Below are 227347 nucleotides of genomic sequence, written 5' to 3' on the forward strand. Positions count from 1 at the left end.
GGCAGAAGCCTGGCGCCACTATGCCCCCTGGCGAACCGGCGAGCCCGGTGAAATGCAGGGCAAAAAGAACTGGCAATTGCCGTTCTGGGCCGTGCTGTTTCCCTACAACCTCTCCGTCGCCATTTGCTGGTACGGCATCTGCCGCCTGTTCAACGTCCGAGCAGCGCCACCGCCACCCGAAGCATTTGAGGAAGCCCCCATTCAACCCGGCAAAAGGAAGCGCAAATGAAACCCATCGTACTGGTAGGCCATCGTCATAGCTGCCCGCTACATGGCGAAGGCACTGTGGAAACCGGCGCAAGTGCAACATTCGTGGATGGCAAGGCCGTCGCTCGTATGGGCGATCGCATCAGTTGTGGCGCCGTTATCGAAACCGGCGCTGCCTGCACGATCATCGAGGGCCACCCCGCAGCAAGGGAGGGTGACACTACCAGTCATGGAGGGACCTTGATCGAGGGGGACCAGGGTTGGCTCATTGATTGAAAGCCACTATCGGTCACTGAGCCGGATACTGAAGCCTGTCAGTCACCCGGTTGGGATCGTCCAGCGGCTGCTTCGCGGGTGCCCCGTTCTCACACGCATGGCGCCATGCCCGCAAACTGCGCCATGTCTGCGTCAATCCAGCACTGGCCGAAGCAACGCCTGTGCCTCATACAGGGTCGGTAAATACCGCAACCGTATCTCATCAATACTCAACCGCGAAGCATGAGTCGTGATGGTCAGCGTCGCTTTCAACTGACCGGCCCGTCCCAGCAATGGCACCCCCAGCACCCGCATACCGATTTCATATTCCTGATCAACGATACAGAACCCCTGCCCCTTCACGCGCAACAGCTCAGCGTCCAGCTGCGCCCGGTCTGTCAGTGTGTAAGGCGTCAACGCCCGCAGCGGCTGACGGGCAAAGTATTCGTCCCGTTCCCCCTCATCCAGCCAGGCCAGCCAGACACGCCCGCCGGCCGTGCAATACATGGGTACCCGCGAGCCCGGCCTGATCGACAAAGACGCCACATGGCTATACCGGCTACGCACCAGATGAATGATCTCATCGCCATCGCGGGTACCCACCGATACGTGCTCCTGGGTCTGCCGCGCCACCTGTTCAACAATCGGCCGCAGCATGCGCGGCAGTTGCGCCGAGTCCACATAGGCCTGGCCGATGCGCAAGGCCTTGGGGGTCAGCCAGTACTCCCGGCTGTCAGTTTCGGCAAAGCCCTCGTGCACCAAGGTCAGCAGAAACCGCCGCACCGCACTGGGCGTAAGGCCAGATAACCTGGCCGCCTGCGGCACACTCAGGCGCGGCTGCTCGGCGCTGAACAGTTGCATCAGCGCCAGGCCTTTCTGCAAGCCCGCGATCAAGTCACGGGGATGGATGGCGGGTGTGTTCATGCATTCGACTCGCTACCAGAGGAACAAAAACAGCCGATTACTGCGATAACCGGATCATGACTGCGATTATCGCATTAAGTGGCCGCTTGACGCATTGTTGCACGCGTCCCTCTGCCTCACCCTTGCCTCCATAACAACGCCAATAAGGAGGTCAGCATGATTCGAGGTTCCACTGAACTGGTCGCCATCGTCGGTTCGCCCATCGCCCAGGTGAAGTCTCCGGAAAACTTCAACACCTGGTTCAACCACAACAACTGCAACCTCGCCATGCTGCCCTTCGACCTGCACGAGGCGGCGCTGGACAGCTTTGCGGATACCCTGCGTGGCTGGCAGAACCTGCGCGGTTGCGTGGTCACCGTGCCTTACAAGCAGGCGCTGGCAAACCGCGTGGACGGCCTGAGCGAGCGCGCAGCTGCCCTGGGTTCGGTCAATGTGATACGTCGCGAGCGCGACGGACGCCTGCTGGGCGACAACGTGGACGGCGTCGGCTTCCTCGGCGCTGCGCACAAGCATGGCTTCGAGCCGGCGGGCAAACGGGCACTGGTGATCGGTTGCGGCGGTGTTGGCAGTGCCATTGCCTATGCACTGGCTGAGGCAGGGATCGCCAGCATTACCCTCAGCGACCCCAGCACAGCACGCATGGATGCTGTATGCGAACTGCTCGGCAACGGCTTCCCCGGGCTCACGGTCAGCACACAGTTCAATGGGCTGGAAGACTTCGACCTGGTGGCCAACGCGTCCCCAGTCGGCATGGGCACCCGCGCAGAGCTGCCGCTGTCCGCCGCCCTGCTGGCTACCCTGCTGCCAGACACCCTGGTCGCCGACGTGGTCACCTCACCCGAGATAACCCCGCTGCTGAACCGCGCGCGGCAAGTAGGTTGCAGGATCCAGACTGGCCCGGAAATGGCCTTCGCCCAACTGGGCCACCTTGGCGCCTTCATGGGCGTCACACCGTTGGAGATCTGAAGCCATGACGACTCTGGAGCACACACACAACAGCTTCGACCTGGTTGTGCTGGGCAGCGGTGCCGGTGGTTTTGCCGCTGCCGCCACCGCGGCCCGCCGCGGGCTGAAGGTGCTGGTGGTGGAAAAGGCCGAACGCTTTGGCGGCACCTCGGCGATTTCTGGCGGCGCGGTGTGGCTGTACGGCACCGACCAAGCCCGTGACGCGGGCGCCAAGGACTCCCCCGAGGCAATGCGCACCTACCTCAAGCAGGTCATCGGCGACGGCTACGATCCCGCCTTGGGCGATGCCTTCATCGAGCATGGCCACCAAGCGCTGCGCTGGCTGGAGCAGAACACCGAACTGCGTTATGCCCTGCGCCCACTCTCGCCCGACTATTACCCGGATGCACCCGGCGCCACTCAGTTCGGCCGGGCGCTGGAAATGGTCGAATACGACGGCAAGCACCTGGGCACACGCTTCAAGGACCTGCAGATGCCACCGCCCGGCATGCTGCTGTTCGGCGGCATGATGGTCAACCGGGTGGATATCCAGCATTTCCTCAGCATTCGCCGCTCACCCAGGTCGCTGTGGCATTGCCTGAAGCTGATGGCGCGTTACGCGCGCGACCGCCTGCAGCACCCACGCGGCACCCGGCTTACCACCGGCAACGCATTGATCGCCCGCCTGGCCACCAGCGCCTTCGCCCACGGCACGCAGTTGTGGTTGCGCAGCGAAGCCGTGGAGCTGATCGCCGAGCACGGCGTGATCACGGGCGTGGTCGTACAGCGCGAGGGCCGCCGTGAGCGGGTAATGGCCCGTGGTGGCGTAGTGTGCGCCATGGGCGGATTCGCAGCAGGCGCAATGGCCGCCGGCTACCGCCCTGCTCAAAAGGCGCCGCACCTGACCATGTCACCACCGGCCAACGACGGAGCCGCCCTGCGCCTTGCCCAGGCCGTGGCAGCAGCCGAGGGCGAGAGCCTGGCGGCCAACTTTTTCTGGGCACCGGTTTCCGAACTACGTCATGCCGATGGTGAACGTGAGCGCTTCCCGCACCTGGTCACCGACCGCGCCAAGCCGGGCGTGATTGCGGTAGACCAAGCCGGGCGGCGCTTCGTCAATGAGTCCGACTCCTACCACCACTTCGTGCACACCATGTTCGCCAACGGCATTGCCAGCTGCTGGCTGGTCTGCGATGCCGAGGCAATGAACCGGTACGGGCTTGGCCTGGCGCGGCCCAAGCCCGTCAACAACCAGGCGTTGATCGACGCAGGCTACCTGTATCGGGCCACCACATCGCAGGCACTGGCCCTGGCCATCGGCGTCGATCCACAGGTGTTTGCGCAAACACTTGCACAGTTCAACAGCGATGCCAGCAATGGCATCGACCGCGCATTTGGCAAAGGCGGCAACAGTTACAACCGCTACATGGGCGACCCGCAACATACGCCCAACCCATGCTTGGCCCCCCTGACCAAGGGGCCGTTCTATGCCATCCGCATTCACACCGGCGACCTCGGTTCAGCCCGTGGCCTGGTGACCAACGCCGATGCCAACGTGCTGAACCGCAGCGGTTTGCCCATTCCCGGGCTCTATGCGGTCGGCAACGACATGAACTCACTGATGAAGGGCACCTACCCCGGCCCCGGCATCACCCTGGGCCCTGCCCTCACCTTCGGCTGGCTTGCTGCCAACCACATCACCGCGCGCCTGCAGGCGCCGGCTACCCCTACGGAGAAACCGGCATGTACTACGAACTGAGAACCTACACCCTCGACCCATTGAAAATGGCCGACTGGCTGGCCCTGTACCAAAGCCACGCACTCGAGGTGCAGAGCGAACACCTGGGCAACCTGGTGGGCTTTTTCACCAGCGAGTTCGGCGACGTCAACCAAGTGGTGCACATCTGGGGCTATGCCAGCCTCGACGACCGCATGGCGCGCCGCGCAGCCATGGCGGCAGACTCGCGCTGGGCGGAATTCTCGCGACGCAACCGAGAGCTGGGCGCGGTACTGCGCCTGCAATCGCGGCTGCTGCGCCCGACCGGTTTCTCACCACTGCAGTAAGCCACACACCACCTCTTCCAACAGCCGAGCGGACCCCTTCCATGCCCCCCCTTGAATGTGACGTACTCGTCATCGGCTCCGGCGCCTCTGGCCTGGCTGCCGCCGTAACCGCCGCGCATCATGGCCTGACAGTGGTCGTCGCGGAAAAAGCCAGCCAGCTGGGCGGCACCAGTGCCTGGTCGGGGGGCTGGTTGTGGATACCGCGCAACCCTCTGGCCATCGCCGAAGGCATCGTCGAAGCCGACGATGCCCCGGAGCGCTATTTGTGTGCGCAAACCCACACCCGCGAGCTGGACCCGCGTCAACGCGCCTTCCTGCGCCATGGTCCGGAAATGGTGGCGTTCTTCCAGCAACACACTGCCGTGCAGTTCCAGTGCGGCAGCCGTATGCCCGACATGCGTGAAGGCGATGGCAGTGCACGCGGTGGTCGCTCGCTGTGTGCATTACCTTACGACGGGCGACGGCTAGGGCCTTGGCTGCACACGTTACGCCCACCGCTGGACATCGTCAGCCTGGCCGGCATGGGCATTGCCGGAGGTGCCGACATGGCTGCCTTCTTCAACGCCACACGCTCGCCGAAGGCAGCGCTGCATGTTGGCAAGCGCCTGTTGCGCCATGGCCGCGACCTGCTGCTGCACCGTCGCGGCCTGCATCTGGTCAATGGCAACGCGCTGGTGGCGCGCCTGCTGCGCAGCGCCCTTGATCGTGGCGTGACATTGCTGACCGAGAAAGCGGCCAGCCGTCTGTTGTTGTGCGAAGAACGGGTCAACGGCGCGCTGTTTGCCGATGGCCAAACGATCTACGCACGGCGTGGTGTGGTGCTGGCCTGCGGTGGCTTCCCACATGATCGCCAGCGTATCTCGCAGCTGATGCCGCACGCGCCGGACGGTGACCAGCATTACTCCGCTGCGCCCAGGGAGAATAGCGGTGATGGTTTGCGCCTGGGCGAACAGGCGGGTGGGCGGGTGTCTGCGGCAGGCGCCCACGGGGGCGCCTGGGCGCCGGTCTCGCAGGTACCGCGCCGCAATGGCCATTTCGGCCATTTCCCACACCTGATCGACCGTGCCAAGCCCGGTTTCATCGCCGTGCGCCGCGATGGTCGGCGCTTCGTCAACGAAGCCGATTGCTACCACGACTTCATGAACGCGCTGTTCGCCGCCACGCCGCAGGCTGAGCAGCCGGAGGCCTGGCTGATCTGCGACCATGCTGCGCAACGGCGCTATGGCATCGGTTGGGCCAAGCCCTTTCCCTTCCCTACCCGCTTCTATCAGCGCCGTGGCTATTTGCACAGCGGCGCTACCCTGGCGCAACTGGCGCAGCGCTGCGGGATCGACGCCGAGCAGTTGCAGCGCACGGTGGAGGGCTTCAACCATCATGCGGCACAAGGTGAAGACCCTACCTTTCTACGTGGCGCGTCGGCCTACAACCGGGCCCAAGGCGACCCGCAGCAGGCACCTAACCCGTCGCTTCGGCCGTTGCTGAAGGGGCCGTTCCATGCGGTGAAACTGCTGCCAGGCAGCCTTGGCACCTTCGCCGGCCTGGACACAGACGCCTCAGCCCGCGTACTGGACCACGCAGGGCAGCCGATACCCGGGTTGTTTGCAGTGGGTAACGACATGCACAGCGTGATGGGTGGGTACTACCCGAGCGGCGGCATTACCCTTGGCCCTGGGATGACCTTCGGGTATCTGGCCGGTAGAGCGTTGAGCGGGAGCTGTGCACATCATTGATGTCGGTGTTGCGCGCATCAGGCAACCAGGGCCAAAGCCTTCTACCCTTCAGTGAGGTGAATACCTGCCGCGCCCGCAGGCCAACGCAACCGTTCGATAACCGAACAGTAGCCCGTCTCTTGAATTGACGCTGCCGTCTTCACTGCTCACCATGCACCGGCCTTGCGTGCCCCCCCTGCCTGGGAAACGGTCACGTACCCGTAGCACCGCAGCTGAATACAATTTCAAGAAACGAGCAGTCTATGAACCACTCCAAGATCCCCCCCGCCGCGCCCCGGATGTCCCAGGGCTCGATCGGCGACAAGCTCCGCGGCGCCTTCGGCGTCGGCAAGACCCGTTGGGGCATGCTGGCCCTGGTGTTCTTCGCCACCACCCTGAACTACATCGACCGCGCCGCCCTCGGCATCATGCAGCCCGTGCTGGCCAAGGAAATGAGCTGGACGGCGATGGACTACGCCAACATCAATTTCTGGTTCCAGGTCGGCTATGCCATCGGCTTTCTGCTGCAAGGCCGGCTGATCGACAAGGTCGGGGTCAAACGGGCCTTCTTCTTCGCTGTACTGCTGTGGAGCCTGGCCACGGGTGCCCACGGCCTGGCCACCTCGGCGGCAGGTTTCATGGTCTGCCGCTTCATCCTCGGCCTGACCGAGGCCGCCAACTACCCGGCCTGCGTCAAGACCGTGCGCCTGTGGTTCCCGGCGGGTGAGCGGGCGATTGCAACGGGGCTGTTCAACGCCGGTACCAACGTTGGTGCCATGGTCACCCCCGCGCTGTTGCCGCTGATCCTGGCTGTGTGGGGCTGGCAGGCTGCGTTCATCGCAATGGGCAGCCTGGGCCTGGTGTGGGTCGTGTTTTGGGTGCTGAAGTACTACAACCCTGAAGACCACCCCCGCGTGCGTCAGAGCGAGGTGCAGTACATCCAGCAGGATGACGAGCCCGAGCCGACCCGCGTGCCGTTCAGCCGTATCCTGCGCCTGCGTGGCACCTGGGCTTTTGCAGTGGCCTATGCGATTACCGCGCCGGTGTTCTGGTTCTACCTGTACTGGCTGCCGCCGTTCCTGAACCAGCAATACAGCCTGGGCATCAACGTGACCCAGATGGGCATCCCGTTGATCATCATCTGGCTGACGGCAGACTTCGGCAGCATCGGGGGTGGCATTCTGTCGTCGTGGCTGATCGGCCGTGGCGTGCGTGCCACGACAGCGCGCTTGGTGTCCATGCTGATCTTTGCCTGCACCATGCTCAGCGTCATCTTTGCCGCCAACGCCAGTGGACTGTGGGTCGCGGTGGCGGCCATCTCGATCGCGGTAGGTGCGCATCAGGCATGGACGGCGAATATCTGGAGCCTGGTGATGGACTACACACCCAAGCATCTGGTGAGCACCGTATTCGGCTTCGGCAGCATGTGTGCGGCAATTGGCGGGATGTTCATGACGCAGATTGTCGGCAGCGTGCTGACCGCTACCAACAACAACTATGCCGTGCTGTTTACCATGATCCCCGCCATGTACTTCCTGGCGTTGGTGTGGATGTATTTCATGGCACCGCGCAAGGTCGAGAGCGCCTGAGAGCGCTAGCTACTTACCTCTACGGGGCCCTTGCGGGCCCTTTTTTTTGGCTTGGTATTTCTTGAGAAACAACAACGACAAGGCAATGTTCGGTGTGGGAGCGGGTTCACTCACGAACGTGACGCAGCCGGCGCCATGCGCCACGTTCGCTCGATCAGACGGTGGCCAACACCGCCTTGGCTTTCTCCAGCGCCATGCGCGCGCGCTGTTCGCCGCTGATGCCCTGCTCCAGCAATTGCCGCGTGGGGATTTCCAGGCTCAGCGGCACGCTCGGCGGCAAGGCGCGCAACAGGCCAATCAGGTCGGCGTCGCCATCACCCGGGAAGCGTCGCTCGTTACGCGCCTGGCGCAGGATCTCGTCCATGTCAGCCGGTACCGGGCCAGCAACGTCACACAGTTGGGCATAGCGCATGCGCTGCGGCGCCAGCTGCGCCAGGTCGTCCAGCGAAGAGCCGGAGCGGTTGAAGTGAAAGGCATCCACCAGTACGCAGCCATTGCCGCGGTCGGCGTTGGCCACCACCCGCATGGCCTGGCGCAGGTCACGTACGTCGGTCCAGGGCATGAACTCCAGGTGAGGGTGAATGCCGTATTGCGCCGCCAGCTCGCACAATGCGGCAAAGCGTTCGGTCAGGCGCGCTTCGTCGGGGTCGTTGCCCGCTACCAGCAATTCAGTGCCACCCAACCCGGCGCCCACCGCCAGGATCGCTTCGAAATCGGCCACACAGGTGGCCGGTTCAAGACGCAGGATCTCCAGGTCGAGCACCTTGATACCCGTGTCGCGCAAGCGCGCCTGGGTTTGCCGGCGCAGTTCGGCATCGGCGACCAACGGGAAATGGCGCTCCTGTTCGGTGGCTGGCACCAGCCGTAGGCCGACATGGCTGTAACCCGCCCGGGCGGCGGCCTCGACCATGTCCGGAGGAGACAGCTCGAGCACCGTCAGGGCCGCGAGGGAAAAAATTCGATCAGTCATTTATCATCACCCGCAATAGTAAGGTTGTATCAGCCAATGTGCTCGGGCGCGCAAGCCCGACCGCTTTGGGCTGCCTGCCTTATCGCTTCGATCAGCGCCAGTGTGCGCCCCCCGTCGGCAGCGTCGATCAGCGGCGCCTGTTCACCCCGGGCAACCCGCACAAAATGTTGCAATTGCAGGGTCAATGCCTCGCCGGCGGGGATGCTTTCCGAGCTTTGCAACAGGGGCGTATGCCAGCCCGAGCCTGCCTCGGCGTAATGCCAGCGCTTGAGCTGGGGAATGCTCAGTGCTCCTTGGGTACCGGCCAGCAGATAGCACGGCTGGCCATCCTGGCGCGGGTACACAGGGCTTTCGCCAGCGTCCAGCTCCCAGCTCCACGGTGCAGCCACCGCGTCGGACCCGGTCAGGCTGCCCAGGGCACCGTTGGCAAACTGCAGCAGCACCGCGGCGCTGTCTTCGTTGGCAAAACCGCGGACATCGTTGCGGGTGAAGGCCTGCACCTGCACCACCTCGCCGCACAGGTAACGCAACAGGTCAAGGTCGTGGATCAGGTTGGTCAGCAAGAAACCGGCCCCTGGCTCGCGGCGCCAGGGCGTTTCGAAATAGCTGTCGGGCTTTTGCAGCTGCCACAGCGCGGTGACGTTGATCAAACGGCCCAGCTTGCCTTCGTTGATCACCTGGTGCGCCTTGGCGATCAGCGGATTGTGTCGGCGATGGTGCCCTACAAGCACCGGCACACCTCGGCGGCGTGAGGCTTCCACCAGAGCACGCACTTCATCCAGGTTCACGCCCACCGGTTTTTCCACCAGCACCGGCACCCCGGCCTCGACACAATCCAGGGCGGTGGCGACATGCAGGTTGTTGGGGTTGGCGACGATCACTGCCTCGGGGCGCACATGCGCCAACATTTGCCGGTGGTCGGCAAAGCAGGGCACACCGCACTCGGCAGCGAAGGCCTCGGCCTGCGGGCCGGGGTCGGCTACCGCACACAGTTGGGCTTGCGGCACATTGCGCAAGTGCTGGTAATGCTGCCGGCCCATGATGCCGGCGCCAATCAAGGCAATACGAAGGGGTGCGTTCAACAGCCTGTCCTCTTGTCATTGTTGTTATGAAATTCTGAAACCGAGTTCCAAAATTCATACTCGACAATCTAGAACCAAGTTCAGCTTTTCAGAAGAACGGGCGCAACAGACTGTGCGGTAATCGACCGGAATATCCTCTCAGGCAAACAGCTCGCTGGCGGGACTGGCCGCCGACAGCTCTTCTGCCGCCGACAGCAATAGCGGTGCCAGCGCTGTAAGGCGGCTCTGTGCCAGCCGCGCGCTGGGCCCGGCGATGCTCAGCACGCCGATTACCTCGTCGCTTTGCGGCCGGCGCACCACTGCGGCCAGGGCTGAGGTGCCGATGGCGGAGGTTTCCTCGACCCAGGCATAACCACGCTCGCGGGCGCGGTGCAGGTAGGCGAGCAGCTCGTCGGTGGAGCGTGGCGCATTCGGGCCGAACTGTTCGGGGTCGGCAATACCTTGGCGCAACACCATCTGCAGCGCCTGCTCATCGTCCAGGCTGGCCAGCCAGGCATGCCCGGAGGCGGTATAGAACAGCGGCGCGTCGCGCCCCATATCCGGGTCGTAGCGCAGCCCGGAGCGGGCCCCCTGAGACTTGGCGATCCAGGTTTGCCGGGCACCGTCGATCACCCCAAGGCGCACCAGCTCACCGCTGTCCTGGGCCAGGCGGTCAAGAATCGGCTGGATGATGTCGGCACCGTTGCTGGCGAGGTAACGAAAGCCCAGCGCTACCAGCTTGGCCGACAGCTGATAGCGGCTGTTTTCCCGGTTCTGGCGCACGTAGCCCAGCCGCACCAGCTCAGTGAGCATGCGGTGGGCAGCGCTTTTGGGAATGTCCAGGCGCTCGGCCAGGGTTTGTAACGGCAGCCCTTGGGGTTCACCGGTAAGGCTTTCTACAAGACTGAAGGCGCGTTCGATCTGACTACCAGCCATGTCACAGGTCCCTGATTTTTTGCGGATTCTAGAAGATGATTCCACATCGTCGCTAGCCAGCGCAGCTCGGGCCACCTCGAATGTCCGATGATCGCCCAGTTCTTGCCTGACATGACCAACCTGACCTTGCAGGACCACCCGCTGCCGATAAGAATGTGGAACATTGTTCTAATAAAAGCACACAGGAAACCCGCAATGCCTTCCGCTCCTCTCGAAACCGAATGCGATGTACTGGTCATAGGTTCTGGCGCCGCCGGGCTGGCGGCGGCCGTCACGGCTGCCTGGCATGGGCAGAAGGTGATCGTGGCGGAGAAAGAACCGGTGTTTGGCGGTGCCACCGCCTGGTCCGGCGGCTGGGCCTGGGTGCCACGCAACCCGCTGGCGCGCAGGGCCGGCATCGAGGAAGACATCGAGCAGCCGCGGACTTATCTGCGCCATGAGCTGGGGGCAAACTACAGTGCCGAGCGCGTCGATGCCTTCCTTGAGGCGTGCCCGCACATGGTGGCGTTTTTCGAGAAGTACACGGCGTTGCAGTTTGCCGACGGCAACGGCATCCCGGACATGCATGGCGATACGCCGGGGGCAGCCCTTGGCGGCCACCAGGTGATCGCCGCGCCCTACGATGCCCGCGAGGTTGGCGCCCTGCTGCCACGCTTGCGCAAGACCATGCGCGAAACTTCGTTCATGGGCATGCCGATCATGGCCGGAGCCGACCTTGCCGCCTTCCTCAACATGACCCGCTCACCCAAAGCCCTGCTGCACGTGTGCAAGCGCTTTGGCCGACACCTGTACCACCTGGCCCGCCATGGTCGGGCCATGCACCTGGTCAACGGTGTGGCACTGGTGGCGCGCCTGGCTAAATCGGCACAGGACCTGGGTGTGCACCTGCAAGCGTCGGCGCCGGCCAAACGCCTGCTGATCGAGGGTGGCCAGGTACGCGGGGCGTGGGTCGCGACGCCACAGGGTGAGCAACTGATCCGCGCCAAGGCCGTGGTGCTGGCGGCAGGTGGTTTCCCCAATGACAACGCCCGGCGCCAGCAACTGTTCCCGCGCGATGCCAGCGGCCACGACAACCTGGCGCTGCCGCCCAAGGGGTGTTCTGGCGATGGCCTGCGCCTGGGCGAATCCGCCGGCGGTGTGGTTGCCACCGACCTGAAGTCGCCGGTGGCCTGGGCACCGGTTTCACAGGTGCCGTATCGCGACGGCAGCGTCGGCCACTTCCCGCACATTATCGAGCGCGGCAAACCGGGCGTTATCGGCGTGCTGGCCAACGGCAAGCGTTTCGTCAACGAAGCGCATGGCTATTACGACTATGTGTCGGCCATGGTCGCTGCAGTGCCGGAGGGCCAGGAGGTGTGCTCGTGGCTGGTTTGCGATCATCGCTTCTTGCGCCGCTATGGCTTGGGGCATGCTCGCCCGGCACCGCTGCCGGTAGGGCCGCATGTGCGCAACGGCTACCTGAAACGCGGCGCCACGCTCGAGCAGCTCGCCCAGGCCTGCGGCATTGACCCGTCCGGGCTGCGCGCCACGGTCACTGACTTCAATAACCATGCCCGTAACGGCCAGGACCCGGCGTTTGGCCGTGGTTCCACGCCGTTCAACCGCAAGCAGGGTGACCCACAGCACAAGGGCCCTAACCCTTGCGTGGCGCCCATCGAGCACGGGCCGTTCTATGCGGTGAAAGTAAAGCCCGGCTGTTTTGGCACCTTCGCCGGGTTGCGCACCGACGGCAATGCCCGTGTACTGGATGAGGCCGGGCAACCGATTGCAGGCCTGTACGCAGCAGGTACCGACATGGCCAGCGTGTTTGGTGGCTGGTACCCGTCGGGTGGCATCAACCTGGGGCCGGCGCTGACCTTTGGCTATGTCGCCGGGCGGCACATTGCCGGGGTGCAGGGGTATGAGTGAGCTGACCCACAATACCCGGGTGGTCGGCGCTCTGCAGGAGGACGCAGGGAAAGGCCGTGGCGCTTGAATCGAGCGCCACGCGGTCTGATTTTTCAGCGCTGTCGCCCCTCAGCGCACAGGCCTCGCGGCGCTGCGCTCCTGAAGTTGCGCCAGCCAGTAGGCCACATCCACCTCGTCGATCTGCTCGGTGCGCAGGAAGCGCTCGGCATATTGGCGGTATACCCCGCTGCTGAGGAACAGTTGTAGCAGTTGCCCGTCGACGTGCCCCTCGCGGGCCATGGCCACCAGGATATTCACCGATTCGGACAGCGTCTTCGGGGGTTTGTATGGCCGGTCTGCAGCCGTCAGTGCTTCGAAGATGTCGGCAATCGCCATCACCCGCTCGGCGATGCCCAGATCCTGCCCGCCCAGGCGGCGCGGATAGCCGCTGCCGTTCATCTTTTCGTGGTGGTTGCCGGCGATGTCGGGTACCCGCTTGAGCTGGCGCGGGAGCGGCAGCGCACTGAGCATGATGATGGTCTGCACGATGTGTTCGTTGATCTTGAAGCGTTCTTCGTCAGTCAGCGTGCCACGGCGGATCGACAGGTTGTACAACTCGCCGTGGTTGCTGGCGTGGCCTGGCAGGTGCATGTCGAACCCCCAGATATTACGCGGGTCATCCTTGACCACCGGCGGCGTGCGGGTGCCCCAGGGCACGCAGTGCTCGGGGCGATCAGCCAGCAATGGCTCCTCTGTCGGCAGTGCAGGCTGCGGCACGCCGACAAGGCGTTCCGCCTCGTCACGGGAGATGCCCAGGCGGTTATCGAAATGGCGCAGCCAGCGGCGCTTGCCGATCACCTGCAAACGCTGGATATCGGTGTCCTGCATGAACTCGCCGCCGATGTTGGCCTGGGCGACGAAAGCGAAGTCGTCCTGCAGCTCGGCCTGGCTTCGCTGCAGTGCGGCTTTCAGCACCTGCTGGTCGGCGCCACTGGCCAGGCCTTGCCAGTAGGCCAGCTCCGCATCGCGCCACAGCACTTCGAAACGCATGCGGACTTCGTGGATGCGGTTGTACAGGGTCTCCAGCTTGGTCGCCTTGTCCACCACGTACTCGGGGCTGGTAACCTTGCCACAATCGTGCAGCCACGCTGCCACACGGAACTCGTACCGTTCTGCCTCGGTCATGCTGAAGCTGGCGAACGGGCCGCTGTCGGCTGCCACTGCCTGATCCAGCAGCATCTGCGCCAGCTGAGGCACCCGCTCGCAGTGGCCACCGGTATAGGGGCTCTTGGCATCGATGGCGTCTGCCAGCAGCTTGATCATGGCGTCCAGCAGGCGTTGCTGGGCTTCGACCAACTGGCGGGTTTCTATAGCCACCGCAGCCACTCCGGACAATTCCTCGACAAAGCGCCGGAATGGCTCGCCCACCCGCTCCTGCGCCTGCTCTTCGTCCATTTGCAGGACCAGGATGCCCAACAGTCCCTGGCTACGGTCATTCAGCACCACGGCCAGACTGCGCTCATGCAGGCCGAGGGCCTGGGTCATTGTTACAGCCAAGTGCTGCCGGGCGCCCTCATCCACTGCCAGCTCGCTTGGGTAGTGTTCACCGCGGCACGAGGCGGCCAGGCGCAGCAAAGCCTGTTCAGCGTCGTACAGGTAAACCCCGCCGGCGTTGCCCCCGGCAGCTTCTACCAGATGGTTCAGCACGCCGTCGAGCATGCGCTCCAGGTTTCGCTCACGGCTGAGCGTAAGGGTAATCGCCTGAAAGTGGCGAATGGTACCGGACATGCGGCTCAGCACGCGGCTCAACTCGCGCACCTCGGAAACCCGCGAGTGCACGCCCACCTCACGGCTGAAATCAAAGCAGGCCAAGCCTTGAACCTGCTCGCGCAACAGCCGCAGCGGGCGGCCAATGCGCCGGCCAAGCACACCGCCGAGCACCAGCAGTACGGCCATCAGCGCCACGGTCCAGAGCAACTGCTCGTACAAGACTTTGCGCGCCCCCACCAGCAACTCGTGGCCGGGTACGGCAATCAGCACGTACAAGTCGTGCCCGGCCAGGGTGGTCAGATGCACACGAATGCCATACCAGGTCTGGCCATCCACCTGATAAGGCTGAGGCTGGTTGCCCGTGGGCAGGTCAGCGTATAGCCGCGCCAGGCTGGGAGCGCCCAGCTCGGCGACACGCGACAGGCGCACGCCTTGCCCTTCGTGCACGATTGCCCGCTGCGGGTCCGGGTAGGCCACAACGTTGCCCTGGTCATCGACCACCACGATCTCGGTACCCGGGGTCATGCGCAGGTCCTGAGTCTCGCTGGCCAAGTCGTTGACCGAGACATCCAGGCCGATCACGGCGCCACCGTCGACGCTACGTTGGGCCATGGTCAAGCCGACCTCGCGGGTGGTGAAGAACACATAAGGGCGAGTCAGCACCGTAGAGGGTTGTACCGTGGCTTCAGCGAACCAGGGGCGCAGGCGTGGATCGTAGCGATAGTCAGGTTTGGCCTGGGCCTGCAACAGGTTCAGCGCCCGATCATAAAAACGCCACTCGCCCTGCACCTTGGCGCCCTCGCCATGGTTGACGCTCTGCACCAGAAATGCCGTGCCCGGTGGAGCGGCGAAACGCTGCATCAGCTGCGGGTCATGCAGGCGACGCACCAGCAGGAACTCGCCGCTGGGGTAACCCAGATAGGCGGCGCTGAGCATGCGGTTGGCGTCCAGCATTTCCACCAGCTGTGGCAGCCGATCCAGGCGCTGTGCCTGGGTGTGCACAGTCGGGTTGTGGGCAAGCAGGCGAATGCTGCTTTGCGCCGGCTCGATCAGGCGCCTGGCGCGCTCGTCGATCGTCTTGGCAACCTGTTGGGCGGCATCGCCAGCAGCAGCCACAAGGGTTTGGCGAATACCGCGGTACCCCTGCCAGGCCAGGGCAGCGCCGAGCAGCAGCATGCCCAGCACGATGGCCAGCGCCACCAGCCACTGCAGTGAAATACCACGTCCTCTATTGCCAACGACACGCCCCGTCGACACGCAGCCCATCCCAGGTACTCCATGTGCGGCACATTGCCTTGGCTGATGTCTGCAGCAGTGTAGAGTGCATGTGAGCGTTCTGCCGGGCCGGCAACACGTTTACAGACGATCGTGCAAGGCTTTGTACCGCGACGCAGGCGACGTGGGCCATGATCAGGACATCAGCCGCGCAACTGGTACCAGGTGGTCTTGAGCTGCGAATACTTGTCGAACGAATGCAGTGACAGATCGCGGCCAAACCCCGACTGCTTGCCCCCACCGAACGGCACCGTCACATCCAGCGCATCGACCGTGTTCACCGATACGGTACCGGCTTTCAACGCACGCGCTACCCGGTGCACCTGGTTGAAGTCGTCGCTCCACACCGAGGCTGCCAGGCCATAGATGCTGTCGTTGGCCAGGCGCACCGCTTCTTCTTCGGTGTCGAAGGCGCTGACCGCCAGCACCGGGCCGAACACCTCCTCCCGCGCCAGGCTCATACGGCCCTCGACACCGGCAAAAATGGTCGGCTCGATGTAGTTGTCCGAACCTTCGACGGTCAGGCGTCGGCCGCCACACACCAATCGCGCGCCCTCTTGCCCGGCACGCACGATGGCGGCCTCGATGCGGCCGGTCTGCTCGGCATCGACAATGGCCCCGGCGCGGCTCGCCGGATCCAGCGGGTTACCGGGCAGCCACTGGCGAGCCTTGGCCTGCAGGCGCTCGATGAACTCATCGTGGATGGCACGCTGCACGTACAGCCGCGAGTTGGCCGAACACACCTCGCCCTGGTTGAAGAAAATGCCGAAGGCGGCCTTTTCCGCAGCCAGGTCCAGGTCCTGGCAGTTGTCGAACACCAGGTTCGGGCTCTTGCCGCCGCACTCCAGCCACACCTGCTTGAGGTTGGACTGCGCCGAGTACTGCATGAAGTACTTGCCCACCTGGGTGGAGCCGGTGAAGACCAGGCAGTCCACATCCGGGTGCAGGCCCAGCGCCTGCCCGGCCTGCTCGCCCAGGCCCGGCACCACGTTCAGTACGCCTTCCGGCAACCCTGCTTCCAGCGCCAGTTGGGCCAGGCGCAGTGCCGAAAACGGTGATTGCTCGGCGGGTTTGAGTACCACGCTGTTACCGGCAGCCAGCGCCGGGGCCAGCTTCCAGGCGGCCATGTCGAGGGGGAAATTCCACGGCACCACAGCCGCGACCACGCCGAGGGCTTCGCGGGTGATGGTGGCCAGCGCATTGGCAGCAGTGGGCGCCACCTGGTCATACAGCTTGTCCAGCGCTTCGCCGTACCAGCCGAACACATGTGCCGAGCCCGGCACGTCAATGTTGTAGGCGTCCATCACCGGCTTGCCCATGTTCAGCGAGTCCAGCAGGGCCAGCTCCTCGCGATGGGCCATGATCAGCTCGGCCAGGCGCAACAGCACCTTCTTGCGCTCGCCCGGCGCCATGCGCGGCCAGGGGCCGTGCTCGAAGGCTCGACGGGCGCTGGCGACGGCCAGGTCGACCTCGGCCTGGCCGCAGGCGGTAACCTGTGCCATTACGTTGTGGGTGGCGGGGTTGATGGCTGCGAAGGTGGCGCCATCCTGTGCGTTGACGGGTTTGCCGCTGATAAGCGCCTGGGATGGCAGGTACAGATCCGAAGCGCGTTGTTGCCAGAATTCGAGGGTATACATGTGTACTCCTGGTAAGCATGGGAGCAATCTTTTGGATGGGGGCGTCGTCCCACGGATGGATCGCCGGGGCTGCTTTGCAGCCCAATCGCGACACAAGGCCGCTCCCACAAGAACAGCGTTGCCCCTGCAAGCGACGCGATTGCTGTGGGAGCGGCCTTGCGTCGCGATCGGGGCGCGAAGCGCCCCCAGAAGGCTTAGAGCTTGCCGACCAGCCGCGCCGTGCGGTCTACGGCTATCCGGGTCTTCTCCACCAGCTCATCCAGCTCGCTGTGGTTGGCGATCAAGGCCGGGGCCATGATCATCCGGCCCAGGGTCGAGCGAATGATCACCCCTTCCTCGAAACCAAAGGTGCGGCACTGCCAGGCCAGGTCGTTCTCGTTGGCAAAGCGCTTGCGCGTCGGCTTGTGCTCGGCGAACTGCAGCGCCGCCACCAGCCCGGCCCCTTGCACCTGGCCGATCAATGGGTGATCGGCAAACACTTCGCGCAGAATGCGCTGCAGGTACGGCCCCGTGTCGTCCTTCACCTGGCGCACGATGCCTTCGTCACGCAGCGCCTTCAGGTTGGCGATGGCCACTGCCGCCGCCACCGGGTGGCCGGAATAGGTCAGGCCGTGGGCAAATACCCCGCCGCGTTCCACCAACGCCTCGGCAATGCGCTTGCTCAGCACCAGGCCACCCATGGGCACATAGCCGCTGGTCAGGCCCTTGGCAATCGACAGGGTGTCGGGCTCGAAGCCGAAGTATTCATGGGCGAACCATTCGCCGGTGCGGCCAAAGCCACCGATCACCTCATCGGCGCACAGCAGCACGTCGTACTGGCGGCAGATACGCTGGATTTCCGGCCAGTAGCTTTCCGGCGGGAAGATCATGCCGCCGGCCCCCTGGAAGGGTTCGGCAATGAAGCCGGCAACGTTCTCGGCACCCAGTTCGAGGATCTTTTCCTCCAGCTGCAGGGCGCAGCGGCGGCCGAACTCGGCCGGGGTCAGTTCACCGCCCTCGGCGTACCAGTAAGGTTCGTCGATGTGTGCCACATCCGGAATCAGCCCGCCCATGTCGTGCATGAACTTCATCCCGCCCAACGCCGTGGCCGCCAGGGTCGAGCCGTGGTAGCCGTTCCAGCGGCCGATCATGACCTTCTTGCCTGGCTGGCCAACCACCTGCCAGTAGCGGCGCACGGTGCGGATCAGTACCTCGTTGGCCTCGGAGCCGGAGTTGGTGTAGATCGCGTGGCTGTAGTGCCCCGGCAGCAGGCTGAACAGCAACTCGGACAGTTCGATCACCGCCGGGTGGGTGGTGTGGAAGAACATGTTGTAGTAGGCCAGCTGATCCATCTGCGTGGCCGCGGCGGCCGTCAGGTCACGACGGCCATAACCGAGCTGGGTGCACCACAGGCCAGACATGCCATCCAGGTAACGCTTGCCCTCGCTGTCCCACAGGTGCAGGCGTTCGCCCCCGACGATCACCCGCGGCCCTTCGGCGTTCAGCGCCTTCTGGTCGAGGAAGGCATGAATGTGGTGGGCGGCATCGGCTGCCTGGTAGTCACGGGTCTGGCGTTGCGGGGCGAAAGGCGCGTTCATTGTTGGTTTTCCTTTGCGGTGGGGTTGCAGGGTAGCTGGCGCTCAGCGCAGCTTGCCCATGTAGCTTTCCAGCGGGTCCTTGCCCAGCACGCCCTGGGCATTGGCCAGTGCGTCGATGAACAGGGAGAACAGTTCGGACTGAGTGCCGATGTCGAGCTTGACGTAGACGTTCTTGCGGTGCGACTTGATGGTGTCTTCCGACACCCCCAGCCGCTCGGCCAGCGACCTGGTCGAGTGACCACGCAGGATCAACTGGGCGATACGGCATTCACGCTCGGTCAGCAGCGAGCTGCCGAAGTTGTTCAGCGCGGCATGGATACGTTGCTCGAGGATGTTCTCGAAGCGGCCTGCGCGGCTGTCCAGCCCGGCAAAATGCTTGCCGAGTACCGCCAGCACCCAAGGCGTGATGAGCCCGAACCGCGTGCGGCTTTGCTCATCCAGCTTGTCGGTGAAGGCCAGCGACACCGCCAGGCTTTGCCCGGGCGCCACCTGCAGGATGTAGTTGAGCTCATCCTCCAGGTGCGAGTGGCGGTAGAACGATTGGTAGTATTCGCTGACCTCGAAGTGATCGGGCGCCACTTCGAACAGGCCGTAGCAGCCGGATTCGACCTGTTCCACACAAGCACCGTAGAACGGGTCAAGCAGGTAGAAACCCGACAGGTAGCGGCTGACATTGCCTTCGGGCTGCCAAGGTGCCTTGTCATCCTGCTCGAACAGCGCACAGGGCATGCCGTCGTGCGGGTACAGGTACACCGTGGTCGCCTGGATCGGCCGTATCACACCCAGTGCAGCAAACAGGCTGGCGGCAAAGCCCGGTCGGCCAATCGCCTCGGTGACCTTGGCCTGGTGCTCGAACCATTGTGCTGAAAGCAATTGATTAGTCACTGTAAGCCTGCCGTTTCTTCTCAGTGGCACCGCCGCCAGTGCGGTGCGTCGTTGAGCAGATACTCCCACGGGCCTGCAGGCACCGGAATCACCCTTTGGGGTGAGCCGGGCAAGGGCAGTGGCCGCTCACCCCAAAGGGTGATTCCGGGTACCTGCAGGGTGTGGGAGCATCAACCCGCCCCAGCGCTGCGAGCTTTCCGCTCGACCTCCTTGCACAGCACCTAACGGTCGCGAGCCTGCTCGCCTGCCGCGGTGTCCTGCATCCCTTTTCAGGAGTTAGCAATGCATACAACAACAAGTACAGCCCATAGCCCCGCCCCGCATGCACCCTCGCAACCCGGCACCAGCACCGGCCGCTTCCGCAAGTCCATGAGCATGACCGCCCTGGTGCTGTTTGGCCTGGCCTACATGGTGCCCCTGGCCGTATTCACCACCTACGGGCTGGTCACCCAGATGACCAAAGGGCACCTGCCCACCGCCTACCTGCTCACGCTCGCCGCCATGCTGCTGACCGCCTACAGTTACGGCCGCATGGTCCAGGCCCACCCCTACTCCGGCTCGGTCTACACCTACACGCGCAAGGCCTTCGGCAGCCATATCGGCTTCATCACCGGTTGGACACTGCTGCTCGACTACATCTTTCTGCCGCTGCTCAGCTACCTGCTGATCGGCATCTACATGTCGGAATACTTCCCGACCATCCATGCCTGGGTGTGGGTGGCGGGCTCCATTGCCCTGGTCACCTTCCTCAACCTGATCGGCATCGAGTCGATCACCCGGGTCAACTGGATCCTGGTGGTGGTGCAATTGGTGTTCATCATCGTCTTCGTCGCCCTGTCCATTCTCAAGCTCAGCGGACAGGCGGAGCCGGTGTCGCTGCTGGCCCCCTTGCACCACGAAGGCTTCAGCGTGCCGTTGATCATGACCGGCGCCGCCGTGCTGTGCCTGTCGTTCCTCGGCTTCGATGCGGTGTCGACCATGGCTGAGGAAACCAGTAACCCGACCTACCGCATTCCCGTGGCGATTCTGGCGGTGTCGTTGATCGGCGGCCTGCTGTTTCTGGTGGTGTCTTATTGCGCACAGATGGTGTTCCCCGATTGGGGCAGCTTCGCCGATCCGGATTCGGCGTCGGTCGACGTGATGCGCCGGGTGGGCGGCGAGCTGCTGGTAACCGCCTTCACCGCGACCTACGTGGCCGGCTGCTTCGCTTCGGCCATGGTGTCCCAAGCCAGCGTGTCGCGCGTACTGTTCGCCATGGGCCGTGACGGCGCATTGCCGCGGGCATTCGGCCAGCTGGTGACGAAAAAGCGCGTGCCGGCCACTGCCATCCTGGTGGTCAGCCTGCTGTCGCTGATCGCCCTGGTGATCACCCTGGATACCGTGGCGAACATGATCAGCTTTGGCGCACTGTTCGCCTTTTCGGCGGTGAACCTGGCGGTGGTCAAGCACTACCTGGTGGACCAGAAACTGCGCGGTTGCCGCAACTGCCTGCTGTACGGCGCCATTCCCGGCCTGGGCTTTCTCAGCACGCTGTGGCTATGGAGCAGCCTGACCAGCCTGTCGTTCACCATCGGCCTGTGCTGGATGGGCCTGGGCCTGTTGGTGCTACTGGGGCTGACCCGGGCGTTGCGCGTGAAGCTGCCAGAGTTGCAGATGGCCGAGTGAGCCCTGACGCCTTGCGTGACCGCTCCTGCCGGGCATCGCGAGAACCCGGGTGATAACTGTTCGTTATCACCCGATCCGGATTAATCATTATTCAGCCCCCCGTTCGCCCCCCTACAGTCCTGACCAACGATTGTCATTGCCAACGGGAAACGAAATGTCCATCGAACACCGCCTGAACCACATCGCCGGCCAGCTCAGTGGCCACGGTGACGTGCTGCTGCACAGCCTCGACGCCCACACCGGTGAAGCACTGCCCTACGCCTTCTACCAGGCGACCGGCAACGAAGTCGAGGCCGCCGCCCAGGCCGCCGAGGCGGCCTACCCGAGCTACCGCAGCACCCGCCCGGACCAGCGCGCTGCTTTTCTCGACGCGATCGCCAGCGAACTGGACGCGTTAGGTGATGACTTCATCCAGGACGTGATGCGCGAAACCGCACTGCCTGAAGCACGCATCCGCGGCGAACGCAGCCGCACCAGCAACCAGCTGCGCCTGTTTGCCGAGGTGGTACGGCGTGGCGACTTTTACGCTGCACGCATCGACCGCGCCCTGCCCCAGCGCACCCCACTGCCGCGCCCGGACCTGCGCCAGTACCGCATCGGCGTGGGCCCGGTGGCCGTGTTCGGCGCCAGCAACTTCCCTCTGGCCTTCTCCACCGCTGGCGGTGACACCGCTTCGGCGCTGGCCGCCGGCTGCCCGGTGGTGTTCAAGGCACACAGCGGGCACATGCTCACTGCGGCCCATGTGGCCGCGGCCATCGACCGTGCAGTGACCGGCAGCGGCATGCCGGCAGGCGTTTTCAACATGATCTACGGTGCCGGTGTGGGCGAAGCGCTGGTCAAGCACCCAGCCATCCAGGCGGTCGGCTTTACCGGCTCGCTGCGCGGTGGCCGCGCCCTGTGCGACATGGCCGCAGCGCGCCCGCAGCCGATCCCTGTATTCGCCGAAATGAGCAGTATCAACCCGGTGATCGTGCTGCCGCAGGCTCTGCAGGCTCGCGGTGAGCAGGTGGCGACCGAGCTGGCCGCCTCGGTGGTGCTGGGCTGTGGGCAGTTCTGCACCAACCCGGGCCTGGTGGTGGGTATCCGGTCGCCACACTTCGAGCATTTCCTGCAAACGCTGGTGGCACGCATGGCCGACCAGAGCCCGCAGACCATGCTCAACGCGGGCACCCTGCGCAGCTACCAGAACGCTGTGCAGCACTTGCTGGCGCACCCGGGTATCCAGCATCTGGCCGGTCAACCGCAAACGGGTAACCAGGCTCAGCCGCAGTTGTTCAAAGCCGACGTGAGCCTGCTGCTCAATGGCGACCCGCTGTTGCAGGAAGAAGTGTTCGGCCCTTGCACCGTGGTGGTTGAAGTGGCCGATGCCCAGCAACTGGCCGAAGCATTGCGTCACCTGCAAGGTCAGCTGACCGCCACCCTGATTGCCGAACCTGACGACCTGCACGCCTTTGCCTCACTGGTGCCGCTGCTGGAACGCAAGGCCGGGCGCTTGCTGCTCAATGGCTACCCGACCGGCGTGGAGGTTTCCGATGCCATGGTGCATGGCGGCCCCTACCCGGCCACCTCCGACGCCCGCGGCACTTCGGTCGGCACCTTGGCCATCGACCGCTTCCTGCGCCCGGTGTGCTTCCAGAACTACCCGGACGCACTGCTGCCGGATGCGTTGAAAAACGCTAACCCGCTGGGGATTGCCCGGTTGCTGGAGGGTGTGAGCAGCCGCGAGGCGGTGTGATCTTTCATGGCTGCAACCCGTGCCGGCCTCTTCGCGGCTCAAGCCGCCAAGAGGCCGGCACGGGTACTTCGAGCTGTATACAATCAGTAAAAAGCTTGCTTACAATACCGAGCGCCTATGACATCGGTAATCGCCGATGCGTATTGCGCAGGCTTGCACCATGTCATCTACAAACCCTGCAAAAACGCTCCTCGTCAAAAACGCCGCACTGCTGGTCACCATGGACGGCGAACGCCGCGAAATCAAGAACGGCGGCCTGTTCATCGAAGACAACCTGATCAAGCAAGTCGGCCCCAGCGAAACCCTCCCGCAGCACGCCGACGTGGTTCTGGACATGGCCGGCAAGGTGGTCATCCCAGGCCTGGTCAACACCCACCACCACATGTACCAGAGCCTCACCCGCGTGGTACCGGCAGCTCAGGACGGCGAGCTGTTCAACTGGTTGACCAACCTGTACCCGATCTGGGCGCGCCTGACCCCCGAGATGATCGCGGTGTCGACCCAGACCGCCATGGCCGAGCTGATCCTGTCCGGCTGCACCACCTCCAGCGACCACCTGTATATCTACCCCAACGGCTGCAAGCTCGACGACAGCATCCACGCGGCGGCCGAGATCGGCATGCGCTTCCATGCCGCGCGCGGCAGCATGAGCGTGGGCCAGAGCCAAGGCGGCCTGCCACCTGACGCGGTGGTGGAAAAGGAAGCCGACATCCTCAAGGAATCGCAACGCCTGATCGAGGACTACCACGATGCCAGCCACGGCTCGATGCGCCGCATCGTGGTCGCGCCATGCTCGCCGTTCTCGGTCAGCCGCGACCTGATGCGCGAAGCTGCCGTGCTGGCGCGCCAGTATGGGGTGTCGCTGCACACCCACCTGGCCGAGAACGTCAACGACATCGCCTACAGCCGCGAGAAGTTCGGCATGACCCCTGCCGAGTACGCCGAAGACCTTGGCTGGGTCGGCCATGATGTATGGCATGCACACTGCGTGCAGCTCGACCAGCACGGCATTGAGCTGTTCGCCCGCACCGGCACCGGCGTCGCCCACTGCCCATGCTCGAACATGCGGCTGGCCTCGGGCATCGCCCCGGTACGCAAGATGCGCGACCACGGCGTACCGGTGGGCCTGGGGGTCGATGGCTCTGCCTCCAACGACGGCGCCAGCATGATCGGTGAAGTGCGCCAGGCCCTGCTGCTGCAACGGGTGGGCTTCGGCCCTGACGCGATGACCGCACGCGAAGCACTGGAGATTGCCACCCTGGGTGGCGCGAAAGTGCTCAACCGCAATGATATCGGCGCCCTGGCCCCGGGCATGGTCGCCGATTTCGTCGCCTTCGACCTGGGCCATGTGGCGTATGCCGGCGGCCACCATGACCCATTGGCGGCACTGGTGTTCTGCACCCCGACCCAGGTGCATACCAGCGTGATCAACGGCCGCGTCGTGGTGAAAGACGGCCAGCTGGCCACCGTCGACCTGCCGCGCGTACTGGAACGCCACAACCAGCTGGCCCATCAGCTGGTCAGTGGCACTTGAGGCCAGGCATCAGTTCGGCATCGCCGGGTTGAATGAAGGTCATGCGCAGCCCTTTGGGCTGCGCTGTCACATAGAGAACAAAGGCAGCAAGCCACCAACGTCAATCAAAGCGTTACCTGTTTTCCCATGAGGAAAGCCGGGTGCGTGGCTAGAAGCTGCGGGTAGCGCACACTACGATTTCACGTTCACTCAAAGGCCCATGACCATCTCATGCCAGGCCATGCCGCCGTGGTCCGACGGCGACGGTTTCACGTATCGGTAGCCCAGCTTCTGGTACAGGGCCACATGCTGCTCCTTGCACATCAGGTGAATGGTCTGCTTGCCCGCCGCATGCATGCGCCCGATGAATTCGTTCATCAACAGTTTGGCGTAGCCTTTGCCCTGGTGGGCCGGGTCTACAACCACCGACATGATCACCACGTTCGCTGCCGCCGGGTCATGGCCGACCAGCTCTTTGAAGGCCTCGTCGGACATCACGACCTCGTGGGCGCAGCCACTGTTGATGAAACCCACGATCTCGCCGTCACTTTCCAGCACCAGGAAGCCTTGTGGGTACTGCGTGATACGCGTGCGGATTTTCTCCAGCGTGGCCGCCTCATCCCCTTCATAGGCGCCAATTTCGATGGCGTAGCAACGCTCGGCATCGGCGGGAACGGGGGTGCGGAACTGAAGGGCGCTCATGGCAAGTATCCTTGGCAATGGTAAAGGCAGCCGCCATGATAAATGAGCCTCGACCTTGCGCTCCATCATTGCGAACTCGGTCAGGTCGGGCGTGTGACGCTTGATGCTTGCCAAGGATGGCAAGCATCATGGGGACCTTGCTCTATTGCCACGGATACGCCGATGACCGCTGTAACTTCCCCCTTCACCGAACCAAGCCGCTGCAAACGCCTGAAAGCGGCCAGCAGCAGGGATCATGACAGCGTCGATCAACTGGTAATGGCAGCGCGGCCCTTCGAGAACCGCGAGCGTTATGGTCGTTTCCTGCAGGTGCAGCACCGCTTTCATGGCAGCCTGCTGGCGTTGTATCAGGATGAACAGCTCAACCAGCAACTGCCGGGGCTGGCGGCGCTGTCACGTTTTGCGGCAGTCGAGGCCGACCTGCGCGACCTGGGCCTGTCGCTGCCAACGTCCACCCAACCGGTCTGTGTCAGCTCGGCCCAGGCCTTGGGATGGCTGTATTGCAGTGAAGGCTCGAACCTGGGGGCGGCGTTTCTCTACAAGCACACGCAACGTCTTGGGCTGGAGGGTGACAAGGGCGCCCGCCACCTGGCCCCCCACCCGGATGGCCGAGCGCTGCATTGGCGCGCATTTGTTGCCAGGCTGGACAGCCTGGTGCTGGGGGAGCAGGAAGAAGCAGAGGTGGTGAAAGGGGCGATTGCTGCGTTCGACAGTTACCGGCGGCATTTGCGTGAGGTGTTTGCAGGCCTATGACTGTCCAGTGGGGCACTCACGGCGGCTACTGCACAGCGCCAACCACCCCGGCAAAGTTCTTCAAGTTGTTGCTGTAGCGAACTTTTTCTTGATTCCCTGTCTATGTGTGAGGCACAGAAAGGTAGCGGAACGCGAGACAAGGTTCGCCCCACACCTGCTGGCCAGATGGCTCATTCGTTATCAGAGGTTGGCTACGCTCATGAAAATACATGTCGCAAGGTTGGTGCTGCTCGGCCTGTTCTCGCTCGCGGCGGTGGGCACGGCATCGGCAACGCAAATGAAAGCCGCCGAACCGGTTTCACCGGCTGTCCAGTCACCGTTAAAGCCAGCCGGCAACCCTTGGTCGAGCGTGGCCAGCGTGGCCGTTGAACAGCCAGCCACCCTCCTGGCGCATGATGACGATCGCTGGCACGACCACCGAAGCGACTGGCGCCGCGAACAGTGGCGGCGTGAACAAGCCCGCCGGGACTGGGAGCGGCGGCGCGACTGGGAACGGCGCCGTGATTGGGAGCGCCGCCATGAGCGCGCCATGCGCCAGCGTCATCATGACGCGCATCATTACTACCGCCGTTGAAGCCCAAGCGATCGGTTTTAGGGGCAGTGTCAGTCGGCCAGCTGCGGAGCCTCCCCCGCCGCCTCTGCCTCCATCTTCAAGCGGTCCGCCTTGCAGATGTACTTGGGCTTGCGTGGCGCCAGTTTGGCACTGGCCTTTTTGGCATGCGCCTGCAATAGCTGCTTGATCTTCTTACGACGGTTCATACTCTACGGGGCCTTTCAGGACGTTTCGCTGCCGCCATCATACCCCGGCAGCCTGGGAAAGCGCAGTGAACAGCCCAGCTTATGCCTGCTACGGCCACGCAGGTCACAGGATTCAACGCGTTGACGTATTTTTCACAGTCCGCAGATTAGCGTCACGCCCTTTCCGGTCACGCGCACAACCGCTGGCCGCCAAGGTACGACGAGGCATACGTGTCAAACACTACATCCCCCGCCGCGCACAAGCGCGTGGACTGGGCCGGGCTCGGCTGGCTCTTGCTGTTCTTCTGGTATTTCTCCGGTGTAACCCAGGCGCTGCTGCTGTTCAGCGGGACGACCGGCTTCGCCGGTTTTCGCGATGCGTTATTCCTCAGCAGCCTATGGCTGGCGCCCGTCCTGTTGCTGCCGCGCTTCACCCGCGCCACCGCGGCAATCATTGGTCTGGTGCTGTGGGCTGCATCGCTGGTGGGCCTGAGCTACTTCGGCATCTATCGCCAGGAATTTTCACAAAGCGTCATCTTTGTGATGTTCGAGTCCAACACCGCCGAGGCTGGTGAGTACTTCAGCCAATACTTCAGCGTGGGGCTGGGCCTGGCACTGGTGCTGTACACGCTGGTCGCGGTAATGCTGTGGCGACGCGTGCGCCCGGTCAGCCTGCCGCTGCGCAGCCGACTGCCGGTGGTCGTGCTATTGCTGGTGGCCAATCTGGTCATGCCGTTCTACAAGCAGATGGTCACCCAGGAGCGCAACTTCGCCGATGCGCTCGAAAAAGTGCAGCAGCGAATGGAGCCGGCCGTCCCTTGGCAGTTGCTGGTCGGCTACCGACAGTACCGCCAGCAACTGGACAACATGCAGAAACTGCTGGCCCAGAATGCCGCACTGCCACCGCTGCAAAACCTGCGAGACAGCAGTGGTACAGCGCCACGCACCCTGGTATTGGTGCTCGGCGAGTCGACCACCCGCGAGCACATGCACCTGTATGGCTATAACCGCGATACCACGCCCAACCTCGACGCGCTGGCCGCCAGCGACAAGGGCCTGACCGTGTTCCGCGACGTGGTATCGCCGCGCCCGTACACCATCGAAGTGATGCAGCAGATTCTCACGTTCGGCGACGAGCAGAACCCGGACCGCTTCCTCAGCGACCCGTCGCTGATCAACCTGCTGAAACAGGCAGGCTACAAGACCTTCTGGATCACCAACCAGCAGACCTTGACCAAGCGCAACACCATGCTCACCACCTTCTCGCAGCAAACAGACGCGCCGGTGTACCTGAACAACCAGCGCAACCAGAATGCCAGCCAGTACGATGACGTGGTGCTGGCACCGTTCGAGAAAGCCCTGCAAGACCCTGCGCCCAACAAGTTCATCATCGTGCACCTGCTGGGCACGCACATGGACTACCGCTACCGCTACCCGGACGACTATGCGCACTTCAACGACAAGCAAGGTGTGCCAGCCAAGCTGACGGCGGACCAGGTAGAAACCTACAACTTCTATGACAACGCGGTGCGCTACAACGACTATGTGGTGTCGACCCTGATCAAGCGTTATGCGGCAGGCAACCCCAACGGGTTCCTGATGTACCTGTCCGATCATGGTGAAGACGTGTACAGCTCCGGTGACCACGACCGCCTGGGGCGCAATGAAGGCGCACCGACCCGGCCGATGTACACCATCCCGTTCCTGCTGTGGACCTCGCCTAGCTGGCAGGCCGAACACCCGCGTGACTTGCAGGCAATGGCCAACCGCCCCTACAGCAGTTCGCATCTGATCCATACCCTGTCAGACCTGGCCGGATTGAGCTACGACCGCTATGAACCGGCCAAGAGCCTGGTGAGCCCACAGTTCGTGGTAGCACCACGCTGGATCGGCGACCCGTACCGCAAGGATGGCTTGCGCGAGTTCGATCAGCTGCCGCAGGACAAGGCCGACGGGGCACAGGAAACAGCCAGCACCCGGCAGTAATAAGGCCGGTTCATGCCCGGCAGCTACCCTGCAGGGCACTCCCCCGCACCGCCTCGGCCAACTTGCGCAGGTTGGCCTGGTGTGCATTCACCAGGCTGGTGATGCTGTTGTCCGCGGCAGTCTGCACAGACGTACGGCAGGTCAGCTCGGCCTGCCCTTGCTGCTTCAGGCGCCACACCGCCTCCAGCGAGGCATAGCGCCCTGGTACCGTGTCGAAGCGCTGCACATCCACCCGCAGCGACGCCTTGCCACCGCCTGCCGGGCCGCCCAACAGGTCCTGCAGGGCGCTGCGGAATTCATCCACCAGGTTGGCGCCCCACCACTCCGTCTCCAGGATGGCCAGGCCGCTCTGCCCTTGCCGCACCACCAACTGTGGGCGGTCGACCTGGGGCGGCACAGCCACCCTGACCACCTGGATGCGCTGGCCGCTGTCACGTACCGGTTCGCTCGGTACCAACGTGTGGTAGTTGTTCGGCGTACTGCTGCAGCCCCCGAGCCACACCAGCAGGCTGGCCACACATACATTGCGCAGTCGTTGCATCGGCTGTCTCCTCAGGGTTCAAGGTCTGCGGGGCCGGCCGCTTTCGGCCGGCCACGAATGAGCGACTCGGGGTGGCGGCCCAGGTAGTCGGCAAGGTCACGTAGCGACCGCGACATGCGCTCCAGCTCGTCCAGTGTTTCGCCCATTCGCTCGCGCTGCGGCGAATCTTCGGAAATGGCCGAGTTGGCCGTGCGCAGGGTCTTGTGCACCTCGTCCAGCGCCACCTTCACCTCCGGCAGCGTCTGGCCATTGAACTGCCTGAGGCTGGCGCGCAGCTCACGCAAGCTACCGTCCAGGTTACCGGCGATGCTTTCCAGCGGCAGCTTGGCAATGCGCTCCATCACCCGCTGCAGCTGTTCCTGCAACTGCTCAAGGCTGCCGGGCAGCGTCGGGATCATGATGGGGTTGGCAGCCATGTCGAAGGTCACCTTGGGGGCATCCGGGTAGAAGTCCAGCGAAATGAACATCTGCCCGGTGATCAGGTTGCCGCTACGCGCCTGGGCCCGCAGCCCATGTTCGACAAACGTGCCAATCAGTTTCCGCGCCCCTTCCATATCACCCTCGGTGTGCTTGAACACCGCCAGCATCTTGCGGTGCACCGGCCCTAGCCGCTGCGGGTAAATCACCGCATCGACCACTACCGGGAAGCTCTGCCGCGTAGCATCGTAATCGAGCTGGATCGAGGTGACCCGGCCAAACTCCACCCCCTTGAATTCCACTGGCGCGCCCACCGACAGGCCACGCATGGCCTGGTCGAAGCGCAACTGCAGGTACTGCGCCTGGCCATGCGGAGGCGACAGCGCCATGTCGCGGTCCGCGAATAGCTGGAAGCGGGCCTGGTCGGCAGCAGGCTCGGCTTGCGCGGCGAAATCGGGCGAGCCGAAGGCCAACCCGCCCACCAGAATCGACGACAGCGATTCGGTATCGACCTTCAGGCCATTGGCACCGATCTGCATGTCGATGCCACTGGCATTCCAGAAGCGCGTGTCAGCAGTGACGAAGGTGTCGTAGGGCGCCTGCACGAACACGCCAATCTCTACCCCCTTGCCATCGCCCTGGAGGGCAAAGGACACCACTTCGCCCACCGGGATCTTGCGGTAGTAGATCGAAGAGCCGATATCCAGTGAGCCCAGGTCGCTGGCGACAAGAACGAAACGCTTGCCCTTTTCGTCATAGGTGATCGGCGGTGGCAGTTCCAGACCGACAAAGGACTTTTCCGGCACCTTCGACTCGCCTGAATCGGCCCCGATGAAACTGCCCGAAAGCAGCGTGTCCACCCCGGAAACCCCGCCCACGCCGATGCGCGGTCGCACCACCCAGAAGCGCGCCCCCTGGGTAGCAAACGAACGGGCATCGTTGGAGAGCTGAACCTTGGCCACCACGCTCCTCTTGTCGTCGGCCAAGTCCACCGTGGTCACTTCGCCAATCACCACGCTGCGGTATTTTACCTGGGTCTTGTGCGCCACCAATCCCTCGCCACTGTGGAAAGAAATGGTAATCACCGGCCCTTGCTGCATCCAGTTGCGCACCACCAGCGAAGCGCCGATCAGGATCGCCAGGATCGGCACGATCCATACCAGCGACACACTCCAACGTCGGGTGCGCACTTCAACCTGCTCAGGGCCCTCGCGCTTGTCAGTCTGTTGCCCCATCAATGCGGCCTCCCCTCGTTGGCATGGCTATCCCAGATCAAGCGTGGATCAAAGCTCATCGCAGAGAACATGGTGAGCACTACCACCATGCCAAAAAACAGAATGCCCACACGCGGCTCGATGGTGCCCAGCCCGCGCAGTTGCACCAGCGCAGCCACCAACGCCACTACCATCACATCGAGCATGGACCAATAGCCGATCAGCTCGACGAAGCGGTACAGCTGCGAACGCTGCCGGCAGGCCCAGGAAGAACCACGCTGGGCAGTGAACAGCAGCAGGCCAAGGGAAAAGAACTTGATGGCGGGCACACCCACGCTGGCAATGAAAATGATCAGCGCGATGTCCCAGGCCCCGGCTTCCCAGAACTCCAGCACGCCACCGCCAATGGTGCTTTCTGTACCACTGCCGAGCATTTCGGTGTGCATCACCGGCAGCAGGTTGGCGGGAATGTAGAAAATCAGTGCGGCCAGCAGAAACGCCCAGCCACGGCTGATGGCATTGGCCTTGCGCCGGTGAATGACGGCGCCGCAACGGTTGCAGGTGTGCGCGCCACTGCGCGTGTCGCATGCCTGGCCACAGCCATGGCACAGACACAAGCCAAGGTCGTGCGCCATGGCTGGGACAGTCATACCTGTTCCCACAAATCGCGGATGTCCTTGCCGGCAATGTGGATGATCAACATGCTCAGTGCGGCCAGGGCCAGCAGGCCGATACCGGGGATCACATCGAGCAGCCCCGCCAGCTTGATCACCGCCACCATCGCCCCCAGCAGACACACCTCCAGCATGCTCCAGGGCCGCAGGCTTTCCAGGCCACGCATGCACAGGGCAAAGCCGGGGGCACGCTGACCGGCAAGGGCAAAACTCAACACCCAGCACAACAGGGCAATTTGCAGCAGCGGCGCAAAAATGATCGACAGCGCCATGACCAGGGCGATGAAGGTGATACTGCCGTGACTGAGGATCTGCACGGCGTCCCACAATGTGGCCGAGTGGGTCAGCCCCTGCATGCCGATGGTCATCACCGGGTAATAGTTGGCGAACACCAGCAGGACACCGCCAGTCACACTCAATGCCAGCCGCTGCTCGATGGTCAGTGACCTGTGCCGGTACAGCACGCCGCCACAGCGCTGGCAAAGGGCACGTTGATGTTTGAGCAGCGGTGCACGGTGGTACACCGTGTCGCAATACTCGCAGATGATCAGATCTTGCGTCTGGCTCATGGTTTGCCCGCAGGTAGCCTTGGATCAGGCCAAGAGGCTAATCGGAACGGCGTCTGATATCCGGTGTAGACCATCTGGGCAAAACTTCCATCACGACCTCAAAGGCGAACTATCCTGTGAGGCGGGCTTTCCGCCCGGTGGAGGTGTGCCATGCGTACGTTCACGTGGAGTTACCTGTTGATGCTGCTGTGCGCAGCATCGGCCGCCCAGGCGCAGTCGGTGGTGCCGCTCAAGGGCCAGAGCAGCCAGCAGATGCAACTGGATATCAACGATTGCAATACCGTCGCCACCAATGCCGCAAACGGCACGGCGACGTCCAGCGACCCCCATGTCGGTGGCCGGGTTCGCGGTGCAGCTGCGGGTGCCGCCGCCGGTGCTGTAGGCGCGCAGGTGCGCGGCAACCAGCATGACGCGTTGTATGACCGGGTGGGTGACGATGCCAAACAGCAATACCGGCAGAACCGTGCTGGCGAAGTGGCCGCCGCCGGAGCCGCGGTCGGTGGCATGCGCCAGCGTCAGGACCGGCGCCAGGACCGGCGCGGCCAGGACGAAGCCAAAACCCAGGCCCATGCCAGTGCCTACAGCGGTTGCCTGCAGGGGCGCGGCTATCAGGTCAGCCCCTGAGCAATGCCACGCCATGCGCCTCCTGCCGGGGTAGCATGGCGTGCTCAGTTCAGAACTTCGCCAGCTCTTCCCGGCAAAACTCCACGAACAACTGCGCCGGCTTGGTCAGCTGGACTCGCTTCAACCACGCCGCAGCCAGCCCCGACAGCGCCACCGGCTCGGCAATGTCGAGCATTGCCAGGCGCTGGCCGTCATAGGTGTATTCCGAGTGCGGACGGGTTACCAGCAACGAAAAACCGAAACCCTGACCGACCATGCCGCGCACCATCTCGATCGACGGCGAACTGAAGACAATGTTCGGTGCCAGGCCCATCTCGTTGAACAAGCTGACGAAGTAGGTGCGGCTAGGGGCCACGTCCAGCAGGATCATCGGCTCCGGGCACAGGTCGCGCAGCGAGACCTGGGCCTGGCCGGCAAAGCGGTGGTTCTCGGGTAGCAGCACATAGGGCTTCTGCGGCGGCATCAGTGGCTCGGCCTCGATGGTGCCATCCAGGTCGTGGTCATAGAGAAATGCCAGGTCGAATGTTCCGGCGGTCAGGCCCTGGATCAGGTCCTGCTGTTCACCGTCGCGCAGGCGAATGTCCACACCCGGGTAGCGCTGACGAAAACCGGCGATCAGGCGCGGCAGGTAGAGTGGCGCCACGGTTTCGAAACAGCCAATGTCGATTTGCCCGGCGACGGTATCGTTGTCGGCCAGGGCGTTCTGTTCGAACTCATGGGCCATCTGCAGCAGCGACTTGGTCTTGGCATAGAAGCGTTTGCCACTGGGCGTCAATGACACGCCCTGGGCGTGGTGGCGAATGAACAGCTGCACACCGAAACTTTCCTCCAGGCTCTTGATGGCCGTGGAGATGGACGGCTGGGCGATGTACAGCTGGCGTGACGCTTCGGCCACACTGCCCGCTTCCACGGTGGTGACGAAGTACTTCAGTTGTCGCAAGGTATAGGCAGCCACAGGGTACCTCTCTGACGCGGGTCTGGGCAGGCTGGGATCATGCCTCACACTTTACCCTTGGCTGCCGCTCTGCGGGGGCTGAGCGCTGAAGGATTTACCTATGCCTTGAACAGGTTTTTTGTAGGGTCTGCCAGTACCTCGTCTCACAGGCCTGCGTAAACCGGCGCCGCACCACGCTTGCACCTGTAACGGGCCCCCGTGGCACTGCAACCACTGGTCAAAAACGCCCGAACGTCTTTACTGATAGTCATCGGCCCCAGGTAAACGGTGTGTGCTTATGAAGATCGTGGTCACCAGCATCCTCGTCGACGACCAGGCCAAGGCCCTGGCTTTCTACCACTACGTACTCGGTTTCGAGCCCAGGCACGACATCCCCATGGGCCGGCACCGCTGGTTGACCCTGACTTCGCCCAACGACCCCAATGGCGTCGAACTGCTGCTGGAACCCGACGCGCACCCGGCGGCCAAGGTGTACAAGGCCGCGCTCAAGCAGGATGGCATCCCCGCCACCTCGTTCGGCGTGCGCGATATCCAGGCCGAATACACCCGGCTATGTGCAGCCGGTGTGCAGTTCATCCGGCCACCCACCCCAATGGGGCCGGTTACCGTGGCGGTGTTCGATGACACGTGCGGCAACTTGATCCAGATTGCCCAGAAGCACTAGCCGGTTGCCCTTACCCCAATGCGCACCCACAAGGAAAAAAGATGCGCCACGAATTCAGCGAAGTGCTCAACGACCTGGTCGACTACTTTCTGCTCGGCGATATCCAGTTGCTCGAGCGCTTCAAGCAAGACCATCAACTGCCCGACGACCTGGCCGGTGCGTTCACCCACGGTGACAGGGGCGACCAGGCGGTGCGCGAAGGCATCGTGCTGCCGCTGGCCGGTGTCGACAACCTGCCCTACCGCATCCTGTTCACCCTCGATAACCACACACCGGCCCTGCGCGAGGCCGGCAGCCGCCTGAAGCACCGGCGCAATGGCTATGTACTGCGGATCGAGCACGGTGCGCTGATGCTGTACACCTGGCGCATCCTGCAGCACTTCACGCCCAAGACCCTGGGTGACCTGATGGCGCGTTACCAGGTGCCAGGGCGGCCGATCATCGAACTGGACAATGGCTGGTACGACGTGGAGGTGCTGGCGGGGGCACTGGTGCGCGACGGGTTGTACGAGCCGGCATTCGAGTTCGTGCTGAAGAAGCGCTGGAGCCGGGGTGAGGCGACAGCTGTGGATACCGGGTATGCATTCGGGCTTCGTGGCTACTTCGACTGATTGATCGCCTGTGCCGGCCTCTTCGCGGGCAAGCCCGCTCCTACACACCATTCGAGGCCTGTGCCGGCCTCTTCGCGGGTGAACCCGCTCCTACACTGCATTCGAGGCCTGTGCTGATCCTTTCGCGGGTGAACCCGCTCCTACAGCGAAGGGGCCAGCACAGGCAAACTCGACCTTCAGGTGTGAGTGATATCCCGATCCTTGGTCTCCGGCAGGAAGAAGATCCCCAACACCGCCGTCATCACGGCAATCACGATCGGGTACCACAAGCCGTAATAGATATCCCCGGTCGCTGCCACCATGGCAAACGCCACGGTCGGCAGGAAGCCGCCGAACCAGCCATTCCCGATGTGGTAAGGCAGCGACATCGAGGTGTAGCGGATGCGCGCCGGGAACAGCTCCACCAGCCAGGCGGCAATCGGCCCGTAGACCATGGTTACGTAGATCACCAGAATGGTCAGCAGCAACAGCACCATCGGGTAGTGGATCTTCGCCGGATCGGCCTTTTCCGGGTAGCCCGCCTCTTTCAAAGCACCACTCAGGGTTGCGGTAAACGCTTCGCTTTGCACCTTGAAGTCCGCCGCCGCCAGGCTGCTGCCATCAAAGCTCGGCAATACCCGTTCGCCAATGCGGATCTGTGCCACGCTGCCGGGCTCCGCCGCTTCATTGGTATACGGGATGGCGCGCTTGGCCAGCAGGCTCTTGGCAATGTCGCAAGAGCTGGTGAATTTGGCCTTGCCCACCGGGTCGAACTGGAATGCACATTGGCCCGGGTCGGCCACCACCACCACCGGGTTCTGCTCCTGGGCAACGAATACATCCGGGTTGCCGTACTCGGTCAGCGCCTTGAAGATCGGGAAGTAGGTCAGTGCAGCGATGATGCAGCCGGCCATGATGATCTTCTTGCGGCCAATTCGGTCGGACAGGCTGCCAAAGAAAATGAAGAATGGTGTGCCGATCAACAGTGAACCGGCAATCAGCAGGTTGGCGGTCTGCGGCTCGATCTTGAGCGTCTGCAACAGGAAGAACAACGCGTAGAACTGCCCGGTGTACCACACCACGGCCTGGCCGGCGGTGCCGCCGAGCAGCGACATGATCACCACCTTGAGGTTGTCCCAGCGGGCGAACGATTCGGTCAGGGGCGCCTTGGATGCCTTGCCCTCGGCCTTCATCTTCATGAATACCGGCGACTCGTTCAACTGCAGACGGATGTACACCGAAATCGCCAGCAGCAGAATCGACAGCAGGAACGGTATCCGCCAGCCCCAGGCCTCGAACGCTTCCGTCCCCATGGCCGTGCGACAGGCCATGATCACCAGCAGCGACAGGAACAGCCCCAGGGTGGCAGTCGTCTGGATCCAGGCGGTGAAAAAGCCGCGTCGGCCCTTGGGCGCATGCTCGGCCACGTAGGTGGCCGCGCCGCCGTACTCACCGCCCAGCGCCAGCCCCTGCAGCAAGCGCAGGGTGATCAGGATGATCGGCGCGGCCACGCCAATCGTGGCGTAGCCCGGTAGCAGCCCCACCACTGCGGTGGACAAGCCCATGATGACAATGGTGATGAGAAAGGTGTACTTGCGCCCGATCATGTCGCCCAGGCGACCGAACACGATGGCGCCGAACGGTCGGACGGCAAAGCCGGCGGCAAAGGCCAGCAAGGCAAAGATGAACGAGGTGGTTTCATTGACGCCAGCGAAGAAGTGCCTGGCGATAATCGCGGCGAGTGAGCCGTACAGGTAGAAGTCGTACCATTCGAACACCGTGCCCAGGGATGAGGCGAAGATGACCTTGCGCTCCTCCTTGGTGATGCCGCGTTGGGGCGCGCTGCTGCCCGTGGATGCGCTGTCGAGAACCGCCATGGGTTGCCTCCGTCATGTTGTCATGCAGGCCGGAGCACCTCACAACCACTTCACCGTCGCACCCAGGCCCTTGAGCTTGCTTTGTTTGCGCGAAGCACGACGAGGCGGCCCGCCTCGGATCGCAGCAAGGTAAATGAAGCATAATCGGGATTGCCTGGATATCCACCCGCCAGGCCCTGCACAAGAAGACGGCCTGGACTACACGGCAGCACCGGGTGCTGGGCGATATCGGGTTGGCTGACGATTTTGGCGGGGGCGGTTTCAACCGCCAGGCATTACCGGCCCCTTCAACTCGACCTGATTACCGTCCGGGTCGTAGCAGTAAAGCGAAAGCCCCTCGCCTTCGGCACCATAACGCTTCTCGGCAGGCTCCACCTTTACCCCGGCGGCTTCCAGATAGGCCGTCAACGCGGCCTCGTCAAACGGCTCGATGCGCAAGCAGAAATGGTGCAGGTTGCGCCCTTCCACGCCCGGTGCAGCTCCGCCTGGCTGCCCCAGCGGGCCATCCAGGGTTACCAGGTCGATCATCGCCGTGCCCGTGGCCAGGTGCACCATGCCCAAGTCTTCGCGCACGCGGCTGACGGTGCAGCCGAGCAGCTCAGTGTAAAAGGCAACACTGCGCGGCAGGTCGCTGACCCGCAACACAAGGTGGTCGATGTGCTTGATGGTGAAAGGCCGCATGCCGGGCTCCCTGTGGCGTGTTTGCGAATACGTTCGCCACCATAGCCCAGGTTCACGCGGCGTGACCAGAATCAGCTACTCGTTCACCAAGCGTTGCAGAACGCCCCCTTCATGGCGCGTCAGGATACGCAGCAACTGGTCGACCAGCGCCCGGTCCGGCGCATCCAGGTGGAAGTGGTGCCCGCCTGGGTGCCAGGAGACTTTCGCCTGGCTGGGCAAGGCGGCCTGACGCCGGGTAAAGGCCTCGCCGGTGAAGGCCCCCTGGCGGCCGAACAGCAGGTACAACGGGCAGCGGATCTGACTGAGCAGGTCGCAGGCTTCGCGCTCGGTCAGGGGCATGGGTTCGGGCAATACCAGCCGCGGGTCGTGGCGCCAGCAATAGCCATCGTCCAGCTGCAGCAGGTCGCGCAGCGCCAGCAGCCGAGCGGCACCTTCCGACAGTTCGGTGTCCAGCCGCTCGCGGCGTTGTGCCAGGGCGGTGTCCAGGTCGTCGAAGCGACCAACATCCGGCTCGGCAAAACCCGGCAACTGGCTACGCTGTACCATGCGCTTGAGCCGGTAAGCCCGCGCCAGGTGCTGCACGCGGTCATCCTCGGCCACCGTGAACGGTGCCCCCATGCCGTCGAGGAAGGTCATGCTGGCAATGCCACTGGTCATGGCCGCCAGCAGCGACGCTATACCGGTGCCCATCCCATGGGCCAGCACATGAAATTGCGCCAGGCCCAGGCTGTCGGTCACCGCCAACATGTCTTCGGCATGCTCCCACAGGTAATAGCCGCTGTCGTGGCGACGATGCCCAGAACGGCCATGGCCGATCAGGTCGGGGGCCACCACGAAGCAGCCGTCCAGCATCGGTGCCAGGCGCTCGAACGAGGCAGCGTTATCCAGCCAGCCATGCAAGGCCAATATGGGAATACCGTCTTCTGCCCCCCAGGTTCGAACCGCAATTTCAACGCCATCGAGGTCTAGCAGGTGGTCTTTCGGACTGCACAGCGAACGCATTGCAATTCTCCTTGGCTGAAGCCTGCACCATGGCCTGCCTCACCCTCTCGCAGATGCTCCCTCGCTGCCAGCCCCCCACCGACCCGCGCATACGCAGGACCGACTGCTGCCAACAACTATCTACCGCACCCCGGCGCCTTGATCAGCGTGGACTGTCTCCCCCCACAAAAGAGATGGTGACCATGACAACCCCGACACCGTTACATCAAAGCCAGATAACCCGATCGTTACCGAAATGGAGCAAGGCGCTCCAACCCACGCATACGCGCAAAGTGGTGCAGAGCCTGTACAAGGAGTACCTCGATGAAGATGGCACCCCTTACTCGTGGTATGCCACTGCCGATGGGCCAATGCGTGAGCAGTTGCACAACGCGTTGCAAACCCGTAACAAACGGCTGGCGCAGGTCAAGCAGGCGCTAGGCGAGTTCAAGGACATCATCGCGTTCTGCGGCCCTCTGTTGACTGAGCGGTTGAAGCTGAATGTACCCGTAGACAGGGCGCAGTATGTGTTCCAGCCCTTTGAGTCAGAGGCCAACATCTGGGTTGGCGTTCCCGATGTGGAAACGCCTTTGGTCCCGGACGTGGAAGCGGACGTGCTGGCCACCCGCCCCGTCGGCCAGCCGCAAACACGCAGTTTGCTGGAGGCTGCCCTGCACAACTTCGAGGGGCTGGACGAAGTCGGTCCTTACAGCAGGCTCACCAACGCCGCTGGCAGCGACACGCCCCTGGCAGGCCTGACGATGGCGGACTTCGTCAGACATTGTCGGGCACTGGACCTTGGCAAACGCTATCAAGACCATTTGCTTGCAACCCATGAAGGCGCCAATCGCGCTGAAATCCAGCGCCTGTCAATTGCAGCGAACCGTGAGGCCTTGAGGGTCCAGGCATTGATCGCCAAGCTCAAAGGCCTGCTGAGCGAGGCCGGGCTCGATGCGCTTGGGCAACTGTGCGACGGCAAGCCTCACCCCACCTATGAAAACGAGGCGTTGCATTGCTGGCACTTCAACCTGTTCGATACCCCCGTCCACGAAATACTGTTCATCGGGCCAGACAACCCTTACCGCAAGAACCCCTGCATTGTGTATATCCCTGGCGACAGCGAGCACCCGGTAAGAGAGTTCGCTTCTCGTCAGGAAGCGGGCAAGCACCTGCGCAGCCGGCTATTGCAAAGCGAGTTTCGCCGCGCTTTGGTGCATTTCGCCTACAAGGACAGGCAAAAAGAACTCGCCCTAAAGCTGGAAATCGCGCTGTTCGAAGAGGATGAAGCGGGCATACGCAAACCCCGCATCATGCCAGTGATCCCTTTTACGCTCTCGCCCATCAGGACCGACCCTTGGACGTCCTTGTACAACGCACACCTTGCGCGCATGAAGGCCGACGCAAAAACCATTGCTGTGCCTACCGCCGAAGTCGACGCCAACGCCCGCAATGAGCGTCTGAAGTACTGGTTCGACCTGGGGATGAACGTGCTGAATGTCGCCGCGTTCTTCGTGCCGGGTTTGAACACGGTCATGCTAGGCGTTTTTGCTTACGACCTGATGAGCTCTGTTTTCACCGGGTTCGAGGCCTGGGAAGAAGGTGATACCCGGCAGGCACTGGCGCAGTTGGAATCGCTGGCCATCAACGCGGGCGTGATTGCCGGCTTTGCAGTGGGCACCAGGATCGTCCAGGCGTCTGGCTTTGTCGATGCACTGAAAAGTGTATGGCATGAAGACAAGGAGGTGCTCTGGCACCCCGACATGAAACCCTATGCGAGCACGGCGGCTATTCCTGAGGGGGCTCAACCCGATCTGCTCGGCCATGTACACGTCGATGGGAAGACCTACCTGAAGCTGGATGGGACCCTGTACGAGGTGTTTCAGGGCACTGATCAGCAATGGCGCGTGCGCCACCCCGATGACGCGCAGGCCTATGCCCCACGCTTGCTGCATCAGGGTAACGCCCGCTGGCAACTGGCCCATGAACAGCCTCTGGAATGGGACCGCGAACAGCTCGCGCGCCGCCTCGGCAGCCATAGTGCAGGCCTGGACGACAGCGAACTGGACCATGCCATGCGCAGTACCGGTACCGATCCAGACGTGCTGCGCCGCACCCAGGCAACGGGCCTGCGTCCACCCGCTTTGTTGATCGACACGCTGCAGCGGTTGCAACTGGACAATCAGACACAACAAATCATCAACTGCGTACGCCATGGGTTGCCGCTGGCTGCGTACAAGAACTTTGCCTTGCCTGAGTTGCTGCGCCTGCCGGGGTGGCCCGAGGGGAACGTGCTCAAGGTTTACCAAGGGCCAGAACCCTGGGGCGAATCTGTGCACTACGGCCCCCCTCACACGCTGGGCCAGACAGAAATCGAAATTACCCGTACCGACCTGGACAATGGCCAATTGAGCCAGACCGTGCTGGATCAGATGGATGAACAAGCCATCAGGCATTTGCTCGGTGACACACCAACCGAGCACCGATCGTCCGCACTGAACAACAAGCTTGCGCAACACCTGGAACAGCACCGCGAAGCGCTGTTTGAGAGCCTGCAACAAAGGCACCGTCCCACACGCCCAGCAACCGCACAAACCCTCGCCCGGCAGTTTCCTGGGCTGCCGGACAGCGCGCTTGAAGCATTGCTTGGCAACATCAGCAACGCCGAACGGGAACGCCTGACCAACGGCCGGGTGCCGCTTCGCATTGCCGAGGAAGCGCGCCTTCTGCAAGCTCGAGCGCGGCTTGACCGCGCCCTCCTCGGCCTGTTCAGGCCTAGCCTGGCCAACGACGACAGTCTACGCATCAAACAGGCGCTGCAAGCCGCGCACCCGCAGGCTGACCCGGCCCGGTTGCTGCAACTTGCCCTTGACGATCGCCAGCACTGCGCCTCACTGATCGGCCAGCAACCCATCAACCCCAGGTTCCGCTCCCCTTTGCGGTTGGCCAACGGCCAGCTGGGCTATCCTCTGAGCGGCCGTGGCCTGCAAGGACGAGCCTTGCCGGCTGCACGTCGACTCCGGGCGCTCTACCCCGAACTCAACAGCGAGCAAATCAGTGGGCTACAAGCCGAACTGGCTCGAGGAGGTGACCTGGGTAGCGCCATCAACCGGCTGGAGGTCGAGCAGCGTACCCTCAACCGGGATCTCAACCGCTGGGTAAGCACCGCCCGCACCCTTGAAGAGCGCTTTGATCGCCAGCAATGCACCGAGCGATTGATGAGTGCTTCCCGCCGTGAAGGCGGCGCGCACGCCAAAACACTGGTACTGGACCGTATGCAGCTCGAAGCGCTACCCGCTTTCACTGCACGCATGCCGCATATCCGCAATCTCAGGCTCGAGGGGTTACAGATGCGGCGCCTGGAGGGCAGCTTCCTGGCAAACTTCCCTAACCTGGAAACCCTGGAAATCATCGGTAACCCGGACATCGATGCCGAAACATTGTTCGAGGCGCTCAGGTCGGCACCACGGCTACGCGAGCTGGGCCTGACAGACAATGGCTTGACCACCCTTTCACCCACCGCCCAACAGGCCATCGGGGCTATGCCCGGCCTACGGCTACTCTGGCTCAGCCGCAACCGGCTGCAACTTGACACCAACAGTTTAGGCTTCCTGACGCGCTTGCCCCTGGATGCCCTCGGCCTGGGCCACAATCAAATCACACTTGACGAAAGCCTTGCCGCCCAGTTCCAGGACATGATCCACCCCACTGTACTGCACCTTTCAGGCAACCCACTGCAACTGGCGCCCGACCTGCGCTTCATGGCCCGTCTTGTCCACCTGGAGCTTGAGCGTTGCGAACTGCAGCAGTGGCCCGACAGCCTGACCGTCCTGATGAGCCAGCCCCAGTACCAACTGCGCTACCTGAACCTGTCGTCCAACCGCATTCGTACCCTGCCAGACCTGCCTGGTGTGCTGCGTACCCCGTTTGCCCGCGATGTCGCCGCGCACTTGCCGGAGCGCCGCTGGCTGTTCAACTACAACACCCTGGAAGCCCAGACACGTGCACGCCTGGGCAGCAGCGGCGTGAACGTATTCGAGCACGCAGAAGACGTGCCACTGTGGCAGGGCATTTTCCGTGGCGAGGCGAGCAGTGCCGAAGAGCAACTGTGGAGCGACCTGTTCGACCAAGGTGAAAACGCAGCGCTGCTGGGCGTACTCGAACGTCTTGCCCAATCGGCAGAAGCGCAGCGTGATGGCGAGGCCCTGAGGGCACGCGTCTGGAAGCTGTTGGATGACGCGGCCCGCGACACCGCGCTGCGTGAACGCCTCGCCACCGTGGCCGGCGACTTCCCGCCAACCTGTGGCGACGCAGGTGCCGACGCATTCAGTGCCTTGGAGATAGAAGTGCTGGCCCACGAAGCGGCAGCCGTCGCCGGTAGTCGACCCGCTGATCTACTGAGCCTGTATGGCAAGTTGTATCGACGCAGTCAGGTCAATCAACTGGCCGATCGCATCAGCTGGAGAAGGTCCTTGCGCAAACAGGCGCTGCTCGACGGGGCCTTCGATGAAAACCTCCCCCCCTACGATGAGCTGGACGACCCCTCAGCCTTTCCAGACAGCGAACTTCAAACGGGGCTGGTGGACGATGTCGAGGTACGTTTGGCCTTGCGCCAGTCGTTGGCCAGCGCGCTGGACTACCCTGAGCCGAGCCGAGGCATGCTGTACCGCAATACGGCCAGAATCAACGACACAATCATCGAAATGGTGAAAGCTGCGGTCCGTTCCCTGGACAAGGATGCCATCGCTCGAGAGCAATGGTTGACCCAGCAGCCTGGCTGGGTCGAGTACTTGAAACGAGAGCATGCGGCACAGTTCAGCCTGATCACCGACTTCTGGCGGCCAGGCCTTGACTACCTCTATTACTGCCTGGATGAAACCGCCGACCCAGTGACATCACTGGACAGCTCTGTGCGACGAGCCTTGGCCAGGGTCATGCCCGAAAGCCCGGTGGATGCTGAGGGCAGGCTGCGGCGCGTCGTGCTCAACGAGCAGCAGTATCGCCAGGGCGTGGACGCGCTGACTGCCGAGCAGCAGCAGGTTGAAACCGGTCTGCTGATCAGCCTCACCCGCCAGACGCAAACAATCGGCCGCTGAACCCCACTCACTGCCCGCGCAGGTCTTCGAAGAAGGCCTGCTTGCCGTCCACCTGGCTGGACGCCCGTGGGGCCGCTGCGGCGTCACCGCTGGCGGTCTCCACGTGCCAATAACAGTGCTGCACTGCGCGGGTCACCGCCACGTAGGCCAAGCGCTGCACTTCTTCCTTCTGTGCCGAGTCGAACGGTTGGGCATCACCTGCCTTGCCCAACCCGGCCTGACGGTATACCTGGTTCTTGTAGGGTGAGCTGGTCAGGTACTGGCAGTCACCCAGCATGAACACCGCATCGGCCTGCAAACCCTTGGCACTGTGGTAGGTCAGCTGGCGCAGCCGGCGCTGCTCGGCCGGAAGCGCCGCGTCGGCGTGCAACACGCTTTGCAGGTGCTCGTTCATCAAGGCCCGGTCACTGCCCTTGCGGTACAGCATCATGACCGTCTCACCCCGCTGATAGTGCTCGACAAGCGTTTCGCCCAGTGCAGCCTCGTCACGGTCGAACACCTTGACCGGCGAGCCGGGCAACTCAGCCGCCGGGCCACTGGCGCGGGCTTTCTTGCCGGCAATCGCCGGGGTGCCCTTGACCAGGTGCTCGGCCGCATCGATCACCTGTTGCTGGCATCGGTAGTTGTCGATCAGCATCACCCGCGTGTTGGCCGGCGACGGGAACGCCTTGGTGAACTCCATGAAATACTTGGGCGAGCTGCCACGCCAGCCGTAGATCGATTGCCAGTCGTCCCCCACGCACAGCAACGACGAATGCTGGGCATGGCGCCCGGTGTGCATGGCCGGGCCGCGGCGCCGTATTTCGGCGAGGCTGGCACGCAACCAACTGACGATCTGTGGCGACACGTCCTGGAACTCGTCGATCATCAGGTGCGCCAGCGGCCGCAGCAATGGATCGGGCAGCAAGTGCAGGTTTTCTGGGTTGTTCTCGCCAAACAGGGCGAACATGCGGTTGTAGCTCATCACCGGCGGCGACTGGTCCAGCAGGTGCGCTTCCAGGGCTTTCCAGTACAGCGCCAAGGCCTCGAAGAACAGTGCATCGCTGTCGCCGGACGGAAAGCTCATCGCCGCCACCGCTTTGTTCACCTCCAACCCAAGGTTCTCGATGAAATTGGCCGCACTGACGAACGCATCCAGCAGCGGCGCCGGGGCCAGTTCGCCCTTGACCTTGTACTCGAAGCCAGGGCCGGCCACGGCATCGCCCGCCAACGATGCCGCCAGGCGCCTGGCCATGGCGTAGTTGTCGAGCCAGATCAGCGGCCTGTCGCAGAACGCCTGCAACAGTGTGCGCTTGACCGCCCACTCGGCACGCACGGTCAGCTTGGCGCCGGGGCGCTGGTACTGCGCGCTTTGTGCGGGGTCGAAGCCCAGCACCACCAAAGGCCCCTGGCCTTCCAGGCGGCCATGCACATGGAAGCGGCTGCCACGGATGTCGACCGTTTCGCGGCAGGGCTCGATGCCCTTGATCGGCCAGACGCCAGCGGCGAACCACAGGTCCTCGATCACGTCGCACAGTTCTTCGTCGCGCTGGGCGGCCAATTGGGTCACCTGTGCGCGCTTCTGCACATCGGGGTTGTTCGGGTCCAGCGGCTTCAGTTGCAAGGCTTCGCTGCGCAACTGGCCGACCAGCTCGGCAAAACGCGGGCTCTCGCCCAGCAAGCTGCTGTAGCACTGGTTCAACTGCTGGCGCTGGGCATCGTTCAGGCGCAGGTCGAACGGGTTGCTGTCGGCCTCGGCCTCACGCCCGGCAGGCATCTCGTGGCCCAGTGTTTCAAATGCACGCACCTGGCCGAAGCCTGGCAGGCTGCGCACCAGCGGCAGAATGCGCGAATGGAACGTGCGCACCAGCTCGCGGGCCTGCGCAGGCTGCAGGTTGATCTGCCACAGGGCGAACACCTGCAGCAGGCGCTTGATGAAGTCCTTGCGCGACTCGCGGGTGAAGGTGACCACGGTCATCGCATCCAGCTCGTAACCCAGGTAATGACGCAGCAGCAGGATACGCAGCACCAGCGACGTGGACTTGCCTGCCCCGGCGCCTGCCACCACGCAGGTAGACGGGGTGTCACTGAAGATCAGCTTCCATTGCGCGGCGCTGGGCTGGGCTTCGGCGGGCAGGCGCTGGGCGACATCGGCCTTGAAGCGCTTTTTCAACTCGGCCGTCAACGGCAGGCGCCAGTCGTCGAACAAGTTGTCATCCTGGCCTGGCACGGCGGCGCTGTCGGGGCGCGTATCGCGGATCACCAGCACCTGGCGCCCCGCTTCATAGCCCTCCACGCGACCACGCTCGAACCCCTCACGCACACCATCGGCATGGCCAGTGCGCTGGCCTGTGGCGTGGCCGAGGAACCACGAGTCGCGGTGCTGGGCTTGCAGGCGGGTCAGGCCACGCCCCAGCAAGCGGGCGGCCAGGCGGCGAAACCAGGGCAACTGGGCAGGAGGGGTAAGGTCGGCGGGGGCCAAGGGTTGCTCGTGGGCCACGGTCACTCCGTTGAAAATCAAAACAGCAGGCATGTTCGCCGCATCGACGAAAAATCGCCAGCGAATGCTTGCAGATCAGTGGATTAGGCGATGAAGCGAATAAAACGCCACATAAAAAGCATCTATAAAACAGATTGTTTTAAGCCGATATTTACGCTTATTTTCGATGTTTCTTTAGCGCATCATGGCGTCATTCCACTGATTCAAGGAGCACGACCATGCTGCAACTGCGACCCTTCGAAAGCCTCGGCCACGCCAACCATGGCTGGCTCGATGCCCACCACCATTTCTCGTTTGCCGAGTACTACGACCCGGCACGCATGCACTGGGGTAACCTGCGGGTTTGGAACGACGACCTGATCGCGGCCGGCAGCGGCTTCCCACCGCACCCGCACCGCGACATGGAAATCATCACGTATGTGCGTGAAGGCGCGATCAGCCACCAGGACAGCCTGGGCAACAAGGGCCGTACCGAAGCCGGTGATGTTCAGGTCATGAGCGCCGGTACCGGCATTGTGCACAGCGAGTACAACCTGGAAGACATCGATACACGAATTTTCCAGATCTGGATCGTGCCGGAGCGCACCGGTGAAGCACCGCAGTGGGGTAGCCGGCCGTTCCCCAAAGGCGAGCGCGGTGAAGGCTTCGTGACCTTGGCCAGCGGCCGCGCGGGTGACGAGGACAGCCTGCAGATCCGTACCGATGCCCGTCTGGTGGCTGCCACCCTGCGGGCGGGTGAAACCGCCGAGTACCGCTTCGATGCCGCACGCCGGGGTTACCTGGTGCCGGCCAAGGGGCTGGTGGAAATCAACGGGTTGCGGGCCAAGGCGCGCGATGGCGTGGCGATCGAGCAGGAAGCGGTGCTGCGGGTGACCGCCATTGAGGACAGCGAGATCGTGCTTGTGGATGTGGCCTGAAAACCAGGCCTGTGACAATCCATGTCGCAGCGCAAGGCGGCTCCCATGGAACAACCGCTAACCCGTATGGTTAGCAGGGTTTTATGGGGGCACGCTTGCGGTCCTGGACCTGCCCGGCTATCGCAAGGCAGCCTTCAAATGTTGGCGCCATCAGCCAGCCTGCACTAGCGTTGTGCTACCAGCCAGCCCAACGTTCCTGCGGAGCACTCGATCATCATGCCGGACCTGCGCCCGAACCCGACGCTGTGCCTGGAGTACCGTGCCGAACAGCCCATTCACCACGCATTCATCCAGCAGGCCAGCCGCTACCCGGCGGCCATTGCCATCATTGGCCAGCACGCAACCTGCAGCTACTCCCAACTGGAGCAGATCAGCGCGGGCATTGCCGCGTTTCTGGTTAAAAACGCCGCCAGCGGCACCGATCGTGTGGTCATCGTCAGCCGCCGCAGCGCCGCCCTGGTATACGCCATGCTCGGCTGCCTGCGTGCCGGCCTGGCCTTCACCGTGGCTGACGCCGCTTACCCAGCCGCGCGTATCGAGCAAATCGTCAACACCTTGAAGCCTGCGGTGATACTGCGCTGTGCCGAGGCAAGCGTCGACGTCGGCCAGCCCATGGTCGTCACGGTGCCTGAAGCCCCCGCTGAAGCGCTGCAGGCCTTCCCTCGCCAACCTGTCGCGCTGCCCGCTGTCAGCCCTGAGCAGCCGGCCTACATCACCTTCACCTCGGGCAGCACCGGTGAACCCAAGGGCATCGTTACCCACCACGCACCGCTGGTGCACTTCATCGACTGGCATGTGCGCCAGCACGGTTTCACTCAGGCCGACACCTTCTCGCTGCTTTCTGGCCTGGGCCACGACCCGGTATACCGCGACGTGTTCACGCCACTGTCGCTTGGCGCGACCATTGCCTGCCCGGCGCAGTCGACCCTGACCGACCCCTCACGGCTGGCCAGCTGGCTTCACCAGTACGGTGTGAGCGTGATCCACCTTACCCCGCCGTTGGGCAAGCTGATCGAAACTGGCGCACACCTGAACGGCCAGGTTCTCGACCACCTGCGCTACCTGTTCTGGGGGGGCGATGCACTCAGCCCGACGCAGTATCAGCAGGTCCGCGCCATCGCACCGAATGCCGTCAATGTGAACTTCTACGGCACCACCGAAACCCCACAGGCCATGGCTTTCCATACCCTCGACCCGGAAATGGACACTGCCCGGGTGCCCTTGGGCAAAGGCATTGCCGATGCACAATTGCTGGTGATAAACCCGGCCAACCAGCTGGTCAGCGAGGGCGAGACAGGCGAAATCCTGATCCGCAGCCCCTACCTGTCGCGGGGATACTGGGGCGACGCGGGGCTGACCGAAGCCAAATTCATCGCCAACCCGTTCACCGCTGACGCGGCCGACCGCTGTTACCGCACGGGTGACCTGGGCACCTACCTGGCCGATGGCAGCGCCAGTTTTCTGGGGCGTGCTGACAGCCAGGTGAAAATCCGGGGGCATCGCATCGAGCTGGCAGAAATCGAGAACGCCATCTGCCGTCACCCGCACATAGGGCAATGCGTGGTCCTGGCCAACCACGAGGGTGCATCGACCCGGCTGGTGGCCTATTGCGTCGCGCAGCAAGCCATCCGTGTTGACGAACTGCGCCAGGCCCTCAGCGGCCAGCTGCCTGACTATATGGTTCCGGCGCTGTTCGTGTTCCTTGATGCCCTGCCGCTCACCCCCAACGGCAAAGTCGACAAACGCGCGCTGCCTGCTGCATTTGACGACAGTATCAGCCCACCGTTGTCACCCTTGGCCGAAAAGCTGAGTACAGCCTGGGCACGCATCCTCCAGGTACCGCGCCTGGACGCCAGGTTGAGCTTTGTCGAGCTGGGCGGCGACTCGCTGTCGTTCGTGCAGGCTTCGCGCGTGCTCGAAGCACTCATCGGCCACCTGCCTGAACGTTGGGAAACCCTGCCGGTGTGCCAGCTGGCCGAGCTGAGTACGCCGCCCAAAGGCGTATGGCGGGTAATGGAAATGCCGGTGTTCATCCGCATGCTCGCCATCATCCTGATTGTGGTCGGCCACCTGGGTGATTTCGACCACTGGCCGATACTCGGCGAAACCTCGGTGCTGTTCCTGGTCTCCGGCATCGCCCTGGCGCGCTTTCAGCTCAAGGCCATCGAAGCGCGTGGCGATGCACGCACGCTGCTAAGGTCACTGGCAGCCATCGTGGTGCCAACACTGTTGTACACCGCATTGATCCAGCTGGTATTCGACCGGCTGCATTGGCAATCGCTGCTGCTGGTTTCCAACTGGTTCCCCGCCAGCGAGGTCAGCCTGTTCAACTATTGGTACATCGAAGTGTTGGTGCAGATGATCGTGATCATTGGCCTGGTGCTGTCGATCAAGCGCGTGCGCCAGGTGCTGGTTGCCGACCCGTTTCGCTGGCTGATCATCGCTGCCTGTGCACTGGTAGCGCTGGATGTGCTCCTCAACCAGTTCGTGTTCGACGCCAGTGCCCTGCTCAACCGGGTACCCCAGCACTTCCTGGCGGTGATGGTGCTGGGCATGGCCGTGCACCATGCCGACACGCCCTCACGCAAATGGGTGGCCAGTGCGGTGGCCGTGCTGGTGGTTGGCGAGCTGGACCTGATGGCGGTTGCCGGTGTTGGCTGGCAAGCGCTCACACACTATGTCGACATCGCCCTGCCAGCGATACTGGCGCTTGTCTGGTTCCGCTCGGTGCCAGTACCCGCCCTGGTTGCACGGGCAGGTGCGGTGATCGCTTCGTCAACCTTGTATATCTACCTGACGCATTTCCAGTTCGAGTCGGTGGCGGAGCATGTTTTCAGGCACCCGCTGTTCGAGGTGGCCCTGGCACTCGCTGGAGGGGTACTGGTGAGCTATTGCTGGAACACCCTGTTGCGCCTGCTGTTTACCCGCAGGCGCAAACAGCACCAGGCGCGTGGAGCCGATCCAGCTGAACGCGTCACCTCTGCCTGAACGAAGATGACCCCGCCGGCGCATGCACTACGCGCGTCCGGCCAGTTCAGCCAGCACCTCGGCCGAGGTAGTGACCTGGCGGAAGTGGTGCTTCCACAGGTCGGTACCCAGCTTGCCCGAACGGTCCAGCGACGACCCTATTGTCATGTCTGTCACCAGCGTGGGCATCAGCCCTGCATCGAACAGGGCAAAGCCGGCGGCCAGCACGCAGGTTTCGGTCTGCAACCCACACACCAGCACCCGCTCTACACCCAATTGCCGGATGTAGTCGATAGCTTCGGCACTTTGCCCATAGCCATGCTTGACGAACACCTGGTCGGCCTCGACCAGGCTTTCGTCCTCGGCCGCCGGGTGCCAACCGAGCTGGCGCTCGAACGGCGTGACCTGTTCATCGTGCAACTCGACCGAGGCTATGGTGGGAATGTTCGCTGACAACCGCCGCAAACCATCGACCAGCCACTCGGGTGGGCTGAAGGTGGACTGAACATCGACGATGAGCAAAACCTGGCGCATGGGCGGATTCCGGCACGGGCAAAAGGCGCGAAGTATAACGCGAAGCAACTGCCGTGGTCGCTGGACAGGCCCGGGGAACCATTCGGCGACTCTTTGCGCGGAAAAAGGGGCTGCTGCGCAGCCCCCTGTTGTACCCGTAACAGCTAACCCCAGCGCCCCTCAACCGACCAGGATGAAGTCTGCGGCGGTCACCGTGGTTGCATCTGCCACCCCCACCAAACGTATGGCGTCGGCAGCACCGATACTTACCAAGGTGTCCGCACCAACATCTGCGATGGTCACACTGGCGCCAAAGGTGGCTGCGGTAATGTTGAGGGCGGTGATATCCAGCCGGTCCTGGCCACCCGCCGCAATGGCATCAAAATTGATGATCAAGTCGTTGCCAAAGCCTGCAGCGAACTGGAACACATCGTTGCCATCGGTGGCTATCAGGGTGTCGTTACCGGCCCCACCCACCACCGTATCGTTACCTGCCGCACCGTTGAGGAAGTCGTTGCCGGCCCCCCCGATCAGGGTGTCGGTACCCACGTCGCCGAACAATGTGTCGTTACCATCGCCGCCCTGCAGGGTGTCATTGCCGTTGCCGCCATCCAGGCTGTCATCGCCAGCGCCCCCGTTCAGGTTGTCGTTACCGGCCTCCCCCAGCAACGTGTCGTTGCCGCCACCGGCATCGAGGCTGTCGTCCCCCCCTCCACCGCGCAGTTGGTCGTCACCCAGGCCGCCGAACAGCTGGTCGTTCCCGGCGTCGCCGTTGAGGGTGTCGTTGCCGGCATTGCCGCTGAGCACATCGTTACCGCCGTCGCCGCTGAGCGTGTCATTACCTGCCCCACCGTCGATGATGTTGGCCAGCCCGTTACCCGTGCCGGTGAAGTTGCCCACCCCGGTATAGGCCAGGTTCTCGACGTTGGCCGCCATGGTGTGGCTGGCCAGCGTGGTACGCACAAGGTCCGTACCGGCCCCCGTCGCCTCGACCACTACATCCCCGGCGTCATCCACCACATAGGTGTCGTTGCCCACGCCACCCACCAAGCGGTCGGCACCCGCACCGCCGTTGAGCAGGTCGTTGCCGGCCCCCCCCGTGAGGGTGTTGGCCAGCGCGTTACCGGTACCGGTAAAGGCGCTGCTGCCGGTATAGGTCAGGTTCTCGACGTTGGCACCAAGGGTGTAGCTGGCCAGGCTGGTCTGCACCTGGTCCGTGCCACCATTGAGTGCCTCGGTGACCGTATCCCCGGCGTTGTCGACCAGGAAGGTATCGTTGCCGGCACCGCCGTTCATGGCATCTGCGCCAAGCCCGCCGTTGAGGGTATCGTTGCCATCCTCGCCATTGAGGAAGTCAGGGTCGTCACCGCCATTGAGGATGTCGTTGCCAATGCCACCGAACAGCTGGTCGCTGCCGCCCAGGCCGTTGAGCGTGTCGTTGCCGCCCAAGCCCGAGATCACGTCATTGCCTGCGCCACCGGTCAGGGTGTTGGCTCCATTGGTACCGACCAGTACAACACCCGGTGGCACGGTGACTGCAGCGGTCGCCGCCGAGGTCAGCGACTCCAGGGTGCCGAAGCCGTCGGTGTAGCGCACGATCACCCGTAGCTGCTGGTTACCCTGGGCGAAGCCGGGGGTGAAGGTGGCCGCCGTGGCCCCGGCAATATCGGTGAAGGTGCCGCCGGTGCCTTGCTGCCACTGGAAGCTGAAGGCCCCCAGGCCGTCGATGTCGGCAATTGCGCCGGTGAGCGCGGTCAGCGTCTGGCCTTGGTCGGGCGTGGTGTCGCTGATCAGCAACGCACCGGTCGGCGCATCGTTGACGTTGGCCACCGGGTCGAGAATGTCGGAGGCGACGCTTTCCTGCACGCCAAAGTCATCCACGTAGCTGACCACCACCCGCATGTTCTGCCCCACTTGCGCCTGCGTCAGGACGAACGTGCTGCTGATGGCGCCGGCGATGTTGACCCAACCGACACCCCGGTTGGACTGCCACTGGAAGGTGAACTGAGGGTTGCTCAGGCCGTCGGCATCGACGATGGTGGCCGGGTTGGCGGTGAGCGTCTGATTCTGCACCAGCAGCCCGGTCACGGTCGGCCCGGCGCTCGGCGCGCTGTTCGGCGTCGAATCGACGATTTCCAGCGTGCCCTTGGCATCCTGGTACACCGCACGCACGCGGATGTTCAGGCCGGCGACGTCGTCCGTGACGCGGTAGGTCGTACCGGTGACCCGTGTCGCTTCACCAGCGGCCACAACCGTGATGTCTTCATAAACCCCGGAACCCGGCAGCGCCTCGACTTGCCAGTAGTAGGCCACGGGGCCGTTCACCGCACCGGTCGCATTGGTTGCGCTGACATTGTCCGCGTCATGCACGGCGAGGTTGCTTACCCTCAGCAGCTGGCCACTGACTGGCGTATCGTCGCGCAGGCCGGTGGTAGCATCGAGAATCGCCAGGTGGCCGGTGGGGCCGGCGTTGACTGCCGTACCGACGCCAGAGGCCTGCGAACTGTCAGAGAACTGCAGGCGCTCAATGCCGGTCAGGTGGTCGACGCCATCGCGTCCGGCCACCAGGTCGGTGACGGTCACCGAGTTGCCATCGACCACCACGCTGTAGTCGGTGGACACCCCAGAGTACACCGCCGTGTCGTAGTGGTCGGTGCCGCTGAGGATCTCCCGCACGATCACCAGCTGGCCCGGCTTGTAGGTGCCATTGAGCATGAACGGCACCATCGGCTCCATGCTGTTGAAGCTGGCGATTTCCGGGCCGGTGCCATCAGGGTTGGCGCGTACGCTGATGCGCACGTTCAGCCACTTGTCGCCGTCGAGGATATCGTCGCCACCCCGGCCTTCGAGCAGGTCGCTACCGCTGCCGCCGAGGATGATGTTGCCACCGTCATAGAAGGTCGCCCCGGCCGCCAGCAGGCCGGCCAGGCCGTCGATCAGGCTGATGTTGGTCAACACGCTGCCGTTAGCACCTGCAGTAGGCAGCGAGGTGGCGTCTTCGCTGTCGCCGCGCAGGAAGTCGCCATGCGCCGAGCCCGACAGGCCTTCCATGATGTCGAAGCGCACCAGCGTCGAAGCGCCCGAACCCGGTACCAGTGGCACATCGAAGAAGCGGTCGCTCATGTCGATGGACACGCCTTGGGCCAAGTCCTTGAAGGTTGCCCAGTCATAGCCCGAGCCACCAATGTAACGGTCGCCGAACCCCAGGCTGCCGACCATGATGTCGTCGCCGCCTTCACCGTTGAACTTGTCGTTCTCGTTGCCGCCGACAAATACGTCGTTACCGATGATCGGGTCGTTGCCGAGCGGGTCGAAGTTGTCGCCAGGCGCGCCGTCCGAGGTGCCCTTCTCGATCCAGTCGTCACCTTCGTTGCCCATGTCCTGCTCGTTGGCCTTGCTGCCGAGGATGAAGTCATTGCCCTGACCGCCAATGGCTTCGGAGGCGTCCTCACCGGTGACGATGAAGTCATTGCCGAAACCGCCGATGATCAGGTTGATGCCATTACCGCCGTGCAACACATCGTTGCCGTCACCGCCCTGGATGTTGTCGTCACCGCCCATGTCGCTGATGATGTCGTCGCCGGCCCCACCGCGCAGCTGGTCGTTGCCGTCACCCCCCTCGATGCGGTCGTTGCCGGCATCACCCCAGACCGTGTCGTCGCCTTCGCTGGAGACCAGAATATCGTCCCCGTTGGTGCCGCCCAGCACGATGTGCTCGGCACCGGCATAGCGGATGTAGTGGGTGTCCGGGCCAGCCGTCAGCGGGCTGTCGCGGAACACCACCTGCTCGCCGTTTTCGCCCAGTGGGTCGGCGCTGCCAAGGCCCTCGTTGTACTGCTTGGTCTGGTCCAGTTCCAGGTAGAAGCCAGGGTCGGAGAACACCAGGCCTGGCAGGTGGGTGGCTGAGCTGTTGGCCATGATCAGCTTGGCGAACGAGTTGCTTTCCAGCTCGGCATTCATCGACAGGCCCGCGGTGCGCTCCAAATAGTAGAAGCGGTCGCCGTCCTGCAGTTTCTCCATCTGGTTCTCGAACACGAAGTTGAAGGTGCTGCCGAGCATGCCGCCAAATGGCGCTTTTGCTTCCGCCAGGCCGCCGATCCACAGGTCGATGGCATCGACACCGGTCACGGTGACTGCCTTGAGGTCATCGGCAGTACCCAGTACACCGTCCTTGCCGGGCAGGGTCACATTGGCCCAGGCGCCGCTGCTGTTGAGGAAGTCCATGCGGTCGGCGGGTGCGCCATCGCCGCCGAACACCAAGGCCATGGCCGCGGCGCGTTTTTCCAGCAGGGTGGTGGCAGCGGTGATGGTGCTGTGGGTGCCGTAGGCCGCGATGAAGTTGATCAGCGACTCTGGATGTTTCAGGTGTTGCACCAGGTCGACCCAACTGCTGTACGGTTTGAGCTGGGTATCGCCGGTTTGCCCGTAGATTTCACGGCGCACAGCGTTCAGCGAAGGGATACCGACGTCGCGGCCACGGGCGATGTTGATCGCTGGCAGGTCCAGTGGCAGGCCGAGCAGGTTGTTGCGCAGCGCCTCGGTGACGAACTCGTCGATTTCGTTACCGGCCTGGCGGGTGACCCCGCGCACGATGGCGCTGGTGGCGTCCTCGGGGGTTACGCCACTGGCGGCATAAGCCAGCGGGTTGAGGAAGGCCGCGATCAGCCCCAGTTGCTGGTCGGGGTTGGCGCTGGCCGGGTCCTGGATGACGTTGAAGTCGATGTCGAAGCGGTCGACAGTCTCGGTCAGCATCGAGTGGCCAAAGCGGTACACGGTGTGGGCGAACTCGGCCACGATCGAGGCATCGAGGTCGACGTCGTACACCTGGGTCGGGGCAAAGAACAGGTCGACCCGAGGTTGCACGGTGCGGGCGAACTCCTCGAACACCAGGTGCTGGTACTGCATTTCGGTGCCGAACTTGGCCGCCTGGAACAGCCGCTCGCCATTCCACACCAAGGCATCGATCTCGGCCGGGGTGACTGGCAAGGCGCTGACGGGGTTGAGCAGCCACTCGTTGAGGAAGGCCAGGTCACCCGAGTCGAGCACGGTGTCCATGGTCTGCGCCACCAGCCGGTTGTGCTCGGAGTGGAAAATCGCATGCACGGCGGTCAGGCCGATGTTCTCGTTGACCCGGCCGTCACCGGCGATGTAGTGCGCGTCCAGCAGTTCGTTGTCGTAGGCCAGGTTGGCACCGGTCTGCGGGTTGACCGGCACGGCATTGCCAGCAACGTTGTCGGCATCCGGCGCCAGCACGCCGCCACTGAACACCGGCACGGCATTGTGGGCGATGTCGGCAAGGAACTGGTGCCCGGTACGCACGGCGTTGGTCAGGTCGAGCGGCGCCAGCGGGTTGCCTTCGACCTCCTGGTCATCAGCGGTGCCGGCAATACCGTCCAGGCCTTTCATCACCACCATCGGGTAGCCGTTGGGCCCTTTGATGAAGTTGCCGTAGGCGTCGGTGGCCAGCAGCGGCACGTTGTCGACGTCGGCATCGGTCAGGTTGATGCCGAGCAGGTCGCGGGCCTGGGCCTTGACCACCTTCCAGGTGGCCATGCCGCCGATCTCGGTGTCGTCGGCCGTGCCGAACCGCCCATCAGCGCCCAGGTCGCGATTGGTGATCAACCGGCCCGTGGCGACCGGGCCGTCGTCAGTCATGACATAGGCGCGCAGGAACACCTGGTGCGAGGGATGCGAGCTGTAGGTCTGGTTCTGGTCGACGAACGGCGTGGTGGTGTTGGTGTGTTCGCGGATGTCGTCGGCGTTGCCAAGGATGCCGTCCGGCCCAGGCAGGTTGGTGGCACGGGTTACCACCATGAAGTTGGTGAAGCCACCCTCCACGTACAGCGGGTCATCCGGTTGCAGCGGGATGTAGATGGTACCGGAGCCGCCCTTGGTGACCAGGTCCAGGCCATGGTCGAAGAACTGCCCGAAGAAGGTCATCCACGCGTTGAACGGCGCAGACAGCCCGGCATCGGCAGCGGTGTTCTCGAACAGGTACACGTCATGGTCGTCGGTGGTGCCGAACTGGCCGTCCATGCCCGGGCTGGCGACGATGCGCACGCCATCCTTGAGCACGTCGTCGTTGCCTGCGGCGCCGAAGTTGAGCACGCCATCGGCACCCGGGTCATACGCGGTGGCATAGGCTGCCGGGTTGTTGGAGGTCTGGTCGACAATCAGGTTGCTGATGGTACGTGGCTGCGAATCGAACACCGGCCCGCTGGTCTGCTGGTACGACGACCCCGGGATCGCCGGGGAACCTGGGCCGAAGAAACCGGCTGGCGCACCTTCGGCCGGGTTGAATACCGGGTCGGTCACGCGCGGGAAGACGTTGTCGGCGGCACCGTACTGGGTGTTGTTGTTGCCGTTCAGGTTCATCAGGTTGTTGTTCGAGCCATCCACCGCACGCAGGCCCATGGCTGCGCGGACGTTGGGGATCAGCGAGAGGATGTCCTGCCCGGCGGCATCGGCCTCGGCAATCTTGATTTGCGCGAGGATGAAGTTCAGGTCGGAGCGCACCATGTGCAGGCCGGCACCGCCGTCACTGGCATCCACCACCGGGGTGGCCACTGTCGGCACCACGGGCGCGCCAGGTTGCACCACGGTGGTAGGCTGCGAGTACAGCACTTCGGTGGTGCCATGGGCATCCTGATAGATCGCCTTGACCCGCAGGCTCAGCCCGGCCAGGTCTGGCGACACCTTGAACGAAGTGCCATCGGCGCTCTGGAAGGCCAGGTCGCCGGCCGGTAGCAGGATGATGTCCTGGAACACACCGCTGCCCGGGTCGGCCTCGAACTGCCAGTAGTAAGACACCGAACGGTCGGCGAGCGAGCCCGTCGGGTTGCCCGCACTGATGTTGTCGGCGTCGAGCACGGCGGCCACGCTCACCGTCAGCATGTCACCCACGGTAATCGCACCGCCGTTGCTGTCGAGCAGGGTCGGGCTGCCGGTGGGTTGTGCGTTCACCCCCTCCACCAGTACGCGCTGGCTATCGGCAAACTGCAGGCGCTCGATGTGCAACAGGGTATCGACGCCATCGCGGCCGGCCACGGTGTCGGTCACGGTCCAGACGTCATCGGCGACATCAGCGGTGCCCTTGGTGTTCTGGGTCACCACGTACTCGCTCTGTAGCCCAGAGAATATTGCCGTATCGAAGGCGGCCCCGCCGGTCGAAGTCCCGGGCAGGATTTCGCGCACGGCCTTGAGTTGACCGGGGTTGTAGGTGCGGTCAAGCATGAACGGAATCATGTCGGCCATGCTGTCGAAGCTAGCGATTTCCGGGCCGGTGTGGTCGACGTCGCCAGGGGCGTAAACGGCGATGCGCACGTTGAGCCACTTGTCGCCATCGATCAGGTCATCGCCACCCCGGCCTTCGATCAGGTCACTGCCATTGCCGCCGAGCATGATGTTGCCGGTGGCAAAGCCGGTGGTGGGCAGGCCGGCATCCGCCAGGAACTGCTGCAGCCCCCGTATCAGCGCCACGTTGGTCAGCGCACTGCCGGTGGCGCCGCCATGGTTGAGAATGGTCACGGCATCGACGTCGTCGCCCTTGAGCACATCGGCGTAGGCCGAACCGGACACCCCTTCGACCTCGGCGAACCTGTCCAGAATCGATGCCGGAGAAGCGCCCACCGGGTTGAACACGCCAGCGTTCTGGTTAGGCGCGTTGCCATGGGGCTGAGCCAAGGCGGCCAGGCTGAGGTCCACGGTGACACCCACGCGGTCATTCTTGTTGGTGACCCAGTCGAAACCGGACATGCCATCCATTTTGTCTTGGGCATCGCTGCCGACGAAGATATCGTCGCCGCCCTCACCGATCATTTCGTCGAAGCCGCCGCCCCCGACGAAGATGTCGTTGCCAATGACTTCGTCACCCAGCAAGGGCGCGAAGTTGTCGCCAGGTGCGCCGTCCTGGGTACCCTTCTCGATCCAGTCGTCACCCTCGTTACCGGTAGGTGGCAGGTTGGTCTTGGCGCCGAGGATGAAGTCGTCGCCCAGGCCACCGAAGGTGGTGCTGATGTCCTCGGTGGTGATGATGAAGTCCTGGCCATCGCCGCCCAGGATCAGGTTACCGGCAACCCCCATGCTACCAGCGACGATCACGTCGTTGCCGGCATTGCCTTCAAGGCGGTTGTCGCCGAACGAGTCGGTGATGATGTCGTCGCCCGCGCCGCCCAGCACCGCGTCGTTGCCGGCGCCGCCTTCGAGCAGGTCATCACCGGCATCGCCATACAGGGTATCGTCGCCTTCGCTGGAGATGATGATGTCGTTGCCAGCGGTGCCACCCAGCACCACATGGTCTTCACCGGTGTAATGCAGGAAGTTGCCGTCTGGCCCGACAGTATCGGGGTTATCGCGGATCACCAACGGAACGATTTCAACCCCGTTGATCTCGATGCCGCCAGTGGGGTCGGCCTTGCCGTCGGCACCCAACCCGGTGAACTGGTTGGCCTGGTTCACTTCCAGGGTGAACGTGGGCGTGAGGAACACGGTGTTGGACAGGTGGGTGACGTCGGAGTTGGCCATGATCAGCTTGGCGAAGGAGTTGTTTTCCAGCTCCGTACCAAAATTCATGCCCGCCGTGCGCGACAGGTAGTAGAAGCGGTCACCGTTCTGCAGCGCTTCCAGCTGGGTTTCGAAGACAAAGTTGAAGCTGGAACCGAGCATGCCGCCAAACGGCATTTTCTTCTCGGCCAGGCCGCCGACCCAGAAGTCGATGGCGTCGACCCCGGTCACGGTCACCCCGGCAATGTCGTCGGCCGTGCCGGCGATGCCGTCCGCGCCGGCCAGCGTCACGTTGGCATAGGCACCGGTGCCGTTGAGGAAGTCGAGGCGGTCGAGGGGGGCGCCGTCTCCGCCAAGTACCAGTGCCACGGCGGCGGCGCGCTTGGCGGCCTCGGTGGTGGCCCCGGTAATGCTGCTGTGGGTGCCGTAGGCGGCAATGAAGTTGATCAGCGACGCCGGGTGCTTGAGGTGATCGGCAAAGTCGACCCAGCTGATGTAGGGCTTGAGCTGGCTGTCGCCGGTGGCGGCATAGAACTCGCGGCGGGCCTCGTTCAGGCTGGGGATGCCGGTATCACGACCGCGGGCGATGTTCAGCGCAGGCAGGTCAAGTGGCAGGCCGAGCAGGTTGTTGCGCAGGGCTTCGGTGACGAACTCGTCGATCTCGTTGCCCACCTGGCGGGTAACACCGCGGATGATTGCGCCCGCCGCTTCATCGGCCGTGGCCCCGCTACCGGCGAACGCCAGCGGGTTGAGGAACGCGGCAATCAGGCCCAACTGCTGGTCGGGGTTGGCCGGGTCGGCAGAAACCGGGTTGAACGCCGGGTCGTAGCGGTCGACGGTTTCGGTCAGCATCGAGTGGCCGAAGCGGTACACCACATGGGCGAACTCGGCGAGGATGGCCGGGTTGATCGAGGTGTCGTAGCCGTTGGGGGCGAGGAACTCATCGATCTGCGGCTGGATGGTGCGGGCGAACTCTTCGAACACCAGGTGCTGGTACTGCATCTCGGTGCCGAACTTGGCAGCCTGGAACAGCCGCTCGCCATCCCACACCAGCGCGGCGATGCCGGCAGGCGTGGTGGGGATGGCGGTGACGTCGTCGATCAACCACTCATTGAGGAACGCCAGGTCGCCCGCGGCCAGCAGGGTGTCCTTGGTCTGCTGCACCAGGCGGTTATGCTCGGAGTGGAACACATGGTGCACGGCAGTCAGGCCGATGTTCTCGTTCACCCGGCCGTCACCGGCGATGTAGTGCGCGTCGAGCAATTCGTTGTCGTAGGTCAGGTTGTTGCCACCCTGCCCGACCGGCTGTGCGTTGCCCACCAGGGTGTCGGCGTCAGCCTGCAGCACACCCCCAACCACCACGGGCGCGGCATTGTGGGCGATGTCGTCAAGGAAGCCATGCCCGGTGCTCACGGCATTGGCCAGGCTGATCGGCGCATTGCGGTCGCCCTCGACCAGCTGGGTGACGTCATCGGCGGTGCCAGCAATGCCATCGGCGCCGTTGTTCACGCGCACGACCACCTGCGGCATGCCGTTGGGTCCGCGCAGGAAGTTGCCGTAGGCATCGGTGGCCAGCAGCGGCACGCTATGCACGTCGGCATCGGTCAGGTTGATACCCAGCAAGTCGCGGGCCTGGGCCTTGACCACCGCCCAGGTAGCCATGCCACCGCTTTCGCCGTTGCCATCGTCGGCGGTGCCGAACTTGCCATCGGCGCCCAGATCACGGTTGGTGATCAGGCGCCCGGTAGCCACCGGCTCACCTGCCGCGTTGACCGTGTATTCGCGCAGGAACACCTGGTGCGAGGGGTGCGAGCTGTAGGTCTGGCTCTGGTCGACAAAGGGCGAGGTGGTGTTGGGCTGGCTATCGTCGGCGGTACCCACCACGCCATCGGCGCCGGCGGTGCGCACGGCGCGAGACAGCACCATGAAGTTGGTCGGGCTGCCGGCCACGAACAGGGGGTCGTCCGGGCGCAGCGGGATGAACACGATGTCGGTGCTGCTCTTGCTGACCAGGTCCAGGCCGTGGTCGAAGAACTGACCGAAGAAGGTCATCCAGGCGTTGAAGCCGGCGGTCAGCCCGGCGTCTGGCGACACGTTCGGGATGAAGAACACAGGCTTGTCGTCTGCGGTGCCGAATACGCCATCGATACCAGGGCTCATCACCGGCGCGGCACCGCCGTTGGCCTCGACGGCGGCCGGGTTGTTGGCTGTCTGGTCGACGATCAGGTTGCTGATGGTGCGCGGTTGCGAATCGACGACATTGCCGGTGCCGACATAGTTGGCGCGGTAAGACGCTTCGAGCAGGCGCAGGAACGAGTTGTCGGCTGCGCCGAACTCGCTCTGCCCGGTGACCAGGTTGTTGTAGCTGCCATCCACCGTGCGCAGGCCAAAGGGTACCTGGCTGTTGGGCAACAGGTCGATCAGGCTGGCGCCATCGGCGTGTGCCTCAGCGATGAAGATCTGTTTGAGGATGAATTCAAGGTCCGACTTGCTGAAATTGGCCATTGCAGTTGCCCTCGATCTGTCCGGAGATGACACAGGGCAACAGGGTCCTTCCCGCGCCCAGTCAGTGTTGACGTGCGCAGAATCTGGTTGGGTGTACCGGGCTCAGTAGCCCAGCACTCGTGTGCTGAAACCTCTGGCCTCTTCTTGGCAAGCTGGCACCCCCGTTGCGGGAGGGGCCCTGTAAACCGTGCGCAACAGGTGTAACGCACGTGCATCGATCCCAGCTCGCACAGGGCCCGAATACTTCAGACTAAAGTCGTAGGCCAAAAGCTTGTCAATATTTCGTCAAAAAAATCTCGGCCGATGATAATGCGATGCAACTCACTGTTTTCCTGTGACTTATAAAAAGTTCAAAGTATTTATAGAGCAAAATGATATTACCGAATGTTTCGTTGCAACCTACGCTGCTGCATGTGGGAGCAACGCAGCGTTTTGGCCAATATCGCCATCAGAGCGACCCGCCTGCGAGCCGACCAAGAAGCCACAACTACCGTTTTACGGGGCGCCGCAAGGGCTTCCCGCTTTGTGATGAAGGGAGGCCCCCCGATGGCTAAGCCACCACGCACCCGCTCCGAGCTGGCCGACGTGCTGTTTCGCTTGCGCCGCAGCTTCTACGCCCTAGCCGCCTTCAGCGGCGTGATAAACGTCATGATGTTGACGCCAGCCATCTATATGTTGCAGGTGTACGACCGCGCCCTGGTCAGCCGCAACGTCACGACGTTGGGCATGCTCACCTTGCTGGTGGTCGGGCTGTTCCTGCTGATGTCGGCGCTGGAGATGGTTCGCACCCGGGTGTTGATAAGGGTGGGCAACGGCCTGGACATGAGCCTGAACCGGCGCCTCTTCAGCGCTGCCTTCGAACGCAACCTGAGCCGTGCCGGCGGTAACCCGGCCCAGGCCCTGCAGGACTTGGCGCAGGTTCGGCAGTTTCTCACCGGCAACGGCCTGTTCGCGTTCTTCGACGCCCCCTGGACACCGATCTACCTGCTGGTTTGTTACCTGATCCACCCCTGGCTCGGGCTGGTCACCACGATTGGCTCGCTGATCCTGGTCGGGCTGGCCTACCTCACTGAAAAGGCTACGCAAAAGCCCTTGGCCGAAGCCAACCAGGCAGCCATGTCGTCAGCCAGCTACGCCAACAACAACCTGCGCAACGCCGAAGTGATCGAAGCCATGGGCATGCTGCCGTCAATCGGCAAGCGCTGGTACCAGGGCCACTTGCGCATCCTGCAGATGCAGACCCTGGCCTCCGACCGCGCGGCGCTGATCAGCAGCACCGGGCGCTTCGTGCGCATCACCCTGCAATCGCTGATCCTCGGCACCGGCGCGCTGCTGGCGATCGAGGGGACGATCACCCCCGGCATGATGATCGCCTGCTCGATCCTGACCGGCCGAGCCCTGGGCCCGGTGGAACAGGTGATCGCCGCGTGGAAGCAACTGCTGGGCTGCCGCCTGGCCTGGGGCAGGCTCAATGACCTGCTGCAGGACTACCCGCAACGGCCACCGAGCATGTCGCTGCAGCGGCCGATGGGCATGCTGGCCGTGGAGAACGTGATCGCCGGCGCCCCTGGCAGCACCACCAGCATCGTACGCGGGGTGAGCTTCAGCCTGGCCCCGGGTGACAGCCTGGGTGTCATCGGCCCTTCGGCCTCGGGCAAGTCCACCCTCGCCCGCCTGCTGGTAGGTGTGTGGCCGGCCCAGGCCGGCAAGGTGCGCCTGGACGGCGCCGATATCTTCACCTGGAACAAGGCCGAACTGGGCCCGTGGCTGGGCTACCTGCCGCAGGACGTGGAGCTGTTCGAAGGCACCATCGCCGAAAACATCGCCCGCTTTGCCGAGGTGGACAGCGACGCGGTGATCCGTGCTGCCCGCAGCAGCGGTGTACACGACATGATCCTGCGCTTCCCGCAGGGTTACGACACCCGCCTGGCCGCCGATGGCAGCCCATTGTCTGGCGGCCAGAAGCAACGCATCGCGCTGGCCCGCGCCCTGTATGGCGAGCCCAACCTGGTGGTGCTGGACGAGCCCAACGCCAACCTCGATGACGTGGGTGAAAAAGCCCTGGTCGATGCCCTGGCCGAGCTCAAGGCACGCGGCGCCACGGTGGTGCTGATTTCCCACCGGCCCAATGTGCTGTGCGCGGTCGACCAGATACTGATGCTGCGCGACGGCGGTGTGCACATGCTTGGCAGCCGCGACGAAGTGTTCGCCGCGCTGCGCAAGGCCGCGGTGATTCCGGCAACGGCTGCGGCACCGCTGGCTTCGGTCAAAGTACGGGAGTAACCAACCATGCAGATGACTCAACATGCCGAACTGATCCCCGCCGAGACCAGCCACCTGATCGACCTGGACGCGGGCCGCCCGGTACGCTGGGGCGTATGGCTGGTCATCGCCGGCTTCGGCGGCTTCCTGCTGTGGTCCTGCCTGGCGCCACTGGACGCCGGCGTGGTCGCCACCGGTACGGTCAAGGTCACCAGCAACCGCAAGGCGGTCCAGCACCTGAGCGGGGGCACCGTTGAAGCGATCATGGTGCGCGAAGGCGATGTGGTGAAGAAAGGCCAGGAAGTGGTGCGCCTCGATGCCCTGCGTGCGGTGGCCGAACAAGGCGCACTCAGCGCCCAGTACATCGTCAGCAAGACCGTGGAAAACCGCCTGGAAGCCGAGCGCGATGGCCGCGATACCGTGACGTTCGACCCTGCCCTGCTGGAACACTACGCCAATGACCCACGCCTGCTGGCCGCCATGGACCTGCAACAGCGCCTGCTCGATACCCGCCGCGCGGGCCTTGCCGGTGAACTGAGCATCCTTGAAGAAAACCTGACTGCCTCGGCAGTGCAACTGAAGGGCCTGCAGCAGGTGTACGGCGCCCGCGCCTCGCAGATCGGCTTCCTCAACCAGGAACTGCAAGGCACCCGGGTACTGGCCGCCGAAGGTTATGTACCCCGCAATCGCCTGCTGGAGCTGGAGCGCAGCAATGCCGACCTGTCCGCCGGCCAGGCCGAAAACCTCAATAACATTGCCCGGGCGCGCAGCCAGGCCACCGAGATCAAGCTGCGCATCCTGCAGCGCCAGCACGATTACCTGAAGGAGGTGGAGTCGCAACTGACCGATACCGCCAAGGAAAACACCACCCTGGCCGATCGCTTGCGCGCACTGGACTATGAAGTGACCCACACGGTGATCCGCTCGCCGATCGACGGCATGGTGCAGGGCCTGAGCATCGCCACGGTCGGCGGCATCATCCAGCCCGGGGCCAAGATCATGGAAGTGGTGCCGCTCGACCAGCCGCTGCAGGTCGATGCGATGATCCCGGTGCAGGCGATCGACAAGATGGTCCCAGGCCTTGCCGTGGACATCGCTTTCCCGGCCTTCAACCATGCGCAGACACCGAACATTCCCGGCCGGGTAAAAACCATTTCCGCCGACCGGCTGCTCGACGAAGAAAGCAAGCAGCCGTTCTACCTGGCCCAGGTCGAAGTGACGCCGGCCGGCATGGGCTTGCTGGGCAGCAACCACATCCGCCCCGGCATGCCTGCCACCGTCACCATCAAGACCGGCGAGCGCAACCTGCTCAGCTACCTGCTCAAACCAATGCTCGAACGTGTGGACGCCGCGTTCAAGGAGCAATGACATGAAACGCCCATGCCTGATGGTGTGCCTGCTGGGAGTTGCCGTACAGGCCAGTGCCATGGACCTGAAGCAAGCCTGGGACCTGTTGCAGTACCAGGGCCCGGTCTACCGCGCTGCCGTGCATGAAAAACAAGCCGGTGGCGAAAACCGCGCCATCGGCGAGGCCGGCCTGCTGCCGCAGATCAACGCCTCGGCCTACTTCAACCAGGTCAATGGCAGCCAGCGCCAGAATGGCCAGGACAATGACCTCGACTATGACTCCAAGGGCGCCAACGTGCGCCTGCGCCAGCCGCTGTTCAACAAGCAGAAGATGGCCGAGTACCGCCAGGGCCAGCAACGCGCCGACTACAGCGTGGCGGTGTTCGATGCCAAGAGCCAGGACGCAGCGGTGCGCCTGGCCGACGCTTACTTCGACGTGCTGCTGGCCAGCGAAACCATCACCCTGGCCAAGGCCAAGCTGAACGCGTTCGAGGAGCAGCTGGCATCGGCGAAGCGGCGCAAGGAACTGGGCGCCGGCACCATCACCGACGTCGACGAGTCGGTGGCCCGGCGCGACCTGGCCGAGGCCGACCTGATCGACGCCCAGGACAACCTGGTCAACGCCCGGCGCAAGCTGGAGGAATACATTGGTGAAACCCCGCAGGCGTTGACCACCCTGCAGGCGGGCTTCAGCACCCCGCCGCTGATGCCGGGCAACCTGCAGGAGTGGCTGGTCAAAGCCCAGGCTGACAGCCCGCTGATTCATGCGCGCCGGCACAGCTACGCGCTGGCCGAGGAAGAAGTCAACCGCGCCCGCGCCGGGCATTACCCGACCTTGGATTTCGTGGCGGGTTACACCGCAGGCAGCAGCCAGTCGATTTCCGAGCTGAACCAGCGCAACCACTACAGCTCGATCGGGCTGGAGCTGAACATCCCGCTGTACAGCGGTGGCAGCACCCGTGCCCTGACCCGCCAGGCCAGCGCCAACAGCGCCAAGGCCCTGGATGAGCTGGACGCCACTCGCCAGGAGGTGATTTCCAACACGACCCGCGAATACCGTGGCGTACAGAGTGGCGCCCTGCGCATTCAGGCACTGGAGAAGGCCGTGACCTCCAACGAGCGTTCGCTGACCTCGACCCGCAAGGGCTTCAAGGAAGGTGGCACCAGCACCAACTCGGATGTGCTCAATGCCGAGGAGCTGCTGTATGACGCCCGCCATGATCTGTTCGAGGCCAAGCTCAACTACCTGATGTCGCGCCTGCGGCTGGCCTCGTCGGTGGGCAGCCTGGGGGATGATGATATCGAGCAGATCAATGATTACCTGGGGCCGGAGCTGATAGTCAGCAATTGATAGCGACCTCAAGCTATGAAGTGCCCCTGCACGAGCAGCCTTGTACTGCGAACAGGCCAGCAAGGCCTGACCGGTGGCAACGATCCACGAGACCCACCCCTTTCGATGCGGTCGTTGCCAGTTTCAAGGAAGGGGCACCCGCCCTGCAGGCTGCCGTAGCTGCGACGTATTCCTTCAGGCTATGATCGGTCACCCTGCCGCGGACACCCTGAGCCATGCCCGTAGACCTGCAAGCGTTGTATCCCAGGCTGATCCACCTGATGCTGGACACGGTATTCGTGGTCGACAGGGACAACCAGATCGTGTTCGTCAGTGATGCCTGCAAGACACTGCTGGGCTACGAGGCCTGCGAACTGATCGGCACGCCGATTACCCGCTACATGCACCCTGACGACCTCGCGGCCACGCGCGCCTCGATCATGCGGGTGATGAACGGCCAGCCGCACTACGACTTTTGCAACCGTTACCTTCGCAAGGATGGCAGCGTGGTGCACATTCTGTGGGCGGCCTGCTGGTCCGAGGAGGCCCAGGCGCGTATCGGCGTGGCGCGGGACGTTACCGCCCAGCGCAAGGCCGAAGACGAACTGCGCTTCCTCGCCCATCATGACCCGCTGACCCGGCTGGCCAACCGCGCCATGTTCAATGAACGGCTGGACACTGCCCTGGCCGCGGCCCGGCGTTACAACCGCAGGCTGGCCTTGCTGTTCCTCGATATCAATGACTTCAAGCAGATCAACGACAACCACGGCCACAGCGTGGGTGACCGGGTCCTGTGCACACTGGCCCGCCGCCTGGAAAGCTGCGTAGGGGCGGCTGGCACGGTAGCGCGGATGGGCGGTGACGAATTCACCGTGTTATTGCCCGATTGCCCGTCGCCGGAGGCCATTGCCACGCACGTGCAGTACATTCTCGCGGTCATGGCTGAACCGCTCGATGCCGAGTTTGCCGGCATCGATGCACCATCCTGCAGTATTGGCGTGGCCCGCTTTCCCGAAGACGGCAACGATGCCGACATGTTACTGCGCCATGCTGACGGGCACATGTACCGAATCAAGCGCCAACGCGCTGCGACTGGCTGAAAGCAAGGGCACACCGCATGGCTGAACACCTGCAAGCAACTGCCGGGCAAACACCCGCCTCTGTCGGCCTGGCCCAGGCATTGCTGTTCTGGCTGAAGCTGGGTTTCGTCAGTTTCGGCGGCCCGGCCGGGCAGATTGCGATCATGCACCAGGAGCTGGTGGAGCGGCGCCGCTGGATCAGTGAACGGCGTTTCCTGCATGCCCTCAACTACTGCATGTTGCTGCCCGGGCCCGAGGCCCAGCAACTGGCCACCTACATCGGCTGGCTGATGCACCGCACCTGGGGCGGGGTGATGGCCGGCGCTCTGTTCGTGCTCCCGTCGCTGTTCATCCTGATCGGCCTGTCGTGGGTGTACCTGACCTGGCGCGAAGTACCGGTGGTCGCCGGGATTTTCGAAGGGATCAAGCCGGCCGTGACCGCCATCGTCGTGCATGCCGCCCACCGCATTGGCACGCGGGCGTTGAAGAACGGCTGGCTATGGGCGATTGCCGCGGCCTCGTTCGTGGCCATTTTCGCGCTTGACGTCCCCTTCCCGCTGATCGTGCTGGCGGCCGCACTGCTGGGTTATGTCGGCGGCCGGCTGCTGCCGGCACAGTTCGCGCCCGGTGGTGGCCACAGCGCAGCCAGCCCCCGCCAGCGCCCGGCGTTGATCGACGACGATACCCCGATACCCGCGCACGCCCGCTTCAGCTGGGGCCGCCTGGTGACCTTGCTGCTGGCAGTTGCAGCGCTTTGGCTTCTGCCCATGGGCCTGCTGATGGCGGCCTTTGGCTGGCACGGCACACTGACGCAAATGGGCTGGTTCTTCACCAAGGCGGCGCTGCTGACTTTCGGCGGTGCCTATGCGGTGCTGCCCTATGTCTATCAAGGGGCTGTCGGCCACTATGGCTGGCTGTCGCCCACGCAGATGATCGATGGCCTGGCGCTGGGCGAGACCACGCCCGGGCCGCTGATCATGGTGGTGGCCTTTGTCGGTTTCGTCGGCGGCTACCTGCAGCCGATGTTCGGCGCCCACCAGGCGTTCCTCGCGGGCGCAGTGGCAGCGAGCCTGGTGACCTGGTTCACCTTCCTGCCCTCGTTCCTGTTCATCCTCGCCGGAGGCCCGCTGGTGGAGTCGACCCACAACGCACTGAAGTTCACCGCCCCACTGACCGGGATCACTGCGGCGGTGGTGGGGGTAATCCTCAACCTTGCGCTGTTCTTCGGCTACCACGTGCTGTGGCCGGCCGGGTTCGATGGCGCGTTCCACTGGTCCTCGGCTGTGATAGCGCTCGCGGCGGCTGTGGCGCTGTTCCGCTACAAGCGCGGGGTGATACACGTGTTGATCGGCTGCGCCGTTGCCGGGCTTGCCCTTCACCTTTTCCGCTGATGGAGCCGATCATGCGCAACCCTGAAGACGCCTTGCTCGACAGTTGGCACCATAACGCCCAAGTCTGGATCGACGCCGTACGCAGCGGCGCCATCGAAAGCCGTCGCCAGGTCACCGACCAGGCCATCCTGCTGGCCATCCTCGCCCGCCAGCCCGAACGGGTACTTGACCTGGGCTGCGGTGAGGGCTGGCTGCTGCGCGCGCTGGCCAGCCGGGGTATCGAGGCCGTGGGCGTCGACGGCGACAGCTCCCTGGTGGATGCAGCGCAGGCTGCGGGCGCGGGTGAGGTGCACCTGGCCAGCTATGCGCAGCTGGCTGAGGCGAAGGTGCATGTTGGCAAGGACTATGACCTGATCTGCGCCAACTTCGCGCTGTTGCACCAGGACATCATTGAACTGTTGTCGGCCATGCGTACTTTGCTGGTGCCCGGCGGTGCGCTGGTGATCCAGACCCTGCACCCGTGGAGCGTGGCCGGTGGAAATTATCAGGATGGCTGGCGAGAGGAGTCTTTTGCCGGGTTCGCCGGGGATTGGCAACCGATGCCTTGGTATTTCCGCACCCTGGCCAGCTGGCTGAATGCGCTGGACATGGCGGGGTTGAGACTGTTCAGTCTGCAGGAACCGCAGCACCCGCAGAGCGCGGTGCCGCAGTCGTTGTTGATGGTGGCTGAGCGTCACTGAATCGGGCCGTCACGATCCTGTGGAAGCAGGGTTCACCCCGCTCCCACAAGACAGGCCGGTGCAGGCGACTACAGCACCGGCTTGCGCGCCGCTCCGCTTCGAGCCTTGGCCATGGCTGCCAGGCGCACCGCAACGTTGGCAGCGCCGTAACCGGCGTACCCCGCCTTGCGCTGGATGATCTCGAAGAAGAAACGCTCCTCGAACGGCTCGGTATACACGTGGAACAGCTCGCCACCTTGAGCGTCACGGTCGTACAGCACGTTGTAGTACGCCAGTTCGCTGAGGAACTCGTCGTCGAAATCGAAACGCGCCGCCAGGTCGTCGTAATAGTTCAGCGGGATTTCCAGCAGCGGTACCCCTGCCAGCTTGGCCCGCGCCACTTCACGGAAGATGTCGTCACAATCGAAAGCGATGTGATGCACGCCCGAACCACGGTAGCTTGACAGCGCATGGGCGATGGCGGTGTTGCGGTTTTCCGAGATGTTCAGCGGCAGGCGCAAGGTGCCGCACTGGCTGCGCAGGGCGCGGCTCTTGACCAGGCCATACGGGTCGGGCAGCACCACTTCGTCGTCGGCGGCGAAGTCGAACAAGCTCTTGTAGAACAGCACCCAGCTGTCCAGCGACTCGGCCGGCAAGGCCAGCGCCATGTGGTCGATGCGGCGCAGGCCGCCGGTCGCGGTTGCGTTGTTGTCCAGGCTGAAGTCGGTGTCGTACAGGGTGTGGCCGGCAGTGCCCTGCTCTACCAGGTACAGCAGGCTGCCATCGGGCGCACGCACCGCCGGCACTTCGCATTCATTGGGGCCGACCAGGCCGCGGAACGGCTGGCCACGGAAGGCGGTGGCCCGCTTCAGGGCCGCTTGCTGGTCCTTGACCCGCAGCGCAGTGGCGCACAGCGAGGGGCCATGGGCCTCGAAGAAGTTGTGGCCAAAGGAATACGGTTCGGCGTTCAGCACAATGTTGATATCCCCCTGGCGCAGCAGTTGCACTTCTTTGCTGCGGTGCTTGCCGGCTTCGGCAAAGCCCAGGCGCTTCAGCCAGTTGCCCAGGCGCGCGCCGACGGCTTCGTCGACCGCGAACTCCAGGAACTCCACGCCGTCATAAGCGCTGGCCGGCGGCGGGGTGAACAGCACGCCAGGTTCGATCGGCATGTTTTCCTGCTCCAGGCGCAAGCGGGTCTGCTCTTCGAGGTACAGCAGCGAACGCAAGCCGTCGGCGGCATTCTGCCGGGTCGGTGCGGCGCGGAAGCCGTCGTTGAAGATTTCCAGCGACAGCGGGCCACGGTAACCCGTGGCGAGGATCGGCGCCAGGAAACCGGCCATGTCCATTTCGCCCTGCCCCGGGAAGCAGCGAAAGTGGCGGCTCCACTCCAGCACATCCATGGCCAGGATCGGCGCATCGGCCATTTGCACGAAGAAAATCTTGTCGCCGGGGATGTCGCGGATCGCGCTGGGGTCACCTTTGAGCGACAAGGTGTGGAAGCTGTCGAGGATCACCCCGAGTGCCGGGTGGTCGGCCTGGCGCACCAGGTTCCACACTTGCTGGTAAGTGTTGACGTGGCGGCCCCAGGCCAGCGCTTCGTAACCAATGCGCAGGCCACGCTTGCCGGCATGTTCGCCCAGCAGGCGCAGGTCGTCGACCAACAGTTGCTCGTCACCCAGGGCATCGGCCTGGACGTTGCTGCACACCAGCACCAGGTCGGTACCCAGCTCCTGCATCAGGTCGAACTTGCGTTCGGCGCGGTCGAGGTTTTTCTGCAGGCGGTCACGGCGGCAGCCTTCAAAGTCGCGGAAAGGCTGGAACAAGGTGATGGCAATGCCCAGGTCGGCGCACATCTGGCGCACCTGGCGCGGGCTGCCAGCGTAATAGAGCAGATCGTTCTCGAAGATCTCGACGCCGTCAAAACCGGCGGCGGCGATGGCTTCGAGCTTTTCCGGCAGAGTGCCGCTCAAGGACACGGTAGCGATCGAACGCTGCATGGCGGGAGTTCCTTGTTGTTGGAAGAATACGGTGCCATTCGGGCAAACAACCCCTGTCACAGTTTATGGCACGATCGATTATTCGCAGGTAAAGTCGTCGCTTCAATCTCTTTGTACGGAATGGTTAGTTTTGCGTTCGATTATCGCACAAAACCCGTTTTAGCGAATTGCTAGACCGCGGGCCCGTGGTCAACATGGACCACAGACGCAGGCACACCGACCGTTGCCTCCTGCCTTGGCATAACCTCTGGCGGAACCTGCGCAAACAACAATAACAACGGAGACAACGATGGCTCACTCCAGCTCGCAAGCAAAGAAAGCGACCGCCAGTGGATGGATAGGCTCGGCACTCGAGTACTACGACTTCTTCATCTACGCCCAGGCCGCTGCGCTGATTTTCCCGCAGATTTTCTTCCCTAACACCGACCCGAAAATGGCCATCATTGCCTCGTTGGCCACCTATGGCGTGGGCTACCTGGCGCGCCCGATCGGCGCCTTCGTACTGGGCCACTGGGGTGACACCCGCGGTCGCAAGAACGTCCTGCTGCTGTGCATGTTCCTGATGGGCCTGTCGACCATGGCTGTCGGCCTGCTACCCACCTACCACGACATCGGCTACCTCGCACCGGCCTTGCTGGTGGTGTTGCGCCTGATCCAGGGCTTTGCCGTGGCCGGGGAAATTTCCGGTGCCAGCTCGATGATCATGGAGCACGCGCCGTTTGGCCGAAGAGGCTACTACGCCAGTTTCACCCTGCAAGGTGTGCAAGCGGGCCAGGTTCTGGCGGCGGCGGTATTCCTGCCACTGGCTTACTTCATGCCCAGCGAAGCCTTTACCGAATGGGGCTGGCGCATTCCGTTCCTGATGAGCGCCATCGTGCTGATTGCCGGCTTCATCATCCGCAAGGAAGTGCACGAAACCCCAGCGTTCGTCAAAGAAGAGAAACAGGACAAGGTTGCCAAGTCGCCCATCAGCGAGGCATTCCGCCACAGCTGGAAGCACATGGTGCTGGTGATGTTCATGGCCCTGATGAACGTGATCCCGGTCGTGGCCACCATCTTCGGTGCGGCCTACGCGGTGCAGCCGGCGTATGGCATCGGCTTCGACAAGAGCGTGTACCTGTGGATTCCGGTGGTCGGCAACATCGTCGCGGTGCTGGTGATCCCGTTCGTGGGCAACCTGTCGGACAAGATCGGCCGTCGCCCGACCATGATCGCTGGCTGCCTGGGCTCTGGCCTGCTGGCCTTCGTCTACCTGTATGCGATCAGCATCCAGAACGTGCCAATGGCGTTCGCCGCCTCGATCGTCATGTGGGGCATGGTCTACCAGGGTTACAACGCGGTGTTCCCAAGCTTCTACCCAGAGCTGTTCCACACCCGCTACCGCGTTACGGCCATGGCCATCGCGCAGAACATCGGCACCATGCTGACCGCCATGCTGCCCGCGCTGTTCGCAATGGTTGCCCCGCCGGGCTCGGACAACATTCCGCTGGTAGTCGGTGGGCTGGCCTTCTTCATCACCGGCGTGTGCGCCCTGGCGGCCTACATTGCCCCGGAAACCCACCGCCTGGCGATGGATGACCTGGGCAACCCAGACGCCAAGCCGATGGAAAAGGCTGCCTATGAAGCCAGCCGTAAAGGTAGCTTTCAGACGGTGAGTCACTGATAGATTGCAGGGGCTGCTTTGCAGCCCCTTCACGGGCAAGCCCGCTCACACAGGTACCGTACAGGCTTCAGCCCTGATGCGATCCCTAGAGAGCGGGCTTGCCCGCGAAGGCTTCAGCCCTTGATCACGTCCTGCAGACGTGCCCACAGCCGCTGCACATCCCCCCGCTCGGTCGGCAGCGAACCAATCGAAACCCGCACCATCCACCGCCCGTCCAGTGTAGCCGGCGTCACATAAGCATCGCCGGATGCATTCAGCCGCTCGGCCCAACCCTTGGTATGCGCATCCAGCGCCTCCCCTTCAAGCCCCGCCGGTCGATGGCGAATGCACAAGGTTTGCAGCTGTACTGGCGCCAACACTTCCCACTCCGCTGCCGCCTCGACCTGCCCCGCCAGCCACTGGGCATTATCCAGGTCACGCCGCAGCCGCGCCTGCAATGCATCGACACCCTCGCTGCGCAACATGAACCACAGCTTCAACGCACGGAACCGACGGCCCAGCGGAATGCCCCAGTCGCGCAGGTTCTTCACCTCGCCATCCACCGCCGACTGCAGGTAGCTGGGATTGGTGCTCATCACGCGAATCAGGTGCTGCGGATCGCGCACGTAGTAGATCGAGCAATCGAAGGCCACACCCAGCCATTTGTGCGCGTTGACCACCACCGAATCGGCCAGCTCGATGCCGTCCCACATCCAGCGGCACTCGGGCAGGATCATCGCCGAGCCGGCCATGGCCGAATCAACGTGCAACCACAGCCCATTGGCCTGGGCGATTTCGCCCACCGCACGCAGCGGGTCAAGGGCTGTGGTCGTCGTGGTGCCAGTGGTGGCAACCACGGCGCAGGGCTGGTTGCCGGCAGCCAGGTCCTGCTCGATCGCCGCCTGCAGTGCTTCTGGGCGAAGGGCGTAGCGGTCGTCGGTGGGGATCAGGCGGATATTGTCGCGGCCAAAACCTGCCAGCAGTGCAGCCTTGTCCACCGAGCTGTGGGCGTGGGCGCTGACATACACGATCAAAGGCTTGGGCTCGGCCTGCAGGCCACCACGTACCAAGGCGTAGTCAGTGGCGCGTTCACGGGCACTGATCAGCGCCACCAGGGTGCTGGTCGAGGCGGTGTCCTGGATCACGCCACTCCACTGGCCAGACAGGCCAAGCAACTGGCGTAGCCAGTCGAGGGTGGTTTCTTCCAGTTCGCTCAGGGCCGGGCTGGATTGCCAGGACAGGCCCAGCACGCCCAGACCGGTACTGAGGAAGTCCCCCAGCACCGAGGACAGGGTGCCATTGGAAGGGAAATAGCCATAGAAATCCGGGTGCTGCCAATGGGAAAGGCCGGGCATGACCAGGTTATTGACGTCGTCGAGAATGGCCGCGAAAGGTTCGCCTTGTTGAGGGGCAGTTGCGGGCAAGGCGGCCTTGAGATAGCCAGGTTCGACCTGGGCCATGACCGGGCGTTCGCCCACGGTCTGACGGTAGTCGGCAATCAGGTCGATCAGTTGGTGGCCATACTGGCGGAATTGTTCGGGGGTCACGCTAGCTCTCCTGGGGTTATCCATTGCCTGTGCTGGCCCTTTCGCGGGTAAACCCGCGCCTACAGCCGCGAAGAAGCCGCTCAATCAACACAATGCCCCAGTCTAGGCACCTATCCCCAGCGGAATAACCCCGCTTCACGCATAGCTGCTATGGCAAACCCGCATGCCCACCCTGCACCCCGAACTGCGAATGACGCCACAGCTCGAACACCCGGTTGCGCAACCAGCGGTGCTCGGCCGAAGCCTGCAGGCGCTGGTGCCACACCACCCAATAGCGCTGGCTGTGGTCAATGAAGCCCAGTGGCCGCCAGGCCAGGTGATGTAAACGGCACAACTGCCGGGCAATATGCTCGGGGACCGTGGCCACTGCCTGACTGTTGGCAATCACTTGTACCGTGGCGCAGAAGAACGGCACTTCCAGGCTGACCCGCCGCTGCAGGCCCTGCGCACGCAAGTGCCGGTCGATGAAGCTGTCCTTGTCGCCACCGCCCGAAATGCGCACATGCTTGTACGCCAGGTAGTCGGCCTGGCTGAGCGCGGCCTGCGCGGCCAGCGGGTGATCCTGGCGCATCAGGCATACCGCGCGGTCCTCACCCAGCAGCCGCCCATGCAGGTTGGGCGGCGACTCGTCGAACAAGGTGGTCGCCAGGTCGATTTCTCCGCTGGCCAGCAAGGCGTACTGGCCTGCCTGCCAGGTACGGTACTCCAGCGACACACCTGGCGCTTCGCGCTCCAGCGCCGCCACCAGCAGCGGCAGCATGTGCTCGGCCACATAATCCGAAGCGGCCAGGCAGAACCGCCGCTCGCAACGCGCCGGGTCGAAGATGGCGGGCTGGCGCAGCGCGTGCAGTTCTTCGAGCACCTGGCGCAAAGGCTCGACCAGGGCTTCGGCGTGTTCGCTAAGCACGTAACCACGCCCTTGGCGCACCAGCAATGGATCATCGAAGGCTTCGCGCAGGTGGGCCAACTGGCGGCTAAGGGCCGATTGGCTGACGCCCAGGCGCTCGGCCGCGTGGCTGAGGTTTTTAAGCTGCAACAGGTGGTCGAGGGTACGCAGGTGGGCGAGGCTGAGGGAGGCGAAGGTGGGGTTCATGCAGGCTCCCTGCGGTGGAATTCAAGGGCCCTCTCGCGGGCAAGCCCGCTCCCACAGGGTTCTCACATCGTTCAGCATCGTGAAAAACCTGCGAGAGCGGGCTTGCCCGCGAACAGGCCGCAACGCGGCCCCGACGATTACTCGGTCAGGCCAACATAGACGTTCTGCACGTCATCGTGCTCGTCGATCGCCTCGAGGAACGCTTCGACCTCGGCCAACGCTTCAGCACTCAGGCTGGCCGCGCTTACCGGGTTTTTAGGGGTGTAGCCGATTTTTGCCGCAGTCACGGTGAAACCATGCTCCGGCAGGGCCTTCTGCACCGCGTCCAGGTCGGTGGTGTCGGTGATGAACAGGGTCGAGCCCTCTTCTTCACCTTCCTCGAAGTCCTGGGCACCGGCTTCGATCGCGGCCATTTCCGGATCAGCGTCAGCGCTCGCAGGCGTGGCTTCGATCAGGCCGACATGGTTGAAGTCCCACGCTACCGAACCGCTGGCACCCAGCTGGCCCTTGCGGAACAGCACGCGGATCTGCGCGACGGTGCGGTTGATGTTGTCGGTCAGGCACTCGACGATCAGCGGTACCTGGTGCGGTGCGAAACCTTCATAGCTCACCGCATGGTATTGCACGGCATCACCGTCCAGGCCAGCGCCCTTGCGGATTGCCCGATCCAGGGTCTCGCGAGTCATTGAAGCTTTCTTGGCTTGCACGATGGCCAGGCGCAGGCGCGGGTTCATGTCGGGATCGGCACCCGACTTGGCCGCGATCTGGATTTCCTTGGACAGCTTGCCCATGATCTTGCCTTTGGCATTGGCCGCTGTTTCTCTATGTTTGGCTTTCCACTGTGCGCCCATGTCGACTCTCTTGTTTCAGCGGCCGGTTCAGGAAGCGACCGGCCAAAAGTGGGTGCATTTTATACGCCCTCGAGCATGGGATCGACAAGAAATCTCATCAGCCTTTATCGGCTTTGCCCGCCGCCGCGGCAAACCGCGCCAACCGCACGTCCAGCCTTCGCGGGCGCACACCACGATCTTCGGCCTGCTCCTTGCGGCGGATGGCATTGCGCACCATCAGCGAGCCCAGGTAGCGGATCGGCTCGGGCGGGAACAGCCCCAGCGGCCCTTTGACCAGCGGCGACCGGGTCCACGGGTTGTCCAGCCCCAGCGCCAGCGACGAAAGAATCTGCCCGCCCATGTGGCACGGGCCAACACCGCTGCCGGAGTAACCAAAGCCATAGAACACGTTGCCCTGCCCGTCCAACCGACCAAAGAACGGCAGCCCGGTTACCGAGCGATCCGACGGCCCGTTCCAGCTGGCCGCCAGTGGCACCTCGGCCAAGGCCGGGAAAAAGCCGCCAAGGCTTTCGCGCAGCAACCGCCGATACGGCGACGGCTGGTCGAACACCGGCAACATGCGCCCGCCATAGGCAAACGTGTTGCCGCCCTTGCCGAGCATCAGCCGGCCATCGGAGGTGTTGTGGTAGTAGTGCACGAAAATACGCGAGTCGAGCACGCTGATGCCGCTGTCCAGGCCGATCTGGCGCAGCAGCTCGGGGCACGGTTCGGTAATGACCATGTCGCTGGAAACGATCGCCACACTGCGCTCGAACTGCGGGAAGACGCGCGCCATCCAGGCATTGAGGCCCAGCACGACACGGTCGGCGCGCAGCGTGCCGTGGGCCGTGCGTACCTGCACCGGGGCGCCGTGCTCCAGGCCGGTCATGGCGGTGCCTTCGTAGAGCCGCACGCCGCGCTGCAAGGCCACGCGGCGCAGGCCGCGCACCAGTTTGCCAGGCTGCACGGTGGCGGCGGCCGGCGAGAACCAGCCCTCCAGGTGCCGTGCCGAACCGGCCAGGCGCTGCACCTGCTCCAGCGGCAAGCGGCGGAACGAGTTGATGCCCTTGTGCTCCAACGCGGCGATCACCGCGTCGGTGGCACCGACCTGCGCTGCGTTGGTGGCCGTGTACAGCGTGCCGTCCAGGCGGTAGTCGCAGTCGATGCCATTGGCCGCGCAGAACACACCGATGTCTGCGATGCTGCGCTCCGACTCGCGCACCAGCCGCACCGCCTCCGCCGCCCCGAACAGGCGTTCGAGGGTGAAGTACTTGGCCGACCAGGACAACGCACACCCCCCATTGCGGCCGCTGGCACCGGCACCACAGATGTCGGCCTCGATCAGCACCACATCCAGGGCCGGTACCGCTTCCTTGAGCATCAGCGCCGTCCACAGGCCGGTGTAGCCGCCGCCGACAATGCACACATCGCAACGGGTATCGCCTTGCAGCGGCGGGCATACCGCCTCCTGCGCCGAATCCAGGGCCTGTTGCAGCCAGAAGGGTCTCATTCGCTCGCTTTCCTTTAAGTACGCAGTGGCTTGATTGCCATGCTGGTGTTCGGTGCCACGTCGGTGCCTTGCGCGCTGCTGGCCGGGCGGCTGTTCCAGTGCGGCAGCAACACCAGCGCCGAGAACAGCGCACAGCCCGCGAACACGATGAACACCGTGACGCCGTCGAAGTAACCCGGCAGCAGCCCACCCAGCACCGCGCCCACCGAGCCACAGCCGTTGACGAAACCTGCTGCGGTGGCGCCGGCCTTGGCGGTGCCGAAGTCGATGGCTGCAGCGCCGCTGATCATCGAGTCCGGCCCGTACAGGGTCAGACCCATGACAAACAACAGGGCCACCACCAGCAGCACGCTGCCGGTGTGCATGGCCGCCATGAACGCCGCCAGTGTCAAGGTCAGCAGCACCAGGCTGATCACGCAGGCCGGCATGCGCCGGGCGCCAAACAGTTTGTCGGAGGCCAGGCCGATCATGATCGGGCCAAGCAGCCCGGCCAGTTCGAAAGCAGTCGGGATGATTGCCGCGCCTACTTTGCCCACCGAGGGCATCTGCTCGAAGACGATCACAGGGCCCCACAGCAAGATGGCGTAGCGCGCCGGCTTCAGCAGGAAATACGCCAGGCCCAGGGTCAACACCGTGCGGTTGCGCAAGATTTCCCGCAGGGGTGCCCACACGCTGCACAGGTTGTCGGCCGGGGCCATGCTTTGCGGCTCGGGCTCAACCGCCGGCAAGCCGACGTCCTCGGGTTTGTTGCGCTGCAGGAAGAAGAACAGCACCGCCACCAGCGCCACCACTGCCGCGCTGGAGAAGAACGCCGCATGCCAGGTGCCCACCAGGGTGTAGGCCCACCAGCCCGCGAACGGCGAGGCCACCAGGCCGCCGAAGGCATAGCAGGAACTCCACAGGCCCAGCACCCGCCCGCGCTGCGAAGCCGGGAAGAAGCTGCCGATGTTCTTGCACAAGCCGGCCCAGCCGGTGGATTGCGCCAGGCCCTGTACCAGCATGCAGGTGGCGAAGATCGGGAAGGTTGCGTAACTGCCCATCACCACTGCCGCCGCCGCAGAAATCAGCAACCCGCCCAGCACGACCACGCGCGGCCCGAAGCGGTCGGCAAGCATGCCCCAGGTGAATTGGCCCACGGCATAGGCGGCCAGGTAGATGGCATCCAGGTTGGCCATGGCGGCCTTGTCGAGCATGAAGCCTGGGTCTTCGGCGATGCCCAGTTTGGCCACCGAGAAGGCTTTGCGGGTGAAGTAGAAGGCGGCGTAAGCCAGCCAGGTGATGGCGAAAATCTGGATGCGCCAGCGTTTGAACGCGGCTAGGGATTGATTCATGTAAGTCTGACCTCTTGCTCAAGTGTGCCGGCAGAATGTGAAGAAACGCCTGTCTTGTTCTTGTGTTACGCACAGCGATGACGAGGCTGTCATCGGGTCAGGTGGCGCCGTGTGAGCGCCATGGCCCTGGCGGCATTCGTGGTGCCAGCGTCGGGCTGAAATCCATGGAAACAGTTGCTGTAAGATAAATAAAATCGATTTATCGTATTACACACATAAGCCCAGCTTGTTACTGAGGTCGTCATGTCGGTTTCCCACGCTCAACTCAAGGCTTTCCACGCGGTGGCCGTGCACGGCAGCTTTACCCGCGCTGCAGAAAGGCTGTTTCTTACCCAGCCTGCGGTGTCCGATCAGGTGCGCAAACTGGAAGAGCGCTTCGGCGTATTGCTGTTCCACCGCAACAAACGCTCGGTGCAGCTCACCGACCTTGGTGAGCGGCTGCTGGGCATCAGCCAACGCCTGTTCGCCTGCGAGGCCGAGGCACAGGAGCTGCTGCACGACTCGCGTGCGCTGCACACCGGCAGCCTGGTGCTGGCAGTGGATGCGCCGGTGCACGTGCTGCCGCAGATCGCCCGCTTCTGCCAGCGTTATCCGGGTATCCAGGTGAAGATCGAAACGGGCAATACCGACGAATCGCTGGCGCGGCTGTTCAGCTATCAGGCCGACCTGGCCCTGCTGGGGCGGGATGTCGACGATGAGCGCCTGCATTGCCTGCCGCTGCGTCGTGACCCGATGGTGGCGTTCGTTTCCCACCACCACCCATGGGCCAGCCGTGGCTCGATCAGCCTGGCCGACCTGGACGACACGCCACTGGTGCTGCGCGAGCCCGGCTCGGTAACGCGGCAAACGCTGGAAGAAGAGATGCAACGTGCCGGCCTGCGGATACGCGCAGCGATCCAGGTGGAGGGCCGGGAGGCGGCGCGTGAAGCGGTGGTGGTAGGGATTGGTGTGGGCGTGGTGTCGGCGGCGGAGTTCGGTGCCGATGCGCGGGTGTGTGCGTTGCCGATTGTCGATTGCCAGCGGCATTTGACCGAGACCCTGGTGTGCCTGAGCGAGCAGCGTACACGCCGGGTGGTGGCGACTTTCCTGCAGATGGTCGAGGAAGGGGGGTAGGCCTGTGCTGGCCTTTTCGCGGGCTCGCCCGCTCCCACAGGTCCTGCGCGGCATCCGGAATCTGTGGTGATGCTGTGGGAGCGGGCGAGCCCGCGAAGGGGCCAGATCAGGCAACCCGACTATGCTGGGATAACCCCAATCCCCGGGCGCCCACCCCATGCTCTACCGCCTTGCCGCCGACACCCTGGTGCTGCTGCACCTGGCCTTCATCCTGCTGGTGCTGTTCGGCGGGCTGCTGGTGCTGCGCTGGCGCCCTGCCCTGTTGCTGCACTTGCCGGCCCTGGCCTGGGGCCTGGCGGTGGAGTGCCTGCACCTGGGCTGCCCGCTGACCACCTGGGAAAACCGCATGCGTAATGCCGCCGGTGACGCCGGTTACCAGGGCAGCTTCGTCGAGCACTACGTCTGGCCACTGATCTACCCCGCCGGCCTGACCCCGCAGATCCAGCTGCTGCTGGGCACCCTCGTGCTGGCGCTGAACCTCGGCATCTACAGCTACGTGGCCTGGCGCTGGCGCCGCCCTAGCGGGTAGCGATCACGAACAACCGCGGGAAGGGCAACAGGACCTTGCCATCAGAGGCCGGCGGATAATCGCGCTGCATGGCCTGCAGGTACATCTGCAGGAAGTCGGCCTGCTCCTGCTCATCAAGCCTGGCCAGATAAGGCCGCAACGCCGAGCCCTTGAACCATTCCACTACCGCTTCGGCGCCCCCCATCAACGGGTGATGATAGGTGGTGCGCCACACATCCACCCGTGCGCACAGCGGGCTGAGCAAGTCGTAGTAGAACGCCGCGTTGTGCCGTGGGGGCAGCTGCAAGTCGGCGAACTTCGCCGCCCAAGGGCCTTGGCTTGCGATCTCGCGCAACTGCCGGTGGGCCGGCTCGTCGAGGTTGTCCGGGGTCTGCACGGCCAGGCTGGCGCCTTCGCTGAGCTGGCGCACCAGGTGCGGATACAGCAAGGCGTGGTCAGGTACCCATTGCAGCGAGGCATTGGCCAGGATCAGGTCCTGCGGCTCGGGGGCAGTCCAGCCGGCAATGTCGGCAATGACCGTGCGCACACGCGGGATGCACAGCCGCTTGCGCTCACGGGCCTTGTCGATCATGTCCGGGTCGCTGTCCAGCGCCGTCACCTGAGCATCGGGGTAACGTTGCAGCAGCACTTCGGTCGAGTTACCGGGGCCGCACCCCAGGTCGGTGGCGTGGCGCACCGGCCGTGGCGGGATGGCGGCAATCAGGTCGCGTACGGCGCGTGTGCGTTCGTCTTCGAACAGGGAATACTGGTTGGCGGACCAAGCCATGTGCGGCTCCTTTGGGCGGGCAATGTGCCTAGCATATGCCATCTGTCGCCCGGCGGGACGGTTGCGAACGGATTACCCCGGAACTGATCACCTCTGCTTGAAGTCAGTCCTTGCATGCGCACGCCCTTGAAGACCTACATCGCCCTCGCCATCCTGGCCCTGATCGCTGCGGCCGCCCTGCTCGGTTCACCGTGGATGAACCAGCGTTTCCACATGCCTGCAGAAAAAGCCCAGGCCCAACAACGCGAAACGGCCGGGTCCCCAAGGGAGCCGGCCGTTTCCAGACGCGAGTGACGCTTAGTGCTGCTTGCTACCAGAGCGGATCTGGTGCACCACACCCATCGCCACCACGACCGCCGCAGCGATACCGGTGGAAATGACCAGAATCTGGTAGTCAGGCATGAAGGCCATGGTGACCAGGGCAGCCACGATGAACGCGATCACCAGGTAGGTCAGCCACGGGAACAGCCACATCTTCAGGCGTACTTCCTTGCCCTCGGCAATCAGCTTGCGGCGCATGCGCAGCTGCGAGAAGGCGATGACCAGGTACACCAGCAGGGCGATCATGCCGGTGGTGTTCATCAGGGTGTCCAGCACGTCTTTCGGGCGCAGGGTCTCGCTGAAGTTGATCAATGCACACACCACGGCCACGGCGCACGAGCCCATGATCGCGTACACCGGTACACCGGTACCGGCGCGGGTGATCTTGAAGAACGACGGCGCATCGCCACGCTGGGCCAGGGAGAACAGCATGCGCGAAGCGGTGTAGTGGCCCGAGATCAGGCAGCTGCTCACCGAAGTCAGCACCACGAAGTTCATCAGCAGCTCGGCATACGGCACGCCCAGCAGTTCCAGGGTACGGCGATAGGCGCCATAGCCAGAAACACCCAGGTGCGGGTCGTTCCACGGTACCAGGCAGACGATCAGGAAGATCGAGCCGACGTAGAACAGGCACACACGCCAGACCACCGAGTTGGTCGCCTTGACGATCTGCGCAGCCGGGTCTTTGGCTTCGGAAGCGGCGATGGTGACGATTTCGGCGCCGAGGAAGGCGAACATCACCCCGAGCAAGGCACCGATCACAGTGGTGATGCCATTGGGCATGAAGCCTTCGGCGGTGAGGTGGCTGATGCCGCGCACTTCACCGAACTGCCAGATGTTCATCACGGCAGCGGTACACACGATCAGGAAGCAGACGATCGCAATCACCTTGATCAAGGCGAACCAGAACTCGAACTCACCGTAGTGCTTGACGTTGAAGAAGTTGACGGTGATCAGCAACAGGGTCGTGGCCAGCACGAACACGTTGACGCTGATGTCGGGGAAGAAGCCATGCAGGATCTTGCCCGCCACATAGGCTTCCCAGGCCATGAGAATGACCCAGTACCACCAGTACAGCCAGCCGATGGTGAAACCGGCCCAACGGCCAATGGCGCGGTCGGCGTAGGTTGAGAACGAGCCGGTGTCAGGCGAGGAAGTCGCCATTTCACCCAGCATGCGCATGATCAGCACCACCAGGATGCCGCCTGCCAGGTAGGCCAGGACAGCGGCTGGGCCGGCACTGTGGATCACGCTGCCGGAACCGACGAACAAGGCGCCGCCAATAACCCCGGCGATCGACATCATCGTCAGGTGGCGCGACTTCAGCGAGGCACTGAGCTTGCTCTCGTGCCTGCTTTTCGCGGTGGTGGTTGTGGATGTTGCGTCCATCAGTTGTGTACCCCGTGCTTCTTTTTATCCAAGGAAAACTGTGAAACCCCGATGGCTGGCGATTTCACCTGTACATCAGTGCTAATGCGGGCAGGATGGTGTGAACTTACACACGCAGGCCTTCCATGGCGGCCTGCTGACGCGCCCCAGGGCGACTGCCTGAGGCGAACTGAACATGCTTTATGTGGCGATATCCGACACCTAATGTAAAAATGTCCAACGCAGAGAGCCATGCACAGTGGCATGAATCTCGCACTGCACTGTATAGGTCGCCCATGCAGTACACCCTGCAGACGCCAGGCGATACGCACCCTGAAGGCCCCGAATGTTCGAATTACATCCAGACTCCTCTACCCCGCTGGTCAACCAGATCATCGATGGGCTGCGCGAGCTGATCGACAACCAAACCCTCAAGCCAGGCGCCAAGGTCCCGTCGATCCGCGCCTTTGCCGCCAGCTATTCGGTGAGTACCTTCACCGTGGTCGAGGCCTACGACCGCCTGGTCGCCCAGGGGCTGCTGGTGAGCCGTGGCAATGCGGGGTTCTTCGTCAACCGTGCGGCGGGCGAACTGCTGGAGCAGCACAACACCGAGGCCGACACCAGTCGACCAACGTTCAACTCCGAGTGGTACCTGCAGCAGATTTTCGAAATCCGCCAGTTGCCGTACAAACCGGGGTGCGGCTGGCTGCCCAACGACTGGATGTACGAAGACGGCCTGCGCCGCGGCCTGCGCCAGGTGGCCGGCAGCCCGCTGGAGTTGTCGGGGTACGGCGACCCCATGGGCCTGATGGAGCTGCGTGCGCTGACCGCCCAGAACCTGCAACAAGAGCTGTCTATCGTCGCCAACCCAGCACAGCTGATGCTCACCCACGGCGCCAGCCAGGCCCTGGACCTGGCCGCACGCACACTGGTACGCCCGGGCGATGTGGTGCTGGTGGACGACCCCGGCTACCCGAACCTCATGAGCATTCTGCGCACCCAAGGCGCAACCCTGGTAGGCGTGCCACGTACACCGGCCGGCTACGACCTGAACCAGCTGGAGCAATTGCTCACCCACCACCGCCCGACGGCGTTCTTCACCCAGCCGCACCTGCACAGCCCGACGTGCTCGCGCACCCCGCTGCCGCAGTTGCACCGCCTGCTGCAACTGGCCAGCCAGCATGGCTTCCGCCTGGTGGAGAACAACCTGTACGCCGACATGGTCGCCGAGCCGCAGCCATGCCTGGCCAGCCTCGACCATCTGCAGCAGGTGGTGTACGTGGGCAGCTATTCCAAGAGCATTTCACCCAACGTACGGGTCGGCTACATGCTGGCCAACCCCGAGCTGATGCAAAAACTGCTGCACCTGAAAATGCGCTCAGGCCTGACCACTTCGCAGGTGATGGAGCGCGTGGTGTATGCGGCGATCATCGACGGGCGCTGGCGTAAGCACCTCAAGCGCCTGCGCCAGCGGCTGGCCGAGGCGCACCAGGAAGTTGGCCGGCATCTGCATCGATTAGGCTTCGAACTGTTCACCGAATCGGATGAAGGCATGTACATCTGGACCCGCCACCCGGCGATTCCCGACAGTGCAGCGTTGCTGGACGATGCGCTGGAGAAAGGCATCATGCTTGGGCCTGGGCAGTTGTTCATGGTCGACGCCAAAGCGACCGGGTGGATGCGCTTCAACGTGGCCTTCAGTACGGACCCGGCGATGTGGGAGTTGTTGGAGAAGGTCTTCGTCAAGCATGTGCGCCGGAGTGGGATGTAGTTCGCCACGACATCCGCACCGCCTGTGGGATTGAGCGCCGCCCGCGCGCCACGACATCTCACAGACGTTGAAGATGTTGTGGCCTGCACTTATTGGCTCCATCACCCCCTTCGCGCTTGCTCCTCTCGCCCCCAAATATTCCTGGCGCGTTAGAGCCTGTGACTACAAGGAGCAGGTGCAGGAAAGTGACTGGGGCAGGGAGCAGGTTTGAACTGTGTGATCAAAGAAGTTAAGAAGAAGTGTTGTGCCTCATGAGCCACCGAATTATAAAGACTGCATCTACTGCTTCCCGCCAGAGTCAGGCCTACCGCCACTGTATGTGGTTTTCAATTCTCCCTATCCCGGCGTGAGAATTATAGGGGCTTACAGCTGACACCCCTACAACCTGGACAAAGCCGGGGGGCCCAATCGAACGAATGGATTGGAGAGAGGCCCGGATCACAGCAGGCGGCGTCGAGTTAGTCAAATTACAAACAAGTCGACTTCTGCCGTCAGGCGCGAACAAAATGATGATAGATAGACTCGAAAAAAATCTACAGCGCACACTACAAGCAACCGACATCGACAAGCGATTTTTCATACATGAAATAAGGGGGCTTGAGCACCTCCGCGCCCTTGGCATTGCTGATAAAATTCTACCAACTGATGGCGGCGAGACTTGGAACAATATTCACGCAGCCACTTTTGAAGACTATCAGCCTGAATCAGACGCCGAGCTATTATATACAGCGCAAGCGCTAGAAGCAGAGGTAATCCAGCTTGAGCGGGAAAACCATGGATACCATTCACGATGTAATTAAAAACGAATCTCCTACGAATGTAATTTTATTTTTCACCAGAGGCACTGGCATCTCCCACCCGCAACTAGACAGGCTTTACACCCAGAACAATTGGATTCACTTAGGTGACTGCATTGGCCTCATCGAACTGATCAGAAAAATGACGAGCGACGGCTTGATTGAGCAAAAAGCCGGTGGATATGTGAAAGGTCCAAAATGGACTGCACCAAAATTCATGCTCGAAAATAAGTACACTTTCAATCAAAGTTGACAGCACACCAGCGGGCGTTGGCCGGCGTACCCGGTGCGGTGCAGTTCGTCGGCGACACTGACGCCATCGGCATCGCGAATGGCCAGCGCCTCGGCCAGCGCGAGGCTGCCAGTGGACACCGCCGAGCCGAACAGGGCCGGGATGAAGCGCGCGCCCTCCTCGTTGGTCCATACGGCAATGTCCAGTGGCTTGCGGGTTTGGATGTCCAGGTCGCTCAGGCGCCGCACCACTTGACCGAGGCCTGATGCCACAACTTGGATCCCATCTTGTGACAAGGTATGCTAGGCAATAGCTAAACGCCACTACCCAGGCAGGCTTGGTGCCTGTCTTCAAGGATGAGCCCTTTGCCCAGCCACCCGACCCGCCACACCATCGCCCGCCAGTGGCAACTGCTCAAGTTACTGCCCGGCCGCCACCCAGGCATGAGCTCCACCCAGTTGCAGGCTGCCCTGACAACCGTGGGCCATTCCACCAGCAAACGCACCGTCGAGCGCGACCTGGTGGAGCTCGCCGCACTGTTCCCGCTACAGTGCAACAGTAAAGGCATGCCTTATGGCTGGTACTGGCAACCGGGCTTGAGCCTGGGCGAAGCGCAGCAGCTGCAACCCGACGCACTTACCCCCCCGACACACGTTGTACTGTATGCCTGGGTCGATGACGCGCTGGCCCGCCGCCTGGAACAGTCACCCCTGTCCGTCGATATGCAACTGACGCCGCAGGCTGGCGGCGGCGCCGCGCTGGTGGCCACCGTCGACGACAACCGCGCGCTGATGGGCTGGCTGCTGTCCCAGGCGGGTTCGATCCGCATCCAGGCGCCGCAGGCGCTACGTGCGGCCATGATTGAACAATTGCGCCAGAGCCTGGCGCTGCATGAGGGCGAAGGCGGCTGCAAGCAATAGCGCCAACGGCGTCAGTAGGTTCCTGGATACGCCCCGCCATCGATCAGCAGGTTCTGCCCGGTGATGTACCCGGCATGCGCACTGCACAGAAATGCGCAATACGCGCCAAACTCCGCGGCTTCGCCAAAACGCGACGCCGGAATGGCCTTGCGCCGTGCCTGGGCAGTGACTTCCACATCACCACCCGCCGCCTTCAAGGTCTTTTGCAGGCGCGCCGTGTCGAACGCCCCAGGCAACAGGTTGTTGAGTGTCACATTGCGGCCCGCCAGGCGCTGCTGCCGGGCCAGGCCGGCAATGAATCCGGTCAGGCCACTGCGGGCACCGTTGGATAAACCCAGCATGTCGATCGGTGCCTTCACCGCGCCGGAGGTGATGTTCACCACCCGGCCAAACCCACGTTCGGCCATACCATCTACCACCGCCTTGATCAGCTCGATGGGCGTGAGCATGTTGGCGTCCAGCGCCTTCAGCCAGTCATCACGCCCCCAATCACGGAAGTCCCCCGGTGGCGGGCCACCGGCGTTGTTGACCAGAATGTCGACCTGCGGGCAGGCCGCCAACAGCGCCTGGCGCACCTTGGGGTCGGCCACATCACCTGCCACGGTATGGACCTCGATGCCCGGGCAGGCCCTGCGCAACTCGCTGGCGGTCTGCTCCAGGGTGGCCTGGGTACGGGCATTGATGACCAGGTTGACGCCTTCTTTGCCCAGCGCTTCGGCGCAGCCTTTGCCAAGGCCTTGGCTGGCCGCGCAGACGATGGCCCAGCGGCCGGTGATGCCTAGATCCATTGGTTTGCTCCTTGATGCAATCAGGGTTACAGGGTGACTGACAGGCACTGCCGGGGGGCACTCTAGAGCACAGGACAGGGCCACCGATAATGAAAAGAACTGATCCACCGATAACCGCCGCTTATCCCAACCAGCGCTTCGACAACGGGCTGGGAATAGAGGGGTAGCGTCACACTTCACCCGCCGTCAGTTCCTCCACCAGCAATCGTGCCGCAGGCGATAACAGCGCCGCGACCCGGTGCACGATGCCGAACGGCTCGCTCAGCGCCCGTAGCGGCACCGCCAGCGACACCAGCAACCCGCGCTGCTCGGCAAAGGCCGCCACTGCACGGGGAATGACCGCCACCAATGTCGGGTCATCTTCAAGCAGCATGAAGGTGGCGAAGGTGGAGAAGGTCTCCAGCGGATAACGCGACACCGCCACCCCAGCCTCGCTCAACTCGCGTTCCAGCGCTTGGCGCATGGGCATGTTGGCCGGATAAACCACCCAGCGATAATGGCTAAGGTCGCTGATCTTGAGTGCCGCCACCCCGGCCAGCGGATGCTGCGGATGCGCGACCACCGCCAGCGGCTCCTGGGCCAGTTCGACAAAGCCATATTCCGCCGCGTTGCGGCCCAGCCCTGGCCGGCAGATAGCCAAGTCCAGGCGCCCTTCGTCCAGCTGGACGAGCAGGTTGGCGCTGGTATTCTCGGCGATTTCCACTGCCAGTTGCGGCTGTTTGCGGCGCAAGCGCCCGAGGGCGCTGACCAGTGTGGGCATAGCCCCCATGATACTGCCCACCGCCAGCCGCCCGCCCTGGCCTTGGACGATGCCCAACACCTCTTCGCGCAGATGCCCCAGGTCACTGTGGATCAGCCGCGCGTAGCGCACCACGCAGCGGCCCACGTCGTTGGCAACCAGGCCGCTGGGCATTCGCTGGAACAACGGTACGCCCAGCACCTCCTCGACCTCGCGCAGGGCCTTGGTGGCACCGGGCTGGGAAATGGTCATGGCTTCAGCTGCCTTGTGCAGCGAGCCGCAGCGGTCCAGCTCGATCAGCAAACGCAACTGGCGCAGGCGCAGGCGAGAAAAAATGGCGTCCAGAGAAGGGATCATCAGGCAGGCTCGGCAGGGGGTTCGTCATGCCGAGCACTATAGAGGGTCGTCTGCGGGGGCGTGTTGCGTTTTCAGCAAATGACCCTTGATCGCAGAACACATGCACGCATCTTTCTGCAGGCTGTTTTACCGCGGGCCACGACGTGCCAGGCAGGCATAGGCCAAGCCCAGTACGCTGGCCGCCAGTATGCCAAGCAGCATCATCAGCTCACGGCTGTAACGGGCAACCATGGCCGGAAAACCGATGACCTCGCGGTACACCTGCACATTGGCCTCACCATCGGCATGGCTGATACTGACCCCACCATGGCGGATCTGCGAGTAGTCGGCATCGAAATACACCCACACCTTGCAGGTGCCACCAGGCTCGATAGCCGGGATATCAACCTGGGCAATGGCGGTTTCCAGCAGCGTGTCGTTGCCGGCAGCATCGCGCACCTGCACCAGGCCCTTGGCTGGCAGGCGGATTTTCACCTGCCGGACCTGCGCATCACCACTGTTGTGCAGTTCGATCAGCAGGCCGGTACGGTGGTCGACCAGCCCGGCCTCGAAAGGCTTGGCGAACAGCTGGGCATAAGGGGCCTGCGCCATTTCGATGAGCCGCTCGACCTGATCATGGCCCAGCTGGCCTTGAACGATACCGTTGATTTGCCCCTGCAACTGCTCGTACTTCAGTTGTTCGCTGGCCTTGCTGATCCGCTCGCTGAACTGGCTGGGGTAAGTGAGGTAGGCATAGGTCAGTGACGCCTCAAGGCGCGGATTGCCCCTGAGCAACGCGTAGGCGGCCAACAGGACCATCAGGCCGATCAGCACGGCGACGAGAAGCTTCCCCACCTTGTCCCAGCTCAATGCATGCTTCCTTCTGTCGTGTTACAGACGATTAAACCGCCCAAGGGTGCCAAGTTCGCGCCCCCCAGGCAAGCCTGGCTAGGCTTCGCCCCCGCCTTCGCGCGCCTGACGTATCTGCAGCAGCTGGCCGTCGATCAGTGACTTGGCCATCCCCGCCAGGTAGTACGTGGCCTTCATCATCACCTGGCGGTCGTCAGGCCTGTCGATGGCCCTGCGGGTGATCTCGGTGATGCAGCCCATGATGCCCGAAGCTTCCATCAGTGCGGTGCGTATTGGCAGTTGCGGTTTCATTTGCACCAGTTCGGCATCGCTGTTGCCAAAGCGGCTCGCGGCTTGCACGACATAGGGCTTGCTGCTGTTTTTCGGCGTTTCGCTGTCCATGTCCATTCCTCAAGATTAGGCGCTTGCCGAGGCTAGGCCGCTGCCTGCCCCATTACAATGACAAAGGGGTGGAAAGGGTCACTTTAGGAAATGGACTACAAGAACCCTGCACAGGGAGCGCCGAGCCACCGCTCAGCCCACTTGACCCGCCCCCCGGCAGTGGCGGACGATCAACCTCCCCCACACAAGGACGAACACCATGCTGCGGATACTGGGAAGAGCCTCTTCCATCAATGTGCGAAAAGTCCTGTGGGCCTGCGCCGAATTCGAGATCGCGTTCGAGCGCGAAGACTGGGGTTCTGGCTTCAAGGCCACTGACAGCACCGAGTTCCTCGCGCTGAACCCCAACGCCATGATTCCGGTAATCCAGGACGGCGACTTCACCTTGTGGGAATCCAATAGCATCATCCGTTACCTGGCCAGCCGCTACGGCGCCACCGCGTTCTATCCCGGCGAAGCCCAGGCGCGGGCGAGGATCGACCAGTGGATCGACTGGCAGGCCTCGGACCTTAACCGCTCCTGGAGCTACGCGTTCATGTCGCTGGTCAGGCATTCGCCCGCTCACCAGGACCCGCAAGCACTGGCTGCCGGTTGTGCCGAGTGGTCACGTTACATGCGCATCCTCGACCGCCAGCTGGCCGGCACCGGTGCCTATGTGGCCGGCAGCCAGTTCACCCTGGCCGACATCCCGATCGGCCTGTCGGTCAACCGCTGGTTCGAAACGCCGTTCGAGCACCCGCACCTGCCCGCGGTGCGCGATTATTACGAGCGCCTGAGCGAGCGCCCTGCCTATCACCTGCATGGCCGAAACGGTACCCCGTAGTACCCGCAAGGACGTGTATCCAGGGGCGCAAGGTGCCCCAAGGTTCCGGCCTGTTACAGCGCAACCTGCCGCCCGGCTACCACCCCTCGCCCACGCCAGGCAAGCAGCAGCACCAGCACCAGCCCCAGCGCCGCCATCGCAGCCCCCGCCAGGGAAATCGCCGGGTAGCCCAGCCCGGCGTTGATCACCGCGCCGCCCAGCGCCGCACCGATCGCATTGCCCAGGTTGAACGCGCCAATGTTCACCGCCGAGGCCAGGTTGGGCGCATCCTTGGCCGCTTCCATGACCCGCATTTGCAGCGGCGGCACCAGGGCAAAGCTGGCCGCCCCCCAAACCAGGATCGCCAGGGCAGTCGGCAGCGGCCAGTCCAGTACCAGCGGAAACACCAGCAGCACGGCAATCAGCCCAGCCAGTGACAGGATCAGGGTACGATCGATCGAGCGGTCCGCCGCCTTGCCGCCCCACACGTTGCCCAAGGTCAGGCCGACACCGAACAGCACCAGCATGGCCGTCACGAAAGGGGTGGACGCCGCCGCTTCATGCTGCAGGATCGGCGCAATGTAGGTGAACACCGTGAACATGGCGCTGGAACCCACCACGGTCAGCAACAAGGCCGCCAGTACCGGCCTGCGGCCCAGCACACGGATCTCGGCCAGGGCACCCTCGCCCTTGGGCGACGCAACATTGGGCAGTGCGTACCAGAGCGTGGTCATCGCCACCAGGCCAAGCCCGGCAATCCCCCAGAACGCCGTGCGCCAACCCAGCATTTCACCCAACCAGGTCGCCAACGGCACGCCGCCGATGGTGGCCAGGGTCAACCCCATGAACATTGCAGCCACGGCCCCGGCGCGCTTCGCCGGCGGCACCACACTGGCCGCGACGATCGAGCCGATGCCAAAGAAGGCGCCGTGGTTGAGTGAAGTGACCACGCGGGCCACCAGCAGGCTGGCGTAGTCGCTGGCCAGGGCCGACATCAGGTTGCCCAAGGTGAAAATGGCCATCAGCCCGATCAACAGGTAACGGCGCGGGATCTTCACCGTGGCCAGGGTCATCAGCGGCGCGCCGATCAGCACGCCGATGGCATAGGCACTGACCAGCAGCCCGGCAGCAGGGATGGAAACGCCAAGGTCGGTAGCGATACTGGGCAACATGCCCATGGGGGCGAACTCTGTAACGCCGATGCCGAAGGCACCGATGGCGAGTGCGATAAGCGGTGGATTGATACGCATGGCAAGCTCCTTATCTATGCCGCAAATGCTACGATCCGTTTAAAATGCGCACTAGACTGCATTTTTGCGAACCACCTTTGCTTGAGAGGCACAAATGGACTTCAGTGGCAGATCCGGCGAGATGGAGATTTTTGTCAAGGTGGCGCAAGCGGGCAGCCTGTCTGCTGCCGCCCGAGCGCTAGGCCTGACGCCCTCGGCGGTCAGCCGCATTCTCGCCCGCACCGAACAGCGCCTGGGTACCCGCCTGCTGCTGCGCACGACCCGGGCGCTCACCCTCACCCCCGAGGGAGAGGCCTACCTGCGCGGCGCACGGCGGGTGCTGGCGGACATGCTGGAAGTGGAAGAAGCCATCACTGACCAAGGCGTGCCACGCGGGCGCTTGCGGGTCAGCGCTGCGCTGGGCCATGCCCGGTTGACCGTAGTGCCGCTGCTGGCGGCCTTCAGCGCACGCTACCCGCAAGTGCTGGTTGACCTGACCCTCAGCGACGAGGTGGCTGACATTCTCGGCGGCCAGGCCGACGTGGCACTGCGCTTCGGTCACCTGCCGGACAGCTCGTTGAGCGCTCGCGCCATTGGCGAGACCGGCCAGGTAGTGGTGGCCTCGCCCGATTACCTGCAACGCCACGGTACCCCGCTTGAACCTGAAGACCTGGCCCGGCACAACTGCCTGCGCTTCAACTTCCGCCGCGCGATGCCCGACTGGCCGTTTCACCGCGACGGGCATACATTCTCACTGAAGGTTAAAGGGAATATCGAATGCAGCAGCGGCGAAGCGCTGGCGCAGCTGGCCAGGCTGGGCGCCGGCGTGGCGCGTATCGGCACCTTTACCGTGGCCGATGACCTGGCCAGCGGGCAACTGGTGCCGTTGCTGGAGGCTTACAACCCGGGTGATCGGGAACCGATTCATGCGGTGTTCGTCGGCGGCCCGGCGATGCCGGCGCGGGTGCGGGTGTTTGTGGATTTTCTGGTGGAGCAGCTATCTGGCGGCCTGTAGGGTCGGCCTCATGTCGCGACAGGGCCGCCCACGCGCGCCCTGATCAGTCTCATCGCGCTTGCATGCCGGCCAGGATAAAGCCCATGAACCGCCGCACATCCGCCCGGTGTGCCGTCATGTCCAGCGGCTCGCGGCTGCAAAGGCGCAGCAACTGAAGGTGCCCGTAATCGTTGATCAGGAACGCCGCATAGCCCACGTCCAGCCCAGCCGCCAGCCTGCCGCTGTCGCACAAGTCCTGTAGCAGGCATTTCAACTCGTTGACCAACGCGTCGTTGACGCGCCTGTAGGCATCCGGCACGCCCTGCTGCTCAGCCCCCAGCAACGGCAGCAACGGCGGCAATATCTCGCGCCAGAGCGGTGCAGGCAGCACCTCGAATGCGTAATCGGTCAAGTGCGCTTCGTAGCAGCACAGGGCCTCCAGCGCATCGTCGAATTCCGGCAGGCGCCGCCGGGCTTCGGTCACCGCCCGGTGGTCGGCCTCGCGGAGCTTCTCCAGCAAAATTTCCTGCTTGCTGCCGAAATAAGCAAACACCGTGGGCACCGACACTGCGGCCAAGCGCGCGATCTGCTCCATGGTGGTGGTCTGGTAACCCTGCGTTTCAAACAGGCCTAGCGCCGTTCGGCTGATGGTTTCACGACGCATCGCCTTCTGCTGCTCGCGCAGTCCGCTCACATTCACACCTTTTTTCGAATCGTACACGTCGGCGCACAGCATAACGCAAAGCTGCGCCGTAAAAATATTTTATTGACTAAAAGTTTTAATGAGCTCAAAACTAATGCTCCATTCTGACCTGGGAGTTGCCATGTCCACCGCCGCAGACCTCATTATTCACAATGCCCGCATCTACACGGTCGACCCGCACAGGCCTTGGGCTGAGGCGGTGGCCATCTGCGGCGAACGCATCGTTTGCGTGGGCGACCACGGCAGCGTCATGGCATACGCCGGCCCTGCCACACGCCTGCTGGATGCCGGCGGCAAACTGGTGCTGCCGGGCTTCGTCGAGTCTCACTGGCATTTTTCCTCTACCGCCTTTGCCTTTCAGGCGCTGGTCAACCATACCGACCCGCTACAGGTGCTGGCCCTGCTCCAGGCCTACGTCGAGGCCAACCCCTGTGAAAAAGCCATTACCGGCATGGGCTGGATCCAGCCATTGATGCCTGGGCATATGTTGCGCCGCGAAGTACTGGATGCCATCTGTGCGGACAAGCCCGTGTGCCTGCTGTCCACCGACTATCACACCATGTGGGTCAACAGCTTCGCCCTGAACGCTGCCGGCATCGACCGCAACACCCCGCCAGTAGAAGAGGGCGCCAGCTGGTTCGAAAAGGACCCGATCACCGGCGAGCCCACGGGTGTGATCATTGACTGCGCCGCCTATTCGCTGCTGATGCAACGTCTGAGCGAAGCCGGCTACCTACCGACAGGCATCGACCTGTACCTGCGCTCGATTCCTTTTTGGCAAGAGAAACTGGTGGCGGCCGGGATTACCACGGTATTCGATGCCGGGTTCCTCGACCCCGCTGGCGACCAGTCGCTGCTGTATGAAACCCTGCAGCAACTGGAGCGTGAGGAGCGCCTGAAACTGCGGGTGGTCGGCAGCTACATCAACATGGGCACCGAGGACGATCCGGTCACGCGGCTGCAGGCCATGCGCGAACGCTACGACTCGCCGCTGGTCAAGGCGCAGACCCTCAAGCTGATGCTGGACGGGACCGAGCTGAACCACACCGCGTTCCTGCTCGAGCCCTATTGCGACAAGCCACACAGCTGCGGGTCGACGACCATGCCCGAGGAAGTGTTCGAGGGCCATGTGCGCAAGGCCGACGCCCTCGGTATCGACGTGATGGTGCATGCAGTGGGCGATGCCGCCGTGCGCATGGCGCTGGACGTGTTCGAGCGCACGTTCTCCAGCAATCCGCCCCGCGACCGTCGTCACGTCATCACTCACGCCTTTCTCACCCACCCCGACGACATACCGCGCTTTCGCCGTATCGGCGTCATGGCCAACACCCAGTTGCAGTGGGGCGTGGTCGACGCCTACGCCGAGGCCATCCAGCAGACCTATGGCTACCCACGCTGGGCGTCGATGTATAAATTCCGCAGCTTCATCGACCAAGGTGTGACCGTGTCCATCGGCATGGACGGCCTGGTGTGCCAATGCCGATGCCAGCACAAGCCGGTGGAACACATCGAATCGGGCCACACCCGCCAGCTTAGTGGCGAACCCGATGCCCCTGTGATGCCCGATGCCGACGAGCGCCTGAGTATCCCGCAACTGATCGCCGCCTATACCCTCAACGGTGCATACCAACTGGGCCTGGAACGGGAAATCGGTTCGATCACCGTTGGCAAGCGTGCCGACATCATCGTGCTGGAGCAGGACCTGTTCGAACTGGACCGCTACCAGATCGGCAATACCGAAGTAGCGCTGACCGTAATGAACGGCCGCATCACCCACGACGCAGGTACCCTGCCCCGCGCCTGACCCCGGACCCGACCATGCACAACAATAACAACACCCTGCTTCTGCGTGCTGCGCTGATCTACATCGCCGCCACGGCCTTGATCATCATTGGCGTACAACCCATCTTCATCGGCCTGCTGGCCGAGCGGTTGCATCTGGACCTTAGCCAACAGGGCTGGGTACTTTCCAGTGAAATGAGCGGAACACTGCTCGGCTGCCTGCTGCTATCGATACCAAGGCGTCATCCAAGTGGCCGTGGGCTGTACCTGGCGGCAGCCTTTGCAGCGCTGATGTTGAACCTCCTCAGCGCTGCGCTGGACACTTTGACGAACCTGATTCTGTGCCGTTTTGCCTGTGGTATCGCTGCGGGCCTGCTGTATGCCGGGTCGATCAGCGGGCTTGGCCGGCTGCCGGGCCAGGATCGCTCGTACGGCCTGTCGCTGCTGATTCAAACCGCTGTCTTTGCCCTGTACGCGACCTGTCTGCCACAACTGGCAGAGCAGTTCGGTCACCGCACGGCGATTGCATCACTGGGTTTCTGGTTCGTGCTGGTCGCTATGGCTGCGTTGTTCATTCCGGTACGGCTGCAGCGTGTAACCCCCGTGCGCCTGGCGCAGCCAGGCGCCGGCTCAGCGATTATCGGGCGCTACGCCCTGCTGGGGATGCTGTGCCTGCAGTTGGCGATCTATTCGTTGTGGGGGTTTGTCGAACAGTTGGCGCGCGAACGTGGCATCGAGGCGGTGGATGTGGGCTGGGCGTTCGGGCTGGGGATACTGGGTGGCTTGCCTGGCGGCGCCCTGCCCAGCCTGCTGGGCGCACGGGTGAGCCGCGGCCCGATGATCGGCCTGGGCTCGCTGGTAGTGCTTGTGTCAATCACCCTGCTGGCGCGCTATACACATGATGCCGATCAGCTGTGCATGGCACTGTTTCTGATGAACTTCGGCTGGGTGCTGGCGCTAACCTACTACATGGGGGCAATTGCCACCAATGACCCACGCGGCACGTTGACACCCTGGGTCAGTGCGCTGCAACTGGGGGCCGCGGCGGCAGCGCCGGCGTTAGTGGCGTTGCAGCAACAGAGTGCCGGGCGGGAAATGATCTTTGCCAGTGCAGGGACGGCGGTGGTGTTGGGGTGCGTGCTGAAGAGCGTGGCCGGCGTGGTTCATCGGCGGGCAGTTCGTGAAGCTGCTTGATGGCGCGCATGAGCCGGTGATGGTGTGCGACGACTGCAGCCCGATCTGACACCGAAACCGCCCGTTAGGTTATCTTCGACACTTCACTGTACCGACCGGGTCAGACCAACATGCGTATTGTCATTCCCGACGACTACCAGGATGTAATCCGTACGCTCGATTGCTTCGGCAAGCTGAGCGGGCATGCTGTCAGCGTCCTTCATGAGCTCCCGCCTGCCACGCTGGAACAACTTGCCGCACGTTTTGCCGATGCCGACGCCCTGGTACTCACCCGCGAACGCACACGCATCGACGCTGCCTTGCTCGACCGCCTGCCCAACCTCAAGCTGATCAGCCAGACCGGCAAGGTGTCCAGCCACCTTGACCTGGCTGCCTGCACTGCGCGCGGCATTGCCGTGACCGAGGGGCGCGGATCGCCGGTAGCGCCTGCCGAACTGGCCTGGGCGCTGATCCTCAATGCCCGCCGGCAACTGGTGCCGGCCATTGATGCCTTCCGCCAAGGCCAATGGCAGGTCAACCTGGGCCAGGCGCTGGCCGGGCAGACGCTGGGCATCTGGGGCTATGGCAAGATCGGCCAGCGCCTGGCGCGTTATGCGCAGGCTTTCGACATGCACGTGCTGGTGTGGGGCAGTGACAGCAGCCGCGCCGCAGCCAAAGCCCATGGCCACGCTGCTGCCGCCTCGCGTGAGGCGTTTTTTGCCGAGGCGGATATTGTCAGCCTGAACCTGCGCCTTTCGGACCAGACACGCCATGGAGTGACCTTCGACGACCTGTCCCACATGAAGCCCGACGCCTTGCTGGTGAACGTCAGCCGCGCGGAACTGATTGCACCAGGCGCATTACTGCAGGCATTGGATGTCGGGCGGCCGGGCTACGCGGCGGTGGATGTTTATGAGGAGGAGCCGTTACTCGACCCGGCCCATCCACTGCTGCGTCACCCACGTGTACTCAGCACGCCCCACCTGGGGTATGTGGAGAAGAACGGCTACGAGCTGTACTTCGGTGACGCCTTCGACAATGTGCTGGCGTTTTTCGAAGGGGTGCCGAAGAACGTCGCCAACCCGCAAGCTTTGGCACTTCAACGCTTGAACCCAGTGCAGCCTTGAGGTTGCACTACCCAAACAGGTGCAGCCCCAGCGTAAACACAGCCACGGCCAAGGCGACCAACGACACTCCATGACGTTCCAGGTACGCGGGCCAACCGGCTGCTGACTGCGCCACGCATTGACATTGGCGCTCAGCCAGGCCGGTCAAGCGCGTCTCCACACTGTCCACACGGTCTGCCTGGGTGCTCGCTGCCAGCGCGAGCTTCTTCAGTGCCGTGGTCACCGTGATGGACAGCCCCTCCCGAGCCTGATTGCTGGCGGCCAGTTGCTGCTGGCACTGCTCAAGGTGCTTGCGAATCGCCCCTTCCTTCTGCACACGGGCCAGGGTAGTTGCCACGAGCTTTTTATTCAGCGCCTCGATACTGGCCTGCAGTGCGTCATGCCCGGTGGCCTGCTGGGCCGACGCGTCTGCCTCATCGTGGGGCTCGTGCATCGTGTTCCCATTCACCTCGGCAAGCGGAGTCAGGGTGCCGTGTTCATGTAGCTGGTTCATCAATCACTGTCCGGATACTGCGGTAAGGGGCGAGAAGCTATCAAAATGACATCAACGGATCCACTGCTCAGTCGCGCAATTGACGGCTTTCGTCAGAACGTGCGCGTACACTTGCCTTCATGCCACTCGCAGGAGCCGCTTCATGCCCTACCCCATTGAAGAAAAACTGGTCATCGGCGTTGCCTCGAGTGCGCTGTTCGACCTCTCCGTTTCCGATGACATCTACCAGACACAAGGTGTCGAGGCTTACCGCCAACACCAGGAGCAGAACCTGGACGAGCCGTTCCCCAGTGGGGTGGCGCTCCCGTTCATTCGCCGCTTCCTGAGCATCAACAAGGCGTTCCCCGACCAGTTGCCGGTGGAAGTGGTGCTGCTCTCGCGCAACTCGCCGGAAACCGGCCTGCGGGTATTCCGCTCCATCAGCCACTATCAGTTGGACATCACCCGCGCGGCATTCATGTCGGGCCGCTCGCCCTACGAATACATCCCGGCGTTCAATGCCTCGCTGTTCCTCAGCGCCAACGAGGAAGATGTGCAAAAGGCCATCGACGCCAACTACCCTGCCGGGCGTGTACTGCCTACGCGCATCTACGACGATGAAATCGACACTGAGCTGCGGGTGGCCTTCGACTTCGATGGCGTGATTGCCGACGACGAGGCAGAGCGTGTTTACAAGCGCAACGACAACCTGGACGACTTTCAGGAACACGAGCGCATGCACAAGGGCACCCCGCATTCGCCGGGGCCACTGGCAGACCTTTACCGCAAGCTTTCGCGGATACGCATGCTGGAGGACCGCAAGCTGGCCGAGGACCCGACGTACCAGCGGATTCTGCGCATTGCCATCGTCACGGCGCGCAACGCGCCTTCGCATGAGCGAGTCGTGACGACCTTGAAGGATTGGGGCGTATCCCCGGATGAGTGCTTTTTTCTAGGCGGTATGGATAAACCCAGGGTGTTGTCGATATTGAAGCCGCATGTGTTTTTCGACGACCAGCGCACGCACCTGCAATCGCCAGCGGGAAACCTGCCGATGGTGCATGTACCGTTTGGGGTGGCGAACAGCGTGCGCTCGCCTCAGGAACCCGACGTGAAGCAGGATCAACTGCCGATCAGCGCATCATCCTGCATGCCCTAAAGCGCAAACACCGGCGCTGTGCCACGCGCGGTTCGGGCGACCAAGGTGCGTGCGCCCGTGCCGGGTACGCGCTTGCAACCCGGCCGAGAGGGCGCGGTCCGTCGCGGGGTCAGCTTAGCGCGGGCCGCCACCCTGATGGCCACCAAAACCACCGCCGTGGCCACCCCCACCATGACCACCGCCACCTCCCGGCGGCATGAACATCCAGCAACCCGACAAGGCGGATACCAGCGCCGCCACCAAGGCTGCGCGCAAAAGGTTTTTCGACTTCATTGAAACGCTCCACAAGGCTAGATCTGCTGCCTGCCTTAGCTGATAGGGCAGCGGCAGGATTCTAGAGCTGCGGTGTGATGGCACAGGGAAACTTTGCATATCTTTACTGTCGACCCAGTGGCCGCAAACGCCACGCAGGGACCGCCAGAATGATCCTCCTTGACCCATGCCCACTCGCCGCCGCATGCTCGAACGCTTCCACCCACGCTCAAGGAACGATTGCATGAAGCTGGAAACGCTTGCCATCCATGCGGGCTTCAGCCCCGACCCGACCACCAAGGCGGTGGCCGTACCGATCTACCAAACCACCTCCTTCGCCTTCGACGACACCCAGCACGGCGCCGACCTGTTTGACCTGAAGGTTGCCGGCAACATCTACTCGCGCATCATGAACCCCACCAACGACGTGCTCGAGCAGCGCATGGCCGCCCTGGAAGGCGGGGTTGGCGCGCTGGCCGTCGCCTCGGGCATGGCGGCTATCACCTACGCCATCCAGACCGTCGCCGAAGCCGGCGACAATATCGTCTCGGTGGCCAAGCTGTACGGCGGCACCTACAACCTGCTGGCGCACACCCTGCCACGCATGGGAATCCACACCCGCTTCGCGGCCCATGACGATATCGCCGCCCTCGAAGCGCTGATCGACGCGCGTACCAAAGCGGTATTCTGCGAGTCCATCGGCAATCCCGCCGGCAATATCGTTGATATCGCTGCGCTGGCCGAGGCCGCCCACCGCCACGGGGTGCCGCTGATCGTCGACAATACCGTGGCCACCCCGGTGCTGTGCCGGCCGTTCGAGCACGGCGCCGATATCGTCGTGCACTCGCTGACCAAGTACATCGGCGGTCACGGCACCAGCATCGGCGGCATCGTCATCGACTCCGGCAAATTCCCCTGGGCCGAAAACAAGGAACGCTTCGCCCTGCTCAACACCCCTGACCCGTCCTACCACGGCGTCACCTACACCGAAGCTTTCGGGCCTGCCGCCTTCATCGGCCGCTGCCGTGTGGTGCCCTTGCGCAACACCGGCGCCGCGCTGTCGCCGTTCAACGCCTTCCTGATCCTGCAAGGCCTGGAAACCCTGGCCCTGCGCATGGAGCGCCATACCGAGAACGCGCTCAAGGTCGCCCATTACCTGCAAGCCCACGAGCAAGTGGCCTGGGTGAAGTTCGCCGGGCTGCCCGACCACCCCGAACATGAACTGGCCCAGCGCTACACCGGCGGCAAGCCAGCGTCGATCCTGTCGTTCGGTATCAAGGGCGGCCAGGCGGCTGGCGCGCGCTTCATCGACGCATTGCAGTTGGTGGTACGCCTGGTGAACATCGGCGACGCCAAGTCACTGGCCTGCCACCCCGCTTCCACTACTCACCGTCAGCTCAACGACGAGGAACTGGAGAAGGCCGGCGTGCCACGGGACATGGTGCGCCTGTCGATCGGCATCGAACACAGTGACGACATCATCGCCGACCTGGCCCAGGCCTTGGAGGCCAGCCGCGGCTGATTCCTCCGCGCCCTACCCAATGTCGAAGGCGGGCGCACCTTCATCAAGCGTGGATGCACCCGCAATGACCCTGTTTTACCTGAAACTCACCATCACCCCCCTGCTGATGTGGGCCATCTCCCTCGCCTCCCGGCGCTGGGGCGGCCTGCTAGGCGGATTGCTGTCCGGCCTGCCGATCACCTCGGCGCTGGTGATGACCTTCCTGTGCCTGGAACAGGGCACGGCCTTCGCCCTGGGCGCATTGCCCGGCGCACTGGGCGGCCTGGCGGCGGTGCAGGCCACCTACACCGTCTACCTGCTGGCCACGCGCACACTCGGCATCGCCGTGGCCGTACTGCTGGCGTTGCTGTTCTATGGCCTGGCCGCCTATGCCTTTACCCACTGGGGCAGCCTGTACCTGTCGATTGCAGTGGCGTTGGTGCTGATCGGCGTGCTGATCCGCGCCAGCGGCCGCGAGCCCAAATCTGATACCTTGGCCCGCCCCCGGCACCGGCACTGGGAAATCCCGTTGCGCATGGTATCTGCCACTTCCCTGCTGATGATCACCACCAGCCTGGCCAGTTGGCTGGGCCCGGCGACCAGCGGGATGCTGGCGCCGATTCCGGTGATTGCCTGGCCACTGGTGGTGTTCGCCCATGTGCAGGGCGGGCGAGCCGGGATGGCGGCAATGGTGCGAGGGAATGCGATCGGCGCGGTGGGGGTGATTGCGTTCTATCTGGTATTGGCGGGGCTGCTGGAAACGTGGGGCGTTGGCGTGACCATCGGGCTGGCCATGCTGTGCGCTGTGGTGCTGACCCTTGGGCTGGCCGCGGTGTTGCGGCGGCGTTGATAGGCCGTTGGGCTGCTGCGCAGCCCATCGCAGGCACGCCAGCGCCTGCAGGGACCGAGCGGACTGCTCGCACCTGCGGCCTTAGTCGAACGCCCCGTTCAACACCTCATAGATGATCCCGGTCGCCACGGCGACCAGAATCAGGTCTGCGCCCGCTTGCATCCACTCATACCCGTCGTAGTGAGGCAGCTGCCCCAACAGACGGCCATCCAGTTTCTTGGCGATACCAGGTGGCAGGGGCTTGCCGCGGGCCAGGTTCTTCTGAATGCCTGGAGGCAACGCCGGACCCGGGCTCCAGTAGTTGCGGTGGCCACCGAGGATGCCCAGTACATCGCCACGGTCGATGGACGGGCCGCCGTGCCAGTCATTGCCGCCGACGCTCTGCTTGTGGCCGCCCGAATTGCCCTGGCCCTGGGCGTGCGGCGCCTGGCCCTTGCCGTGCCCCTGACCTTGGCCCTGGCCTTTGCCATTACCCGGGTCGGCGAGCACCGGGCCAGAGGCCAAGGCCACCGCCAATGAGGTGACAACGGCTGTCATGATTGTTGATCTGGCCATGTGAGCATCCTTTGCGAGAGAGGTTGCCCCACACTATAGACGGTGCGCACGCCTGCTTCACTTGCAACCGCCTCAGCAGGGATGGCTGACAAGGGAGGCACGCTTCGGCCACAATCGGTCGCCTGGTCCACGCTGGGAAGCACTGCATGCTCACTACCCTCGCCATCGGCAACTACCGCTCGATCAACCACCTGGTGCTGCCGCTGAGCCAACTCAACCTGGTGACCGGTGCCAACGGCAGCGGCAAATCCAACCTGTACAAGGCGCTGCGCCTGCTGGCCGAAACCGCACAGGGCGGTGTGGTCGAAGCCCTCGCCCGTGAAGGCGGGCTGGATTCGACCTGGTGGGCCGGCCCAGAAACCAGCGCACGAATGCGGCGCGGCGAAGTGCCCATCCAAGGCCAGCATCCGAGCGAAGTCAGGCGCCTGCGCCTGGGCTTTGCCACCGAAGACCTCGGTTTTGCCATCACCCTCGGCCTGCCAATTCCCCTGCCGTATCCGAGCGCGTTCATGCTCGACCCTGAAATAAAGTGCGAGGCCATCTGGGGCGCTGGCGCCTATCGCCCCTCTTCCTTGCTGGTCGAGCGCAAGAATGCCCTGGTGCGGGCCCGCGAGGGTAACCGCTGGGCAGTGCTCGATCAGCATGCTGACAGCGGCGAGAGCTTTTTCAACATCGTCGGCCGGCCACGCCAGGCACCGGAAATCGGTGACCTGCGCGCGTTCATCAACAGCTGGCGGTTTTACGATCACTTCCGGATTGACCGTGATGCGCCTTGCCGTCAACCCCAACTGGGCACTCGCTCGCCGGTACTGCATCACGACGGGCGCAACCTTGCCTCGGCGTTGCAGACCATTATCGAAATTGGCGATGTGGAGGATCTGGTGGAAGCGCTGAATGACGCGTTTCCCGGCAGCCGTCTGGAGGTCAATGCGCCACCTGGCGGGCTGTTCAGTGTACGGCTGCACCAGCACGGTCTTTTGCGCCCGCTCGAGGGTGCTGAATTGTCGGACGGCACCCTGCGTTATCTTCTGCTGATGGCCGCCCTGCTCACACCACGGCCGCCATCGCTGATGGTCTTGAACGAACCGGAAACCAGTCTGCACGCGGACCTGCTCCCGGCCTTGGCGCGGCTGATCATTCGTGCATCACGCCGTAGCCAGGTTTGGGTGGTATCGCACAGTGCGCCCTTAATCAACGCGCTGGCAGCCTGTGACGGGTGCAATGTGCTAGAGCTGGAAAAAATACAAGGGCAAACCCAACTGCGGGGGGTTGGGTTGCTGGATGAGCCGCTGTGGCGCTGGGCTGACTGAATTCAAGGACGGTATGAGCCCGGCATGACTAACCGGCCCCGGTAATCTCGTCCATGAACTGGGTAAGAAAGGTTTCAAGCCGGGTATGACGCTCGGCAGCAAGGCGAGCCCCTTCTTGGGTCTTAAAGCCCGAAGCGAGCTTGAGCAGTTTGGTCTGGAAGTGCTCGATGGCATACGCCCCGTCCTGGTACGCCCTCTGCTGCGCGAAAGGATTCTCGACGTCATAGAGCGCCGACCCCATTCGCCCAGCGACGTAAAAACACCGGGCAATACCCACCGCGCCGATGGCGTCAAGCCGGTCACTGTCCTGAAGGATGCAGGCCTCACGTGTCAGCGGTTCGAACCCTGCCGAGTAACTGTGCGTTTTGATCGCATGCACTACCTGCTCAACACGCCCACTCGGCCAGCCCATCTCAGCAAGGACTGATGCAGCCTTGTTCGCCGATAACGTCGAGGCCTGCCCACGTAACGGCGAATGCTTTTCCACCGCCACACAGTCGTGCAGCACCGTCGCCGCAAGCAAGATTTCAAGGTCGCCACCCTCTACCCGCTGAATCCGGTGCGCATTGACCCACACGCGCTGAATATGGGCCAAGTCGTGGGAGCCATCACGCTGGTCGGACGGCAGATACTTCAGCAAGTCAGTGGCAAGGCACTGATAAGGGGCAAACGCTTGGCGGGTCATCTTCGGTAGGTTCCATTTCCAGTGAATGCGCGGGGTCACGGGCGCCGCCCGACACTGCCTGGGCAAGTACCGAGAGCCTGCATGTCGGTTTCAAAGCCTGTACAGCACTGGCAGGAGCAGCCTTGTGCTGCGATGAGGATATTACTGCCAAAGTAGATCCTCAGCCCTATCAGCACCTTGCTACTAAGTATTTCCGTCAACAACACGTTTGTTACTGGGAGCACGTGTATTCGATCAGCAAGGAGTCAATGGATGTCCGCTCGCTTTTCCTCCCCCGCCACCCGTATTCGCCAAACCGCGCTAGCGGTCAGCTTCGCGGGCTCGCTGCTGGGCACTGCACATGCCTGGGCCGAACCTGTGGGTTACAGCATCCCGGCAGGGTCATTGGCTCACGCACTCGACCAGTTTGCCGACGCCAGCGGGGCAGTCATCAGTTTCAGCCATGAAGCAGTCGCAGGCTTGCACAGCAAAGGGCTGAACGGCAATTACGCGCTGCATCAGGCGTTGGCAGAACTGCTGCAAGGCAGTGGCTTGCAGGTGCAGGCAGCGGGCGACAAGCACTTCATGCTGGTTAGCGCTGAACAGGATGGCGCCATGGAGCTTGCGGCAACCACCGTCTCCAGCATGGCCCTGGGTGCCACCACCGAAGGCACCGGCAGCTACACCACCGGCTCGGTCAATACCGCAACCGGGCTGCGGCTGTCTGCACGCGAGACACCCCAATCGGTCAGCGTGGTCACCCGCCAGCAGATTGAAGACCAGAACCTGAACGATGTTGCCCAAGTGCTTGAACAGACACCAGGCGTGGTCGTTGACAGCATGGGGCCCGCCGGAAGCGACGCCAACCCTATCTACGTGCGCGGCTTCGAGGTCGGCAGCATCCAGGTGGACGGCATCAACCGCCCCGATACCTTTGGCTTCAGGGACGACCTCTCCGACATGGTGTCCTATGACCGGGTAGAGGTAGTGCGCGGTGCCACGGGCCTGATGTCCGGCACTGGCGACCCGGGCGCCACCGTCAACCTGATCCGCAAGAAGCCGACCCTGGAAACACAACGCAAGCTGACCTTGAAAGCGGGCTCGTGGGACAACTACCGCACCGAGCTGGACGTTTCTGGCAAGTTGACGCAAAGCGGCAATGTCCGCGGGCGCTTTGTCGCCTCCAATACCGACAGCCAGAGCTACGTCGACCGCCAATCGCTGGAAAGGCAGGTGGCCTATGGGGTGCTGGAGTGGGACATCACCGACAGCACGATGCTGACAGCAGGTGCGGAATATCAGGAGATGGACAACGACGGGGCAGGCAACCACGGCTTCCCGATGTTCAATTCAGATGGCAGTCACTTCAGCCCCTCCCGCGCGTTCAATTCGGCTTCGGACTGGAGCTATCACAAGCGTCGCACCAAGACGGTATTCACTACGCTGGAGCATCAACTGGACAACGGCTGGCAGTTGAAACTGAATGCCGAACACAGCCGTCGCAGCTATGACGACGCCTTCGCCACCGCTGCCAGCGGCACCGTCAAGCCCGATGGCAGTGGCATCAGCACCTGGACGGGGCGTTGGGCCGGCGAGCCCCGGCAGACCTCGTTCGACCTGTCGGCGTCGGGCACGTTCGCGCTGTTGTCACGCGAGCACCAGGCCTACCTCGGGGCCAGTCACTACCGCGCCTACTACCGCAACGACGGTTACCCACTGTGGGCGATCCAGACCATCGACAACATTTACACCTGGGACGGTTCGCTGGCGATACCAGACGCCATCCATGCCAAGTCCTCGGAAGATGCGCTGGATGAAACCCAGTACGGCCTGGTGGCTTCGGTACGCTGGAGCCTGGCCGATGACCTGTCGCTGATTACCGGGGCGCGGCTGATCGACTGGAAACGCGACGAAACCTCTACCACCCTGTCGTCCGGCGCGACAAGCCGCACCTCACGTAGCGAAACCGGGGTCGTCACGCCCTACCTTGGCCTGGTGTATGACCTCAACGAGCACTGGTCGGCCTATGCCAGTTACACCACCATTTTCAAACCGCAGAGCAACAAGGATATCAACGGGACCTACCTGGACCCGTTGGAAGGCGTTAACTACGAGCTCGGTCTGAAGAGTGAGTTCTGGGACCAGCGCCTGACCGCGGCTTTCAGCGTTTTCGAGGTGCACCAGGACAACCTGGCGGTAGCCGACGGAAGCAACCTGGCGCCAGACGGCAACCAGGCCTACCGTGCCGAATCAGGTACCAAGACACGTGGTTTCGAGATGGAAATGGCGGGCGAGATTTTGCCTGATTGGCAGGTCTCGGCCAGCTACACCTATGCGGTGAGCAAGGATGCGGATGGCGACCGCCTGAACACTGAAATACCGCGAGACACCTTGAAACTGTTCACCAGCTACCGCCTGCCGACCCTGCCACAGTTGAAGGTAGGGGGTGGTGTGCGCTGGCAGGGTACCGAGTATTACAAGAGCGCCGGGCCCAACAACGAAACGTTCACCCAGCACCCCTACAGCGTGGTCGACCTGATGGCTCAATATGCCTTCACGCCGCAGACCAGCGTTTCACTGAACCTCAACAACGTGTTGGACAAAACCTACTACACGGCGATTGGCGCGCGCGGCTGGTATGGCAGCCCACGCAGCGCCACGGCCACGTTGGTGTACGCGTTCTGACCCGCCAAGGCGACGCCTGATGGCCCCTGAGTTCGCAGATCAGAACACCGACCATCCGATCCGCGAACTGAGCAGCTCAAGCGCCGCCATCCCGGCCAGGGAGTTGCCCGCCGCATTCAGCTCTGGCGACCACACGCATACGGTAAATTGCCCCGGTACGATCGCCACGATCCCGCCACCCACACCACTCTTGCCAGGCAAACCCACCCTGAAGGCGAAATTCCCCGCCTCGTCATACAGCCCGCTGGTGGCCATGATCGAGTTCACTTGTTGGGTCTGGCGCCGCGTCAGGATCTGCTCACCGCTGTGCTTGCAGAACCCATCATTGGCCAGGAAGCAGAATGCCCGCGCCAGGTCCAGGCAGTTCATTTGCAGTGCGCAGTAACTGAAGTAACTGCGCAGCACCGTCTCGACCTCGTTATGGAAGTTGCCAAATGACTGCATCAGGTACGCCATGGCAGCGTTGCGCGCGCGAAACTGATATTCCGAATCAGCGACCCGGGTATTGATCGAGATGTGGGGGTTGCCTGAAAGCCGTCGGACAAAATCGCGCATCGACAACGTGGGGGCAGCGAAGCGCGACTGATTGATATCGCAGATCACCAATGCCCCTGCATTGATGAACGGGTTACGCGGCCGCCCGCGCTCGAACTCCAGCTGCACCAACGAGTTGAATGGCTGCCCCGAAGGCTCATGCCCCAACCGCTCCCAAATGGCTTCCCCCGAATGGCCAATGGCCTGAACCAGGCTGAACACCTTGGAAATGCTCTGCACCGAGAATGGCACCCGCGCGTCGCCTGCGCAGTGATAACTGCCATCGTTGCCATAGACAGCGATGCCCAGCTGGTTCGCAGGCACGTCCGCCAGCGCAGGAATGTAGTCAGCGACTTTGCCCTTGCCGATCAAGGGACGTACTTCTTCGAGAATCTCGTTCAACAGCGTTTGCATGGAAGGCCCTGTATCAATCCCCAGACGACGGCGAGGGGCAGTCTTCTTGACGAAGACTGAGCGGGAGAGATCACACATTCAGAAACAAATCACCGTAAGCGTCGTCATCACCAGGAAGCCTGACGACGCCAGCAGCGCATGAGGTGTTTACAGGGGCAACAGCTTGCTGCCGAGCGGCACAGCTTGACGCGACATTAGCCCCACGACGTCTGCGATAAAAAAATTGGATATCTCATTAAAGAAATCCCGCAGGCGCTGCCCTGGACCATGGGATTACAGTCCGCCCCACGCCGTCGTCCGGCGGAGTGGTTGCTGCTGGGCCATTACACGTTCGAAGCCTTACCGGAACCCGGCGCAATTCACACCAATACAAGAACAAAGGTGACCACGCATGCTTAAGCCTCCTGTCGATGCCCCTATCGATGTCAAAGACTGGATCGATAACCGCCCCATTGCTGCCTACCAGTGGCTGATCTTGTCGCTGTGCTTCCTGATCGTGCTGTTCGATGGCTTCGATGTCGCCGTCATGGGTTTCATCGCGCCTTCGCTGATGCAGGACTGGGGCCTGTCGCGCGCCGCCTTTGGCCCGGTGATGAGTGCCGGCATGGTCGGCCTTGCCATCGGCGCACTGACCGCCGGCCCGTATGCCGACCGGTTGGGCCGCAAGACAGTGCTGCTGATCGCGGTCAGCGGTTTCAGCCTGCTGAGCCTGGCCTGCGCCTTCGCCCGCAACCCCTATGAACTGGCTGTGTTACGGCTGCTGACCGGCATTGCCCTGGGTGCGGCCATGCCCAACTGCACCACCCTGCTTGCCGAATACCTGCCCACACGCAACCGCTCGCTGATGATCACCATCATGTTCACCGGCTTCAACATGGGCTCGGGCCTGGGCGGTTTTCTGTCCGCGTGGCTGATCCCTCATCACGGCTGGAAGTCGGTACTGCTGGCCGGCGGCCTGCTGCCATTGGCTTTGCTGCCCCTGCTGTGGTGGCTGCTGCCAGAGTCCGCCCGCTTCCTTGCTGCACGCCAGGCACCGGCCAGCCAGATTGCGGCAGCCTTGGCCAAGCTCGGCGGCCGCTTCGCTGCCGGCACCCGCTTCATCGTCAGTGAGCCAACCACGCAGCACAAGGCACCGGCCCGGCAGCTGTTCAGCGAGCGCTACCGGTTGGGCACCCTGGCCCTGTGGCTGACCTATTTCATGGGCCTGCTGGTGATCTACCTGACCATGGGCTGGTTGCCGACGCTGCTGCGTGATGGCGGGCTGTCCATCGAGCGCGCCGCCACCATCACGGGCCTGTTCCAGATCGGCGGCGCAGTGGGCGCAATCGTGGTCGGCTGGATCATGGACCGACGCAACCCCAACCGGGTCATCGCCATCGCCTACGCCCTCGGCGGCCTGTGCATCGTCTCACTGGGCGCCCTGAGCCTGGAGTCGAGCCTGCTGGTGGTGGGCGTGGCGGCTGCCGGGTTCTGCATGAGCGGTGCGCAGACCGGCCTGAACGCCTTCGCCCCTGGCTACTACCCGACCGAGTTCCGCGCCACAGGTGTAAGCTGGATGCTCGGTATCGGGCGCTTCGGGGCCATTTTCGGCTACCTCATCGGTGGTGCCGTGCTCAGCCTGGGGCTGGGCCTGCCGCTGCTGTTCACCCTCCTCGGCCTGCCGGCATTCGCCGCCGCCCTGGCGATCCTGGCCAACGGCCACGCCCGGCTGCGCGCGAACCCCGCAGTAACCGCGCCGTAACCTGTAACAGAGGACTTTCGCATGGCTCGTATCATTGGTGGCCTGGCCGTCTCCCACACCCCAACCATCGGCTTCGCAGTCGACCACGACAAACAGGAAGAAGCCGCCTGGGCGCCGATCTTCGAAAGCTTCAAGCCGATCCGCACGTGGCTGCAGCAGCGCCAGCCGGACGTACTCTTCTATATCTTCAACGACCACATCACCTCGTTCTTCTTTGACCATTACAGCGCCTTCACCCTGGGCGTAGACGAGCAGTATGGCGTGGCCGATGAAGGGGGCAACCCGCGGGACCTGCCGCCAGTGGGCGGCCACGCAGCGCTGTCGCGGCACATCGGCCAGAGCCTGATGGCCGATGAGTTCGACATGAGCTTTTTCCGCGACAAGCCGCTGGACCACGGCTTCTTCTCGCCCATGTCGGCGCTGCTGCCCTGCGATGAAAGCTGGCCCGTACAGATCGTGCCGCTGCAGGTCGGCGTACTGCAGCTGCCGATCCCCACGGCCCGGCGCTGCTACAAACTGGGCCAGGCATTGCGCCGCGCCATCGAGAGCTACCCCGAAGACCTCAAGGTGGCGATCGTCGCCACCGGCGGGGTGTCACACCAGGTGCACGGCGAGCGTTGCGGCTTCAACAACCCGGAGTGGGACGCGCAGTTCCTTGACCTGCTGGTGAACGACCCGCAGCGCCTTACCGAGATGACACTGGCCGAGTACGCCACGCTCGGCGGCATGGAAGGCGCCGAGGTGATCACCTGGCTGATCATGCGTGGCGCGTTGTCTGCCAACGTTGAGCGCAAGCACCAAAGCTACTACCTGCCGTCGATGACCGGCATTGCCACCCTGCTGCTGGAAAACCGCGACCAGGCACTGCCGGCACCGGTCAACGAACGCCACCGCCAGCACATGCAGCATCAGCTGGCAGGGGCTGAGCAGCTTGAGGGCACCTATCCCTACACCTTGGAGCGCAGTGCCAAAGGCTACCGCCTGAACAAGTTCTTGCATCGCATGATCGAGCCGCAGTGGCGCCAGCGCTTCCTGAGCGAACCCGAAGCGCTGTACCGCGAGGCAGGCCTGAGCGAAGAGGAAAGCGACCTGCTGCGCCGCCGCGACTGGCGTGGGCTGATCCACTACGGGGTGATCTTCTTCGTACTGGAGAAGCTGGGCGCCGTACTGGGTGTGTCCAACCTGGACATTTACGCCGCCATGCGCGGGCAGAGCATCGAAGACTTCATGAAGACCCGTAACCAGCAGGTTCGCTACTCGGTGGCCGGCAAAGCGCCAAACTGACCGATGCAACCCGCTTGATCCTGTGACGGCGCGTCCCGCGCCGCCACCCCCACCGCTCCCTGATTCAACCTGCCCAGCGCCGATGCGCCGCTGGCAGGCAGCGCTTTGCCCATCCCTGGAGAATAAAAATAATGAAATGCCGCACCCCGTACCTGCTTGTCCCTGCATTCGCACTGGCAGCCAGCCTGCCACTGCAAGCCCTGGCCGAAGGCTTCGTCGACGATGCCAAGGCAAGCCTGACGTTGCGTAACTTCTACATGAACCGCGACTACACGGGCACGGCAAGCCAAGGCAAAGCCGAGGAATGGACGCAAAGTTTCATCCTCGACTTCAAGTCCGGCTACACCCCCGGCGTGGTCGGTTTCGGCGTTGACGCGCTGGGCCTTTACAGCATCAAACTTGATGGCGGCAAGGGCACCGCCGGCACGCAGTTGCTGCCTGTTCATGACGACGGGCGCCCGGCGGACGACTTTGGCCGCACGGCGCTGGCGGGCAAGATGCGGGTGTCCAAGACGGAACTCAAGGTTGGCGAGTGGTCACCTACCCTGCCCATCCTGCGCGCCGATGACGGCCGCTCGCTGCCACAAACCTTGCAGGGCGCGCAGGTCACCTCCAACGAGCTGGCCGGCCTGAGCCTGTATGGCGGCCAGTTCCGCCAGAACAGCCCGCGCAACGACGCCAGCATGCAGGACATGAGCCTGTTCACGCGCACAGCCTTCACCTCGGACCGCTTCAACTTCGCCGGCGGTGAATACCGCTTCAACCAGGAGCGCACCCTGGTCGGCGCCTGGTATGCCCAGCTGGAAGACATCTACCAGCAGCGCTACTTCCAGGTGCAGCATCAACAGCCGCTGGGCAACTGGGTACTGGGCGCCAACCTGGGCTATTTCTGGGGCAAGGATGACGGTGGCGCCAAGGCAGGCGAACTGGACAACCGCACCGCTTCGGGCCTGTTCTCGGCGAAGCTGGGTGGCAACACGTTCTACGTCGGTTTGCAGAAGGTCATGGGCGATGATGAATGGTTCCGGGTCAATGGCACCAGCGGCGGCACGCTGGCCAACGACGCCTTCGGCTCCAGCTATGAAAGCGCCCGCGAGCGCTCCTGGCAGGTGCGCCACGACTTCAACTTCGTGGTGCTTGGCATACCCGGCCTGACCCTGATGAACCGCTATATCCACGGTGACAACGTGCACAACGCCAGCACCCAGGACGGCACCGAGTGGGGCCGCGAAAGCGAGCTGGCCTATGTGATCCAGTCTGGGCCGTTCAAGGCCCTGAACCTCAAGTGGCGCAACTCCAGCCAGCGCCGGGACTGGGGCAGCACCAACAGTTTCGATGAGAACAGGCTGATCGTCAGCTACCCGCTGAGCCTGCTTTAAGTCACCCTCCTGGGCTCACGCCTGCTCGGTGATAACCTGGCGGATACAGGCCATCAGCGCGACTGCCGCCGGTGACTGCAGGCAGCCACTGCGCTGCATGAGGCCGATGGCGCGGGCAGTGCCGGGCAGTGCCAGCGGCAGGCGTTGCAGTTCGCCGCTGGCAATCTCGTAAGCCAACTGGTGCGCAGACACCGCCGCCAGCATGTCCGAACGCACCAGCAGGCCACGGATAACCGCCAGATCAGCGCTTTCCACCACCGGCCACGGCGCTGTCAGGCCCGCGGCGGCGAAACAGTTGTCGAGCAGCTGGCGGGCCGGCGAACCGGCCCGCGGCAACACCCAGCGCGCCTGGTGCACGTCCTTGAGCGTCAGGTGTGTGTGCAACAGCGGGTGCCCTCGACGGGCCAGCACCACCATTTCCTCGTTGATGAGCGGCTCGCCCACCAGGTCGCTGGCATAATCGTGAGGCCGCAAGGCGCCCAAGACGAAATCCACATCCCCTACCCGCAGCTCGGTTGCCAGCAGGTCGAACGGGCTTTCGTTGGTCACCACCCGAACCTGTGGGTGCTGGGCGGTGAAGCGTAAAATGGCGTCCGGTAGAATGCGCGAGCGGCCCAATGGCAACGCGCCGACATGCACCACCCCGCGCAGGGTGCCTTGCATCGCGCTCAGGTCACTGTCCAGCAGGCGCAACTCGTTCAGCGCCCGGCGGATGGGGAACAGAATGTCCCGGCTGGCCACAGTGGGCTGCAGGCCGCGCGACGTGCGCACGAACAAGGGCTGTCCACACCCGCCTTCGAGCACTTTCAAGGCCGCACTGACCGCCGGCTGGCTAAGGCCGAAGTGCCGCGCCACGGTTTGCATGTGCCGTGTTTCACAGAGTTTCACGAACACCTGCAGGCGCCGCGCCTGAAACAGGTAGAGGGGCTCGCCCTGCGCGGTGCCCAGCAAACTCGGCACGCCGTCCAGTTCCGCCAGCACGCGCTGTGCACGCGGCAGCAGGCACTCGCCATAGTCGGTCAGGCGCATGCCATTGGCATGGCGCTCGAACAGGGGCACGGCAAAGCGCGCCTCCAGCTCGGCGATGGCGCGAGTGACCACGGACTGAGCACGGAACAACACCTCCGTCGCCCGCGAAACGCTGCCCAGCTCGGCTACCCGGATGAACGCGCGGACTTGCATCAGGTTGGGCAGTTCGACATCGATCATAAGGGCTCCCGGCGCTCGGCTCGTGACTGCGGCGACTATGCCTCTACCCCGCTTGCCCGGCAATAAATAAAACGCATAGCCGCTGCAAATGAACGCATTAGTGCCCTGCACAGGCCAATGACATCCTGCGCCCACCCCCACTGCAGGAGCCAACGAACCATGAATACCCCACAAAAATCCGCCCTGGTGGTCAGCGCACATTCGGCCGACTTTGTCTGGCGTGCCGGTGGCGCCATTGCGCTGCACGCTGAGCAAGGTTATGCCATGCACGTGGTCTGCCTGTCTTTCGGTGAGCGTGGTGAGTCTGCCAAGCTGTGGCGCAAGGGTGAAATGACCGAAGCCAAGGTCAAGGACGCTCGCCGTGAAGAGGCCATGGCGGCGGCCGAAATCCTCGGTGCCAGCGTGGAGTTCTTCGACATCGGCGACTACCCGATGCGCGCCGACAAGGACACCCTGTTCCGCCTGGCCGATGTGTATCGCCGGGTACAACCGGAGTTCGTACTCAGCCACTCCCTCAAAGACCCTTACAACTACGACCACCCGCTGGCCATGCACCTGGCCCAGGAAGCCCGCATCATCGCGCAGGCTGAAGGCTACAAGCCGGGCGAGAAGATCGTTGGCGCACCGCCGGTGTACGCCTTTGAGCCGCACCAGCCCGAGCAGTGCGAATGGCGCCCGGACACGTTCCTGGACATTACCTCGGTGTGGGACAAAAAGTATGCCGCCATCCAGTGCATGGCTGGCCAGGAACACCTCTGGGAGTACTACACCCGCGTGGCCCTGCAGCGCGGCGTGCAAGCCAAGCGTAACGTGGGCATCACCAGCGCACGCAACATCGTCTACGCCGAAGGCCTGCAGAGCGTGCTCCCACGCGTGACGGAGAACCTGGCATGAGCGGGCTGATCGGCAAGACCGGCATCGTCGTGCGTAATATCCCACGCGTTGAGCCACACATCATCAATGCCCTGGGCCGGCTGGGTGTCGCCACGGTGCATGAGGCCCAAGGTCGCAAGGGGCTGCTCAATACTGCCGTGCGCCCCCTCCAGCAAGGTGTGGCGGTGGCCGGCAGCGCGGTAACCGTGCTGGTGGCCCCTGGCGACAACTGGATGTTCCATGTTGCCGTGGAGCAGTGCCGCCCAGGCGACGTACTGGTGGTGGCGCCCAGTTCGCCGTGCAGCGATGGCTATTTCGGCGACCTGCTGGCGACCTCGCTCCAGGCCCGCGGCGTGCGCGGCCTGGTGATCGATGCGGGCGTGCGCGACAGCCAGACACTGCGCGACATGGGCTTTGCCGTGTGGTCCCGCGCGATCAACGCCCAAGGTACGGTGAAAGAGGTGCTGGGCTCGGTGAACCTGCCGCTGCTGTGTGCCGGGCAGCTCGTCCATGCCGGTGACATCGTGGTGGCCGATGACGACGGCGTAGTGGTGGTGCGCCATGGCGAAGCCCAGGCGGTACTCGAAGCCGCCACCCAGCGCGCCGACCTGGAAGAACGCAAACGCCTGCGCCTGGCCGCCGGCGAGCTTGGCCTGGACATCTACGAGATGCGCCCGCGCCTGGCGGCGAAGGGCCTGCGTTATGTCGACCACCTCACCGACCTGGAAGGCTGAACATGGGCCAGACCCGCATACCCTGCCTGCTGATGCGCGGCGGCACCTCCAAGGGCGCCTATTTTCTGCATGACGACCTGCCCGCCCCTGGCCCGCTGCGCGACCGGGTGCTGCTGGCGGTGATGGGCTCGCCCGATGCCCGGCAGATTGACGGCATCGGCGGCGCCGACTCGCTCACCAGCAAAGTCGCCATCATCCGCGCTTCGCAGCGCGATGACGCCGACGTGGACTACCTGTTCGCTCAGGTGGTCGTGGACGAGGCGCGGGTGGACTATGGGCAAAACTGCGGCAACATTCTGGCCGGCGTAGGGCCGTTCGCCCTCGAGCGCGGCCTGGTGGCCGCCAGCGGCGCGAGCACACCGGTGCGCATCTTCATGGAAAACACCGGGCAGATCGCCGTCGCCCAGGTGCCGACCGCCGATGGCCAGGTGGAGTATGCCGGCGATACCCGTATTGATGGGGTGCCGGGCCGTGGGGCGGCGCTGGTGGTCACGTTTGCCGACGTGGCCGGCGCCAGCTGCGGAGCCCTGTTGCCCACCGGCAACAGCCGCGACTGTGTCGAGGGTGTGGAAGTCACCTGCATCGACAACGGCATGCCCGTGGTGCTGCTGCGTGCAGAAGACCTTGGCGTGACCGGTTACGAGCCGTGCGAAACGCTGGAGGCCGACAGCGCCCTGAAAACACGCCTGGAAGCCATCCGCCTGCAACTGGGCCCACGCATGAACCTGGGTGATGTCAGCCAGCGCAATGTGCCAAAAATGTGCCTGCTGTCAGCACCGCGCAACGGCGGCACGGTCAATACGCGCTCGTTCATCCCGCACCGCTGCCATGCGTCCATCGGGGTGTTTGGTGCGGTGAGTGTTGCTACGGCCTGTTTGATTGAAGGGTCGGTTGCACAGGGCCTTGCCAGCACGTCCGGCGGTGATCGTCAGCGTTTGGCGGTGGAGCATCCGAGTGGGGAATTTACGGTGGAAATCAGCCTGGAACATGGCGTGATCAAGGGGTGCGGGTTGGTGAGGACGGCGCGTTTGCTGTTTGACGGGGTTGTGTGCATCGGGCGAGATATTTGGGGTGGGCCGCAGAAGTGACTCATCAATGGTTGCTTGGGGTTTCAAAAATGAATGGACACCGCAAGTGCACTGACCAGCAAACAGAGGCTCGCGACAGCCGTTAGATGCACGCGCATCGGCAGATACCACCCAGGCATCGCTTGCGCCAGTTTGCGATCCTGCCAAAGATGGCCGACAAAACCAAAGGTCAACACCAGACACCCCAATGGCACAGGCAGCAACGTGCCAACCCAACCGATCAGGGCCGGTATAACGCTCCACACCAGTCGCTCTTGACGCTGCTTCGCGGGCAAACCCTGCAACGTCATGGCAAACCCCCAGTGCAGGGCACCGACGAAGCTCAATATCACCGCGCCATAGCCAACCAGCATCATCGAGAAAAACGCTCGATATTCAGCCCAAAAAAGGATGAGCAGCGTCAAACCAATAAACGGCAGCAGACCGCCGTAACCCAGGACAGCGAAGCGGCTTGGAGATAACGCAGTAGCATCGGTATTCATCTGGGCGCCCCTTCGCGACGGTTCAGGACCGGACGTCAACTGTGTCGTCCAATGAGGTTCAGGAATTCGTGCCGCGTCGAGGGGGCGTCGCGAAATGCACCTAACATCACGGATGAAATCATCACCGAGTTCTGCTTCTCTACACCGCGCATCATCATGCACATATGCTGGGCTTCGATCACGACCGCTACCCCTGCGGCATCCGTGACTTCCTGCACGGCATACGCAATTTGCCGCGTGAGGTTTTCCTGTATCTGTAAACGACGGGCGAACATATCCACCACGCGTGCAACCTTGGAAAGGCCTAACACGCGTCCTGTTGGCAGGTACGCAACATGCGCCTTGCCAATAAACGGCAGCATGTGGTGTTCGCACAATGAGTAGAGCTCAATGTCACGCACCACAATCATTTCATCGTTTTCACTCTCGAACAGAGCACCGTTCACGACCTCGTGAAGATCCTGGGCATACCCGTTGCACAAGTACTGCATCGCTTTTGCCGCACGCTGGGGTGTGTCCAGAAGCCCTTCGCGCTGCGGGTTTTCACCAATACCGACCAGGATTTCATGGTAGTGCTCGGCTAACGAATGTGACATTTGGACTCCTCACCGCTACAGCGGTGCCCGCCAGCGGGATGTGGTAGCCAGGCCAAGTGTGGCCTCAATCGACAGAACAGCCTGTAAAGAACCGAAAACAGGGGACGTAGCGGACGCCAAGCCAGTGGCGCGACCCACAGGCCCACATCAGCAGCACGCCAACTCCACAAGGTGGCGTCCAAGCCTGTAACCCAGTGCCCGCTCGCGAACCTTCCATGCAGGCATGACCTCAGTTGCTCAACCGTCAAGCCCAACGCCCCTGCATCGAAATCATCAGCACTGATGTCAACCAGGATGAGCTTTCCCCCGGTCGATTGCCTGCGCAGGAAGGCGATCTCCCGAGCGCACAACGGGCAGGCGCCGTCAAAGTACAGGGTGAAGGGCCACTCGCAATACATGTACAACCTCTCATGCCTGTACAGGTTTTTGTATAAGTTAGCTGAAACCAGGAAATTCGCAATGGGGGGGGCTGGGAGATGTTCGCCGGTGGGTTTGTATTGCCGGTGAGATCGAGCGCCGCCAAACCTCCCATGGCCGACACCTTCCACTCAAGGCCGCATGAGCGGCTCGATCCCGATCCATTTCTTAACGGGGTGATAGCAGAGCTTCAGCGGCGGAATCTGCACCTTGCGGCCCTGCACATCCAGTGCCCCCAGATGAATCGTCCACTTGGAATCTGCCTCGAACTTGTCCGTCTGAAAGATCACGTAAGCCGAGCCATAGCGCTTGTTGTTGGTCATCCTGGGAATCATCCGGTGCACTTCATCGCTGTTGATGTCATATGGCGATGGCCGGGCGGTCTTCTCATTCACCAACGGAAAGTCGTAGGTCTCGTTGATGCCCAAGTACACCTCGGGCCGCGCATTCAGGCGCGAGCCGTCTTCAAAGGTGATGTAAGCCTGACGGCTGTCGTACAGCACCGGTATCGGCGGCTCGCCACGCTTGGCATCGGTCGACGGGCGTTGGCGGTCTTTGTTGTAGGCGATCATTTGCACAAAGAATTCCTGCCGCGAGTACTTCTCGCCCGGGTACTGCACGTACAGGCTTTGCTCATAGCGCTTTTCGCCCCACAGGGCGGCGTGGTCGTAGAGGTAGGTTTCCAGGTAGAGGGTGGTATCCCCCTGCGGGCCTGGCACTTTGAACTGGAACTCGGATTCGCAAAGGTCCGCGTAGGCGGCGCGTTCGCGTTTCCAGGGGACGCAGGCGGTCAATGAAGCGGCTGCCAGCAGCAGCATGAGAGAGAGTGTGCGTTGCAGGTTATTCATGACCGGCCCTGGTCCAGATGCGAATGGATCAGTTTCGAGGGCTGGGTCGCGCAAGTCCATGCTGTCCCTTTGCCATTATCGCGAGACAGACAGCACACCTTGCAACCGCTCTGGAAGTGACCACAACGCCGTAACCGGATTTGCTAAGATCGCGGCCTTTCCGCTGGGTGAACTGCATGTTCACCCGAGCCATCTGCAGACTGCTGGAAGACCCGATGAACAAACTGATCCTGCCTTTCGCCATCTTCGTTAGCGTCATCATCACAGGGAAGATCGCCGAGCATTACGGCCTGGAGGGCAGCTGGAAAGTCGGCCTACTGTGCCTCGTTGCAGCTGCCGTCCAGATCGCGGTTACCCGCTTTCAGCGCCACCAGCGGCAGAAAGCCGAGCTTTAAAGGGCGCGGGGCGCTCTGGATGATCACGTTATGGGGACCTTTCTTTCACCCAATTTTCACAGTGGCTTGGGCAGGATGAAGCTATCCCTACGTGATAGTACTTAGCCCGCCTCGGCGGGCTTTCTTTTGCCCGCATGTTTCCTGTCGACGTTTTGGGGAACGGGAGCGGGTCGAAAATCAGAAATAACCCCTTCCTTGTAGGCCATTTCCCAAAGATACTCCTCGCGCCTGATTTTCGTTGCACATGGAAATAGTCAGCCCTAGTCTCGGCCTGTCGCTGCCAATTCAGCGACCGGTTTTGACAGACCGCTGACGTTGTCCTCATGTGCTCGCTTTCATGGCGGCTGTACGTGTGGGCACCCTGTGGTGCGCCGAGTGCCAACGTCTCGGTCTGTCAACCCGCGTACAGCTGCCACCATCTTGTTTGACAGCAAGGTTGAGGTAGCTCCACTTTCCGACGTTGGAGTTACGCCATGCTCAAGATCGTTCCAGATCCACCCCACCGGTCCCTCTGCCTTGAAGACACCCTGATCCAGGCCACGGATTACGCGCTTTGCGCTGCAACTGTCGTGCATCAGGCAATGCTGCTGCAGCCCAAGTCACCCGCGTCGATTCTGATGATGACCTCGATGCATGAACTGGAGACCTTGAGAGCTTTGCTCGAGTCCGCAATAGCCCAAGTGCAGATGCCCACGGAGCCTCGCACTACGCACTGACGTCTCGCTGATGCACTGCCTGGGCCGGCGTCTTCGCGGATACCCCCTTCCAGGCACTCCCTCAGCCTTGAAGACTGCCGTGCTCCTGTAGGAGCGGGTTCACCCGCGAATAGGCCCGTACAGGCTGAAGCACTCTTGGGGAAACTGAACAATGTCCACAGAAGAAACCAAATTCACCGTCGGCAAAACCACCTTCTACCAAGGTAAAAACCAGACCCATCCCCTCTTCCGCATCGAAGCCGGCATCCCTTGCCAAAGCGCCCGTGAACAGGCGTCCGAGCTGATGGGCTATGCACGGGACATGACTCTGGATGGATTGATGGAAGATAAACCTCAGTTGGTCTGGGCTTCGCACTACCTTTGCGCGTTAGCCAAGGCACTGATGGATGATGCTGAACTGGGCATGATGCGCTGAATGACTCATCATCGACTGGGTGCCTTCAAGACCTATGCGGCTCCCGGTTTTGAAGGCGACTCAGCGACCTACCCCCTGCCCCGTTCTTGCTAGACGTGATCCAAGACTCAGTTCCATCGATTGCGACATCAAAGCCGAACCCTCACGCAAAGGCTCCAGTGATTTGGCGTCAGAAGCGCTCATCACCGATAGCCGGCAAGATCAGCTCCCGTACGAACGAAGCCCCGGACAAGCGCAACAGCGCGTCGACCATAGTGACCACATCATGCACCGGTACCTGGCGCCGCTCGCCACGTGCTGCGGCTTGCGCCAATGGCGTGTTCAGGGAGTCGTCGGTATTCAGATAACCCAGTTGGAGCACGGTCACCGCCAGGTTGTCATCCCTGAAACCTTCGCGCAGCGCATCAGCCATGCCGTTGAGGGCGAACTTTGAGGCGCCGAACGCTACCTCCGGGCGCCCACTCTGGCGAAGAGCTGAGGTCGAACCGGTGAGGATCAACTGCGGCCGGGGCGCACCAAGCAACTTGGGCACCAGGCGCTTGAGCAGAAGCAGCGTGGCCGTGATGTTCACCTCGACCAGCCTGGTGATCGATTCGTCGCTGTCGTCAAGGAAGGCATAGTGCTCGCTGAAGGCGTGTTCTTCCCAGATGCCAACGTTGTAGATCAGGACATCCAGATCGGCAGGTGCCCGATCCGCGATCTGTGCCACAGCCGCCGCTGGCTTGGCAAGGTCGGCATCGACCCACTGCAGATCGATGCCCGGGGCAAGGGCCAAGTCTGACGGCTGTTTGCGTGATACGCCGATCAGCGTGTCCCCTGGCTTGCCGAGCCCTTCGAGCAAAGCCCGGCCCAAACCTCTGCCGGCGCCTACGATCATCATCTTCATCTGTTGCTCCTTTTAACTGAAATGCTCCAAGCTTCCCTAGGCCGCTCAACTCCAGCGGACATTCAGTACGACGAAGTGCAGCAGGATCCAGACCATCAACAGCAGATGGGTCAGTTGCAACCCTTCCTGGCGGATCCAGTAGCCGAACCATATCCCGCCCAGCAGCATCGCGAACAGGAACCCGAGCGTTGCGCTCAAGGCCAGGTTCAACCAGGGCAGCGCCACCTCCAAACCGGCGCCAAGCAGCAGTTCATAGCAGCCAACCCAAGCCGCGAGAACGGCGGCTGCCTGTGTCAGCACGATGATCGACAAGGCCAAGCGATGGATGGCGTGAGAGGTCATCGCTCGCACCAGCAAAGGGAGGCTGATTCCGGGAGGTTGGGCCAGCGGCGCCATCGACATGGTCTCCCCGATCGCCCCGGCTGAGCTGGCAAAGGCCTGCAGGTTGTTGATCAGGCTGATACTCAGCCACAGGCTCAAGCCAATGCAGCAGGTGATCTGGAAAATCAGCAGTGAAGTCGGAGTGTCCATTCCGGGTCCTTTGTGAGTTCGTTTCCGAAAGCAGCGAGAGCGTCCGGACGCCACTCTAAAACCTTGACTTAACTCGAGGTCAATACCGGATTTCCAATAAGGCAGGCAGGGGCGACAACCTCAACCGTTTGTTCAAGCCGTCTGTAGGTCTGAGAAGTTTGTCGAGGTCTTGGGCGACCGACCGAGCCGCGCCGATCAACACCACAGGTAATGCCCACTGGAGGATCCGGGATAGAGCCAACCGGTTTGCTATGCTCTCTATTCCGGCTGGCCTGGCCTGAAGGCGCCGAGCGTGTGCGGCATTGGTCAAGATGCTTGAGAGTTTTCTATCCGCGTTTGTGGAAAAAACGAACCAAGGAGTGGAGTAACAGATATGCCAGCTTGTCCCCTACCCGCTGATGAAGCACTTCGTCAGCGCACACTTGATGATATGGACTTGGTCGATACGCCGGCCGAGCATTATCTCGATACCTTGGTACGACTCACCCAAGAACTAGCCCAGGTGGAGACCGTTCTGGTCAGCCTAATCGATCAGGACCGGCAGTGGTTCAAGGCTCGAATCGGTATCGAGGTAAGCGAGACGAAGCGTAATGTGTCTTTTTGCGGCTACGCGATTCTCGGTGAAGATACCTTGATGGTTTCCGACGCCAGGTGCGATACACGCTTCGAGGACAATCCCCTCGTGCTGAACCCACCCTATATCCGGTTCTATGCGGGCCACCCGTTACGTGCCTCAAATGGCAAAGCCATTGGCACCCTGTGCATGTTCGATCCTCGGCCGCGGAAGCTCAGCGAGGCGCAACAGGCTAATTTTCGGGACTTAGCCACGCTCACCGAGGGTTATTTGCAACTGCGGAGCCTAGCGCAGGTCAATCGCGCTCTGCGTGTTGAAATGGATCGCGGGCAGCGCAGGGCTTTGCTTGATCCTTTGACACAACTATGGAACCGCGGGGCGTTGGCAGCATTTCAGAACCGAGAGCTTCGTTTGGCTGAGGAGCGAGGTTTACAGCTAGGTGCCGTATACGCGGACCTCGACCGTTTCAAATCCGTCAATGACGAGCATGGCCACGATGCCGGCGATAAAGTGCTCTGCGAGTGTGCCCGCCGCCTGCGGGCTACGCTTCGGCCAGATGACCTGCTGGTACGCCAAGGAGGAGAAGAGTTCGTGGCCTTGCTACGGGTTAAAGATAGCCAAGAATTAACGCAGATTGCGGAGCGCTTGCGTCAGTCAATTGGCAGCGCGCCGTTTTTGTTGCCCGGCGTCCCTCGGAAGATGACCATGAGCATCGGATGCGCCCTGCTCACCCAGGGTGAGCAGATTGATGATGCAATAAAGCGCGCTGACGGCGGTCTCTATGCGGCCAAACATGGGGGGCGTGACCAGGTTGTCTATGTGCCAGCGTTATCCTGAGGAAGTTGAGACTCGGTAACATGGGGGCGAGACTCTCCCTATACGAGATGCGCTAGCGTATTGGCCACCCCGGTCTCCAAGTGGGTTCTCCTTCGCAAGCGTGTCGAGCCAAGGCCGCCCTGGAGGCGCTGATTCGCGCCGCCGGGGCAGTTCGGAGCTCATCCCTGAGTTTTTTTGCTGCGGTACTCGGTGGTGGTCATGCCGGCGTAGCCCCAGTTATCGGTGTCGACCTCATCGATCACGATATGGGTGAGCTCAGGTTTCTTTCCGAGCACTCGCTGCAAGGTCTCTGTGATTTCCTTGATGACTTGGGCTTTCTGATCACGGGTGACGCCGTCGCGAGTGATGCGGACGCTGACGAAGGGCATGGTATTACTCCTATGGGGTGGGGAAATCAGGGCAAGGAGGCGGGATGCCTCCCCGTTACGTTCAGCCTATTACCATTTGCCGACACTCATACCGCCGTCGACCGGCAACACCACGCCCGTGGTGAACCCGGCGTTGGCCAGGTAAAGCACGGCGTCGGCAATGTCGCTGACGCGTCCGATGTGTCCGGCCGGTTGCAGGCCGTTGAGGAAGTCGAAGCTGGCCGGATCGTGCATCGGCGTCTCGATGATGCCGGGAGCCACCGCGTTAACCTGGATGTTGTGCGACGACAGCTCCAGCGCCAGGGCGCGGGTAACTTGGTTGAGGCCCCCCTTGATCAGCACCGGCAAGGCGGCGGGCACGGCGATGTTGGGTTGCAGCGCCACGGCAGCGGTGATGTTGATGATGTGACCCTGGCGCCGCTCGATCATGTGCACGGCGGCGGCCTGGGAGGCGTAGACCACGCCCTTGAGGTTGGTCTCCAGCATGCTTTGGATGTCTTCCGGGCTGTAGTCGACGAAGGGTTTGGGCAGGAAGAAGCCAGCGTTGTTGACCAACACGTCGACCTGGCCGAAGGCGTCGATGCTGGCCTGAATCAGGCGGCGGGCGGTCTCAGGCTTGGCGATGTCACCGGCCACGCCGATGAAGGCGGGGCTGTCCAGTTGTGCCTTGGCCTCGGCGAGGCGTCCGGCGGAGCGGGCATTGCCGACCACATTGAAGCCACTGGCGAGGAAAGCCTTGGCCAGGCCGAAGCCGATGCCGCTGGAGGCGCCGGTGATCACTACCGTTTTGCTGTTGCTCATGTCGTTTCTCCCAATCAGGTGACGCAGAAGAGCGCCGTTGGGAGGACTATATTTTTGCTTTAGATAAGGATAAATATGGCAGCGAGAACTTCAGTTGATACATGGTGTAATCAATGCAGCGGCATTTCGACGACGTCCTACTCGGCAGCATCGAGCTGTTCTGTCTGGCGGCGGAGCTGGGCAGCTTCACCACGGCCGGTCTCGCGGCGGGCGTGACGCCGGCAGCGGTCAGTCGCTCGATCAGCCGCCTGGAAGAGCGCTTGGGCTCCAGACTGTTCGTCCGTACCACCCGCAGCATCCGCCTGACCGAGGGCGGGCGAGGCTACTACGAACAGTGTCGTCAGGCGCTGACCCAGCTGGTGGAGGCCGAGCGGGTGGTGACCGGTCAGCAGCAGGAGCCTTCGGGCACACTGCGCATCAGCCTGCCCACGACCTACGGGCACCACCGCATCCTGCCGCTGCTGCCCGAGTTTCGCCGGCGCTACCCGAAGGTGCAGGTCGACATCCACCTGGGCAACCGCAATATCGACTTTGTCGGCGAGGGCTACGACCTGGCCATCCGCGTGCGTGCACAGCCGGATTCGACTCTGATCGCCCGGCCGCTGGAAGACGCCCGGCTGGTGGTGGTGGCCACTCCAGATTACTTGGAACACGCGGGGGAACCGCAGAGCCTTGAAGAACTGGCGCAGCACGACTGCATCCAGTTCGAACTGCCCAGCAGCGGTCGGCGCATCGCCTGGCTGTTCGACGAGGAGGGCCGCGAACGGGAAGTCCTCACCGACGGCGGCTACGTCTGCTCGGACGACGTGCTCGGTGGCGTGACCTTGGCCAAGCACGGCGCGGGACTGTTCCAGACCTACCGCTTCATCGTCGAGCGCGAGCTTGCCGAGGGCTCGCTGGTCGAGGTGCTGCGGCCCTTCGCGGGCCGCTCGCGGCCGTTCACCCTGCTGTATCCCCAAGGCCGGCACATGCCGTTGCGCCTGCGGACCTTCGTCGACTTCATCATGGACAAGCGGCGCCAGTGGGCTGCTGGCAGCTGAGGGGACGTCTCACTCTGTACCAGTGCCATGGTGGATGCGGCGCCGATGGGCCAGTCTGTAATTGGCCTTGGACCGATCTCCGGTTTAGCACCTGCCGGCCCAGCACCGGGCCGAGCCGGTGGCATGGATGGAATCACGCTCACCTCAGGCGTACGCCACGATCTCGAACGAGGTTAAGCAGCACAACCTCAAATTCGGTGGAGCGCCTGCCTCGGCGGTCAACGACTACAGCATTCCGCTCTACACCCACGCCGTTCCTGACGAGGTTGACATGCGAGTTCGCGGTGGTGTTACCCTGAGAAGTCACGCAAAAGTCACGCACATGAAAAAGGCCACTCCTTTCGGAAATGGCCTAAGTCATTGAAATATATGGTCGGGACGGAGTGATTCGAACACTCGACCCCTTGCACCCCATGCAAGTGCGCTACCGGGCTGCGCTACGCCCCGACTGGGCTTTGAAGCATGTTCTCAATCTTGCCGAGAACGTTGAAGAATGTACCCTAACCCTCTGATAAATGAAAGCTTTTTCTCAAAAAAATTTCCGCTCATCAGAAACCCGGTTTACTTCTTCAAAACCACCAACACATCCTCCAATTCAACAATCATCTGCCGAATCAGCTGCTTGTACTGGCTGGATTCATCTTTAGCCTCATCACTGGAGAGCCTCAACCGCGCCCCGCCAATGGTGAACCCCTGATCATACAGCAGCGCACGAATCTGGCGGATCATCAGCACATCCTGGCGCTGGTAATACCGCCGGTTCCCCCGCCGCTTCACAGGGTTCAGCTGGTCGAACTCCTGCTCCCAATACCGCAGCACGTGTGGCTTTACGGCACACAACTCGCTCACTTCACCAATGGTGAAGTAGCGTTTGCCCGGTATGGGGGGCAGTTCGTCGTTATGGCTTGGTTCCAGCATAGGCCTCAACCCGGGCCTTCAACTTCTGCCCTGGACGAAAGGTGACGACGCGCCGTGCGGTGATCGGGATTTCTTCCCCTGTCTTGGGGTTGCGGCCCGGCCGCTGGCGTTTGTCGCGAAGGTCGAAGTTGCCGAAACCGGACAGCTTGACCTGCTCGTTCTCTTCAAGTGCGTGCCGAATTTCTTCGAAAAACAGCTCGACCAGCTCCTTGGCCTCACGCTTGTTAAGCCCCAGCTCCTCGTACAGCCTTTCGGCCATCTCAGCTTTCGTCAGAGCACCCATGCCGTTATTTCCTTAACGTGGTGTTCAACCTTTGTTCGAGCGAGGTGAGGATGTTTTGCAGGGTAGTGTTCACCTCATCGTCGTTAAGAGTGCGCGATGGATGCTGCCAGGTCAAGCCGACGGCAAGGCTTTTTCTATCAGGATCAATGCCTTTACCTTGGTACACATCAAACAGCCTGAGGTCTGTGAGCCATTCGCCTGCATTGTCACGAATTAATTCAAGCACCGCGCTAGAAGCCACATCACGTCCTGCGATCAAAGCCAGGTCGCGACGGGTTTCCGGGAACTTGGACAGTTCGCTGAATTTCGGCAGGCGGCCTTCGACCACGTCGCCCAGCACCAGCTCGAACAGGAACACCGGGCGGTCCAGGCCCAGGGCTTTGGCCAGCTCCGGGTGAATGGCGCCGAGGTAGCCGACCAGCTTGCCGTCACGCTCGATGGCAGCGGTCTGGCCTGGGTGCAGGGCTGGGTGTTTGCCGGCGCTGAAGGTGAAGTCGCTCAGGGCGCCGGAGTAGCCCAGCAAGGCTTCCACGTCGGCTTTGACGTCGAAGAAGTCGACGCCGTCGCGGCCGTTGGCCCAGCCTTCTGGCAGGCGGCTGCCGGTGATGACGCCGGCAATCATTGGCTGCTGCTGCAGGTCACCCAGTTGGCCGACAAAGCGCAGGCCGCTTTCGAACAGGCGCACGCGGTCTTGCTGGCGGTTCAGGTTGTGCTGCAGTGCCTTGACCAGGCCCGGCCACAGCGAGGCGCGCATGGCGGCCATGTCGCTGGAGATGGGGTTGGCCAGCAGCAGCGGCTCTACGCCCGGGCTGAACAGTTCGAACAGTTTCGGGTCGATGAAGCTGTAGGTGATGGCTTCCTGGTAGCCGCGGGCAACCAGCAGGCGGCGCAGGGTCGGCAGGTCACCGCGGGTTTCCGGCTTGCCCTGTGGCGCCAGGCGCGCCTGAGGGTAGCGGACCGGCAGGTTGTTGTAGCCGTACAGGCGGGCCAGCTCTTCGATCAGGTCCACTTCCAGGCTGATGTCGAAGCGGTGGCTTGGAACGGTGACGGTCCACTGCCCTTCTGCACTTTTAACCGTGGTCAGTTCCAAGGCGTTGAGCAACTGCTCGACCTGGGCTGGGTCCATTTCCATGCCAAGCATCTGGGTGATGCGTTCGGCGCGCAGGGTGACCGGGGCTACTTGTGGCAGGTGCTGCTCGCTGACCGCTTCAACCACAGGGCCGGCTTCGCCGCCAACGATGTCCAGCAGCAACTGGGTGGCGCGCTCCATGGCTTCGCGGGCCAGTTGCGAGTCGACGCCGCGCTCGTAGCGGTGCGAGGCATCGGTGTGCAGGCCGTAGGAACGGGCTTTACCGGCGACGGAAATCGGCTCGAAGAAGGCGCTTTCCAGGAACAGGTCGCGGGTTTTTTCGGTGTTCACACCGCTGTGCTCGCCCCCCATGACGCCGGCGATGGCCAAGGCGCGGGTGTGGTCGGCGATCACCAGGGTGTCAGCACGCAGGGCCACTTCCTGGCCGTCGAGCAGGACGAGTTTTTCGCCCTCTTCGGCCATGCGCACGCGGATGCCGCCGTTGATTTCCGCCAGGTCGAAGGCGTGCATCGGCTGGCCGAGTTCGAGCATCACGTAGTTGGTGATGTCGACGGCGGCGTCGATGCTGCGAACGTCGCTGCGGCGCAGGCGCTCGACCATCCACAGTGGGGTTGGCTTGCTCAGGTCGACGTTACGGATAACGCGGCCCAGGTAGCGCGGGCAGGCAGCCGGGGCGCTGACTTCGACCGGGCGCACTTCGTCATGGGCGGCCGCTACGGCTGGCACCACCGGGCGGGTGACCGGGGTGTCGTACAGGGCGCTGACGTCGCGTGCCAGGCCGGCGATGGACAGGCAGTCGCCGCGGTTCGGGGTCAGGCCGATTTCGATGCTGGCATCATCCAGGCTCAGGTACGTGCGAATGTCTTCGCCAACCGGAGCGTCGGCAGCCAGTTCCAGCAGGCCGTCGTTTTCTTCGCTGATCTGCAGTTCGGCAGCCGAGCACAGCATGCCGAAGGACTCGACACCGCGCAGCTTGGCCTTCTTGATCTTGAAGTCGCCTGGCAGTTCGGCACCGATCATGGCGAACGGGATCTTGATGCCTGGGCGGGCGTTAGGGGCGCCGCACACAACCTGGAAGGTTTCCTGGCCGCTGCTTACCTGGCACACGCGCAGCTTGTCGGCGTCCGGGTGTTGTTCGGTGGCGAGAATTTCGCCCACGACGATGCCGCTGAACTGGCCGGCAGCGGGGGTAACGCTGTCAACTTCGAGGCCGGCCATGGACAGGCGGGCGACCAGTTCGTCACGGGAGACTTGCGGGTTGACCCAACCGCGCAGCCACTGTTCACTGAATTTCATGCTGTTCTCCTGAAAGTTGCGTCGATTGGGCCTAGCGGAATTGGGCTAGGAACCGCAGGTCGTTGTCGAAGAACAGACGCAAATCGTTGACGCCATAGCGCAGCATGGCCAGGCGCTCGGCACCCATGCCGAAGGCGAAGCCCTGGAACTCTTCTGGGTCGATGCCGGACATGCGCAACACATTCGGGTGCACCATGCCGCAGCCCATCACTTCCAGCCAGCCGGTTTGCTTGCACACGCGGCAGCCGTTGCCGGAACACATCACGCACTGGATGTCGACTTCTGCAGACGGCTCGGTGAAGGGGAAGAACGATGGGCGGAAACGGACCGCCAGTTCTTTCTCGAAGAATACGCGCAGGAATTCTTCGATGGTGCCCTTGAGGTCGGCGAAGTTGATATCGCGATCGATCAGCAGGCCTTCGACCTGGTGGAACATCGGCGAGTGGGTGATATCCGAGTCGCAGCGGTATACGCGGCCCGGGCACACAATGCGGATGGGCGGCTGGGTGGACTCCATGGTCCGCACCTGCACCGGCGAGGTGTGGGTACGCAGCAGCATGTTGGCATTGAAGTAGAAGGTGTCGTGCATCGCCCGCGCCGGGTGGTGGCCAGGGATGTTGAGCGCTTCGAAGTTGTGGTAGTCGTCTTCCACCTCTGGGCCTTCGGCGATGCCGTAACCAATGTGGGTGAAGAACTGCTCGATGCGCTCGAGTGTACGGGTGATCGGGTGCAGGCCACCGGTGGCCTGGCCGCGGCCTGGCAGGGTGACGTCAATGCATTCGGCAGCCAGGCGAGCGCTGAGCTCGGCTTCTTCAAAGGCAGCCTTGCGGGCATTGAGCACAACGGTGACGCGCTCTTTGGCGTCGTTGATCAGCGCGCCGACTTTCGGTCGCTCTTCGGCTGGCAGGTTGCCCAGGGTCTTCATCACCTGGGTCAGCTCGCCCTTCTTGCCGAGATAATTAACCCGGATCTGTTCCAGGGCGTTGATGTCTTCAGCGCGTTCCACGGCCTCTAGGGCTTGGGAGACCAGCGCATCCAGGTTTTCCATGTACAGACTCCAGATACGAAAATAGGGGAAGAGCTTTGAAGGCTCTTCCCCTATCGATGACGTTCAATGCCCGGCAGCGCTAGCACCGCCGGGTGATTGTCGCGGGTACTTAAGCCAGAACGGCTTTAGCTTTCTCGACAATCGCAGCAAACGCCGCTTTTTCGTTCACTGCCAGATCAGCCAGAACCTTACGGTCGATTTCGATCGAAGCCTTTTTCAGGCCAGCAATCAGACGGCTGTAGGACAGACCGTTGGTGCGGGCACCGGCGTTGATACGAGCGATCCACAGTGCGCGGAACTGACGCTTCTTCTGGCGACGGTCGCGGTAGGCGTATTGGCCTGCCTTGATGACCGCTTGCTTGGCTACACGGAATACGCGCGAACGTGCACCGTAGTAACCTTTAGCCAGTTTCAGAATTTTTTTGTGACGCTTACGAGCGATAACGCCGCGCTTAACACGAGCCATGAGTAACTTCCTCTATCTTAACCAGAATTAACGAACGCGCAGCATGCGCTCGACTTTTGCGACGTCGGACGGGTGCAGCAAGCTGGCACCGCGCAGTTGACGCTTACGCTTGGTCGACATTTTGGTCAGGATGTGGCTCTTGAAAGCGTGCTTGTGCTTGAAGCCCGAAGCTGTCTTCAGGAAGCGCTTCGCAGCACCGCTCTTGGTTTTCATTTTTGGCATGTTGGAACTCCGCATTCGATAAAATTACACATAATCATCAGGCCTGCCGTGCCCGGGAGATTACTTCTTTTTCTTGGGGGCGATGACCATCATAAGCTGGCGTCCTTCCATCTTCGGATGCTGCTCAACGGTGCCGTATTCGGCGAGGTCGGCTTCGACCCGCTTCAACAGCTCCATGCCCAGCTCCTGGTGGGCCATCTCACGACCACGGAATCTCAGAGAGATCTTGGCCTTGTCCCCATCGGTAAGGAAACGTACCAGGTTGCGTAGTTTTACCTGGTAATCCCCATCCTCCGTCCCTGGACGAAACTTGATTTCTTTGATCTGGATCTGCTTCTGGTTTTTCTTGGCTTCGTTAGCCTGCTTCTTCTTCTCGAAGAGGTGCTTGCCGTAGTCCATGACCTTGCAGACGGGTGGTACCGCGTCTGCAGAGATTTCTACCAGGTCCAGCTTCGCTTCATCAGCGATACGCAGCGCTTCATCAATCGAGACGATGCCAACCTGCTCGCCGTCTGCGCCAATTAACCGAACCTCGCGGGCCGAGATATTCTCGTTGATCGGGGCCTTCGGTACAGCACGCTTATCGTTTCTCATTTCACGCTTAATAGTCATTACTCCGATTCTTGGCGACCACGCCGGGAAACCGCTTGTGTCAGCAGCTCAACGAATTGGGCGACGGGCATGGAGCCCAGGTCTGCGCCTTCGCGAGTACGCACAGCGACGGTTTGCGTTTCGACTTCGCGGTCCCCTATAACCAAAAGGTACGGGACCTTGAGCAAAGTATGCTCGCGGATTTTAAAGCCGATCTTCTCATTTCTCAAGTCCGACTTGGCACGGAAACCGCTTCCGTTCAGAGATTTCTCAACCTCGAGGGCGAAATCGGCCTGCTTGTCGGTGATATTCATGATCACCGCCTGGGTTGGGGCCAGCCACGCCGGGAACACACCAGCATAGTGCTCGATCAGCATGCCGATGAAGCGCTCGAACGAACCGAGGATGGCACGGTGCAGCATGACCGGGCGAACTCGGCTGTTATCTTCGGCGATATAGCTGGCATCCAGACGCTCTGGCAGGTTCGGGTCGTACTGCAGGGTACCGCACTGCCAGTTACGGCCGAGGCAGTCGCGCAGGGTAAACTCGATTTTCGGGCCGTAGAAGGCACCCTCGCCCGGCTGGTATTCCCACTCAAGGCCGGATTCGTTCAGGGCGTCGGCCAGCGCTGTTTCAGCACGGTCCCACAACTCTTCAGAACCGACACGCTTGGCCGGACGAGTGGACAGTTTCATGGCGATGTCGCTGAAACCGAAGTCCTTGTACACGTCCAGGGTCAGCTTGATGAAGTCGGCGGCTTCTTTCTTCACCTGTTCTTCGGTGCAGAAAATGTGCGCATCGTCCTGTACGAAGCCACGCACGCGCATGATGCCGTGCAGGGCGCCCGACGGCTCGTTACGGTGGCAGGCACCGAACTCGGCCAGACGCAGCGGCAGGTCGCGGTAGCTTTTCAGGCCCTGGTTGAACACCTGCACGTGGCACGGGCAGTTCATCGGTTTTACCGCGTAGTCACGGCTTTCCGACGAAGTGGTGAACATGTTTTCGGCATAGTTGGACCAGTGGCCGGAACGCTCCCACAGGATGCGGTCGACAACCTGCGGGGTCTTGATTTCCTGGTAGCCGTTTTCGCGCTGCACGCCACGCATGTACTGCTCGAGTACCTGGTAGACGGTCCAGCCGTTGGCGTGCCAGAACACCATGCCCGGGGCTTCTTCCTGCAGGTGGAACAGGTCGAGCTGCTTGCCGATCTTGCGGTGGTCGCGTTTTTCGGCTTCTTCGATGCGCTGGATGTACGCAGCCAGCTGCTTCTTGTCAGCCCAGGCCGTGCCGTACACGCGCTGCAGCTGCTCGTTCTTGGCATCGCCACGCCAGTAGGCGCCGGACAGCTTGGTCAGCTTGAATGCCTTGAGGAAGCGGGTGTTCGGCACGTGCGGGCCACGGCACATGTCGACGTATTCTTCGTGGTAGTACAGGCCCATGGCCTGTTCATCCGGCATGTCTTCGACCAGACGCAGCTTGTAGTCTTCGCCACGGGCCGTGAACACATCGATGACTTCGGCGCGCGGGGTCATTTTCTTGACCACGTCGTAGTCTTTTTCGATCAGCTCCATCATGCGCTTTTCGATGGCGGCCATGTCTTCTGGGGTGAAGGGGCGCTCGTAGGCGATGTCGTAATAGAAGCCTTCGTCAATGACCGGGCCGATCACCATCTTGGCGGTCGGGTACAGCTGCTTCACGGCGTGGCCAACCAGGTGGGCGCACGAGTGACGGATGATCTCCAGTCCCTCTTCATCTTTAGGGGTGATGATCTGCAGGGTGGCGTCGTTGCTGATCAGGTCACACGCATCGACCAGCTTGCCGTCGACCTTGCCGGCCACAGTGGCCTTGGCCAGGCCAGCGCCGATGGAAGCGGCTACTTCGGCTACGGATACGGCGTGATCGAACGAACGTTGACTGCCATCGGGAAGAGTAATAACGGGCATGGCGCCTCCTCTCCTAGTGGTGACCCCTACCAAAGGTCACGTGGGTTGGGATGAGCCAGTACAAGATCCGACCTGCCTTCCGGTAAAAGGAAGCCTGCCCCACAGTGGCAGAAGCCTTTCGGCTTGTCAGGGACGAACCAGAGTGACTGGAAAGAAAAAAGATAGCTGCAGCCGGCAACAGCGCGACCGCAAGCCGAGCATGCTAGCACGCGGGTTGCACCCCAGGCAGAAATATTTGGAAATTGCACCGCAGCGGTGAACTAACGCGGAAAAATACCGCTCAGACTTTGGGAAGCAACCTACTCTTGATGAGACCTTAACCCAAGGAGTAACTGGTGATGCGAGTTCCGTCTCTTCTGGCCCTGGCGGCCGCTGGCGCCCTGCTGCTGCCCGTGGCTGCGAACGCCGGCAACTTCCCAGCCGGGAAGGAGGCCGCCTACATGACCCAGTGCACGCAAGTGGCCAGCGGCCAGGGCGTTGACGCTGCCACCGCGAGAAAACACTGCGACTGCGGCGCGCAAGCCATCAAAAAGAATTTCACCGACGCCGAGATTGCCGACCTCGACAGCAAGGACGGCGTTGACGCCAAACTGATGCAGAAGGCGCAGTCGGTGGTGAAACAGGCCTGCGCACCGAAGAGCTGAAACCTTAAAGCCGGTGATGGCCAGCCATTCTTTGAGCTGGATCAATATCCTGCGAAGGTAAAAGGCGCTAGATGCGCAGAATTAGACTATGATGTATCCCGTGCTCCGTAGCCTCGGCCGCATTGCACCACTGAAAAAACTAAATGTTCTGGAGATTCACCCATGTCCAATCGCCAACAAGGCACCGTCAAATGGTTCAATGATGAGAAAGGCTACGGCTTCATCACCCCAGCAGGCGGCGGCGACGACCTGTTCGTACACTTCAAAGCCATCGAATCTGACGGCTTCAAGAGCCTGAAAGAAGGCCAGACTGTTTCCTTCGTCGCCGAGCGCGGCCAGAAGGGCATGCAGGCTGCACAGGTTCGTCCGGAGTAATTCGGATAGCTGTAAAAAAACCCGCCCTTGTGGCGGGTTTTTTTATGGGTGATGCATCATCTGAGTGGGGCGGGATTGCCTGCGAAACCTACTTTAGGGTGAATGGCACGGGCTTCGCCCGTGTTCGCGGGTGAACCCGCTCCTACAGGCGACCGCGCAGGTTTTTCACATTTTGCGCAAGGCAGTTGCCCCTGCGTGCATCAACCGCAGTTGACGCGGGTTACCCTGCCCTGCTCGTCCACGTTCAGGTTCAAGCGCTCGGAGCGGTACTCCAGGGTCACCACGTCGTGCGGCTTGAGAATGCGCGCCATCTGCGAGCCGCTGGCCTTGCGTGCCTGCTCCAGCAATTCGGCGCTGGCCTGCTTGCCCAGGGCAAAGTCGGCACCACTGGCTTCGCAGCGGCCATCGTTGCCCGCTGGCGCGGCCGGCGCGGCACCACCATCAGCATTGCCACCAGTGCTGCAACCCGCCAGGACAGCAGCCACAGCCAGAGTTGCCAGGTAAGCACGGGTACGGAACATGAAGCCTCCTAAATCGGTCCGGGAACTGCCTGATCCGACAGCTCCGCTCATCATTTGTTGCAAAACCGGTCAAGTCTGCCTGAACTGCAGCGGCGAGGCGAAAAGCAATCGTGACCGGATTTTGCACAACACGCTGCGTTTGCCATATGCTTAGCTCGCACGGTCACCGGCGCAAAGCCATGATTTGCTGCAAGAAGTGGAGCGCATCCCGCCTCCATCGAACACCAGGGTCAGGTGTTCCCCCTTCGTTCCGGGCCCCCAGCGAGAGCTTTTCATGAGCACCCACAGCATCGATGCCGATATCAAGGTCAAATGGGCCGAGGGCCAGAGCGCGTACAGCCCTGGCACACCGGAAGAGTTACTGTTGATCGCCATCGACCTGTTGGTGCGCGACAACGGTGCCGAGGCGGCACGCAGCTTCATCGACCAGGTGTTCGAGCGCTACGCGCCGCACGCGGCTATTCCAATCGCGCCAGACGGGCACTGAGCAGGTCGAACAGCCCCTGGGCATCACCCTGCTCCACCCACAGCACATTCGCCGGCCGCTTGAGCACACCGTACCAGTCTGCAATTGTCTGGCCGAAAGTGGGCCCTTCGCGGCTGTCGATGCTCATGTGGATACGCCGGCCACTGAACAGCTCGGGCTTTAACAGGTAGGCGATGACGCTGGCGTCGTGCACAGGGCCGCCAGGTATGCCATACACGTCCATATCGTGGGTGATGTAAGCATTGAGGATATCCACCACGCGCTTGCTGGCCTGGTTGTTCACGGCTGCCAGTTGCTTCAGGCGAGCGTTACTGGTCAGCAGCTTGTGCGTGACATCCAGCGGCAGGTAGGTCAGCTGCACGCCGCTGGCCAGCACCACTTCGGCGGCGTGCGGGTCGGCGTAGAGGTTGAACTCCGCCACCGGGGTGATGTTGCCGCCGTTGAAATGGGCTCCCCCCATGACCACCACCTCTTTGATGCCGTTGACGATGCCCGGGCGCTGGATCAGCGCCAGGGCCAGGTTGGTCTGCGGGCCGAGCATGGCGACGGTGATGCTGTGCGGTTTGGCTGCGCTGAGGGTATCGACCAGGTATTGCACGGCATTGCCCTGGGCCAGGGGCGCTTTCGGCTCGTGCACCGGTACACCGGTGAGGCCTTCTTCGCCATGAACGTCGGCGGCGTAGATCGGCGTGCGCACCAATGGGCGGCCGGCACCGGCATACACCGGGATGTCTTCGCGCCCCGCCCATTCGCGGGCCAGGCGGGCATTGCGCGAGGTCTTGTTTAGGCGCACGTTGCCGGCCACGGTGGTGATGGCGCGGATATTGAGTTCGTTGGGCGAAGCCATGGCCAGAAACAGCGCGACCACGTCGTCCGCGCCGGGATCGGTGTCGATGATCAGGTCGATGGGTGCGGCCTGGAGGGTGGAGGCTGTGGCCATGAAAACAACTCCTTGTAGCAGGGACTTGAGCATGGATGGCACTCCTGTTGCCTATGAATCATGCGTTTACACAGCCCGGCGTCCTTTGTGGAAGCGGCTAGAAGGTGACGCCGGAGATGAGGGCGATGTTGCTGTAGGGCTGGCACTCGCCTGTACGCACCACCGCACGGGCACTGCGCGACAGCACTTTGAAATCCTCATGGGTCAGCCATTCGCGCTTGCCCAGCTTGCCCTTCAGTCGCTCGATTTCGACCAGCGCAGGTGGCACCACTTTCTGCATTTCTTCAGCCAGCACGTGCCGCTCAACCTGCAATTCGCTCAGCACCACCCGCAGCACGCTGGCGAAGTCCGGCAGGCCAGGCGTAATGGCCAGGTCGATCAGCTCGACACCCGGCGGCACCGGCAGCCCGGCATCGCCGATCACCAGGATATCGCCATGCCCCATGCCGGCAATGACTCGCGACAGGGCAACGTTCAGCAGCGGGGTTTTCTTCATGGCGTCAGCTCCGCCAGGTAGGGAATCGACGGTTGGGCACCGGCACGGGTAACCGACAATGCCGCGGCACGCTGGCCAAAGGCGATCGCCTCCCCCTCGTCCAGCCCACGCACCAGGCCGGCAGCAAAGCCACCAATGAAGGTATCGCCGGCAGCGGTGGTGTCCAGCGGTTGCACGCGCGGCGCCGGATAGTGCTGATGGCCTTGGGCAGTAACCAGCAAGGCACCTTGCGCACCCAAGGTGATGATCACTTTGCCTGCCCCCAGCTGCAGCAAGCGCTCGCCTGCGCGCCGGGCACTGTCCTGGTCGGTCACCGCCACACCGGTCAAGGCTTCGGCCTCGCTTTCGTTAGGGGTAAGGTAATCGATATGCGCAAACCAGTCCGCTGGCAAGGGGCCGCTAGCGGGTGCTGGATTCAGGATGACCTGCTTGCCCAGCTCACGCGCCCTGGCCAGTGTGCACGCCACAGTGTCAGTGGGCACTTCCAGCTGGCAGATGACCACCTCGGCGGCCTGCAGCAGTGCATCGAAACGCAGCACCGACTGCGGCGTCAGCAGGCCGTTGGCGCCGGGAATGATGACAATACAGTTCTGGCTGGCAGCATCCACCGTGATCAGCGCCACACCGCTGGACGTGCCCGGGCAGGTGCTGACACCCTGACAGTCGATACCCTCGACATACAAGGCCCGGTGCAGTTGCCGACCGTAATCATCATCCCCCACATTGCCGATCATCGCCACGCTGCCCCCCAGCCGCGCTACCGCCACCGCCTGGTTGGCACCCTTGCCGCCCGGCACCGTGAAAAAGCTATCGCCGGGGAGTGTTTCGCCGGCCCGTGGCAGGCGCTGGGCGCGGACCACCAGGTCCATGTTGAGGCTGCCGACCACCACAACCTTGGCATTCATGACGTTTCCTTAGCGTTAGCGGTATTCATTGAACAGGTCCGGGCGCGGCCCGGTGGATTCACGCAAGACGATACGCGGGGCGACGATACGCTGCTCCGCCGCGCCTTGCCGGGGCGTAGCGATACGCGTCAGCAGCAACGAGGCAGCGCTCTCGCCCAGCTCGCGGATCGACTGGCCCACGGTGGTCAGTGGTGGGTACACGTAGCGGCTCAGTTCGATGTCGTCGAAGCCGATCACCGACAGCTCGCCGGGTACGCTGATATTGCGTTCGGCGGCAGCGCGCAGCACACCAAAGCCGATCATGTCGTTGCCGGCAAAAATCGCCGAGGGCCGCTTGCCTTCCAGCACCTGCGCCGCCGCTGCATGGCCACCCGGGCTGGTGAAGTCGCAGTGCAGTACACGGCTGCCCAGCACAGGCGCACCGGCTTCGGCCATGGCACGGCGGAAGCCGCTCAGGCGCAGCTGGGTAACACCGGTTTCGGCGGGGCCGCCGATATAGGCGACGTCGCGATGGCCCAGCTCCAGCAGGTGCCGGGTGGCCAGGTACGCCCCCTGCTCGTGGTCAATGCGCACCAGGTCGGCATCGACGCCTTCCAGCTCACGGTCGACGATGACCATTGGCGTGCGCACACCGGCCAGGCTTTGCAGCAGGTCGTCGTCCTGGCCCACCGAGGCCACTACCAGGCCGTCGATGCGTTTTTCCAGCAGCACGCGCAGGTAGCTGCGCTGCTTCTGTGGGTTGTCGTCGGAGTTGCACAGGATCACGCAATAGCCGTTGCGCTCGCAGGCGTCTTCGATACCCCGCGCCAGCTCGGCGAAGTAAGGGTTGACGCTGTTGGGCACCAACAGGCCGATGGTGGCCGTGCTGCGCGCCTTCAGCGAGCGCGCCACCGCACTGGGCACGTAATCCAGTTCGACAATGGCGGCTTCCACCTTCAGCCGCACCTGTTCGCTGACCGGACGGGTCTTGTTGAGTACATGGGACACGGTGGTGTAGGAAATACCCGCCAGTGCCGCGACGTCTTTGATGGTTGCCATGGTGTCAGTTCCGCCGGCCTGCGCGCCGGCTACGGTAAGTGTCGAGCACAACGGCGATGACGATCACCGCCCCGGTGATGATGCGTTTGGTCGGCTCGCTGGCGCCGATCTGCGCCAGCCCGGCGGCCAATACGGAAATGATCAGTACGCCAAAGAAGGTGCTGATGACCGAGCCACGCCCGCCCATCAGGCTGGTACCGCCGATCACGACGGCGGCAATGACCTGCAGCTCCAGGCCAGACCCGGCGTTGGGGTCGGCGGCTTCCAGCCGCGAGATCTGGAACAGTGCGGCCAGGCCGGCGAGCAGGCCCATCAGGGCGAACACCAGCACTTTGTAAGGGCGCGGATCGATACCGGCCAGGCGCACGGCCTCTTCATTGGTGCCGATACCGATCAGGTAACGGCCGAACACCGTACGCGTCAGTACCAACTGGGCGAGCACGATCACCAACAAGGCGATGATGAACGCTGGCGAAACACCAAAGGCGACCGGGTTGGAGAACCAGGCGTAGGCGTCGCCGATATAGGCGGTGCGCGAGTCGGTGAACTGGTAGGCCAGGCCACGGGCCATCTCCAGCACACCAAGCGAGACGATGAACGACGGGATGCGCCAGGCCACGGTGACGCCACCGGTAATGCTGCCGGCCAATGCGGCCACAGCCATGCCCAGCAGCGCCGAGGGCAGCACGCCCCAGCCCCAGCCGAGTATCGCCACGCTCACCGTCGAGGCGGCCAGCGCCAGCACCGAGCCCACCGACAGGTCGATGCCGCCGATGATCAACACGAAGGTCATGCCCACCGCCAGCACCATCAGGTCCGGGATCTGGTTGGCCAGCGTGCTGAAGGTGCCATACGACCAGAAGTGGCTGCTGAGGAACGAGAACAGCACGATCATCGCCAGCAAGGCGCCAGCCAGGCCCAGGTAGGTGCCCAGGCCAAAGTAGGTACCGCTGCGGCGCACGGGGGTGGCTTCCTGGTTGTTGAGCGGGGTGGTTTTCATGCATCCATCCTGGGGGCTGCATCATGCAGCAGCGCGTCACGTTTCTGATAACCGGCGAAGGCGGCGGCAAGCAACCGGTCCTGGCTCCAATGATCACGCGCGAAGGTGTCGATCAGGCGGCCGGCAGACAGCACGGCGATGCGGTCGCAAATCAGCATCAGTTCTCGCAGGTCACTGGACACCACCACCAAGGCCTTGCCTTGGCGCGCCAGCTCGGCCAGCAGGCCATAAATGTCGAACTTGGCGCCCACATCGATGCCACGCGTGGGTTCGTCGAACAGCAGCACCTGGCAATCGCGCTCCAGCCAGCGGCCGATCACCACTTTTTGCTGGTTACCGCCAGACAGCTCACCCACCACCTGCTGCGCGCCGGCACTGCGAATGCGCATGGCCTGGATCTGGCGTTCGGCCAAGGCTTTTTCCGCTTCGCCATCGAGCACGCCGGCCCGCGATACCGCGCCCAGGTTGCCCAATGCAATGTTGGCGCTGATCGACTGCGTCAACAGCAGGCCCTCGCCTTTGCGGTCTTCGGTTATCAGCGCGATACCGGCCCGCACTGCAGCCTTGGGCGAGTCGATGTTTACCGCCTGCGGCGGTTGGCCGAGCGCGATACCGCCGCTGTCGGCGCGATCGGCACCATAGATCAGGCGCAACAGCTCGGTACGGCCGGCGCCGATCAGGCCAGAAATGCCAAAAATCTCCCCTGCCCTGACTTCGAACGACACCTCGCGCACCTTGTCGCCGCGGCACAACTTGTCGACCTTGAGCAGCGGTGCACCCATCTGCCGTCGGCCAAGGTCGATATGCTCGCCCAGCTCGCGGCCGACCATCAGGTTGACCAGCTGGGCGCTGCTGTAGCGCTGGATCGGCTCGTCGCACACCAGCTTGCCATCGCGCAGCACAACGATGCGTTGGGCCACCCGCTGCAACTCTTCCAGGCGATGCGAGATATAGACGATGGCCACGCCGCGCGCGCGCAGGCGCTCGATCTGGGTGAACAGCAACGCCACCTCGCGCGCAGTGAGCATGGCAGTGGGTTCATCCAGGATCAGCACATGGCAGTCACCGATCAGGTTGCGGGCAATCTCGACCATTTGCTGATGGCCGATGCCCAGCTCGCCGACAGGGGTGTCCGGGTCGATGGCGTCGAGCCCGACCCGAGCCATGGCGGCCGTTGCCAGCTGGCGCAGGCGCTTGTGGCTGATCCAGCCGAAACGGCTGGGCAGGTTGTCGAGAAACAGGTTTTCCGCCACGGTCAGCGTCGGCAGCAGGTTCAGCTCCTGCATGACCATGCGCACACCAAGGCGTTCGGCCTCGCTGCGGCTGCCGGGCGCGTAGGCCTGGCCACGGTAGGTCATGTGCCCGGTGGTGGGCACCTCCAGGCCGCTGATGAGCTTGGACAACGTACTCTTGCCCGCGCCGTTCTCGCCGGTCAGGGCCAGCACTTCACCGGCGCGCAGGCTCAGGCTGACCTCGCCGAGCACGGGCTGGGCGTAGGTCTTGCCCAGGCCGCTGGCGGCAAGCACCACTTCATTGGCCGATGCAGGCATGGCCGATTCTCCTGGCAGCATCAGGGCTTCTTGGTGATGAGTTCGACCGGGGTCTGAATGACGTTGTCGGCATCGACATCAGGCTTTTCGCCCTTGACCATTTTCAGCGCCGCCTGAATGCCATACACCGCCTGCTGGCTGGCGGCCTGGTCGAGGGTGGCAAGCACGCGACCGTCTTCAAGCATTGGCTTGATGGCATTGATGTTGTCATAGCCCACCACTTGCACCTGGCCGGCCTTGCCAGCGGCACGCACGGCGGACACAGCGCCCAGTGCCATGCTGTCGTTTCCGGCCAGCAAGGCCTTCAGGTCGGGGTATTCGTTGAGCATGGAGGCGGCGACGGCATTGCCTTTGTCGATCTCCCAATTGCCGCTTTGTACCGAGACGATGTTCATCTGCGCGGCGTCCATGGCGTCCTTGAAGCCGGCGGTACGCTGCTGGGCATTGGTGGTGGTCGGCACGCCTTCGATAATGCCCACCTGGTCGCCGGCCTTGAGCTTCTGGCTGGCCAGGTAATCGCCAACCAGGCGCGCGCCCTTGCGGTTGTCGGGGCCGACGAAGGGAACGCTGATGCCTTTGCTCTTGAGCAAGTCAGGGTCCAGACGGTTGTCGATGTTGATCACCACCACGCCCTGGTCCATGGCCTTCTTCACCGCCGACACAAGTGCTTTCGAGTCAGCCGGTGCAATCACCAGCGCCTTGGCGCCGGCATTGACCATCTGCTCGACGATGCGGATCTGCTCGCCAGTGTCGGTCTCGTTCTTGATGCCGTTGGCGATCAGGTCGAACTCGTCGGCGTGGGTTTTCTGGTAGTCCTTGGCGCCGTCTTCCATGGTGCGGAAGAACTCGTTGGCCAGCGACTTCATGACAAGGGCGACCTTGGGCTTGTCTTCAGCCTGGGCGGCAGACAATGGCAAGGCGAGGCTAAGCGAGGAAATGACAGCGAGGGCCAGCAGACGACCGGGGAACGGCAGCTTCATGAACGATGACTCCGAATCTTGTGTTTTTTATCGGATCGCAAACGTTTGCGTTGACCAACTATGGTAACAGGACCGTTGTTTGTCAAATCCGTTTGGCTGTCGGAGGCCAATGTGCTGCCGGGGCCGATTATGCAGGCTTTTCCGAAAACCCGAACACCTTTTCCTTTTTTTGTTCGGAATTACGAATGCAATGCTGCCTTTGGCAGGCGCGGCTCGGTGCAACACCACACATTGCCGGGGCTGCTACGCGGCCCCTTGCAACGCAAGGCCGCTCCAACCCAGGCAACGCGTGGTGCCTTGGTACGAAAAATGCCTATAGCCCTGCGCGACTCAATAACTATCTCACTAGGAAGCGAGAACAATAACGATGAATGCCGCACTCAAAACCTTCGCCCCCAGCGCACTCGCCCTGCTGCTGATCCTGCCATCCAGCGCCTCGGCCAAAGAAGCCGAAACCCAACAGAAGCTGGCCAACGTGGTCATCCTCGCCACCGGCGGCACCATTGCCGGCGCCGGCGCCAGCGCAGCCAACAGCGCCACTTACCAGGCTGCCAAGCTGGGCGTCGACAAGCTCATCGCCGGCGTGCCAGAACTGGCCGACATCGCCAACGTACGCGGCGAGCAAGTGATGCAGATCGCCTCCGAGAGCATCAGCAATGACGACCTGCTGAAGCTGGGCAAGCGCGTCGCCGAGCTGGCCGAAAGCAAGGACGTGGACGGCATCGTCATCACCCATGGCACCGACACCCTCGAAGAAACCGCCTACTTCCTCAACCTGGTAGAGAAGACCGACAAGCCAATCGTGGTGGTCGGCTCCATGCGTCCGGGTACCGCCATGTCCGCCGACGGCATGCTCAACCTGTACAACGCCGTGGCCGTAGCCAGCGACAAGCAGTCGCGTGGCAAGGGCGTGCTGGTGACCATGAACGACGAGATCCAGTCCGGCCGCGATGTAAGCAAGGCGGTCAACATCAAGACCGAAGCCTTCAAGAGCGCCTGGGGCCCGATGGGCATGGTGGTGGAAGGCAAATCGTACTGGTTCCGCCTGCCGGCCAAGCGCCATACGGTCAATTCCGAGTTCGATATCAAGCAGATCAGCAGCCTGCCGCAGGTGGACATTGCCTATGGCTATGGCAACGTCACCGACACCGCCTACAAGGCGCTGGCACAGAACGGCGCCAAGGCGCTGATCCATGCCGGTACCGGCAACGGTTCGGTATCGTCGCGGGTAGTCCCGGCGCTGCAAGAACTGCGCAAGAACGGCGTGCAGATCATCCGCTCGTCGCATGTCAACCAGGGTGGTTTCGTACTGCGTAACGCCGAACAGCCGGATGACAAGAACGACTGGGTCGTGGCTCACGACCTGAACCCGCAAAAAGCGCGGATCCTGGCGATGGTGGCAATGACCAAGACCCAGGACAGCAAAGAGCTGCAACGCATCTTCTGGGAGTACTGATCAACCCCCCATGGCCGGTGCCCCACATCACCGGCCATGCTTCCGTTCCAGATCAACCCGTCCCGCCGCCACTCAACTGGGGCTCGCATCAGCGGGTTTCTTCTCTGGCTTGCGCAAGCGGCTCTATTTGTAATCTCTCGGATCAACGCCCCACTTCTTGAGTCGAGACGCCAAGGTTGTGGGCTTCAACCCCAGCAATTGCGCAGCACCACCCTCGCCGGAGACTTTCCCTGCTGTTCGTTTGAGCACAGAGATCGCATTCAGCTTCATCTGCCGCTCCCAGTCTTTGTCGGCAGTCGGCTCAGGCTGGCATTGTGCAATTGAAGATACTGGGCCACTGGACGGGCCGTTTGGCGCCAGAACCTCATGAAAGCTCACGCGACCGTCTCGGGAGACGATGGTCTGTCGCTCAATCACATTTTGAAGCTCGCGGATGTTGCCTGGCCAGGCGTACTGCTGAAGCACCGCGACTTGGGTCAGCGACATGCGAATGCCCGGCTTGTTAAACGCCAGGCTAGCCCTTTCAAGAAAATGGCTGGCGAGCAACGGAATGTCCTCAAGTCGCTCCCGCAAGGGCACCGAGCGTATAGGGAACACATTCAAGCGGAAGTATAAATCTTCCCGGAACGCCCCTCGGGCGACCATATCGCGCAGGTCACGGTTCGTTGCGGCGATAACTCGCACATCAACGGCCCTGGTGCGATTGTCGCCTACAGGCTCAAACTGGCGGTCCTGTAGAACACGGAGCAACTTGCTTTGTAGCTCCAGCGGAATCTCTCCCACCTCATCGAGAAACAAGGTTCCGCCGTCTGCCAACTCAAAGCGACCCACTCGGTTGCTGACCGCTCCGGTGAAGGCCCCTTTGAGGTGGCCGAAGAACTCGCTCTCGAACAATTCACGGGGCACCGCGGCGCAATTGACCCGAATCAGAGGGCGGTCGCGCCGGGGGCTGCTGGCATGAATCGCGCGAGCCACAAGCTCCTTACCCGTGCCTGACTCGCCGGTGACCAACACGTTGGCGTCGGTAGCTGCGACCAGGTCGATCTGCTGTAACAGATGCTTGACCGCTGGGCTTTCGCCGACGATCTCGTGGTGATTGCCGTGGGCGTTGATTTCCTCCTGCAGGTATTGGTTTTCCATCTCCAACCGAGTCTTCAACTGCTCTACTTCACTTAGCGCATCGCGCAGGCGCGCTTCAGTGCGCTGTCGTTCGCGGATGTCCCGAAACAACACCACCGCCCCCACCAGCCTTCCCATCTCGAAGATTGGAGTGCTGGTGTACTCGACGGCGATTGGTTCGCCGCTCTTGTGCCAGAACACCTCGTGGTCCACGCGATGAACTTGTCCATCGCTGAACGAAGCATGGATGGGGCACTGATTGACCTCGAACGCACGCCCGTCGCTATGGCTGTGGTGGAACAAATGGTGGGCATCCTGGCCAATCATGTCGACGGCACTCCACCCCAAAATACGCTCGGCGGCGGGGTTGATGAACGTGGTCTGGCCCCGGGTATCGAGCCCATAGATGCCCTCGCCAACTGCACCAAGAATCAGCCGGTTTTGCTGCTGGATGCGCTCGAACACCTGGCTGATCCGCTCCCATCCCACGTGACCCAAACGGTGTTGGCGGCGCGCCTCTGCACGGTTACGGCGCTGCTCCAGAAGGTCCCGGCGCTGCACCGCCAGTACAATTTTCCCGCCATCAACCGCGCTAGCCGAAACCTCCACCGCTATTTGCCGCAGTTGCAGATCCACCAGCAGCAGGTCGTCCGACCACGCTTCGCCTTGAGTCAGCACCTCATCCGTAAAGCTCACCCACAGTGCGATTCCCCCTCGCAGAAAATGGCTAAAGGCATGACCGGGCAGCTCATTTGCGGCGCAGCCCAGTAAATCAAGCGCGGCGTTGTTGGCTTGCAGTACCCGATCATCTACCGGGTGGATTAACAGCATGGCAACGGCGGAGTCGGCAGCGACTCCGAGGGCGACGGCGTCTGTCACGGATGGATATCCTCGAACCGATTTTCACGACATTTCGTGAACAATATTACGACCGTTCGTGATTTACGAAATTTCGTAAATAAACCTCGCCATCAAACAAAAAATAACTCAATAAAATCATGCAGATACAAAAAACAGGAGATTGGCACATCTCTCGCTATGGGTGTGTTCACCTTAAACCAAACTGCGGGAGCAGAAATAATGGACAAACTTGAAATGCATCACCTGATCATGGCCGCGAAAGCACGCAAGGGCCTGAGCTGGGATGATCTTGCCAACGCAGTGGGCAAGGCCCCGGTATGGCTTGCATCGGTCTGCTATGGCATGAACAGCGCGCCGCTGGAAGTGGCAACGCATCTTTGCGAGGTATTGGAGCTGGATGATCAAGTCGCCACCACCTTAACCGCTTTCCCAGTCAAGGGCTGGGACAAGTCCATCCCTCAAGACCCGCTGATCTATCGACTGTACGAAGTCGTGGGCGTCTATGGCCCGACCCTGAAAGACGTGATCCAGGAAAAATTTGGCGACGGCATCATGAGTGCCATCGACTTTTCCATGCATGTCGAGCGAATCGAAGACCCCAAAGGCGACCGGGTTCTGTTGACCCTCAATGGCAAGTTCTTGCCATACCGCTCCTGGTAAACCCATCCAACCTTCGGCACCCCTCAGGGGTGCCGCCTATGACCCGCAACTGAGGGAGCCGCCATGTCCTATCTGCTACCCACCGACTTTGTCACCAAGATGCTCGATGCCGGCGCATCAAAGGTCCACATGTCCACTCGCGACACGCTGATCCGCAGCTACATGGCCGGGGCAATTCTGGCCCTGGCGGCCGTATTCGCAGTGACCATCGCAGTGCAGACAGGCTCAGCCCTGCTAGGCGCAGTACTGTTTCCGGTTGGTTTTTCAATGCTCTACCTTATGGGCTTCGACCTGCTCACTGGGGTCTTCATGCTCACCCCGCTGGCATTACTGGACAAACGTCCCGGGGTCACCGTTAGGGGAATTCTGCGCAACTGGGGCCTGGTGTTCGTCGGCAACTTCGCCGGCGCCCTTACGGTCGCCTGCATGATGGCCTTCGTCTTTACCTATGGTTTCCATGCTTCCCCCGGTGCCGTGGGAGAGAAAATTGCCAGCATCGGTGAGGCCCGCACCTTGGGTTACGAGCAATACGGGCTGGCAGGCTGGTTGACGATCTTCCTGCGTGGCGTGCTGTGTAACTGGATGGTGTCGATGGGCGTGGTCGGCGCGATGATCTCCACCTCTGTGAGCGGCAAGGTGATCGCCATGTGGATGCCGATCATGCTGTTTTTCTTCATGGGCTTCGAGCACTCGGTCGTGAACATGTTCCTGTTCCCTTCCGCAATGATCATGGGCGGCGACTTCTCGCTCATGGACTACCTGGCGTGGAACGAAATCCCCACCGTACTGGGCAACCTGGTGGGCGGCCTGGCCTTCACAGGCCTGACGCTGTACGGCACCCACATCCGTACGGCCGCGAAGAAAGCCACCAGCGCAACAACCTGCTGAAGCGACAAAGAAGGCAGGCAGCCTCAGTCGCCGCCTGTCTCACTTCATACCCAGGACAAAAAAGAGGTTTTGCTTTGCACTACTACTAACCCGAACATCGTTTACATTTCAGAACGGTGTCATGGCTTACGGACCAACGCTGGATTTCCCCTGACAAGCTGTTGCGAATTTACTTACAGTGAAATACTGTATGCACATACAGCAAAACAAGGAAAATCCTGTGTCCAGCACCGCCTCCGCCACCCCGAGCAGCTATGAACAGCTGGGTGTACGCATCCAGAAGATCATCAACAGCCCCACCGCCCAGCGCAGCCGTGCGGCGCTGATCTTCCGCCTGGAACAGGAAAGCCCGGATGACTGGGAGACCCTGCTTCAGGAGATTGCAGAAAACGACAACGTCACCCTCGCCCATCGCGACGATGGCGGTGTGCAGATTTTCTGGACCGTACCGAAGGAAGATTGACTGCGCATGAGAGTTTCGCTTTTCGCAGCAGCTTGCCTGTTACTGACCACTCCCCTTGTTCAAGCCGACGCCCCGCGCACCTTCCAGGAGGCCAAGAAGGTCGCCTGGAAGCTCTATGCGCCGCAATCAACCGAGTTTTATTGCGGCTGTAAATACAAAGGCAACAAGGTCGACCTGGCATCTTGCGGCTATACCCCACGCAAGAACGCCCAGCGCGCGTCGCGCATCGAGTGGGAGCACATCGTACCCGCCTGGCAGATCGGCCATCAGCGCCAGTGTTGGCAGAGCGGCGGGCGCAAGCAGTGCTCGCAGCATGACGAAGTGTACCAACGCGCCGAAGCCGACCTGCACAACCTGGTGCCAAGCATCGGCGAGGTCAATGGCGACCGCAGCAACTTCAGCTTCGGCTGGCTACCAGAACAACGCGGCCAGTATGGCCGCTGCCTGACCCAGGTCGACTTCAAGGCCAAGAAGGTGATGCCGCGCCCGTCGATCCGCGGCATGATCGCCCGCACCTACTTCTACATGAGCAAGCAGTACAACCTGCGCCTGTCCAAACAGGACCGCCAGCTGTTCGAAGCCTGGAACAAGACCTTCCCGCCGCAAGCCTGGGAGCAGCAACGCAACCAACAGGTCGCCTGCGTGATGGGGCGAGGAAACGCGTTCGTGGGGCCGGTCAACCTCAAGGCGTGCGGTTGATCCTCAGGCCAGCGCCTGTAAATAGGCACTGGCTTGGCGATAACGGGCCAGCCGCGCCAGGTCGGCGGGGCCCGGGCAAGGGATGCGCGAGAGGTCGCTGTTGTCGGCCAGATCAGCCAGCTTGACGGTGCGCGCCAACGGGTCTTCGCCCAGGCGCACCACGAAATCCTGGTAAGGCTCGCCTTCGCGGCGGCTAAGCGCCAGCAACGCAGCCAGGATTTTCAGCGCGAAGCCCTCACGCGCTAGGTCGGACAGGGTCAACGGGGTGTCTTCGATCACATCGTGAAGCACCGCCACAATCCGCTGCTCAGGTGTGGAAACCCGCATCATCACGCGTAACGGGTGGAGGATGTAAGCCGCCCCACCCTTATCGTATTGCCCTTCATGCGCCCTGGCGGCCACGGCAATGGCCCGCTCCAGTGTAGACATGAGGCCCTCCCCGTTTGGCATCTCCCAACCCAAGCATAGCCAAACTTGTGTGAACAGCGCCTGACACAAGCCTTGGTCGCGGCGCCACTGTACCGGCTTAGGCGCTGTACGATAAGCCTTGATACTTGTTCATGCTGCGTTGAAAACAGCCTGACCTGCGTCTCAAGACTTTGCGTACAGCCTCTAGTGTGGTGTTTCACAAATAACGACCATAACTCGCGAGCGATTTTTGGCCGTATTTGCAAAACACCACACTAGCGTGCTGCGCCGTGCTGGATGACCACCGAATCGGTACCAAGCTTGGCCATCACTTCATCCCTGCGCGCTTGCGCTTCTTCGCGGGTGGGGAACGGCCCCATCAGCACCACCGGCTTGCCGTCACGGTACTCCACCGAAGACGGGATGCCCTTTTCGATCAGGCGCGCCGTCATATCGCTGAGTGCGCCCATGTTGGCGCCCTGTACCACTTCCACATCCCACCCCTGGGGCGCCGGCTGGTCTGCCAGCGCCTCGGCACGGCGCTGCAGGTCGGCTCCGCCGCAGAGCTCACGGATACGCAGGTTGTTGCCGGTTTCGTCAACGATGATGTCGTACTGGCCATCGCGCTTGATCGCCACGTAGCTGCGGTAAGCTTCGTACTGCCCGGCATCGTCCTTGCCACGGACCTGACCGCAGATGGTGCCCTGGGTGTCGATCCGCACGTTGCCGAACTTGGCAGTCTTGGGGTTATGCAGGTGTTCGGCCACCTGCTTGTGCACGCCTTCGACCTCGTTCTCACAGCCCGCCAGGGCGAGCACTGCCATTACCACAGCCAGTTTGCGCACGCGTGTACCTCCAGATTCGAAGGAGCGGATTCTAGCACGCCGGGTATGCCCCGAACCGCGACCAAACGTTACACGCTGCTTCGGGCGCAAATGCAAAAAGGGCGATCATTTCTGATCGCCCTTTTTCGATTTGGTAGGCACAATTGGACTCGAACCAACGACCCCCACCATGTCAAGGTGGTGCTCTAACCAACTGAGCTATGTGCCTGTCGTGTGGTGCGCATATTAGTGGCGCGATGCGTACCTGTAAAGCTTTTTTTTGAGAAAAATCAAAAACTTTCGAATGAAAGCGCTTTGCGTCCATGCCGCGGTTTTCCCACTCGCGCGGCAGTGGACAATGAAAAAAGGGGTGACCCTTTCGGATCACCCCTTTTTCGATTTGGTAGGCACAATTGGACTCGAACCAACGACCCCCACCATGTCAAGGTGGTGCTCTAACCAACTGAGCTATGTGCCTGTCGTGTGGTGCGCATTCTACGCATTACAAAAACTCTGTCAACACTTTTTTTCGCGCTAACCTACTGAATCTTAAACTCTTTATAGAGAGGCGGGCTGAGGGGGGCCCCGTAAAGGATTTTCACCAGACGACTAGCGGGTGTTTATTATTATTGATAGCATCGGTACATTCGTTAAAAATATAAAACACGAGGTTCCTGCAGCATGGCTAACACCCCCTACCCCCAGTCCTACTACGCCGCCTCGGCCAACCCGGTGCCGCCACGTCCGGCGCTGCAGGGTGAGGTGGAAACCGATGTGTGCATCATCGGTGCCGGCTACACCGGCCTGTCCAGCGCCCTGTTCCTTCTGGAGAACGGCTTCAAGGTGAGCGTCGTCGAAGCGGCCAAGGTCGGCTTCGGTGCATCGGGCCGCAACGGCGGCCAGATCGTCAACAGCTACAGCCGCGACATTGATGTCATCGAACGCACCGTCGGCCCCAAGCAGGCACAACTGCTGGGCCACATGGCCTTCGAGGGCGGGCGCATCATTCGTGAACGCGTGGCCAAGTACAACATTCAGTGCGACCTGAAAGATGGTGGCGTATTCGCTGCCCTTACCAGCAAGCAGATGGGCCACCTGGAATCGCAAAAGCGCCTGTGGGAACGCTTTGGCCATAATCAGTTGGAGCTGATGGACCAGAAGCGCATCCGCGAAGTGGTTGCCTGCGACAGCTACATCGGCGGCATGCTCGACATGAGCGGCGGCCACATCCACCCGCTGAACCTGGCCCTGGGTGAAGCTGCCGCGGTCGAGTCGCTGGGTGGCATCATCTATGAGCAAACCCCGGCCGTGCGCATCGAACGCGGTGCCAACCCGGTCGTGCATACCCCGCAGGGCAAGGTCCGCGCCAAGTTCATCATCGTTGCCGGCAACGCCTACCTGGGCAACCTGGTACCCGAGCTGGCCGCCAAGTCCATGCCATGCGGCACGCAGGTGATCACCACCGAGCCACTGGGCGAAGAACTGGCACGCACCCTGCTGCCGCAGGACTACTGTGTCGAGGACTGCAACTACCTGCTCGACTACTACCGCCTGACCAGCGACAAGCGCCTGATTTTCGGTGGCGGCGTGGTGTACGGCGCGCGTGACCCGGCCAACATCGAGGCGATCATCCGCCCGAAAATGCTCAAGGCCTTCCCGCAGCTGAAGAACGTGAAGATCGACTACGCCTGGACCGGTAACTTCCTGCTGACCTTGTCGCGCCTGCCACAGGTTGGCCGAATTGGCGACAACATCTACTACTCGCAGGGTTGCTCGGGCCACGGCGTGACCTATACCCACCTGGCGGGCAAGGTGCTGGCCGAGGCCCTGCGCGGCCAGGCAGAGCGTTTCGACGCCTTCGCCGGCCTGCCGCACTATCCGTTCCCGGGTGGCCAGATGCTGCGTGTGCCGTTCAGCGCCATCGGTGCCTGGTACTACAGCCTGCGCGATCGCCTGGGCTTCTGATGTAAGCAGGCCTGGCCTCTTCGCGGGCACGCCCGCTCCCACAGAATTTGTGCAGGTTGCATGGTTTCTGTGGGAGCGGGCGTGCCCGCGAAAGGGCCGGGACAGGCAATACTACTTGTTCAGGCTATTCACAGCCTGCTTCGCTGCAACCTCCTGCCCCGCCCGCGCCAGCTCATCCGCGGCCTGCAACCAGCGCTGACGATCCACTTGGGCCGGTAGCTGCCGTGGTGGCTGCACCAAAACCGCCCAACTCCCTTGCTTCGCCCACGCCGAGGCAAACTCGTCGAACGCCATCACCTGCCGCCGGTGCATGCCTGCGCGCAACAGCACCCGCTGCTTGTAGCGGTCATAACCGATCAAAACGGCATAACGGGGCTCGCCCCACCAGGCCGAACCGTCCTCGTAACGCAGCAGCACCGGGTTGCCCGCCGCCACTTGGGTCAGCAGCGCGTCCAGCTGTTGGTCCAACGGGTACACGACCATGCCGTACTCCCGCGCAACACGGGGGATGCCGGTGCCCAGCGCTTCAACGCCCTGGGGCAGGTTCAGCGGCTTGTCCAGCAGCCCTGGGGTGATTGGCGCCCCCTGCTGCGACAGCACTGCCGCCAGCGCCATGGCCCCGCTGTGGTTGGCGTTGCCACGGTAGAACGGCACGCTGCTGATCTCGACTCGCTGCGGCAGGCCCTTGAGGTTGCCGTGCGGTGCGCTGGCGCAGCCGGCCAGGGTGGCAGCCAGCAGGCAGGCCGCCAGTAGCCGCCGGGGGGCAGCCTTGAAGGAATGTTGCTCCATGGACACTCGCTTGTTCCAACGCCAGGCAGGCAGCGCCCGGCTCTGGCCACCGATCATAGGTCCGACAGCGGCGCGGGTATAGTCCGACAGCGCCTTGGAGCGAATCGGCCCTAGAGATAGACCATTGTTCGATGGAACGTCACAGACGAAGGGCTAGACTAAAGCAGTGTCTGGAAGGTAAACGCGGGCCAATCAAGCGCTTGCCGCAAAGATGGAGGCACAGATGAGCCTGACCATGGCAATTCTCATGCTGGTAGGCATGTGGCTGAGCGTCGCAGCCGCCATGCTGTGGGGTGTACTGCGTATCGTGCGGCGTCATGCACACCACCTGCCACCGCAGGCACCCGCCAAGCCACAGCCAGTAAGGCGGGCGCGGCGGCATGCCGGGGTGAGCTAACCTCAGGATTTCCCGAACCCCACTCACTGACAAGCCCGCTGCACAGGTATTCGCAATGTCAGTGCCACGCGAGGTACCTGTGGAAGCGGGCTTGTCCGCGAGAGGGACGCGAAGCGCCCCTTTTTTACATCAACCTTCAGCCGCCTCACGCTTCAGACGCGCTCGGCGGGCCAGGATGTTGAGGACCTCGATAGCCGTCGAGAACGCCATGGCCGCATACACATAGCCCTTGGGTACATGGGCGCCAAAGCCTTCGGCGATCAGCGTCATGCCGATCATGATGAGGAAGCCCAGCGCCAGCATGACCACGGTCGGGTTGTCGTTGATGAAGTTGGCCAGCGGGTCGGCGGCCACCATCATCACGATCACAGCCGTGATAACGGCGATAATCATGATGGGCAGGTGCTCGGTCATGCCCACGGCGGTGATGATGCTGTCGACCGAGAAGACGATGTCCAGCAGCAGGATCTGGAAGATCGCCGCAGCAAAGCCCAGGGTAACCGTGGAGGAGACTTTGGCTTCCTCCTTGGCGCCATGCGGGTCGACGTTTTCGTGAATTTCCTTGGTCGCCTTCCACAGCAAGAACAAACCACCGGCAATCAGAATCACATCCTTCCACGAGAAGGCGTTGCCGAACACTTCGAACACCGGGTCGGTCAACTGGACGATCCAGGCCACGGTGCTGAGCAAGGCCAGCCGCATGACCAAGGCCATGCTGATACCGATACGCCGCGCCTTGGAGCGGTACTCCACCGGCAGTTTGTTGGTCAGGATCGAGATGAAGATCAGGTTGTCGATGCCCAGTACAACTTCCATGGCCACCAGCGTAGCCAGGGCAACCCAGGCGGTAGGGCTAGCGGCGAGTTCCAGCAAATATTCCATTGTTCAAATCCTGCAGCAGCGGTTGGGGTCAGATTTCCTGGGTTTCTTCTTTCTTCTCGGCATCCTTGGGCTTCTGCCCTTCGCCGCCGATGGCTTCGCTCAGCGCCTGCTGGGCAGCCTTGTTGGTGTCGTCGATGGCCTGCTTGGCCGACTGCGCGGCCTGGTCGAGCATCTGCTGGGCGGATTTCTCGGCCTGGTCGCAGCCTGCCAGGGTGAACAGGGCCAAAGCCAGCACCAAGGGGGTGCCAATGGATTTGAGTTGCAGCATGGTGTCCTCGCTTGAAATAACCCGGCGGCGCATGGCGCCTGATAGCCGTGCATTCTAGAGACGGCAATAGTTCAGGAAAATTCGTATTTTCATGGCATATACTTCGGTTTTTACGAATCGGAACGACCGACGGTGCTTAACTATCGCCAGCTGCATTACTTCTGGGCCGTGGCCAAGACGGGCAGCATCACCCGCGCCAGCCAACAGCTGAACCTCACACCACAAACCATTAGCGGGCAGATCACCCTGTTCGAGCAAACCTACGGCCTGGAACTGTTCCAGCGCGCCGGCCGGCAGCTGGAACTGACAGAAACCGGCCGTCAGGCCCTGGTGTATGCAGAGCAGATGTTTCAGATCGGCAGCGAGCTCGAAGCCATGCTGCGTGCCGGCCCTCAGGAGCAGATCCTGTTCCGTGTGGGGGTGGCTGACGTAGTGCCCAAATCCATTGTCTACCGCCTGCTGGCACCGACCATGGACCTGGAAGAGGTGCTGCGCATCAACTGCCGCGAAGACAAACTTGAGCGGTTACTGGCAGACCTGGCTATTCAGCGCCTGGACTTGGTGATTTCCGACAGCCCCATGCCTAACCACCTGGACATCAAGTGCTACAGCCAAAAGCTGGGCGAGTGCGGGCTGAGCTTCTTCGCCACCCCGGCGCTGGCACAACGGCTTGAAGGCCCTTTTCCAGCTTGCCTGCAGGATGCTCCGCTGCTGGTTCCCGGCCAGGAGACCGTGGTAAGCAGCCGCTTGCTGCGGTGGCTGGGCGAGCAGCAGGTGCAGCCACGGATCGTGGGGGAGTTCGATGACAGTGCCTTGATGCAAGCGTTCGGGCAGTCGGGCAGCGGCATTTTCGTTGCGCCCAGCGTAATCGCCGAGGAGGTGTGCCGTCAGTATGGCGTGCAACTGATCGGGCAGACCGAGGCCGTGCACGAGTCGTTCTACGCCATTTCGGTGGAGCGCAAGGTCAAGCACCCAGGGATCGTGGCGATTACCGAGGGGGCGCGGCGGGAGTTGTTTCACTGGTAGCCATCCAAGCCTCATTGACTAGCAACAAGGCGCGCCGTGCCCACCAGGTGCTCTATGGTAAAGTCCGCCCTTTCCAGATTCCGAGATACCGCTGCACATGACCCCTCTCCTCCGCTTCCTCAACCGCACCAGCCTGGTGACTCAGATCGTCATCGGCCTGCTCGCTGGCATCGCCCTCGCCCTGCTGGCACCTGCCATCGCCCGCGACCTGGCCTTTCTTGGCAAGGTGTTTGTCAGCGCCCTGAAGGCGGTTGCGCCCGTGCTGGTGTTCATCCTGGTCATGGCTTCGGTCGCCAACCATCGTCACGGCCAGGAAACCCACATTCGCCCGATCCTCTGGCTGTACCTGCTGGGCACCTTTGCCGCAGCAGTGGTGGCCGTGGTTGCCAGCATGCTGTTCCCGTCGCACCTGGCACTAAGCACCAGCGAAGCCTCGCTGAGCGCGCCAGGCGGCATCACCGAGGTGCTGCAGAACCTGCTGCTGAGTGCGGTAGACAACCCGGTCAATGCCCTGCTCAATGCCAACTTCATCGGCGTGCTGACGTGGGCCATCGGCTTGGGTGTGGCCCTGCGCCACGCCGGCGAAACCACCCGTACCGTGGTCGAAGACCTGTCCACGGGTGTAACCCTGATCGTGCGCGTGGTCATCCGCTTCGCCCCGCTGGGCATCTTTGGCCTGGTCAGTTCCACCCTGGCCCAGTCGGGCCTGGACGCGCTGCTCGGCTACCTGCACCTGTTGGCGGTACTGATCGGCTGCATGCTGTTCGTGGCGCTGGTGATGAACCCGCTGATCGTGTTCTGGAAGATTCGCCGCAACCCCTACCCGCTGACACTGCTGTGCCTGCGTGAAAGCGGCATTACCGCGTTCTTCACCCGCAGCTCGGCCGCCAACATCCCGGTGAACCTGGCGTTGTCGGAACGCCTTGGCCTGCATGAAGACACCTACTCGGTGTCGATCCCGCTGGGCGCGACCATCAACATGGCCGGTGCGGCGATCACCATTACCGTGCTGACCCTGGCCGCCGTGCATACCCTGGGTATCCAGGTGGACCTGCCGACTGCCGTGCTGCTCAGCGTGGTGGCGGCAGTGTGCGCCTGCGGCGCCTCGGGCGTGGCTGGGGGTTCGCTGCTGCTGATTCCGCTGGCGTGCAGCCTGTTTGGCATCCCTAGCGAAATTGCCATGCAGGTAGTGGCGGTGGGCTTCATCATCGGCGTGTTGCAGGATTCTGCCGAAACGGCGCTGAATTCTTCGACCGATGTGCTGTTCACCGCGGCGGCGTGTCAGGCCGAAGAGCAGCGTAACGGCTAAGCGGGCCGGGGCCGCTTTGCGGCCCCAATTGCCTTACGCGATCGCATTACCTACCCTAGTGGCCTTTCCCCAGCCACGAGACAGGGCCATGTCAGAACACGAAACCGCAGGTGAAGGCCGCTTCAACAGCATCGAGGTCCGCGTTCTCGGCTCGCTGATCGAAAAGCAGGCCACCAGCCCAGAAAGCTACCCGCTGACCCTCAATGCCCTGGTCCTGGCCTGCAACCAGAAGACCAGCCGCGAGCCGGTGATGAACCTCACCCAAGGCCAGGTCGGCCAGGCCCTGCGCGTCCTCGAAGGTCAGGGCATGACCCGCCTGCAGATGGGCAGCCGTGCCGACCGCTGGGAACATCGGGTAGACAAGGCACTGGAGCTGGTGCCAGCGCAGTTGGTGCTGATGGGCCTGATGTTCCTGCGGGGCCCGCAAACCCTCAACGAACTGCTGACCCGTAGCAACCGCCTGCACGACTTTGACGACACCGAGCAGATCCAGCATCAGCTGGAGCGCCTGATCTCGCGGGGCCTGGCCTTGCACCTGCCACGCCAGGCCGGCCAGCGTGAAGACCGCTACACCCATGCCTTGGGCGACCCGGCGGAAATCGAGGCGATTCTCGCTGCACGGCAGCAGGAAGGCGGCGCGCGCACCACTGGCGGCAGTGTGTCAGAAGAACGCATCGAGGCCCTCGAAGCCCGCATTGCGGCGCTGGAAGCACGCCTGTCAGAGCTGGAAGGCTGAGCCGTCACGGCTCGGGGTCGGGGAAATTGCGGCAGCTCTTGCGCTCGGCCAGCTCCCGGTCAGTGGGGCGCTGGTCGACGAACACAGCGCGACCGTCGGCGTAGATTTCCAGGTAGCCCCAGTGCAGGTCCTGCTCTTGCTGCCCGGGCTTTGGGGGGACTAGCCACCAGGGTTCGCGGCTGATCAGGGTCATGGGTGTGATTCCTGAGGGGTCTGCAGTAAGCATAGACACCTTCAGGTCCTGCTTTGCTTGCACCGGCCCTTTCGCGGGTAAACCCGCTCCTACAGCGTCCTGTGTCCAACCCTCGATGTGTGTCCGCCACCAATCTGCGTAGGAGCGGGTTTACCCGCGAATACGGCGGCGGTGGCAACGGTGAACGGCGGGTGGAGATTGGCCAGCAGGCCCGGCCTCTTCGCGGGTAAACCCGCTCCTACGACGGCCTGTGTCCAGCCCTCGATGTGTGTCTACCACCGATCTGTGTAGGAGCGGGTTTACCCGCGAATACGGTAGCGGCAGCAACGGTGAACGGCGGGTGGTGATTGGCCAGCAGGCCCGGCCACCGACATGTGTCCACCACCGATCCGATGTAGGAGCGGGTTTACCCGCGAATACGGTAGCGGCAGCAACGGTGAACGGCGGGTGGTGATTGGCCAGCAGGCCCGGCCTCTTCGCGGGTAAACCCGCTCCTACGGGGATCTTCACAGTTTCAACAACTGCGCAGTCCTGTGAGAGCGGCTTCAACCGCGAAAGGGCCGTACAGGCTTACGCCGGTGCCGAAGTCCGAATCAGGTGGTCAAAGGCCGCGAGCGACGCCTTGGCCCCCTCACCCACCGCAATGACGATCTGCTTGTACGGCACGGTAGTCACGTCACCTGCTGCAAACACACCCGGGATGCTGGTCTGGCCCTTGGCGTCGACAATGATTTCGCCACGCGGCGACAGCTCGACGGTGCCCTTCAGCCAGTCAGTGTTGGGCAACAGGCCAATCTGCACGAAGATGCCTTCCAGTGCCACCTCGTGCTGTTCATCCGTGGTGCGGTCCTTGTAGCGCAGGCCGGTGACCTTCTCGCCATTGCCCAGCACCTCGGTGGTCAGCGCGCTGGTGATCACGTTGACGTTCGGCAGGCTGCGCAGCTTGCGTTGCAACACCGCATCGGCACGCAACTGGCTGTCGAACTCGATCAGCGTCACCTGGGCGACGATACCGGCCAGGTCGATGGCCGCTTCCACACCCGAGTTGCCGCCGCCAATCACCGCCACGCGTTTGCCCTTGAACAGCGGGCCGTCACAGTGCGGGCAGTAGGCCACGCCGCGGCCACGGTACTCTTGCTCACCCGGCACGTTCATTTCGCGCCAGCGGGCGCCAGTGGCCAGGATCACGGTCTTGGCCTTCAGCGAAGCGCCCCCCGCCAGGCGCACTTCGTGCAGACCGCCCTCGGCGGCCGGAATCAGCGCGTCACCGCGCTGCAGGTTCATGATGTCGACGTCGTACTGTTTGACGTGCTCTTCCAGCGCCGTGGCCAGCTTCGGCCCTTCGGTTTCCTGCACCGAAATGAAGTTCTCGATGGCCAGAGTGTCCAGCACCTGGCCGCCGAAGCGCTCGGCGGCAACACCGGTACGGATGCCCTTGCGGGCAGCGTAGATAGCAGCAGCGGCGCCAGCGGGGCCACCGCCGACAACCAGCACGTCAAAGGCTTCCTTGGCGTTGATCTTCTCGGCCTGGCGGGCGCCAGCGTTGGTGTCGATCTTGCCAATGATTTCTTCCAGGCCCATACGGCCCTGACCAAACACTTCACCGTTGAGGTAGATACTCGGAACCGCCATGATCTTGCGCGATTCCACTTCGTCCTGGAACAGCGCACCGTCGATGGCAACATGGCGCACGTTGGGGTTGAGTACCGCCATCAGGTTCAGTGCCTGGACGACGTCCGGGCAGTTCTGGCACGACAGCGAGAAGTAGGTTTCGAAGTTGAATTCACCTTCCAGGGCCTGGATCTGCTCGATCACTTCGGCACTGGCCTTGGACGGGTGGCCACCGACTTGCAGCAGTGCCAGCACCAGCGAGGTGAATTCGTGACCCATGGGGATGCCGGCGAAGCGCAGGCTGATATCGGCACCCGGGCGGTTCAGCGAGAACGAAGGGCGACGGGCATCGGTACCGTCCGCGCTGAAGGTAATGAGGTTCGACAGGCTGGCAATCTCTACCAGCAGGTCGTGCAATTCGCGGGACTTCGCGCCGTCGTCGAGGGAAGCAACGATCTCGATCGGCTGGGTGACCCGCTCCAGGTAGGTTTTCAGTTGCGATTTAAGCGTGGCGTCCAACATACGGGCGATTCCTTTTTCAAAACTCGGATACAAAAACGCCCAGGCGAGGTCGCCCGGGCGTTTGACGGGGCGGTAGGTACTTCAGCTTTGGCGGCTGCTTACCGCCCGCGTTATGGGCATGACCTTAGATCTTGCCTACGAGGTCCAGCGACGGCGCCAGAGTGGCTTCGCCTTCTTTCCACTTGGCCGGGCACACTTCGCCTGGGTGAGCGGCAACGTACTGAGCAGCCTTGACCTTACGCAGCAGTTCAGCAGCATCACGGCCGACACCACCGTCGTTCAGCTCGACAATCTTGATCTGGCCTTCCGGGTTGATCACGAAGGTACCGCGGTCGGCCAGGCCGGCTTCTTCGATCAGCACGTCGAAGTTGCGCGAAATGACGTGAGTCGGGTCACCGATCAGCGGGTATTCGATCTTGCCGATGGTGTCCGAAGTGTCGTGCCAGGCTTTGTGAGTGAAGTGGGTGTCGGTGGAAACACCGTAGATTTCCACGCCCAGTTTCTGGAACTCGGCGTAGTTGTCAGCAAGGTCACCCAGCTCGGTCGGGCAAACGAAGGTGAAGTCGGCCGGGTAGAAGAACACGACAGACCACTTGCCTTTCAGATCGGCTTCGCTGACCTGAACGAACTCGCCTTTGTGGTAGGCGGTGGCGTTGAAGGGTTTGACCTGGCTGTTGATGATTGGCATGAGAGACACTCCTTCATGGGGTTGGAATCAGTTGATGGACAGAATCCTAACCAATCATCCCGCTGAAGGCTCATTGGCAAAGCTCATGCTTTCAATTGGTTTTGGCTATAACCGGGGTTACTTAATAGAAGGGAACGGGCTGAGCAAAGGATTGCGGTCCTGAGCGCTGCACTGGCAAAGAAATGTAACAGCTCCCCATTCGGCATCGCGGGCAAACGGGTCTAGGCTCAAACCCATGTGATACCGGGCCCCTCTGACGGCTGCCAAGCCGCCATGTCGGATCACTGTTGCCTTGCAACGTCGACATTCAAGGAGGGGCTCATGACAGCTCTGCAAGCATTCCTCACAACACCTGTCCTCGGTACCAGCGCCTGGTTGTGGCTGGTGTTCATGGCCATCGTCATCGGTTTGTTGGTGCTCGACCTGGGCGTGCTGCACCGCCACGACCGGGAAATTGAAATGCGCGAGAGCCTGCTGCTGTATTCAGGCTATTTCAGTGTCGGTGTGCTGTTCGGCGCGGGGGTCTGGTACCAGTTGGGCGCGCAGTCGGCACTGGAGTTCTACACCGGTTTTTTGGTCGAGCAATCGCTGTCCATGGACAACGTGTTCGTCATGGCGATGATCTTCAGCTACTTCGCCATCCCCCGCCGCTACCAGCACCGCGTACTGTTCTGGGGCATCCTGGGCGTGGTGTTCCTGCGGGCCATCATGATCGGCGTGGGCGCGGCGCTGGTACAGAACTTTGCCTGGGTGCTTTACATCTTCGGTGCCTTCCTGCTGTTTACCGGGGTGAAAATGGCGCTGTCGAAGGAAGACAGCCGCCCGGACCTGGCCAACAACCCGATCCTCAAGTTCGTGCGGCGGCACATGCGGGTTACCGACCAGATCCATGGCTCGCACTTCTTCGTACGCCACACCCCGGCCGGGCACAGCAAGGCGCTGCGTTATGCCACCCCGCTGTTTCTGGCGCTGGTACTGATCGAACTGGCCGACCTGGTGTTTGCCGTCGACAGCGTGCCGGCGATCTTCGCCATCACCCAGGACCCGTTCATCGTCTACACCTCCAACATCTTCGCCATCCTCGGCTTACGCTCGCTGTATTTCGCGCTGGCGGCGCTGATGCACCGGTTCGTCTACCTCAAGTACGCACTGGCACTGGTGTTGATCTTCATTGGCTGCAAGATTTTCTACCACGGCATGGTGGGCAAGGTGCCGGCGCTGCTGTCGTTGGGCGTGACATTCGGGTTGTTGCTGGGTGGGGTGGTGATTTCGTTGATCAAGACGCGGGGGCAAAAAAAGGATGACAGTATGGATGGGCACCAGCCGCACGCCATTGGACAAGAACCCGCGTCCAAGAGAGAAAAAGACACGCAACTAGGTGCCTGAGTGAATCACTTGCACTGGCCACGTCGCGGGCAAGCTGAGTGCTGCCCGTGTAGGCGCGGGCTCACCCGCGAATGGGCCGGCGCAGGCTGACGCGTTCACCGCCCGCTACGCAACATCTCCACCGGCACATACTTGCCAATCTCGTATTTGCCAATCGCCGCCCTGTGCACTTCATCCGGCCCGTCAGCCAGGCGCAGGGTGCGCTGCATGGCATACATGTAGGCCAGCGGGAAATCGCCGCTTACCCCTGCCCCGCCATGTATCTGGATAGCCCGGTCGATCACCTTCAAGGCCACGTTCGGCGCCACCACCTTGATCTGGGCGATCTCGCTACGGGCCACCTTGTTGCCGACGGTGTCCATCATGTAGGCCGCTTTGAGCGTCAGCAGCCGGGCCATGTCGATTTCCATGCGCGAGTCGGCGATCTTGTCGACGTTGCCGCCCAGGCGTGCCAGTGGCCGACCGAAAGCAGTACGCTCCACCGAGCGCTTGCACATCAGCTCCAGTGCGCGCTCGGCCATGCCGATCGAGCGCATGCAGTGGTGGATACGGCCTGGGCCCAGGCGGCCCTGGGCAATTTCGAAGCCGCGGCCTTCGCCAAGGATCACGTTTTCGTACGGCACCCGCACATGATCGAAAAGGACTTCGGCATGACCATGGGGCGCATCGTCATAACCGAATACCGGCAGCGGGCGGACGATCTTCACGCCTGGCGTGTCGGTCGGCACCAGCACCATGGAATGCTGCTGGTGGCGTGGCCCTTCAGGGTCAGACAGGCCCATGAAGATCATGACCTTGCAGCGCGGGTCGCAGGCGCCGGAAGTCCACCACTTGCGGCCGTTGATCACCCACTCGTCACCGTCCCGTATGGCGGTAGCAGCCATGTTGGTGGCGTCCGAGGAGGCCACGTCCGGTTCGGTCATGGCAAACGCCGAGCGGATCTCGCCACGCAGCAGCGGCTCCAGCCACTGGCGTTTTTGCGCCTCGCTGCCGTAGCGCACCAGCACTTCCATGTTGCCAGTGTCCGGCGCCGAGCAGTTGAACGGCTCCGGCCCGAGCAACGAGCGGCCCATGATCTCTGCCAGCGGGGCGTACTCCAGGTTGCTCAGGCCGGCGCCGTATTCCGACTCTGGCAGGAACAGGTTCCACAACCCTTCGGCGCGGGCCTTGGCCTTGAGCGCCTCCATGATTGCAGTGGGCTGCCAGCGGTCACCCTCGGCGACCTGGCGCTCGAACACGGCTTCGGCGGGGTAGACATGAGCGTCCATGAACGCAGTGACACGCTCGCGCAGTGCCTGGACCTTGGGCGAATAGGCGAAATCCATCTGGGCTACCTTCACAGTTCGGAGTACGTGGGCCAGAGCCTAGAGCAGCATTGCTCCATCCACCTAGTCTATTTTCCGCGTGTATAAACATTCATAACCGATATATGATCGGCCGATAATTCCAACAAAGAGCGGCGCCCATGAACCTTAGCAAGGTCGACCTCAACCTGTTCATCGTGTTCGATGCGATCTACACCGAAGCCAACCTGACCCGCGCCGGGCAGATCGTCGGCATTACCCAGCCGGCAGTGTCCAATGCCCTGTCGCGCCTGCGCGAAACCTTCAATGACCCGCTGTTCGTGCGCACTGCGCAAGGCATGGTGCCCACCCCCATGGCGCAGAACATCATCGGCCCTGTGCGCAACGCGCTGGCGCTGCTGCGGACTTCGGTGCAGGAAAGCCGCATTTTCAATCCGCAGCAGGCCAACAAGACCTTCCGCATCAGCATGACCGACCTGACCGAGGCGGTCATCCTGCCGCCGCTGTTCCAGCGCCTGCGCCGCCTGGCGCCGGCAGTCATGATCGAAAGCTTCCTGTGCAAGCGCCGCGAGACCACCAAGGAACTCGCGGCCGGCCGCCTGGACTTTGCCATCGACGCGCCACTGAACACCGACCCGCAGGTGCGCCACATCAAACTGATGCAAGACCGCTATGTCTGCGCCCTGCGCCAGGGTCACCCGCTGGCCGACAGCAAGCTGACCCTCGACAGCTACCTGGGCATGACCCACATCCATATCTCCAGCCGCCGCAACGGCCTGGGTTACGTCGACCTGGCGCTGGGCAAGATGGGGGTTCAACGCAAGGTCGCCCTGCGTTCGCAACACTACCTGATGGCGTCGCAGGTGTTGCAGCAGACCGACATGGCGATGACGGTCCCCGAGCGCTTCGCCCGTCGCCATCAGTTGCGTTATCAGGCGCTGCCGGTGGAGGTCCCTGCGCTGGAAACGCACCTGTACTGGCATGAAAGCACCGACCAGGACCCGGCCAACCGCTGGATGCGCGAGCAGATTACGGAATTGTGCGAGCGCGTGGTTGCAGAGGAAGAGAAGGCTCTGGAGCCCTGACGGTGCCGGCGAGGGCCCCTTCATGGCTCTCACCAGGCAAAGTAGAAAATCCCATGAAAGATCTTCGATAGAGAATTTTTTTCTAAAATAATCGCGAATCGACCTGAGGGAAACGAAAAAAATACCGCTGCTGGCAGGTACGCTTACGTCAATGATTGCCGATTTGACGGCCACTGACACGGACCCGCCCTCAATGCCTAGCGCCCCACTCTACTTCGATTACGCCGCCACTACCCCAGTCGACGACCGGGTTATCGAAACCATGCTCGCCTGCCTGGGTAACCAGGCCAACTTCGGCAACCCGGCGTCCAGCGGCCACGCCTTCGGCCAGGCTGCACGTCACGCCGTGGAACAAGCGCGCCAGCAAGTCGCCGAGTGCGTCGGCGCGCACGCCGAGCATCTGGTATGGACGTCAGGTGCGACCGAGTCCAACAACCTGGCGCTCAAGGGTATTGCCCAAGGCATCGGCCAGCCCGGGCACCTGATCACCAGCCAACTGGAACACAAGGCCGTGCTCGACACCGTGGCCGAACTGGAGCGCCAGGGCTGGGCCGTTACACGCCTGGCACCGGATGGCAATGGCCTGATTCAGCCTGCAAGCGTGCAGGCAGCGTTGCGCGCTGACACCCGCCTGGTATCGCTGATGGCGGTCAACAACGAACTGGGCACGGTCACTGATTTTGCCGCGGTCGGCGAGCAGGTACGTGCCCATGGTGCCCTGCTGCACGTGGATGCCGCGCAGGCCGTGGGCAAGCTGGCGATCGACCTGCATACGATGGCCGTGGACCTGATGTCTTTTTCGGCGCACAAGGTCTACGGGCCAAAAGGCATCGGTGCGCTGTATGTCGGGCCGCGCGCCCGCGTGCTGATGCGTGCGCAGATGCACGGCGGCGGCCACGAGCAGGGCCTGCGTTCCGGCACCCTGGCGACCCATCAGATAGCGGGCATGGGCAGCGCCTTTGCCTTGGCCGGCCAACCTGGCGACAGCGAACACCAGCGCCTCGAGCAACTGGCAAGACGCCTGCGCACAGGCCTGCTGGCCATGCCCGGCGTTACCCTGAACGGCTGCGCCAAGCAACGCATTCCCCATACCTTGAACCTGTGCATCGACAGCAAGGGCTTCAACAGCACGGCGCTGGCCGGCGAGCTGGCCTTGTCGACCACCTCGGCCTGCAACTCGGCGAGCAACGCTGCCTCGCATGTGCTGCTGGCACTGGGGCTGGATGAGCGTCAGGCTCGCAACAGTGTGCGCTTGAGCATCGGCCGTTTCAGCACCGAGGCTGACGTGGACAAGGCGCTCGAAGTGTTTGGCCGGGTGCTGGCGTCAGCATCGGCAGCACTGTGGTGACCACGCCCTAGTGTGGTGTTTCACAAATAACGACCATAACTCGCGGCGCTTTTTGCGCTCATGCGGCGTTGTCGCTCCTCGCCGTAGCTGGGCTACGACTCGTCGCGACGCCTTGCCTGAGCGCAAAAATCGCTCGCGAGTTATTGGCCGTATTTGCAAAACACCACACTAGAACAGGCGGCTGTCCGGCGTGAAATCCTCAACCTGGATTTTCGCGCTCTGCGCCTGCGGGTGCCGTGGGTTGAACAGGTAATTGGTGGTGCTGGGCATGATCGCGCTTGGCACCGGCAGCAGCAATGCCGAACCGTCATCCAGAAAACGATTGCCCAGCGTACGGGTCAACTCAGGCTGAGCAGACCAGCCGGGCTGCAAAGCGGGCAACTGCGCCTGGGAAACCGTGTCGGGCAGTTCGATGCGAAGCAAGCGCATGGTGGTCGGGAAATCCTCGGGGTCGATCTCCAGGTGCACCAACAATTCCAGCATCGCCCCGGGAGGGCTGGTGGCGGCATACACCACCGGCCGACCCGCCTGGTGCCAGCGGCCACTTACACGCAAGCCCCCCGTACCGCTCAAGTCTGCATAGGCGCTGATTCGCCACAAAATCACAGGCCATAGCCCTCGGCAATCTGCAGCAGCATTTCTTCGACCTGCGTGGTGCCTTGCTGGGTGGTGAGCATCTGCATCGGCGTCAGCCCCGAGAAACGCTCCTTGGGCTTGGAAAGCCAGCGTTTGGCCTTGCCCGCTTCACCGAACACAGCCTCGGCCATGGCGGTGATGTGGGCCGAGCGGAACAGCCGATCGCTCTCATCCACGGTCAGCGGTTGGTCGCGCTCGATACGGGATTTGAGGGTGCGCAGCGGGATGATCTGGTCGCGCTCCACCGGTGTGAGCACACCGCGTTCGGTCAGCTTTACCAACCAGGTGGCGGCAAAACCATCGGTGATGCGGGTGTGGATTTCGAAATCGCTGGCAAGCTCGGGAATGTCCAGCAGCGCCTGCAAGCGCGCCCGGTACTCGTGGTAACCGTTGTCGCGAAGCACTTCGGCAAGCATGGCAGGCTCCTTTTCGGCATTTGCCGATAAGTATGCGGTATATGCCGGGTCATTGCCAGTTTGCCTGATCGGGCGGTCGACGTCTGGGCTTTGCCAGATTAACCGCCAGCGTTGCCAGGGCCGCACAGCGGCCCCGGAAACCTCACAGGAAGGTGAACACTTGCGATGCCGGCAACCGCGACTTGCTCAGCCCGGCATTGAAGTCCGCCTCACTGCGGTAACCCAGGCTCAGGATCACCACACTGGTAAAGCCACGCTCACGCAAACCCAGTTCGGCATCGAGGACCTTGCTGTCGAAGCCCTCGATCGGCGTGGCATCCAGCCCATGCGCCGCTGCACCCAGCAAGGCAGTTCCCAACGCCAGGTAGGTCTGCTTTTCCATCCAGTGCTGCACATCCTTCTGGTCGAAGCGGTGCAGGTTGACGTAGTGCCGGCGGCTCTGGTTTTGCCCGGCGCGCGCTTGCTCATCACGGAAACGGCCATCGGCAGCCTCTTGATCGAGCACGGCGTTCAGGTGTTCTTCAGTCATTTCGGTACGGGTGCAGAACACGATCACATGCGAGGCATCGAGAAGCTTCTGCGTGTTGTAGGCATAACCCTCAGCAGTGCTCTTGGCCAGGCGGGCCTTGCCTTCGGCCGTGTCGGCGACGATGAAATGCCAGGGCTGGGAATTGACCGACGACGGGCTGTGACGCAGTTGTTCGAGCAGGGCGTCGACGGTGGCCTGGGGAATGCGGCGTGAGGCATCGTAAGCTTTGGTGGTGTAACGGCGCTTGGCCAGCGATACGGTATCCATGCGACAACTCCGGAGTGAACAGTGGATTTGCCGGGCATCTTATCTTTCCAGCAAAAAAGAAAAAGCGGCACAATGTAACAACACTTTCATCCCTGGAATGAAAATGCTGCGCATCACCGACCTCGAACTGTTTGCCCGCAGCAGCGTGCTGGGTAGCTTCACTGCCGCCGCCCATGAAGCCGGCCTGCTGCCGGGCCAGGTGGCTGCCGCGATCAAACGCCTGGAACGCGACCTGGATGTACGCCTGTTCGCCCGCACCACCCGCAGCCTGCGCCTGACCGCCGAGGGCGAGCGCTACCTGCCAACCGCGCTGAATGTGCTGGAAAGCCTGCGCCAGGGCCATGAAGATCTGCATGGCAACCCCAATAGCCTGCGCGGCATCCTGCAGGTGTCGGCCCCTTCCGACATGGGCCGCAACATGTTGTTGCCCTGGCTCAGCGCCTTCCGCCACGACCACCCGGCATTGCAACTGCGCTTCTTCCTGTCCGACCAGATGGCCGACCTCAACCGCGACCCTGTGGATGTGGCCATCCGCTATGGCCTCAACCAGGATGCCAACTACATCGCCCTGCCACTGGCCGAATGGAACCGCCGCGTGCTGGTGGCCTCGCCCGACTACCTGGCCCGTCACGGCCGCCCGCTTACCCCCGACGCACTGCAGCAGCATGCCTGCCTGCTGTACATGCAGCACAGCCGGGTGTACGACAAGTGGCAGCTGGGTAATCGCACCGTGCAGGTGCGTGGGCCGCTGGTCAGTGACGATGCCGACGTCATCCGCCGCCTGGCCATCCAGGGGGAAGGTATCGTCTACAAGTCGTGGCTGGATGTCAGCGCCAACATCGCGGCCGGTGAACTGGAAATGGTCCTGCCCGAATTGCTCGGCGAGCCTACCCCGCTGACCTTGGTCTGCCCTCATCGCAAACAACTCACACCGGCCGTGAAGCAATTGCACCTGTGGCTACGCGAACGCTTCGAGGCCCTGCGCGCCCGGGCACTGACCAACGGCTGCACAATCGTTCCAGACTGAGCCGGGGGCGTTGCGCTAAGGTAGCCATTTACCCCACGGTACACGTCCATGAGCAACTGGATCGACTTCAAACAAGACGCCGACACCGGCATCGAGTCGGTCCGCGCGCATTTTGTCGGCCATGCCTATGATCCCCACTGGCACGACAGCTTCCTGGTCGGCGTGACCGAGCAGGGTGTGCAGCAGTTCAACTGCCGCCGGGTGCGCCACCGCAGCACACCGGGGCAGGTATTCTTACTTGAGCCTGGCGACATCCACGATGGCCTGGCGCCCACCGAAGAAGGCTTCACCTATTCGACGCTGTACCTGGAGCCCGCCTGGCTCGACCAACAGCTGCGCGCGCTGTACGAGCACGCGCCGGGCGACAGCCTGCCCAGCTTCGCCGACACCCTGTGCCACGACGAACGCCTGGCACGGGCCACCGCCCTGGCCTTCAGGGCCGTGCATGACCAGGACTTGCGCATCGTCAGGCAAACGGCCATGGACGATCTGCTGGCCTGCCTGACCCGCCACCTGCACTGGCGCCGCCGCATCAACCCCGACCCGCGCCTGCCGCTGACCGCACAGCGCGCCCGGGACTTCCTGCATGCCAATCTGGAGCGCGACATCGGCCTGGAGGACCTGGCCCAGGCCTGCGGCATTGACCGCTTTCGCCTGACGCGTGCGTTCAAGGCGGCGTTCGGCATTGCACCCCATGCCTACCTGATCCAGCTGCGCCTGGCACGCGCGCGGCGCCTGCTTGCCCAAGGCCAGACACCGGCCGAAGTGGCCGTGGCGTTGGGCTTTGCCGACCAGAGCCACCTGGGGCGCTGGTTCCGCCGCGCCTACCAGTTGACCCCGGCCGACTACCGCAGGCGCTGCTCAAACCTTCCAGACTGAGTGCCGGCGGGCAGCGAGCATGGTGCTTCGATGTTACGGAGCCCTGAACCATGTCTGAGTCGTTGTTGCCCTTCATGCTGTTTGCCCTGGTGTCCAGTATCAGCCCGGGGCCGACCAACCTGTTGATCCTGGCCCATGGCGCCCGCCGGGGCCTGCGCGCAAGCCTGGCGCCGATCGTGGCGGCGTGTGGCGCGGCTGCAGCCATTGTGCTGCTCGTCGGGCTGGGGCTGGGCGAACTGCTGCTGCGCCACCCCCTGGCGCAACAGCTGATGAGCGGGGCCGGGGTGCTGTGGCTGAGCAGCCTGGCCTGGAAGATGCTGCGCAGTGCCGCCGCCCCGCTCCACACGACCACGGCGCCAGGCTTCAGTGCGCTCAGCGCGGCTTCGTTGCAGGTGGTGAACCCCAAGGTGTGGTTGATGGCCGTGGCGGTGGTCGGGGTATTTGCCGCGCCGTCGTTGCCAGTGTGGCAGCTGGCGCTGGTGTTCTTGCTGATCGCTCTGCCGAGCATGGCCGCGTGGGCGGTGTTGGGGGTGGGGAGCGCCCGGTGGCTGCAGGCACCGGGGCGGTTGCGGGTGTTCAACCAGGTATTGGCGGGGGTTTTGTTGATATCGGCATGGGCTGCCGTATTGGCCTGAGTCTCTACTTGACCGGCAAGGGGCCTGAGCGGCCCCGGCTCAGCGTGCCAATGCCTCGCGAAAGCGCCGGGTACTGGCAACGGCCAGTACCAGCCCGACCACTGCCACGCTGCCGCCCACCAGGCCGATATCCGCCACATTCATCTGGCTGCTGACGATACTGCCCAGCAGCGCACCCCCGCCAATACCGATGTTGTAGATACCCGAGAACAGCGCCATGGCCACATCGGTGGCGTCGGACGCCAGCTTCAGGGTCTTGGACTGCAGCGCCAGGCTGAAGCTGAGAATGGCCACGCCCCAGAACATGCTCAGCACTGCGAACACATAGAAGTTGCCCGACAGCGGCAACATCAGCAACAGGCACGCGGCGAGTACCCCGATCGAACCCACCAGGAAGCCATGCGGGAAGCGGTCGCTGTAACGGCTGAACAACAACGAACCAAAAACCCCGGCACCGCCGAACAACAGCAGCAACAGTGTGGTGCGGTCGCCGCCGATCTGCGCTACGTGCAGGGCGAACGGCTCGATATAGCTGTAGGCCGTGAACTGCGCGGTAATGACCAACGTCACCAACAAGTAGGTAATGACCAGTGCCGGGCGCTTGAACAGGACCGGCAGGCTGCGCAACGAACCGGAGTTCTGGCTGGGCAGCAGCGGCAGCGATTTCATCAGGCACAGCATGGTGGCTAGCGCTACCCCGCCAATGCTCAGGAACGTGATGCGCCAGCCCAGTGCCTCGCCCACCACACGGCCCAGCGGGATGCCCAGGACCATGGCCAGGGTAGTGCCGGTGGCCAGCAGGCCCAGCGCCTTGGCCTGCTGGCCCGGCGGCGCCACACGCACCGCCAGCGAGGCGGTGATGGACCAGAACACCGCATGCGCCAGGGCAATGCCGATACGGCTGACCAGCAGCATGGCGAAGCTCTGCGAAAGCCACGACAGCACGTGGCTGACAATGAACACCAGGAACACGAACAGCAGCAGACGCCGCCGTTCGATGTTGCGGGTCAGCAACATCATGGGCAACGAGGCCAGCGCCACGATCCAGGCATAGATGGTCAGCATCAGGCCGACCTGGGCAGTGCTCATGTCGAAGCTGCGGCCAATGTCACTGAGCAGCGCCACCGGGACGAACTCGGTGGTGTTGAAAATGAAGGCCGCCAAGGCCAGGGCGATGACGCTCAGCCAGCTGCCGCTGCCCGTTGTGGGCGGCAGGTGTGTGGGTATGGGTCCGTTCATGGGTGGAAACCGCTTCTCCGCAGACAAAGCAACAGGTCGCACGCCAGCCCCCCCGCTTGCAGGGGTGCCAACGTACGTTTTGTTATGGATAGGAATGCCCGGCATGGTACGCGTCAAGCTGGGGCCTCACAACTGCTGGGCAGGCAGAAGGAGTACCATGCGCGCTTTGTGTGAAACGCGCGTGCAACAAGGAGCCCGATCCGCTCATGGACAAGCAGCACCCCCAGCAGCAGTGGCAGCAGGCAGTCATCGCCTATGCCCAGGCCGTCAACGACTACGTCGCGCAGGGCCGTGCGCACGGCTGGGACAACCTCGAAGAGCCGCAGGCACCCGCCACCGAACACCTGCTCGACGCCTGGCTGGCAGCCCTGCAGGCAGCCAACCGCCCTGGCATGGACGAACCGCAGCGTCAGGCATTTCGCGAGGCTTGGCCACCCGCACACCACCCCTTGATACCGTTGCTCGAAGACCACGGCCAAGGCATCAGCCATGTCCTGCTGCTGGAAGATGGCAGCCTGCTGGCCCGCATCGGTATGCCTTACGACAAGGGCCAGGTGGTGCGTATCGATCACCATGGGGTAACCCCGGTCATCGGCATCGAACACTTTGGCCGTTGCCCGGCGCGGCGCTATTTCGCCCTGGCCAATACCGAGGGCGTGCGTGTGACCGATGGCTGGGGCGGCCCGCAAGTGCAGCGCCTGGCCTGGCCTACGGGGCTGGAGGGGTTGCCGCCAGGCTACCCGTTCGAGCCGTTCGACCTGCCGCCCACACCGACCGCGCTGATCCCCTTCCCCGATGGCCAGCGAGTGCTGCTGGTGAGTGCCGAAGGTATCTTCGTGCTGGCCACTCAAGGTGCGACTCGCCTGCTGCCACAGCAGACACGGGTGCTCGATGAGCTGGCCGAGGGCACCGACCCGGACGACATCAGCCTGGGGCTGAGCATGGAGCATGGTGCGGTGTCGGCGGATGGCCGGCTGATCGTCGTGGGTGAGCAAGGCAGCCGACACCTTGTTCTGGACGAACGACTCAAGCCGCTGGCGCACATCGGCCCGGGCAGCGAATACCCGCACTTTGCCTTGTTCAACCGCGCGGGTGACCAGTTGATCGTCAATGCCTGCCATTTCTACAGCGGTGCCACGCTGGCCGTGAGGGTGGCAGACCTGCACGGGCTGGATACCGATTACTACAGCCAGGACCCGCGTACCCCGCTGGTGCAGGATGGCGCAAGGGTGTATGCGGGGGTTGCGCGCGATGGCGAGTACATTGTGGGTGATGCCTATGGCTACCTGCGGGCGTTTGGCGAAGAGGGTAAGGAGCATTGGCAGCATTACCTGGGATCGACCATCAGTGCGATGGATATCAGCGCCGACGGACAAACGCTGGTGGCGGCGAGCCATGCGGGGGTTATTTCGGTGATTGCGCTGGATAGCGGGCGGCCCGAGTGGCAGATCGGTACCGGGGCGCACGGCGAGGTGCGGCGATGGTTGTTCTGGAAGGCCTGGGACAAGCCGATGGCCTGGTAAAACGGCTGCATCGTTGCTGCCTGTACGGGCCCCACCGCGCGCAAGCCCTACATCACCCCTGTGTAGGAGCGGACTTGCCCGCGAAGAGGCCGGTACAGGCAACCGACCCATCAGCCCTGTAACGTGGCCATGTCGATCACGAACCGGTACTTCACATCACCGGCAATCATCCGCTCATAGGCCTGGTTGATGTTGCGGATATCCAGCATCTCGATATCGCAACGGATGTCGTGCTCGGCGCAGAAGTTCAGTACTTCCTGAGTCTCGGCAACCCCCCCGATCAACGACCCCGCCAGCACTCGGCGCTTCATCACCAGGTTGGCCGCATGCAATGCCGGGTCGATCGGTTCGATCAGGCCGACCAGGATGTGCACACCGTCGAACTTCAGCGTTTCCAGGTACGGGTTGAGGTCGTGCTGCACCGGAATGGTGTCGAGCAGGAAATCGAAACGGCCGGCAGCGGCGCGCATCTGCTCGGCATCCGTGGAGACGATCACATGGTCGGCCCCCTGGCGGCGCGCTTCCTCGGCCTTGGCCTGAGAGCGCGTGAACAGGGTCACTTCCGCACCCAGGGCCTTGGCCAGTTTGATGCCCATGTGGCCCAGGCCGCCCATGCCGAGGATGCCGATCTTGTGGCCCGGGCCAACGCCGTGGTGCTTGAGCGGCGAATAGGTGGTGATGCCGGCGCACAGGATAGGCGCAGCGCTGGGCAGGTCCATGCCGGCCGGTATGCGCACCACGAAGTGCTCGCTGACCACGATGCTGCTGGAGTACCCCCCCATGGTGTTGCTGCCATCGACCCGGTCCGGGGTGGCGTAGGTCATGGTCGGGCCTTCGAGGCAATATTGCTCCAGGTCCTTGGCGCAGGCTTCACAGGTACGGCACGAGTCGACCATGCAGCCGACGCCCACCAGGTCACCGACCTTGTGCGCGGTGACTTTGTCGCCCACCGCCGTGACCCGGCCGATGATCTCGTGGCCCGGCATCAGCGGGTACACGGCAATGCCCCATTCGTTGCGCGCCTGGTGGATGTCGGAGTGGCACACGCCGCAGTACAGGATGTCGATGGCGACGTCATCCGGGCGCGGGCTGCGGCGTTGGAACGTCATGGGGGCCAGGGGGCTGGTGGGGGTTTGAGCGGCGTAACCGATGGCGGTATACATGCAGGGCCTCGCAGTAAAGTGAAACGATTCAGGCGACGCATTTTGCGCGCCGTTCGCCGCCTCGCCCACGGCTGATTCTCCGGCATGCATGCCTGATTCTCCGAAGGTGTCATCTAACACCTGGCGCCACGCCCTCAATCTGCGATGATCAAACTGTCTGATTCTCTGCCCTTGGTCCACCATGCAACTGACCCGTCACGTCGACGCCAATGCGCCGCTTTGCGCACTGATCCGCAGCCTCGCCACGCGCCCAGGCTTTGTGCCCACGCACCTGCCCCAGGTACAGGTGCTGAGCTGGGACCACTATGTGGCCAGCAGCCCGCAGATCTACGAACCAAGCCTGATGATCCTGGCCCAAGGCAGCAAACTGGCGCGCCTGGGGCCGCGCACCCTGGAGTACGGCGCCGGGCATTACCTGGTGCAGGCGTTGTCGGTGCCGTTCATGTGTGAAACCTTTGCCACCCGCGAGGCGCCGCTGTTGGGCGTGGCGGTGGGCATCGACCGTGGCGTGCTGGGCGAGTTGGTGCAGAGCATGGGCCTGGCACCGGACGCTGAAGTGCAGGCGCAAACCCCGCAATCGATGACGTCGGCGGCACTGGATGCGCCCATGCGCGAAAGCGTGGAGCGGCTGCTGCGCTGCCTGCACGACCCGCTGGACGCCAAGGTGCTGGGCCCGGCGCGTGTGCGCGAAGTGCTGTACACCGCCCTGCGTGGCCCGCAGGCCGGTGTGCTGCGGGCACTGGTGGAGCAACAGGGGCACTTCGCCCGCATCGGCGCCGCCCTCGCCCACCTGCGCGAGCACTACAGCGAGCCGCTGAGCGTGGAGGCACTGGCTGCGCGCGCCAACATGAGCGTTTCAACCTTCCACGAACATTTCAAGCGCTGCACCGACATGGCGCCGATGCAGTACCTCAAGCGCTTGCGGCTACTCAAGGCGCAGCAGATGCTGATCGGCGAAGGCCTGGGCGTGGCACAGGCTGCGCACAGGGTGGGCTATCAGAGTACCTCGCAGTTCAGCCGCGAATACAAGCGCCAGTTCGAACGCAGCCCAGGGGATGAATTGCCTTACCAAAGCATGCCGGTGTAATCACCCGATCTGAACAGCCCCTGCAGGTACGCATCCGGGACAAGGCGTTTTTCGCCCGGCGGGTCAGCCCGCCAGCGGCCACTGCGCCAATGGCCAGTAAGCCCCCTTGCGCGACTCGTAAAGCGTGAAGTGTCGCGCGGTGAGGTAAAACTCCGGCGCGCTACTGGCCTCGGGCGGCTGCCCGCGGTAATCCCTGGACAGCGTCAGGTGCGGTCGATACTCACGCGTGGCCGCTTCCAGCCCCAACGGCAGCAACGCCTGCTGCAAACCGTACACCAGTTGCAACAGGGCGGGCGGTACCTGCTGCGCCTCCAGCACCAAGGCGCCGGCCCGTTGCCACACCTGCAAACGGTCGAGCAACAGCCGCGGCGCCGAGGTTGGCAGCGCCAGTTGGTCAACCGCCGCGCACATTGCAGGCACCTGCGCAGTGTCCACATCACCGAGAAACAGCAGCGTGACATGGAAGTTGGCCGCCGGCACCGGTTTGCCGCTGCGCAGGTTCAGCCCGCGCCGCCACTGGGCCAGGTCACGGCGCTGCGCGTCGCTGACCGGCAAGGCGAAGAACAGCCGCTTGAACGGGCTACCGCTGGGGCGTATATCCTGAACCATACAAACTCCCTGACATGAAACGTTTGCGCAAGACTGTAGGGTATTACACCAATGTCGCCCCGCAGTTTGGTAACAATAAGTACAAACTGCCCCCATGATTGTTTATGCTGGCGGGCTCATGCCTCGGCGCATGGCCATTTTTCGACAAGTAAACGTCCATGAAAATTGCACTCGTACTTATCTTCGCCTTCTCGATCGCCTATGTTCACCTGCGCGGTCGGGTTCGCCACAAGCTGACTCGTCAGCTGGGCGACCACTCCAGCTTCCTGGCCCCGATCAACAGCTTCCTGTACCTGTTCTCCAAACATCCGGCCAAGCCCTACCTGCCGGTCGAGGCCTTTCCAGAACTGAAACCGCTGCAGGACCACTGGCAGGAGATCCGTGAGGAAGGCCGCCAGTTGCTGCACGTAGGCGAAATCAAGAAATCCGACAATTACGATGACGTCGGTTTCAACTCGTTCTTCAAGACCGGCTGGAAACGTTTTTACCTGAAGTGGTATGGCGAAAGCCACCCGTCGGCAATGGCCCTTTGCCCACGCACGACCGAGCTGCTGCAAGGCATCGGCACGGTCAAGGCCGCCATGTTCGCTACCCTGCCTCCGGGAGCCAAGCTGGTGCGCCACCGTGACCCGTATGCCGGCTCGTACCGCTACCATCTGGGCCTGGACACGCCGAATGACGACGGCTGCTACATCGACGTGGACGGCGAGAAATACGCCTGGCGCGATGGTGAGGGGGTGATCTTCGACGAAACCTACATCCACTATGCAGCCAACACCACCGAGCACAACCGCATCATCCTGTTCTGCGACGTCGAACGCCCGCTCAAGTACCGCTGGGCAACCGCGTTCAACCGCTGGTTCAGCCGCAACGTTATGGCCGCTGCCGCTGCGCCCAACGATGCCAGCGACAAGACCGGTGGCATCAACCGCCTGTTCACCCGCATCTACAAGATCCGCGAGCGTGGCAAGGCGCTGAAGAAGCGCAATCGCCTGCGCTACTACCTGGAAAAATGGGCAGTGGTCGCGGCGTTGGTGCTGGTGTTCATCTACATCTGAAGGCTCAACGCAGGCCACTGTACGAGTGACCTGCGTTTACCCACCAAAGTACCGCCTCGCACGTGCCACGCTTCGACTAGCCTGAAAGCTCCACTCGCAACCCCCCAAGGTGAAGACGATGAGCATGATGGACTGGGACGCCTACCGTAAGCAGTTGATGGCCGGCATCGGCGATCTCAAGCAACTCTCCCCCGACACCGTAGCCGGCTACATGACCGCCAGCGGTGCAGGCGCCAAAACCAACCACCTGGATGCCAAGACCCGCGAGCTGATCTCCTTGGCCGTGGCTGTGACCACCCGCTGCGACGGGTGTATCGCCGTGCATTCGCAGCAGGCCGTCAAAGCGGGTGCCAGCCGCGAGGAAATTGCCGAGGCCCTCGGCGTGGCCGTGGCCATGAACGCCGGTGCCGCGCTGGTGTACTCGGCCCGCGCAATGGACGCGGTGGGCAAGGCCAACGGTTGAGCACAAACGGCGTCGCCGCCCTTGCGCGACGGCGCCGCGCCACCCAGACTGGGCGGCTCACCCCGCGCAGGAACCCGCATGATCCACATTCGCCCCATGACGCCGGAAGATTTTGATCGTTTCTGGCCCACCTTCCAGGCCATTGTCCAAGCCCGTGAAACCTACGCTTTCGACCCGGCGCTGAGCTTCGAACAGGCCCGCCAGCTGTGGCTGGAGCTGCCCTTGCACACGCTGTTGGCCGAAGAAGATGGCGAGCTACTGGGGTCGTATTACCTCAAGCCCAATGCTGCCGGGCCTGGTGCGCATGTAGGCAATTGCGGCTACATGGTCTGCGAACAGGCACGCGGCCGGGGCGTGGCGCGCTTGATGTGCGAGCACTCGCAAAAGCTGGCGCGCCAGGAAGGCTTTCTGGCATTGCAGTTCAACTCGGTGGTAGCCACCAACGCAGTGGCCGTGGCGCTATGGCACAAGCTGGGCTTTGAAACAGTCGGCCGTTTGCCCAAGGCCTACCGTCATGCCCGCCTGGGGCTGGTGGACTGCCTGGTGATGTACAAATGGCTGGCGGATGAGCCGGTGGTGGAGAAGCCGCCGCTGCTGATCGGGCGCAAGAACATCGAGGCACGGGTATCGCGGCGCCGCGGGCGCTAGCTTTACAGGCAAGCCTGCCTCCCCAGCCAACTCATCACGCTGGGGCCTGATGTTCTTGCCAAATGGGGCTCCGGCGCCGCAAAAACGCACAACCTGTTGTTTTCTCTCAGCATTCACAGCACACCAACATTTGACGCCCCAGCCTTTCAATGGTCAGATGCGCACCAGTTTCAGGTGCCCTGCGCCGCCGCGCGCAGGGTGAAACGGGAAACCGGTGCGTCGTGTTGCCCACGACAAGTCCGGTGCTGCCCCCGCAACGGTAAGCGAGCGAACCCTTCGAGATACCACTGTGCTCAAGCATGGGAAGGTGAAGGTTTCATGCCCCTCGCAAGCCCGGAGACCGGCCTGGAGCTTCACTTGGCAACCCGCGGTGGGCGGGCGCAGGCCGGAATCCGTGCGCGCGCCTGCCTGCATGGTTCGCCTTTGCGTGTTTTCCACCGGGATCCATTCATTCCTGCAGCAGTGGAACGACATGTCCCGTATGTTCAAACTTCACCCCCTGGCGGCCTGCCTGGCCGTTGCCCTGCCGGCGCTGGCTGATGACCGCGACCCGCAGCCTCTGGCCCTGCCTTCCACGGCCATCACCGACACCCAGGACAACCGCACCATCGACCTGGCCACGCCGACCCAGGCCGGCTCGCGCCTTGGCCTCAGCGCCCTGGAAACACCGGCCAGCACCAGCAGTATCAGCGAACGGCAGATTCAGCAGCGCAACAACATCACGGTGCAGGATGCAGTGACCCGCTCGCCGGGCATTACCTTTGTCGGCTCCCCGGGGGACGGCGGTACAGGCCTGTCTGCCCGCGGCTTTGCCGGCCACAGCTCAGTGATGACCCTGTTCGACGGCGCGCGCCTGTACACCGGTGCCGGCACACAGACCTTCCCGGTCGACCCGTGGATGGTCGAACGCATCGAGGTGATTCGCGGCCCGGCCTCGGTACTGCATGGCGAAGGCGCCACCGGCGCAGTGATCAACGTGATCCCGAAAAAACCTTTTGCCGGCGAGGTGCGCAACCACCTGCGACTGGGTTACGGCTCGTGGGACCGCCAGCAGCTCGGCCTGGACAGCGGCGGCAGCCTCAGCGAGCGCCTGAGCTACCGCCTGACGCTGAACCAACAGGCCGGCAATGGCTGGGTCGACCGCACCGCTTCACGTAGCCTGGCCCTGAGCGCCGCGCTGCGTTTTGACGCCAGTGATGACCTCAGCTTCACGCTGGCCCATGACCGCGGCGATGCACAACCTGCCAACTACTACGGTACCCCGCTGATCGACGGCCACTACCGCAGCAGCCTGCGCAAAAAGAACTACAACGTGCAGAACGACGTGCAGCAGTACGTTGATGAATGGACCCGGTTAACGACCGACTGGGCGCTGAACGACCAGCTCAGCGCCAGCAACCAGCTGTACTACATCAAAAGCCGCCGCCACTGGCGCAACGCCGAGGACTACAGCTGGGACGCCGGGCGTCAGCAGTTGCTGCGCGGCAGCTACCTGGAAATCAAGCACAACCAGGAACAGTTCGGCGACCGTCAAACCTTCACCTTCGACCACACCCTGTTCGGCCTGGACAGCAAGACCGTGCTCGGTGCCGAATACAACAAGGTGCGATTCAACGTCGACAGCAATTCACCCTACAACGATGTCGGCGGCGACTACCTCGACCCGTGGCAGCCGCAGCCCGGCGGGTTTCATAGCGCCTCGCCGTTGCGGCCGCAAACACTCTCGACCACCCATACCTTTGCCCTGTTTGCCGAAAACCGCCTGCAATTGAGCGATCGCCTGTCTTTGGTTACCGGCGTGCGTCGCGACCAGAACCACATCGACCGCAACAACTTGATCAACGACAGCCGTAGCGATCGCAGCCTGCAAGGGGGCAACTGGCGCGTCGGGCTGGTGTACGCAATCAGCGACGACCTGTCGTTGTACAGCCAGTACTCAACCAGCGAGGATGGGGTCAACAACCTCATCAGCCTCAGCCCCGCGCAGATGAACTATGACCTGACCGAGGCGAAGCAGACCGAGGCAGGTCTCAAGCAGCGCTTTTGGGAGGGACGTGGCGAATGGACGCTTGCCGCCTACCACATCGTCAAGAAAAAGCTGCTGGTGGACGACCCGATCACCCACGAGAAGCAACAAGCCGGGCAGCAGACCTCCGATGGCCTGGAAGCGACGCTGGAGCTGGCCCTGGCCCATCAGTGGCAGGTGTCGGCCAACGCATCGCTGATACGCGCCAAGTACGACGACTTCGACGAAAGGGTCGGCGGCCTGCCGCAGGATCGGGCAGGCAACCGGCCGGCCAACGTGCCACGGCGTACCGCCAACCTTTGGTTGAGCAAAGGCTTCGGCCAGCAGGTGGAGGCTGGCATTGGGGCGCGCTATGTGGATGAGCGTTATGCCGATACCGCCAATACCCAGAGCGCCCCCGGGTACACCGTGGTCGATGCCAACATCGCCTGGCAGGTGTTGCCGGATGTGAAATTGGGGTTGCAGCTGAACAACCTGTTCGATCGCGAGTATGTGCAGTCGGCGTTCAGCGGGCAGCAGTGGTTGATGGGGATACCGCGGTCGTACTTCGCGACGGTGGATTACAGCTTCTGATCTGGGTGGCTTGTGCCGCGAGAGCCCGGCACTGGCCACACAAAAACCCCTACCCCCCTTTCACCGCCTTGTTATACGATAACGTTTCACATGACATCAATTCCTATTAGATACCCCATGACAAGTGCCAGCGCTACGCCCACGCTGATCACCCAGCGCCTGCAGAGCATCGATGCCCTGCGTGGCCTGGTGATCCTGTTCATGCTCCTGGACCACGTCCGCGAGACTTTCCTCCTGCACCGCCAGGTCAGCGACCCCATGGCCATTGACACCACGGAACCGGCGCTTTTCTTCAGCCGCACCCTCGCCCACCTGTGTGCGCCTGTGTTCGTCCTGCTGACCGGCCTGTCGGCCTGGCTGTATGGCGAGAAGCATCAGGGCCGTGGCGACGTCTCCGCGTTCCTGTTCAAACGCGGGCTGTTCCTGGTGGTGCTGGAGTTCACCCTGGTCAACTTCGCCTGGACCTTCCAGTTGCCCCCGAGCGTGATCTACCTGCAAGTGATCTGGGCCATCGGCGTCAGCATGATCGCCCTGTCGCTGCTGGTGTGGCTGCCACGCGCCGCACTGCTCGCCCTGGGCGCCAGCATCGTCGCCGGCCACAACCTGCTCGACGGCCTGCACTTTGGCGTGGATTCAGCCCTGCATGTGCCGTGGGCAATCCTGCATGATCGCGGCTGGCTGGCGTTTTCCGAAAACCTGCACCTGCGCACGTCTTACCCGGTGCTGCCGTGGATCGGCGTCATCGCCTTGGGTTACGGCCTGGGGCCCTGGTTCGCCCGCGGCAGCGATGCCGGGCAACGCCAGCAACACCTGCTGGCGGCTGGCTTGCTCGCGCTGCTTGGCTTTGTCCTGCTGCGCATGGTCAACGGTTACGGTGAGGCACCGTGGAGCGGTTACCCAACCTTCACGCAAACCCTGATGAGCTTCTTCAACATCACCAAATACCCACCGTCGCTGCTGTTCCTGACCCTGACCCTGGGCTGCGGCCTGTTGTTGTTACGCGCGTTCGAACGGGCCGGCCAGGCGCGCTGGATCACTGCCCTGGCGGTGTTCGGTGCGGCACCGATGTTCTTCTACCTGCTGCACCTGTATGTGCTGAAGCTGCTGTACCTGGCCTGCGTGGCGCTGTTCGGGCTCAACCATGGCGACTACTTCGGTTTCGACGGTGTCGCAGCGATATGGCTGGTCGCAGTACTGCTGGCGGTTTCGCTGTACCTGCCGGTGCGCGGGTTCGCCCGACTGAAGCAGCGCCGCCGCGACATCAGCTGGCTGAAGTACTTCTGAAAAGCGTTTTCACCTGGCGACGCGATGGTCTACCATGCGGGCCGCCGGTTTCCACCACGGAACTAACAGGGAATCCCAGGCCTGCCAATACGGGCCAAACGGAACTGCCCCCGCAACTGTAGGTGCCGAGCCTGCTCCATCGATGCCACTGGGCCTGCCGCCCGGGAAGGCCGGAGCCGGGCCGTGACGCACCAGTCAGGAGACCTGCCGGCCTACATTCACCAACCGGCGGGGTGTCCGGGATTGGCCATCCGTGTTGCCCCGGCCACCCGCTGGGCCTCGGCGATGCCTGTCCGTGCGTTCCTCACCAGAACTGTCCGATAGGAGATCGCCCAGCATGCTGCCCCGTTTCGCCACCCTACTCGCTGGCCTAGGCTTCACTGGCCTGGCCCAGGCCGCTGCCACCCACTATCCGCTGACGGTCGACAACTGCGGCAAGCCGCAGGTTTTTGCCCAGGCGCCGCAGCGCGCCGTTACCATCGGCCAGGCCGGTACCGAGCTGCTCTATGCCCTGGGGCTGGGTGACAAGCTGGCGGGCACTTCGCTGTGGTTCAACAATGTATTGCCCGAATACCAGGCGGTGAACGCCAAGGTGCCGCGCCTGGCCGACAACGACCCCAGCTTCGAGGCGGTGGTCGGCAAGCGCCCGCAGCTGGTCGCGGCGCAGTTCGAATGGATGGTCGGTGCCCAGGGCGTGGTCGCCACCCGCGAGCAGTTCGATGAGCTGAAGATCCCCACCTACGTGCTGCCATCGGACTGCGAGGGCAAGGACAACCTGGTCGGTGCAGACGGCACCCGCCTGCAAGCGTTCCAGGTAGACAGCATCTACAAGAGCGTCAGCCAACTGGCCGAGATCTTCGACGTTCAGGACCGCGGCGCGGCCCTGAACGCCGAGTTGCAAGGGCGCCTCGACAGCGCCAGGGCACAACTGGCCGGCAAGGACCTGTCGGCAACTTCGGCGCTGTTCTGGTTCTCCAGCGCCGACCTAGACATCGACCCCTATGTGGCCGGCCGCCAAGGTGTCGCCGATTTCATGCTGCGCACCCTCGGTGTGCGCAACGTGGTCGAGTCCAGCGAAGAATGGCCAAGCGTAGGCTGGGAAACCCTGGCCAAGGCCAATCCGACCTGGCTGATCATCGCGCGCATGGACCGCCGCCGTTTCCCCGCCGACGACTACCAGAAAAAACTCGAATTCCTGCGCAGTGACCCGGTAACCCGCAACATGGACGCGGTGAAGCACAACCGCATCATTGTCCTCGACGCTGACGCCATGCAGGCCGGCATCCGCCTGTTCCGCGGCGTGCAGACGCTGTCCACGGCCTTCGCCAGCGGTAAAGCAGCCCCGTGATGAACCGCCTGTTACCCTGCATCGCGGTTGCCCTGGCCGCTCTGTTGGCCGCCCTGCTGGCCGGTACCGCCATTGGCGAAACCAACCTGTCGCCCAGCGTGGTTGGCCAGGTGCTGGCCAACCACCTGTGGCAAGCCGACTACCCGGTGGACCCGATCGACGCCGGCATCATCTGGAACTACCGCCTGACCCGCACCCTGGTCGCGGCCGCTTGCGGCGCCGGGCTGGCCACCTGTGGTGTCATCCTGCAGGCGATGCTGCGCAACCCACTGGCCGAGCCCTACCTGCTGGGGCTGTCTGCCGGTGCCTCGACCGGCGCGGTACTGGTCGGCCTGCTGGGGCTGGGTAGCCTGGCATTAAGCATGTCTGCTGGGGCCTTCATCGGCGCCGGGGCCGCATTCGCCCTGGTGCTGGTGCTGGCCCGCGCGGCCGGCCCCAGCAGCAACAATGCACAGGTCATCCTTGCCGGTATCGCCGGCTCGCAGCTGTTCAATGCACTGACCGCCTTCCTGATCACCAAGTCAGCCACCGCCGAGCAGGCGCGCGGCATCCTGTTCTGGCTGCTGGGCAACCTGAGCGGTGTACGCTGGCCTTCGGTGTGGCTGGCCGTACCGGTGGCGATTTTCGGCTTGCTGGTGTGCCTGTGGCATCGCCGTGCGCTGGATGCCTTTACCTTCGGTGCCGATTCGGCCGCCTCGCTGGGCATCCCGGTGCGGCGCACCCAGTTGCTGCTGATCAGTTGTGCAGCGCTGGTGACGGCTGTGATGGTGTCCATTGTCGGCGCCATCGGCTTTGTCGGGCTGGTTATACCCCATGCCCTGCGCCTTCTGCTCGGCCCCGGGCACAGCCGTCTGTTGCCCGCCAGCGCATTGGGCGGTGCGCTGTTTCTGATTGTGGCGGACATTCTTTCGCGCACGCTGATCACCGGCCAGGTGATCCCGGTGGGCGTGGTTACGGCGCTGATCGGTGCCCCGGTATTCGCGCTGATTCTGGTCAGCCGACGGGGGCGCCCATGACAGCCATGACCGCTGTTCGCATCCCCCCGCTGGCCTGCCACGGGCTGGGGTTGCAACTGGCCGGCACTACCGTGCTCAGCGCTATCGATCTCAGCGTTGTCGCCGGTGAAACCCTGGGCATCGTCGGCCCCAACGGCTCGGGTAAGTCCTCGCTGTTGAAGTTGCTGGCAGGGCTGCGCAAACCCGCCTGCGGCAGCGTGCAGCTCTTGGGTGAGCCTCTGGCACAGATGCCCCGCCGCCGTGTTGCCCAATCGCTGGCACTGGTCGAGCAACAGGCCGACACACTCGATGCGATCAGCGTATTCGACGCGGTTGCCTTGGGCCGCACGCCGTGGCTCTCGGCCCTGGCACCGTTCTCCCGGCAGGACTGCGCCATCGTAGAGCAAGCCCTGGCCGACCTCGACGCCCTGCACCTGCGCACGCGCCTGTGGGGGTCGCTGTCCGGTGGCGAGCGCCAGCGTGTGCACATCGCCCGTGCGCTGGCCCAACGGCCGCAGGTGCTGCTGCTGGACGAACCGACCAACCACCTGGACATTCAGCATCAGCTAAGCCTGCTGCAACAAGTGCAGGCGCTGCCGGTCACCACCCTGGTAGCGCTGCATGACCTCAACCAGGCGCTGACCTGCGACCGTGTCGCGGTTCTCGACAAGGGCCGTCTGGTCGCCCTCGGCAACCCCTTCGAAGTGCTTACCCCCGAGCGCCTGTTGAGCACCTTCGGCGTCCACGCCCACTACCTCACCGACCCTTTCGACGGCGCGCGCATCCTGCGCTTTCGCGCCCCCTGAACCTGGTAGCCTTGCCCATGCTGTTGCGCCCTGTCGCCCTGCTGCTCACCAGCACCCTGCTTGCCCCGACCGCACTGGCCGAAGTGCATGAAGTGAAAATGCTTAACCGTGGCAGCGACGGCGCCATGGTCTACGAGCCTGACCACTTGCGCATTGCCCCCGGCGACAGCGTGCGCTTCCTGCCGAGCCACAGCGGGCATAATGCCGCCAGCGTGGCGGGCCTGCTACCCACCGGTGCCGAGCCGTTCAAGAGCACGCTGAACCAACCGTTCGAGCACACCTTCCGCGTGCCGGGCGTATACGGCATCCAGTGCATTCCGCACGTGGCCATGGGCATGGTCATGGTGATCCAGGTCGGTGATGCGCCTACCGCCGAATTGCCGGCCAGCTTGCCGGCGCGGGCCAAAGCCCGCTTTGCCGCGCAGTTGCAAAAACTCGGGGCCGGGCAGTGAGCCGGCTATTCGGGCGCCTCACGCCCAGGCCGGCTCAGCCCCGTTGCACAGCAATGGCTTTACCGAGGATGGCAACTGGAACCTCATCAACCGCCGTGCGTTCGACCCAGTGACCCAGGGCGCGATCTTCATCACCAATAGGCACGTTCCCACAGGTCAGCGTAATCGCAGCTGCATGTGCGTGGTCTGCCACACCGGGTCCTGCTCCACATCCACCACCGTGAAGCCTTGCCGCTCCCAGAACGCAATGGCACCCGGCAGAAACGGATGAGTATGCAAGTAAAGGCAGTCCAAGCCCGCTTGCATCGCCCGTTCGCGCAAGGCACCAAACAAGGCAGCCGCCAGGCCATGCCTGCGGTAGGCCGGCAACACGAACAGCCGCACCACCTCGACTACCCGCTCTGCGCGGTAATCAAGCTGGGCAAAGCGATGGTCATAGGGCAAGTAACCGATCACCGCGACCAGCCGCCCACCCTCACGGGCTTCCAGAAAGCAGCCCGCACCGTCCAGGTAAGTGTCGGCGAAATGCGCCAGGTCACGCGGCAAGGGTGCGTTGGCGAGCATCGGGAAAAGCGCGCGCCGGGCGCTGTCGACAAACGCCAGCACTTCGGCAATGGCGTCACGCGCCACAGGTTGCAGGGTCCAGTTCGGCATCGGGCTATTGCCAGTGTGGTTGGGAGCGCACGGTTCTACCGCAGCGTGCCGCACAAGGCAAATCACAGGGCTCGTCGTGGCAAGGCGGACATCGGTATAATCAGCAGTCTTCACTGCCCGACCAGGCCACACCATGCCTCGCCTCCCGAAGTTGCTGTTACCCCTGTTGCTGGCTGCTGCATTCACCGCCTGCGACCAGAAACCCTCCCGTGAAGATCAGATCCTCAGCCAGCTGCCGCTGCAGGACGCCTACACGCACAACATCGAGCGCATGTCCGCGCTGCTGGGCCGCACTCACCCGCAGCTGTCGCAAGCGACCATTCAGGACGTACTGCGCAAGCACCTCACCGTCGAGGACCAGCGCCGGGACCTGTTCCGCCTGTACAGCGAAAAGAACTTCAGCGACGCCGAATTCGCCACCATCGTCGCCGCCACCCAGGACCCCGCCAAAGCTCGCGCCCTGGAAGACACCGAAGCCGGCAAACGCTTGAGCGAAAAACTCACCGCCCTGATGCGCGAAACCGCCCGCGATGTGAACGTGCAAGCTTTGGTGGAGCAGCGTATGCAAGAGGTGGAAGATGAGCTTGATGCGCTGGACAAGGCAGGCTCTTGAGCGCTGCCCGCCAAGGTAACTTCCGTTCAGCCGCCCTTTACGATCACCCGAGGTCAGGATTGACATACACCAAGCATGGATTGCGCCTGGATCTACGTACACTCATTCTGGTGCTCTGCGCCCTTACCGCAGTGGTCATGCTGTGCGCCAGCTATTTCGCCAGCTACAGGGTGCAGCGCCAGCTATTGATCGACAATGCCCTGGAAGCCAACCGGGTGTATGCGACAAAACTGGCCAGCATCACCGAAACCTTCATAGGCAACGCCTTGCAGCAACTGATGTTCAGCGCCAGCGTACAAAGCCGGCAGTTGAGCGATGCCGCTGCGCTGCAGGTGGAAAGCGACCGCCTACTGGGCCAGAGCATGGCCTTCAACTCCACCTTCGTGATCGATGCCAACGGTGTACTGCTGGCAGTATCTCCCGCCCCGCTACGCCACTTGGTCGGCACCCACGTGCAGTCACCCGGCGCTCTGGAAGCCCTGCAGGAACGCCGTCCGCTGGTTTCCACGCCCTACCTGTCGGCGGCCGACAACCTGGTGGTGGCGCTGTCGCAACCCATTTTCGACCGCAACGGCCGCTACCTGGGGTATGTGGGTGGCAGCCTGTACCTGCGTGAACGCAACATCCTCAACAGCCTGCTGGGCGAGCATTTCTACAAGGACGGTTCGTACCTGTATGTGGTCGACCGCAACCGACGCCTGCTGTACCACCCCCATAGCGAGCGGGTAGGCACGGTGGTGGAGGGCAATGCGCTGGTCGACCAGTTGGCGACACTGGACAGCGGTACCCGGCAGCTGACCAATAGCCTGGGCGTGGAAATGCTCGCAGGCTTCGCCACCGTCCCCAGCGCCGGCTGGGGCGTGGTAGCGCAGCAACCATTGGCGCAGACGGTGGCGCCGTTGCACCATCTGGTGCTGAACGTGATCGCCAGTTCGGCGCCCTTGGCGCTGGTTGGCAGCCTGCTGCTGTGGTGGCTGGCCCGTACAATCGCCCGCCCGCTGTGGAAACTCGCCGCCGGTGCCCGCACGATGGACCGCGCCGCTACCGCCGAGCACTTGCATCAGGTGCGGGCCTGGTACTTCGAGGCGGCAGAGCTCAAGCGGGCGTTACTGTTCAGCCTGAACTTGCTGCAAGAGCGCATCGGCCGGCTCAATCGGGACGCCCAGACCGATCCGCTGACCGGCCTGGGCAACCGCCGCAGCCTGGAAATCAGCCTGTCGTTACTGGAGGCTGAAAACCGGGAGTTTGCAGCCATTGCGCTAGATATCGACCACTTCAAGCGGATAAATGACAGCCATGGACACGAAGTGGGCGACCAGGTGCTGCGCCAGCTGGCGGAGCTCATGCGCCGTTGTTGCCGCGAGGGCGACCTGCTGTGTCGCACCGGTGGCGAGGAGTTCCTGATATTGCTGCCTGGGGCCACCCTGAACGTGGCGGCCGCGGTGGCCGAACGGTTGCGTGTGACCGTACAGGATATGCCGGTGGAACCGGTGGGGGCAGTGACGATTTCGCTGGGGGTGACGCACTGGGATGGCGAGACTCACGGCGAGCCCATGAACGCATTGGGCGAGGCTGACCGGGCGCTTTACCGGGCCAAGCAGGAGGGGCGCAACCGGGTCGCTTTTGCCTGAACGTCTTGAGTTGTCTGCGGGGGCGGGCTTGCCCGTGAAATGCCGTTACAGGCAACGATGAATCGGTGGCTTGTAACAATTCCTGTCATAAAACTGCAGTGTTTCAGTCATAGGATTGACCCCGACCTGACATTTTCACTTCATGGATGAGCGTCTCATGCGTCGTGTGGTTTTCAATCAGAAAGGTGGCGTCGGCAAATCCAGCATTGCCTGCAACCTCGCCGCAGCCAGTGCCGCCGAGGGCTACCGGACCTTGCTGGTCGACCTCGACCCGCAGGCCAATGCCACCTTCTACCTCACCGGGCTGGTCAACGACACCATTCCTGCCGGCATCGCCGACTTCTTCCGCCAGACCTTGTCGCCGGTTACCGCCGCCGGCAAGAAGCACCGCGTGGCCATCACCGAAACCCGCTACCGCAACCTGCACCTGGTCACCGCCAGCCCTGACCTCAGCGACCTGCAAAGCAAGCTGGAGAGCAAGTTCAAGATCAACAAGCTGCGCAAGTTGCTGATAACGCTGAGCGAGGACTATGAGCGAATCTACATCGACACCCCACCCGCGCTGAACTTCTACACCTTCAGCGCGCTGGTGGCGGCCGAGCGTCTGTTGATTCCGTTCGACTGCGACAGTTTCTCGCGCCAGGCCCTGCACAGTGTCATGGCCGAGGTCGAAGAACTGCGCCAGGACCACAACCCCGCACTGGTGGTGGAAGGTGTGGTGGTCAATCAGTTCGCCGGGCGCACGGCGCTGCACCAGACCTTGGTCGATCAACTGCGCAACGAAGGCATGCCGGTGCTGCCGGTGTACCTGAGCAGTTCGATCAAGATGCGCGAATCGCACCACGCCTCGGTGCCATTGGTGCATTTGGCGCCGCGGCATAAACTGGCCCTGGCATTCATCGATTTACTGGATGTGCTTGAGCGTGCGGCCTGACAGGCCGTTGGGGGTACTCCAGCTGTAACCTGCTGGACCGGTCGAATCAGGTATACCGAGGTCGCCCTCGACAAAGCGCGTTGCAGCGCTCGGCTATCTACTGGCAAGCACAATAACGATGGCGCGGCCCGACTGCGCCACTTTCAACATGGCTGCCAAAGGAAACCGGAGAGCACCCGCATGTCCGCACATCATGAGGTATCCCCCGCCACCCTGCGCAGGGTGATTGCCGCTTCGGCCATCGGCAATTTCGTCGAATGGTTCGACTTCGCCGTGTACGGCTTTCTCGCCACGCTGATCGCCAGCCAGTTCTTCGCCAGCGAAGACGCCAGCGTAGCCTTGCTCAAAACCTTCGCGGTGTTCGCCGTGGCCTTCGCCCTGCGTCCCTTGGGCGGCATCGTCTTCGGCGCCCTGGGCGACCGCCTGGGACGCAAGCGCATCCTGTCGCTGACCATCTTGCTGATGGCCGGCTCCACCACGTTGATCGGCCTGCTGCCGACCTACGCCAGTATCGGCCTGGCAGCCCCGGCGCTGCTGACCCTGGCCCGCTGCCTGCAGGGTTTTTCTGCCGGTGGCGAATATGCCGGGGCCTGCGCCTACCTGATGGAGCACGCGCCTGACAACAAGCGCGCCTTTTATGGCAGCTTCGTGCCTGTGTCGACCTTTTCCGCCTTTGCCTGTGCGGCGGTGATCGCGTATGGCCTGGAAGCCAGCCTGTCGACCGAGGCGATGAATGCCTGGGGTTGGCGCATTCCGTTCCTGATTGCCGCGCCGCTGGGCCTGGTCGGCCTGTACCTGCGCTGGCGCATGGAAGAAACCCCGGCGTTCCGCGAAGCCGTCGCCCAGGGCAAGGAGCACGAGCATTCACCGCTGAAGGAAACCCTTCGCCACCATGGCCGGGTCATTCGCAACCTGGGGGCGTTCATTTCGCTGACCGCATTGTCGTTCTACATGTTCACCACCTACTTCGCCACCTACCTGCAACTGGTCGGCAACCTGACCCGCGCGCAGTCACTGCTGGTAACCACCGTGGCCCTGCTGTTCGCTGCGGTCGGCTGCCCGCTGGCCGGGGCATTTTCTGACCGGGTGGGGCGGCGCAAGACCATCGGCTTTACCTGCCTGTGGGTGATGCTTTGCGTGTTCCCGGCGTACTGGCTGGCCAGCTCTGGCTCGATGTCGGGTGCGCTGCTGGGGGTGATCCTGCTCGCGGTGGGGGCATTGTGCAGCGGCGTGGTTACCGCAGCCTTGCTGTCGGAAAGCTTCCCTACCCGTACCCGCTACACCGCTTCGGCAATTACCTACAACGTGGCCTACACGCTATTTGGCGGCACAGCGCCGCTGGTGGCAACCTGGCTCATCGGGCAGACCGGCAGCAGCCTGGCACCGGCGTTCTACCTGGTGGTGATTGCGCTGGTGGCGTTGGTGGGCGGGTTGGCGTTGCCGGAAACGTCGCGGATTTCTTTGCATGACGACCTGGGTGTGGACGGTGTACGGGCTGGTGCCCGAAGGGCCGTTTGAGGTTGTTGGGGCTGCCTTGCAGCCCCACGTACTCAGCCTTCCTGCTGCTCATCCCGCCGATACGCCCACTGATACAACGCCGGCAACACCAGCAACGTCAGTGCGGTAGAAGACAAGATCCCACCAATCACCACCGTCGCCAGTGGCCGCTGCACCTCTGCCCCGGTCCCGGTGGCCAGGGCCATCGGTATGAACCCCAGCGAGGCCACCAGCGCCGTCATCAGTACTGGCCGCAAGCGGGTCAGCGCCCCCTCCTCGACCGCCGCCCGCAGCGTGCGCCCTTCCTCGCGCAGCCCGCGGATAAAGGCAATCATCACCAGCCCGTTCAACACTGCCACTCCCGACAATGCAATGAACCCGACGCCGGCAGAAATAGACAGCGGAATATCACGCACCCACAGCGCCAGCACACCGCCGGTCAGGGCAAAGGGGATGCCGGTGAACACCAGCAGGCCATCCCTGAGGTTGTTGAACATCATCAGCAACAGCGCCATGACCAGCAGCAAGGCCACCGGCACCACCACCTGCAGGCGCTCGGCTGCCGACTGCAACTGTTCGAACTGCCCTCCCCAACGCGTCCAGTAACCCGGTGGTACCTGCACCTGGTCGATCAGGGCCTGCTCAGCCTCTTGCACAAACGAGCCCAGGTCGCGTCCACGCACGTTGGCACTGACCACCACCACGCGCTTGCCATCCTCGCGGCTCACCTGATTCGGGCCCAATTGCAGGTTCAGCGTGGCGACCTGCGACAGCGGGATGAAACCGATTTGCCCGGCCCCCTCAGCGGCACTGGCCGGAACCGGAATCAGCAGGCTGGCCAGCCCGTCGACATCGGTCCGCAAGGTCTCCGACAGGCGCACGACCATGTCGAAGCGGCGGTCGCCTTCATACAGCGTACCGGCGGTGCGGCCGCCCACGGCAATGGCGATGGCATCCTGCACATCGCCCACATTCAGGCCATGACGGGCGGCCTTGTCACGGTCGATGTCGATGGTCAGTACCGGCAGGCCCGTCGTCTGCTCCACCTTCACCTCGGACGCGCCCGACACCCCTTGCAGGCTGGCAGCGATCTGCGCGGCAGTGCGGTTGAGCACCTCCATGTCGTCACCAAACAGCTTCACCGCCACATCACTGCGCACCCCTGAAATCAGCTCGTTGAACCGCAGCTGAATCGGCTGCGACAGCTCGTAGTTGCTGCCCGGCACACTGGCAGCGGCGCGTTGCACCTGGGCGATCAGTTCATCCCGCGGTTTGCCCGGGTCAACCCATTGTTCGCGCGGGCGCAACATCACGTAGGCATCGGAAATGTTCGGCGGCATCGGGTCGGAGGCAATCTCGGCAGTGCCGGTGCGGGCAAACACCCGCTCCACCTCCGGCACCTGGGCGATGATCGCCTGCTCCAGGCGCTGTTGCATGTCCACCGACTGCGACAGGCTGGTGCCCGGCACGCGCAGGGCCTGCAGGGCGAAGTCACCCTCGCTGAGGCTGGGGATGAACTCGCTGCCCATGCGGCTGGCCATCACGCCCGACAACAGCACCAGGGCGGCGGCGGCGGCACATGCCAGTTTGCGCCGGCCCAGCACCCAGGCCAGCACCGGGGCATAGCGCTGCCGTGCCGTACGCATCACCAGGCCTTCCTCTTCCTTGACCTTGCCGGTGACGAACAGGGTAATGGCTGCCGGAACGAACGTGACCGAAAGGATCATCGCGCCCAACAGGGCCATGACCACGGTAAAGGCCATGGGGTGGAACATCTTGCCCTCGACCCCGGTCAGGGCAAAGATCGGCAGGTACACCACCATGATGATCAACTGCCCATAGATCAGCGGCCGGCGTGCTTCGCGGGCAGCGGCAAACACCTCATGGAACCGTTCGCCGCGGGTCAGCATGCGACCGTGGCGCTGCTGGGCATGGGCCAGGCGGCGGATGGCGTTTTCCACGATCACCACCGCGCCGTCGACGATGATGCCGAAGTCCAGCGCGCCCAGGCTCATCAGGTTGGCACTGACCTTGTTGCTGAACATGCCAGTAAAGGTGAACAGCATCGAAAGCGGGATAACCATGGCCGTGATCAGCGCAGCGCGAATGTTGCCGAGGAACAGGAACAGCACGGCAATCACCAGGATCGCACCTTCGATCAGGTTCTTCTTCACCGTGGCGATGGCTTTCTCCACCAGGTTGGTGCGGTCGTACACCGTCACGGCGACTACGCCCTTGGGCAGGTTGCGATTGATCTCGACCAATTTTGCAGCGACCGCCTGCGACACCGTGCGGCTGTTCTCGCCAATCAGCATGAACACCGTGCCCAGCACCACTTCCCGACCGTTTTCGGTGGCTGCCCCCGAGCGCAGCTCTTCGCCAAGGCCAACCTGGGCGACATGGCTGACGCGGATCGGCGTGCCGTCGACGCTGGAGATAACGATGTTGGCAATGTCTTCGGCCGAGGCCACCTGGCCCGGCGCGCGAATCAGCAACTGCTCGCCATTGCGCTCGATATAGCCAGCGCCAATGTTGGCGTTATTGCGCTCCAGCGCTGCAATCAGGTCGTTGAGGGTGAGCTTGTAGGCCGCCAGGCGCTTGGGCTCTGGTGCAATCAGGTATTGCTTGGCATGGCCGCCAATGCTGTTGACCTCGGCCACACCCGGTACATTGCGCAGTTGCGGCTTGATGATCCAGTCCTGAATCACCCGCAGGTCAGTTGGGGTGTAAGGTATACCGTCTTCCTTGAGCGCCCCCTCCTGGGCTTCCACCGTCCACAGAAAAATTTCCCCCAGCCCGGTGGAGATCGGCCCCATGCCCGCCTCGATGCCCTCAGGCAATTGCTCGCGGGCCACCTGCAGGCGCTCGTTGACCAGTTGGCGGGCGAAGAAGATATCGGTGCCATCATCGAAAATGACCGTGACTTGCGACAGGCCCGAGCGCGACAGCGAGCGGGTCTGCTTGAGCCCTGGCAGGCCAGCCATCGCGGTCTCGATGGCAAAGGTGATGCGCTGCTCGGTCTCCAGCGGCGAATAGCCGGGGGCGGCGGTGTTGATCTGCACCTGGACGTTAGTGATGTCCGGCACAGCATCGATCGGCAGTTTCTGGTAGCTGTGGATACCCACCGCGGCCATCAGGACCACGGCCAGCATCACCACCAGGCGCTGCTCGATGGCAAATTGAATCAGGCGTTCGAACATGCAGGTGTCCCCGTGATCAGTGGCTGTGCTCGGCCGAGCCCTTGCCCAGTTCCGACTTGAGGACAAAGCTGCCGGCGGCCGCAACCTGAGTACCGGCGGCCAGGCCGCTGGTGATTTCCACCTGGCCAGCATCGCGACGGCCAGTCTTCACCGGGCGCGCCTCGAAGCCTTCCTCCGTGCGGGCGAACACCATGGTCTGCGCCTCCCAGGTTTGCAGGGCGCTTTCCGGCACCGCCACGGCGGCATCGAAGCGGTCGACGCTGACAGCCACATTGACGAACAGCCCGGGGCGCCAGGCGCCATTGGGGTTGGCCAGAGTGGCACGCACAGTGGCGGCACGGTTCTGCTCGCCGAGCAGGCTGCCGACGTAGTTGACCTTGCCCAGAACCTGGGCGCCCAGGTCCGGCGCACTGACCGTGACTTCACGGCCGGTCACCACCTTGCCCAGGTCACGAGGGGCCACGGCGAAGGTGGCCCACACCCGGCTCAGGTCGGACAGGGTGAACGCGTTGCTGGTCTCGTCGACCACCTCGCCCACGGTCAGGTGCTTCTCCACGACGACCGCATCGAAGGGGGCGCGCAGTTCATAGCGGTTGCCGGCACCGGCCGGCCCCACCGCTGCGACCTTCTGCCGAGCATTGGCCAGGGCGATCTCGGCCTCCTGCAACGCCTGACGTGCCTGCAGGTAATCCTGCTCGGCGCTGATTCGCTCCTGCCACAGCTGTTGTTCCCGTTGAAAGGTCAACCGCGCCAGTTCCAGGCGACGTTGAGCGGCCTGCTGCTCACTGCGCAGGTCGGAGATCTGCTGGCTGGCAATCACCGCCAGTACCTGGCCGCGCTTGACCGCCTGGCCCAGCTCGGCTTGCACCGCTTCGACCACACCCGGCACGCGGGGTACCACATGTGCGGTGCGGTCCTCGTCAAAGCGGATCTCACCCGGGAAGCTGATGGCGGTGCCCAGCTCACGGGGGCCTGCGGCAGCCAGTTGTATGCCAGCCGATTCGATCTGCGCGATAGACAGGTGCAGCTGGCCTTCTTCTTCGCCGTGCTCCTTCTCTGCAGGGCCTTCGGCGGCCTGCGCTGTAGCATGGCCGTGGCTGTCTTCACCATGGTCGTCATGGGGGGCTTGAGCCTTGGACGCCTGGCCGAGGTTGCCGGTCCAGGCCAGGCCCGCGAGGCCAAGCGCAGCAATGGCGGCAGCCAGAAGGGCTAGCTTGCGTGGGTTAGTCATTGTTGCTCCTGCTATTGGATTTGTTGCTCACGCCATCGAGATCGCCGTAGATCCGCTCCACTTGTGCACGCGCGTCGGTCGCCGAGGCCAGCGCCTCGAGGTACAGCCCGCGAGCCTCGATCAGCGTGCGCTGGGCGTCGAGTACATCGAGGAAAGCGAACTTGCCCATTTCAAAACCGCGGGTGGCGGTGTCCACGGCCTGCTGCGCAGCCGGCAGGATGGTGCGGTCATAGGCTTCAACGTCCTGCATCACCGTCTCCCACTGGCTGATGGCACTACGGGTTTCACTGCGCAGACGCAGCGCCACGGCATTGCGCAGGTCGCGCGCCTGATCGGCGCGGCGCGCAGCTGCCAGAACATTGCCCTGGTTGCGGTCGAACAGCGGCAACGGCATGGACAGGCCAACCACGTTCACTCGCTCCCGGTCTTCGCGGCTGTACTGGCTGCCAAGGCTGACGGTGAGGTTGGGGATACGCTGGGCTTTTTCCGCCCCCAGGGAGGCGTCGCCGCGCTCGACCTGGGCAGCGGCCAGGCGCCATTCGGCAGTCTTTTCGACCTGGTCAAGCAAGGTGTCGGCACCCGGCGCAATGCCTGGCGAAAGGTTGGCTGCCTGCAACCGGTCGAAGCTTGCCAGCGGGCTGCCCGTCAACCGGGCCAAGGCCTGGTAGGCCACGCTGCGCTGGGTTTTCGCGCGGCGCACTTCGGCCTGGGCCTGGGCCAGTTGCACCTGGGCACGGGTGGCCTCCACCGGTGATGACTGGCCTGCCGTAACCCGCCCTTGCACCACCCGCAGACCTCGTTCAGTCAACGCCTGCGACTGCTGAGCCAACTCCAGCGCGGTCTGTGCACGCAAGGCAGCGTGGAAAGCCTGCACCACATCGGCCCGCAGGGCGTTGCGCTGGCGCTCCAGGTCAAGCTGGGCAATGGCCTGGCCGGCACCCGCCACGGCGAGACGTGCGCCGCGCTTCCCGCCCAGTTCCAGCGGCTGGCTGAGGGTGACGGTGGTGGTGCTGGTGTCGCGGCGGGTGTCCTCGACCTCCCAGGCCAGCTCCGGGTTGGGGAGCAGCCCGGCCTGGCGCCGTTCGCCATCGGCAATGCCAATTTCACGGCCGGCTGCAGCCAGCTCCGGGTTCTGGGCGAAAGCGGCGGTAAGCGCCTGGGGCAGGCTCAGCACCTGGCTGGCCTGGGCGCCGGTGGCACTGGCCAGCAGCAGACAGAGCAAGGCGATCTTGCGGGGGATGGGCACGAAACAGTCCTCTGGGCGAAGCATTGGCGAGGGACTGTAGAAAGGGCTGGTTATCGGGGCGGTGGCGGCAAGATTACAATTTTGTAATGACGCCCTGCGGTTCGTTGCAGGGGCAGCTTTGCACGGCTGGGTACAGGGCATTCAACGCCCAATAAGTTCGATAATCGCCCACTTTCCCGGTGCGACGATCCTGGCCAATTGACGGAACTAACCAGTCAGTACAAAACTACGTGCATTCAACAACAACAAAGCGATGCCCGTCATGAAGCCCCTTATTCTCGTGCTCAACGGCCCCAACCTGAACATGCTGGGCACCCGCGAGCCTGCCCAGTACGGCCACGAAACCCTCGCTGACCTGGCTCAGGGATGTGCCGACACTGCCCACGCCCACGGCCTGGAAATCGAATTCCGCCAGACCAACCACGAAGGTGAACTGATCGACTGGATCCACGCCGCCCGTGGCCGCTGCGCCGGCATCGTGATCAACCCCGGCGCCTGGACGCACACCTCGGTCGCCATCCGCGATGCCCTGGTGGCCAGCGAACTGCCGGTGATCGAGGTGCACCTGTCCAATGTGCACAAACGCGAGCCGTTCCGTCACTTGTCGTTCGTATCGTCCATCGCCGTCGGTGTCATCTGCGGCCTGGGCAGCCACGGCTACCGCATGGCGCTGAGCCACTTCGCCGAGCTGTTGCAGGAGCGTGTGGCATGAGCCAGCAAGCCATCCTCGCCGGCCTGATTGGCCGCGGCATCCAACTGTCACGTACGCCGGCCCTGCACGAACACGAAGGCGACGCCCAGGCCCTGCGCTACCTGTACCGGCTGATCGACGCCGACCAGCTGCAACTGGACGACAGCGCCCTGCCCGGATTGCTCGAAGCCGCGCAACGTACCGGTTTCACCGGGCTGAACATTACGTACCCGTTCAAGCAGGCGATCCTGCCGTTGCTCGACGAACTGTCCGACGAGGCCCGCGGTATCGGCGCAGTAAATACCGTGGTGCTCAAGGACGGCAAGCGCGTCGGCCACAACACCGATTGCCTGGGCTTTGCCGAAGGCTTGCGCCGTGGCCTGCCCGACGTTGCACGGCGCCAGGTGGTGCAGATGGGTGCCGGTGGCGCTGGCTCGGCCGTGGCCCATGCCCTGCTGGGTGAAGGGGTAGAGCGGCTGGTGCTGTTCGAAGTGGATGCGACCCGTGCGCAGGCGCTGGTGGACAACCTGAACGCCCATTTCGGCGCGGAGCGCGCCGTGCTTGGCACCGACCTGGCCACAGCACTGGCCGAAGCGGACGGGCTGGTCAACACCACGCCGGTGGGCATGGCCAAGCTACCGGGCACGCCACTGCCGGTGGCGTTGCTGCATCCCCGCCTGTGGGTGGCAGAGATCATCTACTTCCCGCTGGAGACCGAACTGCTGCGCGCGGCCCGGGCACTGGGCTGCCGCACACTGGATGGCAGCTACATGGCGGTGTTCCAGGCGGTGAAGGCATTCGAGCTGTTCAGCGGGCGGCAGGCGGATGCGGCGCGGATGCAGGCGCACTTTGCCAGTTTCACCTGATAGAAAAGTGTTGGCTTCTTCGCGGGCACGCCCGCTCCCACAGGTACTGCGCAAACGTTACTGATTGCACTCTCCCTGTGGGAGCGGGCATGCCCGCGAAGAGGCCGGTACAGGAGAATCACCCTTGCTCATCCAGCAACGCCTGTATCACCTGTTCCTGCTCGCCATAATCCCCCTCGCCAACGTGCACATGGCGCACCTGCCCCTTGCGGTCGACAAAGTAATGCGCCGGCCAGAACTGGTTGCCCCAGGCATTCCACACCTTGTAGTCATTATCTACCGCCACCGGATACCCGATACCCAACCGGGCTACCTTGTCCCGCAACGTGTCCACATCATGCTCGTAGTCGAACTCGGGCGTGTGTACCCCCACCACCACCAGCCCTTGATCGGCATAGCGCCGCGCCCACTCATTCACATGCGGCAGGCTGCGCCGGCAGTTGATGCAGTCCCAGGTCCAGAAGTCCACCAGCACCACCTTGCCCTTGAGCCCCGGGGCATCCACGGGCGGCGAATTCAACCACTGGCTGGCGCCTGACAGCGACGGCATGGCGCCGTAGCTGTCGCGTGCCTTCAGGTGCCCAGCCAACCCAAGCCCCATCAGCGCCAGCGCAAAACCACCTGCCTTGAGCATCCGGCGCCGATCAATTGTCATGGCAACCGCCCGTGGCGTAGGTGCGGTACTGCACGCTTTGCCGCTGGCCATGGGAGTCAAGGTAGTCCATTCGGGTGTTCACCAGGCCGCAGGCGTTGCTCTGATCGTCCTGCACCGACAGCACTTTCTTCACATCCAGAGGCTCACCGTAGCGGTACTGCATGACCCCGCCATCCTGCATCGGGGCCGTGGCGGCCTGGGCAGCGATGGCGCCGAAGCTGAGCACGGCGAACAGGCTGGCGCTGGCGATAGTCTTGACGTTCATGGCATCTCTCCTGGGTAACACTTGGGGGTGGGGAGTGTTGCTCCCCGGTCGAGAGCCATTTCACGTCAGCCAGGTATCCCGCATGTGTCTCCCAACGTTGTGATGTGCGTCCTGCTGTATCCCTACCCGTGCCAGATACACTGCAATACAAACTCCCGCAGGCAAGGGCGAACGCGCTCGGTACACTGCGCCCAACCCCCTTTGCACAGGAACCCAGCGCATGGAACACGTCGATCACATCCTGATCGTCGACGACGACCGCGAGATCCGCGAACTGGTCGGCAATTACCTGAAGAAGAACGGCCTGCGCACCAGCATCGTTGCCGACGGCCGGCAGATGCGCGCCTTTCTCGAAGCCAACAGCGTCGACCTGATCGTGCTCGACATCATGATGCCTGGCGACGACGGCCTGCTGTTGTGCCGCGAGCTGCGCGCCGGCAAGCACCGCAATACGCCGGTGCTGATGCTGACCGCCCGCAATGACGAAACCGACCGCATCATCGGCCTGGAAATGGGCGCCGACGATTACCTGACCAAACCGTTCTCGGCCCGCGAACTGCTCGCCCGCATCAACGCCGTGCTGCGCCGCACACGCATGCTGCCGCCCAACCTGACCATCAGTGAAAGCAGCCGCCTGCTGGGTTTCGGTCAGTGGCGCCTGGACACCACCGCGCGCCACCTGCTCGACAGCGAAGGCACCCTGGTGGCCCTGAGCGGCGCCGAGTACCGCCTGCTGCGGGTGTTCCTCGACCACCCGCAGCGGGTGCTCAGCCGCGAACAGCTGCTTAACCTGACCCAGGGCCGCGAAGCCGACATCTTCGACCGCTCCATCGACTTGCTGGTCAGCCGCCTGCGCCAGCGCCTGGGTGACGATGCCCGCGAGCCCAGCTGCATCAAGACCGTGCGCAGCGAGGGCTACGTGTTTTCGCTGCCGGTGCAATTGCTCGAGTCTCCCTCATGAAATGGCCGCGCACCCTGGCCTCGCGTCTGGCGCTGATCTTCTTCACCGGCCTGGTGTTGGCTTATGGTCTGTCGTTCGGCCTGCAGGCCTACGAGCGCTATATCAGCAGCCGCTCGATGATGCTCAGCAACCTCGAACAGGACGTGGCGACCTCGGTTGCCATCCTTGACCGCCTGCCCGCAGCCGAGCGTGCCGCCTGGCTGCCACGCCTGGAACGGCGCACCTACCGCTATCGCCTGGACCAGGGCCTGGCAGGCGAAGCGATGCCGAGCAGTGACCCACCGATGGCCGCCGCGTCGATCGTCAAGGCCATTGGCAGCGACTACCGCCTGACCTTCCTGGAAATCCCGGGGCCCAATGCGCACTTCCAGGCGCACCTGAACCTGGCCGACGGCGCGCCACTGACCATCGACGTGACACCCGCACCGGTCCCGGTAGCCCGTTGGTTGCCCGTGGTGCTGCTGATTCAGCTGGCTGTGCTGTTGCTGTGTACCTGGCTGGCGGTACGCCTGGCCATCGGCCCGCTAACCCGCCTGGCCCAGGCAGTGGACAACCTCGACCCGGACCAGCCCGGCGTGCAACTGGATGAAAGCGGCCCACGCGAGGTGCGCTACGCTGCCGTGGCCTTCAACGCCCTGCAGGCGCGCATTGCTGCCCACCTCAAGGAACGCATGCAGTTGCTGGCAGCCATTTCCCACGACCTGCAAACACCGATCACTCGCATGAAGTTGCGGGTCGAAGTGATGGATGAGGGGGTCGAAAAGGACAAGTTCGGGAGCGACCTCGATGAAATGGAACACCTGGTGCGCGAAGGCGTGGCTTACGCCCGCAGCATGGACAGCAGCACCGAAGCAACCTGCCGGGTCAACCTTGATGCCTTTCTCGACAGCCTGGTATTCGACTACCAGGACAGCGGCGCCCAGGTTGAACGCCACGGCAGCAGCGGGACTCTGCTGGAAACCCGCCCGCATGCGCTGCGCCGGGTACTGGTGAACCTGGTCGACAACGCCCTGAAGTTTGCAGGTGCTGCCGAGCTGCAAGTGTCACGCGAGGGCAGTACCACCATCATCCGCGTGCTCGACAACGGGCCAGGGATACCCGGTGACGAGCTGGATGAAGTGCTCAAGCCGTTCTACCGGGTGGAAGGTTCACGCAATCGCAGCACGGGTGGCACCGGCTTGGGACTGGCCATTGCCCACCAGCTGATCCAGGCCATGGGGGGCCGGCTGACCCTGAGCAACCGCGAACAGGGCGGATTGTGCGCGCAGATCGAACTCACCTGAAGTGCGATCGTTGGCAGGAACGGCCTTGGATCTCGATCGGGCCGTTCCTGCAAAACGCGCGATCGCCTCTACAAACAGATACACAACTGCATCCCCCCTGACACACTGCAGATACCCCGCCTCGAGACACTCCCGGTCACACAACCACACCCCGGGAGTCCCTGATGAAAGCCCTCACCTTGCCCTCCGGCTGGAAGCTGTTCGCCGCCCTCGCCGGCCTGACCTTGGCGATGACCGCCATAGTCCTGGCCAGCCAACCTGACCCGGACGGCTTGCGCAGTGCCATTCGTGCCACCGCACGCAGCTCGTTCGCACTGTTCCTGCTGGCGTTCCTGGCCTCGTCGCTAGTGACCTTGCTGCCTGGCACATCAAGCCGCCGCATCCTTCAGGAGCGACGCTACCTGGGGTTGGCATTCGCGTTCTCCCACACCGTGCACGGCGTGCTGATTTATCGCTACGCCCAGCAATTTCCCGAGCTGTTCTGGGCCGGCCGCACACTGACCTCCAGCCTGCCCGGCACAGTCGGCTACCTGTTCTTGCTGCTGCTCACCGCCACCTCGTTCAAGGCCCCCATGCGGCTGTTGGGCGGCCGTGCCTGGCAAGCGCTGCACAGCAGCGGCATGTGGGTACTGGCTGCCGTGTTCTGCCTGTCGTTCTACAAACGCATCCCCATGGGGGGGTGGTACCCGCTGGCGTTCGCCCTGATGTTCAGCGCCATCGCCGTCAAGCTCACCGCCAAAGTGGCCCGTAAACAACGCCGCACCACCCGCGCCCTTGCCTGAAGAGAGCACCGCACATGACGACCTTGACCCGTACCCTGACCACCGTTGATCGCCTCGGCAGCTGGAGTGCCGACGTGCCATTACGGGTATTTCTGGCCTGGGAGTTTTTCGAATCCGGCCTGGAGAAATTCAACGGCAGCAACTGGTTCGCCGACCTGCAGTCCAGCTTCCCGTTCCCCTTCAACCTGCTGCCCGCGGAGCTGAACTGGCAGCTGTCGATGTGGGCCGAGTTGGTGCTGCCGTTGCTGCTGTTGCTGGGCCTGGGTACCCGGCTGGCATCGTTGGGTTTGATGGTGGTGACCGTTGTAGCCATAGCGGCAGTGCACTGGCCGGCGCACTGGTCGGGCCTGGCGGAGCTGGCCCAAGGCTATGCCATTACCGACCAGGGCTTCGGCAATTACAAGTTGCCGCTGATCTACCTGGTGGCGTTGCTGCCCCTGCTGCTCAAGGGCGCCGGGCGCCTTAGCCTCGATCATTGGCTTGGCATGCGGTTCGGCAGATGAGGATCGGGGGCTGCTGCGCAGCCCCCAATGCCTTCAAACGGTTCCGACAATGACACCCTGCTCGCGCAATGCCTCCAACAATGCCAACCCTTGCTGCACATCCCCGCCCAACGCCTGCAGCCGCTCTCTTCCAGTCCCCTGCTCCACCAGCAACCGATACGCCATAGGTGCCAACCGGGCAAAGCGCACCTGCAACCGGGCATCGCGATAAACCAGCAGCAAGCTCGGCGATACTGGGGCAGCCGTTGGCTGGTAGTCCACGCCAATGCTTTCCACCGGCCAACGATAGGCCAACACGCGCGCCACACAAGACAACAACGGCTCTCCCGCCAACAGGTCACCACCCGGGTCATGCGCCGGGTCCTCGGCATCGCTCAGGTACAGTTGCGCCTCGACCCACTCATAGTGCGCCAGCTCCAGCTGCCAAGGGGTGTCCAGCGTCACATGTTGCAGGTAGTCGACGAACGTCTCGGCAATTTCGGTAAACAACGGCGTCTGGCAACGGTAACTGGCGTAAAAATCACGTACTCGGGCGTGCCAGCGCTGCTCGCCCAACGCCTGGCGCATGACCGGGAAGCTGCCAGCCAGCAACCCTTCGATGGCACCATAGAACAATTCACGGTAAACCTTCAGGCGCCGGGCCTCGACGCCGGGCGGCGGGGCATGGCGCTGTGGATCGCGCAGGTGACGGGCCAAGGCATACTGCTGCGCACGCAGGGTCTCATTCATCTGCTTGCCCTCCGGCAGCGCTTTGCACAGCACGCATACGCGCCGTCTCGGCCAACAGTTCGGCCAAGGGCGGGTAGTTGAAATCACGCTCAAGCACCGTCGGCTTTACGCCAAAGCGCACGCAAGCGCTGGCGTACAGCGTCCAGACATCCTCCTTCACGGCCGCCCCGTGGGTATCCACTTTGAGGTCAGGCGCTTCATCGTAATGCCCGGCAACGTGCATCCCGGTCACGCGCGCCGGGGGCAAGCCTGCAAGGAATTGCTGGGCGTCGTAGCCATGGTTGCAGGCGTTGACATAGACATTGTTGACGTCCAGCAGCAGGTCACAATCCGCCTCTTCGAGCACCGCCTGGATGAAGTCGAGTTCGCTCATCGCCTGATACGGCGCGGCGTAGTAGCTGATGTTCTCCACGGCAATGCGCCGCTCCAGCTGCTCCTGAGCCTGGCGTATGCGCGCGGCCACATGGTGTACGGCTTCATCGGTGAACGGGATGGGCATCAGGTCGTACAGGTGCCCGTCATCACTGCAGTAGCTCAGGTGCTCGCTGTACAGTCGCACCTGGTATCGATCGAGAAACTGCCGGGTCTGCTCAAGGAAATGGCGGTCCAGCGGGGCACTGCCACCCAGCGATAAAGACAACCCATGACAGGTGACAGCAAAGCGCTCCGCCAACTGGGCCAAGCCCTTGCCATAGGCGCCGCCCACGGCAATCCAGTTTTCCGGCGCACACTCGAGAAAGTCCACTGCACCCGCCTCCATGGCCAGCAGTTCCGGCAACAGGCCGCGACGCAAGCCTAGCCCGATGTTCAACATCGCAGGAAACATAAAAGTTCTCCAACAAGCACAACGCCCCACCTGGCCAGCAGGAGGAGCGTTGTGGCGTTTCATGGGGTAGAACGTCAGGGCTTGCCGGTCAGGTGGCTGAACAAGCCATCAGGCATGGCTTTGCCATTGGCCTGATAAATCGCCTTGAGGTGATCGGCCGCTTCCTGCTCGGAGATGAAACCGTCATGGTTGCGGTCGATCGTGTCGAAATCACGGGCACGGTCCTTGGCCACCGCCAGAAACTCATCGCGCGAGACCTTGCCATCGTGATTGCTGTCGGTTTTGGCGAACGAGGCGTCACCGCACTTGCCTTCACCACACTTGCCCTCAGCCCCAGCCTTGGCGCCGGCGCCGCACTTACCCTCACCGCACTTGCCTTCGCTCTGGGAAGCCTTGCCGCTCCCCCCGCACTTGCCTTCACCACACTTGCCCTCGCCGGCCACTTTGGCCGAGGCCAGTTGGTAACCTTGAGCCAGCGGCTCGACGGCGAACGCACTGTTGCTCAATGCCATGCTGCCGATCAGGGCGGCGCCGAGCAGGCCGAGGGTGTTTTTTGCTTGAGTCATGATGCAGCTCCACTGGGGTTGGAAAGTGGAGCCATTAGGCCGTTGCGGTTTGTCGTGGATGTATCGTGCCAGGCGCACTTTTGTATGGCAGTAGGTCTGCAGCACAGGCAGATACAGTGCGATACACACCACCCGGCAACGGGCCCCAAGTTGCCTTGGGGCCATGAGGCGTGATCAGTCTTCCAGCGGTTTGGGCGGGGCCGCTGGCTTGGCGGGCTTGGCCGGCTTGCTGTCCTTGTCCTTGGCTTGCGGGGCCGCCGCTACGGGCTCGGGCGCCGCCACCGCCTTTTCGCTGGCAGGCAGTTCATCGACCGCTTTGAGGATCACCTGTGGGTCGATGGCCTCGCCGGTGTCGTCGTCCTTGAGCATGTGCCGCTCACCATCCTTGCCCACCAGGATCACCTTGGTACCCTTGCTCGCACCCAGCTTCAGTTCCCGAATCAGGGCCATTGTGGTCTGCTGCTCGAGGTTCTTGTCCTCTCGCTTGCCCATCATGTTGGCGACGCTGTACAGGACAAGGTTGCGCTCCTTGAACGCTGCCTGGGTGGCCGGGTCCTCGAGCGCTTTGTTCAGCCCTCGCAACGTTGGGTCGGCACTGCTGGGAGCGATAACCACCAATGGTCTGGCCTTGCCCAGTTCCTTGGCTAGAGGCGCATCACTGTCTGCGGCAAACAGGGGGCCGGCAACAGCAAGCAAGGTTGCGAGGGTCAGTGACCGGACAAGCATGCGTATCTCCTTATTGTCTCGATAAACCAATGACTACAGATCACGGAGAAAAATCCGACAGGGAGCCTAAACCACTTCATTCCAGAACGGGGTGTGTAAAAGTAACTGTCGATTTCCGAGCCACCTGAAGCCAAGACTACGGCGCTGGTACAAACCACATTCAGCTTGATTGAGCATAGCCCAAAGCCGCTTTGGCAGGGCCGGGCAAGCCCTTACCCTGAGCGCATGTCAACGTACATCGATCGATGGCCCCTTGGGTCCCATTTCCATCGCTTGAATCGTCATATCCAGCATCAGCCCTCTGCGTGCAGCGCGCTGAGCATCACGAATGGCATCCGCCTGGTCGATCCTGGCCCCTTCGCTCAGCGCTTCGTCGTCAAGCACGGTTTCAAGCTGCCTTCTGAACGGCAGGTCGACCGCAGCGAATCGCTCAGGATGGGAACGCTCCAGGTGCGCCTGCCAAAATTCACGGTCAACCATGGAGCGGGCAATCTCTTCCGGCGTTTCTGCATCCCGCACCGCAGCCTCTGCCTCTGCAAGGTCCGCCTCCAGGACGCCTGAGATCGCAAGAAAGCTCATTTCTCCCACCTGCAATGGCAGGTCGAGACGCTCCCTCAGCCCGATCCTGAAAGCCAACCCCACCTCGCTTCCTTCCAGCGTCCTGCCATGCTGTAGCGCCCATCGGGTAGCGAACATGTCGACTGCATCCTGGCGCCATAAACGTCTGCCCAGGTCTAGCAAAGCGCGTTCGCTTTCTCCCTGAGCCGCGTGCTCAACCTGCCAAACCAGCAAATTCAGTTCAAGGTTGCTCAAGCACCAGGTTGCACCGTCCTGGCACCCCCACTCATCATTGGCCACTGACAGCAGGTTCTGCCGCAGCTCTGGCGTAATGGCCATCGCTTGCAATACCGCCATTACCCGATTGCCCAGTGCACGCGCATTGACACGAAAGTCTTCGGACAGCAACAACTGGCGAAGCACACGGAAAAAACGCTCGGCGTCCTGCCCTGAATCCAGCGAGTCCCAGGCAGCAAGCATCAGGCCGCGATGCTCCGGGGCCACGGCATCCCCCCAGACTTCACGCGCGTGCTGCAGGCGCAAAAGCACTTGCTCCTCGTCGAGGGCAGGATCGTCGCTACTCAGCGAAGCCTGCAAGCGTAACGTCTGGGCCTCGCCCAAGGGGTTCGCATTCAAGCGAAACCGCCGCCGATGCCACAGGGGCAACTGGTAGAAACCCTCTGGAATGTGCCTGATCCGGTTATCCCGCAAGTCAACGGATACCAACTGAGCGTTGTCGAACACGCCCAGTGGAAACTGCGAGATCTGTGTGTCGCGCAAGTTCAGCCAACGCAATTCAGCCAAACCCGCCAACGTGAACCGGCTCCCCAGGGGGTTGTGGGATAGGTCGAGAGACTGCAGGTTCGTGCAACTGGCCAATGTGGCGGTTTGTGCAATGTTCAGGACGATCCGGTTGTTGGTCAGGCTCAGATGCCGCAGCTGCGCTATCTGCAGCAACGGCTGCGGAAGGCGCGTCAACAGGTTCCCTCCCAGATCGAGGGTTTGCAGGTTAGGGAAAGCCAGCAATAGGCTGCTGGGCACCTCCAGAAGGTCAAGGTGCAGCAGCGACAGGCTGGTCACACCTCTGAAGCTGACCTGTGGGGGTATGTTGGGCAAGCCGCTCGATCTGAAATTGCAGAACATGACGTGGAGGTTTTCCTGTGCATTGATTTGCAGTTCCCCCACGCCGACTGACCGCCGCCAGCAATTGAACAACGTCTGGCGTAGAGCCTCTCGATCTTCCCTGACATCGCCCTGCCCTCGTGCCACCCAGGTATTCAGTGTGATGCGCAGGATGGCGAACTCATTGCGAAGGTCCGCCAGTACGTGTTCAATCTGCTGCCCTGAACGCCTGGCGTCATCGGCGAAGGTCTCGACCTGCTCATCACTCAACCACGGAAAGAGATCGCGCAGCGTTGCCCTCAGGGCACTCCCCCTTGATGCGAAACCACCTACTCCGCCACCACCCAGCGGGTAGCCAATACGTCCATCGGCCAAGCGCATGGGCCCTCGGACAGCACCTGGGCGTACCGCGCCAAGCAAACGACTGATTTCATCACGATGGCGTGCCGCTTCGCGCGCCAGTATCACCCTGAGGTTGTGCGCAAATGGATCGCCGATCCCCATCGCCGCCCTCTGCGCTTCGGTATAGGCTGGCGCCATGACGTCGAACAACTCACCTGCCTCACCCAGCGCCGTGCCCTGGCTGCCATGCAGTTGAAACGTACCGTTCACGTGCACCAGATCGAACGCCCGCTGCCCTTGCTCGGTCTTCGCCAGCATCGGCCCGCCCAGGCAACCTTCGTACAGACGCCAGCACACACCTTGTTCGCCACCGGGTACATACCGCAGCAAGCCCAAGGCCACCCGTGCCAAGTCTGCGTGCTGCGGGGTATCAAGGTACAACGCTTCAAATACCCGAGCCTGGCGGGTAGCCAGCACACTGCCCCTTGCCGCTTCGGCGAGCCCCAGTGCAACCCTGCCGCTGGACCGCAGCCGCATGCGATCCACGCTGCTGGCGGCCTGTACCAATGCTTGCGCAGTGCGCGCGCTCAGCCCCGGGAACACCCGGCGCAGCGCCGCGCTGCCAGGGGTGTCGCTGGGCTGCAAGGCTTCGAAAAGGTGCTGCAGCAGTGTTCGGCGCTGCGTCCATGCCAACGTGGCCAGTGCCTGATCTGTCAGGCCACTCGCGCCTGGCAGGCGCCGAGCGTGATCGAGCACTGTTGTATCTGCGACCGGCTCGCCGCTGCGCAGACGGCCAATCATGCTGCGGATGCGTTGATCAAGCCTGACCCGCTCCACACTGTCGATCATCCCTGGGCTCGGTGCCTGGGCGTGTACATGCAGGCCACGCAGGTCGTCGCCATCAAGGCCATGGAACAGCAGAACCTCATCGATCTGTTCGTCATTCAGCCTATTGAAGGGTTCGCCCAAACGCCGGAACATGCGGTATTTGTCGGTCCACCGAGCCGGTTGCTCGCTCCACAAACGCCAGGCACCTGCGCCATTGTGGCGCAGCAACGGCCCGTGGCCGTCGACCGGATACAACTGCCATTGATCATCACCCGCCTCTGCCACGCGATAGTGATGCCCGTCCATTTCGATCCAGGCCCGCCCGTCCTGACGCCGAATACCCAAGGCATCCCGGCTCGAGGCCGCAACGGGGGCCTGGCTTTGAAACAGGGTCAAGTCGTGTTGCCAAAGTTTCTCAGTGCCGTCCTCCAGCCGGGCCGGCACCATGGCATCGACCTTCGCAGAGCGTGCCCAAACCCGTCGAGCGACACCCACCCCGGCGACTGTGGTCGCCAGCACGGCAAGGTCTGTCGCCACGTGGGTCAAATGGTCGAGCGCCTCCTGACGATCGCCTTGCTGCCAGGCCTCGGCGCCATGGTAGACCTCACCCAGCAGTTCGCAGGCCGTCACGGCCAGCAGCGCCAGGCCAACCCCGGGCACAAAGAAACTGGCCAGGTTGAGCAGCGCCCATCCTTCGGCTGCAAGGCGCAGGTCATGCTGGCGCTGAACCTCACGATCCAGTCTGGCCACAGGCACCGCGATCATCGCCGCATCGTCCTTGATCTGGTGGATACGTGCCTGTGCCAGGCTGATGAACAACGGCTGCGGGTAAGCCTGCAAGCGCGGTTCGAGATCACGAAACGCCCAGCCCGGCAGGTCATCGAAGCGCTCCGCGACCTGGGCGAAAAAAGCCTGGCTGTCGCGCCGCAGCACGAAGCGGCTGAAAAAACGCTGGTAAGCCTTGTCTCGCAAGCGACGGCCCAGTTCGCGGTTCAGTTTGTCGAGGCTCTCGAACGCGCGCCAGGGCGAAAAAGGGTCTCCAGGCACGTAAAGCAACACCCGACGCGTCGTGTTGAACAAAACGCCCTGCTCAACCACTACGAACACGGTCACCTGCTCAATCTGGCAACCCAGCAATTTCAGTTGCCTGGCCTGCACAAGGTCGCCCGCCAAGCGCGGCAGTTTTCCCTTCTCGCACACAGCTACCATCACATTGAGTTCGCTGGCATCCAGCGTTCCCTCTTGCCTGGCTTTGTAGGCGTCCACAAGCATGGTGTAGCGCGTGGCATCTACAAGCTGCGATACCAGGCGCTCGGCACTGCCAGTGGGCGTGAGGATGGCATCCAGATGACGTTGATAGCGCTCACCCAGGTCCAGCTCACGACACAGTCCGGCAAACTCGATGCTCGTAGGGGGTTTGGCCGTGCCGTGGCGTGGAAGCAGCAGGCGGTTACCGCGCGGCTGGCCACCTTCCTGCGCCTGCGCGTCCGTGAAGTTGCGCAATGCCACTTCGAGCAGTGGCTTTTCTTCATAGACCACGGTAGTCAGGTGCGCGCCCACCGGCTGACTGTTGATCACAGGTTCCCGGCGGCCCTCCAGGAACCTGAGCACGTGCGGGTTACGGCCAAGCCCGTAACGCTCGTCGAGGGCCTTTCCCAGGGCTGATGCGACGAAACTGTCGAGGCCCTCGATACCTCGCAGCACCGTGTTCACTTGCTCACAGCAGCGAAGGCTGTTTGACAATGCCCTGCCGATCTCAGGCAGTTGCTCAGCAGGTGCATGACGCAACCAGGGTGGCAGGCGCCTGCCGATGATGCCGTCCTGAAAGGCATCGATGGCGGCCTGCGCATCTGACGGCAAAGTGGTGTCCATAGCGGGGGCCTCTTCATGAAAAGAGGCCAGACTAAATTGCCTGCTCCCCGCCAGGCGCTATATAGCTAATGCCTGCGTTCAGACAACCGCCAACCCGCTAGCTGAGCGGACGCTGCACCGTGTTCCGGTCCAGCGCCTCCAGCGTCAACTGCAGCAACACCGCATGCTCGCGTTGCTGATTGCGGATCTGCAGCCGCGCGATTTCCTCGTCCCGATTCCCCAGCGCCATCAGCCGTTCCAGCTCAGCGTGCATGGATTGGGGCACTTGCAAGCGAACCGCGCAGGCCTTGCGCAAGTAATCCTGCCAGAACCACTGGCGTGACAAGTAATCAGCAATGCCCTCCCGGGTCTGTCGCGCCAGAACCCTTTCACGGGCCAGGAGAAGGTCCTGGCTACTCAAGGCAGGGATACCTGCATAGAGCATTTCATCGGGTTGGCCAGGCAAGTCCAGAGACGTGCGCAAGCCGATTCGATAGGCCAAGGCGAATTCGATCGATTCAGCGCTCGCCCCCACCCGATGAGCATGTTCAGCGGCAATTTGCTCAAGCACCGCCAACCGCCACATCCGGGCACCGAGCTTCAGCAAGGCCCGTTCAGGCCGGGCAGATCCGCTGTGCCTCGTGCGCCATATCATCACTCGCAGTTCCAGGTTGGCGAAACGCGCGGTGGCGTTATCCTGGCAACCGGTCGCCGCAGCGTGCTCGAACAGCTCCTGCCTGAGGGCATCATGCTCAGACATCGCCTGGAACATGTCGAACACACGGGCCGCGAGCGCGGATGCAGTCGATGAGAAGCTGAAGGCGCCCGATTCCGTCAGCATCGACAGGGTATTGAAGAACGCTTCCGATTGTTCCTCGGCCTCCAGATGGGCCCACAGTGCAGCCATTTCATCTCGGCGTTCGCCAGGCAGCGCATCCAGAATGCGCAACCGGTAAGGCACGCGACTGGCCTCAAGCAAATGCCAGTTTGATAACCCAACCTGCGCCCCCCCCAGCCGATTGCCGGAAAGCTCGACCCTGCCCAAGCGCCACAGCTGCGACTGATGAAAACCCTCGGGCAGTTCAGAAATACGGTTGCCGCTGAGGTTCAGGGTATGCAGTTCTGGCGCGTCCATCAGCCCGTAGGGGCACTCGGGCAACTGGGTGTTCGACAGGTAGAGGGCATTCAGCTCCGTCATTGCCTGGACGGAAAATGCCCTGCGCAACGGGTTGTCCGAAAGGTTCAGGTACACCAGGGATCGGCAATCTGCCAGGACCAACGCCTGGCCTTGGTCGAGGGTGATCTGGTTACCAGACAAGTCGAGTACCTCCAGCTTCTGGACAAGCATCAGAGGCAATGGCAAACGCCGGAGTCGGCAATGGGTGATTTCCAGGTTGCGCAAGTTGGGAAACGCCCGCAGAAACTCATCCGGAACGTGCTCCACGCGCATGGCGCGCAAGGCCAGGATCGAAACGTGGGGAAAGCCCACTTGCGCGGGCAGGGCCGGCAGGTGGCCCAAGCGGCTGATGGTCTGGGTCAGCATGAAGCGCCCGTCGTCCAGTGCTGCTTGTCCTTGCAGTTCCGGCACAAGACAGCGCCAGCAGTTGATCAGCCCCTTTCTGAACTCACGCCGGGCGGGCAGTTCTGATGACAGCAAGGCACTGCGCGCCCACTGGGTCAAGTGCCTCTTGAGCACCCCGTATTGCTGTTCCAGCCTCTGTAACCTGGCCTGCGCGTCGCCTGATGCGAGCCAGTGCCCAATCTGCTCGTCACTGAAAGCTGGGTACAGATCACGCAGCCGAGCCTGAAGCGCCCTAGGCCTGTTCCGCCCCAGCGCCCCCCAGAACCTGCCGCCCGCCAAGGGGTAGCCAACCCTGCCATCAGCCAGACGTTGTGGCGGGAGAAACGAGCCGGTCGGCTGTTCCAGCCTGAGCAGATTCACCACGGTCTGGCGTTGCTCGATAGCAACGTCGGTCAGCGCCTGGCGCAGCGCAGGCACAAACGACCGGCCTTGGCCGATGGCCGCTTGCGATGCGTCGTCATAGGCTGCGGCCAAGGTCTCGAACAACTCCCCCCTCTCACCGGCAACCGTGTGCGTTCGGGTACGCAGGCGGAACAGCCCATGACGATGAAGCAAGTCAAACGTCTGCCCCGATCCCTCGACCGTCACTAACGGCTCGCTGGCATCACCGTCGTACAATCGCCACCCGGGCCCGCCAGCCCCCGGCACATGCACCAGCAGATTAAGTACCACACGCGCCAGGTCGAGGTTTTGCGGCGTATCGATGCTCAGCGCCTCATACACCCGCGCTATTCGAATCCGCGCAACCTGCAACCTTGCTGCCTCGGCCATCGGCAACGGCACGCGCCCCGTCTCACGCAAAAGCTGCAGGTCATCCTCGCTGGCATCGCGTAGCACCTCATCCGCAGCCAGGCGGTGCAGGCTGGCAAAATTCTGCCGTAAGAGACGGCCCGTTTCCGTGTCGGGATTCTGCTCTTCGTACACCGCCTGCAGCAGTGCTCGTCGCCCGGCCCAAGCCACATCGGCCAACGCTGCTCCGTCCTTGCCGGCGGCCTGTGGAAGGCGCATGACCTGCTCCAGCAGCAGCGGGTCTGCCGTTACCCCTCCCTCGCGCAAGTGGTTGATCAACGTCCCAATCCTGCCGGCGAGCCGCACGCGTGCGACGGTGTCGACCAGCGCTGCTTCCGGCGCAAGGCCATACACATGCCATGCCCGAAGGTGCTGATCATCGAGGCCATGGATCGCCAGCGACTGGTCGATCTGCGCATCGTCAAGGTCGCTGAATGGCCCGCCCAGGCGGCGGAACAACTGGCGTGTGTCGCCCCACTCGGCGGGCTGCTCGTACCACAGCCGCCATGCACCGGCCCCATTGTGACGCAGTGGCGGCGCATAGCCCTGATAAGGGAGCAGTTGCCACTGTTCATCGTCGTTGTGCCAGGTCATCTCATACCAGTGCCCGTCCATGCTGATCCAGCGGCGCTCGCCCAGGCGGTGCATACCCTCCATGTCCGGCACCGCCGTGTCTGGCGGGCTTTCGCAGCGATAGGGGCCGAGGTCTGCGTTCCACAGTTTTTCCTCACCGTTTTCCAGCTGCGCCGGTACCAGGTTGTCCACCACACTCCAGGCGCGTCGGGCCGTGGCGACTACGGCAACGGTTGCCCCGACAGCCAGCAGTCCTTTGCCTACATTCAGCAGGTGCGCCAGTGCCGCATTGCGTTCGTTGTCCTGCCAATCCCCTACAGCCTGGAACGTCTGCTCAAGCAGCTCCCAGGCCATCACCCCCAACAACACCGCGCCGATGCCCGGAACGAAAAACCCTGCAACACCCAACAGGGTCCAGCCTTCAGCACGCAAACGGCGGGCGTGTTCGGCCTGGACCTCGCGATCAAGCAGGGCCACGGGCGGGGCGATGACCGCAGCATCGTCCTTGATCCGCGCAATCCAGTCGTCAGCAAGGTGTTCGAACAATGGCAGGCGATAGGCAAAGGTCTGCTCATCGAGGTCGCGGGTTGCCCAGCCGGGCACGTCATCGAGGCGCTCACTGACGGCCGAGAAGAATCGCTGGCTATCGCGTCGGCGCACGAAGCGGTTGAAGAAGCGCCGGTAGTCATCTTCGCGCAGGCGTTTGCCAAGCACCCGGCGGGCATAATCTTCCAGGTCGCTGCGCACGCTCCAGGGGCCGTGCGGGTCACCCGGTACATAGACCAACACGCGCTTGCTGGTGTTGAACAACAGGCCCGCGTCGATCACGTCCAGCACGACGATCTGCTGCAAGCGGCAACCGAACACCGCCAACTGCCGCACGCGAACCGATGCGCCTTCGAGCTTGCCGAGCGTGTCCTTGGTGCAGAGCGCCACCACCCACTGCAGTTCGTCTGCGCTCAATACGCCCTGCGCCCTGGCCTGCAGGGCATCCACCAGCATGCTGTAGCGTTGCCGTCGCGTCAGTAACCCCCTGACTTCAGGCTGGAGTACCGAATCCAGATGCGCCTGGTATTTCTGCCCAAGATCCAGCGCTCGACACAGCCTGGCGAAGCCCGGTGCAGACAGCTCACTACGCCTTGCGCCGCGCACATCGACCAGGCAATTGCCCTGTGGCTGGTCGCGCTGCTGTTCTGCGGTGAAATTGCTCAAAGCAGCCTCGAGCAGAGGGATGTCGTAGTAATCGCTGCCGACAACCGGAAGCCGACTGGTTACATAATGGATCGTGGGCGAGGTAAAGGTGTACCACTGGCGAAAGTACAGGCGATCGACGTCAAGGTCGCCGTGGGCACCGAGCGCTTGCTGCAGCAAGGGCTGGGTAAATGCATTCAGGTTGCGTAGCCGCGCCAGCGCTGACACCAAGCCTGCGCGGCAGGCCAGCAGTTCAGGCAGCGCCTCGCTCAGCAGGGTGAATTCGGCCACGCTCAGCCGCTTCATCCAGGCCGGCAGCCGCTGTGCAATGTAGTGGTCCTGGCATGCTTGGGCCATGGCAAGGGTATCGACCGCAGCCGATGGTTGACGGCTATTGTTCTGCATCTCTGCCTCCGCGACGACATGGAGATCCGAGTCTGAAGACTGTAGCGTCAGGCTGACGCCTAGCTATCTACCACCTGTTCAGAACAGCAGTAACTGATGGTCGGTAAGGCGCGCGAAATCATCGCCGACAAAGGGCAGGATGGCGTCGGCCACCGGCAGTAGCTGACGGCTGATGTAGTGATCGTAATCGATCGGTGCCTGCAGGTTTTCCAGCGGCTCAGGGCCGGCGGTGGTGATCACGTAACTGATCCAGCCCCCACGCTGGTACTGCAGAGGGCGCTGCAGACGCTTGTTGTAGTCGTCGGCAAGGCGTGCGGCACGCACATGCGGCGGCACGTTGCGCTGGTAATCGGCCAGCGGGCGACGCAGGCGCTTGCGATAAACCAGCAGTTCGTCCTGCTCGCCCGCCAACGTGCGCCGTACATACTCGCGTACATAATCACGGTAGGGCTCGCTGCGGAACACACGGCCGTAGAGTTCCTGCTGGAACTGCCGGGCCAGCGGTGACCAGTCGGTGCGCACCGATTCCAGGCCCTTGTAAACCATCTCTTGCGAACCATCGGCCCGCTGTACCAGGCCGGCATAACGCTTTTTGCTGCCTTCATCGGTACCGCGGATGGTGGGCATCAGGAAGCGTCGGTAATGCACCTCGAACTGCAGTTCGAGGGCGCTCTGCAGGTTCATGGTCTCGTGCAGATGGGCTTGCCACCATTGGTTGACCTTTGCCACCAGCTCGCGGCCGATGCGCGCCGCGTCTGCCTCGGCGTGGGCACCCTTGAGCCAGACAAAGGTGGAGTCGGTGTCACCGTAGATCACATCGTAGCCACACGCCTCGATCAGGGACCTGGTCTGGCGCATGATCTGGTGGCCGCGCATGGTGATCGAGGACGCCAGGCGCGGGTCGAAGAAACGGCAACCGCTGGAACCAAGCACGCCATAAAAGGCATTCATGATGATTTTCAAGGCCTGTGACAGCGGCGCATTGCCCTCGCGCTTGGCCGCTTCCCTGCCCTGCCACACCCGTTCGACGATGGCTGGCAGGCAGTGCTGTGTGCGTGAAAAACGCCCACCGCGAAAACCCTCGACCGAATGTGCGTCGTCAGGCTGGCGCAAGCCTTCGATCAGCCCGACCGGGTCGATGAGAAAGGTACGGATGATCGATGGGTACAGGCTCTTGTAGTCCAGCACCAGCACCGAGTCGTAAAGCCCTGGCCGCGAATCCATGACAAACCCGCCGGGGCTGGCTTCGTCAGGGCGGCTGCCAAGGCTGGGCGCGACAAAGCCAAGGCGGTGCATCTGTGGAATGTACAAGTGACAGAACGCAGCTACCGACCCACCGCTGCGGTCCACGGCCAATCCCGTCACCGAGGCACGTTCGAGCAGGAAGTCGAGCAGCCGGGTATGGGCGAAAATGCGCGTGACCAGTTCGCAGTCCTTCAGGTTGTAGCGCGCCAGGGCCGGTTTGTCTTCGGCGAAGCGGCGATTGATTTCGTCCATGCGTTGGTACGGCGTGTCGATGGCCTTGCCTTCACCCAGCAGGGTCTGGGCAACGTTCTCCAGGCTGAACGAGGCAAAGCTCCAGGTGGCCGAACGCAACGCCTCGATGCCATCGATCAGCAGCCGCCCCGGCGCATCGGCGAAGACATGGCCGCCACCGGCATGGCTGCGCAGGGTCATGACCGCACCGTTGCGCCCCAGCGTCAGTGGCACCTGCAATGACTTGGCGTGCTCATGCAGCAGGCGCAGGTCGAACTGCACCAGGTTCCAGCCAATGATCGCGTCCGGGTCATGCTTGGCCATCCACTGGTTGAGCCGGGTAATCAAGGCGGCGCGATCGGCGCAATACTCCAGGTCGAAGTCAAGCCCGGTGGCATCGCCGTTGGCCGGGCCGAGCATGTACACCTGGCGCTGACCACAGCCCTCCAGCGCGATGCTGTACAGCTCGCCACGCTCGCTGGTCTCGATGTCCAGCGACACCAGGCGCAGCGCCGGGCGATAGCCTGGCTGCGGCTTGAGCTGGGCGTCCCGGTAAACGCCCTGCGCATCCGGCTGACCAGTGAACTGCACCGGCGCCGTGATGAAGCGCTCCATGAGGTAACGCTCCGGCGGGCGGATATCGGCCTCGAACACGTCGATACCGGCCGTGCGCAGACGCTGCTCCAGTTGCATCAACTGGCGATGCTGGCGGGCATACAGGCCGAGCATCGGGCGATGCTCGAAGTCCTTCAGGCGCAATGGCTTGAGCTTGGTCCCTGCTTCGTTGGCCAGCAGCACACGGGCATGCTCGGCCTGCGCCTGAGGAATGAAAGCCACCGACTCCTGCGCCGCCAGCCGCAACAGCCGGGGCCCGGCATCGGTGGCCAGCCAGAACTCCACGCAGGTGCCTTCCGGCGTATCGTGCCAGTGCCGGGTCAGGACAAAACCCTGCTGCAACTCCACTGCGTCGACCTCTGGATTGTCTGTAGAGGGCGTTATTCTACCTGTGTCGTGCCTGGCATGAGTGTTTTAGCGCCTCCCCGCCACAAAACCGCTTCCCCGCCCGGCCACGGCCAGCAGCCAGGCCAAGGCGATCAACCCCAGCACCACCCCGCCAAACCACGCCACGCCGGCCCCTGTCAGCAGCAATCCGCCAATGATTCCGCCCAGGGCAATGGCGCAGTTCCACACCGTCACCAGCATCGACTGCGCCACATCACCACCCTGGCCTGCGGCGTCGGCGCACGCTGTCTGCAGCAGGGTCGGGGCGCCGCCATAGGTCATTCCCCACAAGGCGATGCTCAGGTACACAAGCCACGACGATGCCTGCCCCAATGCCAGCGTGGCCAAGGCAAAACCGGCCAGGCTCAGCAATACCAGCTTGCGCAGGTGCCGGTCGACCAGCAGCCCTACCAGGCCGATCCCGGCCAGCGCCGACAGACCAAACACCATCAGCACCGGGCCAATGTCCGCAGCCATGCCAGCCGCCGCCAGCAACGGCACGATATAGGTGTAGAGGATGTTATGGCCAAGGATCCAGGTGAGGATCACCAGCAATACGATCAACACCCCTGGCGTGCGCAATACCTGCATGGCCGCCGGGCGCTTGCCGGCAGCCTGCCCCGGGTAGTCCGGCACGGATCGCAACACCCATACCACCAGCAGCGACGCCACCAGCGTGACGACCACGAACGTCGCGCGCCAGCCCAACCCTGCCCCCAGCCAGGTCGCAATCGGCAAGCCGAGCGACAAGGCAATCGGCTGCCCGAGCATGGCCAGCGCCATGGCCCGGCCCTGCAACGGTACCGGCACCATGCGCCGGGCATGGCCAGCGATCAGGCCCCATGCCAGGCCGGCCGCAGCCCCCGTGAAAAAGCGCAGCACCAGGGTCAGGCTGTTGGAGTCCGACAGGGCCGTCAGCCCGTTGAACAGCACGAAGCCGATGATTGCCAGCAACAGCGCCCGGCGCCGATACCAGCCTTGGGTCAATGTCACCAACGGGATGGCGGTCAGTAACGAGCCCAAGGCATACGCCGTGACCCATTGCCCAGCCATGGCCTGGCTGATGTGCATGCCATCGGCGATCTGGTCGAGCAAACCCGCCGGCAAGGTTTCGCTGAGGATGGCGATGAAACCGGTCATGGCCAGCGCCAGCAGCCCGCCAACGGGCAGACGTTCGTTGCTGGCAGCCAGCAACGGTGCGGAAGATGTCTGGGACATTGCAAATGCCTTGAGTGAGAAACGAGGCGAACAGTCTGCTAGACAGGCCATTGCGGAAAAAGACGGTTACAATGCCACTCACCCAGGACATCAGCGTCCGTAATCAGGAGCGCAACATGGACAGCCTCAGCGGCTTCGTGGTCTTCAACCGGGTGGCCGAAACCCGCAGCTTCGTTGCCGCCAGCCAGTCACTGGGGATCAGTGCCTCGGCAGTGGGCAAACGCGTGGCGCGCCTGGAAAGCCGCCTGGGCGTGCGCCTGTTCCACCGCAGCACACGCAGCATCACCCTCACCGCCGAGGGCACGATGTTCCTCGAACGCAGCCGGCGCATCCTTGCCGAAATCGAAGCCACCGAGCAGGAGCTGTCGCAGGCCAGTGAAACGCCACGCGGGCGGCTGCGGGTGAGCATGCCGCAGGTGACCAGGTTGGTAATGCCGGCCCTGGCCGAGTTCATGGCACTGTACCCACAGGTTGAACTGGACCTGGACTTCTCCGACCGCATGGTGGATATCGTCGGCGAAGGCTTCGATGTGGTGATGCGCGGCGGGCAGCCGGTGGATTCCCGGCTCAGCGCCAAATTCCTCGGGCACTTTCAGCACCGCCTGGTAGCCTCGCCCGAGTACCTGCGCGAACGCGGCACACCCTTGCACCCACGCGACCTGGCAGCGCATACCTGCCTGCATTATCGCTTCCCCAGCAACGGCAAGCTGGAAACCTGGCCGCTGCGTCAGGAGCATCCTGAGCACGCCTATGACATCCCCATCTCGATGGTCTGCAACCACGTCGAAACACGCGTCTGCTTTGCCTTGAACCACCGCGGCATTACCTGTCTGCCGGACTTCAACGTGGGTCGTGAATTGGGCAATGGCTCACTGGTCAGTGTCCTCGACGACTTCATGGAACGGCGCGGCAGCTTCTATCTGCTGTGGCCGTCCGGGCGGCAGATGCCGCCAAAGTTGCGGGTATTCATCGACTTCATGCTCGCTCGGGTATTCAACCGTACAGGTAGTTGATGTCCTTGTAGGCCAGCGGCGGTATCTGGCCGAGCAGGAAGTCACGCAGCTTGTGCATTTGCCGCGCTTTTGGGCTGGCCTTGAGCCAGGTCATGTAGTAACCGTCGCCGGTGGCCACGGCATGCTTGAAAGGCGTGACCAGGCGCCCGGCGGCCAGGTCGGTGCTGGCCAGTACCAGATCGACCACTGAAATGCCCAGGCCTTGCTGGGCGGCCGATATGCCCTGGTCGAGGGTATCGAACACCTGCCCCTGGTCGATGCTGATGTCCAGCGCATCCATTCGCGCCAGCCAACGCCGCCAGTCACGCCGGTCGGGTGACGGGTGCAGGAACTCGCATCGGGGCAGGTCGGACAGTTGCGGTTGTGCCTGCGTCATGTAATCCGGATGACAGACCGGAATCAGCCATTCATCGAACAGCTTGAAACTCTCGATATCGGCAGGAAAACGCCCGCTGGCCAGGAGAATGGCGCAGTCGTAAGGCTCGGAATAGAAGTCCACGCTGTCGATATCCATCCACACACTGGACAGCTGCACGCTGCAGTTGTCCTCGACCTTCTTGAACGCATCCAGCGCCCGCAGCAGCCAGCGCACCGTGAGCGTGGACGGCGCCTTCAGGCGCAGGCCGTAGCGATCCTGACGCAGCAGTGCGCAGGCATTTTCGATGATCTTGAAGCCTACCTTCAGCTCTTGCGCCAGCAGGCGGCCGTGCTCGGTCAGGCTCAATTTCGGGCCCCGACGTTCGAACAGGTCGCAGCCAAACAGGGCTTCGAGGGTCTTGATGTGGTGGCTGACGGCGCCCTGGGTCAGGGCCAGCTCCTCAGCAGCGCGGGTGAAAGAGCCATAGCGAGAGGCCACCTCGAAGGCACGCAGCGCGTGCAAGGCCTGAATTCGTTCCGACATGGCGGCGTCCCGAGCATGAGTAAGACTAATAGTAGGTCATAACTCCACGCGTTTTACAACGACAGGAGCGTCTCGGAAAATGCCGGTAAATAACAAACATAACCAAGATCCTGCCTGCATGTGACTGGAACGTTCACTTAAATCAACGCCTGGGGAAATCATGTTTACGGGATATGGAAATTGCTATCGCCTGGATGCGCTGGAGCTCGCCGCTGAACATGGACACACCATGCAACACTGGACGTTCAAAACCATAGAACACTTTCGCAGTATTCTCGCCAACCCCGAATTCCCCTGCCTGTTCGGCCGCAAGGCGGTAAACGGCGAAACCTGCCACATTCTCTTCGCCCGCGCCGAGCAACTGGCCGATGATATCGCACAGGGCCTGGCCAATTATGTGCGCACCGTCGCACCGATCGCGCCCAAGCAGCGCATCGGCAGCCCATTGGTGGTGTTTCTCGAAACCGCCGCCGGCAGCAGCCTGGCCGAGCAACAGGCCTTGGCCTGGAAGGTACTGCGCGGCGTGCATGCGCGCGACCCGCACCCTTGGCCTCAGGGCATCCCGACCGATCCCGACGATACCGGCTGGTCGTTCTGCTATGCCGGCATGCCGCTGTTCATCAACATGAACTTCCCCGGCCATCAGCAGATGAAAAGCCGCAATCTGGGCCAGCACATCACCTTCGTCATCAACCCGCGGGAGAACTTCGACGAAGTGGCCAATGCCAACACCGAGAGTGGCAAGCGCATCCGCGAGCGCATTCGCGAGCGCGTGCACCACTACAACGACGGCGTTGTGCCCGACACCCTTGGCTTTTTCGGCGATACCGACAACTACGAGTGGAAGCAGTATCAACTGCAGGAGGCAGGCTCGCTCAACCCGTCACGCTGCCCCTTCCACGCCCATGCCGCACACCAGGCGACACCCGACATACTGATCGAGAACTGACCGTGAATACCGCACTCACCGCCACCTACGCCCTCACCGTGCTGCTACTGATCGCCACTCCCGGCCCGGTGGTGGCACTGATCGTCAACACTGCGGCCGCCTCCGGCTCGCGCAAGGCCATGTTCACCGCCGTCGGCACCAACTGGGCATCACTGGTGCTGATCGGCGCGGCAGCGTGGATCATCCTCACCAGTGCCGCCATCGACAAAACATGGCTCAGCACCATGAGCCTGCTGGGCTGCCTGTTCATCGGCTACATTGCCGTGGGCACGCTGAGGGACGCCCTGCAGGCACCCGCGTCAGACGCAGCGAGCGAGGCCCCCAAGGCTGGGCGCGGCGGGCTGATGCAAGGCTTCATGGTGGGCATTTCCAACCCGAAGGACATCATTTTCTTCATCGCCTTCTTCCCGCAGTTCATTCAGATCACCGAATCGTTCGGCAAGAGCATGGTGGTGCTGTCGCTACTGTGGGTGGCCATCGATTTCGCCGTGCTCAGCCTGTACATCTTCGCCATCGGCAAGATCGCCTCGCAGCGCAGCAACCGCATCATCAGCCTGGCCTCGGGCGTCGCCCTGCTGCTGATCGCCGCCGGCGGCCTGCTGTACAACCTCAAGGAACTGGCGGCCTGAATCTGCTGCAAAGTACCCGGCTCAAGCGAAGGAGAGACCATGACCACGACTGATGCGCGCCCGTCTCCTTCGCCGCTGCAGCAGGACTACCAGCGCTTTCTCCTGCTGGGCAGTCGCCGTGCCCCCTATATGCTGCATGTGCACGAAACCGGCTACCGCTCCGGCACCATCAACACCGATGCACTTGGCTTGCGCTACAGCCATTGCGCCGGCAAGCGCTTTTCGGCGGCCGAGCACGGTGGTGCGTCGCGCATCAACCTGCTGGTCGGCGGCTCCACAGCCCTGGGCATCGGCGCCAGCTCCGACGAACACACAGTGGCCTCGCACCTGTCGATGCTCACGGGCGAAGTCTGGCTGAGCCTGGCCGGCTGCGGGCTGAACGCCACCCAGGAATTGATGATGTTCCTGACCCACCAGCACCGCCTTGGCCAACTCGGCCATGTGGTGGTGCTCAGTGGCCTCAACAGCCTGGCCCACGAAGCCCTGTGTGAAGTCCTCGCAGGTACCAACGACCCGCAGCACGCCAAGGCCTACCAGGCCTTTCTCAACAGTTTCAGCGAAGGCATGCAGCCCTGCGCACCGCCCCGTCGGCAGTCGCTGTGGCGGCGCATCGGCCAGGCGCTGACCCCTCCCGTGGTCACAGCCCCGGTCAGCTGGCCACTGTCCTCCCCGGAAAAACGACTGGCCCGTGCCGCCGACAACATTGGCCGCACCTTGCGCCAATGGGACCGTCTGCTGGCAGACAGCCACGCCACGCTCACCTTCATCCTGCAACCGCTGCTGCCCTGGTGCCGGGATACCCTGCCCGCCGGCGAGCAAGCCATGCTGACCGCGCTGCAGCAACAACCGGCCAACTTCGACCGGCTGCTGGAGGGGGCATTCGACAGACAGTTACATTCGGCATTTTTCCGCCGTATCAAAAGCCAGGCCGACCCAGTGCCCTGCTACGACATGAACTGCATGCTCGACAGCTCGCCCGTGTTCGGCGCCGACCTGTTCATCGACCGCCTGCACCTGAACGATCTGGGCAACAATGCCTTGGCCAAGGTGATCACCGCCAAGCTTGGGCTGGCCCAGGAAAAACATGCCCAGCGCAAGGTCACGCCGATCAAGCTCGTCTGACAGTTGTCGGGTGGTCTTTCGGCCACCCCCCTTGGGTGGCTAGAATACGTCGTCGTTACGATTTGCCCGAGGCGCACGTTTGACCGCCATGAACACCGAAGCCGTCCATCCGTACTTGGCCACCCATGGGGTTTGCCTGTGAGCCTTGTGCGACGCCTGCCCCCGCTGTTGGCTGCGCTGCTGCCACTGGCCGCGCAAGCGCTGGAGGTACGCATCGACCCTCATGCCGACCTGCTCTACCGTCAGGCCTTGCCGCTACTGGAGCAGGCCGACAACCAAGACGACTCTGCCAGCACGCTGCGCACCGCAGTGGGCGGCGACCCTGAGCTTAGCCGCCAGGGCCAGGCCATGGCTCACACCTTGCCGACAGCGGTTGCCCTGCTGAAAAAATCGGTAGCGCTTGGCCACCCGGTCGCACAGTACCGTCTGGCGCTGTATTACATGACGTACCTGCCCGCCGCGCAAATCCCGGAGGCCGCCTGCCCGTTGCTCGAAGCCAGCCTCCAGCAGGGGTTTGCCGCACCGGCGCCCGCCATCGCCACCTGGTGCCAGCCCTACAACGTCAGCAGCGAGTACCGTACAGCGCTGGAGGCCATCCCCAGCATGGCCACCGTGTACGCCCCCTACTACCCGCAACCGGCCACGCGCCTGGCCTGCAACCGCAGCCGGCCACAAGGCCTGGAAATGCTGTGGGGGCGTCAGCGCGACTACCAGGCCGAGGTGTACCGCCTGCTTGGTGACCTCGACCCACAGCAGCGCACGAGCCTGCTGCAGAAAGCCGTAGACATCAATGGCTGCGCAACGGCGCAACAGCTGCTGACCAGCCGCCCATAAGCCAGGGTCATTCGGGGCCGCTTTGCGGCCCTGTTGTCAGTTGGCCACTGAGGTTGAGGCGAACACGCCTAGACCAGCAAGATCGTTCAAGCCATCCCCTGCCCCGTCTGTCATGCTGGCCTGCCACGTAGCCGTCATGCAGCCATCATGCCCCACATCGCCCGCCAAGCCTTTCTTCACGGCGCCATTGCCATTCTCCCGTTGTCCCTGGCCGTTGCCCCTTGGGGCCTGCTGGCCGGATCCATGGCCATCGAGGCCAACCTCAGCGCCTGGCAGGGGCAGGGGCTGTCGGCCATCGTCTTCGCCGGCGCCGCGCAGCTGGTGGCCATTGGCATGCTCAAGGGGGGTGCCAACCTGGCGTCGATCCTGCTCACCACCCTGCTGCTGACCTCGCAGCACCTGCTGTATGGCCTGTCGATGCGCCCGGTACTGTCCAGCCAGCCGCTGCGCTGGCGCCTGGGCCTGGGCTTTCTGCTGACCGACGAATTCTTCGCCCTGACCAGCCAGTACGATCGGCAGCAATTCAACCGCTGGTATGCCTTGGGGGTGGGCCTGACCTTCTACATCGCCTGGAACCTGTTCACCCTGGCCGGCATACTGCTGGGCCAGAACATTCCACACCTGGACCAGTTCGGCCTGGATTTCTCCATTGTCGCCACTTTTGTCGCCCTGATCGCGCCCCTGGTGCGCAACCTGGCCACCGTGGTGTGCGTAGCCGTGTCGCTGTTCTGTTCGGTGCTGTTCAGCTACTGGCACTGGGAAACCGCCCTGGTGGTCGCAGGCCTGCTGGGCATGAGCGCCGGGTTCATCTGCCAGAAATTCGCCGGAGCCCGCGCATGACCTGGATCCTGATTTTCGCCATGGGCGCCATCGTGTTTCTCAACCGCTACGCATTCCTGGAGCCGCGCCTGCCCTTGCGCCTGAGCTCGAATGCCCGGCAGTTTCTCGGCTTTGCCGTGCCGGGCATGCTCACCGCCATCTGCGGCCCGATCATCTTCATGGCTGACCACCAGCTCAACCTGAGCGTGCTCAACCCCTACCTGCTGGGCTCCCTTGTGGCCATCGCCCTGGTGCTGTTGACCCGCAGCGTATTGCTGAGCATGCTGGTGAGCATGTTGATCTTCTTCCTTCTGCGCAGCTGGCTGGCATGAGCCCGCCCTTGCGCGAGCAGACACACCTCTGGCAGGCGCCAGCCCTGGGCGACGTCGAGATGCTGCACGCTCGCTACTATCAGCAGCGCTTCGCCCCGCATGTGCACGAAGGCTATGTATTCACCGTGATCGAGTCGGGCGCCCAGCGCTTCTGGCACCGCGGCAGCGAGCACCTGGCACCGGTCGGCAGCATGGTGCTGATCAACCCCGACGAACTGCACACCGGCGCTACCGCCCATGAAGCCGGCTGGCGTTATCGCGGCTTCTATCCCGAGCACGAGCGGGTGACCGGTGTGCTTGACGAACTGGAACTGGGCCGCCACGGCATGCCCAGCTTCAAGGACAGCGTGATCCATGACCCGGCGCTGGCCATCGCTTTCAGCCAGCTGCATCAGTTGTCCGAAGCCAGCGCCAGCGCCTTGCAGCAGCAGACGGCCTGGCGCCAGGCGGTGCTGGCCCTGGTGCAGCGGCACGGGCAGTGCGCCGAGCCTTCGGCCCCTGGCCACGAACCCCTGGCCGTAGCCCGCGCCCGCGAACTCCTGGAAAGCCAACTGGCCGACCCGCCCTCACTGGAAGCGCTGGCGGCAGCAGTCAACCTGTCGCCGTTCCACTTCGCCCGGGTGTTCCGCCAGGCCACCGGACTGCCACCCCATGCCTGGCTGAAGCAACGCCGCCTGGCCCGCGCCCGCGAAATGCTGAAGCACGGCCTGGCCGCTTCGCAAGTGGCGTTCGACCTCGGCTTTGCCGACCAGAGCCATTTGAGCCGGCAGTTCAAGCAAGCCTATGGGGTGACCCCGGGGGCGTATCGGCAAGCCTGCGGTCACTCTGCTCTACGCGCGTGAAAGGGCGGCAGCGCCCTCTCGAACTTGCATCTATACGCCAGGCCCAAGCTATGTGCGGCTGTCGACATCTGGGCCACGTCCTTTCATGTTCCAGCGCACTGGCGCGATGAGTAACATGAGCGTCATCCAGATAAAGGTTGCCGGCCCCGCAAGCACGAAGACCAAACTGGCAATCAATCCTGATACGGCATCACCCATCACGGCGGTGAAGTAATAGAGGGAAAAATTCCTGCCCACTTCATGCTCCCTCGACAAGCACTGGATGTTGGTCACGATTGCGATATCGACAAATGCACCAATGAAGCCAACCAGGAACAGAATCAACAGGAACAGCCAGTTATTGAATTGCAGCGCCACTGCTGCAGCAAAAAATAGCCCGCCATAGAGCATCCAGTAGCGCAGCACCATTGCTGCGGTTGTACGAGGATTGAAGCGCGTGTAAAGCATGCCCCCCACCACCGTGCCTGCCGCAAGCAGTGAAAACACGTATCCAACCGCCGCTTCAGAGGCGAAGTGCTCCAGCACCGATGCTGGAAGGATAAAGCGAATCACCGACGTGGCGAACATCGCACAGAGTGTGGTGCAGCCAATGACAGCGAACAACGGCGCATTGCCGGCCCTCAACTGACTCACACTGCTCGCCGCATCCCTGATTATGGCGCACCCATCGAATGCCTGTTGGACACTACGCCTGGCAGGCGTCAGGGTAGCGATACAAATGGCCGACACGACAAGGCACATTGCAAAAAACAAGAAAGTGGCTTCTCGAGACAGCAGTAACACACAGGCCGAAAAGACCAGCGGCCCGAGGATCGAGGCGGCGTCCTCGATCACCTGGATACCGCTGTTCACCGTGGCTAACTCATCCTTTTCGACAAGGTCCGGAAAGTACGCGCGAAACGTGGGCACATAAAGGCATTCGAGTGCTGTCATGACCATTGCGAGGCCCACTAACGCAAGTAATACTGGCGTGAACACGCTGAACAAGGCAAAGAAGGAAAGTGCCAGCAGGCCTTTTGTCACCTCGATTGCTAATAGTGTGTGTTTCTTGTTGGCGTTATCTGCCAGCCAGCCACCCAATGGCGAAAACACCACACTTGGCAAGTAACGAAAAAAGTAGGCGATGCCGATCAAAAGCATATCCGCATCTGTGATGGACACGATCGCCACGGCAAATGCAGCCTCGAAGGCAAATTCACCACATTTGGAAAAGCTGTAGCCCAGCGACAGCGAACGCGTTCCGGGGTTAAGGCGCAATGCCAGCATTAGCGGGTACTTCCTGGCGACATCGCTCCTGAACACTCGGATTGTAGATTCATATGGGCACTCCTTTGAGCCGATTGAGATTGCCAAATATTGGCCAACTCAATCTAAGACTCGGCCAGGATTGAGCTCAACATGAAAGTTGTAACAACGCCGATGCTTTCTGCAAGCGAAAATCAGAAACGCGGAATTTTCCTACAACAACCATTCTTTGAATGCAGACCCGACGGCATTTTCCCGACTGTGCAGTTGAGCACTTCAACAGGTCACGTTCAGATACCGAGCCCTGAATCCCTTGCACAGCACGAGCATCAACTTTAAACATGCTGTTTATAAGTAACGAGTTGTTACTGCGCCGCAAGAGCAGCCACTGGCAGCTGCCGCAGCGCACCTTGCAAAGGCCGCAAGAGCCTGGCCAACCCTCTGCTACACTGACAGGGCTGAATGAAGGATCCTGCCATGTCCGAAAGAGAGCTCACCACCCTTCTGTCGTTGATGAACCAGCGCCAGGCCTGTCTGAGCAGTGCCTGCAAGGAGATTGCCGACTGGATCGACCGGCAGGGCGATGTGCCCGCCGCCGGCAAGATCC

At 62.9% G+C, this 227347-nt stretch carries 201 protein-coding genes, 3 tRNA genes, 2 pseudogenes and 2 riboswitches (1 of these 208 cut by a window edge); of the genes and pseudogenes, 105 read left to right on the plus strand and 101 right to left on the minus strand.

Features of this window, described 5'->3' with window-relative positions; all coding sequences use genetic code 11:
* Together I8746_RS04010 and I8746_RS04015 are read left to right on the plus strand one after the other, a co-directional pair.
* Window positions 1–229, plus strand: a pseudogene (locus I8746_RS04010) (hypothetical protein); the annotation flags it as partial.
* Window positions 226–483 carry a PAAR domain-containing protein gene (locus tag I8746_RS04015; RefSeq protein WP_012052799.1) on the plus strand — a complete coding sequence of 86 codons (258 nt, stop codon included), beginning with the start codon at window positions 226–228 and terminating at the stop codon, window positions 481–483. The pseudogene I8746_RS04010 and the gene I8746_RS04015, both read left to right, overlap by 4 nt.
* A gap of 132 nt (window positions 484–615) precedes the next feature.
* Here I8746_RS04015 and I8746_RS04020 read toward each other — a convergent pair whose 3' ends face one another.
* Complete coding sequence (locus I8746_RS04020; RefSeq protein ID WP_003250869.1) at window positions 616–1386, minus strand: IclR family transcriptional regulator; 771 nt, start codon at window positions 1384–1386, stop codon at window positions 616–618.
* Window positions 1387–1542: 156 nt separating this feature from the next.
* On the opposite strand from I8746_RS04020, the gene I8746_RS04025 reads away from it, so the two are divergent.
* The 5 genes from I8746_RS04025 to I8746_RS04045 all read left to right on the plus strand — a co-directional run bounded on the left by I8746_RS04025 (window position 1543) and on the right by I8746_RS04045 (window position 7693).
* A complete protein-coding gene (locus I8746_RS04025) occupies window positions 1543–2352 on the plus strand; it encodes a shikimate dehydrogenase (RefSeq protein WP_012052800.1) in 810 nt (269 codons plus the stop codon).
* A 4-nt stretch (window positions 2353–2356) separates the two neighbouring features.
* The gene (locus I8746_RS04030; RefSeq protein ID WP_014753491.1) at window positions 2357–4090 is read left to right on the plus strand and encodes an FAD-dependent oxidoreductase; all 1734 of its coding nucleotides are present in this window, start codon (window positions 2357–2359) and stop codon (window positions 4088–4090) included.
* Window positions 4075–4395 (plus strand): NIPSNAP family protein, encoded by a 321-nt coding sequence (locus I8746_RS04035; RefSeq protein ID WP_003250862.1) that lies wholly within the window; start codon window positions 4075–4077, stop codon window positions 4393–4395. Before I8746_RS04030 ends, I8746_RS04035 begins: the two co-directional genes overlap by 16 nt.
* Window positions 4396–4436: 41 nt before the next feature.
* The gene (locus I8746_RS04040; protein WP_221100175.1) at window positions 4437–6125 is read left to right on the plus strand and encodes an FAD-dependent oxidoreductase; all 1689 of its coding nucleotides are present in this window, start codon (window positions 4437–4439) and stop codon (window positions 6123–6125) included.
* A 242-nt stretch (window positions 6126–6367) separates the two neighbouring features.
* On the plus strand, window positions 6368–7693 hold the full coding sequence (locus I8746_RS04045) for an MFS transporter (RefSeq protein WP_012052802.1): 1326 nt from the start codon (window positions 6368–6370) through the stop codon (window positions 7691–7693).
* A gap of 154 nt (window positions 7694–7847) precedes the next feature.
* Here I8746_RS04045 and I8746_RS04050 read toward each other — a convergent pair whose 3' ends face one another.
* The 3 genes from I8746_RS04050 to I8746_RS04060 form a co-directional block, all read right to left on the minus strand.
* Entirely contained in the window at window positions 7848–8663 is an 816-nt protein-coding gene (locus I8746_RS04050) for a sugar phosphate isomerase/epimerase (protein WP_221100176.1), read from the minus strand.
* 29 nt (window positions 8664–8692) lie between these two features.
* Window positions 8693–9745, minus strand: coding sequence for a Gfo/Idh/MocA family protein (locus I8746_RS04055; protein WP_221100177.1), 1053 nt, complete (start codon window positions 9743–9745; stop codon window positions 8693–8695).
* A gap of 138 nt (window positions 9746–9883) precedes the next feature.
* Entirely contained in the window at window positions 9884–10660 is a 777-nt protein-coding gene (locus I8746_RS04060; protein ID WP_012052805.1) for an IclR family transcriptional regulator, read from the minus strand.
* Window positions 10661–10855: 195 nt separating this feature from the next.
* On the opposite strand from I8746_RS04060, the gene I8746_RS04065 reads away from it, so the two are divergent.
* Window positions 10856–12568 (plus strand): FAD-dependent oxidoreductase, encoded by a 1713-nt coding sequence (locus I8746_RS04065; protein ID WP_221100178.1) that lies wholly within the window; start codon window positions 10856–10858, stop codon window positions 12566–12568.
* Window positions 12569–12676: 108 nt separating this feature from the next.
* On the opposite strand, the gene I8746_RS04070 is transcribed toward I8746_RS04065, so the two are convergent.
* The 4 genes from I8746_RS04070 to I8746_RS04085 form a co-directional block, all read right to left on the minus strand.
* Window positions 12677–15583 (minus strand): HD domain-containing phosphohydrolase, encoded by a 2907-nt coding sequence (locus tag I8746_RS04070; protein WP_221100179.1) that lies wholly within the window; start codon window positions 15581–15583, stop codon window positions 12677–12679.
* Between the two features lie 152 nt (window positions 15584–15735).
* Window positions 15736–17229, minus strand: a complete 1494-nt coding sequence (locus I8746_RS04075) for an aldehyde dehydrogenase (RefSeq protein WP_221100180.1) — start codon at window positions 17227–17229, stop codon at window positions 15736–15738.
* 194 nt (window positions 17230–17423) lie between these two features.
* Window positions 17424–18806 carry an aspartate aminotransferase family protein gene (locus tag I8746_RS04080; RefSeq protein WP_004575424.1) on the minus strand — a complete coding sequence of 461 codons (1383 nt, stop codon included), beginning with the start codon at window positions 18804–18806 and terminating at the stop codon, window positions 17424–17426.
* 42 nt (window positions 18807–18848) lie between these two features.
* The gene (locus I8746_RS04085; RefSeq protein WP_221100181.1) at window positions 18849–19691 is read right to left on the minus strand and encodes a helix-turn-helix transcriptional regulator; all 843 of its coding nucleotides are present in this window, start codon (window positions 19689–19691) and stop codon (window positions 18849–18851) included.
* Window positions 19692–19973: 282 nt separating this feature from the next.
* Here I8746_RS04085 and I8746_RS04090 point away from each other — a divergent pair, with 282 nt between their 5' ends.
* The 3 genes from I8746_RS04090 (at window position 19974) to I8746_RS04100 (ending at window position 24625) form a co-directional block, all read left to right on the plus strand.
* Entirely contained in the window at window positions 19974–21356 is a 1383-nt protein-coding gene (locus I8746_RS04090) for an APC family permease (RefSeq protein WP_012052810.1), read from the plus strand.
* 154 nt (window positions 21357–21510) lie between these two features.
* Window positions 21511–23091 carry an aldehyde dehydrogenase (NADP(+)) gene (locus I8746_RS04095; RefSeq protein ID WP_221100182.1) on the plus strand — a complete coding sequence of 527 codons (1581 nt, stop codon included), beginning with the start codon at window positions 21511–21513 and terminating at the stop codon, window positions 23089–23091.
* Window positions 23092–23251: 160 nt separating this feature from the next.
* The gene (locus tag I8746_RS04100; protein WP_221100183.1) at window positions 23252–24625 is read left to right on the plus strand and encodes an 8-oxoguanine deaminase; all 1374 of its coding nucleotides are present in this window, start codon (window positions 23252–23254) and stop codon (window positions 24623–24625) included.
* 189 nt (window positions 24626–24814) lie between these two features.
* Here the strand turns inward: I8746_RS04100 and I8746_RS04105 are convergent, their stop codons facing one another.
* Window positions 24815–25306: a GNAT family N-acetyltransferase gene (locus I8746_RS04105; RefSeq protein WP_012052813.1), complete on the minus strand. Its 492-nt coding sequence runs from the start codon at window positions 25304–25306 to the stop codon at window positions 24815–24817.
* Between the two features lie 162 nt (window positions 25307–25468).
* Here I8746_RS04105 and I8746_RS04110 point away from each other — a divergent pair, with 162 nt between their 5' ends.
* The gene (locus I8746_RS04110) at window positions 25469–26059 is read left to right on the plus strand and encodes a biliverdin-producing heme oxygenase (RefSeq protein ID WP_070095728.1); all 591 of its coding nucleotides are present in this window, start codon (window positions 25469–25471) and stop codon (window positions 26057–26059) included.
* A 199-nt stretch (window positions 26060–26258) separates the two neighbouring features.
* Window positions 26259–26633, plus strand: coding sequence for a hypothetical protein (locus I8746_RS04115; protein ID WP_014860835.1), 375 nt, complete (start codon window positions 26259–26261; stop codon window positions 26631–26633).
* Between the two features lie 29 nt (window positions 26634–26662).
* Here I8746_RS04115 and I8746_RS04120 read toward each other — a convergent pair whose 3' ends face one another.
* Entirely contained in the window at window positions 26663–26818 is a 156-nt protein-coding gene (locus I8746_RS04120; RefSeq protein WP_003250831.1) for a DUF2986 domain-containing protein, read from the minus strand.
* 210 nt (window positions 26819–27028) lie between these two features.
* On the opposite strand from I8746_RS04120, the gene I8746_RS04125 reads away from it, so the two are divergent.
* The gene (locus I8746_RS04125) at window positions 27029–28783 is read left to right on the plus strand and encodes a phosphoethanolamine transferase CptA (RefSeq protein ID WP_221100184.1); all 1755 of its coding nucleotides are present in this window, start codon (window positions 27029–27031) and stop codon (window positions 28781–28783) included.
* 10 nt (window positions 28784–28793) lie between these two features.
* On the opposite strand, the gene I8746_RS04130 is transcribed toward I8746_RS04125, so the two are convergent.
* Genes I8746_RS04130 through I8746_RS04145 form a run of 4 tightly spaced genes read right to left on the minus strand, consistent with a single transcriptional unit; the run spans window position 28794 to window position 32198 of the window.
* Entirely contained in the window at window positions 28794–29324 is a 531-nt protein-coding gene (locus I8746_RS04130) for a membrane integrity-associated transporter subunit PqiC (protein WP_004575415.1), read from the minus strand.
* 11 nt (window positions 29325–29335) lie between these two features.
* Window positions 29336–30976: an intermembrane transport protein PqiB gene (locus tag I8746_RS04135; RefSeq protein WP_221100185.1), complete on the minus strand. Its 1641-nt coding sequence runs from the start codon at window positions 30974–30976 to the stop codon at window positions 29336–29338.
* Window positions 30976–31605, minus strand: a complete 630-nt coding sequence (locus tag I8746_RS04140; RefSeq protein ID WP_012052818.1) for a paraquat-inducible protein A — start codon at window positions 31603–31605, stop codon at window positions 30976–30978. The genes I8746_RS04135 and I8746_RS04140 overlap by 1 nt, the downstream gene beginning before the upstream one ends.
* A complete protein-coding gene (locus I8746_RS04145) occupies window positions 31602–32198 on the minus strand; it encodes a paraquat-inducible protein A (RefSeq protein WP_014860839.1) in 597 nt (198 codons plus the stop codon). Before I8746_RS04145 ends, I8746_RS04140 begins: the two co-directional genes overlap by 4 nt.
* A 150-nt stretch (window positions 32199–32348) precedes the next feature.
* Here I8746_RS04145 and I8746_RS04150 point away from each other — a divergent pair, with 150 nt between their 5' ends.
* On the plus strand, window positions 32349–32822 hold the full coding sequence (locus I8746_RS04150) for a YMGG-like glycine zipper-containing protein (RefSeq protein ID WP_003250819.1): 474 nt from the start codon (window positions 32349–32351) through the stop codon (window positions 32820–32822).
* Between the two features lie 49 nt (window positions 32823–32871).
* On the opposite strand, the gene I8746_RS04155 is transcribed toward I8746_RS04150, so the two are convergent.
* Entirely contained in the window at window positions 32872–33777 is a 906-nt protein-coding gene (locus tag I8746_RS04155) for a LysR family transcriptional regulator (protein ID WP_019751912.1), read from the minus strand.
* Between the two features lie 277 nt (window positions 33778–34054).
* Between I8746_RS04155 and I8746_RS04160 the strand changes: the two genes are divergently transcribed.
* Together I8746_RS04160 and I8746_RS04165 are read left to right on the plus strand one after the other, a co-directional pair.
* On the plus strand, window positions 34055–34441 hold the full coding sequence (locus tag I8746_RS04160; RefSeq protein ID WP_003250815.1) for a VOC family protein: 387 nt from the start codon (window positions 34055–34057) through the stop codon (window positions 34439–34441).
* Between the two features lie 41 nt (window positions 34442–34482).
* Entirely contained in the window at window positions 34483–35052 is a 570-nt protein-coding gene (locus tag I8746_RS04165) for a hypothetical protein (protein WP_221100186.1), read from the plus strand.
* Between the two features lie 176 nt (window positions 35053–35228).
* On the opposite strand, the gene I8746_RS04170 is transcribed toward I8746_RS04165, so the two are convergent.
* The 3 genes from I8746_RS04170 to I8746_RS04180 all read right to left on the minus strand — a co-directional run bounded on the left by I8746_RS04170 (window position 35229) and on the right by I8746_RS04180 (window position 38591).
* Window positions 35229–36908: an MFS transporter gene (locus I8746_RS04170; protein WP_012052821.1), complete on the minus strand. Its 1680-nt coding sequence runs from the start codon at window positions 36906–36908 to the stop codon at window positions 35229–35231.
* Window positions 36909–37169: 261 nt separating this feature from the next.
* Complete coding sequence (locus I8746_RS04175; protein WP_012052822.1) at window positions 37170–37589, minus strand: VOC family protein; 420 nt, start codon at window positions 37587–37589, stop codon at window positions 37170–37172.
* Window positions 37590–37664: 75 nt separating this feature from the next.
* A complete protein-coding gene (locus I8746_RS04180) occupies window positions 37665–38591 on the minus strand; it encodes an alpha/beta fold hydrolase (RefSeq protein WP_003250808.1) in 927 nt (308 codons plus the stop codon).
* A 182-nt stretch (window positions 38592–38773) separates the two neighbouring features.
* Here I8746_RS04180 and I8746_RS04185 point away from each other — a divergent pair, with 182 nt between their 5' ends.
* Entirely contained in the window at window positions 38774–43663 is a 4890-nt protein-coding gene (locus I8746_RS04185; RefSeq protein WP_311044807.1) for an NEL-type E3 ubiquitin ligase domain-containing protein, read from the plus strand.
* Window positions 43664–43670: 7 nt separating this feature from the next.
* On the opposite strand, the gene I8746_RS04190 is transcribed toward I8746_RS04185, so the two are convergent.
* Entirely contained in the window at window positions 43671–46175 is a 2505-nt protein-coding gene (locus I8746_RS04190) for a UvrD-helicase domain-containing protein (protein WP_012052824.1), read from the minus strand.
* Between the two features lie 185 nt (window positions 46176–46360).
* Here I8746_RS04190 and I8746_RS04195 point away from each other — a divergent pair, with 185 nt between their 5' ends.
* Complete coding sequence (locus I8746_RS04195) at window positions 46361–47059, plus strand: pirin family protein (RefSeq protein WP_014753512.1); 699 nt, start codon at window positions 46361–46363, stop codon at window positions 47057–47059.
* A 216-nt stretch (window positions 47060–47275) separates the two neighbouring features.
* A complete protein-coding gene (locus I8746_RS04200) occupies window positions 47276–50047 on the plus strand; it encodes an amino acid adenylation domain-containing protein (protein ID WP_221100187.1) in 2772 nt (923 codons plus the stop codon).
* 27 nt (window positions 50048–50074) lie between these two features.
* Here I8746_RS04200 and I8746_RS04205 read toward each other — a convergent pair whose 3' ends face one another.
* Both I8746_RS04205 and I8746_RS04210 read right to left on the minus strand, forming a co-directional pair.
* A complete protein-coding gene (locus I8746_RS04205) occupies window positions 50075–50560 on the minus strand; it encodes an isochorismatase family protein (RefSeq protein WP_003250798.1) in 486 nt (161 codons plus the stop codon).
* Window positions 50561–50719: 159 nt separating this feature from the next.
* Window positions 50720–61546, minus strand: a complete 10827-nt coding sequence (locus tag I8746_RS04210) for a peroxidase family protein (protein WP_221100188.1) — start codon at window positions 61544–61546, stop codon at window positions 50720–50722.
* Window positions 61547–62092: 546 nt separating this feature from the next.
* On the opposite strand from I8746_RS04210, the gene I8746_RS04215 reads away from it, so the two are divergent.
* From I8746_RS04215 to I8746_RS04240, 6 genes are all read left to right on the plus strand, one after another.
* Complete coding sequence (locus I8746_RS04215; RefSeq protein WP_012052827.1) at window positions 62093–63829, plus strand: type I secretion system permease/ATPase; 1737 nt, start codon at window positions 62093–62095, stop codon at window positions 63827–63829.
* Window positions 63830–63835: 6 nt separating this feature from the next.
* Window positions 63836–65176 carry an HlyD family type I secretion periplasmic adaptor subunit gene (locus I8746_RS04220; RefSeq protein WP_012052828.1) on the plus strand — a complete coding sequence of 447 codons (1341 nt, stop codon included), beginning with the start codon at window positions 63836–63838 and terminating at the stop codon, window positions 65174–65176.
* A gap of 1 nt (window position 65177) precedes the next feature.
* On the plus strand, window positions 65178–66506 hold the full coding sequence (locus I8746_RS04225) for a TolC family outer membrane protein (protein ID WP_012052829.1): 1329 nt from the start codon (window positions 65178–65180) through the stop codon (window positions 66504–66506).
* 215 nt (window positions 66507–66721) lie between these two features.
* Window positions 66722–67585, plus strand: coding sequence for a sensor domain-containing diguanylate cyclase (locus tag I8746_RS04230; protein WP_012052830.1), 864 nt, complete (start codon window positions 66722–66724; stop codon window positions 67583–67585).
* Window positions 67586–67602: 17 nt separating this feature from the next.
* Window positions 67603–68955 carry a chromate efflux transporter gene (chrA, locus tag I8746_RS04235; RefSeq protein WP_012052831.1) on the plus strand — a complete coding sequence of 451 codons (1353 nt, stop codon included), beginning with the start codon at window positions 67603–67605 and terminating at the stop codon, window positions 68953–68955.
* An 11-nt stretch (window positions 68956–68966) separates the two neighbouring features.
* Complete coding sequence (locus tag I8746_RS04240; protein WP_012052832.1) at window positions 68967–69635, plus strand: bifunctional 2-polyprenyl-6-hydroxyphenol methylase/3-demethylubiquinol 3-O-methyltransferase UbiG; 669 nt, start codon at window positions 68967–68969, stop codon at window positions 69633–69635.
* Between the two features lie 68 nt (window positions 69636–69703).
* Here I8746_RS04240 and quiC read toward each other — a convergent pair whose 3' ends face one another.
* A complete protein-coding gene (quiC, locus tag I8746_RS04245) occupies window positions 69704–71611 on the minus strand; it encodes a 3-dehydroshikimate dehydratase QuiC (RefSeq protein WP_221100189.1) in 1908 nt (635 codons plus the stop codon).
* 289 nt (window positions 71612–71900) lie between these two features.
* Here quiC and I8746_RS04250 point away from each other — a divergent pair, with 289 nt between their 5' ends.
* Window positions 71901–73274 carry an MFS transporter gene (locus tag I8746_RS04250; RefSeq protein ID WP_014753522.1) on the plus strand — a complete coding sequence of 458 codons (1374 nt, stop codon included), beginning with the start codon at window positions 71901–71903 and terminating at the stop codon, window positions 73272–73274.
* A 113-nt stretch (window positions 73275–73387) separates the two neighbouring features.
* Here I8746_RS04250 and I8746_RS04255 read toward each other — a convergent pair whose 3' ends face one another.
* The 5 genes from I8746_RS04255 to I8746_RS04275 form a co-directional block, all read right to left on the minus strand.
* On the minus strand, window positions 73388–74800 hold the full coding sequence (locus I8746_RS04255; protein WP_221100190.1) for a DOPA decarboxylase: 1413 nt from the start codon (window positions 74798–74800) through the stop codon (window positions 73388–73390).
* Window positions 74801–74948: 148 nt separating this feature from the next.
* Entirely contained in the window at window positions 74949–75893 is a 945-nt protein-coding gene (locus I8746_RS04260) for a LysR family transcriptional regulator (protein WP_012052835.1), read from the minus strand.
* Window positions 75894–76030: 137 nt separating this feature from the next.
* The gene (locus I8746_RS04265; protein ID WP_004575404.1) at window positions 76031–76744 is read right to left on the minus strand and encodes a YebC/PmpR family DNA-binding transcriptional regulator; all 714 of its coding nucleotides are present in this window, start codon (window positions 76742–76744) and stop codon (window positions 76031–76033) included.
* A gap of 97 nt (window positions 76745–76841) precedes the next feature.
* Window positions 76842–78233 carry an FAD-dependent oxidoreductase gene (locus tag I8746_RS04270; protein WP_012052836.1) on the minus strand — a complete coding sequence of 464 codons (1392 nt, stop codon included), beginning with the start codon at window positions 78231–78233 and terminating at the stop codon, window positions 76842–76844.
* A gap of 14 nt (window positions 78234–78247) precedes the next feature.
* Complete coding sequence (locus I8746_RS04275; protein ID WP_221100191.1) at window positions 78248–79564, minus strand: MFS transporter; 1317 nt, start codon at window positions 79562–79564, stop codon at window positions 78248–78250.
* 243 nt (window positions 79565–79807) lie between these two features.
* Between I8746_RS04275 and I8746_RS04280 the strand changes: the two genes are divergently transcribed.
* Window positions 79808–80677: a LysR substrate-binding domain-containing protein gene (locus I8746_RS04280; protein ID WP_014753527.1), complete on the plus strand. Its 870-nt coding sequence runs from the start codon at window positions 79808–79810 to the stop codon at window positions 80675–80677.
* A 157-nt stretch (window positions 80678–80834) separates the two neighbouring features.
* The gene (locus I8746_RS04285; protein WP_003250774.1) at window positions 80835–81206 is read left to right on the plus strand and encodes a DUF2784 domain-containing protein; all 372 of its coding nucleotides are present in this window, start codon (window positions 80835–80837) and stop codon (window positions 81204–81206) included.
* Here I8746_RS04285 and tam read toward each other — a convergent pair.
* Complete coding sequence (gene tam, locus I8746_RS04290; protein WP_019751924.1) at window positions 81196–81972, minus strand: trans-aconitate 2-methyltransferase; 777 nt, start codon at window positions 81970–81972, stop codon at window positions 81196–81198. The two genes, I8746_RS04285 and tam, sit on opposite strands and share 11 nt — an antisense overlap.
* Window positions 81973–82086: 114 nt before the next feature.
* On the opposite strand from tam, the gene I8746_RS04295 reads away from it, so the two are divergent.
* Window positions 82087–82266, plus strand: coding sequence for a hypothetical protein (locus I8746_RS04295; RefSeq protein ID WP_003250772.1), 180 nt, complete (start codon window positions 82087–82089; stop codon window positions 82264–82266).
* Between the two features lie 3 nt (window positions 82267–82269).
* Here the strand turns inward: I8746_RS04295 and I8746_RS04300 are convergent, their stop codons facing one another.
* Window positions 82270–83682: an amino acid permease gene (locus tag I8746_RS04300; RefSeq protein ID WP_088512760.1), complete on the minus strand. Its 1413-nt coding sequence runs from the start codon at window positions 83680–83682 to the stop codon at window positions 82270–82272.
* A gap of 325 nt (window positions 83683–84007) precedes the next feature.
* Here I8746_RS04300 and I8746_RS04305 point away from each other — a divergent pair, with 325 nt between their 5' ends.
* The 4 genes from I8746_RS04305 to I8746_RS04320 all read left to right on the plus strand — a co-directional run bounded on the left by I8746_RS04305 (window position 84008) and on the right by I8746_RS04320 (window position 86482).
* On the plus strand, window positions 84008–85432 hold the full coding sequence (locus tag I8746_RS04305) for a PLP-dependent aminotransferase family protein (RefSeq protein ID WP_012052839.1): 1425 nt from the start codon (window positions 84008–84010) through the stop codon (window positions 85430–85432).
* A 244-nt stretch (window positions 85433–85676) separates the two neighbouring features.
* Complete coding sequence (locus I8746_RS27455; protein WP_121783682.1) at window positions 85677–85805, plus strand: S-type pyocin domain-containing protein; 129 nt, start codon at window positions 85677–85679, stop codon at window positions 85803–85805.
* A gap of 133 nt (window positions 85806–85938) precedes the next feature.
* Window positions 85939–86232 (plus strand): hypothetical protein, encoded by a 294-nt coding sequence (locus I8746_RS04315; RefSeq protein ID WP_221100192.1) that lies wholly within the window; start codon window positions 85939–85941, stop codon window positions 86230–86232.
* Window positions 86207–86482, plus strand: a complete 276-nt coding sequence (locus tag I8746_RS04320; RefSeq protein WP_083285016.1) for a hypothetical protein — start codon at window positions 86207–86209, stop codon at window positions 86480–86482. The genes I8746_RS04315 and I8746_RS04320 overlap by 26 nt, the downstream gene beginning before the upstream one ends.
* Window positions 86483–86490: 8 nt before the next feature.
* Here I8746_RS04320 and I8746_RS04325 read toward each other — a convergent pair.
* Window positions 86491–86733 (minus strand): annotated as a pseudogene (locus I8746_RS04325) (Zn-dependent hydrolase); the annotation flags it as partial.
* A 93-nt stretch (window positions 86734–86826) separates the two neighbouring features.
* Here I8746_RS04325 and I8746_RS04330 point away from each other — a divergent pair.
* Window positions 86827–87381 carry a WYL domain-containing protein gene (locus I8746_RS04330; protein WP_014860861.1) on the plus strand — a complete coding sequence of 185 codons (555 nt, stop codon included), beginning with the start codon at window positions 86827–86829 and terminating at the stop codon, window positions 87379–87381.
* A gap of 11 nt (window positions 87382–87392) precedes the next feature.
* Here the strand turns inward: I8746_RS04330 and I8746_RS04335 are convergent, their stop codons facing one another.
* From I8746_RS04335 to I8746_RS04350, 4 genes are all read right to left on the minus strand, one after another.
* Window positions 87393–88169, minus strand: a complete 777-nt coding sequence (locus I8746_RS04335; protein WP_088512764.1) for an SDR family oxidoreductase — start codon at window positions 88167–88169, stop codon at window positions 87393–87395.
* A 169-nt stretch (window positions 88170–88338) separates the two neighbouring features.
* Window positions 88339–89265 (minus strand): LysR family transcriptional regulator, encoded by a 927-nt coding sequence (locus I8746_RS04340; protein ID WP_221100193.1) that lies wholly within the window; start codon window positions 89263–89265, stop codon window positions 88339–88341.
* A 126-nt stretch (window positions 89266–89391) separates the two neighbouring features.
* Window positions 89392–90114, minus strand: coding sequence for a hypothetical protein (locus I8746_RS04345; protein WP_088512766.1), 723 nt, complete (start codon window positions 90112–90114; stop codon window positions 89392–89394).
* A gap of 78 nt (window positions 90115–90192) precedes the next feature.
* Window positions 90193–90495: a DUF3077 domain-containing protein gene (locus tag I8746_RS04350; protein WP_161773940.1), complete on the minus strand. Its 303-nt coding sequence runs from the start codon at window positions 90493–90495 to the stop codon at window positions 90193–90195.
* Window positions 90496–90694: 199 nt separating this feature from the next.
* Here I8746_RS04350 and I8746_RS04355 point away from each other — a divergent pair, with 199 nt between their 5' ends.
* On the plus strand, window positions 90695–91318 hold the full coding sequence (locus I8746_RS04355) for a glutathione S-transferase family protein (protein ID WP_104962037.1): 624 nt from the start codon (window positions 90695–90697) through the stop codon (window positions 91316–91318).
* 53 nt (window positions 91319–91371) lie between these two features.
* Here I8746_RS04355 and I8746_RS04360 read toward each other — a convergent pair whose 3' ends face one another.
* Window positions 91372–92547 (minus strand): MFS transporter, encoded by a 1176-nt coding sequence (locus I8746_RS04360; RefSeq protein WP_012052846.1) that lies wholly within the window; start codon window positions 92545–92547, stop codon window positions 91372–91374.
* A 94-nt stretch (window positions 92548–92641) separates the two neighbouring features.
* Between I8746_RS04360 and I8746_RS04365 the strand changes: the two genes are divergently transcribed.
* Entirely contained in the window at window positions 92642–93541 is a 900-nt protein-coding gene (locus I8746_RS04365) for a LysR substrate-binding domain-containing protein (RefSeq protein ID WP_012052847.1), read from the plus strand.
* A 49-nt stretch (window positions 93542–93590) separates the two neighbouring features.
* Here I8746_RS04365 and I8746_RS04370 read toward each other — a convergent pair whose 3' ends face one another.
* Window positions 93591–94214 carry a TetR/AcrR family transcriptional regulator gene (locus I8746_RS04370; protein ID WP_012052848.1) on the minus strand — a complete coding sequence of 208 codons (624 nt, stop codon included), beginning with the start codon at window positions 94212–94214 and terminating at the stop codon, window positions 93591–93593.
* A 130-nt stretch (window positions 94215–94344) separates the two neighbouring features.
* Between I8746_RS04370 and I8746_RS04375 the strand changes: the two genes are divergently transcribed.
* The 3 genes from I8746_RS04375 to I8746_RS04385 all read left to right on the plus strand — a co-directional run bounded on the left by I8746_RS04375 (window position 94345) and on the right by I8746_RS04385 (window position 98305).
* Window positions 94345–96027: an amidohydrolase gene (locus tag I8746_RS04375; RefSeq protein ID WP_014860867.1), complete on the plus strand. Its 1683-nt coding sequence runs from the start codon at window positions 94345–94347 to the stop codon at window positions 96025–96027.
* Window positions 96028–96041: 14 nt separating this feature from the next.
* Window positions 96042–97199 (plus strand): MFS transporter, encoded by a 1158-nt coding sequence (locus I8746_RS04380; protein ID WP_221100194.1) that lies wholly within the window; start codon window positions 96042–96044, stop codon window positions 97197–97199.
* Window positions 97200–97309: 110 nt separating this feature from the next.
* Window positions 97310–98305: a D-2-hydroxyacid dehydrogenase family protein gene (locus I8746_RS04385; protein ID WP_221100195.1), complete on the plus strand. Its 996-nt coding sequence runs from the start codon at window positions 97310–97312 to the stop codon at window positions 98303–98305.
* A 7-nt stretch (window positions 98306–98312) separates the two neighbouring features.
* On the opposite strand, the gene I8746_RS04390 is transcribed toward I8746_RS04385, so the two are convergent.
* Window positions 98313–98798 carry a hypothetical protein gene (locus tag I8746_RS04390; RefSeq protein WP_221100196.1) on the minus strand — a complete coding sequence of 162 codons (486 nt, stop codon included), beginning with the start codon at window positions 98796–98798 and terminating at the stop codon, window positions 98313–98315.
* A gap of 142 nt (window positions 98799–98940) precedes the next feature.
* Here I8746_RS04390 and I8746_RS04395 point away from each other — a divergent pair, with 142 nt between their 5' ends.
* Window positions 98941–99936 (plus strand): 5'-nucleotidase, encoded by a 996-nt coding sequence (locus I8746_RS04395; RefSeq protein ID WP_014860871.1) that lies wholly within the window; start codon window positions 98941–98943, stop codon window positions 99934–99936.
* A gap of 114 nt (window positions 99937–100050) precedes the next feature.
* On the opposite strand, the gene I8746_RS04400 is transcribed toward I8746_RS04395, so the two are convergent.
* Window positions 100051–100209: a hypothetical protein gene (locus I8746_RS04400; protein WP_004575389.1), complete on the minus strand. Its 159-nt coding sequence runs from the start codon at window positions 100207–100209 to the stop codon at window positions 100051–100053.
* Between the two features lie 223 nt (window positions 100210–100432).
* On the opposite strand from I8746_RS04400, the gene I8746_RS04405 reads away from it, so the two are divergent.
* Both I8746_RS04405 and I8746_RS04410 read left to right on the plus strand, forming a co-directional pair.
* On the plus strand, window positions 100433–101710 hold the full coding sequence (locus tag I8746_RS04405; RefSeq protein WP_004575388.1) for a bifunctional O-acetylhomoserine aminocarboxypropyltransferase/cysteine synthase: 1278 nt from the start codon (window positions 100433–100435) through the stop codon (window positions 101708–101710).
* A 64-nt stretch (window positions 101711–101774) separates the two neighbouring features.
* Window positions 101775–102539: a hypothetical protein gene (locus tag I8746_RS04410; protein ID WP_104962044.1), complete on the plus strand. Its 765-nt coding sequence runs from the start codon at window positions 101775–101777 to the stop codon at window positions 102537–102539.
* An 81-nt stretch (window positions 102540–102620) separates the two neighbouring features.
* Here I8746_RS04410 and I8746_RS04415 read toward each other — a convergent pair whose 3' ends face one another.
* The gene (locus I8746_RS04415) at window positions 102621–103094 is read right to left on the minus strand and encodes an anti-virulence regulator CigR family protein (RefSeq protein WP_012052855.1); all 474 of its coding nucleotides are present in this window, start codon (window positions 103092–103094) and stop codon (window positions 102621–102623) included.
* 146 nt (window positions 103095–103240) lie between these two features.
* Here I8746_RS04415 and I8746_RS04420 point away from each other — a divergent pair, with 146 nt between their 5' ends.
* Window positions 103241–104404, plus strand: coding sequence for an AAA family ATPase (locus I8746_RS04420; RefSeq protein ID WP_012052856.1), 1164 nt, complete (start codon window positions 103241–103243; stop codon window positions 104402–104404).
* A 28-nt stretch (window positions 104405–104432) separates the two neighbouring features.
* Here I8746_RS04420 and I8746_RS04425 read toward each other — a convergent pair whose 3' ends face one another.
* Window positions 104433–105089 (minus strand): HD domain-containing protein, encoded by a 657-nt coding sequence (locus I8746_RS04425; protein WP_014860876.1) that lies wholly within the window; start codon window positions 105087–105089, stop codon window positions 104433–104435.
* Window positions 105090–105341: 252 nt separating this feature from the next.
* On the opposite strand from I8746_RS04425, the gene I8746_RS04430 reads away from it, so the two are divergent.
* The gene (locus tag I8746_RS04430) at window positions 105342–107753 is read left to right on the plus strand and encodes a TonB-dependent siderophore receptor (protein WP_221100197.1); all 2412 of its coding nucleotides are present in this window, start codon (window positions 105342–105344) and stop codon (window positions 107751–107753) included.
* A 39-nt stretch (window positions 107754–107792) separates the two neighbouring features.
* Here the strand turns inward: I8746_RS04430 and glsB are convergent, their stop codons facing one another.
* Entirely contained in the window at window positions 107793–108701 is a 909-nt protein-coding gene (gene glsB, locus I8746_RS04435) for a glutaminase B (RefSeq protein WP_004575383.1), read from the minus strand.
* A 391-nt stretch (window positions 108702–109092) separates the two neighbouring features.
* Between glsB and I8746_RS04440 the strand changes: the two genes are divergently transcribed.
* The 3 genes from I8746_RS04440 to I8746_RS04450 all read left to right on the plus strand — a co-directional run bounded on the left by I8746_RS04440 (window position 109093) and on the right by I8746_RS04450 (window position 113105).
* Window positions 109093–110442 (plus strand): aromatic acid/H+ symport family MFS transporter, encoded by a 1350-nt coding sequence (locus I8746_RS04440; RefSeq protein ID WP_221100198.1) that lies wholly within the window; start codon window positions 109093–109095, stop codon window positions 110440–110442.
* A gap of 21 nt (window positions 110443–110463) precedes the next feature.
* Complete coding sequence (locus I8746_RS04445) at window positions 110464–111726, plus strand: gallate dioxygenase (RefSeq protein WP_221100199.1); 1263 nt, start codon at window positions 110464–110466, stop codon at window positions 111724–111726.
* Between the two features lie 131 nt (window positions 111727–111857).
* Window positions 111858–113105 (plus strand): OprD family porin, encoded by a 1248-nt coding sequence (locus I8746_RS04450; protein ID WP_221100200.1) that lies wholly within the window; start codon window positions 111858–111860, stop codon window positions 113103–113105.
* Window positions 113106–113120: 15 nt separating this feature from the next.
* Here the strand turns inward: I8746_RS04450 and I8746_RS04455 are convergent, their stop codons facing one another.
* Window positions 113121–114314: a LysR family transcriptional regulator gene (locus tag I8746_RS04455; RefSeq protein WP_003250717.1), complete on the minus strand. Its 1194-nt coding sequence runs from the start codon at window positions 114312–114314 to the stop codon at window positions 113121–113123.
* Window positions 114315–114431: 117 nt separating this feature from the next.
* Here I8746_RS04455 and galB point away from each other — a divergent pair, with 117 nt between their 5' ends.
* Genes galB through I8746_RS04470 form a run of 3 tightly spaced genes read left to right on the plus strand, consistent with a single transcriptional unit; the run spans window position 114432 to window position 117009 of the window.
* On the plus strand, window positions 114432–115208 hold the full coding sequence (gene galB, locus I8746_RS04460) for a 4-oxalmesaconate hydratase (protein ID WP_221100201.1): 777 nt from the start codon (window positions 114432–114434) through the stop codon (window positions 115206–115208).
* Complete coding sequence (locus I8746_RS04465) at window positions 115205–115921, plus strand: 4-carboxy-4-hydroxy-2-oxoadipate aldolase/oxaloacetate decarboxylase (protein ID WP_060544802.1); 717 nt, start codon at window positions 115205–115207, stop codon at window positions 115919–115921. The genes galB and I8746_RS04465 overlap by 4 nt, the downstream gene beginning before the upstream one ends.
* A gap of 2 nt (window positions 115922–115923) precedes the next feature.
* Window positions 115924–117009, plus strand: coding sequence for a 4-oxalomesaconate tautomerase (locus tag I8746_RS04470; protein ID WP_012052865.1), 1086 nt, complete (start codon window positions 115924–115926; stop codon window positions 117007–117009).
* 23 nt (window positions 117010–117032) lie between these two features.
* On the opposite strand, the gene I8746_RS04475 is transcribed toward I8746_RS04470, so the two are convergent.
* The 4 genes from I8746_RS04475 to I8746_RS04490 form a co-directional block, all read right to left on the minus strand.
* On the minus strand, window positions 117033–117491 hold the full coding sequence (locus I8746_RS04475; protein ID WP_221100202.1) for a DUF3429 domain-containing protein: 459 nt from the start codon (window positions 117489–117491) through the stop codon (window positions 117033–117035).
* A 35-nt stretch (window positions 117492–117526) separates the two neighbouring features.
* On the minus strand, window positions 117527–118087 hold the full coding sequence (folE, locus tag I8746_RS04480; RefSeq protein ID WP_003250704.1) for a GTP cyclohydrolase I FolE: 561 nt from the start codon (window positions 118085–118087) through the stop codon (window positions 117527–117529).
* Window positions 118072–118485: a thiol-disulfide oxidoreductase DCC family protein gene (locus I8746_RS04485; RefSeq protein WP_033725614.1), complete on the minus strand. Its 414-nt coding sequence runs from the start codon at window positions 118483–118485 to the stop codon at window positions 118072–118074. The genes folE and I8746_RS04485 overlap by 16 nt, the downstream gene beginning before the upstream one ends.
* A 150-nt stretch (window positions 118486–118635) precedes the next feature.
* Window positions 118636–119352: a hypothetical protein gene (locus I8746_RS04490; RefSeq protein WP_221100291.1), complete on the minus strand. Its 717-nt coding sequence runs from the start codon at window positions 119350–119352 to the stop codon at window positions 118636–118638.
* 176 nt (window positions 119353–119528) lie between these two features.
* Here I8746_RS04490 and I8746_RS04495 point away from each other — a divergent pair, with 176 nt between their 5' ends.
* From I8746_RS04495 to I8746_RS04505, 3 genes are all read left to right on the plus strand, one after another.
* On the plus strand, window positions 119529–119747 hold the full coding sequence (locus tag I8746_RS04495; protein WP_161773957.1) for a hypothetical protein: 219 nt from the start codon (window positions 119529–119531) through the stop codon (window positions 119745–119747).
* Window positions 119748–120220: 473 nt separating this feature from the next.
* Window positions 120221–120463 (plus strand): hypothetical protein, encoded by a 243-nt coding sequence (locus I8746_RS04500; protein ID WP_014860884.1) that lies wholly within the window; start codon window positions 120221–120223, stop codon window positions 120461–120463.
* A 151-nt stretch (window positions 120464–120614) separates the two neighbouring features.
* On the plus strand, window positions 120615–120878 hold the full coding sequence (locus I8746_RS04505; protein ID WP_221100203.1) for a DUF3077 domain-containing protein: 264 nt from the start codon (window positions 120615–120617) through the stop codon (window positions 120876–120878).
* A 169-nt stretch (window positions 120879–121047) separates the two neighbouring features.
* Here the strand turns inward: I8746_RS04505 and I8746_RS04510 are convergent, their stop codons facing one another.
* The gene (locus tag I8746_RS04510; protein ID WP_047603971.1) at window positions 121048–121764 is read right to left on the minus strand and encodes an SDR family oxidoreductase; all 717 of its coding nucleotides are present in this window, start codon (window positions 121762–121764) and stop codon (window positions 121048–121050) included.
* 45 nt (window positions 121765–121809) lie between these two features.
* On the minus strand, window positions 121810–122295 hold the full coding sequence (locus tag I8746_RS04515; RefSeq protein WP_179053152.1) for a DUF2165 domain-containing protein: 486 nt from the start codon (window positions 122293–122295) through the stop codon (window positions 121810–121812).
* A 373-nt stretch (window positions 122296–122668) separates the two neighbouring features.
* Between I8746_RS04515 and I8746_RS04520 the strand changes: the two genes are divergently transcribed.
* The gene (locus I8746_RS04520; protein ID WP_221100204.1) at window positions 122669–123706 is read left to right on the plus strand and encodes a sensor domain-containing diguanylate cyclase; all 1038 of its coding nucleotides are present in this window, start codon (window positions 122669–122671) and stop codon (window positions 123704–123706) included.
* Between the two features lie 158 nt (window positions 123707–123864).
* Here I8746_RS04520 and I8746_RS04525 read toward each other — a convergent pair whose 3' ends face one another.
* Window positions 123865–124074, minus strand: a complete 210-nt coding sequence (locus I8746_RS04525) for a 4-oxalocrotonate tautomerase family protein (RefSeq protein WP_088512778.1) — start codon at window positions 124072–124074, stop codon at window positions 123865–123867.
* 69 nt (window positions 124075–124143) lie between these two features.
* The gene (locus I8746_RS04530) at window positions 124144–124875 is read right to left on the minus strand and encodes an SDR family NAD(P)-dependent oxidoreductase (RefSeq protein ID WP_088512779.1); all 732 of its coding nucleotides are present in this window, start codon (window positions 124873–124875) and stop codon (window positions 124144–124146) included.
* 113 nt (window positions 124876–124988) lie between these two features.
* Between I8746_RS04530 and I8746_RS04535 the strand changes: the two genes are divergently transcribed.
* Window positions 124989–125915 (plus strand): LysR family transcriptional regulator, encoded by a 927-nt coding sequence (locus I8746_RS04535; RefSeq protein ID WP_221100205.1) that lies wholly within the window; start codon window positions 124989–124991, stop codon window positions 125913–125915.
* 370 nt (window positions 125916–126285) lie between these two features.
* Here I8746_RS04535 and I8746_RS04540 read toward each other — a convergent pair.
* The 9 genes from I8746_RS04540 to thrS form a co-directional block, all read right to left on the minus strand.
* Window positions 126286–126362, minus strand: a tRNA-Pro gene (locus I8746_RS04540).
* Window positions 126363–126476: 114 nt separating this feature from the next.
* Complete coding sequence (locus I8746_RS04545) at window positions 126477–126833, minus strand: MerR family transcriptional regulator (RefSeq protein WP_003250681.1); 357 nt, start codon at window positions 126831–126833, stop codon at window positions 126477–126479.
* Window positions 126814–127116, minus strand: a complete 303-nt coding sequence (gene ihfA / locus I8746_RS04550) for an integration host factor subunit alpha (protein ID WP_003250679.1) — start codon at window positions 127114–127116, stop codon at window positions 126814–126816. Before ihfA ends, I8746_RS04545 begins: the two co-directional genes overlap by 20 nt.
* A gap of 4 nt (window positions 127117–127120) precedes the next feature.
* Entirely contained in the window at window positions 127121–129502 is a 2382-nt protein-coding gene (pheT, locus tag I8746_RS04555; RefSeq protein WP_012052878.1) for a phenylalanine--tRNA ligase subunit beta, read from the minus strand.
* A 31-nt stretch (window positions 129503–129533) separates the two neighbouring features.
* Complete coding sequence (pheS, locus tag I8746_RS04560; RefSeq protein WP_003250674.1) at window positions 129534–130550, minus strand: phenylalanine--tRNA ligase subunit alpha; 1017 nt, start codon at window positions 130548–130550, stop codon at window positions 129534–129536.
* A gap of 109 nt (window positions 130551–130659) precedes the next feature.
* Window positions 130660–131016 carry a 50S ribosomal protein L20 gene (rplT, locus tag I8746_RS04565; RefSeq protein WP_003250671.1) on the minus strand — a complete coding sequence of 119 codons (357 nt, stop codon included), beginning with the start codon at window positions 131014–131016 and terminating at the stop codon, window positions 130660–130662.
* Window positions 131017–131043: 27 nt separating this feature from the next.
* A complete protein-coding gene (rpmI, locus tag I8746_RS04570; RefSeq protein WP_003250667.1) occupies window positions 131044–131238 on the minus strand; it encodes a 50S ribosomal protein L35 in 195 nt (64 codons plus the stop codon).
* 60 nt (window positions 131239–131298) lie between these two features.
* Window positions 131299–131850 carry a translation initiation factor IF-3 gene (gene infC / locus I8746_RS04575; protein ID WP_012052879.1) on the minus strand — a complete coding sequence of 184 codons (552 nt, stop codon included), beginning with the start codon at window positions 131848–131850 and terminating at the stop codon, window positions 131299–131301.
* Window positions 131850–133772, minus strand: coding sequence for a threonine--tRNA ligase (thrS, locus tag I8746_RS04580; RefSeq protein ID WP_003250660.1), 1923 nt, complete (start codon window positions 133770–133772; stop codon window positions 131850–131852). The genes infC and thrS overlap by 1 nt, the downstream gene beginning before the upstream one ends.
* Window positions 133773–134110: 338 nt before the next feature.
* Here thrS and I8746_RS04585 point away from each other — a divergent pair, with 338 nt between their 5' ends.
* Together I8746_RS04585 and I8746_RS04590 are read left to right on the plus strand one after the other, a co-directional pair.
* Entirely contained in the window at window positions 134111–134416 is a 306-nt protein-coding gene (locus I8746_RS04585; RefSeq protein WP_221100206.1) for a hypothetical protein, read from the plus strand.
* Between the two features lie 162 nt (window positions 134417–134578).
* A complete protein-coding gene (locus I8746_RS04590) occupies window positions 134579–134791 on the plus strand; it encodes a cold-shock protein (protein WP_003250656.1) in 213 nt (70 codons plus the stop codon).
* A 200-nt stretch (window positions 134792–134991) separates the two neighbouring features.
* Here the strand turns inward: I8746_RS04590 and I8746_RS04595 are convergent, their stop codons facing one another.
* Complete coding sequence (locus I8746_RS04595) at window positions 134992–135312, minus strand: I78 family peptidase inhibitor (protein WP_012052882.1); 321 nt, start codon at window positions 135310–135312, stop codon at window positions 134992–134994.
* Window positions 135313–135586: 274 nt separating this feature from the next.
* Between I8746_RS04595 and I8746_RS04600 the strand changes: the two genes are divergently transcribed.
* Window positions 135587–135799, plus strand: coding sequence for a hypothetical protein (locus tag I8746_RS04600; RefSeq protein WP_003250649.1), 213 nt, complete (start codon window positions 135587–135589; stop codon window positions 135797–135799).
* On the opposite strand, the gene I8746_RS04605 is transcribed toward I8746_RS04600, so the two are convergent.
* The 7 genes from I8746_RS04605 to I8746_RS04635 form a co-directional block, all read right to left on the minus strand.
* Window positions 135771–136772, minus strand: coding sequence for a nucleoside hydrolase (locus tag I8746_RS04605; protein ID WP_012052883.1), 1002 nt, complete (start codon window positions 136770–136772; stop codon window positions 135771–135773). The genes I8746_RS04600 and I8746_RS04605 overlap by 29 nt on opposite strands.
* Before the next feature lie 64 nt (window positions 136773–136836).
* Window positions 136837–137235, minus strand: coding sequence for a D-ribose pyranase (rbsD, locus tag I8746_RS04610; protein ID WP_003250646.1), 399 nt, complete (start codon window positions 137233–137235; stop codon window positions 136837–136839).
* Complete coding sequence (rbsK, locus tag I8746_RS04615; protein ID WP_221100207.1) at window positions 137232–138140, minus strand: ribokinase; 909 nt, start codon at window positions 138138–138140, stop codon at window positions 137232–137234. The genes rbsD and rbsK overlap by 4 nt, the downstream gene beginning before the upstream one ends.
* 15 nt (window positions 138141–138155) lie before the next feature.
* Window positions 138156–139178, minus strand: coding sequence for a LacI family DNA-binding transcriptional regulator (locus I8746_RS04620; protein WP_014860892.1), 1023 nt, complete (start codon window positions 139176–139178; stop codon window positions 138156–138158).
* Between the two features lie 4 nt (window positions 139179–139182).
* Window positions 139183–140178 (minus strand): ABC transporter permease, encoded by a 996-nt coding sequence (locus I8746_RS04625; protein ID WP_221100208.1) that lies wholly within the window; start codon window positions 140176–140178, stop codon window positions 139183–139185.
* Entirely contained in the window at window positions 140175–141728 is a 1554-nt protein-coding gene (locus tag I8746_RS04630; protein WP_221100209.1) for a sugar ABC transporter ATP-binding protein, read from the minus strand. The genes I8746_RS04625 and I8746_RS04630 overlap by 4 nt, the downstream gene beginning before the upstream one ends.
* 20 nt (window positions 141729–141748) lie before the next feature.
* Window positions 141749–142708 carry a sugar ABC transporter substrate-binding protein gene (locus tag I8746_RS04635; RefSeq protein ID WP_012052887.1) on the minus strand — a complete coding sequence of 320 codons (960 nt, stop codon included), beginning with the start codon at window positions 142706–142708 and terminating at the stop codon, window positions 141749–141751.
* A gap of 367 nt (window positions 142709–143075) precedes the next feature.
* On the opposite strand from I8746_RS04635, the gene I8746_RS04640 reads away from it, so the two are divergent.
* Entirely contained in the window at window positions 143076–144164 is a 1089-nt protein-coding gene (locus I8746_RS04640; RefSeq protein WP_003250634.1) for an asparaginase, read from the plus strand.
* A 123-nt stretch (window positions 144165–144287) separates the two neighbouring features.
* Here the strand turns inward: I8746_RS04640 and I8746_RS04645 are convergent, their stop codons facing one another.
* Complete coding sequence (locus I8746_RS04645) at window positions 144288–146162, minus strand: sigma 54-interacting transcriptional regulator (RefSeq protein ID WP_088512872.1); 1875 nt, start codon at window positions 146160–146162, stop codon at window positions 144288–144290.
* A gap of 201 nt (window positions 146163–146363) precedes the next feature.
* Here I8746_RS04645 and cynS point away from each other — a divergent pair, with 201 nt between their 5' ends.
* From cynS to I8746_RS04665, 4 genes are all read left to right on the plus strand, one after another.
* On the plus strand, window positions 146364–146804 hold the full coding sequence (gene cynS, locus I8746_RS04650; RefSeq protein ID WP_014591564.1) for a cyanase: 441 nt from the start codon (window positions 146364–146366) through the stop codon (window positions 146802–146804).
* A 63-nt stretch (window positions 146805–146867) separates the two neighbouring features.
* Complete coding sequence (locus I8746_RS04655; RefSeq protein WP_060537405.1) at window positions 146868–147692, plus strand: formate/nitrite transporter family protein; 825 nt, start codon at window positions 146868–146870, stop codon at window positions 147690–147692.
* A gap of 220 nt (window positions 147693–147912) precedes the next feature.
* Complete coding sequence (locus I8746_RS04660; RefSeq protein WP_004574330.1) at window positions 147913–148155, plus strand: DUF1654 domain-containing protein; 243 nt, start codon at window positions 147913–147915, stop codon at window positions 148153–148155.
* Window positions 148156–148161: 6 nt separating this feature from the next.
* Complete coding sequence (locus I8746_RS04665; protein WP_221100210.1) at window positions 148162–148854, plus strand: endonuclease; 693 nt, start codon at window positions 148162–148164, stop codon at window positions 148852–148854.
* Between the two features lie 3 nt (window positions 148855–148857).
* Here the strand turns inward: I8746_RS04665 and I8746_RS04670 are convergent, their stop codons facing one another.
* The 4 genes from I8746_RS04670 to I8746_RS04685 form a co-directional block, all read right to left on the minus strand.
* Complete coding sequence (locus I8746_RS04670; protein WP_003250560.1) at window positions 148858–149283, minus strand: hypothetical protein; 426 nt, start codon at window positions 149281–149283, stop codon at window positions 148858–148860.
* Window positions 149284–149537: 254 nt separating this feature from the next.
* Window positions 149538–150107, minus strand: a complete 570-nt coding sequence (locus I8746_RS04675; protein WP_012052893.1) for an SPOR domain-containing protein — start codon at window positions 150105–150107, stop codon at window positions 149538–149540.
* Between the two features lie 131 nt (window positions 150108–150238).
* Window positions 150239–150315, minus strand: a tRNA-Val gene (locus I8746_RS04680).
* Between the two features lie 172 nt (window positions 150316–150487).
* Window positions 150488–150564, minus strand: a tRNA-Val gene (locus tag I8746_RS04685).
* A gap of 203 nt (window positions 150565–150767) precedes the next feature.
* Here I8746_RS04685 and I8746_RS04690 point away from each other — a divergent pair.
* The gene (locus I8746_RS04690) at window positions 150768–152051 is read left to right on the plus strand and encodes an FAD-binding oxidoreductase (protein WP_012052894.1); all 1284 of its coding nucleotides are present in this window, start codon (window positions 150768–150770) and stop codon (window positions 152049–152051) included.
* Window positions 152052–152162: 111 nt separating this feature from the next.
* Here the strand turns inward: I8746_RS04690 and I8746_RS04695 are convergent, their stop codons facing one another.
* Window positions 152163–152897, minus strand: coding sequence for a peptidase C39 family protein (locus I8746_RS04695; RefSeq protein WP_012052895.1), 735 nt, complete (start codon window positions 152895–152897; stop codon window positions 152163–152165).
* Between the two features lie 166 nt (window positions 152898–153063).
* On the opposite strand from I8746_RS04695, the gene I8746_RS04700 reads away from it, so the two are divergent.
* Window positions 153064–153237 (plus strand): hypothetical protein, encoded by a 174-nt coding sequence (locus tag I8746_RS04700; protein WP_012052896.1) that lies wholly within the window; start codon window positions 153064–153066, stop codon window positions 153235–153237.
* 129 nt (window positions 153238–153366) lie between these two features.
* On the opposite strand, the gene I8746_RS04705 is transcribed toward I8746_RS04700, so the two are convergent.
* Both I8746_RS04705 and I8746_RS04710 read right to left on the minus strand, forming a co-directional pair.
* Window positions 153367–154119, minus strand: coding sequence for a TerC family protein (locus tag I8746_RS04705; RefSeq protein WP_003250551.1), 753 nt, complete (start codon window positions 154117–154119; stop codon window positions 153367–153369).
* Window positions 154120–154147: 28 nt separating this feature from the next.
* The gene (locus I8746_RS04710) at window positions 154148–154387 is read right to left on the minus strand and encodes a hypothetical protein (protein ID WP_003250549.1); all 240 of its coding nucleotides are present in this window, start codon (window positions 154385–154387) and stop codon (window positions 154148–154150) included.
* 132 nt (window positions 154388–154519) lie between these two features.
* On the opposite strand from I8746_RS04710, the gene nhaR reads away from it, so the two are divergent.
* The 3 genes from nhaR (at window position 154520) to I8746_RS04725 (ending at window position 157458) form a co-directional block, all read left to right on the plus strand.
* On the plus strand, window positions 154520–155413 hold the full coding sequence (gene nhaR, locus I8746_RS04715) for a transcriptional activator NhaR (RefSeq protein WP_004573709.1): 894 nt from the start codon (window positions 154520–154522) through the stop codon (window positions 155411–155413).
* A 97-nt stretch (window positions 155414–155510) separates the two neighbouring features.
* The gene (gene sstT, locus I8746_RS04720; protein ID WP_221100211.1) at window positions 155511–156722 is read left to right on the plus strand and encodes a serine/threonine transporter SstT; all 1212 of its coding nucleotides are present in this window, start codon (window positions 155511–155513) and stop codon (window positions 156720–156722) included.
* An 88-nt stretch (window positions 156723–156810) separates the two neighbouring features.
* Window positions 156811–157458, plus strand: coding sequence for a YceH family protein (locus I8746_RS04725; RefSeq protein WP_221100212.1), 648 nt, complete (start codon window positions 156811–156813; stop codon window positions 157456–157458).
* Between the two features lie 4 nt (window positions 157459–157462).
* Here the strand turns inward: I8746_RS04725 and I8746_RS04730 are convergent, their stop codons facing one another.
* The 3 genes from I8746_RS04730 to ahpC all read right to left on the minus strand — a co-directional run bounded on the left by I8746_RS04730 (window position 157463) and on the right by ahpC (window position 160472).
* Window positions 157463–157651, minus strand: a complete 189-nt coding sequence (locus tag I8746_RS04730; RefSeq protein WP_003250541.1) for a hypothetical protein — start codon at window positions 157649–157651, stop codon at window positions 157463–157465.
* A 570-nt stretch (window positions 157652–158221) separates the two neighbouring features.
* A complete protein-coding gene (ahpF, locus tag I8746_RS04735) occupies window positions 158222–159784 on the minus strand; it encodes an alkyl hydroperoxide reductase subunit F (protein WP_221100213.1) in 1563 nt (520 codons plus the stop codon).
* A gap of 124 nt (window positions 159785–159908) precedes the next feature.
* A complete protein-coding gene (gene ahpC, locus I8746_RS04740; protein ID WP_003250537.1) occupies window positions 159909–160472 on the minus strand; it encodes an alkyl hydroperoxide reductase subunit C in 564 nt (187 codons plus the stop codon).
* 321 nt (window positions 160473–160793) lie between these two features.
* On the opposite strand from ahpC, the gene I8746_RS04745 reads away from it, so the two are divergent.
* On the plus strand, window positions 160794–161858 hold the full coding sequence (locus I8746_RS04745) for a TerC family protein (RefSeq protein ID WP_041167238.1): 1065 nt from the start codon (window positions 160794–160796) through the stop codon (window positions 161856–161858).
* 95 nt (window positions 161859–161953) lie between these two features.
* On the opposite strand, the gene I8746_RS04750 is transcribed toward I8746_RS04745, so the two are convergent.
* Window positions 161954–163183: an acyl-CoA dehydrogenase gene (locus tag I8746_RS04750; protein WP_012052905.1), complete on the minus strand. Its 1230-nt coding sequence runs from the start codon at window positions 163181–163183 to the stop codon at window positions 161954–161956.
* A 140-nt stretch (window positions 163184–163323) separates the two neighbouring features.
* Between I8746_RS04750 and I8746_RS04755 the strand changes: the two genes are divergently transcribed.
* Together I8746_RS04755 and I8746_RS04760 are read left to right on the plus strand one after the other, a co-directional pair.
* Complete coding sequence (locus tag I8746_RS04755) at window positions 163324–164247, plus strand: LysR family transcriptional regulator (RefSeq protein WP_012052906.1); 924 nt, start codon at window positions 163324–163326, stop codon at window positions 164245–164247.
* 193 nt (window positions 164248–164440) lie between these two features.
* Window positions 164441–165595 carry a cysteine desulfurase family protein gene (locus tag I8746_RS04760; protein ID WP_221100214.1) on the plus strand — a complete coding sequence of 385 codons (1155 nt, stop codon included), beginning with the start codon at window positions 164441–164443 and terminating at the stop codon, window positions 165593–165595.
* Window positions 165596–165763: 168 nt separating this feature from the next.
* Here the strand turns inward: I8746_RS04760 and I8746_RS04765 are convergent, their stop codons facing one another.
* The 3 genes from I8746_RS04765 to I8746_RS04775 all read right to left on the minus strand — a co-directional run bounded on the left by I8746_RS04765 (window position 165764) and on the right by I8746_RS04775 (window position 167443).
* Window positions 165764–166201, minus strand: a complete 438-nt coding sequence (locus I8746_RS04765; RefSeq protein ID WP_221100215.1) for an RES family NAD+ phosphorylase — start codon at window positions 166199–166201, stop codon at window positions 165764–165766.
* Window positions 166198–166647, minus strand: a complete 450-nt coding sequence (locus tag I8746_RS04770) for an antitoxin Xre/MbcA/ParS toxin-binding domain-containing protein (RefSeq protein WP_003250525.1) — start codon at window positions 166645–166647, stop codon at window positions 166198–166200. The genes I8746_RS04765 and I8746_RS04770 overlap by 4 nt, the downstream gene beginning before the upstream one ends.
* Window positions 166648–166789: 142 nt before the next feature.
* Window positions 166790–167443 carry an oxygen-insensitive NAD(P)H-dependent nitroreductase NfsB gene (locus I8746_RS04775; RefSeq protein ID WP_004573726.1) on the minus strand — a complete coding sequence of 218 codons (654 nt, stop codon included), beginning with the start codon at window positions 167441–167443 and terminating at the stop codon, window positions 166790–166792.
* A gap of 103 nt (window positions 167444–167546) precedes the next feature.
* Between I8746_RS04775 and I8746_RS04780 the strand changes: the two genes are divergently transcribed.
* From I8746_RS04780 to I8746_RS04790, 3 genes are read left to right on the plus strand one after another with little or no spacing between them, the layout of a single operon-like run.
* Window positions 167547–168470 carry a LysR family transcriptional regulator gene (locus tag I8746_RS04780; protein WP_221100216.1) on the plus strand — a complete coding sequence of 308 codons (924 nt, stop codon included), beginning with the start codon at window positions 167547–167549 and terminating at the stop codon, window positions 168468–168470.
* Between the two features lie 48 nt (window positions 168471–168518).
* On the plus strand, window positions 168519–169349 hold the full coding sequence (locus tag I8746_RS04785; protein WP_003250518.1) for an AraC family transcriptional regulator: 831 nt from the start codon (window positions 168519–168521) through the stop codon (window positions 169347–169349).
* Window positions 169350–169399: 50 nt separating this feature from the next.
* Window positions 169400–169984 carry a LysE family translocator gene (locus I8746_RS04790; RefSeq protein ID WP_221100217.1) on the plus strand — a complete coding sequence of 195 codons (585 nt, stop codon included), beginning with the start codon at window positions 169400–169402 and terminating at the stop codon, window positions 169982–169984.
* 39 nt (window positions 169985–170023) lie between these two features.
* On the opposite strand, the gene I8746_RS04795 is transcribed toward I8746_RS04790, so the two are convergent.
* Entirely contained in the window at window positions 170024–171223 is a 1200-nt protein-coding gene (locus I8746_RS04795; RefSeq protein ID WP_003250514.1) for a sugar transporter, read from the minus strand.
* 206 nt (window positions 171224–171429) lie between these two features.
* Between I8746_RS04795 and I8746_RS04800 the strand changes: the two genes are divergently transcribed.
* Window positions 171430–172746 (plus strand): hypothetical protein, encoded by a 1317-nt coding sequence (locus I8746_RS04800; protein WP_014753766.1) that lies wholly within the window; start codon window positions 171430–171432, stop codon window positions 172744–172746.
* Window positions 172747–172856: 110 nt separating this feature from the next.
* On the opposite strand, the gene calA is transcribed toward I8746_RS04800, so the two are convergent.
* A complete protein-coding gene (gene calA, locus I8746_RS04805) occupies window positions 172857–173909 on the minus strand; it encodes a vanillin reductase (protein WP_012052913.1) in 1053 nt (350 codons plus the stop codon).
* 181 nt (window positions 173910–174090) lie between these two features.
* Here calA and I8746_RS04810 point away from each other — a divergent pair, with 181 nt between their 5' ends.
* Window positions 174091–174996, plus strand: coding sequence for an AraC family transcriptional regulator (locus I8746_RS04810; RefSeq protein ID WP_014753767.1), 906 nt, complete (start codon window positions 174091–174093; stop codon window positions 174994–174996).
* A gap of 63 nt (window positions 174997–175059) precedes the next feature.
* Here the strand turns inward: I8746_RS04810 and thpR are convergent, their stop codons facing one another.
* Entirely contained in the window at window positions 175060–175605 is a 546-nt protein-coding gene (gene thpR / locus I8746_RS04815) for an RNA 2',3'-cyclic phosphodiesterase (protein WP_014861781.1), read from the minus strand.
* A gap of 158 nt (window positions 175606–175763) precedes the next feature.
* Here thpR and lpxO point away from each other — a divergent pair, with 158 nt between their 5' ends.
* The 9 genes from lpxO (at window position 175764) to I8746_RS04860 (ending at window position 185258) form a co-directional block, all read left to right on the plus strand.
* Window positions 175764–176663 (plus strand): lipid A hydroxylase LpxO, encoded by a 900-nt coding sequence (lpxO, locus tag I8746_RS04820; RefSeq protein ID WP_221100218.1) that lies wholly within the window; start codon window positions 175764–175766, stop codon window positions 176661–176663.
* 118 nt (window positions 176664–176781) lie between these two features.
* Window positions 176782–177126 (plus strand): carboxymuconolactone decarboxylase family protein, encoded by a 345-nt coding sequence (locus tag I8746_RS04825; protein WP_014591592.1) that lies wholly within the window; start codon window positions 176782–176784, stop codon window positions 177124–177126.
* Window positions 177127–177204: 78 nt separating this feature from the next.
* Window positions 177205–177774, plus strand: coding sequence for a GNAT family N-acetyltransferase (locus tag I8746_RS04830; protein WP_003250500.1), 570 nt, complete (start codon window positions 177205–177207; stop codon window positions 177772–177774).
* A gap of 155 nt (window positions 177775–177929) precedes the next feature.
* Window positions 177930–178138: riboswitch (cobalamin riboswitch) on the plus strand.
* Window positions 178139–178246: 108 nt separating this feature from the next.
* Window positions 178247–180373 (plus strand): TonB-dependent siderophore receptor, encoded by a 2127-nt coding sequence (locus I8746_RS04835; RefSeq protein ID WP_221100219.1) that lies wholly within the window; start codon window positions 178247–178249, stop codon window positions 180371–180373.
* Between the two features lie 117 nt (window positions 180374–180490).
* Window positions 180491–181657, plus strand: a complete 1167-nt coding sequence (locus I8746_RS04840) for a DUF1624 domain-containing protein (RefSeq protein ID WP_012052919.1) — start codon at window positions 180491–180493, stop codon at window positions 181655–181657.
* A 28-nt stretch (window positions 181658–181685) separates the two neighbouring features.
* Window positions 181686–181884: riboswitch (cobalamin riboswitch) on the plus strand.
* Between the two features lie 110 nt (window positions 181885–181994).
* Entirely contained in the window at window positions 181995–183005 is a 1011-nt protein-coding gene (locus I8746_RS04845) for an ABC transporter substrate-binding protein (protein ID WP_012052920.1), read from the plus strand.
* Window positions 183005–184021, plus strand: a complete 1017-nt coding sequence (locus I8746_RS04850) for an iron ABC transporter permease (protein WP_003250493.1) — start codon at window positions 183005–183007, stop codon at window positions 184019–184021. Before I8746_RS04845 ends, I8746_RS04850 begins: the two co-directional genes overlap by 1 nt.
* The gene (locus tag I8746_RS04855) at window positions 184018–184806 is read left to right on the plus strand and encodes an ABC transporter ATP-binding protein (protein ID WP_221100220.1); all 789 of its coding nucleotides are present in this window, start codon (window positions 184018–184020) and stop codon (window positions 184804–184806) included. The genes I8746_RS04850 and I8746_RS04855 overlap by 4 nt, the downstream gene beginning before the upstream one ends.
* A 17-nt stretch (window positions 184807–184823) precedes the next feature.
* Window positions 184824–185258 (plus strand): pseudoazurin, encoded by a 435-nt coding sequence (locus tag I8746_RS04860; protein WP_003250488.1) that lies wholly within the window; start codon window positions 184824–184826, stop codon window positions 185256–185258.
* A gap of 156 nt (window positions 185259–185414) precedes the next feature.
* On the opposite strand, the gene I8746_RS04865 is transcribed toward I8746_RS04860, so the two are convergent.
* A complete protein-coding gene (locus tag I8746_RS04865) occupies window positions 185415–185912 on the minus strand; it encodes a GNAT family N-acetyltransferase (RefSeq protein WP_003250486.1) in 498 nt (165 codons plus the stop codon).
* A 133-nt stretch (window positions 185913–186045) separates the two neighbouring features.
* Here I8746_RS04865 and I8746_RS04870 point away from each other — a divergent pair, with 133 nt between their 5' ends.
* The 4 genes from I8746_RS04870 to I8746_RS04885 all read left to right on the plus strand — a co-directional run bounded on the left by I8746_RS04870 (window position 186046) and on the right by I8746_RS04885 (window position 190608).
* Window positions 186046–186525, plus strand: a complete 480-nt coding sequence (locus I8746_RS04870; protein WP_003250484.1) for a hypothetical protein — start codon at window positions 186046–186048, stop codon at window positions 186523–186525.
* A gap of 59 nt (window positions 186526–186584) precedes the next feature.
* The gene (locus I8746_RS04875) at window positions 186585–188156 is read left to right on the plus strand and encodes a sensor domain-containing diguanylate cyclase (protein WP_012052922.1); all 1572 of its coding nucleotides are present in this window, start codon (window positions 186585–186587) and stop codon (window positions 188154–188156) included.
* A 157-nt stretch (window positions 188157–188313) separates the two neighbouring features.
* Window positions 188314–189090 (plus strand): ParA family protein, encoded by a 777-nt coding sequence (locus I8746_RS04880; RefSeq protein ID WP_121783712.1) that lies wholly within the window; start codon window positions 188314–188316, stop codon window positions 189088–189090.
* A 180-nt stretch (window positions 189091–189270) separates the two neighbouring features.
* Entirely contained in the window at window positions 189271–190608 is a 1338-nt protein-coding gene (locus I8746_RS04885; RefSeq protein ID WP_003250478.1) for an MFS transporter, read from the plus strand.
* A 32-nt stretch (window positions 190609–190640) separates the two neighbouring features.
* Here I8746_RS04885 and I8746_RS04890 read toward each other — a convergent pair whose 3' ends face one another.
* The 3 genes from I8746_RS04890 to I8746_RS04900 are packed head-to-tail and all read right to left on the minus strand — an operon-like array spanning window position 190641 to window position 196264.
* The gene (locus I8746_RS04890; protein WP_221100221.1) at window positions 190641–193787 is read right to left on the minus strand and encodes an efflux RND transporter permease subunit; all 3147 of its coding nucleotides are present in this window, start codon (window positions 193785–193787) and stop codon (window positions 190641–190643) included.
* Window positions 193788–193803: 16 nt separating this feature from the next.
* Window positions 193804–195018 carry an efflux RND transporter periplasmic adaptor subunit gene (locus I8746_RS04895; RefSeq protein ID WP_221100222.1) on the minus strand — a complete coding sequence of 405 codons (1215 nt, stop codon included), beginning with the start codon at window positions 195016–195018 and terminating at the stop codon, window positions 193804–193806.
* Window positions 195011–196264: a TolC family protein gene (locus I8746_RS04900; RefSeq protein ID WP_311044808.1), complete on the minus strand. Its 1254-nt coding sequence runs from the start codon at window positions 196262–196264 to the stop codon at window positions 195011–195013. Before I8746_RS04900 ends, I8746_RS04895 begins: the two co-directional genes overlap by 8 nt.
* 262 nt (window positions 196265–196526) lie before the next feature.
* Here I8746_RS04900 and aroQ point away from each other — a divergent pair, with 262 nt between their 5' ends.
* Together aroQ and I8746_RS04910 are read left to right on the plus strand one after the other, a co-directional pair.
* A complete protein-coding gene (gene aroQ / locus I8746_RS04905; protein WP_014753781.1) occupies window positions 196527–196976 on the plus strand; it encodes a type II 3-dehydroquinate dehydratase in 450 nt (149 codons plus the stop codon).
* Complete coding sequence (locus I8746_RS04910; protein WP_019752004.1) at window positions 196973–197821, plus strand: shikimate dehydrogenase; 849 nt, start codon at window positions 196973–196975, stop codon at window positions 197819–197821. Before aroQ ends, I8746_RS04910 begins: the two co-directional genes overlap by 4 nt.
* A 118-nt stretch (window positions 197822–197939) precedes the next feature.
* Here the strand turns inward: I8746_RS04910 and I8746_RS04915 are convergent, their stop codons facing one another.
* The gene (locus I8746_RS04915) at window positions 197940–198455 is read right to left on the minus strand and encodes a thioredoxin family protein (RefSeq protein ID WP_221100292.1); all 516 of its coding nucleotides are present in this window, start codon (window positions 198453–198455) and stop codon (window positions 197940–197942) included.
* Between the two features lie 10 nt (window positions 198456–198465).
* Window positions 198466–198741, minus strand: a complete 276-nt coding sequence (locus tag I8746_RS04920; RefSeq protein ID WP_004573749.1) for a DUF2790 domain-containing protein — start codon at window positions 198739–198741, stop codon at window positions 198466–198468.
* A gap of 220 nt (window positions 198742–198961) precedes the next feature.
* On the opposite strand from I8746_RS04920, the gene I8746_RS04925 reads away from it, so the two are divergent.
* The 4 genes from I8746_RS04925 to I8746_RS04940 all read left to right on the plus strand — a co-directional run bounded on the left by I8746_RS04925 (window position 198962) and on the right by I8746_RS04940 (window position 202270).
* Window positions 198962–199702: a response regulator gene (locus I8746_RS04925; RefSeq protein WP_003250463.1), complete on the plus strand. Its 741-nt coding sequence runs from the start codon at window positions 198962–198964 to the stop codon at window positions 199700–199702.
* Window positions 199699–200985 (plus strand): HAMP domain-containing sensor histidine kinase, encoded by a 1287-nt coding sequence (locus I8746_RS04930; RefSeq protein WP_012052931.1) that lies wholly within the window; start codon window positions 199699–199701, stop codon window positions 200983–200985. The genes I8746_RS04925 and I8746_RS04930 overlap by 4 nt, the downstream gene beginning before the upstream one ends.
* Window positions 200986–201149: 164 nt before the next feature.
* Entirely contained in the window at window positions 201150–201767 is a 618-nt protein-coding gene (locus I8746_RS04935; protein WP_221100224.1) for a ferric reductase-like transmembrane domain-containing protein, read from the plus strand.
* Between the two features lie 14 nt (window positions 201768–201781).
* Window positions 201782–202270 (plus strand): DoxX family protein, encoded by a 489-nt coding sequence (locus I8746_RS04940; protein WP_012052933.1) that lies wholly within the window; start codon window positions 201782–201784, stop codon window positions 202268–202270.
* Between the two features lie 33 nt (window positions 202271–202303).
* Here the strand turns inward: I8746_RS04940 and I8746_RS04945 are convergent, their stop codons facing one another.
* The 8 genes from I8746_RS04945 to I8746_RS04980 form a co-directional block, all read right to left on the minus strand.
* Entirely contained in the window at window positions 202304–202999 is a 696-nt protein-coding gene (locus tag I8746_RS04945) for a DUF2063 domain-containing protein (protein WP_161773425.1), read from the minus strand.
* Complete coding sequence (locus I8746_RS04950; protein WP_014753786.1) at window positions 202992–203825, minus strand: DUF692 domain-containing protein; 834 nt, start codon at window positions 203823–203825, stop codon at window positions 202992–202994. The genes I8746_RS04945 and I8746_RS04950 overlap by 8 nt, the downstream gene beginning before the upstream one ends.
* Window positions 203826–203899: 74 nt before the next feature.
* The gene (locus I8746_RS04955) at window positions 203900–204391 is read right to left on the minus strand and encodes a hypothetical protein (RefSeq protein ID WP_003250451.1); all 492 of its coding nucleotides are present in this window, start codon (window positions 204389–204391) and stop codon (window positions 203900–203902) included.
* A 174-nt stretch (window positions 204392–204565) separates the two neighbouring features.
* Window positions 204566–205117: a DUF4174 domain-containing protein gene (locus tag I8746_RS04960; RefSeq protein ID WP_003250449.1), complete on the minus strand. Its 552-nt coding sequence runs from the start codon at window positions 205115–205117 to the stop codon at window positions 204566–204568.
* 228 nt (window positions 205118–205345) lie between these two features.
* A complete protein-coding gene (locus I8746_RS04965) occupies window positions 205346–209839 on the minus strand; it encodes an NEL-type E3 ubiquitin ligase domain-containing protein (protein WP_221100225.1) in 4494 nt (1497 codons plus the stop codon).
* A 97-nt stretch (window positions 209840–209936) separates the two neighbouring features.
* Window positions 209937–214358 (minus strand): NEL-type E3 ubiquitin ligase domain-containing protein, encoded by a 4422-nt coding sequence (locus I8746_RS04970; RefSeq protein ID WP_221100226.1) that lies wholly within the window; start codon window positions 214356–214358, stop codon window positions 209937–209939.
* Between the two features lie 78 nt (window positions 214359–214436).
* The gene (locus I8746_RS04975; RefSeq protein ID WP_014753791.1) at window positions 214437–216797 is read right to left on the minus strand and encodes a DNA polymerase II; all 2361 of its coding nucleotides are present in this window, start codon (window positions 216795–216797) and stop codon (window positions 214437–214439) included.
* A gap of 66 nt (window positions 216798–216863) precedes the next feature.
* Entirely contained in the window at window positions 216864–218054 is a 1191-nt protein-coding gene (locus I8746_RS04980; protein WP_221100227.1) for an MFS transporter, read from the minus strand.
* Window positions 218055–218170: 116 nt separating this feature from the next.
* Between I8746_RS04980 and I8746_RS04985 the strand changes: the two genes are divergently transcribed.
* On the plus strand, window positions 218171–219067 hold the full coding sequence (locus tag I8746_RS04985; protein ID WP_004573759.1) for a LysR family transcriptional regulator: 897 nt from the start codon (window positions 218171–218173) through the stop codon (window positions 219065–219067).
* Here the strand turns inward: I8746_RS04985 and I8746_RS04990 are convergent.
* Window positions 219048–219968, minus strand: coding sequence for a LysR substrate-binding domain-containing protein (locus I8746_RS04990; protein WP_221100228.1), 921 nt, complete (start codon window positions 219966–219968; stop codon window positions 219048–219050). The genes I8746_RS04985 and I8746_RS04990 overlap by 20 nt on opposite strands.
* Before the next feature lie 160 nt (window positions 219969–220128).
* Between I8746_RS04990 and I8746_RS04995 the strand changes: the two genes are divergently transcribed.
* From I8746_RS04995 to I8746_RS05025, 7 genes are all read left to right on the plus strand, one after another.
* On the plus strand, window positions 220129–220917 hold the full coding sequence (locus I8746_RS04995; RefSeq protein WP_014753794.1) for a YqcI/YcgG family protein: 789 nt from the start codon (window positions 220129–220131) through the stop codon (window positions 220915–220917).
* Window positions 220918–220919: 2 nt separating this feature from the next.
* Window positions 220920–221546, plus strand: a complete 627-nt coding sequence (locus tag I8746_RS05000) for a LysE family translocator (protein WP_010953344.1) — start codon at window positions 220920–220922, stop codon at window positions 221544–221546.
* A 39-nt stretch (window positions 221547–221585) separates the two neighbouring features.
* Window positions 221586–222668, plus strand: a complete 1083-nt coding sequence (locus I8746_RS05005; protein ID WP_014753795.1) for a hypothetical protein — start codon at window positions 221586–221588, stop codon at window positions 222666–222668.
* 138 nt (window positions 222669–222806) lie between these two features.
* Complete coding sequence (locus tag I8746_RS05010) at window positions 222807–223502, plus strand: sel1 repeat family protein (protein WP_221100229.1); 696 nt, start codon at window positions 222807–222809, stop codon at window positions 223500–223502.
* Window positions 223503–223649: 147 nt separating this feature from the next.
* Window positions 223650–224342: an AzlC family ABC transporter permease gene (locus tag I8746_RS05015; protein ID WP_010953341.1), complete on the plus strand. Its 693-nt coding sequence runs from the start codon at window positions 223650–223652 to the stop codon at window positions 224340–224342.
* Window positions 224339–224653: an AzlD domain-containing protein gene (locus I8746_RS05020; RefSeq protein ID WP_004573763.1), complete on the plus strand. Its 315-nt coding sequence runs from the start codon at window positions 224339–224341 to the stop codon at window positions 224651–224653. Before I8746_RS05015 ends, I8746_RS05020 begins: the two co-directional genes overlap by 4 nt.
* Window positions 224650–225495: an AraC family transcriptional regulator gene (locus I8746_RS05025; RefSeq protein WP_221100230.1), complete on the plus strand. Its 846-nt coding sequence runs from the start codon at window positions 224650–224652 to the stop codon at window positions 225493–225495. The genes I8746_RS05020 and I8746_RS05025 overlap by 4 nt, the downstream gene beginning before the upstream one ends.
* A gap of 48 nt (window positions 225496–225543) precedes the next feature.
* On the opposite strand, the gene I8746_RS05030 is transcribed toward I8746_RS05025, so the two are convergent.
* Window positions 225544–226761: an MFS transporter gene (locus I8746_RS05030; RefSeq protein WP_221100231.1), complete on the minus strand. Its 1218-nt coding sequence runs from the start codon at window positions 226759–226761 to the stop codon at window positions 225544–225546.
* 456 nt (window positions 226762–227217) lie between these two features.
* On the opposite strand from I8746_RS05030, the gene I8746_RS05035 reads away from it, so the two are divergent.
* Window positions 227218–227347: the 5' portion of a hypothetical protein gene (locus I8746_RS05035; protein ID WP_003250422.1), read on the plus strand. Its footprint extends 98 nt past the window's final position; only the first 130 of its 228 coding nucleotides appear in the window; its start codon is at window positions 227218–227220; the stop codon falls past the right edge of the window.

This window comes from Pseudomonas sp. USTB-Z, from assembly GCF_019691255.1.
Classification (GTDB): domain Bacteria; phylum Pseudomonadota; class Gammaproteobacteria; order Pseudomonadales; family Pseudomonadaceae; genus Aquipseudomonas; species Aquipseudomonas alloputida.

What these genes read in the sequence shown, in the direction of transcription:
- thpR (WP_014861781.1), bottom strand. Translation starts at nt 175,605, where the DNA reads ATGGTTCAGGATATACGCCCCAGCGGTAGCCCGTTCAAGCGGCTGTTC.
- I8746_RS04285 (WP_003250774.1), top strand. Translation starts at nt 80,835, where the DNA reads ATGCTCTACCGCCTTGCCGCCGACACCCTGGTGCTGCTGCACCTGGCC.
- I8746_RS04785 (WP_003250518.1), top strand. Translation starts at nt 168,519, where the DNA reads ATGAGCAACTGGATCGACTTCAAACAAGACGCCGACACCGGCATCGAG.
- I8746_RS04030 (WP_014753491.1), top strand. Translation starts at nt 2,357, where the DNA reads ATGACGACTCTGGAGCACACACACAACAGCTTCGACCTGGTTGTGCTG.
- I8746_RS04625 (WP_221100208.1), bottom strand. Translation starts at nt 140,178, where the DNA reads ATGAAAACCACCCCGCTCAACAACCAGGAAGCCACCCCCGTGCGCCGC.
- I8746_RS04015 (WP_012052799.1), top strand. Translation starts at nt 226, where the DNA reads ATGAAACCCATCGTACTGGTAGGCCATCGTCATAGCTGCCCGCTACAT.
- I8746_RS04595 (WP_012052882.1), bottom strand. Translation starts at nt 135,312, where the DNA reads ATGTTCCGTACCCGTGCTTACCTGGCAACTCTGGCTGTGGCTGCTGTC.
- I8746_RS04845 (WP_012052920.1), top strand. Translation starts at nt 181,995, where the DNA reads ATGCTGCCCCGTTTCGCCACCCTACTCGCTGGCCTAGGCTTCACTGGC.
- I8746_RS04260 (WP_012052835.1), bottom strand. Translation starts at nt 75,893, where the DNA reads ATGAACCCCACCTTCGCCTCCCTCAGCCTCGCCCACCTGCGTACCCTC.
- I8746_RS04980 (WP_221100227.1), bottom strand. Translation starts at nt 218,054, where the DNA reads ATGTCCCAGACATCTTCCGCACCGTTGCTGGCTGCCAGCAACGAACGT.
- I8746_RS04100 (WP_221100183.1), top strand. Translation starts at nt 23,252, where the DNA reads ATGTCATCTACAAACCCTGCAAAAACGCTCCTCGTCAAAAACGCCGCA.
- I8746_RS04725 (WP_221100212.1), top strand. Translation starts at nt 156,811, where the DNA reads ATGTCAGAACACGAAACCGCAGGTGAAGGCCGCTTCAACAGCATCGAG.
- I8746_RS04365 (WP_012052847.1), top strand. Translation starts at nt 92,642, where the DNA reads ATGGACTTCAGTGGCAGATCCGGCGAGATGGAGATTTTTGTCAAGGTG.
- I8746_RS04195 (WP_014753512.1), top strand. Translation starts at nt 46,361, where the DNA reads ATGCTGCAACTGCGACCCTTCGAAAGCCTCGGCCACGCCAACCATGGC.
- pheT (WP_012052878.1), bottom strand. Translation starts at nt 129,502, where the DNA reads ATGAAATTCAGTGAACAGTGGCTGCGCGGTTGGGTCAACCCGCAAGTC.
- I8746_RS04185 (WP_311044807.1), top strand. Translation starts at nt 38,774, where the DNA reads ATGACAACCCCGACACCGTTACATCAAAGCCAGATAACCCGATCGTTA.
- folE (WP_003250704.1), bottom strand. Translation starts at nt 118,087, where the DNA reads ATGTCACATTCGTTAGCCGAGCACTACCATGAAATCCTGGTCGGTATT.
- I8746_RS04695 (WP_012052895.1), bottom strand. Translation starts at nt 152,897, where the DNA reads ATGATCGGTGGCCAGAGCCGGGCGCTGCCTGCCTGGCGTTGGAACAAG.
- I8746_RS04025 (WP_012052800.1), top strand. Translation starts at nt 1,543, where the DNA reads ATGATTCGAGGTTCCACTGAACTGGTCGCCATCGTCGGTTCGCCCATC.
- I8746_RS04605 (WP_012052883.1), bottom strand. Translation starts at nt 136,772, where the DNA reads ATGCTCAAGTCCCTGCTACAAGGAGTTGTTTTCATGGCCACAGCCTCC.
- I8746_RS04175 (WP_012052822.1), bottom strand. Translation starts at nt 37,589, where the DNA reads ATGCGGCCTTTCACCATCAAGCACATCGACCACCTTGTGTTGCGGGTC.
- I8746_RS04630 (WP_221100209.1), bottom strand. Translation starts at nt 141,728, where the DNA reads ATGCCTGCATCGGCCAATGAAGTGGTGCTTGCCGCCAGCGGCCTGGGC.
- I8746_RS04240 (WP_012052832.1), top strand. Translation starts at nt 68,967, where the DNA reads ATGCGCAACCCTGAAGACGCCTTGCTCGACAGTTGGCACCATAACGCC.
- I8746_RS04485 (WP_033725614.1), bottom strand. Translation starts at nt 118,485, where the DNA reads ATGTATTGCGAGTGGCCCTTCACCCTGTACTTTGACGGCGCCTGCCCG.
- I8746_RS04840 (WP_012052919.1), top strand. Translation starts at nt 180,491, where the DNA reads ATGACAAGTGCCAGCGCTACGCCCACGCTGATCACCCAGCGCCTGCAG.
- I8746_RS04035 (WP_003250862.1), top strand. Translation starts at nt 4,075, where the DNA reads ATGTACTACGAACTGAGAACCTACACCCTCGACCCATTGAAAATGGCC.
- I8746_RS04120 (WP_003250831.1), bottom strand. Translation starts at nt 26,818, where the DNA reads ATGAACCGTCGTAAGAAGATCAAGCAGCTATTGCAGGCGCATGCCAAA.
- I8746_RS04530 (WP_088512779.1), bottom strand. Translation starts at nt 124,875, where the DNA reads ATGAGCAACAGCAAAACGGTAGTGATCACCGGCGCCTCCAGCGGCATC.
- I8746_RS04855 (WP_221100220.1), top strand. Translation starts at nt 184,018, where the DNA reads ATGACAGCCATGACCGCTGTTCGCATCCCCCCGCTGGCCTGCCACGGG.
- I8746_RS04050 (WP_221100176.1), bottom strand. Translation starts at nt 8,663, where the DNA reads ATGACTGATCGAATTTTTTCCCTCGCGGCCCTGACGGTGCTCGAGCTG.
- I8746_RS04690 (WP_012052894.1), top strand. Translation starts at nt 150,768, where the DNA reads ATGGCTAACACCCCCTACCCCCAGTCCTACTACGCCGCCTCGGCCAAC.
- I8746_RS04405 (WP_004575388.1), top strand. Translation starts at nt 100,433, where the DNA reads ATGAAGCTGGAAACGCTTGCCATCCATGCGGGCTTCAGCCCCGACCCG.
- I8746_RS04215 (WP_012052827.1), top strand. Translation starts at nt 62,093, where the DNA reads ATGGCTAAGCCACCACGCACCCGCTCCGAGCTGGCCGACGTGCTGTTT.
- I8746_RS04470 (WP_012052865.1), top strand. Translation starts at nt 115,924, where the DNA reads ATGGGCCAGACCCGCATACCCTGCCTGCTGATGCGCGGCGGCACCTCC.
- I8746_RS04295 (WP_003250772.1), top strand. Translation starts at nt 82,087, where the DNA reads ATGCGCACGCCCTTGAAGACCTACATCGCCCTCGCCATCCTGGCCCTG.
- rbsK (WP_221100207.1), bottom strand. Translation starts at nt 138,140, where the DNA reads ATGAATGCCAAGGTTGTGGTGGTCGGCAGCCTCAACATGGACCTGGTG.
- I8746_RS04080 (WP_004575424.1), bottom strand. Translation starts at nt 18,806, where the DNA reads ATGAACGCGCCTTTCGCCCCGCAACGCCAGACCCGTGACTACCAGGCA.
- I8746_RS04400 (WP_004575389.1), bottom strand. Translation starts at nt 100,209, where the DNA reads ATGAAGTCGAAAAACCTTTTGCGCGCAGCCTTGGTGGCGGCGCTGGTA.
- I8746_RS04275 (WP_221100191.1), bottom strand. Translation starts at nt 79,564, where the DNA reads ATGAATCAATCCCTAGCCGCGTTCAAACGCTGGCGCATCCAGATTTTC.
- I8746_RS04730 (WP_003250541.1), bottom strand. Translation starts at nt 157,651, where the DNA reads ATGACCCTGATCAGCCGCGAACCCTGGTGGCTAGTCCCCCCAAAGCCC.
- I8746_RS04520 (WP_221100204.1), top strand. Translation starts at nt 122,669, where the DNA reads ATGCCAGCTTGTCCCCTACCCGCTGATGAAGCACTTCGTCAGCGCACA.
- I8746_RS04750 (WP_012052905.1), bottom strand. Translation starts at nt 163,183, where the DNA reads ATGGATTTCGCCTATTCGCCCAAGGTCCAGGCACTGCGCGAGCGTGTC.
- quiC (WP_221100189.1), bottom strand. Translation starts at nt 71,611, where the DNA reads ATGCAGCGTTCGATCGCTACCGTGTCCTTGAGCGGCACTCTGCCGGAA.
- I8746_RS04870 (WP_003250484.1), top strand. Translation starts at nt 186,046, where the DNA reads ATGCCTCGCCTCCCGAAGTTGCTGTTACCCCTGTTGCTGGCTGCTGCA.
- I8746_RS04160 (WP_003250815.1), top strand. Translation starts at nt 34,055, where the DNA reads ATGAAGATCGTGGTCACCAGCATCCTCGTCGACGACCAGGCCAAGGCC.
- I8746_RS04280 (WP_014753527.1), top strand. Translation starts at nt 79,808, where the DNA reads ATGTCGGTTTCCCACGCTCAACTCAAGGCTTTCCACGCGGTGGCCGTG.
- I8746_RS04670 (WP_003250560.1), bottom strand. Translation starts at nt 149,283, where the DNA reads ATGTCTACACTGGAGCGGGCCATTGCCGTGGCCGCCAGGGCGCATGAA.
- rplT (WP_003250671.1), bottom strand. Translation starts at nt 131,016, where the DNA reads ATGGCTCGTGTTAAGCGCGGCGTTATCGCTCGTAAGCGTCACAAAAAA.
- I8746_RS04495 (WP_161773957.1), top strand. Translation starts at nt 119,529, where the DNA reads ATGTTCACCCGAGCCATCTGCAGACTGCTGGAAGACCCGATGAACAAA.
- I8746_RS04860 (WP_003250488.1), top strand. Translation starts at nt 184,824, where the DNA reads ATGCTGTTGCGCCCTGTCGCCCTGCTGCTCACCAGCACCCTGCTTGCC.
- I8746_RS05005 (WP_014753795.1), top strand. Translation starts at nt 221,586, where the DNA reads ATGACCACGACTGATGCGCGCCCGTCTCCTTCGCCGCTGCAGCAGGAC.
- I8746_RS04940 (WP_012052933.1), top strand. Translation starts at nt 201,782, where the DNA reads ATGACGACCTTGACCCGTACCCTGACCACCGTTGATCGCCTCGGCAGC.
- I8746_RS04700 (WP_012052896.1), top strand. Translation starts at nt 153,064, where the DNA reads ATGAGCCTGACCATGGCAATTCTCATGCTGGTAGGCATGTGGCTGAGC.
- I8746_RS04955 (WP_003250451.1), bottom strand. Translation starts at nt 204,391, where the DNA reads ATGACTCAAGCAAAAAACACCCTCGGCCTGCTCGGCGCCGCCCTGATC.
- I8746_RS04105 (WP_012052813.1), bottom strand. Translation starts at nt 25,306, where the DNA reads ATGAGCGCCCTTCAGTTCCGCACCCCCGTTCCCGCCGATGCCGAGCGT.
- glsB (WP_004575383.1), bottom strand. Translation starts at nt 108,701, where the DNA reads ATGCAAACGCTGTTGAACGAGATTCTCGAAGAAGTACGTCCCTTGATC.
- I8746_RS04665 (WP_221100210.1), top strand. Translation starts at nt 148,162, where the DNA reads ATGAGAGTTTCGCTTTTCGCAGCAGCTTGCCTGTTACTGACCACTCCC.
- I8746_RS04205 (WP_003250798.1), bottom strand. Translation starts at nt 50,560, where the DNA reads ATGCGCCAGGTTTTGCTCATCGTCGATGTTCAGTCCACCTTCAGCCCA.
- I8746_RS04115 (WP_014860835.1), top strand. Translation starts at nt 26,259, where the DNA reads ATGAAAATACATGTCGCAAGGTTGGTGCTGCTCGGCCTGTTCTCGCTC.
- I8746_RS04250 (WP_014753522.1), top strand. Translation starts at nt 71,901, where the DNA reads ATGGCTCACTCCAGCTCGCAAGCAAAGAAAGCGACCGCCAGTGGATGG.
- I8746_RS04045 (WP_012052802.1), top strand. Translation starts at nt 6,368, where the DNA reads ATGAACCACTCCAAGATCCCCCCCGCCGCGCCCCGGATGTCCCAGGGC.
- I8746_RS04415 (WP_012052855.1), bottom strand. Translation starts at nt 103,094, where the DNA reads ATGGCCAGATCAACAATCATGACAGCCGTTGTCACCTCATTGGCGGTG.
- I8746_RS04350 (WP_161773940.1), bottom strand. Translation starts at nt 90,495, where the DNA reads ATGGACAGCGAAACGCCGAAAAACAGCAGCAAGCCCTATGTCGTGCAA.
- I8746_RS04775 (WP_004573726.1), bottom strand. Translation starts at nt 167,443, where the DNA reads ATGGATACCGTATCGCTGGCCAAGCGCCGTTACACCACCAAAGCTTAC.
- infC (WP_012052879.1), bottom strand. Translation starts at nt 131,850, where the DNA reads ATGACTATTAAGCGTGAAATGAGAAACGATAAGCGTGCTGTACCGAAG.
- I8746_RS04020 (WP_003250869.1), bottom strand. Translation starts at nt 1,386, where the DNA reads ATGAACACACCCGCCATCCATCCCCGTGACTTGATCGCGGGCTTGCAG.
- tam (WP_019751924.1), bottom strand. Translation starts at nt 81,972, where the DNA reads ATGGCTTGGTCCGCCAACCAGTATTCCCTGTTCGAAGACGAACGCACA.
- rbsD (WP_003250646.1), bottom strand. Translation starts at nt 137,235, where the DNA reads ATGAAGAAAACCCCGCTGCTGAACGTTGCCCTGTCGCGAGTCATTGCC.
- I8746_RS04505 (WP_221100203.1), top strand. Translation starts at nt 120,615, where the DNA reads ATGTCCACAGAAGAAACCAAATTCACCGTCGGCAAAACCACCTTCTAC.
- I8746_RS04880 (WP_121783712.1), top strand. Translation starts at nt 188,314, where the DNA reads ATGCGTCGTGTGGTTTTCAATCAGAAAGGTGGCGTCGGCAAATCCAGC.
- I8746_RS04070 (WP_221100179.1), bottom strand. Translation starts at nt 15,583, where the DNA reads ATGGGCTGCGTGTCGACGGGGCGTGTCGTTGGCAATAGAGGACGTGGT.
- I8746_RS04545 (WP_003250681.1), bottom strand. Translation starts at nt 126,833, where the DNA reads ATGCTGGAACCAAGCCATAACGACGAACTGCCCCCCATACCGGGCAAA.
- I8746_RS04915 (WP_221100292.1), bottom strand. Translation starts at nt 198,455, where the DNA reads ATGCTCAAGGCAGGTGGTTTTGCGCTGGCGCTGATGGGGCTTGGGTTG.
- pheS (WP_003250674.1), bottom strand. Translation starts at nt 130,550, where the DNA reads ATGGAAAACCTGGATGCGCTGGTCTCCCAAGCCCTAGAGGCCGTGGAA.
- lpxO (WP_221100218.1), top strand. Translation starts at nt 175,764, where the DNA reads ATGAAAATTGCACTCGTACTTATCTTCGCCTTCTCGATCGCCTATGTT.
- I8746_RS04850 (WP_003250493.1), top strand. Translation starts at nt 183,005, where the DNA reads ATGAACCGCCTGTTACCCTGCATCGCGGTTGCCCTGGCCGCTCTGTTG.
- I8746_RS04230 (WP_012052830.1), top strand. Translation starts at nt 66,722, where the DNA reads ATGCCCGTAGACCTGCAAGCGTTGTATCCCAGGCTGATCCACCTGATG.
- chrA (WP_012052831.1), top strand. Translation starts at nt 67,603, where the DNA reads ATGGCTGAACACCTGCAAGCAACTGCCGGGCAAACACCCGCCTCTGTC.
- I8746_RS04145 (WP_014860839.1), bottom strand. Translation starts at nt 32,198, where the DNA reads ATGAGCCAGACGCAAGATCTGATCATCTGCGAGTATTGCGACACGGTG.
- I8746_RS04135 (WP_221100185.1), bottom strand. Translation starts at nt 30,976, where the DNA reads ATGGGGCAACAGACTGACAAGCGCGAGGGCCCTGAGCAGGTTGAAGTG.
- I8746_RS04065 (WP_221100178.1), top strand. Translation starts at nt 10,856, where the DNA reads ATGCCTTCCGCTCCTCTCGAAACCGAATGCGATGTACTGGTCATAGGT.
- I8746_RS04710 (WP_003250549.1), bottom strand. Translation starts at nt 154,387, where the DNA reads ATGCTGCAACTCAAATCCATTGGCACCCCCTTGGTGCTGGCTTTGGCC.
- I8746_RS04380 (WP_221100194.1), top strand. Translation starts at nt 96,042, where the DNA reads ATGCACAACAATAACAACACCCTGCTTCTGCGTGCTGCGCTGATCTAC.
- I8746_RS04040 (WP_221100175.1), top strand. Translation starts at nt 4,437, where the DNA reads ATGCCCCCCCTTGAATGTGACGTACTCGTCATCGGCTCCGGCGCCTCT.
- I8746_RS04795 (WP_003250514.1), bottom strand. Translation starts at nt 171,223, where the DNA reads ATGAACGGACCCATACCCACACACCTGCCGCCCACAACGGGCAGCGGC.
- I8746_RS04385 (WP_221100195.1), top strand. Translation starts at nt 97,310, where the DNA reads ATGCGTATTGTCATTCCCGACGACTACCAGGATGTAATCCGTACGCTC.
- calA (WP_012052913.1), bottom strand. Translation starts at nt 173,909, where the DNA reads ATGTATACCGCCATCGGTTACGCCGCTCAAACCCCCACCAGCCCCCTG.
- I8746_RS04760 (WP_221100214.1), top strand. Translation starts at nt 164,441, where the DNA reads ATGCCTAGCGCCCCACTCTACTTCGATTACGCCGCCACTACCCCAGTC.
- I8746_RS04375 (WP_014860867.1), top strand. Translation starts at nt 94,345, where the DNA reads ATGTCCACCGCCGCAGACCTCATTATTCACAATGCCCGCATCTACACG.
- I8746_RS04445 (WP_221100199.1), top strand. Translation starts at nt 110,464, where the DNA reads ATGGCTCGTATCATTGGTGGCCTGGCCGTCTCCCACACCCCAACCATC.
- I8746_RS04335 (WP_088512764.1), bottom strand. Translation starts at nt 88,169, where the DNA reads ATGGATCTAGGCATCACCGGCCGCTGGGCCATCGTCTGCGCGGCCAGC.
- I8746_RS04420 (WP_012052856.1), top strand. Translation starts at nt 103,241, where the DNA reads ATGCTCACTACCCTCGCCATCGGCAACTACCGCTCGATCAACCACCTG.
- I8746_RS05020 (WP_004573763.1), top strand. Translation starts at nt 224,339, where the DNA reads ATGACCTGGATCCTGATTTTCGCCATGGGCGCCATCGTGTTTCTCAAC.
- I8746_RS04200 (WP_221100187.1), top strand. Translation starts at nt 47,276, where the DNA reads ATGCCGGACCTGCGCCCGAACCCGACGCTGTGCCTGGAGTACCGTGCC.
- I8746_RS04500 (WP_014860884.1), top strand. Translation starts at nt 120,221, where the DNA reads ATGCTCAAGATCGTTCCAGATCCACCCCACCGGTCCCTCTGCCTTGAA.
- I8746_RS04075 (WP_221100180.1), bottom strand. Translation starts at nt 17,229, where the DNA reads ATGTATACCCTCGAATTCTGGCAACAACGCGCTTCGGATCTGTACCTG.
- I8746_RS04780 (WP_221100216.1), top strand. Translation starts at nt 167,547, where the DNA reads ATGCTGCGCATCACCGACCTCGAACTGTTTGCCCGCAGCAGCGTGCTG.
- I8746_RS04490 (WP_221100291.1), bottom strand. Translation starts at nt 119,352, where the DNA reads ATGAATAACCTGCAACGCACACTCTCTCTCATGCTGCTGCTGGCAGCC.
- I8746_RS04210 (WP_221100188.1), bottom strand. Translation starts at nt 61,546, where the DNA reads ATGGCCAATTTCAGCAAGTCGGACCTTGAATTCATCCTCAAACAGATC.
- I8746_RS04395 (WP_014860871.1), top strand. Translation starts at nt 98,941, where the DNA reads ATGCCCTACCCCATTGAAGAAAAACTGGTCATCGGCGTTGCCTCGAGT.
- I8746_RS04985 (WP_004573759.1), top strand. Translation starts at nt 218,171, where the DNA reads ATGGACAGCCTCAGCGGCTTCGTGGTCTTCAACCGGGTGGCCGAAACC.
- I8746_RS04320 (WP_083285016.1), top strand. Translation starts at nt 86,207, where the DNA reads ATGGATACCATTCACGATGTAATTAAAAACGAATCTCCTACGAATGTA.
- ahpC (WP_003250537.1), bottom strand. Translation starts at nt 160,472, where the DNA reads ATGCCAATCATCAACAGCCAGGTCAAACCCTTCAACGCCACCGCCTAC.
- I8746_RS04340 (WP_221100193.1), bottom strand. Translation starts at nt 89,265, where the DNA reads ATGATCCCTTCTCTGGACGCCATTTTTTCTCGCCTGCGCCTGCGCCAG.
- I8746_RS04835 (WP_221100219.1), top strand. Translation starts at nt 178,247, where the DNA reads ATGTCCCGTATGTTCAAACTTCACCCCCTGGCGGCCTGCCTGGCCGTT.
- I8746_RS04360 (WP_012052846.1), bottom strand. Translation starts at nt 92,547, where the DNA reads ATGCGTATCAATCCACCGCTTATCGCACTCGCCATCGGTGCCTTCGGC.
- I8746_RS04970 (WP_221100226.1), bottom strand. Translation starts at nt 214,358, where the DNA reads ATGCAGAACAATAGCCGTCAACCATCGGCTGCGGTCGATACCCTTGCC.
- I8746_RS04640 (WP_003250634.1), top strand. Translation starts at nt 143,076, where the DNA reads ATGAATGCCGCACTCAAAACCTTCGCCCCCAGCGCACTCGCCCTGCTG.
- I8746_RS04810 (WP_014753767.1), top strand. Translation starts at nt 174,091, where the DNA reads ATGCAACTGACCCGTCACGTCGACGCCAATGCGCCGCTTTGCGCACTG.
- I8746_RS04950 (WP_014753786.1), bottom strand. Translation starts at nt 203,825, where the DNA reads ATGTTTCCTGCGATGTTGAACATCGGGCTAGGCTTGCGTCGCGGCCTG.
- rpmI (WP_003250667.1), bottom strand. Translation starts at nt 131,238, where the DNA reads ATGCCAAAAATGAAAACCAAGAGCGGTGCTGCGAAGCGCTTCCTGAAG.
- I8746_RS04935 (WP_221100224.1), top strand. Translation starts at nt 201,150, where the DNA reads ATGAAAGCCCTCACCTTGCCCTCCGGCTGGAAGCTGTTCGCCGCCCTC.
- I8746_RS04390 (WP_221100196.1), bottom strand. Translation starts at nt 98,798, where the DNA reads ATGAACCAGCTACATGAACACGGCACCCTGACTCCGCTTGCCGAGGTG.
- ihfA (WP_003250679.1), bottom strand. Translation starts at nt 127,116, where the DNA reads ATGGGTGCTCTGACGAAAGCTGAGATGGCCGAAAGGCTGTACGAGGAG.
- I8746_RS04270 (WP_012052836.1), bottom strand. Translation starts at nt 78,233, where the DNA reads ATGAGACCCTTCTGGCTGCAACAGGCCCTGGATTCGGCGCAGGAGGCG.
- I8746_RS04190 (WP_012052824.1), bottom strand. Translation starts at nt 46,175, where the DNA reads ATGCCTGCTGTTTTGATTTTCAACGGAGTGACCGTGGCCCACGAGCAA.
- I8746_RS04590 (WP_003250656.1), top strand. Translation starts at nt 134,579, where the DNA reads ATGTCCAATCGCCAACAAGGCACCGTCAAATGGTTCAATGATGAGAAA.
- I8746_RS04585 (WP_221100206.1), top strand. Translation starts at nt 134,111, where the DNA reads ATGCGAGTTCCGTCTCTTCTGGCCCTGGCGGCCGCTGGCGCCCTGCTG.
- I8746_RS04130 (WP_004575415.1), bottom strand. Translation starts at nt 29,324, where the DNA reads ATGCAACGACTGCGCAATGTATGTGTGGCCAGCCTGCTGGTGTGGCTC.
- ahpF (WP_221100213.1), bottom strand. Translation starts at nt 159,784, where the DNA reads ATGTTGGACGCCACGCTTAAATCGCAACTGAAAACCTACCTGGAGCGG.
- I8746_RS04110 (WP_070095728.1), top strand. Translation starts at nt 25,469, where the DNA reads ATGACCGCTGTAACTTCCCCCTTCACCGAACCAAGCCGCTGCAAACGC.
- I8746_RS04800 (WP_014753766.1), top strand. Translation starts at nt 171,430, where the DNA reads ATGGACAAGCAGCACCCCCAGCAGCAGTGGCAGCAGGCAGTCATCGCC.
- I8746_RS04170 (WP_012052821.1), bottom strand. Translation starts at nt 36,908, where the DNA reads ATGGCGGTTCTCGACAGCGCATCCACGGGCAGCAGCGCGCCCCAACGC.
- I8746_RS04430 (WP_221100197.1), top strand. Translation starts at nt 105,342, where the DNA reads ATGTCCGCTCGCTTTTCCTCCCCCGCCACCCGTATTCGCCAAACCGCG.
- I8746_RS04165 (WP_221100186.1), top strand. Translation starts at nt 34,483, where the DNA reads ATGCGCCACGAATTCAGCGAAGTGCTCAACGACCTGGTCGACTACTTT.
- I8746_RS04355 (WP_104962037.1), top strand. Translation starts at nt 90,695, where the DNA reads ATGCTGCGGATACTGGGAAGAGCCTCTTCCATCAATGTGCGAAAAGTC.
- I8746_RS04865 (WP_003250486.1), bottom strand. Translation starts at nt 185,912, where the DNA reads ATGCCGAACTGGACCCTGCAACCTGTGGCGCGTGACGCCATTGCCGAA.
- I8746_RS04525 (WP_088512778.1), bottom strand. Translation starts at nt 124,074, where the DNA reads ATGCCCTTCGTCAGCGTCCGCATCACTCGCGACGGCGTCACCCGTGAT.
- I8746_RS05025 (WP_221100230.1), top strand. Translation starts at nt 224,650, where the DNA reads ATGAGCCCGCCCTTGCGCGAGCAGACACACCTCTGGCAGGCGCCAGCC.
- I8746_RS04515 (WP_179053152.1), bottom strand. Translation starts at nt 122,295, where the DNA reads ATGGACACTCCGACTTCACTGCTGATTTTCCAGATCACCTGCTGCATT.
- I8746_RS04425 (WP_014860876.1), bottom strand. Translation starts at nt 105,089, where the DNA reads ATGACCCGCCAAGCGTTTGCCCCTTATCAGTGCCTTGCCACTGACTTG.
- I8746_RS04620 (WP_014860892.1), bottom strand. Translation starts at nt 139,178, where the DNA reads ATGGCAACCATCAAAGACGTCGCGGCACTGGCGGGTATTTCCTACACC.
- I8746_RS04180 (WP_003250808.1), bottom strand. Translation starts at nt 38,591, where the DNA reads ATGCGTTCGCTGTGCAGTCCGAAAGACCACCTGCTAGACCTCGATGGC.
- I8746_RS04825 (WP_014591592.1), top strand. Translation starts at nt 176,782, where the DNA reads ATGAGCATGATGGACTGGGACGCCTACCGTAAGCAGTTGATGGCCGGC.
- I8746_RS04465 (WP_060544802.1), top strand. Translation starts at nt 115,205, where the DNA reads ATGAGCGGGCTGATCGGCAAGACCGGCATCGTCGTGCGTAATATCCCA.
- I8746_RS04885 (WP_003250478.1), top strand. Translation starts at nt 189,271, where the DNA reads ATGTCCGCACATCATGAGGTATCCCCCGCCACCCTGCGCAGGGTGATT.
- I8746_RS04090 (WP_012052810.1), top strand. Translation starts at nt 19,974, where the DNA reads ATGCATACAACAACAAGTACAGCCCATAGCCCCGCCCCGCATGCACCC.
- I8746_RS04410 (WP_104962044.1), top strand. Translation starts at nt 101,775, where the DNA reads ATGACCCTGTTTTACCTGAAACTCACCATCACCCCCCTGCTGATGTGG.
- I8746_RS04965 (WP_221100225.1), bottom strand. Translation starts at nt 209,839, where the DNA reads ATGGACACCACTTTGCCGTCAGATGCGCAGGCCGCCATCGATGCCTTT.
- I8746_RS04220 (WP_012052828.1), top strand. Translation starts at nt 63,836, where the DNA reads ATGCAGATGACTCAACATGCCGAACTGATCCCCGCCGAGACCAGCCAC.
- I8746_RS05030 (WP_221100231.1), bottom strand. Translation starts at nt 226,761, where the DNA reads ATGCTGGCATTGCGCCTTAACCCCGGAACGCGTTCGCTGTCGCTGGGC.
- I8746_RS04225 (WP_012052829.1), top strand. Translation starts at nt 65,178, where the DNA reads ATGAAACGCCCATGCCTGATGGTGTGCCTGCTGGGAGTTGCCGTACAG.
- I8746_RS04655 (WP_060537405.1), top strand. Translation starts at nt 146,868, where the DNA reads ATGTCCTATCTGCTACCCACCGACTTTGTCACCAAGATGCTCGATGCC.
- I8746_RS04095 (WP_221100182.1), top strand. Translation starts at nt 21,511, where the DNA reads ATGTCCATCGAACACCGCCTGAACCACATCGCCGGCCAGCTCAGTGGC.
- I8746_RS04790 (WP_221100217.1), top strand. Translation starts at nt 169,400, where the DNA reads ATGTCTGAGTCGTTGTTGCCCTTCATGCTGTTTGCCCTGGTGTCCAGT.
- I8746_RS04920 (WP_004573749.1), bottom strand. Translation starts at nt 198,741, where the DNA reads ATGAACGTCAAGACTATCGCCAGCGCCAGCCTGTTCGCCGTGCTCAGC.
- thrS (WP_003250660.1), bottom strand. Translation starts at nt 133,772, where the DNA reads ATGCCCGTTATTACTCTTCCCGATGGCAGTCAACGTTCGTTCGATCAC.
- I8746_RS04510 (WP_047603971.1), bottom strand. Translation starts at nt 121,764, where the DNA reads ATGAAGATGATGATCGTAGGCGCCGGCAGAGGTTTGGGCCGGGCTTTG.
- I8746_RS04945 (WP_161773425.1), bottom strand. Translation starts at nt 202,999, where the DNA reads ATGAATGAGACCCTGCGTGCGCAGCAGTATGCCTTGGCCCGTCACCTG.
- I8746_RS04995 (WP_014753794.1), top strand. Translation starts at nt 220,129, where the DNA reads ATGTTTACGGGATATGGAAATTGCTATCGCCTGGATGCGCTGGAGCTC.
- I8746_RS04930 (WP_012052931.1), top strand. Translation starts at nt 199,699, where the DNA reads ATGAAATGGCCGCGCACCCTGGCCTCGCGTCTGGCGCTGATCTTCTTC.
- I8746_RS04925 (WP_003250463.1), top strand. Translation starts at nt 198,962, where the DNA reads ATGGAACACGTCGATCACATCCTGATCGTCGACGACGACCGCGAGATC.
- galB (WP_221100201.1), top strand. Translation starts at nt 114,432, where the DNA reads ATGACATCCTGCGCCCACCCCCACTGCAGGAGCCAACGAACCATGAAT.
- I8746_RS04890 (WP_221100221.1), bottom strand. Translation starts at nt 193,787, where the DNA reads ATGTTCGAACGCCTGATTCAATTTGCCATCGAGCAGCGCCTGGTGGTG.
- I8746_RS04990 (WP_221100228.1), bottom strand. Translation starts at nt 219,968, where the DNA reads ATGTCGGAACGAATTCAGGCCTTGCACGCGCTGCGTGCCTTCGAGGTG.
- I8746_RS04910 (WP_019752004.1), top strand. Translation starts at nt 196,973, where the DNA reads ATGAGCCAGCAAGCCATCCTCGCCGGCCTGATTGGCCGCGGCATCCAA.
- I8746_RS04060 (WP_012052805.1), bottom strand. Translation starts at nt 10,660, where the DNA reads ATGGCTGGTAGTCAGATCGAACGCGCCTTCAGTCTTGTAGAAAGCCTT.
- I8746_RS04315 (WP_221100192.1), top strand. Translation starts at nt 85,939, where the DNA reads ATGATGATAGATAGACTCGAAAAAAATCTACAGCGCACACTACAAGCA.
- I8746_RS04450 (WP_221100200.1), top strand. Translation starts at nt 111,858, where the DNA reads ATGAAATGCCGCACCCCGTACCTGCTTGTCCCTGCATTCGCACTGGCA.
- I8746_RS04305 (WP_012052839.1), top strand. Translation starts at nt 84,008, where the DNA reads ATGTTCGAATTACATCCAGACTCCTCTACCCCGCTGGTCAACCAGATC.
- I8746_RS04705 (WP_003250551.1), bottom strand. Translation starts at nt 154,119, where the DNA reads ATGGAATATTTGCTGGAACTCGCCGCTAGCCCTACCGCCTGGGTTGCC.
- I8746_RS04745 (WP_041167238.1), top strand. Translation starts at nt 160,794, where the DNA reads ATGACAGCTCTGCAAGCATTCCTCACAACACCTGTCCTCGGTACCAGC.
- I8746_RS04300 (WP_088512760.1), bottom strand. Translation starts at nt 83,682, where the DNA reads ATGGACGCAACATCCACAACCACCACCGCGAAAAGCAGGCACGAGAGC.
- I8746_RS04600 (WP_003250649.1), top strand. Translation starts at nt 135,587, where the DNA reads ATGAGCACCCACAGCATCGATGCCGATATCAAGGTCAAATGGGCCGAG.
- I8746_RS04440 (WP_221100198.1), top strand. Translation starts at nt 109,093, where the DNA reads ATGCTTAAGCCTCCTGTCGATGCCCCTATCGATGTCAAAGACTGGATC.
- I8746_RS04755 (WP_012052906.1), top strand. Translation starts at nt 163,324, where the DNA reads ATGAACCTTAGCAAGGTCGACCTCAACCTGTTCATCGTGTTCGATGCG.
- I8746_RS04535 (WP_221100205.1), top strand. Translation starts at nt 124,989, where the DNA reads ATGCAGCGGCATTTCGACGACGTCCTACTCGGCAGCATCGAGCTGTTC.
- aroQ (WP_014753781.1), top strand. Translation starts at nt 196,527, where the DNA reads ATGAAGCCCCTTATTCTCGTGCTCAACGGCCCCAACCTGAACATGCTG.
- I8746_RS04895 (WP_221100222.1), bottom strand. Translation starts at nt 195,018, where the DNA reads ATGACTAACCCACGCAAGCTAGCCCTTCTGGCTGCCGCCATTGCTGCG.
- I8746_RS04150 (WP_003250819.1), top strand. Translation starts at nt 32,349, where the DNA reads ATGCGTACGTTCACGTGGAGTTACCTGTTGATGCTGCTGTGCGCAGCA.
- I8746_RS04265 (WP_004575404.1), bottom strand. Translation starts at nt 76,744, where the DNA reads ATGGGCGCACAGTGGAAAGCCAAACATAGAGAAACAGCGGCCAATGCC.
- I8746_RS04140 (WP_012052818.1), bottom strand. Translation starts at nt 31,605, where the DNA reads ATGACTGTCCCAGCCATGGCGCACGACCTTGGCTTGTGTCTGTGCCAT.
- sstT (WP_221100211.1), top strand. Translation starts at nt 155,511, where the DNA reads ATGACCCCTCTCCTCCGCTTCCTCAACCGCACCAGCCTGGTGACTCAG.
- I8746_RS04455 (WP_003250717.1), bottom strand. Translation starts at nt 114,314, where the DNA reads ATGATCGATGTCGAACTGCCCAACCTGATGCAAGTCCGCGCGTTCATC.
- I8746_RS04960 (WP_003250449.1), bottom strand. Translation starts at nt 205,117, where the DNA reads ATGCTTGTCCGGTCACTGACCCTCGCAACCTTGCTTGCTGTTGCCGGC.
- I8746_RS04635 (WP_012052887.1), bottom strand. Translation starts at nt 142,708, where the DNA reads ATGAAGCTGCCGTTCCCCGGTCGTCTGCTGGCCCTCGCTGTCATTTCC.
- cynS (WP_014591564.1), top strand. Translation starts at nt 146,364, where the DNA reads ATGGACAAACTTGAAATGCATCACCTGATCATGGCCGCGAAAGCACGC.
- I8746_RS04475 (WP_221100202.1), bottom strand. Translation starts at nt 117,491, where the DNA reads ATGAATACCGATGCTACTGCGTTATCTCCAAGCCGCTTCGCTGTCCTG.
- I8746_RS04830 (WP_003250500.1), top strand. Translation starts at nt 177,205, where the DNA reads ATGATCCACATTCGCCCCATGACGCCGGAAGATTTTGATCGTTTCTGG.
- I8746_RS04770 (WP_003250525.1), bottom strand. Translation starts at nt 166,647, where the DNA reads ATGCTTGCCGAAGTGCTTCGCGACAACGGTTACCACGAGTACCGGGCG.
- I8746_RS05015 (WP_010953341.1), top strand. Translation starts at nt 223,650, where the DNA reads ATGCCCCACATCGCCCGCCAAGCCTTTCTTCACGGCGCCATTGCCATT.